224 protein-coding genes, 2 tRNA genes and 1 other RNA gene (1 of these 227 cut by a window edge) are annotated in these 226859 nt (G+C 62.6%); 159 read left to right on the top strand and 68 right to left on the bottom strand.

Going from position 1 to position 226859, the window contains the following annotated elements; all coding sequences use genetic code 11:
* Positions 1-73 precede the first annotated feature (73 nt).
* From VF716_RS01660 to sthA, 9 genes are all read left to right on the top strand, one after another.
* On the top strand, positions 74-1411 hold the full coding sequence (locus VF716_RS01660) for a Na(+)-translocating NADH-quinone reductase subunit A (RefSeq protein WP_014597115.1): 1338 nt from the start codon (positions 74-76) through the stop codon (positions 1409-1411).
* 3 nt (positions 1412-1414) lie between these two features.
* Positions 1415-2626 carry an NADH:ubiquinone reductase (Na(+)-transporting) subunit B gene (locus VF716_RS01655; protein ID WP_011913761.1) on the top strand — a complete coding sequence of 404 codons (1212 nt, stop codon included), beginning with the start codon at positions 1415-1417 and terminating at the stop codon, positions 2624-2626.
* Complete coding sequence (locus tag VF716_RS01650; protein ID WP_011913760.1) at positions 2619-3413, top strand: Na(+)-translocating NADH-quinone reductase subunit C; 795 nt, start codon at positions 2619-2621, stop codon at positions 3411-3413. The genes VF716_RS01655 and VF716_RS01650 overlap by 8 nt, the downstream gene beginning before the upstream one ends.
* On the top strand, positions 3410-4084 hold the full coding sequence (locus tag VF716_RS01645; protein WP_170801311.1) for an NADH:ubiquinone reductase (Na(+)-transporting) subunit D: 675 nt from the start codon (positions 3410-3412) through the stop codon (positions 4082-4084). Before VF716_RS01650 ends, VF716_RS01645 begins: the two co-directional genes overlap by 4 nt.
* Positions 4084-4692 carry an NADH:ubiquinone reductase (Na(+)-transporting) subunit E gene (gene nqrE, locus VF716_RS01640; protein ID WP_011913759.1) on the top strand — a complete coding sequence of 203 codons (609 nt, stop codon included), beginning with the start codon at positions 4084-4086 and terminating at the stop codon, positions 4690-4692. Before VF716_RS01645 ends, nqrE begins: the two co-directional genes overlap by 1 nt.
* A gap of 12 nt (positions 4693-4704) precedes the next feature.
* Positions 4705-5931, top strand: coding sequence for an NADH:ubiquinone reductase (Na(+)-transporting) subunit F (nqrF, locus tag VF716_RS01635; protein ID WP_026006610.1), 1227 nt, complete (start codon positions 4705-4707; stop codon positions 5929-5931).
* A 127-nt stretch (positions 5932-6058) separates the two neighbouring features.
* A complete protein-coding gene (locus VF716_RS01630; RefSeq protein ID WP_014597112.1) occupies positions 6059-6982 on the top strand; it encodes an FAD:protein FMN transferase in 924 nt (307 codons plus the stop codon).
* Positions 6979-7206, top strand: coding sequence for a (Na+)-NQR maturation NqrM (gene nqrM, locus VF716_RS01625; RefSeq protein ID WP_011913756.1), 228 nt, complete (start codon positions 6979-6981; stop codon positions 7204-7206). Before VF716_RS01630 ends, nqrM begins: the two co-directional genes overlap by 4 nt.
* A 144-nt stretch (positions 7207-7350) precedes the next feature.
* Positions 7351-8745, top strand: coding sequence for a Si-specific NAD(P)(+) transhydrogenase (sthA, locus tag VF716_RS01620; protein WP_011913755.1), 1395 nt, complete (start codon positions 7351-7353; stop codon positions 8743-8745).
* A gap of 144 nt (positions 8746-8889) precedes the next feature.
* On the opposite strand, the gene VF716_RS01615 is transcribed toward sthA, so the two are convergent.
* From VF716_RS01615 to VF716_RS01605, 3 genes are read right to left on the bottom strand one after another with little or no spacing between them, the layout of a single operon-like run.
* On the bottom strand, positions 8890-9612 hold the full coding sequence (locus VF716_RS01615; RefSeq protein ID WP_011913754.1) for a glycerophosphodiester phosphodiesterase: 723 nt from the start codon (positions 9610-9612) through the stop codon (positions 8890-8892).
* Positions 9609-9917: a hypothetical protein gene (locus VF716_RS01610; RefSeq protein ID WP_014597111.1), complete on the bottom strand. Its 309-nt coding sequence runs from the start codon at positions 9915-9917 to the stop codon at positions 9609-9611. Before VF716_RS01610 ends, VF716_RS01615 begins: the two co-directional genes overlap by 4 nt.
* A 3-nt stretch (positions 9918-9920) precedes the next feature.
* On the bottom strand, positions 9921-10556 hold the full coding sequence (locus VF716_RS01605) for a PilZ domain-containing protein (protein ID WP_014597110.1): 636 nt from the start codon (positions 10554-10556) through the stop codon (positions 9921-9923).
* Positions 10557-10588: 32 nt separating this feature from the next.
* Between VF716_RS01605 and VF716_RS01600 the strand changes: the two genes are divergently transcribed.
* From VF716_RS01600 to VF716_RS01590, 3 genes are read left to right on the top strand one after another with little or no spacing between them, the layout of a single operon-like run.
* The gene (locus VF716_RS01600; RefSeq protein ID WP_041771782.1) at positions 10589-11836 is read left to right on the top strand and encodes a lipoprotein-releasing ABC transporter permease subunit; all 1248 of its coding nucleotides are present in this window, start codon (positions 10589-10591) and stop codon (positions 11834-11836) included.
* A gap of 7 nt (positions 11837-11843) precedes the next feature.
* Positions 11844-12542: a lipoprotein-releasing ABC transporter ATP-binding protein LolD gene (gene lolD / locus VF716_RS01595; RefSeq protein WP_013983263.1), complete on the top strand. Its 699-nt coding sequence runs from the start codon at positions 11844-11846 to the stop codon at positions 12540-12542.
* Complete coding sequence (locus tag VF716_RS01590; protein WP_045632531.1) at positions 12542-13786, top strand: lipoprotein-releasing ABC transporter permease subunit; 1245 nt, start codon at positions 12542-12544, stop codon at positions 13784-13786. Before lolD ends, VF716_RS01590 begins: the two co-directional genes overlap by 1 nt.
* 12 nt (positions 13787-13798) lie before the next feature.
* On the opposite strand, the gene VF716_RS01585 is transcribed toward VF716_RS01590, so the two are convergent.
* On the bottom strand, positions 13799-14314 hold the full coding sequence (locus VF716_RS01585) for a DUF2062 domain-containing protein (RefSeq protein WP_011913748.1): 516 nt from the start codon (positions 14312-14314) through the stop codon (positions 13799-13801).
* A gap of 144 nt (positions 14315-14458) precedes the next feature.
* Here VF716_RS01585 and VF716_RS01580 point away from each other — a divergent pair, with 144 nt between their 5' ends.
* The 8 genes from VF716_RS01580 to murB all read left to right on the top strand — a co-directional run bounded on the left by VF716_RS01580 (position 14459) and on the right by murB (position 21294).
* Entirely contained in the window at positions 14459-16684 is a 2226-nt protein-coding gene (locus tag VF716_RS01580; RefSeq protein WP_440551444.1) for a DNA internalization-related competence protein ComEC/Rec2, read from the top strand.
* A gap of 71 nt (positions 16685-16755) precedes the next feature.
* The gene (locus VF716_RS01575) at positions 16756-17388 is read left to right on the top strand and encodes a MotA/TolQ/ExbB proton channel family protein (RefSeq protein ID WP_013983260.1); all 633 of its coding nucleotides are present in this window, start codon (positions 16756-16758) and stop codon (positions 17386-17388) included.
* Positions 17385-17813 carry an ExbD/TolR family protein gene (locus VF716_RS01570; RefSeq protein ID WP_013983259.1) on the top strand — a complete coding sequence of 143 codons (429 nt, stop codon included), beginning with the start codon at positions 17385-17387 and terminating at the stop codon, positions 17811-17813. Before VF716_RS01575 ends, VF716_RS01570 begins: the two co-directional genes overlap by 4 nt.
* Positions 17813-18817 carry a tetraacyldisaccharide 4'-kinase gene (gene lpxK, locus VF716_RS01565; RefSeq protein WP_111481991.1) on the top strand — a complete coding sequence of 335 codons (1005 nt, stop codon included), beginning with the start codon at positions 17813-17815 and terminating at the stop codon, positions 18815-18817. Before VF716_RS01570 ends, lpxK begins: the two co-directional genes overlap by 1 nt.
* A 45-nt stretch (positions 18818-18862) precedes the next feature.
* Positions 18863-19048, top strand: a complete 186-nt coding sequence (locus VF716_RS01560; RefSeq protein ID WP_045157618.1) for a Trm112 family protein — start codon at positions 18863-18865, stop codon at positions 19046-19048.
* Positions 19045-19809, top strand: a complete 765-nt coding sequence (gene kdsB, locus VF716_RS01555; RefSeq protein ID WP_045157620.1) for a 3-deoxy-manno-octulosonate cytidylyltransferase — start codon at positions 19045-19047, stop codon at positions 19807-19809. Before VF716_RS01560 ends, kdsB begins: the two co-directional genes overlap by 4 nt.
* Before the next feature lies 1 nt (position 19810).
* Positions 19811-20278 (top strand): low molecular weight protein-tyrosine-phosphatase, encoded by a 468-nt coding sequence (locus VF716_RS01550; protein ID WP_017243959.1) that lies wholly within the window; start codon positions 19811-19813, stop codon positions 20276-20278.
* Entirely contained in the window at positions 20275-21294 is a 1020-nt protein-coding gene (murB, locus tag VF716_RS01545) for a UDP-N-acetylmuramate dehydrogenase (RefSeq protein WP_017243960.1), read from the top strand. The genes VF716_RS01550 and murB overlap by 4 nt, the downstream gene beginning before the upstream one ends.
* A gap of 219 nt (positions 21295-21513) precedes the next feature.
* Here murB and rne read toward each other — a convergent pair whose 3' ends face one another.
* Positions 21514-24681, bottom strand: a complete 3168-nt coding sequence (rne, locus tag VF716_RS01540) for a ribonuclease E (RefSeq protein ID WP_440551437.1) — start codon at positions 24679-24681, stop codon at positions 21514-21516.
* Positions 24682-25232: 551 nt separating this feature from the next.
* Here rne and rluC point away from each other — a divergent pair.
* Genes rluC through sppA form a run of 3 tightly spaced genes read left to right on the top strand, consistent with a single transcriptional unit; the run spans position 25233 to position 27838 of the window.
* Positions 25233-26186 (top strand): 23S rRNA pseudouridine(955/2504/2580) synthase RluC, encoded by a 954-nt coding sequence (gene rluC, locus VF716_RS01535; RefSeq protein WP_013983253.1) that lies wholly within the window; start codon positions 25233-25235, stop codon positions 26184-26186.
* Entirely contained in the window at positions 26179-26865 is a 687-nt protein-coding gene (locus VF716_RS01530) for an HAD-IA family hydrolase (RefSeq protein WP_095460424.1), read from the top strand. The genes rluC and VF716_RS01530 overlap by 8 nt, the downstream gene beginning before the upstream one ends.
* Complete coding sequence (sppA, locus tag VF716_RS01525; RefSeq protein WP_011913736.1) at positions 26855-27838, top strand: signal peptide peptidase SppA; 984 nt, start codon at positions 26855-26857, stop codon at positions 27836-27838. Before VF716_RS01530 ends, sppA begins: the two co-directional genes overlap by 11 nt.
* 16 nt (positions 27839-27854) lie before the next feature.
* Here sppA and VF716_RS01520 read toward each other — a convergent pair whose 3' ends face one another.
* Entirely contained in the window at positions 27855-28433 is a 579-nt protein-coding gene (locus VF716_RS01520; RefSeq protein ID WP_125459813.1) for a Maf family protein, read from the bottom strand.
* A gap of 104 nt (positions 28434-28537) precedes the next feature.
* On the opposite strand from VF716_RS01520, the gene VF716_RS01515 reads away from it, so the two are divergent.
* The 14 genes from VF716_RS01515 to VF716_RS01450 all read left to right on the top strand — a co-directional run bounded on the left by VF716_RS01515 (position 28538) and on the right by VF716_RS01450 (position 40186).
* Positions 28538-29065 (top strand): YceD family protein, encoded by a 528-nt coding sequence (locus VF716_RS01515; RefSeq protein ID WP_011913734.1) that lies wholly within the window; start codon positions 28538-28540, stop codon positions 29063-29065.
* A 12-nt stretch (positions 29066-29077) separates the two neighbouring features.
* Complete coding sequence (gene rpmF / locus VF716_RS01510) at positions 29078-29260, top strand: 50S ribosomal protein L32 (protein ID WP_003293518.1); 183 nt, start codon at positions 29078-29080, stop codon at positions 29258-29260.
* Positions 29261-29263: 3 nt separating this feature from the next.
* On the top strand, positions 29264-30334 hold the full coding sequence (plsX, locus tag VF716_RS01505) for a phosphate acyltransferase PlsX (protein ID WP_013983249.1): 1071 nt from the start codon (positions 29264-29266) through the stop codon (positions 30332-30334).
* Positions 30335-30395: 61 nt separating this feature from the next.
* Positions 30396-31334, top strand: coding sequence for an ACP S-malonyltransferase (fabD, locus tag VF716_RS01500; protein WP_440551430.1), 939 nt, complete (start codon positions 30396-30398; stop codon positions 31332-31334).
* 14 nt (positions 31335-31348) lie between these two features.
* Positions 31349-32092 carry a 3-oxoacyl-ACP reductase FabG gene (fabG, locus tag VF716_RS01495; RefSeq protein WP_011913731.1) on the top strand — a complete coding sequence of 248 codons (744 nt, stop codon included), beginning with the start codon at positions 31349-31351 and terminating at the stop codon, positions 32090-32092.
* 193 nt (positions 32093-32285) lie between these two features.
* The gene (gene acpP / locus VF716_RS01490; RefSeq protein ID WP_003283670.1) at positions 32286-32522 is read left to right on the top strand and encodes an acyl carrier protein; all 237 of its coding nucleotides are present in this window, start codon (positions 32286-32288) and stop codon (positions 32520-32522) included.
* 164 nt (positions 32523-32686) lie between these two features.
* Positions 32687-33931 carry a beta-ketoacyl-ACP synthase II gene (gene fabF / locus VF716_RS01485; RefSeq protein WP_011913730.1) on the top strand — a complete coding sequence of 415 codons (1245 nt, stop codon included), beginning with the start codon at positions 32687-32689 and terminating at the stop codon, positions 33929-33931.
* Between the two features lie 2 nt (positions 33932-33933).
* Positions 33934-34749 carry an aminodeoxychorismate lyase gene (gene pabC, locus VF716_RS01480; protein WP_017243966.1) on the top strand — a complete coding sequence of 272 codons (816 nt, stop codon included), beginning with the start codon at positions 33934-33936 and terminating at the stop codon, positions 34747-34749.
* Positions 34746-35816 carry an endolytic transglycosylase MltG gene (mltG, locus tag VF716_RS01475; protein ID WP_011913728.1) on the top strand — a complete coding sequence of 357 codons (1071 nt, stop codon included), beginning with the start codon at positions 34746-34748 and terminating at the stop codon, positions 35814-35816. The genes pabC and mltG overlap by 4 nt, the downstream gene beginning before the upstream one ends.
* Positions 35813-36445, top strand: coding sequence for a dTMP kinase (gene tmk, locus VF716_RS01470; protein WP_011913727.1), 633 nt, complete (start codon positions 35813-35815; stop codon positions 36443-36445). The genes mltG and tmk overlap by 4 nt, the downstream gene beginning before the upstream one ends.
* Positions 36438-37424, top strand: coding sequence for a DNA polymerase III subunit delta' (locus VF716_RS01465; RefSeq protein ID WP_011913726.1), 987 nt, complete (start codon positions 36438-36440; stop codon positions 37422-37424). The genes tmk and VF716_RS01465 overlap by 8 nt, the downstream gene beginning before the upstream one ends.
* Positions 37425-37455: 31 nt before the next feature.
* Positions 37456-37812, top strand: coding sequence for a PilZ domain-containing protein (locus VF716_RS01460; protein WP_011913725.1), 357 nt, complete (start codon positions 37456-37458; stop codon positions 37810-37812).
* 113 nt (positions 37813-37925) lie between these two features.
* Positions 37926-38711 carry a TatD family hydrolase gene (locus tag VF716_RS01455; protein WP_053527987.1) on the top strand — a complete coding sequence of 262 codons (786 nt, stop codon included), beginning with the start codon at positions 37926-37928 and terminating at the stop codon, positions 38709-38711.
* 80 nt (positions 38712-38791) lie between these two features.
* Entirely contained in the window at positions 38792-40186 is a 1395-nt protein-coding gene (locus tag VF716_RS01450; protein ID WP_014597092.1) for an amino acid permease, read from the top strand.
* A gap of 218 nt (positions 40187-40404) precedes the next feature.
* Here VF716_RS01450 and VF716_RS01445 read toward each other — a convergent pair whose 3' ends face one another.
* Complete coding sequence (locus VF716_RS01445; protein WP_045157633.1) at positions 40405-41538, bottom strand: aminotransferase class V-fold PLP-dependent enzyme; 1134 nt, start codon at positions 41536-41538, stop codon at positions 40405-40407.
* Between the two features lie 74 nt (positions 41539-41612).
* Between VF716_RS01445 and VF716_RS01440 the strand changes: the two genes are divergently transcribed.
* From VF716_RS01440 to VF716_RS01425, 4 genes are all read left to right on the top strand, one after another.
* Entirely contained in the window at positions 41613-42233 is a 621-nt protein-coding gene (locus VF716_RS01440; RefSeq protein WP_011913721.1) for a TetR/AcrR family transcriptional regulator, read from the top strand.
* 21 nt (positions 42234-42254) lie between these two features.
* Positions 42255-43151 carry a radical SAM protein gene (locus tag VF716_RS01435; protein ID WP_011913720.1) on the top strand — a complete coding sequence of 299 codons (897 nt, stop codon included), beginning with the start codon at positions 42255-42257 and terminating at the stop codon, positions 43149-43151.
* A 109-nt stretch (positions 43152-43260) separates the two neighbouring features.
* Entirely contained in the window at positions 43261-43872 is a 612-nt protein-coding gene (locus VF716_RS01430) for a DUF4823 domain-containing protein (protein ID WP_017243968.1), read from the top strand.
* A gap of 50 nt (positions 43873-43922) precedes the next feature.
* A complete protein-coding gene (locus VF716_RS01425; protein WP_011913718.1) occupies positions 43923-44489 on the top strand; it encodes a DUF1285 domain-containing protein in 567 nt (188 codons plus the stop codon).
* Positions 44490-44550: 61 nt separating this feature from the next.
* Here VF716_RS01425 and VF716_RS01420 read toward each other — a convergent pair whose 3' ends face one another.
* Entirely contained in the window at positions 44551-46206 is a 1656-nt protein-coding gene (locus VF716_RS01420) for an electron transfer flavoprotein-ubiquinone oxidoreductase (protein WP_011913717.1), read from the bottom strand.
* A gap of 331 nt (positions 46207-46537) precedes the next feature.
* Here VF716_RS01420 and VF716_RS01415 point away from each other — a divergent pair, with 331 nt between their 5' ends.
* The 7 genes from VF716_RS01415 to VF716_RS01385 all read left to right on the top strand — a co-directional run bounded on the left by VF716_RS01415 (position 46538) and on the right by VF716_RS01385 (position 52422).
* A complete protein-coding gene (locus VF716_RS01415; protein ID WP_013983240.1) occupies positions 46538-47287 on the top strand; it encodes an electron transfer flavoprotein subunit beta/FixA family protein in 750 nt (249 codons plus the stop codon).
* Entirely contained in the window at positions 47288-48232 is a 945-nt protein-coding gene (locus VF716_RS01410) for an electron transfer flavoprotein subunit alpha/FixB family protein (RefSeq protein WP_125865375.1), read from the top strand.
* A gap of 123 nt (positions 48233-48355) precedes the next feature.
* The gene (locus VF716_RS01405) at positions 48356-49180 is read left to right on the top strand and encodes a substrate-binding periplasmic protein (protein ID WP_020307178.1); all 825 of its coding nucleotides are present in this window, start codon (positions 48356-48358) and stop codon (positions 49178-49180) included.
* 11 nt (positions 49181-49191) lie between these two features.
* Positions 49192-49545 carry a DUF4398 domain-containing protein gene (locus tag VF716_RS01400; protein WP_019405818.1) on the top strand — a complete coding sequence of 118 codons (354 nt, stop codon included), beginning with the start codon at positions 49192-49194 and terminating at the stop codon, positions 49543-49545.
* A complete protein-coding gene (locus tag VF716_RS01395) occupies positions 49542-50339 on the top strand; it encodes an OmpA family protein (protein ID WP_020307179.1) in 798 nt (265 codons plus the stop codon). The genes VF716_RS01400 and VF716_RS01395 overlap by 4 nt, the downstream gene beginning before the upstream one ends.
* Positions 50340-50445: 106 nt before the next feature.
* Positions 50446-51876: an aminotransferase-like domain-containing protein gene (locus VF716_RS01390; protein ID WP_011913710.1), complete on the top strand. Its 1431-nt coding sequence runs from the start codon at positions 50446-50448 to the stop codon at positions 51874-51876.
* 36 nt (positions 51877-51912) lie between these two features.
* Complete coding sequence (locus VF716_RS01385; protein ID WP_011913709.1) at positions 51913-52422, top strand: hypothetical protein; 510 nt, start codon at positions 51913-51915, stop codon at positions 52420-52422.
* 19 nt (positions 52423-52441) lie between these two features.
* On the opposite strand, the gene VF716_RS01380 is transcribed toward VF716_RS01385, so the two are convergent.
* Together VF716_RS01380 and VF716_RS01375 are read right to left on the bottom strand one after the other, a co-directional pair.
* A complete protein-coding gene (locus tag VF716_RS01380; RefSeq protein ID WP_011913708.1) occupies positions 52442-55009 on the bottom strand; it encodes a bifunctional diguanylate cyclase/phosphodiesterase in 2568 nt (855 codons plus the stop codon).
* 114 nt (positions 55010-55123) lie between these two features.
* Positions 55124-55291: a DUF2897 family protein gene (locus tag VF716_RS01375; RefSeq protein ID WP_011913707.1), complete on the bottom strand. Its 168-nt coding sequence runs from the start codon at positions 55289-55291 to the stop codon at positions 55124-55126.
* A 166-nt stretch (positions 55292-55457) separates the two neighbouring features.
* On the opposite strand from VF716_RS01375, the gene pyrF reads away from it, so the two are divergent.
* Positions 55458-56153, top strand: a complete 696-nt coding sequence (gene pyrF / locus VF716_RS01370) for an orotidine-5'-phosphate decarboxylase (RefSeq protein ID WP_017243975.1) — start codon at positions 55458-55460, stop codon at positions 56151-56153.
* Between the two features lie 56 nt (positions 56154-56209).
* Here the strand turns inward: pyrF and VF716_RS01365 are convergent, their stop codons facing one another.
* Positions 56210-57214 (bottom strand): NADP-dependent oxidoreductase, encoded by a 1005-nt coding sequence (locus tag VF716_RS01365; RefSeq protein WP_011913705.1) that lies wholly within the window; start codon positions 57212-57214, stop codon positions 56210-56212.
* Positions 57215-57432: 218 nt separating this feature from the next.
* Here VF716_RS01365 and VF716_RS01360 point away from each other — a divergent pair, with 218 nt between their 5' ends.
* Entirely contained in the window at positions 57433-58194 is a 762-nt protein-coding gene (locus VF716_RS01360) for an SDR family oxidoreductase (RefSeq protein ID WP_011913704.1), read from the top strand.
* A gap of 45 nt (positions 58195-58239) precedes the next feature.
* On the opposite strand, the gene VF716_RS01355 is transcribed toward VF716_RS01360, so the two are convergent.
* Complete coding sequence (locus VF716_RS01355; protein WP_285531538.1) at positions 58240-59427, bottom strand: benzoate/H(+) symporter BenE family transporter; 1188 nt, start codon at positions 59425-59427, stop codon at positions 58240-58242.
* Positions 59428-59673: 246 nt separating this feature from the next.
* Between VF716_RS01355 and fliE the strand changes: the two genes are divergently transcribed.
* From fliE to flhB, 18 genes are all read left to right on the top strand, one after another.
* Positions 59674-60003 (top strand): flagellar hook-basal body complex protein FliE, encoded by a 330-nt coding sequence (gene fliE / locus VF716_RS01350; RefSeq protein WP_011913702.1) that lies wholly within the window; start codon positions 59674-59676, stop codon positions 60001-60003.
* Positions 60004-60016: 13 nt separating this feature from the next.
* Entirely contained in the window at positions 60017-61801 is a 1785-nt protein-coding gene (fliF, locus tag VF716_RS01345) for a flagellar basal-body MS-ring/collar protein FliF (protein ID WP_049326201.1), read from the top strand.
* On the top strand, positions 61794-62810 hold the full coding sequence (fliG, locus tag VF716_RS01340) for a flagellar motor switch protein FliG (RefSeq protein ID WP_011913700.1): 1017 nt from the start codon (positions 61794-61796) through the stop codon (positions 62808-62810). Before fliF ends, fliG begins: the two co-directional genes overlap by 8 nt.
* 19 nt (positions 62811-62829) lie before the next feature.
* Positions 62830-63606, top strand: coding sequence for a flagellar assembly protein FliH (fliH, locus tag VF716_RS01335; protein WP_011913699.1), 777 nt, complete (start codon positions 62830-62832; stop codon positions 63604-63606).
* Positions 63596-64954: a flagellar protein export ATPase FliI gene (gene fliI, locus VF716_RS01330; protein ID WP_041755571.1), complete on the top strand. Its 1359-nt coding sequence runs from the start codon at positions 63596-63598 to the stop codon at positions 64952-64954. The genes fliH and fliI overlap by 11 nt, the downstream gene beginning before the upstream one ends.
* 3 nt (positions 64955-64957) lie before the next feature.
* Positions 64958-65410: a flagellar export protein FliJ gene (gene fliJ, locus VF716_RS01325; RefSeq protein WP_011913697.1), complete on the top strand. Its 453-nt coding sequence runs from the start codon at positions 64958-64960 to the stop codon at positions 65408-65410.
* A 262-nt stretch (positions 65411-65672) separates the two neighbouring features.
* Complete coding sequence (locus VF716_RS01320; protein WP_011913696.1) at positions 65673-65978, top strand: STAS domain-containing protein; 306 nt, start codon at positions 65673-65675, stop codon at positions 65976-65978.
* 1 nt (position 65979) lies between these two features.
* Positions 65980-67671 carry an ATP-binding SpoIIE family protein phosphatase gene (locus VF716_RS01315; protein ID WP_185749480.1) on the top strand — a complete coding sequence of 564 codons (1692 nt, stop codon included), beginning with the start codon at positions 65980-65982 and terminating at the stop codon, positions 67669-67671.
* Between the two features lie 27 nt (positions 67672-67698).
* Positions 67699-68049 carry an Hpt domain-containing protein gene (locus VF716_RS01310; RefSeq protein WP_125882013.1) on the top strand — a complete coding sequence of 117 codons (351 nt, stop codon included), beginning with the start codon at positions 67699-67701 and terminating at the stop codon, positions 68047-68049.
* A gap of 159 nt (positions 68050-68208) precedes the next feature.
* Positions 68209-69438 carry a flagellar hook-length control protein FliK gene (locus VF716_RS01305; RefSeq protein ID WP_440551404.1) on the top strand — a complete coding sequence of 410 codons (1230 nt, stop codon included), beginning with the start codon at positions 68209-68211 and terminating at the stop codon, positions 69436-69438.
* A gap of 246 nt (positions 69439-69684) precedes the next feature.
* Positions 69685-70218 carry a flagellar basal body-associated protein FliL gene (gene fliL, locus VF716_RS01300; RefSeq protein WP_011913692.1) on the top strand — a complete coding sequence of 178 codons (534 nt, stop codon included), beginning with the start codon at positions 69685-69687 and terminating at the stop codon, positions 70216-70218.
* Between the two features lie 13 nt (positions 70219-70231).
* Positions 70232-71203, top strand: coding sequence for a flagellar motor switch protein FliM (gene fliM, locus VF716_RS01295; RefSeq protein WP_013983226.1), 972 nt, complete (start codon positions 70232-70234; stop codon positions 71201-71203).
* Between the two features lie 40 nt (positions 71204-71243).
* Positions 71244-71726: a flagellar motor switch protein FliN gene (fliN, locus tag VF716_RS01290; RefSeq protein ID WP_013983225.1), complete on the top strand. Its 483-nt coding sequence runs from the start codon at positions 71244-71246 to the stop codon at positions 71724-71726.
* 1 nt (position 71727) lies between these two features.
* Positions 71728-72147: a flagellar biosynthetic protein FliO gene (gene fliO, locus VF716_RS01285; protein WP_017243980.1), complete on the top strand. Its 420-nt coding sequence runs from the start codon at positions 71728-71730 to the stop codon at positions 72145-72147.
* The gene (gene fliP, locus VF716_RS01280; RefSeq protein ID WP_013983223.1) at positions 72147-72923 is read left to right on the top strand and encodes a flagellar type III secretion system pore protein FliP; all 777 of its coding nucleotides are present in this window, start codon (positions 72147-72149) and stop codon (positions 72921-72923) included. The genes fliO and fliP overlap by 1 nt, the downstream gene beginning before the upstream one ends.
* 12 nt (positions 72924-72935) lie before the next feature.
* On the top strand, positions 72936-73205 hold the full coding sequence (gene fliQ, locus VF716_RS01275) for a flagellar biosynthesis protein FliQ (RefSeq protein WP_011913687.1): 270 nt from the start codon (positions 72936-72938) through the stop codon (positions 73203-73205).
* A 4-nt stretch (positions 73206-73209) separates the two neighbouring features.
* Positions 73210-73986, top strand: a complete 777-nt coding sequence (gene fliR, locus VF716_RS01270) for a flagellar biosynthetic protein FliR (RefSeq protein ID WP_011913686.1) — start codon at positions 73210-73212, stop codon at positions 73984-73986.
* A gap of 33 nt (positions 73987-74019) precedes the next feature.
* Positions 74020-75156 (top strand): flagellar biosynthesis protein FlhB, encoded by a 1137-nt coding sequence (gene flhB / locus VF716_RS01265; protein ID WP_125865515.1) that lies wholly within the window; start codon positions 74020-74022, stop codon positions 75154-75156.
* Between the two features lie 39 nt (positions 75157-75195).
* Here flhB and sodC read toward each other — a convergent pair whose 3' ends face one another.
* Positions 75196-75717, bottom strand: a complete 522-nt coding sequence (gene sodC / locus VF716_RS01260; RefSeq protein ID WP_011913684.1) for a superoxide dismutase family protein — start codon at positions 75715-75717, stop codon at positions 75196-75198.
* A 218-nt stretch (positions 75718-75935) separates the two neighbouring features.
* Here sodC and flhA point away from each other — a divergent pair, with 218 nt between their 5' ends.
* From flhA to VF716_RS01185, 15 genes are all read left to right on the top strand, one after another.
* On the top strand, positions 75936-78056 hold the full coding sequence (gene flhA / locus VF716_RS01255; RefSeq protein ID WP_125872502.1) for a flagellar biosynthesis protein FlhA: 2121 nt from the start codon (positions 75936-75938) through the stop codon (positions 78054-78056).
* A 15-nt stretch (positions 78057-78071) separates the two neighbouring features.
* Positions 78072-79364 (top strand): flagellar biosynthesis protein FlhF, encoded by a 1293-nt coding sequence (flhF, locus tag VF716_RS01250; protein ID WP_125872460.1) that lies wholly within the window; start codon positions 78072-78074, stop codon positions 79362-79364.
* A gap of 91 nt (positions 79365-79455) precedes the next feature.
* Positions 79456-80283 carry a flagellar synthesis regulator FleN gene (fleN, locus tag VF716_RS01245; protein ID WP_125872461.1) on the top strand — a complete coding sequence of 276 codons (828 nt, stop codon included), beginning with the start codon at positions 79456-79458 and terminating at the stop codon, positions 80281-80283.
* Positions 80284-80300: 17 nt separating this feature from the next.
* Positions 80301-81026: an RNA polymerase sigma factor FliA gene (gene fliA / locus VF716_RS01240; RefSeq protein ID WP_125872462.1), complete on the top strand. Its 726-nt coding sequence runs from the start codon at positions 80301-80303 to the stop codon at positions 81024-81026.
* 74 nt (positions 81027-81100) lie between these two features.
* Positions 81101-81475: a chemotaxis response regulator CheY gene (locus VF716_RS01235; protein ID WP_011913679.1), complete on the top strand. Its 375-nt coding sequence runs from the start codon at positions 81101-81103 to the stop codon at positions 81473-81475.
* A gap of 23 nt (positions 81476-81498) precedes the next feature.
* Positions 81499-82293, top strand: coding sequence for a protein phosphatase CheZ (locus tag VF716_RS01230; protein WP_011913678.1), 795 nt, complete (start codon positions 81499-81501; stop codon positions 82291-82293).
* 11 nt (positions 82294-82304) lie between these two features.
* On the top strand, positions 82305-84533 hold the full coding sequence (locus VF716_RS01225) for a chemotaxis protein CheA (protein ID WP_053528101.1): 2229 nt from the start codon (positions 82305-82307) through the stop codon (positions 84531-84533).
* 48 nt (positions 84534-84581) lie between these two features.
* The gene (locus VF716_RS01220) at positions 84582-85700 is read left to right on the top strand and encodes a protein-glutamate methylesterase/protein-glutamine glutaminase (RefSeq protein ID WP_017243984.1); all 1119 of its coding nucleotides are present in this window, start codon (positions 84582-84584) and stop codon (positions 85698-85700) included.
* Positions 85700-86440: a flagellar motor protein gene (locus tag VF716_RS01215; RefSeq protein ID WP_013983215.1), complete on the top strand. Its 741-nt coding sequence runs from the start codon at positions 85700-85702 to the stop codon at positions 86438-86440. Before VF716_RS01220 ends, VF716_RS01215 begins: the two co-directional genes overlap by 1 nt.
* Before the next feature lie 5 nt (positions 86441-86445).
* Entirely contained in the window at positions 86446-87282 is an 837-nt protein-coding gene (motD, locus tag VF716_RS01210) for a flagellar motor protein MotD (RefSeq protein WP_013983214.1), read from the top strand.
* Between the two features lie 86 nt (positions 87283-87368).
* Entirely contained in the window at positions 87369-88157 is a 789-nt protein-coding gene (locus VF716_RS01205) for a ParA family protein (protein ID WP_011913673.1), read from the top strand.
* A gap of 86 nt (positions 88158-88243) precedes the next feature.
* The gene (locus VF716_RS01200; protein ID WP_011913672.1) at positions 88244-89074 is read left to right on the top strand and encodes a CheW domain-containing protein; all 831 of its coding nucleotides are present in this window, start codon (positions 88244-88246) and stop codon (positions 89072-89074) included.
* Positions 89075-89155: 81 nt separating this feature from the next.
* Positions 89156-89635: a chemotaxis protein CheW gene (locus VF716_RS01195; protein ID WP_003296576.1), complete on the top strand. Its 480-nt coding sequence runs from the start codon at positions 89156-89158 to the stop codon at positions 89633-89635.
* Between the two features lie 3 nt (positions 89636-89638).
* The gene (locus VF716_RS01190) at positions 89639-90052 is read left to right on the top strand and encodes a DUF2802 domain-containing protein (RefSeq protein ID WP_011913671.1); all 414 of its coding nucleotides are present in this window, start codon (positions 89639-89641) and stop codon (positions 90050-90052) included.
* Positions 90053-90176: 124 nt separating this feature from the next.
* Complete coding sequence (locus VF716_RS01185) at positions 90177-90617, top strand: rhodanese-like domain-containing protein (protein ID WP_011913670.1); 441 nt, start codon at positions 90177-90179, stop codon at positions 90615-90617.
* On the opposite strand, the gene VF716_RS01180 is transcribed toward VF716_RS01185, so the two are convergent.
* Together VF716_RS01180 and fliK are read right to left on the bottom strand one after the other, a co-directional pair.
* Positions 90598-90930, bottom strand: coding sequence for an EscU/YscU/HrcU family type III secretion system export apparatus switch protein (locus tag VF716_RS01180; protein WP_011913669.1), 333 nt, complete (start codon positions 90928-90930; stop codon positions 90598-90600). The genes VF716_RS01185 and VF716_RS01180 overlap by 20 nt on opposite strands.
* Positions 90927-92453 (bottom strand): flagellar hook-length control protein FliK, encoded by a 1527-nt coding sequence (fliK, locus tag VF716_RS01175; RefSeq protein ID WP_014597052.1) that lies wholly within the window; start codon positions 92451-92453, stop codon positions 90927-90929. The genes VF716_RS01180 and fliK overlap by 4 nt, the downstream gene beginning before the upstream one ends.
* A gap of 136 nt (positions 92454-92589) precedes the next feature.
* Here fliK and ccmA point away from each other — a divergent pair, with 136 nt between their 5' ends.
* From ccmA to VF716_RS01100, 15 genes are all read left to right on the top strand, one after another.
* Complete coding sequence (ccmA, locus tag VF716_RS01170) at positions 92590-93225, top strand: cytochrome c biogenesis heme-transporting ATPase CcmA (protein ID WP_011913667.1); 636 nt, start codon at positions 92590-92592, stop codon at positions 93223-93225.
* Complete coding sequence (gene ccmB / locus VF716_RS01165; RefSeq protein ID WP_053528099.1) at positions 93222-93893, top strand: heme exporter protein CcmB; 672 nt, start codon at positions 93222-93224, stop codon at positions 93891-93893. Before ccmA ends, ccmB begins: the two co-directional genes overlap by 4 nt.
* 87 nt (positions 93894-93980) lie before the next feature.
* Positions 93981-94736: a heme ABC transporter permease gene (locus VF716_RS01160; protein ID WP_053528098.1), complete on the top strand. Its 756-nt coding sequence runs from the start codon at positions 93981-93983 to the stop codon at positions 94734-94736.
* Positions 94733-94909, top strand: a complete 177-nt coding sequence (ccmD, locus tag VF716_RS01155; protein ID WP_011913664.1) for a heme exporter protein CcmD — start codon at positions 94733-94735, stop codon at positions 94907-94909. The genes VF716_RS01160 and ccmD overlap by 4 nt, the downstream gene beginning before the upstream one ends.
* Entirely contained in the window at positions 94906-95373 is a 468-nt protein-coding gene (ccmE, locus tag VF716_RS01150; protein ID WP_011913663.1) for a cytochrome c maturation protein CcmE, read from the top strand. Before ccmD ends, ccmE begins: the two co-directional genes overlap by 4 nt.
* Positions 95370-97343 (top strand): heme lyase CcmF/NrfE family subunit, encoded by a 1974-nt coding sequence (locus VF716_RS01145; protein WP_011913662.1) that lies wholly within the window; start codon positions 95370-95372, stop codon positions 97341-97343. Before ccmE ends, VF716_RS01145 begins: the two co-directional genes overlap by 4 nt.
* Position 97344: 1 nt before the next feature.
* Positions 97345-97875: a DsbE family thiol:disulfide interchange protein gene (locus tag VF716_RS01140; RefSeq protein WP_014597050.1), complete on the top strand. Its 531-nt coding sequence runs from the start codon at positions 97345-97347 to the stop codon at positions 97873-97875.
* Positions 97872-98345 (top strand): cytochrome c-type biogenesis protein, encoded by a 474-nt coding sequence (locus tag VF716_RS01135; RefSeq protein WP_011913660.1) that lies wholly within the window; start codon positions 97872-97874, stop codon positions 98343-98345. Before VF716_RS01140 ends, VF716_RS01135 begins: the two co-directional genes overlap by 4 nt.
* Entirely contained in the window at positions 98342-99562 is a 1221-nt protein-coding gene (ccmI, locus tag VF716_RS01130) for a c-type cytochrome biogenesis protein CcmI (RefSeq protein WP_011913659.1), read from the top strand. The genes VF716_RS01135 and ccmI overlap by 4 nt, the downstream gene beginning before the upstream one ends.
* 17 nt (positions 99563-99579) lie before the next feature.
* Positions 99580-100020, top strand: coding sequence for a hypothetical protein (locus tag VF716_RS01125; protein ID WP_011913658.1), 441 nt, complete (start codon positions 99580-99582; stop codon positions 100018-100020).
* A 141-nt stretch (positions 100021-100161) separates the two neighbouring features.
* Positions 100162-100458, top strand: coding sequence for a flagellar protein FliT (fliT, locus tag VF716_RS01120; RefSeq protein ID WP_011913657.1), 297 nt, complete (start codon positions 100162-100164; stop codon positions 100456-100458).
* Positions 100459-100844: 386 nt separating this feature from the next.
* Positions 100845-102311, top strand: a complete 1467-nt coding sequence (locus VF716_RS01115; RefSeq protein ID WP_014597048.1) for a sigma-54 dependent transcriptional regulator — start codon at positions 100845-100847, stop codon at positions 102309-102311.
* A gap of 132 nt (positions 102312-102443) precedes the next feature.
* Positions 102444-103631 (top strand): sensor histidine kinase, encoded by a 1188-nt coding sequence (locus VF716_RS01110; RefSeq protein ID WP_125853888.1) that lies wholly within the window; start codon positions 102444-102446, stop codon positions 103629-103631.
* 4 nt (positions 103632-103635) lie between these two features.
* A complete protein-coding gene (locus VF716_RS01105; RefSeq protein ID WP_125883395.1) occupies positions 103636-105030 on the top strand; it encodes a sigma-54-dependent transcriptional regulator in 1395 nt (464 codons plus the stop codon).
* 56 nt (positions 105031-105086) lie between these two features.
* Positions 105087-105746: a thiopurine S-methyltransferase gene (locus VF716_RS01100; protein WP_095460398.1), complete on the top strand. Its 660-nt coding sequence runs from the start codon at positions 105087-105089 to the stop codon at positions 105744-105746.
* Between the two features lie 22 nt (positions 105747-105768).
* Here the strand turns inward: VF716_RS01100 and VF716_RS01095 are convergent, their stop codons facing one another.
* The 4 genes from VF716_RS01095 to VF716_RS01080 all read right to left on the bottom strand — a co-directional run bounded on the left by VF716_RS01095 (position 105769) and on the right by VF716_RS01080 (position 109144).
* Positions 105769-106413 carry a DUF2959 domain-containing protein gene (locus tag VF716_RS01095; protein ID WP_017243993.1) on the bottom strand — a complete coding sequence of 215 codons (645 nt, stop codon included), beginning with the start codon at positions 106411-106413 and terminating at the stop codon, positions 105769-105771.
* A gap of 83 nt (positions 106414-106496) precedes the next feature.
* Positions 106497-107369 (bottom strand): protease HtpX, encoded by an 873-nt coding sequence (gene htpX, locus VF716_RS01090; protein ID WP_014597043.1) that lies wholly within the window; start codon positions 107367-107369, stop codon positions 106497-106499.
* An 88-nt stretch (positions 107370-107457) separates the two neighbouring features.
* Positions 107458-107928 carry a hypothetical protein gene (locus VF716_RS01085; RefSeq protein WP_011913650.1) on the bottom strand — a complete coding sequence of 157 codons (471 nt, stop codon included), beginning with the start codon at positions 107926-107928 and terminating at the stop codon, positions 107458-107460.
* A 4-nt stretch (positions 107929-107932) separates the two neighbouring features.
* Positions 107933-109144: a pyridoxal phosphate-dependent aminotransferase gene (locus VF716_RS01080; protein ID WP_011913649.1), complete on the bottom strand. Its 1212-nt coding sequence runs from the start codon at positions 109142-109144 to the stop codon at positions 107933-107935.
* A gap of 270 nt (positions 109145-109414) precedes the next feature.
* Here VF716_RS01080 and msrB point away from each other — a divergent pair, with 270 nt between their 5' ends.
* From msrB to VF716_RS01065, 3 genes are all read left to right on the top strand, one after another.
* Positions 109415-109813, top strand: coding sequence for a peptide-methionine (R)-S-oxide reductase MsrB (msrB, locus tag VF716_RS01075; RefSeq protein ID WP_014597041.1), 399 nt, complete (start codon positions 109415-109417; stop codon positions 109811-109813).
* 16 nt (positions 109814-109829) lie between these two features.
* Positions 109830-110312: a glutathione peroxidase gene (locus VF716_RS01070; RefSeq protein WP_019406805.1), complete on the top strand. Its 483-nt coding sequence runs from the start codon at positions 109830-109832 to the stop codon at positions 110310-110312.
* Between the two features lie 87 nt (positions 110313-110399).
* A complete protein-coding gene (locus VF716_RS01065; RefSeq protein WP_011913646.1) occupies positions 110400-111290 on the top strand; it encodes an ATP-binding protein in 891 nt (296 codons plus the stop codon).
* Between the two features lie 62 nt (positions 111291-111352).
* Here the strand turns inward: VF716_RS01065 and VF716_RS01060 are convergent, their stop codons facing one another.
* Positions 111353-112030 carry a glutathione S-transferase family protein gene (locus VF716_RS01060; protein WP_041771776.1) on the bottom strand — a complete coding sequence of 226 codons (678 nt, stop codon included), beginning with the start codon at positions 112028-112030 and terminating at the stop codon, positions 111353-111355.
* A gap of 54 nt (positions 112031-112084) precedes the next feature.
* Positions 112085-112852 carry a hypothetical protein gene (locus VF716_RS01055; RefSeq protein WP_017243998.1) on the bottom strand — a complete coding sequence of 256 codons (768 nt, stop codon included), beginning with the start codon at positions 112850-112852 and terminating at the stop codon, positions 112085-112087.
* A 213-nt stretch (positions 112853-113065) separates the two neighbouring features.
* Between VF716_RS01055 and VF716_RS01050 the strand changes: the two genes are divergently transcribed.
* Both VF716_RS01050 and VF716_RS01045 read left to right on the top strand, forming a co-directional pair.
* Positions 113066-113141 (top strand) — tRNA-Glu (locus VF716_RS01050).
* A 17-nt stretch (positions 113142-113158) separates the two neighbouring features.
* Positions 113159-113234, top strand: a tRNA-Gly gene (locus tag VF716_RS01045).
* Positions 113235-113406: 172 nt separating this feature from the next.
* Here VF716_RS01045 and VF716_RS01040 read toward each other — a convergent pair.
* Positions 113407-113697, bottom strand: a complete 291-nt coding sequence (locus tag VF716_RS01040) for a metal-sensing transcriptional repressor (protein WP_013983149.1) — start codon at positions 113695-113697, stop codon at positions 113407-113409.
* A 187-nt stretch (positions 113698-113884) separates the two neighbouring features.
* On the opposite strand from VF716_RS01040, the gene VF716_RS01035 reads away from it, so the two are divergent.
* Genes VF716_RS01035 through VF716_RS01020 form a run of 4 tightly spaced genes read left to right on the top strand, consistent with a single transcriptional unit; the run spans position 113885 to position 115269 of the window.
* Positions 113885-114202, top strand: a complete 318-nt coding sequence (locus VF716_RS01035; RefSeq protein WP_011913642.1) for an ArsR/SmtB family transcription factor — start codon at positions 113885-113887, stop codon at positions 114200-114202.
* On the top strand, positions 114199-114633 hold the full coding sequence (locus VF716_RS01030; RefSeq protein ID WP_013983148.1) for a YeeE/YedE family protein: 435 nt from the start codon (positions 114199-114201) through the stop codon (positions 114631-114633). Before VF716_RS01035 ends, VF716_RS01030 begins: the two co-directional genes overlap by 4 nt.
* 2 nt (positions 114634-114635) lie before the next feature.
* A complete protein-coding gene (locus tag VF716_RS01025; RefSeq protein WP_014597036.1) occupies positions 114636-115055 on the top strand; it encodes a DUF6691 family protein in 420 nt (139 codons plus the stop codon).
* Between the two features lie 13 nt (positions 115056-115068).
* The gene (locus VF716_RS01020) at positions 115069-115269 is read left to right on the top strand and encodes a YgaP family membrane protein (RefSeq protein ID WP_013983146.1); all 201 of its coding nucleotides are present in this window, start codon (positions 115069-115071) and stop codon (positions 115267-115269) included.
* Between the two features lie 63 nt (positions 115270-115332).
* Here the strand turns inward: VF716_RS01020 and VF716_RS01015 are convergent, their stop codons facing one another.
* From VF716_RS01015 to VF716_RS00985, 7 genes are all read right to left on the bottom strand, one after another.
* The gene (locus tag VF716_RS01015) at positions 115333-115713 is read right to left on the bottom strand and encodes a rhodanese-like domain-containing protein (RefSeq protein ID WP_011913639.1); all 381 of its coding nucleotides are present in this window, start codon (positions 115711-115713) and stop codon (positions 115333-115335) included.
* Positions 115710-117488: a SulP family inorganic anion transporter gene (locus VF716_RS01010; RefSeq protein WP_440551368.1), complete on the bottom strand. Its 1779-nt coding sequence runs from the start codon at positions 117486-117488 to the stop codon at positions 115710-115712. Before VF716_RS01010 ends, VF716_RS01015 begins: the two co-directional genes overlap by 4 nt.
* On the bottom strand, positions 117485-119233 hold the full coding sequence (locus VF716_RS01005) for a TIGR01244 family sulfur transferase (RefSeq protein WP_440551365.1): 1749 nt from the start codon (positions 119231-119233) through the stop codon (positions 117485-117487). Before VF716_RS01005 ends, VF716_RS01010 begins: the two co-directional genes overlap by 4 nt.
* A gap of 24 nt (positions 119234-119257) precedes the next feature.
* Positions 119258-120121: an MBL fold metallo-hydrolase gene (locus VF716_RS01000; RefSeq protein WP_170800330.1), complete on the bottom strand. Its 864-nt coding sequence runs from the start codon at positions 120119-120121 to the stop codon at positions 119258-119260.
* Positions 120122-120283: 162 nt separating this feature from the next.
* Entirely contained in the window at positions 120284-120997 is a 714-nt protein-coding gene (locus VF716_RS00995) for an ABC transporter ATP-binding protein (protein ID WP_440551361.1), read from the bottom strand.
* A 10-nt stretch (positions 120998-121007) separates the two neighbouring features.
* A complete protein-coding gene (locus VF716_RS00990; RefSeq protein WP_213919093.1) occupies positions 121008-122228 on the bottom strand; it encodes an ABC transporter permease in 1221 nt (406 codons plus the stop codon).
* Between the two features lie 4 nt (positions 122229-122232).
* Positions 122233-123417: an efflux RND transporter periplasmic adaptor subunit gene (locus VF716_RS00985; RefSeq protein ID WP_213919092.1), complete on the bottom strand. Its 1185-nt coding sequence runs from the start codon at positions 123415-123417 to the stop codon at positions 122233-122235.
* Between the two features lie 184 nt (positions 123418-123601).
* Between VF716_RS00985 and VF716_RS00980 the strand changes: the two genes are divergently transcribed.
* The gene (locus tag VF716_RS00980) at positions 123602-124534 is read left to right on the top strand and encodes a ZIP family metal transporter (protein ID WP_011913632.1); all 933 of its coding nucleotides are present in this window, start codon (positions 123602-123604) and stop codon (positions 124532-124534) included.
* Positions 124535-124538: 4 nt separating this feature from the next.
* Here the strand turns inward: VF716_RS00980 and VF716_RS00975 are convergent, their stop codons facing one another.
* The 3 genes from VF716_RS00975 to VF716_RS00965 form a co-directional block, all read right to left on the bottom strand.
* Positions 124539-125273, bottom strand: a complete 735-nt coding sequence (locus VF716_RS00975) for an OmpA/MotB family protein (RefSeq protein ID WP_440551355.1) — start codon at positions 125271-125273, stop codon at positions 124539-124541.
* A gap of 2 nt (positions 125274-125275) precedes the next feature.
* On the bottom strand, positions 125276-126085 hold the full coding sequence (locus VF716_RS00970) for a motility protein A (RefSeq protein WP_011913630.1): 810 nt from the start codon (positions 126083-126085) through the stop codon (positions 125276-125278).
* A 100-nt stretch (positions 126086-126185) separates the two neighbouring features.
* A complete protein-coding gene (locus tag VF716_RS00965) occupies positions 126186-127172 on the bottom strand; it encodes an NAD(P)/FAD-dependent oxidoreductase (RefSeq protein ID WP_125883389.1) in 987 nt (328 codons plus the stop codon).
* Between the two features lie 297 nt (positions 127173-127469).
* On the opposite strand from VF716_RS00965, the gene ffs reads away from it, so the two are divergent.
* From ffs to efp, 3 genes are all read left to right on the top strand, one after another.
* An RNA gene (gene ffs / locus VF716_RS00960) (signal recognition particle sRNA small type) lies at positions 127470-127566 on the top strand.
* Positions 127567-127759: 193 nt separating this feature from the next.
* Positions 127760-128899, top strand: a complete 1140-nt coding sequence (gene earP / locus VF716_RS00955; protein WP_068506647.1) for an elongation factor P maturation arginine rhamnosyltransferase EarP — start codon at positions 127760-127762, stop codon at positions 128897-128899.
* Between the two features lie 45 nt (positions 128900-128944).
* The gene (gene efp, locus VF716_RS00950) at positions 128945-129511 is read left to right on the top strand and encodes an elongation factor P (RefSeq protein ID WP_011913626.1); all 567 of its coding nucleotides are present in this window, start codon (positions 128945-128947) and stop codon (positions 129509-129511) included.
* A 67-nt stretch (positions 129512-129578) separates the two neighbouring features.
* Here the strand turns inward: efp and VF716_RS00945 are convergent, their stop codons facing one another.
* Both VF716_RS00945 and VF716_RS00940 read right to left on the bottom strand, forming a co-directional pair.
* On the bottom strand, positions 129579-131027 hold the full coding sequence (locus VF716_RS00945) for an SLC13 family permease (RefSeq protein ID WP_068506648.1): 1449 nt from the start codon (positions 131025-131027) through the stop codon (positions 129579-129581).
* 141 nt (positions 131028-131168) lie between these two features.
* Positions 131169-132518 carry a class II 3-deoxy-7-phosphoheptulonate synthase gene (locus VF716_RS00940; RefSeq protein ID WP_014597024.1) on the bottom strand — a complete coding sequence of 450 codons (1350 nt, stop codon included), beginning with the start codon at positions 132516-132518 and terminating at the stop codon, positions 131169-131171.
* Positions 132519-132656: 138 nt separating this feature from the next.
* Between VF716_RS00940 and VF716_RS00935 the strand changes: the two genes are divergently transcribed.
* From VF716_RS00935 to VF716_RS00830, 22 genes are all read left to right on the top strand, one after another.
* A complete protein-coding gene (locus VF716_RS00935) occupies positions 132657-133406 on the top strand; it encodes a spermidine synthase (RefSeq protein WP_437198137.1) in 750 nt (249 codons plus the stop codon).
* Between the two features lie 295 nt (positions 133407-133701).
* On the top strand, positions 133702-135864 hold the full coding sequence (locus VF716_RS00930) for a methyl-accepting chemotaxis protein (protein WP_440551347.1): 2163 nt from the start codon (positions 133702-133704) through the stop codon (positions 135862-135864).
* A 331-nt stretch (positions 135865-136195) separates the two neighbouring features.
* The gene (locus VF716_RS00925) at positions 136196-137866 is read left to right on the top strand and encodes a DEAD/DEAH box helicase (protein WP_440551344.1); all 1671 of its coding nucleotides are present in this window, start codon (positions 136196-136198) and stop codon (positions 137864-137866) included.
* 258 nt (positions 137867-138124) lie between these two features.
* Positions 138125-138409 carry an integration host factor subunit beta gene (gene ihfB / locus VF716_RS00920; protein WP_049325785.1) on the top strand — a complete coding sequence of 95 codons (285 nt, stop codon included), beginning with the start codon at positions 138125-138127 and terminating at the stop codon, positions 138407-138409.
* A 178-nt stretch (positions 138410-138587) separates the two neighbouring features.
* Complete coding sequence (locus VF716_RS00915; protein WP_125920807.1) at positions 138588-140060, top strand: MBL fold metallo-hydrolase; 1473 nt, start codon at positions 138588-138590, stop codon at positions 140058-140060.
* 32 nt (positions 140061-140092) lie between these two features.
* Entirely contained in the window at positions 140093-141223 is a 1131-nt protein-coding gene (wecB, locus tag VF716_RS00910; protein WP_125920808.1) for a non-hydrolyzing UDP-N-acetylglucosamine 2-epimerase, read from the top strand.
* A 1-nt stretch (position 141224) separates the two neighbouring features.
* Positions 141225-142472 carry a UDP-N-acetyl-D-mannosamine dehydrogenase gene (wecC, locus tag VF716_RS00905; protein ID WP_049325787.1) on the top strand — a complete coding sequence of 416 codons (1248 nt, stop codon included), beginning with the start codon at positions 141225-141227 and terminating at the stop codon, positions 142470-142472.
* 2 nt (positions 142473-142474) lie between these two features.
* Positions 142475-148000, top strand: coding sequence for an FkbM family methyltransferase (locus tag VF716_RS00900; RefSeq protein ID WP_440551339.1), 5526 nt, complete (start codon positions 142475-142477; stop codon positions 147998-148000).
* 195 nt (positions 148001-148195) lie between these two features.
* Positions 148196-149557, top strand: coding sequence for a hypothetical protein (locus VF716_RS00895; RefSeq protein WP_440551337.1), 1362 nt, complete (start codon positions 148196-148198; stop codon positions 149555-149557).
* Positions 149558-149565: 8 nt separating this feature from the next.
* Positions 149566-151167 (top strand): aldolase catalytic domain-containing protein, encoded by a 1602-nt coding sequence (locus VF716_RS00890; protein WP_440551334.1) that lies wholly within the window; start codon positions 149566-149568, stop codon positions 151165-151167.
* A gap of 9 nt (positions 151168-151176) precedes the next feature.
* Positions 151177-151914 carry a 3-deoxy-manno-octulosonate cytidylyltransferase gene (locus VF716_RS00885; protein WP_343427215.1) on the top strand — a complete coding sequence of 246 codons (738 nt, stop codon included), beginning with the start codon at positions 151177-151179 and terminating at the stop codon, positions 151912-151914.
* Entirely contained in the window at positions 151911-152561 is a 651-nt protein-coding gene (locus VF716_RS00880) for an HAD family hydrolase (protein ID WP_440551330.1), read from the top strand. Before VF716_RS00885 ends, VF716_RS00880 begins: the two co-directional genes overlap by 4 nt.
* Positions 152554-153099 carry a hypothetical protein gene (locus VF716_RS00875; protein WP_440551327.1) on the top strand — a complete coding sequence of 182 codons (546 nt, stop codon included), beginning with the start codon at positions 152554-152556 and terminating at the stop codon, positions 153097-153099. Before VF716_RS00880 ends, VF716_RS00875 begins: the two co-directional genes overlap by 8 nt.
* Positions 153096-154142 carry a glycosyltransferase family 4 protein gene (locus tag VF716_RS00870; protein WP_440551324.1) on the top strand — a complete coding sequence of 349 codons (1047 nt, stop codon included), beginning with the start codon at positions 153096-153098 and terminating at the stop codon, positions 154140-154142. Before VF716_RS00875 ends, VF716_RS00870 begins: the two co-directional genes overlap by 4 nt.
* Entirely contained in the window at positions 154129-155457 is a 1329-nt protein-coding gene (locus VF716_RS00865) for a glycosyltransferase (protein ID WP_440551321.1), read from the top strand. The genes VF716_RS00870 and VF716_RS00865 overlap by 14 nt, the downstream gene beginning before the upstream one ends.
* Positions 155447-157198: a hypothetical protein gene (locus tag VF716_RS00860; protein WP_049325797.1), complete on the top strand. Its 1752-nt coding sequence runs from the start codon at positions 155447-155449 to the stop codon at positions 157196-157198. The genes VF716_RS00865 and VF716_RS00860 overlap by 11 nt, the downstream gene beginning before the upstream one ends.
* Positions 157188-158411: a glycosyltransferase gene (locus tag VF716_RS00855; protein ID WP_440551318.1), complete on the top strand. Its 1224-nt coding sequence runs from the start codon at positions 157188-157190 to the stop codon at positions 158409-158411. The genes VF716_RS00860 and VF716_RS00855 overlap by 11 nt, the downstream gene beginning before the upstream one ends.
* Before the next feature lie 217 nt (positions 158412-158628).
* Positions 158629-159075, top strand: a complete 447-nt coding sequence (locus tag VF716_RS00850) for a hypothetical protein (RefSeq protein WP_181066979.1) — start codon at positions 158629-158631, stop codon at positions 159073-159075.
* Between the two features lie 374 nt (positions 159076-159449).
* Positions 159450-160637 carry a glycosyltransferase family 4 protein gene (locus tag VF716_RS00845; RefSeq protein ID WP_440551314.1) on the top strand — a complete coding sequence of 396 codons (1188 nt, stop codon included), beginning with the start codon at positions 159450-159452 and terminating at the stop codon, positions 160635-160637.
* Positions 160637-161614: a UDP-glucose 4-epimerase family protein gene (locus tag VF716_RS00840; RefSeq protein ID WP_049325799.1), complete on the top strand. Its 978-nt coding sequence runs from the start codon at positions 160637-160639 to the stop codon at positions 161612-161614. Before VF716_RS00845 ends, VF716_RS00840 begins: the two co-directional genes overlap by 1 nt.
* Positions 161615-161708: 94 nt before the next feature.
* A complete protein-coding gene (locus tag VF716_RS00835; protein ID WP_368852458.1) occupies positions 161709-162743 on the top strand; it encodes a glycosyltransferase family 4 protein in 1035 nt (344 codons plus the stop codon).
* A gap of 161 nt (positions 162744-162904) precedes the next feature.
* Positions 162905-164827 carry a polysaccharide biosynthesis protein gene (locus VF716_RS00830; protein ID WP_440551310.1) on the top strand — a complete coding sequence of 641 codons (1923 nt, stop codon included), beginning with the start codon at positions 162905-162907 and terminating at the stop codon, positions 164825-164827.
* 212 nt (positions 164828-165039) lie between these two features.
* On the opposite strand, the gene VF716_RS00825 is transcribed toward VF716_RS00830, so the two are convergent.
* Positions 165040-165447: a PA2817 family protein gene (locus VF716_RS00825; protein WP_014820800.1), complete on the bottom strand. Its 408-nt coding sequence runs from the start codon at positions 165445-165447 to the stop codon at positions 165040-165042.
* 165 nt (positions 165448-165612) lie between these two features.
* Positions 165613-166341: a 4'-phosphopantetheinyl transferase family protein gene (locus VF716_RS00820; RefSeq protein ID WP_348834809.1), complete on the bottom strand. Its 729-nt coding sequence runs from the start codon at positions 166339-166341 to the stop codon at positions 165613-165615.
* 159 nt (positions 166342-166500) lie between these two features.
* Here VF716_RS00820 and pap point away from each other — a divergent pair, with 159 nt between their 5' ends.
* Both pap and VF716_RS00810 read left to right on the top strand, forming a co-directional pair.
* Positions 166501-168000 (top strand): polyphosphate:AMP phosphotransferase, encoded by a 1500-nt coding sequence (gene pap, locus VF716_RS00815; protein WP_440551306.1) that lies wholly within the window; start codon positions 166501-166503, stop codon positions 167998-168000.
* Positions 168001-168420: 420 nt separating this feature from the next.
* On the top strand, positions 168421-169605 hold the full coding sequence (locus tag VF716_RS00810; RefSeq protein WP_011913616.1) for a thiolase family protein: 1185 nt from the start codon (positions 168421-168423) through the stop codon (positions 169603-169605).
* Between the two features lie 265 nt (positions 169606-169870).
* On the opposite strand, the gene VF716_RS00805 is transcribed toward VF716_RS00810, so the two are convergent.
* The 11 genes from VF716_RS00805 to VF716_RS00755 all read right to left on the bottom strand — a co-directional run bounded on the left by VF716_RS00805 (position 169871) and on the right by VF716_RS00755 (position 183531).
* Positions 169871-170971 (bottom strand): polysaccharide biosynthesis/export family protein, encoded by a 1101-nt coding sequence (locus tag VF716_RS00805; RefSeq protein ID WP_014597018.1) that lies wholly within the window; start codon positions 170969-170971, stop codon positions 169871-169873.
* 444 nt (positions 170972-171415) lie between these two features.
* Positions 171416-172183 carry a WecB/TagA/CpsF family glycosyltransferase gene (locus tag VF716_RS00800; RefSeq protein WP_013983100.1) on the bottom strand — a complete coding sequence of 256 codons (768 nt, stop codon included), beginning with the start codon at positions 172181-172183 and terminating at the stop codon, positions 171416-171418.
* The gene (locus VF716_RS00795) at positions 172176-173051 is read right to left on the bottom strand and encodes a glycosyltransferase family 2 protein (protein ID WP_013983099.1); all 876 of its coding nucleotides are present in this window, start codon (positions 173049-173051) and stop codon (positions 172176-172178) included. Before VF716_RS00795 ends, VF716_RS00800 begins: the two co-directional genes overlap by 8 nt.
* Positions 173011-174264: a hypothetical protein gene (locus VF716_RS00790; protein ID WP_011913612.1), complete on the bottom strand. Its 1254-nt coding sequence runs from the start codon at positions 174262-174264 to the stop codon at positions 173011-173013. The genes VF716_RS00795 and VF716_RS00790 overlap by 41 nt, the downstream gene beginning before the upstream one ends.
* Before the next feature lie 44 nt (positions 174265-174308).
* A complete protein-coding gene (locus tag VF716_RS00785) occupies positions 174309-175559 on the bottom strand; it encodes a Coenzyme F420 hydrogenase/dehydrogenase, beta subunit C-terminal domain (RefSeq protein WP_013983097.1) in 1251 nt (416 codons plus the stop codon).
* 64 nt (positions 175560-175623) lie between these two features.
* Positions 175624-176856: an oligosaccharide flippase family protein gene (locus VF716_RS00780; RefSeq protein WP_017245115.1), complete on the bottom strand. Its 1233-nt coding sequence runs from the start codon at positions 176854-176856 to the stop codon at positions 175624-175626.
* Positions 176857-176858: 2 nt separating this feature from the next.
* Positions 176859-178046 (bottom strand): polysaccharide pyruvyl transferase family protein, encoded by a 1188-nt coding sequence (locus tag VF716_RS00775; RefSeq protein ID WP_014597013.1) that lies wholly within the window; start codon positions 178044-178046, stop codon positions 176859-176861.
* A gap of 18 nt (positions 178047-178064) precedes the next feature.
* Positions 178065-179147, bottom strand: a complete 1083-nt coding sequence (locus VF716_RS00770) for a glycoside hydrolase family 5 protein (protein WP_230624785.1) — start codon at positions 179145-179147, stop codon at positions 178065-178067.
* A 131-nt stretch (positions 179148-179278) separates the two neighbouring features.
* The gene (locus VF716_RS00765; RefSeq protein WP_020307907.1) at positions 179279-181495 is read right to left on the bottom strand and encodes a polysaccharide biosynthesis tyrosine autokinase; all 2217 of its coding nucleotides are present in this window, start codon (positions 181493-181495) and stop codon (positions 179279-179281) included.
* A 13-nt stretch (positions 181496-181508) separates the two neighbouring features.
* Complete coding sequence (locus VF716_RS00760) at positions 181509-181946, bottom strand: low molecular weight protein-tyrosine-phosphatase (protein WP_014597010.1); 438 nt, start codon at positions 181944-181946, stop codon at positions 181509-181511.
* A 157-nt stretch (positions 181947-182103) separates the two neighbouring features.
* Positions 182104-183531 carry an undecaprenyl-phosphate glucose phosphotransferase gene (locus VF716_RS00755; RefSeq protein ID WP_440551297.1) on the bottom strand — a complete coding sequence of 476 codons (1428 nt, stop codon included), beginning with the start codon at positions 183529-183531 and terminating at the stop codon, positions 182104-182106.
* Between the two features lie 375 nt (positions 183532-183906).
* Here VF716_RS00755 and yegS point away from each other — a divergent pair, with 375 nt between their 5' ends.
* The 3 genes from yegS to VF716_RS00740 all read left to right on the top strand — a co-directional run bounded on the left by yegS (position 183907) and on the right by VF716_RS00740 (position 186742).
* The gene (gene yegS, locus VF716_RS00750) at positions 183907-184818 is read left to right on the top strand and encodes a lipid kinase YegS (RefSeq protein ID WP_440551294.1); all 912 of its coding nucleotides are present in this window, start codon (positions 183907-183909) and stop codon (positions 184816-184818) included.
* Positions 184819-184930: 112 nt separating this feature from the next.
* Positions 184931-185863: a chemotaxis protein CheV gene (locus tag VF716_RS00745; protein WP_049325808.1), complete on the top strand. Its 933-nt coding sequence runs from the start codon at positions 184931-184933 to the stop codon at positions 185861-185863.
* Positions 185864-185941: 78 nt separating this feature from the next.
* On the top strand, positions 185942-186742 hold the full coding sequence (locus tag VF716_RS00740) for an MOSC domain-containing protein (protein WP_011913601.1): 801 nt from the start codon (positions 185942-185944) through the stop codon (positions 186740-186742).
* Between the two features lie 45 nt (positions 186743-186787).
* On the opposite strand, the gene VF716_RS00735 is transcribed toward VF716_RS00740, so the two are convergent.
* Positions 186788-188710, bottom strand: a complete 1923-nt coding sequence (locus VF716_RS00735) for a transglycosylase SLT domain-containing protein (RefSeq protein WP_014597006.1) — start codon at positions 188708-188710, stop codon at positions 186788-186790.
* 292 nt (positions 188711-189002) lie between these two features.
* On the opposite strand from VF716_RS00735, the gene VF716_RS00730 reads away from it, so the two are divergent.
* Both VF716_RS00730 and VF716_RS00725 read left to right on the top strand, forming a co-directional pair.
* Entirely contained in the window at positions 189003-190919 is a 1917-nt protein-coding gene (locus tag VF716_RS00730) for an ATP-binding cassette domain-containing protein (RefSeq protein WP_125920829.1), read from the top strand.
* Positions 190920-191072: 153 nt separating this feature from the next.
* Entirely contained in the window at positions 191073-191765 is a 693-nt protein-coding gene (locus VF716_RS00725) for a DUF6901 family protein (RefSeq protein ID WP_011913598.1), read from the top strand.
* A 44-nt stretch (positions 191766-191809) separates the two neighbouring features.
* Here VF716_RS00725 and VF716_RS00720 read toward each other — a convergent pair whose 3' ends face one another.
* A complete protein-coding gene (locus VF716_RS00720) occupies positions 191810-192250 on the bottom strand; it encodes a universal stress protein (RefSeq protein ID WP_011913597.1) in 441 nt (146 codons plus the stop codon).
* A 226-nt stretch (positions 192251-192476) separates the two neighbouring features.
* On the opposite strand from VF716_RS00720, the gene VF716_RS00715 reads away from it, so the two are divergent.
* Genes VF716_RS00715 through VF716_RS00705 form a run of 3 tightly spaced genes read left to right on the top strand, consistent with a single transcriptional unit; the run spans position 192477 to position 194287 of the window.
* Entirely contained in the window at positions 192477-192944 is a 468-nt protein-coding gene (locus VF716_RS00715; protein WP_017245246.1) for a hypothetical protein, read from the top strand.
* Between the two features lie 51 nt (positions 192945-192995).
* Positions 192996-193778: a class II glutamine amidotransferase gene (locus VF716_RS00710; protein WP_011913595.1), complete on the top strand. Its 783-nt coding sequence runs from the start codon at positions 192996-192998 to the stop codon at positions 193776-193778.
* Complete coding sequence (locus VF716_RS00705; protein WP_125920830.1) at positions 193772-194287, top strand: DUF2937 family protein; 516 nt, start codon at positions 193772-193774, stop codon at positions 194285-194287. Before VF716_RS00710 ends, VF716_RS00705 begins: the two co-directional genes overlap by 7 nt.
* A gap of 46 nt (positions 194288-194333) precedes the next feature.
* Here VF716_RS00705 and VF716_RS00700 read toward each other — a convergent pair whose 3' ends face one another.
* The 4 genes from VF716_RS00700 to VF716_RS00685 all read right to left on the bottom strand — a co-directional run bounded on the left by VF716_RS00700 (position 194334) and on the right by VF716_RS00685 (position 198077).
* Positions 194334-195512 carry a vWA domain-containing protein gene (locus VF716_RS00700; protein WP_011913593.1) on the bottom strand — a complete coding sequence of 393 codons (1179 nt, stop codon included), beginning with the start codon at positions 195510-195512 and terminating at the stop codon, positions 194334-194336.
* Between the two features lie 43 nt (positions 195513-195555).
* Positions 195556-195960 carry a GFA family protein gene (locus VF716_RS00695; protein ID WP_011913592.1) on the bottom strand — a complete coding sequence of 135 codons (405 nt, stop codon included), beginning with the start codon at positions 195958-195960 and terminating at the stop codon, positions 195556-195558.
* 52 nt (positions 195961-196012) lie between these two features.
* Entirely contained in the window at positions 196013-196861 is an 849-nt protein-coding gene (locus tag VF716_RS00690; protein ID WP_011913591.1) for an AAA family ATPase, read from the bottom strand.
* A 145-nt stretch (positions 196862-197006) separates the two neighbouring features.
* Positions 197007-198077, bottom strand: a complete 1071-nt coding sequence (locus tag VF716_RS00685; protein WP_045158370.1) for a DUF748 domain-containing protein — start codon at positions 198075-198077, stop codon at positions 197007-197009.
* 124 nt (positions 198078-198201) lie between these two features.
* On the opposite strand from VF716_RS00685, the gene cysK reads away from it, so the two are divergent.
* The gene (cysK, locus tag VF716_RS00680) at positions 198202-199176 is read left to right on the top strand and encodes a cysteine synthase A (RefSeq protein WP_095461087.1); all 975 of its coding nucleotides are present in this window, start codon (positions 198202-198204) and stop codon (positions 199174-199176) included.
* 25 nt (positions 199177-199201) lie between these two features.
* On the opposite strand, the gene VF716_RS00675 is transcribed toward cysK, so the two are convergent.
* A complete protein-coding gene (locus VF716_RS00675) occupies positions 199202-200119 on the bottom strand; it encodes a DMT family transporter (RefSeq protein WP_019406108.1) in 918 nt (305 codons plus the stop codon).
* Positions 200120-200244: 125 nt separating this feature from the next.
* On the opposite strand from VF716_RS00675, the gene aceK reads away from it, so the two are divergent.
* The gene (gene aceK, locus VF716_RS00670) at positions 200245-201966 is read left to right on the top strand and encodes a bifunctional isocitrate dehydrogenase kinase/phosphatase (protein ID WP_048328885.1); all 1722 of its coding nucleotides are present in this window, start codon (positions 200245-200247) and stop codon (positions 201964-201966) included.
* Between the two features lie 197 nt (positions 201967-202163).
* Positions 202164-202289, top strand: coding sequence for a PA1414 family protein (locus tag VF716_RS00665; RefSeq protein ID WP_011913586.1), 126 nt, complete (start codon positions 202164-202166; stop codon positions 202287-202289).
* Between the two features lie 6 nt (positions 202290-202295).
* Here the strand turns inward: VF716_RS00665 and VF716_RS00660 are convergent, their stop codons facing one another.
* Positions 202296-202967, bottom strand: a complete 672-nt coding sequence (locus VF716_RS00660; protein WP_045158368.1) for a glutathione S-transferase — start codon at positions 202965-202967, stop codon at positions 202296-202298.
* 87 nt (positions 202968-203054) lie between these two features.
* On the opposite strand from VF716_RS00660, the gene VF716_RS00655 reads away from it, so the two are divergent.
* Entirely contained in the window at positions 203055-203633 is a 579-nt protein-coding gene (locus tag VF716_RS00655; protein ID WP_011913584.1) for a tRNA-uridine aminocarboxypropyltransferase, read from the top strand.
* Positions 203634-203679: 46 nt separating this feature from the next.
* Here VF716_RS00655 and VF716_RS00650 read toward each other — a convergent pair whose 3' ends face one another.
* Together VF716_RS00650 and VF716_RS00645 are read right to left on the bottom strand one after the other, a co-directional pair.
* The gene (locus VF716_RS00650; protein WP_011913583.1) at positions 203680-204099 is read right to left on the bottom strand and encodes a YbaN family protein; all 420 of its coding nucleotides are present in this window, start codon (positions 204097-204099) and stop codon (positions 203680-203682) included.
* A gap of 185 nt (positions 204100-204284) precedes the next feature.
* The gene (locus tag VF716_RS00645) at positions 204285-204872 is read right to left on the bottom strand and encodes a UPF0149 family protein (RefSeq protein ID WP_011913582.1); all 588 of its coding nucleotides are present in this window, start codon (positions 204870-204872) and stop codon (positions 204285-204287) included.
* Positions 204873-205041: 169 nt separating this feature from the next.
* On the opposite strand from VF716_RS00645, the gene recQ reads away from it, so the two are divergent.
* Both recQ and VF716_RS00635 read left to right on the top strand, forming a co-directional pair.
* Entirely contained in the window at positions 205042-207165 is a 2124-nt protein-coding gene (recQ, locus tag VF716_RS00640; RefSeq protein ID WP_011913581.1) for a DNA helicase RecQ, read from the top strand.
* 180 nt (positions 207166-207345) lie between these two features.
* Positions 207346-207777, top strand: coding sequence for a MarR family transcriptional regulator (locus VF716_RS00635; RefSeq protein WP_013983076.1), 432 nt, complete (start codon positions 207346-207348; stop codon positions 207775-207777).
* Here the strand turns inward: VF716_RS00635 and VF716_RS00630 are convergent.
* Positions 207774-209960, bottom strand: a complete 2187-nt coding sequence (locus tag VF716_RS00630) for a patatin-like phospholipase family protein (protein ID WP_017245237.1) — start codon at positions 209958-209960, stop codon at positions 207774-207776. The two genes, VF716_RS00635 and VF716_RS00630, sit on opposite strands and share 4 nt — an antisense overlap.
* 71 nt (positions 209961-210031) lie before the next feature.
* On the opposite strand from VF716_RS00630, the gene VF716_RS00625 reads away from it, so the two are divergent.
* On the top strand, positions 210032-210313 hold the full coding sequence (locus tag VF716_RS00625) for a SelT/SelW/SelH family protein (RefSeq protein ID WP_011913578.1): 282 nt from the start codon (positions 210032-210034) through the stop codon (positions 210311-210313).
* A 24-nt stretch (positions 210314-210337) separates the two neighbouring features.
* Here the strand turns inward: VF716_RS00625 and VF716_RS00620 are convergent, their stop codons facing one another.
* The 4 genes from VF716_RS00620 to VF716_RS00605 form a co-directional block, all read right to left on the bottom strand.
* Positions 210338-211213: a DMT family transporter gene (locus VF716_RS00620; RefSeq protein ID WP_013983072.1), complete on the bottom strand. Its 876-nt coding sequence runs from the start codon at positions 211211-211213 to the stop codon at positions 210338-210340.
* A gap of 123 nt (positions 211214-211336) precedes the next feature.
* Entirely contained in the window at positions 211337-212095 is a 759-nt protein-coding gene (locus tag VF716_RS00615) for an AraC family transcriptional regulator (protein ID WP_017245236.1), read from the bottom strand.
* A 71-nt stretch (positions 212096-212166) separates the two neighbouring features.
* Positions 212167-213555, bottom strand: a complete 1389-nt coding sequence (locus VF716_RS00610) for an adenylate/guanylate cyclase domain-containing protein (RefSeq protein ID WP_011913575.1) — start codon at positions 213553-213555, stop codon at positions 212167-212169.
* A gap of 260 nt (positions 213556-213815) precedes the next feature.
* Entirely contained in the window at positions 213816-214133 is a 318-nt protein-coding gene (locus VF716_RS00605) for an Mpo1-like protein (protein ID WP_011913574.1), read from the bottom strand.
* 120 nt (positions 214134-214253) lie between these two features.
* Here VF716_RS00605 and VF716_RS00600 point away from each other — a divergent pair, with 120 nt between their 5' ends.
* Both VF716_RS00600 and VF716_RS00595 read left to right on the top strand, forming a co-directional pair.
* Positions 214254-215267, top strand: a complete 1014-nt coding sequence (locus tag VF716_RS00600; protein WP_011913573.1) for an AraC family transcriptional regulator — start codon at positions 214254-214256, stop codon at positions 215265-215267.
* Between the two features lie 66 nt (positions 215268-215333).
* Positions 215334-216266: a DUF808 domain-containing protein gene (locus VF716_RS00595; protein WP_019406101.1), complete on the top strand. Its 933-nt coding sequence runs from the start codon at positions 215334-215336 to the stop codon at positions 216264-216266.
* Here the strand turns inward: VF716_RS00595 and VF716_RS00590 are convergent, their stop codons facing one another.
* On the bottom strand, positions 216267-217718 hold the full coding sequence (locus VF716_RS00590; RefSeq protein WP_014596988.1) for a TrkH family potassium uptake protein: 1452 nt from the start codon (positions 217716-217718) through the stop codon (positions 216267-216269). It lies immediately after the preceding gene.
* Positions 217719-217907: 189 nt separating this feature from the next.
* On the opposite strand from VF716_RS00590, the gene VF716_RS00585 reads away from it, so the two are divergent.
* Positions 217908-218279 (top strand): YkgJ family cysteine cluster protein, encoded by a 372-nt coding sequence (locus tag VF716_RS00585; protein WP_011913570.1) that lies wholly within the window; start codon positions 217908-217910, stop codon positions 218277-218279.
* Between the two features lie 91 nt (positions 218280-218370).
* Positions 218371-218934 (top strand): NAD(P)H nitroreductase, encoded by a 564-nt coding sequence (locus VF716_RS00580; protein WP_011913569.1) that lies wholly within the window; start codon positions 218371-218373, stop codon positions 218932-218934.
* Here the strand turns inward: VF716_RS00580 and VF716_RS00575 are convergent.
* The 5 genes from VF716_RS00575 to VF716_RS00555 form a co-directional block, all read right to left on the bottom strand.
* Positions 218928-220286: a sensor histidine kinase gene (locus VF716_RS00575; protein WP_045158364.1), complete on the bottom strand. Its 1359-nt coding sequence runs from the start codon at positions 220284-220286 to the stop codon at positions 218928-218930. The two genes, VF716_RS00580 and VF716_RS00575, sit on opposite strands and share 7 nt — an antisense overlap.
* Before the next feature lie 90 nt (positions 220287-220376).
* The gene (locus VF716_RS00570) at positions 220377-220790 is read right to left on the bottom strand and encodes a Spy/CpxP family protein refolding chaperone (RefSeq protein WP_011913567.1); all 414 of its coding nucleotides are present in this window, start codon (positions 220788-220790) and stop codon (positions 220377-220379) included.
* Between the two features lie 157 nt (positions 220791-220947).
* The gene (locus tag VF716_RS00565) at positions 220948-221625 is read right to left on the bottom strand and encodes a response regulator transcription factor (RefSeq protein ID WP_011913566.1); all 678 of its coding nucleotides are present in this window, start codon (positions 221623-221625) and stop codon (positions 220948-220950) included.
* A 13-nt stretch (positions 221626-221638) separates the two neighbouring features.
* A complete protein-coding gene (locus tag VF716_RS00560; RefSeq protein ID WP_011913565.1) occupies positions 221639-222016 on the bottom strand; it encodes a hypothetical protein in 378 nt (125 codons plus the stop codon).
* Positions 222017-222089: 73 nt separating this feature from the next.
* The gene (locus tag VF716_RS00555) at positions 222090-222389 is read right to left on the bottom strand and encodes a YciI family protein (RefSeq protein ID WP_003294265.1); all 300 of its coding nucleotides are present in this window, start codon (positions 222387-222389) and stop codon (positions 222090-222092) included.
* Between the two features lie 343 nt (positions 222390-222732).
* On the opposite strand from VF716_RS00555, the gene VF716_RS00550 reads away from it, so the two are divergent.
* From VF716_RS00550 to scpB, 5 genes are all read left to right on the top strand, one after another.
* Entirely contained in the window at positions 222733-223599 is an 867-nt protein-coding gene (locus VF716_RS00550; RefSeq protein WP_011913564.1) for a PHP domain-containing protein, read from the top strand.
* Positions 223600-223612: 13 nt separating this feature from the next.
* A complete protein-coding gene (locus VF716_RS00545) occupies positions 223613-224236 on the top strand; it encodes an L-threonylcarbamoyladenylate synthase (RefSeq protein WP_011913563.1) in 624 nt (207 codons plus the stop codon).
* A gap of 209 nt (positions 224237-224445) precedes the next feature.
* Positions 224446-225651: a tryptophan--tRNA ligase gene (locus VF716_RS00540; RefSeq protein ID WP_187283647.1), complete on the top strand. Its 1206-nt coding sequence runs from the start codon at positions 224446-224448 to the stop codon at positions 225649-225651.
* Positions 225652-225678: 27 nt separating this feature from the next.
* A complete protein-coding gene (locus tag VF716_RS00535; RefSeq protein WP_020307887.1) occupies positions 225679-226497 on the top strand; it encodes a segregation and condensation protein A in 819 nt (272 codons plus the stop codon).
* Positions 226498-226516: 19 nt separating this feature from the next.
* On the top strand, positions 226517-226859 hold the 5' portion of the coding sequence (scpB, locus tag VF716_RS00530; protein WP_041755548.1) for an SMC-Scp complex subunit ScpB. Its footprint extends 425 nt past the window's final position; the window shows 343 of its 768 coding nt (coding positions 1-343); the start codon lies at positions 226517-226519; the stop codon falls past the right edge of the window.

Raw genomic sequence — 226859 nt, 5'->3', positions numbered from 1 at the left:
GTGCAATCCTACTTTGCGCCATGCCGCCGGGCCTGCCAAAAAAGCTTTCTAAAATCAGTGGTTAGGCAAACCGATGATCAATATAAAACGAGGGCTTGACTTGCCCATAGTCGGCGCGCCGACGCAGCGTATCGAGGCCGGAAGGCCCGTACGCAGCGTCGCCGTCATCGGCTTCGACTATCCGACCATGAAGCCCACCATGGCTGTGCAGGTCGGTGATCGGGTCAAGCTGGGGCAGATCCTTTTTTCCGACAAGAAGTCCGAAGGCGTTCACTACACGGCGCCCGGTGCTGGCGTCGTCAGTGCAGTGCACCGCGGTGAAAAGCGCGTGCTGCAGTCGGTGGTCATCGACCTCGAGGGCGATGACGAAATCACCTTCGCGAGCTACTCGTCCGACCAGCTGGAAGGCCTGAGCAGCGAACAGGTGCGCGAGAACCTGCAGCAGTCCGGCCTGTGGACCGCACTGCGCACGCGTCCGTTCAGCAAGGTGCCGGCGGTTGATGCGGTGCCTAACTCCATCTTCGTGACAGCCATCGATACGCATCCCTTGGCGGCCGATCCTGCGGTGATCATCGCCGAACAGGCAGAAGCCTTCGAGGCAGGCCTCAAGGTGCTGGGCAACCTGGCCAAAGTGTTCCTGTGCAAGGCCCCAGGCGCGTCGCTGCCCGGCGAATCCCTGGCCAAGGTGCAGGTCGAGGTCTTCAGTGGCCCGCATCCGGCGGGCCTGGCCGGTACCCATATCCATTTCCTTGATCCGGTGAGTGCAAGCAAGAGCGTCTGGACCATCGGTTATCAGGATGTGATCGCCGTCGGCAAGCTGTTCACCAGCGGACGCCTGTGGGTCGAACGCGTCGTCGCTCTGGGCGGCCCGGTCGTCGAGAATCCTCGCCTGGTTCGCACCCGCCTCGGTGCCAACCTCGACGAGCTGACTGCCGGCGAACTGCAGCCTGGCGCCAACCGCGTCGTATCCGGCTCGTTGCTGGGCGGCCGTACCGCCCATGGCGCGTTCGCCTATCTCGGTCGCTACCACCAGCAGGTGTCGTGCCTGCGCGAAGGCAAGGAGCGCGAGATGCTGCACTACATGCGTGCCGGCGTGGAGAAGCACTCCATCCTCAACATCTATATCTCCAAGCTGATGGGCGGCAAGAAGTTCGCGTTCTCCACGTCCACCAACGGCAGTCCGCGCGCCATGGTGCCGGTGGGCAACTACGAGGAGGTCATGCCTCTGGACGTGCTGCCGACCCAGCTGCTGCGTGCCTTGATCGTGGGCGACACCGAGGTGGCGCAAAAGCTTGGCTGCCTTGAGCTGGATGAAGAAGATCTGGCGCTGTGCACCTACGTCTGTGCCGGCAAGTACGAATACGGCCCGATCCTGCGGGACAATCTGACCCGCATCGAGAAGGAGGGTTAAGGCATGGGCATTCGCGCATTCCTCGACAAGATCGAGCATCACTTCGAAAAAGGCGGCAAGTACGAAAAGTGGTATGCACTGTACGAAGCGGCCGACACCTTCCTCTATCGTCCCGGTAGCGTCACCAAGACCACCGCTCACGTGCGCGACGGCATCGACCTCAAGCGCATGATGATCACCGTCTGGCTGTGCACCTTCCCGGCGATGTTCTTCGGCATGTGGAACACCGGCTACCAGGCCAACCTGATCTATGCACAGAGCCCCGATCTGCTGGCTGCCCAGGAAGGCTGGCGTTTTGCGCTGATCGGTGCTTTTGCCGGCTTCGATCCCAACAGCCTGTGGGACAACTTCATCCAGGGCGCGGCCTACTTCCTGCCCATCTACGCGGTGACATTCATCGTCGGTGGCTTCTGGGAAGTGCTGTTCGCCTCGATCCGCAAGCATGAAGTCAACGAAGGTTTCTTCGTGACCTCCGTGCTGTTCGCCCTGATCCTGCCGCCGACCATCCCGCTGTGGCAGGTCGCGCTGGGCATCAGCTTCGGCGTGGTGATCGGCAAGGAAATCTTCGGCGGTACCGGCAAGAACTTCCTCAACCCGGCGCTGACCGCGCGGGCCTTCCTGTTCTTCGCCTATCCGGCACAGATGTCCGGTGATGCCGTGTGGACCGCGGTCGATGGCTATGCCGGTGCAACCGCGCTGAGCCTGGGCTTCGCAGGTGGCATCGAGAATGTGATCAGCAGCGGCATCACCTGGATGGACGCCTTCGTCGGCACCATTCACGGCTCGATCGGTGAAACCAGCACCCTGGCCATCTTCATCGGCGGCGCCGTCCTGATCGGCAGCAAGATTGCCTCCTGGCGCATCGTCACCGGCGTGATGCTGGGCATGATTGCGCTGAGCACGCTGTTCAACCTGATCGGCTCCGAGACCAACCCGCTGTTCGGCATGCCCTGGTACTGGCACATGGTCGTCGGTGGCTTCGCCTTCGGCATGATCTTCATGGCGACCGACCCGGTGTCGGCCTCCATGACCAATACCGGCAAGTGGGTGTTCGGCATCCTCATCGGCGTCATGGTCGTGCTGATCCGCGTGGTCAACCCCGCCTTCCCGGAAGGCATGATGCTGGCGATCCTGTTCGCCAACCTGTGTGCGCCGCTGATTGACCATTTCGTCATTCAGGCCAATATCAAGCGGAGGCTGGCACGTAATGTCTAGTCAGAAAGAATCCACCGTTCGCACGCTGACGGTAGCCCTGTTGGTCTGCCTGGTGTGCTCCATCTTCGTGGCCGGTGCCGCCGTGGCATTGCGTCCGACCCAGCAGGAAAACCGCCTGCTGGACAAGCAGCGCAGCATCCTGGCCATTGCCGGCCTGGGTGAGGCCGGGATGTCCGCGAACAAGGTCAAGCAGCTGTTCAACGAGCGTATCGTTGCGCGTCTGGTCGATCTGGAAACCGGCAAGTTCAGCGACGAGTTCGACGCCAAGACCTTCGATCCGCTGGTCGCGGCCAAGGACCCTGCGCTGTCCAAGGCCCTGCCGGGCGAGCAGGACATCGCCTCGATCAAGCGTCGTGAACGTTACAGCACTGTCTACATCGTCGAAGGCCAGGGCGAAGGCGAGATCGATACGCTGATCCTGCCGGTGCGCGGTTACGGTCTGTGGTCCACCCTCTATGGCTTCATGGCCGTCAAGGGTGATCTGGATACCGTGGCGGGCTTCGGCTTCTATCAGCACGGCGAAACACCCGGCCTAGGTGGTGAGGTCGACAATCCGAAGTGGCGCGGCCAGTGGCCGGGCAAGGAACTGTTCGATGACAACGGCAAGCTGGCCGTACAGATCGTCAAGGGCGGGGTCGACCCGCAGAGCCCGCGTGCCAATCATCAGGTCGACGGCCTGGCCGGCGCGACCCTGACCAGCAACGGTGTCAACAGCCTGTTGCGGTTCTGGCTGGGCGAGAACGGCTTCGGTCCATTTATCGCTAATCTGCGCGCTGGGGAGGCTTGATCATGTCGCAACCCACTGTGAAAGAAGTACTGCTCAACCCGATCTTCAACAACAACCCCATTGGCCTGCAGATCCTCGGGATCTGTTCGGCACTGGCGGTGACCTCCAACCTCAACACCGCGTTGGTCATGTCGGTGGCGCTGACCCTGGTCTGTGCCTTCTCGAACCTGTTCATCTCGATGATCCGCAGCCAGATCCCGAACTCGATCCGCATGATCGTGCAGATGGTGATCATCGCCTCGCTGGTTATCCTGGTTGACCAGGTGCTCAAGGCCTATGCCTTCTCGCTGTCCAAGCAGCTGTCGGTGTTCGTTGGCCTGATCATCACCAACTGCATCGTGATGGGGCGTGCCGAAGCCTTCGCCATGCAGAACCCCCCGTTGCTGTCGTTCTTCGACGGTATCGGCAACGGCCTGGGCTACAGCGCGATGCTGATCGCCCTGGGCATCATTCGCGAGCTGACCGGCGCCGGCAAGCTGATGGGCTACACCATTCTGCCGGCCGTCAATGACGGTGGCTGGTACCTGCCCAACGGCATGATGCTGCTGCCGCCCTCGGCGTTCTTCCTGATCGGCCTGTTCATCTGGGGCATCCGTGCCTGGAAGAAGGAGCAGGTCGAGAAGCCTGCCTTCAAGATGGCGCCGCAAGTCTCCAGCAAGGAGGCTTACTAATGGAGCATTACATCAGCCTGTTCGTCCGCGCCGTGTTCATCGAGAACATGGCCCTGGCGTTCTTCCTCGGCATGTGTACCTTCATCGCGATCTCGAAGAAGGTGGAAACCGCCATCGGTCTGGGTATCGCGGTCATCGTGGTGCAGACCATCACCGTGCCGGCCAACAACCTGATCTACACCTACCTGCTCAAGAGCGGTGCGCTGGCCTGGGCCGGCCTGCCTGAAGTGGACCTGAGCTTCCTGGGTCTGCTGAGCTACATCGGTGTGATCGCGGCCATCGTGCAGATTCTCGAGATGACGCTCGATAAGTACGTACCCAGCCTGTACAACGCGCTGGGCGTGTTCCTGCCGCTGATCACCGTGAACTGCGCCATCATGGGTGGCACGCTGTTCATGGTCGAGCGCGACTACAACCTCGGCGAGAGCGTGGTGTACGGCATGGGCTCCGGCCTGTCCTGGGCGCTGGCGATCGCGCTGCTGGCGGGGATTCGCGAGAAGCTCAAGTACAGCGACGTGCCGGATGGTCTGCAGGGGCTTGGCATCACCTTCATCACCATCGGACTGATGTCGCTGGGCTTCATGTCTTTCTCTGGCGTACAGCTGTAAGGACGGGACGAACTGATGAGTTACGAAATTTTCCTCGCCATCGGTATGTTCACCGCCATCGTGCTTGCGCTGGTGGTGATCATCCTGGCTGCGCGCGCCAAGCTGGTGTCCAGCGGCGACGTGTCCATCGAAATCAACGGTGAGCGAACCATCACCGTGCCGGCCGGCGGCAAGCTGCTGCAGACGCTGGCTGCCAACAACATCTTCCTTTCGTCCGCCTGTGGCGGCGGCGGTACCTGCGCGCAGTGCAAGTGCATCGTCGAGAGCGGTGGCGGCGAGATGCTGCCCACCGAGGAGTCGCACTTCACCCGTCGTGAGGCCGGTGAGGGATGGCGTCTGTCCTGCCAGACCCCGGTCAAGGCGGACATGAAGATCGAGGTCCCGGAAGAAGTCTTCGGCGTGAAGAAGTGGGAGTGCACGGTGGAGTCCAATCCCAACGTGGCCACCTTCATCAAGGAGCTGACGCTTCGTCTGCCGGAAGGCGAGAACGTCGACTTCCGCGCAGGCGGCTACGTCCAGCTGGAGTGTCCGCCGCACGAAGTGCGTTATCGGGATTTCGACATCCAGGAGGAGTATCGCGGCGACTGGGACAAGTTCGATCAGTGGAAGTACGTATCGAAGTGCGACGAGACCGTCATTCGTGCCTACTCCATGGCCAACTATCCGGAAGAGCGCGGTCTGGTGAAGTTCAACATCCGTATCGCTTCCCCGCCGCCGGGTCGTGACGATGTGCCGCCGGGCAAGATGTCGTCCTACGTGTTCAGCCTCAAGCCGGGCGACAAGATCACCGTCTACGGACCCTTCGGTGAGTTCTTCGCCAAGGACACCGACGCCGAGATGGTCTTCATCGGTGGTGGTGCCGGCATGGCGCCGATGCGTTCGCACATCTTCGATCAGCTCAAGCGTCTGAAGTCCAAGCGCAAGATGAGCTTCTGGTACGGTGCGCGCTCCATGCGCGAGGCCTTCTACGTCGAAGAGTACGATCAGCTGCAGGCCGAGAATCCGAACTTCGAGTGGCATCTGGCGCTGTCCGATCCGCTGCCGGAAGACAACTGGGACGGCCCGACCGGCTTCATCCACAACGTGCTGTACGAGAACTATCTGAAGGACCATCCGGCCCCGGAGGATTGCGAGTTCTACATGTGCGGCCCGCCCATGATGAACGCCTCGGTCATCAAGATGCTCACTGACCTGGGTGTGGAGCCGGAGAACATCCTGCTCGACGACTTCGGCGGCTAGCATGATCCGAGCTTCACTCCGATCCATTGCTGTCGCGTCTCTCCAGCCCGTCATCGCTGTCGCTCTCGCGACAGCCCTGACGGGCTGTCTGTTTCAGGACAAGGTCGAAGCCTTCACCGGGCCGACCATGGGCAGTACCTATACGATCAAGTACGTGCGCAGCGGCGATGTTCCGGCCAAGGAAGTCCTGCATGGCGAGGTCGAGGCCATCCTCGCCGACCTCGACAAGCAGTTGTCGACCTATCGCAGCGATTCCGACGTCGAGCGTTTCAATGCCTTGCCGGGTGGAGCCTGTGAGCCGATGCCGCAGGCGGTGCGCGAATTGGTCGCAGCGGGCGACCAGCTGTCGGCGGACAGCGACGGCGCATTCGACCTTACACTCGAGCCCTTGCTCAACCTTTGGGGCTTTGGCCCGCAGGGGCGCAGCGAGCGTGTTCCGTCGGAGGAAGAGATTGCCGAGGCGCGAGCGCTGACTGGCCATCGGCATCTGCGTATCGAAGGCGATCAGTTGTGCAAGTCGGTCGCGCTGCAACTGGACTTCAACAGCATTGCCGCGGGATATGCGGTGGACCGTGTGATCGATCGCCTGAAAGAACTGGGCGTGCGCAGCTATCTGGTGGAGATCACCGGAGAGCTCAAGGCCGAAGGCCGCAAACCCGACGGATCGCCCTGGCGCGTCGCCATCGAGGCCCCCCGGGACGATCAGCGCGTAGCGCAGAAGATCATCGAGCTCGACGGAATGGGCGTCTCGACTTCCGGCGACTATCGCAACTATTTCGAGCTGGAAGGGCGGCGCTATTCGCATACGCTGAACCCGCTGAGCGGCCGGCCGATCGAGCATCACCTGGCTGCGGTCACGGTGATCGACAGGTCGACCTTGCGCGCGGATGGGTTGTCTACCGCGCTGATGGTATTAGGCCCCGAGCAGGGTCTGGCGCTGGCTGAGCGTAACGCCATCGCCGCGTTTTTCGTCGTCCGTGAAGGACAGGGTTTCGCAACAACTAGCACCAAGGCTTTCGATGAGCTGTTCGGTGCGGGAGTAGAGCAATGACCTGGTTACTGGTTTTCCTGGTAATGGTACTTGTCGTGGCCGGCATGGCCATCGGCGTGATCATGGGGCGCAAGCCCATCGCAGGGTCGTGCGGTGGTATCGCCAATCTGGGCATCGAGAAGGAATGTTCGATCTGCGGTGGAAGCCGCGAGAAATGCGAGGAGGTGAACGAAGCGAAGCGCTCGGCCACCACTGACCTCGCCTATGACGCCACCAAACGCTGAACTCTGTGTCGCCGCGAGCTGACCGCCCAGGCGGGGCGGTGGCCGCGGCGAGACGACTGACAGCGCGCAGAACCTTTTTGCGTTTCGGCTTCGGCGAATTTGTTGACAGCAGCGGCGTACCTCGCTGCGTTTTCAGGAGTGTATATGGCGGTCTATAACTACGATGTGGTGGTACTGGGTTCTGGTCCAGCCGGGGAGGGCGCGGCGATGAACGCCGTCAAGGCGGGACGCAAGGTCGCCGTGGTAGACAACCGCCCGCTGGTCGGAGGCAACTGCACGCACCTGGGCACCATCCCGTCCAAGGCGCTGCGCCATTCGGTGCGGCAGATCATGCAGTACAACACCAACCCGTTGTTTCGCCAGATCGGCGAGCCGCGCTGGTTCTCCTTTCCAGATGTTCTGAAAAGCGCCGAAAAGGTCATCAGCAAGCAGGTCACCTCCCGTACCAGCTATTACGCGCGCAATCGCATCGACACCTTCTTCGGTACTGCCAGCTTCTCCGACGAGCAGAGCGTGGAAGTGGTCTGCCTCAACGGCATGGTGGAAAAGCTGGTCGCAAACCAGTTCGTCATCGCCACCGGCTCGCGCCCCTACCGGCCGGCCGATATCGATTTCAACCATCCGCGCATCTACGACAGCGATACCATCCTGACTCTGAGCCACACGCCGCGTCGGATGATCATCTACGGTGCCGGTGTCATCGGTTGCGAGTACGCATCGATCTTCAGCGGCCTGGGTGTACTGGTCGATCTGATCGACAACCGCGAGCAGCTGCTCAGCTTCCTCGACGACGAGATTTCCGATGCGCTGAGCTACCACTTGCGTAACAACAACGTGCTGATTCGCCACAACGAAGAGTACGAGCGGGTCGAGGGGCTGGAGAACGGCGTGATCCTGCACCTCAAGTCTGGCAAGAAGATCAAGGCAGACGCCTTCCTCTGGAGCAACGGGCGTACCGGCAATACCGACAAGCTCGGCCTGGAGAATATCGGTCTGAAGGCCAACAGCCGCGGCCAGGTGCAGGTCGACGAGCACTATCGCACCGAGATCGGCAACATCTATGCGGCCGGTGACGTGATCGGCTGGCCATCGCTGGCAAGCGCCGCCTACGACCAGGGTCGCTCGGCCGCGGGGAGCATCGTCGAGAACGATTCATGGCGTTTCGTCGATGACGTGCCGACGGGCATCTACACCATTCCGGAGATCAGCTCGATCGGCAAGAACGAGCGTGAGCTGACCCAGGCGAAGATTCCCTACGAAGTGGGCAAGGCATTCTTCAAGAGCATGGCGCGGGCGCAGATTTCCTTCGAGCCGGTGGGGATGCTGAAGATCCTGTTCCATCGCGAAACCCTTGAAGTGCTGGGTGTGCACTGCTTCGGTTACCAGGCGTCGGAGATCGTCCACATCGGTCAGGCGATCATGAATCAGAAGGGCCCTGCCAACAGCATCAAGTACTTCGTCAACACCACCTTCAACTACCCGACCATGGCGGAAGCCTATCGGGTGGCGGCGTTCGACGGGCTCAACCGGCTTTTTTGAGCGGCTCCGGCCGGCGGCCTGAGCCGGCTGGAGAGGGCTGGGACTCCCGGGATTGGCACTGGCCGAACCGGGAGAGCTTCTGATCAGGTGAGACGATCCGGCAGCGCCTGTGCTGCCGAGTCGCCGCAGGCGCAGGTCTAACGGTCAGGCCTGCGCCAGTGTGCTCACCGCCAGGCCCGGATAGTCGGTGATCAGGCTGTCCACGCCGAAGTCCGCCAGGCGCCGCATCAGCGCCGGTTCGTTCACCGTCCAGACCGAAACATGCAAGCCCTGCTTTCTTGCCTTCTCCAGGCGTTCCGGGGTGCACAGCGTCCACTTCAGTGCCAACAGATCACAACCATGCTGACGGGCCACCTTGAGCGGGTCGAGCCAGTTGTATTCTGCGACCAGTCCGCGTGAGATTTCCGGTGCCAGTCGATTCAGAGCCCGCAGGACCTCCCGTGAACTGGAGGTGACCGTGATTCGCTCCTTGAGCTGATAACGCTCGGCCAGCTCTTTGATCGCCAGTACCGTGCGTGCGGCGCGAACCCGCGAAGCACTCTTGACTTCGAGCTGCCAGTGCTCGAAATCGCACTTCTCGAACAGCTCGCTCAGCCGTGGAATGGGGCAGGGCGTCTTCCAGCCCGGGCCGCCCTGGCGGGCGTCGTACTTCACCAGTTCCGCGGCATCGTGCTGGGCAACCTTGCCTCGGCGGCCGGTGGTGCGCTTGAGCGTCGGATCATGAATGACCATCAACTCGCCATCGCGGGATAGGTGCAGGTCCAGCTCGCAGCGGCGTACGCCATGCTGCAGGCATTGCTCGAAGCTCGCCAGGGTGTTCTCCGGAGCCTCGCCCTTGGCGCCGCGGTGGCCGTAGATGAGTGTCACGGTTGTTGATCTTCCTTCACGGGTGGTTGAGCGCGCTGGTGGTGTCGGACGCTGTTGATGACTCGGTCGCGTTCGAAATATACGGAGAATTCCCGATAATCCCAGCGGGTGATCGGCGGCCGGCCAACGGCCGGGTGCTCCTCATCGGCGAGCCCGAAACGGTCCAGGACCTTGATCTTGGAGTCGCCACGCGCGGGCATCGCCATCTCGGGCTGGCCTTGCTGGCCGACGGGTATGCGAATTTCTTCGGCGAACAGCGACGGGCTGAATGTCAGTGTGAACAGCAGGGTCGCCAGGCGGCGCATTGGTCAATCTCCTTGCAGGCTTTCCAGGGCCAGGCGTCTCTCCAGCGCCTGTTTCTGCAGGATATGCCGAGCAAGCAATTGTCGCTGTGCATCAGTCAACGCTTCGAACTCGGTGCCGATGTCGTAGCGCCCGTCCTGCATCGCGGTGCTGTAGATCACCCGTGCCGGCAACAGCAGGCCGAGCCCTTGCGGCAGCAGGACCAACTTCAGCGTGACGACCTCGCCTTCCGCCAATGGCTGTTCGCTGACGAAGCTGATGCCGCCTTCGGAAAGCACCACCGGCTGCGGTGCGCTCTGATCCTTCAGCAGGTCCTGCGCCAATGCCTGCCCCAGCAGCTCGATTCGCTTGTTCTGTACTTTGAGGTAATTGGCCAGCGTGCGGTTGCTCTCGGCAATCTGGCGTAACAAGTGCTGTGCTTCGAAATCCAGCTGGTGAAGCTCCCCGAGCAGGCTGAACAGCGCAGGCAGAGGCTCGCTTCCGGCGGGGTGGTCGTGGCTCGCCGGGATGATTTCCAGTGCCACGCGATCCTCGATACGGTAGTATTCGCGGCGTTCTTCAGTGTCTTGTGTCGGCATGGCGATACCCGGGTAGCGTTGATGGCCAGAGTGTATCAGGCCCCGCGGTGGCGTCAGCTGCATGTTGTTTTCCCCGCCAGCGAACCCGTCGATCTATGTTCAGACCGCTGTCCGTGTACATCGGGGCGCGCTATACACGCGCCAGACGTCGCAGTCTCTTCGTCTCCTTCATTTCCCTGACATCCATGATCGGGCTCGCACTTGGCGTGCTGGTGATGATCGTCGTGCTGTCGGTGATGAATGGCTTCGATCATGAGATGCGCACTCGCGTGCTGGGCATGGTGCCCCACGCGACCATCGAAAGCCCGACGCCGATCAACGATTGGCAGGCACTGGGCGCACGCCTCGAACAGCATGCCCAGGTGCTGGCCTCCGCGCCCTTCATCCAGAGCCAGGGGCTGCTCACCCATCAGGGCCAGGTGACCAAGATCCTGATCAATGCGGTCGAGCCCCAAGCGGAGCGACAGGTGTCGATCATCGACCAGTTCTTCCGCGAAGGCTCGCTGGATGATCTCAAGCCCGGCGAGTTCGGCATCGTCATTGGCGACAAGGCAGCCGCCAAGCTCGGCGTTGCGGTCGGCGACAAGATCACCTTCGTCGCCCCGGAAGTGACCGTGACCCCCGCGGGCATGTTTCCGCGCATGAAGCGGTTCACGGTCACCGGCATCTTCCATGTCGGTGCCGGCGAGATCGACGGTTACGTCGCCCTGGCCAACATTGCCGACATGGCTCGCTTGCAACGCTGGCAGCCGGATCAGGTGCAGGGGCTGCGCCTGCGCTTCGCCGATCTGTTCCAGGCGCCGCGTATCGCCTGGGAATTGGCCGGTCAGCTCGGTGACGACTTCTATTCCCGCGACTGGACCCGCACCCACGGCAACCTCTACCAGGCGATCCGCATGGAGAAGGCCATGATCGGGCTGCTGCTGCTGCTGATCGTCGCGGTCGCGGCCTTCAACATTATCTCCACGCTGGTGATGGTGGTGACCGACAAGCGCGGCGACATCGCCATCCTGCGCACGCTGGGCGCTACGCCGAAGCAGATCATGGCGATCTTCATGGTCCAGGGTACGGTGATCGGCGTGGTCGGCACTCTGGTCGGCGCACTGCTCGGCATGTTCGCTGCCGTCAATGTCAGCAGCTGGATCGCCGCGCTGGAGCGGCTGATCGGGCACAAGTTTCTGAGTGCCGACGTGTATTTCATTGACTACCTGCCGTCCCAGCTGATGGCGGCCGATGTGATCCAGGTCTGCGTCGCCGCGCTGATCCTGAGTTTCCTCGCGACCCTGTATCCGGCCTGGCGTGCCGCGCGCACCCAGCCGGCAGAGGCGCTACGTTATGAGTGAGCGGGTTATGAACGAGCTGTCTTCGCAAAAGCAGGCGGTGCTGAGTTGCCGCAACCTGGGCAAGCGCTACGAGCAGGGCCCCGAATCGGTGGAGGTCCTGTCCGGGCTGCAACTTGAACTGTTCCCCGGGCAGCGCGTGGCCATCGTCGGCAGCTCCGGCTCGGGCAAGAGCACGCTGCTGAACCTGCTCGGTGGGCTCGATACGCCGAGCGAGGGCAGCGTCTGGCTGGCCGGCGAGGAGTTGTCGGCGCTGAACGAGAAGGATCGCGGGCTGCTGCGCAACCGCGCATTGGGCTTCGTCTATCAGTTCCATCACCTGCTTGCCGAGTTCACCGCGCTGGAGAACGTTTGCATGCCGCTGCTGATCGGGCGCACGCCGATCCCGGAAGCGCGGCAGCGAGCGTCGGCTCTGCTGCAGCGGGTCGGCCTCGGCCATCGCCTGGAGCACAAGCCTGCGGAGCTGTCCGGTGGCGAGCGACAGCGCGTTGCCATCGCTCGGGCATTGGTCAACGAGCCGGCACTGGTATTGCTCGATGAGCCAACCGGCAACCTGGACCATCACACCGCGCAAGGCATTCAGGATCTGATGCTCGAACTCAGCACCTCGCTGCATACCGCTTTTCTCGTGGTTACCCACGACCGCCAGCTTGCCGCCCAGATGGACCAGGTGCTGCGGCTGGAAGACGGGCGCCTGGTGGCCGAATGATGTTCAGGCCCATCAGCGTTTTCATCGGCAGCCGCTACACCCGTGCCAAGCGGCGCAATCATTTCATTTCGTTCATCTCGCTGACCTCGTTGATCGGCCTGGCGCTGGGTGTGCTGGCGATGATCATGGTCCTGTCGGTGATGAACGGCTTCCAGCGTGAAATGAGCGCGCGGATTCTCGGGATGGTGCCCCACGCGACGGTCATCGGTGAGCAGCCGCTGGATGACTGGCAGGCGGTTGCCGCGCGCCTGTCGGCACACCCGCAGATCGTCGGCATGGCGCCGGTGACGCAGCTCGAAGGCATGCTGTCGTTCAAGGGCAGCATGCAACCGATCCAGATCAGCGGCATCGATCCGCAGGCGGAGGCGCAGGTGTCCATCGTTGGTGAGCGTCTGGTCGGCGGCAGCCTGGATGCGCTCAAGCCCGGCGAGTACGGTGTGATCATCGGTCTGATGACCGCGCGGCGATTCGGGCTGAAGCTGGGCGACAAGCTGACGTTGATCGTCCCTGAGGTCAGTTCGTCTCCCGGTGGCGTCACACCGCGTATGCAGCGGCTGAACGTGGTCGGGGTGTTCAAGGTGGGCGCCGATCTGGACGGCAGTCTGGGGATGATCCATCGCGCCGACGCCGCGCAGATCCATCGCTGGATGCCGCAACAGGTTCAGGGCGTGCGACTCAAGCTTGACGACCTCTACCGTGCGCCGGAGGTGGCTGCACAGGTACAGGCCACGCTGGGCGAAGGCTACCGCGTGGAGGACTGGTCCTACACCCAGGGCAGCCTGTTCAGCGCGATGAAGATGGAAAAGACCATGATCGGCCTGCTTCTGATGCTGATCGTCGCGGTAGCCGCATTCAATATCATCGCCACCCTGATCATGGTGGTCGCCGACAAGCGTGCCGACATCGCCATTCTGCGGACACTGGGGGCGACGCCGCGGCAGATCATGGCCATCTTCATGGTCCAGGGCAGCATCATCGGCTTCAGCGGCACCGTGATTGGCGTGATCCTGGGTGTGCTCGGCGCGCTGAACGTCAGCGACCTGGTGACCTGGCTAGAACGGCTCTCCGGACAGCACATCTTCAGCTCCGACGTCTATTTCATCAGTACGCTGCCTTCGGAGCTGCGTCTGGATGACGTGGTGCTGGTATCGCTGGCGGCGCTTACCCTGAGCTTTCTCGCCACGATCTACCCGGCCTGGCGCGCCGCGCAGACCCAGCCTGCCGAGGCCCTGCGCTACGAATGACCGGCTCGGCCGTCAACGACGGCCGTTCTGCCGCCGCCGCCAGCTGCGGCCAACCCACCACCGCCAGTAGGCTTGGGTGAATACATAACCGAGCACCGCCAGCACCAGCCCGCTGACCAGGGAGCCCAGGTACAGCGGCTGCCAGTTGTGCTGCAGCATGTAGCGTACCCAGGCCAGGCTCAGTTCTGCCGGCATGCTGGAGGCCGGGGTGTCCAGCAGCCAGGTGCCGATCTTGTAGTTGCAATAGAAGACCGGCGGCATGGTCAGCGGGTTGGTCAGCCAGACCAGCCCCACTGCGATCGGCAGATTGGCTCTGGAGGGCAGGGCGCAGACGGCCGCTGCGAGCATCTGCATCGGCATCGGGATCATGGCCCAGAACAAGCCGATCGCCATCGCGCGGGATACCGAATGTCGATTGAGATGCCAGAGATTGGGATCGTGAATCAGCGCGCCGAGAAAACGCAGGGACTTGTTAGTCTTGATGCGATCGGGGTGCGGCATGTAGCGTTTGAAAAAACGACGCGGCATGAAGGTTCTCTGAAGGCAGCAGCGGGGCGATTATGCCTTGAATCGCGGTGCGACGCTGACAGTAGTTTTGTGACATTACGTCTACGCCTGCGACAGATTGCCCCGCTTCGATAACGGTCCGGAAAGGATTTCTGGAGACTGAAAATGCGCACATGGATGCTTGCGCTCGCCGCGGGCCTGGTCCTGCCACGCTTCCTTCCTGCCTTGCCCGCGCAGTGGTTCTGCGCGGCGCTGGCGGTTGTCGGCCTGCTGCTCCTGCTGCGTCACCGCTGGGTGGCGCCGGGCTTGTTTCTGCTGGGCTTGAGCTGGGCCTGCTACCAGAGCCAGAGCGCCATCGACGACCGCTTGCCGGCGTCCATGGACGGTCGCACGTTCTGGCTCGAGGGGCGGGTAGTGGGGTTGCCCAGCCGTATCGGCAATGTGGTGCGCTTCGAGCTCGACGACATCCAATCGCGCCATGCCGGGTTGCCATCGAAGGTGCGGCTGTCCTGGTATGACGGTCCGCTGCTGCAAGCCGGCGAGCGTTGGCGCCTGGCGGCGCGACTGAAGCGACCGCATGGCATGGTCAATCCCCACGCCTTCGATTACGAAGCCTGGTTGCTGGCGCGACGCATCGGCGCCACGGGCACGATAAAGGCGGGCGAGCGCCTGACGGCGTCGACGGCAAGCGACGGATGGCGCGATCAGCTTCGGGCGCGGCTCATGGCCGTTCCGGCATCCGATCGGCAGGGCGCCATCGCGGCACTGGTGGTGGGTGACGATTCCGGTTTGAGCCGCGGCGACTGGCAGGTGTTGCAGGACACCGGCACCCTCCACCTGATGGTCATCTCCGGACAGCACATCGGCATGCTGGCGGGGCTGCTCTATGGTCTGGTCGCATTGCTGGCTCGCCTGGGGGCGTGGCCGCGGCGGTTGCCCTGGTTGCCCTGGGCGTGCGGGCTGGCGTTAAGCGGTGCGCTGGCCTATGGCTGGCTGGCCGGTTTCGATGTGCCGGTGCGTCGTGCCTGCCTGATGGTGACGGTGGTGCTTGTCTGGCGATTGCGCTTTCGCCATCTGGGTGTCTGGTTGCCGCTGCTGCTGGCGCTCGATGGCGTCCTGCTGATCGATCCTCTGGTGACATTGCAGCCGGGGTTCTGGCTGTCGTTTGGAGCGGTGGCGGTTCTGGCATTGGCGTTCTCGGGGCGGCTCGGCTCATGGCGCTGGTGGATGGCCCTGACCCGGGCGCAGTGGGCGGCCACCCTTGGTCTGCTTCCGCTGTTGCTGGCCCTCGGATTGCCGGTAAGTGCGAGCGGGCCGCTGGCCAATCTGCTTGCCGTACCCTGGGTGAGTCTGACCGTGCCCTTTGCGTTGCTCGGTACGCTCCTGCTGCCCCTGGCCGGGGTTGGCGAAGCGCTGCTGTCGGTGGTCGGCTATTCGCTGGCATTGCTGTTCGACGTCCTGGCGGCGATAGCCAATTGGCAACCCGCCTGGATTGCGGTCGGCCTGCCCGTCTGGGCGCTGGCGTTAATCGGGCTGGGCGTCCTGTTGCTGTTGCTGCCAGCGGGTATTCCGCTGCGTTCGCTGGGTTTGCTGCTGCTATTGCCGCTGGTATTCCCGCCTCGTGTGGAGGTGCAAGACGGCCGGGCGCAGGTCTGGGTATTGGATGTCGGGCAGGGCCTGGCGGTGCTTGTACGCACTCGCGAGTATGCACTGCTCTACGATGCCGGGCCGAAGCAAGGCGACTTCGATACGGGCGAGCGGGTGGTCGTCCCTTCGCTCCGGACCCTTGGCGTGACTCGGTTGGACCTGCTGTTGCTGAGTCATGCCGATAATGATCATTCGGGCGGTGCGCACGCGGTTCAGCGGTTGCTGAGGGTTGATCGGGTGGTCAGTGGCGAGCCGTCGCGCCTTGCGCCTGATCTGGGCGCCGAACATTGCGAAAGCGGTCGCAGCTGGCAGTGGAACGATGTGCGCTTCAGTCTGTGGCAATGGCAGATGGCACGCGACAGCAATCAGCAGTCCTGCGTGCTGCAAATCGAGGCCAATGGTGAGCGGATCCTGCTCACCGGCGACATCGACCAGGCCGCGGAGCGGGCATGGCTGGCAAGCGAACAGCGCACCCCATCGCACTGGCTGTTGCTGCCCCACCATGGCAGCCGCAGCTCGTCGTCAGAACCGTTTCTGCGCGGTGTCGCCTCCCATGCCGCGCTGATCTCGCGCAGCCTGCACAATGCCTTCGGCCACCCACACCCAAGCGTGGTCGAGCGGCTCGAGACCCTTGACATCCGGGCCTACGACACCGCCTTGCATGGCGCAATCCGCATAGAGCTGGGAAGCTTTTCGCCTCCTCGGCTACAACGTTCGCAGCGACGATTCTGGCGGGAAAAATGAGAACGGCGGCCGTCGGCGACCCGGTGACCCTATGCTAGAGTGGCGCCACTTTTTCGAGGGGGATTCATCTCGTGTGGGAGCTGGTCAAAGCAGGCGGCTGGATAATGCTGCCAATCATCCTGTGTTCCATCGCAGCCGCCGGCATCATCGCCGAGCGCCTATGGACGCTGCGTCCGAGCCGTGTCACACCTCCGCACCTGCTAGGCCAGGTCTGGAAGTGGATCAAGGACAAGAAGCTCAGCAACCAGAAACTCAAGGAGCTGCGCGCCGACTCCCCGCTGGGTGAGATCCTCGCCGCCGGCCTGAGCAATTCCAAGCGTGGTCGCGAGATCATGAAGGAGTGCATCGAGGAGGCCGCCGCCCGCGTCGTTCACGATCTGGAGCGCTATCTCAACGCCCTGGGCACCATCGCCGGCATTGCACCCTTGCTCGGTCTGCTGGGGACCGTGCTGGGCATGATCGAGATCTTCAGCGCCTTCATGGGCTCGGGCATGGCCAACGCACCGCTTCTCGCAGGAGGCATCGCCAAGGCGCTGATCACCACCGCTGCGGGCTTGATGGTCGGTATCCCCGCGCTGTTCTTCCATCGTTTCCTGCAGCGTCGCGTCGACGAACTCGTCGTCGGCATGGAGCAGGAGGCGATCAAGCTGGTGGAAGTGGTGCAGGGCGACCGCGATGTCGATCTCGGTGAGGAGAAGGCGTGAAATTCCGTCGCAAACCCCGGGAGAACGTGGAGATCGGACTCGCACCGCTGATCGACGTGGTGTTCATCCTGCTCCTGTTCTTCGTGGTCACCACCACCTTCACCCGTGAAACGCAGCTCAAGGTCGACCTGCCAGAAGCGGCCAGCGGCACACCGCCCCAGGATGCCGAGGTTCGCCAGCTGGAAGTGCTGATCGATGTGGCTGGCAATTATTCGCTCAATGGCAAGGCGCTGCTCAAGAGCGATCTGAATTCGCTGATGGCCGCGCTGAGCAAGGAGTCCGGCGGCGATAACCGGTTGCCGATGGTCATCAGCGCCGACGGCAAGACGCCGCACCAGGCGGTCATCACGGCGATGGATGCCGCAGGCAAGCTCGGCTTCGCCCAGCTGCGGATCACCACTGTCGAGGCGCAGGCGTCGCCCTGATGTCCTTCGCCGAGCGCCTGCAACGTGCCTGGTATCAGGGGCATCCGGCTTTGTGTCTGCTGGCGCCCCTGGAGCTGCTGTACCGGCGAGTGGTCGAAACCAGGCGCCGGCGTTTCCTCGAAGATCCGAACACCTCCTATCGTGCTCCTGTTCCGGTTGTCGTCGTCGGTAACATCACCGTCGGTGGCACGGGCAAGACGCCGCTGATCCTCTGGTTGATCGAACACTGTCAACGTCGCGGGCTGCGTGTCGGGGTCGTCAGCCGTGGCTATGCTGCCGAGCCCCCGACGCTGCCGTGGCGGGTTCGCGCCGAGCTCCCGGCACAGCACTGCGGCGATGAGCCTCTGCTGATCGTTCAGCGTACGGGGGTTCCGTTGATGATCGATCCTGATCGCGCGCGCGCAGTTCGTGCTCTGCTCGAGCAGGAGCCGCTCGATCTGATCCTCTCCGACGACGGTCTGCAGCACTACCGTCTGGCGCGCGATCTCGAACTGGTGCTGATCGATGCCGCGCGTGGGCTTGGCAACGGCCGCTGCCTGCCGGCCGGCCCCCTGCGTGAGCCGCCTGAGCGGCTTGGCGAGGTGGATGCCGTACTGTTCAACGGCGCCGCCGCCGATACCGTCGAAGGGTATGCGTTCAGCCTTCAGCCGGTTGGCCTGGTCGAGCTGAGTACCGGTCGGCGTTGGCCGCTGGATCACTACCCGGCCGGCCAGCAGTTGCATGCGGTGGCGGGTATCGGCAACCCGCAGCGTTTCTTCGACACGCTCGAGACGCTACACTGGCGACCGATTCCGCACGCCTTCGCCGATCACGCCGATTACAGCCCGGAGCAGCTGAAGTTCAGCCCCGAGCTGCCACTGGTGATGACCGAGAAGGACGCGGTGAAATGCCGGGCGTTCGCACCCCCGGGTTGGTCGTATCTGCAGGTGCAGGCCGTGCCCTCCACGGCGTTCGTAACCTGGTTCGACGATCAGCTGGCGCGATTGCTGCCCGATCTCTCTTAAGCCGCTCGACCTGCCGCCGCGGTCGATCGCTTCCAAGGACTGCGCATGGATACCAAACTGCTCGACATTCTGGCCTGCCCACTATGCAAGGGGCCGTTGAAGCTCGCCGAGGACAAGTCGGAACTGATCTGCAAGGCCGATGGCCTGGCCTTTCCCGTGCGCGACGGCATCCCGGTAATGCTCGAGAGCGAAGCGCGTACTCTGGATGTGGAAGAGCGTCTGGACAAATGAGCACCGCCTATACCGTCGTCATTCCGGCCCGCTACGCATCGACGCGCTTGCCCGGCAAGCCGCTGCAGGACATCGTCGGCAAGCCGATGATCCAGCACGTCTGGGAGCAGGCGAGCAAGAGCGCGGCCCAGCGTGTAGTGATTGCCACCGATGATCAGCGCATCGTCGATGCCTGCACAGCGTTTGGCGCAGAGGTCGTGCTGACCCGCGCCGAGCATAACTCCGGCACCGATCGTTTGGCCGAGGTGGCCGAGCAGCTCGGGCTGCCTGGCGATGCTATCGTGGTCAACGTGCAGGGCGACGAGCCGATGATTCCGCCGGCTGTAATCGACCAGGTCGCCGCCAATCTGGCGGACCATCCGGAGGCTGCCATCGCTACGCTGGCCGAACCTTTGGCGGACGCTCAGGCGCTGTTCAATCCCAATGTTGTCAAGGTGCTCTCGGATATCAACGGCCTGGCACTGACCTTCAGCCGAGCGCCGCTGCCCTGGGCGCGTGACAGCTTTGCCGTGGACCGCAGCCAGCTACCGCCCGGAGTCCCTTACCGGCGGCACATCGGCATCTATGCCTACCGTGCTGGCTTCCTGGCCGACTTCGTATCCTGGGGCCCGTGCTGGCTGGAGGATACGGAGTGTCTGGAGCAGCTGCGTGCGCTCTGGCATGGGCGGCGCATCCATGTGGCCGATGCCGTCGAAGCTCCTCCCGCCGGGGTCGACACGGCTGAGGACCTGGATCGGGTTCGCCGTTTGCTGGGTGGCTGACATGAAGGTGCTGTTCGTCTGCATGGGGAATATCTGCCGTTCGCCCACGGCCGAGGGTGTGTTTCGCCAGCGGATCGAGCAGGCCGGCCTTGGCGCGCGAGTCGAGATTGATTCGGCCGGAACCGGCGACTGGCATGTCGGCAAGGCGCCAGACAAGCGGGCGTGCGAGGCGGCGAGACGGCGTGGTTACACGCTCGACGCCTTGCGCGCCCGGCAGGTTTCCATTGCGGACTTCCAGCGCTTCGATCTCATCCTGGCAATGGATCACGACAATCTGGCACGGCTGCAGGCTCTGCGCCCGAAACACGGCGCCAAGGCGGAAGTCGACCTGCTGCTGCGTCGCTACGGGCTTGGCTGCGACGTAGTGCCTGACCCTTACTATGGCGAAGCAGACGGCTTCGACAACGTGCTGAATCTCATCGAAGAGGCCAGTGATGCGCTGCTCGCCGAGATAAAGGGGCGACTGTGAGCCTCACCATAGAAGCAAACCGCTCCCTCAAGCCATTCAACACCTTTGCCGTAGACCAGCGTGCCCAATATTTCGCCGAGGCGCACAGTGATGCCGATGTGTATGAGGCGATTGCTCGTGCGCGCCAGCTTGGGGTGCCGCTTCTGCCGCTCGGTGGCGGAAGCAACCTGCTACTGACTCGCGATGTGCCGGCCCTGGTGCTGCACATGGCCAGTCGAGGCAAGCGGATCATCGACGAGTCGGCCGGTCAGGTGATCGTCGAGGTGGAGGCCGGGGAGCCCTGGCATCCCTTCGTGCTCTGGAGTCTGGAGCAGGGCCTGATGGGGCTGGAAAACCTGAGCCTGATCCCCGGGACCGTGGGCGCTTCACCGATTCAGAACATCGGTGCCTATGGGGTCGAGATCAAGGATGTCTTCTCCGGTCTCACGGCACTGGATATCGAAACCGGGGCGCTTCGGGACTTCGCGCTGGCCGACTGCGCATTCGCCTATCGCGACAGCGTTTTCAAGCAGATGCCGGGGCGCTATCTGATCCTGCGGGTGCGTTTCGCTCTGCGCCGCCAGGCCCCGTTGCATCTCGAATACGGCCCGATCCGCCAGTGGCTGGCGGAGCAGGGGATCGTCGAGCCCACGGCTATGGATGTCAGCCGTGCGGTCTGCGCCATTCGCAGTGACAAGCTGCCGGACCCGCGGGAGCTGGGCAATGCCGGGAGTTTCTTCAAGAATCCGCTGGTGAGCGCCGGGACGGCGCATGCACTTCGCGCGGCTTATCCCGATCTGGTCGCCTATCCGCAGGACGCTGGCTTGGTAAAGCTGGCAGCTGGCTGGCTGATCGAAAGAGCTGGCTGGAAGGGATTTCGCGATGGCGACGCCGGCGTTCATCGGCTGCAGGCACTGGTGCTGGTGAACCATGGACAGGCTACCGGCGAGCAGCTGCTGGAGCTGGCGCGACGGATCCAGGCCGACGTGCTCGAACGCTTCGATGTCTGCCTGGAAATCGAGCCGAACGTGCTCTGATCGGTGGTCGATGGCCTGGAACCGGCCTGGATGGGCAACATTCGCCGGTCCCAATGAGATAGCGGTACCCGACGCCCGATGCAATGCATCGGGCGTTCTTGTATCCGCCGCTACGTTCGCCGGAGATGCGCTGCGCTAGAGCTAGATGCAACGCATCCTCAGGGTTGGACGAAACAAAAAAGGGATGCCGAAGCATCCCTTTTTCAACACCCGTGTCGTTTAGCCTTGCGGCTTCTCACGGTTGTCCGGGTCGGAGCCTTGAGCAGGCTGCTCCGATTCCTCGGCAGCAGGCTGAGGCGCCTCGTCGAATGCCGGCGCTACCGGCTTGTGCTCGCTTGCATCGTCGGCAGGCACTTGCTCGGCAACCAGTTCGGTCGACTGTTGCTCCACTGCGGGCTGCTGCTGGGCAGGCACAGGCTCTATCGTCTGCTCGGGCTGAGCGTCTGCTGCCTGCTGAGCGACGGGCTGCTCCGGCTGGGTGTCCACGACCGGCTCGCTGGCGACGATCTCAGGGCTCGCCAGCGGTTGCTCCGCTGCGGCCTTGGCTTCGGCTTCAGCTGCCTCCTTGGCCAGGCGCTCGGCTTCGCGTTGACGGCGACGAACCTCGCGCGGATCGTTCGGTGCGCGGCCGCTCGGCGTCAGCGTCGGGGTGGCAGCCAGTGTCGCTTCGGGCTTCTCGACAATAGGCTCCGGGGCGGGCTGGGGCGCTGCTTCCGGCTGGGCGACCTGCGCTACCTCTTGCGGCGCTACCTCGGCCGGCTGTACCGGAATATCGGTCGGCGCCTCGGCTGGTGCAGGTTCTTCGCTGGCTTTGCGCTCGTCGATGCCTTCGCTCGCAGCAGGCTGGGCGACTGGCGCGTGTTCGACGATCGTAGCGACGCCTTCGCTGCTGGTCTGGATCACCGTGTCTTCGGCCAGCGTCGCCTGGGGCGCGGCTTCGGTGTCGGCGGTGTTGGCGGCCAGGGCGGCGGCAGTAGCGGCGATGGCGATTTCCTCGGTCTTCACCGGGGCATTGCTCTCGTCGGCGTCTTCGATTTCGTTGCCGTTGGCATCGCGCTGGCGTTCGCGACGGTTGCTGCGACGACGCTGACCACGGGAGCGACGACGTGGTCGCTCGCTGTCGTTGCCTTCCGCGCCTTCGTTGGTTTCCTGGGCATCTTCGGTCTCGCCGATTTCCAGGGCCTGCTGCAGCAGTTCATCCGCAGGCGCAGCCTGCTGTTCGGCGCGCGGCTTGCGCTCTTCGCGCGGGGCGCGTGGCTCGCGGGGCTGGCGCTCGGCCTGCTCCTCCTGCGCTACTGTCGGTGCTTCGTCGATCGGAGCGCGCAGTTCACGCTTGCGCTCTTCGCGTGGCTTGCGCTCTTCTCGCGGAGCACGCTCGCGACGTGGCTGGGCTTCAGCGGCCTCTGCCTGCTCGCGGGGCTTGCGCTCCTCGCGCGGCGGGCGTGGCTGGCGCTCTTCACGCGGCTGACGTTCTTCGCGAGCCTGGCGCTCCTCGCGGGGTTGCCGTTCTTCGCGCGGCTGACGCTCTTCACGCGGCTTGCGCTCCTCGTCACGCCCATTGCGGGAATCGCGGCGGCGATTCTGTTGACGGCCGCTGCGGCGCTCGTCGTTGCGCTGCGGACGGGCGGATGCCGGCTTCTTCTCTACTTGCGCTGCGGCCTGGGGCTCTTCGGCCTTGCCCGCGAACAGACCAACCAGCGATTTGATCAGGCCCTTGAACAGGCTTGGTTCCTGCGCGGGCGTAGCCACGGGCGCTTCCGCAGGTGCCGGAGCGGCGCTGGTGGCGGGTGCGCTACGCTGCGGTGCGGTCTTGACCGCGGCCTCCTGGCGAACCAGGGTGCGAGTCGAACTGACCGGCTGGACTTCTTCGGCCTCGCTCTGGCTCATCTCGTAGCTGGCCTGGCCGGCGATGATCTCCGGGCTGTCGTCACGCAGGCGCTGAACTTCGAAGTGCGGCGTTTCCAGGTGGTCGTCCGGCAGGATGAAGATGCGCGCGCGGGTGCGCAGTTCGATCTTGGTGATGGCGTTGCGCTTTTCATTGAGCAGGAACGCTGCGACCTGGAAGGGCACGCGGGCGCGGACTTCGGCGGTGCGATCCTTGAGGGCCTCTTCTTCGATCAGGCGCAGGATCGCCAGTGACAGCGATTCGACGTCGCGGATGATGCCCTGGCCGTTACAGCGCGGGCAGACGATGCCGCTGGTTTCGCCCAGGGAAGGGCGCAGGCGCTGGCGGGACATTTCCAGCAGGCCGAAACGCGAAATGCGGCCGACCTGAATGCGTGCGCGGTCGGCTTCCAACGCTTCGCGCATCTTTTCTTCGACGGCGCGCTGGTTCTTGGCCGGGGTCATGTCGATGAAGTCGATCACGATCAAACCGCCGATGTCGCGCAGGCGCAGCTGGCGGGCGATCTCCTCGGCCGCTTCCAGGTTGGTCTGCAGTGCGGTCTCTTCGATGTCGCCGCCTTTGGTGGCGCGCGCCGAGTTGATGTCGATGGACACCAGGGCTTCGGTCGGGTCGATGACGATGGAGCCGCCGGAAGGCAGTTTCACTTCACGCTGGAAGGCCGTTTCGATCTGGCTTTCGATCTGGAAGCGGTTGAACAGCGGCACGCTGTCTTCGTACAGCTTGATCTTGCTGGCGTACTGCGGCATCACCTGCTGGATGAAGCTCAGCGCCTCGTCCTGCGCCTCGACGCTGTCGATCAGCACTTCGCCGATGTCCTGGCGCAGGTAGTCGCGGATGGCGCGAATGATGACGTTGGATTCCTGATAGATCAGGAATGGCGCGGCGCGATCCTGGGAGGCGTCTTTCACCGCGGTCCAGAGCTGCAGCAGGTAGTCGAGATCGCACTGCAGTTCTTCGCTGGAGCGACCCAGACCGGCCGTGCGTACGATGAGGCCCATGTCGGCTGGAATATTCAGGCCATTGAGCGCCTCGCGCAGCTCATTGCGCTCTTCGCCCTCGATGCGGCGGGAGATACCACCGGCTCGCGGGTTGTTCGGCATCAGCACCAGATAGCGGCCGGCAAGGCTGATGAAGGTGGTCAGGGCTGCGCCCTTGTTGCCACGTTCTTCCTTTTCGACCTGGACGATGACTTCCTGGCCTTCGCGCAGGACGTCTTTGATGTTCACGCGGCCTTCAGGCGATTTGCTGAAGTACTCGCGGGAGATTTCCTTGAGGGGGAGGAAGCCGTGCCGTTCGGCACCGAAGTCAACGAAGGCAGCTTCGAGACTGGGCTCGACGCGGGTGATCTTGCCCTTGTAGATGTTGGCTTTTTTCTGTTCGCGGGCACCGGATTCGATGTCCAGATCAAACAGGCGTTGGCCGTCGACCAGTGCGACACGCAACTCTTCGGGCTGAGTTGCGTTAATTAGCATTCTTTTCATGTAGTACCGTCGGTTTCCGTGGCATCCGGAAACGGCGTTCGGCACACACGACTCTCGCGGTCGGTGTCAGGTGAGTCAGGAATGGTTGTAAGGCACTCCAGTGTCCAGCGATGTGCGGCCAAATGGGCCGGCGTCGCGACGACGTCTCCTGCTTGCTGTCGGAACAGAAGCAATGGTTCGGGAGGAGGAATCAGGCATCGGTAGCGGACGGAATGGAGCGTCTGTGAAAGCCTTTGCTACGCAATCCGATGCTGTGCATCTCCACCCAACACGCATACTTTGAAAATCGGGTGCCGCTCGCAGAATCCGGGGAGCGGGTTGTTATCGCGATTCCCCAGTGGGGGCACGCATCATGTCTTCAAGGCTTGTTTCGCAACTTCACCGCTACTTGAGGGAAGCTCCGTCGGACGGCCTCACGTCCTCGAACATTTTTGCCAGTCAGGGCGGGCGTATCATTGGCCTCCCGTGACCTGGCCGCTTTTGGCGGCGTTCGCGACTATAACAGCAATGTTTAAGTGCTTCAATTCCATGAAAATTGGTATGATGCCGCGATGACCAATACCCCCTCCCAGACCTCCGGTGTGCAAATACTCGAGGTCGCGCCGGAACTTGCCGGCCAGCGCATCGACAACTTCCTTCGTACCCAGCTCAGAGGCGTTCCCAAGACGCTAATCTACCGCATCCTGCGCAAAGGCGAGGTGCGGGTGAACAAGGGGCGGATCAAACCTGAGTACAAGCTACAGGCCGGCGATCTCGTGCGCGTGCCGCCGTTGCGTCTGGCCGAGCGAGACGAGCCCGAGCCGCTGGCCCAGGGGCTGCTGGAGCGGCTGGAGAGTGCCATCGTCTACGAGGACAAGGCGCTCATCGTGCTGAACAAGCCGGCCGGCATCGCCGTGCACGGCGGCAGCGGGCTGTCCTATGGCGTGATCGAGGCGTTGCGCCAGCTCCGCCCGGACGCCAAGGAGCTTGAACTGGTCCATCGCCTCGATCGGGATACGTCCGGCCTGCTGATGGTCGCCAAGAAGCGCAGCATGCTGCGCCATTTGCATCAGGCGCTTCGTGGCGACGGTGTGGACAAGCGTTACATGGCGCTGGTGCGCGGCCGCTGGGATACCTCGAAGAAGCAGGTCAGTGCGCCGCTTCTGAAGAATACCCTGCGTTCCGGAGAGCGCATGGTCGAAGTGACCGAGGACGGCAAAGAGGCGCTGACGCTGTTTCGTGTGCTGCGTCGTTTCGGTGATTTCGCGACGCTGGTCGAGGCCAAGCCGGTGACCGGGCGTACACACCAGATTCGTGTGCATGCACGCCATGCGGGGCACAGTATCGCCGGGGACAGCAAGTATGGTGACGAGGACTTCACTCGCGAGGTTCGCGAGTTGGGTGGCAAACGTCTGTTTCTGCATGCCTATGCGCTGAAGGTGCCCCTGCCGGATGGCGGGGAGCTGTCGCTGGAGGCACCGGTCGACGAGGTGTGGGCCCGCACGCTGGAGCGTCTCGGTGAGTAACTACAAGGTTCTGATATTCGATTGGGATGGCACCTTGGTCGATTCGATCGGGCGTATCGTCGAATCGATCCATGTTGCAGCTCGGTCCTGTGGCCTGCCGCAAGTCGACGACACGGCGGTCAAGGGCATCATCGGGCTGGCGCTACCTGAGGCCGTCGAGGTGCTGTACCCGGGACAGGTCGATGCGGCGCGGGTCGAGGCGTTTCGCCACCATTACGGTGAACATTACCTGGGGTTGGAAGCTCAGCCTTCCATGCCGTACCCAGGTGTCACCGAAGCACTCTCGGAGTTCCGCGAGGCCGGTTATCTGCTCGCGGTGGCGACCGGCAAAGGGCGTCGTGGGCTCGATCGCGTCCTGGCGGGGCAGGGGTGGGAAGACTTGTTCGATATCACGCGTTGCGCGGATGAAACGGCAAGCAAGCCTGATCCTCTGATGATTCACGAGATCCTCGCGTACTGCGGTGTCCGCCCGGAGCGGGCGCTGATGATCGGGGATTCGGTGTTCGATCTGCAGATGGCTCATCGCGCTGGGGTGGACGGCGTTGCGGTTGGCTACGGTGCGCAGCCGCTGCATGTCCTGCAGCAGTTCGAGCCGCGCCTGGGGATCGATCGTTTTTCGGAGCTCGGCAGTTGGCTGCGCTCCATGGCTGGTTCTGAGGTGAATGCATATGTCGGATGAATGGAAAGCTCCGGTGGATGAGTCCAAGGACGATCGCAGCAGCTGGAAGTTGCTGGAAAAGACCCTGCTTGCGGGCGTTCAGGAGCAGCGGCGTGCTCGGCGCTGGGGAATATTCTTCAAGCTTTTGACTTTCATCTATTTGTTCGGAGCGCTGGCGCTGTTTTCGCCGGCGCTGCAGCTAGGGAAAGGCAAGGCTGCGCGGGAGAGTCATACCGCGGTGATCAACGTGCGCGGAATGATTGCCGATGAGGAATCCGCGAGTGCGGATAACATCGTGGGCGCCTTGCGTGCGGCCTTCGAGGATGCCAATACGAAGGGTGTGATCCTGCGCATCAACAGCCCTGGCGGTAGTCCGGTTCAGTCGGGCTACATCTATGACGAGATTCGTCGCTTGCGCGGCGAGTATCCGGCCATCAAGGTCTATGCGGTGATCACCGATCTGGGTGCTTCGGGCGCCTATTACATCGCCAGTGCGGCCGATGAGATCTACGCGGACAAGTCCAGTCTGGTCGGCTCGATCGGAGTGACCGCGGCCACCTTCGGTTTTGTCGATACCATGGAGAAGCTCGGTGTTGAGCGTCGTGTGTATACCGCGGGCGAGCACAAGGCGTTTCTGGACCCGTTTCAGCCAGAAAAGCCGGAGGAGACCCGGTTCTGGCGAAGTGTTCTGGCGACCACTCATCAGCAGTTCATCGATAGCGTCAAGCGTGGGCGCGGTGAGCGTCTCCAGGACGCGCAGCATCCGGAGTTGTTCTCAGGGTTGATCTGGTCCGGCGAGCAGGCACTGGAGTTGGGGTTGGTCGACGGTCTGGGCAGTACCGCCTACGTCGCACGCGAGGTCGTCGGCGAGCCGGAGATCGTTGATTTCACGGTGAAGGAGTCGCCATTCGATCGTTTCACCAAGAAACTGGGAACCAGCGTCGCCGAGCGTCTGGCGATTCTTGCTGGGCTGCAGGGGCCGGCGCTGCGCTAGCTGTGGATGGGCGTCGTCAGGGAATGTCGATGCCTTCGTTCAGTAGCATGTCTACCAGGCGAATCAGCGGCAGTCCCACCAGGCTGGTGACGTCCTCGCCTTCGGTCGAGCGGAAAAGGCTGATGCCCAGTCCTTCGGCCTTGAAGCTGCCCGCGCAGTCGAAGGGTTGTTCTGCTTGTAGGTAGCGTTCGATGCGTGCATCGTCGAGCGTCCGGAAGTGCACGGTGAAAGGCACGCAGTCGGTCTGGATGGTTCCGGTTTCGCTGTTGAGCAGTGCCAGTCCGGTGAGAAAGGTTACCGTGCTGCCGCTGGCGGCCTGTAATTGCAGCTTCGCGCGTTCGAATGTGTGCGGTTTGCCGAGAATGTCCCTGCCCAATACTGCAGCCTGATCGGAGCCAATGATGAGATGGTCGGGGTAGTGCTCGGCCAGTGCTCTGGCCTTGTGCTCGGCAAGTCGGCGCACCAATTGCTCGGCTGTCTCGCCTGGTAACGGAGATTCGTCGATATCCGGTGCGCAGCTGGTGAAGGGCAGTTGCAGGCGGGACAGCAGTTCCCGACGATAACGAGAGCTGGATGCGAGAAGCAGGGGGCGCATGTTTCCTCCTTTATATATAGCGGCTGGCATTGTATGCGCTGCGTCGTGAAGCTGGGCGGAATTCCTTTGACAGGTGACAGGCACGTCCCTAGAATGCCGCGCTTATGTTGAAAGGACCGATACCTCCGCACGTAGATCCGCGCAAGCTCGCAGACCGAGCGGCCACTCTTGAGGGTGCGCTGCAGTTGTCGCAGCTCAAGCGGCTCACCGATCCTCTCGAAGATGATCAGGGTGTGGTGCGCGCCAGTTTTGCCTTCGGGCGCGACGAGCAGCGTACTGTGGTTATCCACAGTCAGCTCGACGTTGAGGTCAAGATGATCTGCCAGCGTTGTCTGGAGCCGGTTGTTCTGCCAATTCACAGCGAGTGCGATTATGCCGTTGTGAATGAAGGCGCGAGCAGCCTGCACCTGCCCAAAGGCTATGACGTGCTGGAAGTGGGAGAGGATCCTCTGGATCTGCTGGCGCTGGTCGAAGACGAGCTGTTGCTTGCTCTGCCGATTGTTCCACTCCATGACCCTGAAATTTGCCAGCCGCCGGTTGGGCCAGATGAGCCTGAGCCGAGTGAGGACGAGGTAACGCGGTCCAACCCGTTCAGCGTACTGGCGCAGTTAAAGCGTGACCCAAACGTTTAGGAGTTGATCCAAATGGCTGTTCAGCAGAACAAAAAATCCCGTTCCGCCCGTGACATGCGTCGTTCGCACGACGCGCTCGAGCCGAACGCTCTGTCCGTGGAAAAGAGCACCGGTGAAGTTCACCTGCGTCACCACGTTTCCCCGGACGGTTTCTACCGTGGTCGCAAGGTGATCGACAAGGGCGCTGACGAGTAATCCTTGTCCGCTCCGGTCATCGCGATCGACGCAATGGGTGGGGACTTCGGTCCCCACTGCATTGTTCCGGCCAGCCTTTCCTGCCTGGCTGAAAACCCCTCGCTGCATCTGGTCCTCGTCGGCCAATCCTCTCTACTCGAACAGCTGGTCGCCAAGCATCCCGGTGTCGATCGTGCGCGCCTGAAAATCGTCGATGCGCCCGAAATGGTCACGATGGACGAGCGGCCCGCTCAGGCCTTGCGCGGCAAGCCACGTTCCTCGATGCGTGTAGCGCTCGAGCAGGTGCGTGACGGTGGTGCGCAAGCCTGCGTGAGTGCCGGCAATACCGGCGCGTTGATGGCGTTGGCGCGCCAAGTGCTGAAAACCCTTCCAGGTATCGACCGTCCGGCCATGGTGACCGCACTTCCGACGCGGGGTGCTCCGTGCCTGTTGCTGGACCTCGGTGCAAATGTCGACTGTCCGGCCGAGCAGCTCTATCAGTTCGCGGTGATGGGGGCCGTGGCGGCGGAATCCCTGGGCAGGCAGCAGCCTCGGGTCGCGCTGTTGAATGTCGGCACCGAAGAAATCAAGGGCAATCAGCAGGTCAAGCTCGCGGCTGCGTTGCTGCAGCAGGCGGCTGGCCTCAACTATCGTGGTTTCATCGAGGGCGATGGGCTGTATCGCGGCGAAGCAGACGTCGTGGTATGCGATGGTTTCGTCGGTAACATCTTGCTCAAATCCAGCGAGGGTCTGGCTGGCATGCTGGTCGCCAAGGTCGAGGCGCTGTTCAGGCGCTCGATTGCAGCACGTATCGTTGGTGCTGTTGCGTTGCCGCTGTTGCGTCGATTGCGCGCGGAGCTCAATCCGGCGCAGTACAACGGTGCTAGTTTTCTAGGGCTGCAGGGAATCGTGGTCAAGAGTCACGGCAGTGCTGGCGCTGATGGATTCAAGGCGGCCATTCGCCGCGCAGCGCAGGATGTCGAGCATGATCTTCCCGCGCAGCTACGAGACCGTCTCGGGCAGTTTTTCAGAGTCGATGGGTCATCCGGTGGGACGGATGATGTGACCGCTCGAGATGGCTGGCCATCCAACTGAAATTCGGTACGCCTGCATGGGCGTGTTCTTCAGACGAACAGAACCATAAGAGAGCCGTTTCATGTCCGCATCACTCGCTTTCGTCTTTCCCGGTCAGGGTTCGCAATCGCTCGGCATGCTGGCCGAGCTTGGTGCTCAGCAGCACGTCATCATCGACACCTTCGCCGAAGCGTCCGCTGCGCTGGGTTATGACCTCTGGGCGCTGACTCAGCAGGGGTCGGAAGAGCAGCTCAATCAGACCGACAAGACCCAGCCGGCTATTCTTGCAGCCTCTGTCGCGCTCTGGCGCCTGTGGCAGGCAGAGGGTGGTCCGCGACCTGCCTTCGTTGCCGGGCATAGCCTTGGCGAGTATTCGGCGCTGGTAGCTGCCGGTAGCCTGCCGTTCGCCGATGCAGTCAAGCTGGTCGAGCTGCGCGGGCAGCTGATGCAGCAGGCGGTGCCGGCCGGCCAGGGCGGTATGGCAGCGATCCTTGGCCTCGAAGACGCCGATGTATTGGCCGCATGCGCCGAAGCCGCACAGGGTGAGGTGGTCAGTGCGGTCAACTTCAACGCGCCGGGTCAGGTAGTGATCGCTGGTAGTGCTGCGGCCGTGGAGCGTGCCATCGAGGCGTGCAAGGCCAAGGGGGCCAAGCGCGCAATGGCGCTGCCGGTCAGCGTACCGTCGCATTGTGATCTCATGCGCCCAGCGGCCGAGCGCTTCGCCGCGTCGGTCGAGGCAATCGCCTGGCAGGCGCCGCAGATTCCGCTGGTGCAGAACGTCAGCGCGGCCGTGGTGGCCGATCTGGATACGCTCAAGCGCGATCTGCTGGCGCAGCTGTACAGCCCGGTGCGCTGGGTCGAATCCATGGTGGCCCTGGGTGACCGCGGAGTGACTTCGCTGGTCGAGTGCGGCCCCGGCAAGGTTCTGTCCGGTCTCAACAAGCGCTGCGTCAAGGGCGTCAGCACCTACAATCTCGATACCCCCGAAGCCTTTGCCGCGACTCGTGACGCATTGGCTTGAACAAGGAGAATGCTATGAATCTGCAAGGTAAGGTGGCGCTGGTAACTGGCGCGAGCCGCGGGATCGGCCAGGCCATTGCCCTTGAGCTAGGTCGTCAGGGCGCAATCGTGATCGGCACTGCAACCACGTCGTCTGGTGCGGAGCGCATCGCCGAAACGCTGAAGAACAACGGCATCGAAGGTGCCGGTCTGGTGCTCGACGTCGGTAACGACGAATCCGTCAGCAGCACCCTGGAGCACATTCAGCAGCATCTCGGGCAGCCGGCGATCCTGGTCAACAATGCCGGGATCACACGCGATAACCTGATGCTGCGTATGAAAGATGATGAATGGTATGACGTCATCAATACCAATCTGAACAGTCTGTATCGCCTTTCCAAGGCCGTGCTGCGTGGCATGACCAAGGCGCGTTGGGGGCGGATCATCAATATCGGTTCGGTGGTTGGTGCCATGGGTAACGCCGGGCAGGTAAACTACGCCGCAGCCAAGGCCGGTCTGGAGGGTTTCAGCCGTGCATTGGCTCGTGAGGTCGGTTCGCGTGGTATCACGGTGAACTCCGTGGCGCCTGGTTTCATCGATACCGACATGACTCGCGAGTTGCCGGAAGCCCAGCGTGATGCGCTCCTGGGGCAGATTCCCCTGGGACGTCTCGGTCAGGCCGAAGAGATTGCCAAGGTCGTCGCGTTTCTTGCATCGGATGGTGCTGCCTATGTCACTGGTGCAACCGTGCCGGTGAACGGCGGCATGTACATGAGCTGAGTGTGACGCCAAACGAAGGAGGACAGTCAAACGGCTGTCTTTAAATTAGCTATAAAACTGCAGCTGGTTTATAGACAGATGGTTGAAGGGCAGGCCATGCTTGCCTGCTTCCAACTTGAAATGCGGAAAACGCTTTCTATACACTACCGCGCAGACCAGCTGCCTGATTTTTCCATAGGAGTGAAAACAAGGTATGAGCACCATCGAAGAACGCGTCAAGAAAATCGTTGCCGAGCAACTTGGCGTTAAAGAAGAGGAAGTAACCAACAGCGCTTCCTTCGTCGAAGACCTGGGTGCCGACTCTCTTGACACCGTTGAGCTGGTGATGGCTCTGGAAGAGGAATTCGAGACCGAGATCCCGGACGAGCAGGCTGAGAAGATCACCACCGTTCAGGAAGCCATCGATTACATCAACGCGCACGCGCAGTAAGTTGTAATCCGCTCGGAATCAGGAAAGCCGCACTGCCTTGATCGGGTAGTGCGGCTTTTCTTTGAGAGGGATTTTATCGAGGCTGCGGGCGCTTGCCTTGCGCTCGAACCGTTCCTGTCGCGGCAGGAATGAGCCAAGTACGTTTAGGTATAGGAGTAATCGCTGTGTCGCGTAGACGCGTCGTAGTCACCGGGATGGGCATGCTTTCGCCTCTGGGTAACGATGTGCCAAGCAGCTGGCAGGGTATTCTTGCTGGTCGCAGTGGCATCGGCCTGATCGAGCACATGGATCTTTCTGCCTACTCCACTCGTTTTGGCGGGTCGATCAAAGGTTTCGATGTCGAGCAGTATCTGCCCGCGAAGGAAGCTCGCAAGCTCGACCTCTTCATTCAATACGGCCTCGCTGCCAGCTTCCAGGCCGTGCGTGACTCGGGCCTGGAGATCACTGACGCCAATCGTGAGCGCATCGGCGTAGCGATGGGCTCCGGCATCGGCGGCCTGACCAATATCGAGAACAGCTGCAAGGCGCTGATCGAGCAAGGACCGCGGCGCATTTCGCCGTTCTTCGTGCCTGGCTCCATCATCAATATGGTGTCCGGTTTCCTGTCGATTCACCTGGGTTTGCAAGGCCCCAACTATGCGATCGCCACCGCCTGTACCACGGGCACCCATTGCATCGGCATGGCGGCACGCAACATTGCCTACGGTGAAGCCGACGTGATGGTTGCCGGTGGTTCCGAGATGGCTGCCTGCGGGCTCGGTATCGGTGGCTTCGCCGCGGCGCGTGCGTTGTCCACTCGCAACGATGACCCGGCCGCCGCGAGCCGTCCCTGGGACAAGGGGCGCGACGGATTTGTGCTGTCCGATGGTGCCGGTGCGCTGGTGCTCGAGGAGCTCGAGCATGCCAAGGCGCGTGGCGCCCGCATCTATGCCGAGTTGATCGGCTTCGGCATGAGCGCCGACGCGTTTCACATGACCTCGCCGCCCGATGACGGCGCCGGTGCTGCCCGTTGCATCCGCAATGCGCTGAACGACGCTCAGCTGAACGTCGAACAGGTGCAGTACATCAATGCCCACGGTACCTCGACGCCAGCCGGCGACAAGGCCGAGGCGGCGGCCATTCGCAGTGTGTTCGGTGACCACGCCTACGAGCTGTCGGTGAGCTCGACCAAATCGATGGTCGGTCACCTGCTCGGAGCAGCCGGTGCCGTGGAAGCAATCTTCAGCGTACTGGCCATTCAGGACCAGGTGGCGCCGCCGACCATCAACCTGGAGGAGCCGGACGAGGGCTGTGACCTGGACTTCGTGCCGAACCAGGCCAAGCCGCGGCCGATCGATGTGGTCGTCTCCAACTCGTTCGGGTTCGGCGGAACCAACGGTTCGCTTGTGTTCCGCCGGTTCGCCGAGTGACGTTGAGCTGGTTGAACGGGCAGCCCGCCGATGGACTGCCCGTTCACGATCGCGGACTGGCCTATGGCGACGGGTTGTTCGAAACGATCCGCGTGACGGGCGGCCGGGCGCGTCTGCTGGAGCGCCATGTCCAGCGCCTGGCCGAAGGCGCGCAACGCCTCGCCATTCCCCTCGACATCGATGAGTTGCGCACTGAGCTGCTGCAGTTCTGCCAGGCGCTCGGCCAGGGCGTCGCCAAGCTGATCATCACCCGTGGCACCGGCCAGCGCGGCTATGCACTGCCACTGCCGTGTCGGCCGCAGCGTCTGCTGCTCGGCTCGTCGCTTCCGGCCTACCCAGCGCAGCATGCCGAATGCGGCATTCGGCTCTTCCCTTGTGACACACGGCTGGCCGAGCAGCCGAGGCTTGCGGGGATCAAGCATCTGAATCGTCTCGAGCAAGTGCTGGCGCGTGCCGAGTGGCAGGATCCGGCTTTTGCCGAAGGGCTGATGCGGGACCTGTCCGGGCGCGTGATCGAGGGTGTCTTCAGCAATCTGTTCCTGGTTACCGAAGGCCACTTGCGAACGGCCTCGCTTTCTCGCTGCGGTGTCGCCGGCGTAATGCGCGCCGAGATCATGGCGCGCGCCGCCGGCCTTGCGCTGCCAGTCAGCGAGTGCGACATCAGCTACTCGGAACTGCTGCAGGCCGATGAGGTTTTTGTCTGCAATAGCCTCTACGGCATCTGGCCGGTCACGGGTTTGGCCGAGCGCGTCTGGTCGGTCGGTCCGCTGACCCGTAAACTGCAGACCGTTGTTGCCGACCTGTTGAGTGATTCGTGATCCGTAAACTTCTTGCCTTGCTGCTGACGCTGTTCGTGTTGGCAGCGATTGCGCTCGGGCTGTTCGCCTGGAAACAGCATGCTGCGCTGGAACAGCCCTTGGCTGTCACCGATGAGGCTCTTCTGCTCGAGGTGAGGCCCGGCGATACGCCCAGCGGTGTGTTTCAACGGCTGGAAGCGGAGGGCGTGCTGGATGACGCATTCTGGCTGCGCCTCTACTGGCGCCTGAACCTGTCCGGGCAGAGCTTGCACAGCGGTGAGTATCGTCTCGCGCCGGGCATGACCGCGCGGGACATGATCGGGCTCTGGCAGCGGGGCGAAGTCGTGCAGTACAGCCTGACCCTGGTTGAAGGATGGAACTTCCGCCAGCTGCGCAGCGCGTTGCAGAACCAGACCAAGCTGGAACAGACGCTGGATGGCCTGTCCGATGCTGACATCATGGCGAAGCTCGGTGCGCCGGAGCTGCATCCGGAAGGGCGCTTCTTTCCCGATACCTACCGATTTACCCGCGGAACGTCCGACCTGGACCTGCTGCGCCGTGCCTTCACGCGCCTTGAGCAGGTGCTCGAGGAAGAATGGCAGCAACGTGCGCAAGGGTTGCCATACAAGGATGCCTATCAGGCCCTGATCATGGCCTCGATCATCGAGAAGGAAACGGGAGTGCCGGAGGAGCGGGGCGAGATCTCCGGCGTCTTCGTCCGTCGACTGGAGCGTGGCATGCTTCTGCAGACAGACCCGACGGTGATCTATGGAATGGGTGAAGCCTACAAGGGACGTATCACCCGCACCGACCTGCGCACGCCAACCCCATACAACACCTATACCAACGCAGGGCTGCCGCCGACGCCGATCGCCATGGTCGGACGCGAGGCGATTCGCGCCGCGCTGAACCCGGTCGACGGCTCCAGCCTGTATTTCGTCGCCCGGGGCGATGGCAGCCACGTCTTCAGCGACACCCTCGAGCAACATAACCGTGCGGTGCGCGAGTATCAGCTCAAGCGCCGCGCCGACTACCGCTCCAGTCCGCCGCCCCGGCAGGCCCCGGTCAATAGCGAGAACGCTCAATGAAAGGACTCTTCGTCACCCTCGAAGGCCCCGAAGGCGCTGGCAAGAGTACCAATCGCGAGTACCTCGCCGAACGCCTGCGGGCACGGGGGCTGGATGTGGTGCTGACCCGAGAGCCCGGGGGCACGCCACTGGCCGAGCGCATTCGTGAACTGTTGCTGACGCCGGCGGACGAGCCGATGGCAGTGGATACCGAGCTGTTGCTGGTGTTCGCCGCGCGTGCGCAACACTTGGCGCAGGTCATCCGTCCTGCGCTGGCACGAGGGGCGGTGGTGTTGTGCGATCGCTTCACTGATGCCACCTATGCCTATCAGGGTGGCGGTCGCGGGCTGTCGCTCGAGCGGATCGCTCAGCTGGAGACCTTCGTGCAGGGCGATCTGCGCCCTGATCTGACGCTGATCTTCGATCTTCCGGTGGACGTGGGGTTGGCCCGAGCCGCTGCGCGAGGACGTCTGGATCGTTTCGAGCAGGAAGGCATGCGCTTCTTCGAAGCGGTGCGCAGCGCCTATCTTCAGCGCGCGGAAGCGGCACCTTCGCGCTATCGGGTGATCGATGCGGGCCAAGCGCTCAATGCGGTTCAGTGCGATGTCGAGGCGCTGATCCCTGAGCTGTTGGTGCGTCTCGATGACTGACGTGCTTCCCTGGCAGGTCGATCTCTGGCGGCAGCTGGCGGGGCGCGCGCAGCATGCGCATGCCTACCTGCTGCATGGGCCCGCCGGCATCGGCAAACGGCTGCTGGCTGAGCAGCTGATGGCGCTGCTGCTCTGCCAGCGTCCGGTCGAGGCCCGCGCCTGCGGCGAATGCAAGGCCTGCCAGCTGCTTGCCGCACAGACCCATCCGGATCACTACGTCCTCGAGCCCGAGGAAGTCGACAAGGCCATCCGGGTCGATCAGGTCCGCGATCTGGTCGGTTTCGTTACCCAGACGGCGCAGCTGGGTGGGCGCAAGGTGATCCTCCTGGAGCCCGCCGAGGCAATGAACCTGAATGCGGCCAATGCTTTGCTGAAAAGCCTGGAGGAACCGTCCGGTGACACGGTGCTGCTGTTGATCAGTCATCAGCCCAGCCGTCTGCTGCCGACGATCAAGAGCCGCTGCGTCCAACAGGCCTGCCCGTTGCCAGGCCGCCAGCAAAGCCTCGACTGGCTCGCCGCGCGCCTACCCGAGCTTGGCCCGGAGCTTCGCGAACAGTTGCTGACGCTCGCCGCCGGGTCGCCGCTGGCGGCGCTGAAGTTGCACGAGCAGAAGGTGCTGGAGTTGCGCGCCCAGGTGGTCGACGGGGTGAAGAAACTGCTCAAGCAACAGCAATCGGCCAGTCAGCTCGCCGAGGGCTGGAACGCGTTACCACTGATCCTGCTCTTCGACTGGTTCTGCGAATGGGCGCATCTGATCCTGCGTTACCAGATGGCCGGCGATGAAGCCGAGCTGGGCGCTGCCGATATGCAGAAGGTGCTGCAGTATCTCGCGCAGAAATCCTCGCAGCAAAAAGTGATCGCCCTGCAGGACTGGTTGCTCGAGCATCGGCAGAAAGTGCTGGGCAAAGCCAACCTCAACCGTGTGTTGCTTCTCGAAGCGCTGCTGGTGCAGTGGGCAACGCTGCCCGGCGCGGGCTAGAATCGACCGGAACTTTCGTTAGGAACACCGCATGAGCCTGCCAGCAAATCTTGGTCCGCGTAACGGCATCCTGTCCCTGACCATCAAGGACAAGTCGGTGCTCTATGCCGCGTTCATGCCCTTCATCAAGAATGGTGGGTTGTTCATTCCGACCAACAAGAGCTACAAGCTCGGCGACGAAGTGTTCATGCTGCTGAACCTGATGGACGAGCCGGAGAAGATTCCGGTGGCTGGCAAGGTGGTCTGGATCACCCCCAAGGGCGCCCAGGGCAGTCGTGCCGCAGGCATCGGCGTGCAGTTCAACGAGGGTGACAACACCGCGCGCAACAAGATCGAAACCTATCTGGCCGGCGCGCTGAAGTCCGATCGTCCTACCCATACCATGTGAGGGTCGGCGTCCCGGTGCCGTACGTCAGGCGTCGTTGTACCGCCTACCTTTTCTGATTCCCCGCCATTTGCTCTACAATCGCCCCCTTTCCGCGATAGCAAGTTGCGCCCTCCATGCTGGTAGATTCCCACTGTCACCTTGACCGACTCGACCTGACCGCCCATGACGGGTCGCTCGATGCAGCGCTCGATGCTGCCCGAGCGCGAGGGGTCGGACACTTCCTGTGCATCGGGGTCAGCGCCGACAACGCGTCGGCGGTCAAATCGCTGACCGAGCGTTACGCCGATGTCGACTGTTCCATCGGTGTACACCCGCTCGATCTGGAGCCGACCAGTCAGCCGGCATTGGACTGGCTGCTGGGCGAGCTGCAGCATCCGCATGCCGTTGCCATCGGCGAGACAGGGCTGGACTACCACTACGAGCCCGAGGCGGCCGAACTCCAGCAGCAGTCGTTCCGCCTGCATCTGGAGGCCGCCCGACTGACCGGCAAGCCGGTCATCGTGCACACCCGCGAGGCACGCGCAGACACCCTGGCGCTGCTGCGTGAAGCCAGCTTGCCCCAGGCCGGGGTGCTGCATTGCTTCACTGAGGATTGGGAGATGGCCAGGGCCGCTCTGGACCTTGGTTTCTACATCTCGCTTTCGGGCATCGTCACCTTCCGTAATGCCGACGCGCTGCGTGACGTCGCCCGGCAGGTCCCTGCCGATCGCCTGCTGGTGGAGACCGATTCGCCCTATCTCGCACCGATTCCCCACCGTGGCAAGGCCAATCTGCCGCAGTACGTGCGCGAGGTGGCCGAGTTCCTGGCGCAGCTGCGGGGTGTTTCCTTCGAACAGCTGGCGGAGCAGACCACCGCCAACTTCAGGTCGCTTTTTCCGCTTGCCCGGGTTCGCGGCTGAAAGGTCGCGGTTTCCGTGCTTGCAACCTGCCTGATCTGCCGCGCGCTGCGCACTTCGTACTTTATCCGCAAGGTGGCGTAATGACCGCTGAGACGCTGCACACCGGGCCGTTGCAACGAGGCCTGAAAAACCGCCATATCCAGCTGATTGCCCTCGGCGGGGCGATCGGCACCGGCTTGTTCCTGGGTTCCGCCGGGGTGCTGAAGAGCGCCGGCCCGTCCATGATCCTGGGCTACGCCATCGGCGGCTTCATCGCCTTTCTGATCATGCGTCAGCTGGGGGAAATGATCGTCGAAGAACCGGTAGCCGGTTCCTTCAGTCATTTCGCGCACAAGTACTGGGGAGGCTACGCAGGCTTTCTGTCCGGCTGGAATTACTGGGTACTTTATGTGCTGGTGGGCATGGCAGAGCTGACCGCGGTGGGTAAGTACGTGCAGTTCTGGTGGCCGGACGTGCCCACCTGGGCGACTGCCGCGGCGTTCTTCGTGCTGATCAATCTGATCAACCTGAGCAACGTGAAGGCGTTTGGTGAAACCGAGTTCTGGTTCGCCATCATCAAGGTTGCCGCCATCATCGGCATGATCCTGCTCGGATTGTTCCTGCTGGTGAGCGGGCAGGGCGGCGAGCAAGCGAGCATCAGCAATCTCTGGAGCCACGGCGGGTTCTTTCCCAACGGTTTCAGCGGCATGGTGCTGGCGCTGGCGATCATCATGTTTTCCTTCGGCGGTCTGGAGCTGGTCGGCATCACGGCGGCAGAGGCGGCCGATCCGAAGACGGTGATACCGAAGGCGATCAATCAGGTCGTCTACCGCATCCTGATCTTCTATATCGGTGCTCTGACCGTGCTGCTGGCGCTCTATCCGTGGGATGCGCTGCTGCAGACGTTGGGGGCGGCGGGTGATCCCTACAGCGGCAGTCCCTTCGTCCAGATCTTCTCGCTGATCGGCAGCGATACGGCCGCGCATCTGCTCAATTTCGTGGTGCTCACCGCCGCGCTGTCGGTCTACAACAGTGGCGTGTATTGCAACAGCCGCATGCTCTACGGCCTGGCCGAACAGGGCGATGCGCCGCGCAGTCTGATGAAGATCAACGCCCGTGGTGTGCCAGTGCTCGCCATCGGCGTCTCGGCGGTGGTGACGCTGCTCTGCGTGCTGGTGAACTATCTGCTGCCGCGGGGCGCGCTGGAGTTATTGATGTCGCTGGTGGTTGCCGCGCTGGTGATCAATTGGGCGATGATCAGCCTGGCCCACCTGAAATTCCGACGGGCAATGCAGCGCCAGGGTGTGGTACCGAGCTTCAAGGCGTTCTGGTTCCCGCTCAGCAATTACCTGTGCCTGGCCTTCGTCAGCGGTATCCTGGTGATCATGCTGTGGATTCCCGGCATTCGTCTGTCGGTGTTCGCCATTCCGTTCTGGGTCGGCTTCCTCTGGCTGTGTTTCCGGTTGCGGGCGCGCGTCGGTGCTGCGTCGACTTGATCGGCTCACGAGCGCGCAAAAAAAAACCCGGATTCCTGAGAAACCGGGCCAAGACCATTAGGAGTATGAAATCGCAATCCAGGCGACCTCATCTGGCCAGGCAGTGGGGGGATTGCCTAGCCAGTGACTCAAGTATTAACGCTGCATTAGCGGTCTGCTGGCGGATTTCCGCGCTTTTTAAACGCATTTGGAATACATGTCTCGCTGGCTGATCGCCGTCAGTGACTTGCCAGCTCGTGCAGAAGCGCCAGGGTTTCATCGATGACGCGCTGCGGCGTGTAGAAATGCGGAGAGAAGCGAATGCCGCCGCCACGCAAGGCGCAGACGACTTGCGCCGCCTTCAGCCGCTCGAAGAGCGCTGCATTGTCCCAGCCATGCAGGCGGAAGGTGAGGATGCCGGCCCGACGCTCGGCTGTTGTCGGCGACAGGATGTCGACCCCGCCCAGATCGCCTAATCCCCGACACAGCCATTCGACGCGTTCGTCGAGGGCTGCGGCGACCTGCTCCATGCCCACTTCCTCCAGCAGGGAAAGACTGGCCTCGAGCGCCATCGCCCCGAGCAGGTTGGGACTGCCGCATTCGAAGCGTCGTGCGCTGCGGGCCGGTTCCCAGTCCGTGCGATCATAATCGCCGGCGTGTTCCAGCATGTGCCAGCCGTACTCGTGCAGCTTCAGTTGATCGCGCAGGTCGCTCCGGCAATAGAAGACGCCGAGCCCCTCGGGGCCGAGCATCCACTTGTGGCCGTCGGCCATGGCGAAAGCGCAGCGATTCTGCTGGACATCGAAGGGCAGGGCGCCGAGCTGCTGGATCGCGTCGATGCACAGCAGCACACCGCGCTGCTCGCAGCCTTCGCCCAGACGTGCAAGATCCAGGCGCAGGCCGCTGGCGTACTGCACCGCGCTGATCGCCATCAGTCGTACCCGCGGCCCGCAGGCCGCCAGCAGGTCGCCTTCCGGATCGGCACCCTTAAGGCTGACCTGAACGACCTCCACGCCGAATGGCTGCAGTGCCTCCCAGACGACACGGTTGGATGGAAATTCTTCATCGCTGATGACGATGCGATCACCGCTTTTCCAGTCCAGGCCAAAGGCGACAAACGACAGTGCTTCGGACGTGTTCTTGACCAGTGCCACGTCGGCGCTGGTCGGTGCGTTGAGCAGGCGCGTAAGGCGCTGGCGCAGGCTGCGCTCGACCGTAAGCCATTGCGGATAGTCACGTGCGCCGAGGGTGGCGTTCTGCTCGGCAAAGGCACTGACGGCACTGGCGGCTCGCCGAGGCCAGGGCGCGACGGCAGCATGGTTGAGATATCGCAAACCGACTATTTGCGGAAATTCGTCATTTATGTGAATCATCGGTGGATGCCCCGTGCATTTGATGACCGGTTAGGCATAATGACCGCCTCGATTTCTCATCTAAGCAGCCTCCTATGCAGAATGAACCCCGTAAGGTCCGCGAATTTCGTCGCCGCGAACAGGAAATCCTCGATACCGCGTTGCAGCTCTTTCTCGACCAGGGAGAGGATAGCGTCACGGTCGAGATGATTGCCGATGCGGTGGGCATCGGCAAAGGCACCATCTACAAGCACTTCAAGTCGAAGGCCGAAATCTACCTGCGGCTGATGCTCGACTACGAGCGCGACCTGAATCAGCTGCTGCATTCCCCGGATCTTGATCGCGACAAGGAAGCGCTTTCGCGCGCCTATTTCGAGTTCCGCATGCGCGACCCGCAGCGTTACCGTCTGTTCGACCGCCTCGAGGAGAAAGTGGTCAAGGGCAACCAGGTCCCGGAGATGGTCGAGCAGCTGCACAGCATCCGCGCATCCAACTTCGAACACCTGACCCAGCTGATCAAGGGGCGTATCGCCGAGGGCAAGCTCGAAGACGTGCCACCGTATTTCCATTACTGCGCCGCCTGGGCTCTGGTGCACGGCGCGGTCGCGCTGTATCACTCGCCGTTCTGGAGCAATGTGCTGGAGGATCAGGACGGATTCTTCCAGTTCCTGATGGATATCGGTGTGCGCATGGGCAACAAGCGCAAGCGTGATTGACGTCGGCGCAGGCGAAGCACAATGAGCATGAGCGAGTTTCCCGTCCGCTATATCGAGCCGGTTTTCCGGCCGCCGAGCGAAGCGCATTCACTGATCCTGCCGGTGACCAACGGCTGTTCGTGGAACGCCTGCACGTTCTGCGAGATGTACACCGCGCCGCAGAAGAAATTCCGCGCCCGCGATGAGGTGGAAGTGCTCGAAGAGATTCGCCGCTGCGGCGAGCAGCTGATCGTTCAGCGGGTGTTTCTGGCCGATGGCGATGCGCTGGTGCTGCCGACTCGCAGGCTGCTGAAGATCCTGGAGCAGATTCGCCAGTGCCTGCCGGAGGTGCAGCGCGTGTCCAGCTACTGCCTGCCACGCAATTTGCGCAAGAAGTCGGTCCAGGAGCTGCGTGAGCTGGCGGACGCCGGGCTTGGCATGGCCTACGTTGGCGCGGAGTCCGGTGACGACGAGGTGCTGGCGCGGGTCAACAAGGGCGAAACCTACGAGTCGACCCTGAGCGCGCTGGACAAGCTTGGCCAGGCGGGAATCACCCGTTCGGTGATGATCCTCAATGGCCTTGGCGGGCGGGCGCTGAGCCGGCAGCATGCTCGCAATTCGGCACGCCTGATGAACGCAGCGCAGCCCGAGTTTCTTTCCACGCTGGTGGTCAGTTTCCCGCAGGGTTATGCGCGTTTTCGCCAGGGATATGAAGACTTCGAGCCGCTACCGCTTTCCGACCTGCTTGTTGAGCTGGAATGGCTGCTGGGCGATCTCCAGTTGCGTGACACGGTGTTCCGCAGCGACCACGCCTCCAACTATCTGGTGCTCAAAGGCACGCTGGGAGCCGACAAGCCGCGCCTGATGCGCCAGCTGCGCGAGGCGATCGACGATCCCCGTGCTGCGCCTTTGCGCCAGGAGTGGCAGCGCGGGCTTTGAGCGGCAGACGCGCTGGTACCAGCACCATCGGCTGGCCGATCTGGCGTGGATGCTGCATTGTCGGTGCGATTGCCGGTTTTCCGACACCGGCCTCTGGAGGGTGAAATCCATGCGTTTTCTATTAAGCGTGCCAGGTTTGCTGGCATTGCTTGCCCTGGCTGGCTGCATGAAAGTCAGCGACATGGCCGAGGGCACCCGCTACCACCTGAGGGATGCCGGTATTCTCGATCACAGCGAGACACGCCGGGCCAGCTCATGGCGTCTGCAGCCGGATTCCTTCATCTATATCGCGCAGGGCCATTTCGTACCCCCGGGTGATGTCTATCCGCGGCCGAATGTCGTGGCGGAGGAAGCCTTCAACGGCTTCGTCGAATATTTCCCGCTGGTGCGCCGCGCTCGCGAGCCGGCCGGGCTGGAGGAAGCCATGACGCAGGCCTCTGCGGTCGGCGCCCATTACCTTCTGTATCTGCGCTACGCAGCGGCGGACGATCGCATCGGCAGCTTCGACGAGCTGAACGAGCAGCGCGCACTGGATCGGCTTGGCGTGGATTCCGGTGTAGTGCAACTGATGCTGATCGAAACCGGCACGCACTATCTGGTCGATACCGCGCGCGTTCGCAGCCGTGGCGGGCTGCTCGGCATTTACGATGCCAGACCCGAGCATCTCCTGCGGCCGCCTTTGCAGGACTATGCTCGTCGGTTACTGGGTCTGTCACGCTGAGGGATGTGGCAGTATCGAAGCCGACATAGCTGCGAAGCGAGGAGAACGGGATGAACGAGACAGGCAAGGCGGGAGACCTGCTGGCCCAGCTCTCGGCGGGCGAGAAGAAGGGGCTGCCGCCGGTGCATTTGTGGAACCCGCCATTCTGCGGCGACCTCGACATGCGTATCGCACGAGACGGTACCTGGTTTTACCAGGGCACGCCTATCGGACGTCCGGCGATGGTTCGTCTGTTCTCCACAGTGATTCGACGCGACGGCGATGATTACTTCCTGGTTACGCCGGTGGAAAAGGTCGGGATCCAGGTCGAAGATGCGCCCTTCGTCGCGGTGCGGCTGGACGTGAGCGGGGAGGGCGAAGCGCAGTTGCTGCGTTTCGTCACCAATGTTGACGATGTGGTGGAGGCCGGTCAGGAGCATCCGCTGCGCGTCAGCCTCGACCCGCAGACTCAGGAACCATCGCCGTACATTCACGTGCGCGCCAATCTCGAGGCGCTGGTTCATCGCAACGTGTTCTATCGGCTGGTGGATCTGGCCGTGCCGGGTGATGTGGACGGCGAGAGCTGGCTCGGCGTGTGGAGCGGCGGTGTGTTTTTTCCCATAGGACGTACCGAGTAGCGTCGCGGTATACCGGTTTCAACGGCATAAAAAAGGCTCCCGAGGGAGCCTTTTTCGTTGCTTACATGTTGGGGTAGTTCGGCCCACCGGTACCTTCCGGCGCGACCCAGGTGATGTTCTGGGCCGGGTCCTTGATGTCGCAGGTCTTGCAGTGCACGCAGTTCTGTGCGTTGATCTGGAAGCGCTTGCTGCCATCGTCGTTGCTGACCACTTCGTAGACGCCTGCCGGGCAGTAGCGCTGAGCCGGCTCGTCGTACAGCGGCAGGTTCTTGTCGATCGGGATGCTTGGGTCGGTCAGCTTGAGGTGAACCGGCTGGTCTTCCTCATGGTTGGTGTTGGAGAGGAACACCGAGCTGAGCTTGTCGAAGCTCAGTTTGCCGTCCGGCTTCGGATACTCGATCTTCTTCGACTCGGCGGCCGGCTTGAGGCACGCGTAGTCCGGCTTTGTGTCGTGCAGCGTGAAGGGAATCTTGCCGCCGAAGATGTTCTGGTCGATGAAGTTGAACGCGCCACCCTTGATTGCGCCCCATTTGTGAATGGCAGCGCCGAAGTTGCGGCTCTTGTACAGCTCGTCGTACAGCCAGCTGTTCTTGAAGCCTTCTTCGTAGGCGCTCAGCTCGTCACCACCTTCGCGACCGGCCAGCAGCGCGTCCGCCGCAGCTTCGGCGGCCAGCATGCCGGACTTCATCGCGGTGTGGCTGCCCTTGATCTTGGCGAAGTTCAGGGTACCGGCGTCGCAGCCGATCAGTGCGCCGCCGTTGAAGACCATCTTCGGCAGGCAGTTCAGGCCACCTTTGGCGATGGCGCGGGCGCCGTAAGAAACGCGTTTGCCGCCCTCCAGGTACTGCTTGATCACCGGGTGGTGCTTGTAGCGCTGGAACTCGTCGAACGGCGACAGGTGCGGGTTGCTGTAGGACAGATCGACGATCAGGCCGACCACGACCTGATTGTTTTCCAGGTGATAGAGGAACGAGCCGCCAGTGTTCTCGTCGTTCAGCGGCCAGCCCGCGGTGTGCACGACCAGACCTTGCTCGTGCTTGGCGGGGTCGATGTCCCACAGTTCCTTGATGCCAATGGCATAGTGCTGCGGGTCGACATTGGCGTTGAGCTGGAAGCGGTTGATCAGCTGCTTGCCGATATGTCCGCGGCAGCCTTCGGCGAACAGCGTGTACTTGGCACGCAGCTCCATGCCTGGGGTGTACATGCCTTCTTTCGGGTTGCCTTCGCGATCGACGCCCAGGTCACCGGTGACGATACCGCGCACGATGCCGTTTTCGTCGATCAGCGCTTCCTGGGCGGCGAAGCCCGGGTAGATCTCGACACCCAGGTTCTCGGCCTGCTGGGCCAGCCAGCGGCACAGGTTGCCCAGGGAGATGATGTAATTGCCTTCGTTGTGCATGGTCTTGGGGACCAGCGCATTGGGCAGCTTGCTGGCCGCTTCGGCGGTCTTCAGCAGATAGATGTCGTCACGCTTGACCGGCGTGTTGAGCGGGGCGCCGAGTTCTTTCCAGTCGGGGAACAGTTCGTTCAGCGCGCGAGGTTCGAAGACCGCGCCGGACAGGATATGGGCACCTACTTCGGAGCCTTTCTCGACGACGCATACACTGATTTCCTGACCAGCGTCGGCGGCTTTTTGCTTCAGGCGGCAGGCTGCGGATAGGCCTGCAGGGCCGGCGCCGACGATGACAACGTCGAATTCCATGTATTCGCGTTCCATTAGGCTTTCTCCTACTCAGGGCTTGGTTGTTATATAAGTGGTGGAGGGCTGTGATCGGCCCCTGACCGAGCCGGGCCGGCGCATTATATATAGACGCTCGAATCGGTCCAATACAAACGTTTGTTTGAATTTTCTGGAAGCCTGTTAGAATCGGCCGAACCGCGAGGTTATGACGGGTCATATGCGTTGTTGACCCCGTCTGCGGCCTGCGGTCAAGATACGGACGGTTTGCACTCGCCGAACAGGGCAGCGGCTATCGAAACCCCAAGCCACGAGCAAGGCTCGGTTCGCCTCGGCGGAATTCTATTCACCGGAGAGTAACGAGGAATCCATGAAGGTTCTTGTAGCTGTCAAACGAGTGGTCGATTACAACGTCAAGGTTCGCGTCAAGGCGGACAACTCCGGCGTTGACCTCGCCAACGTCAAGATGTCGATGAACCCCTTCTGCGAGATCGCCGTGGAAGAAGCGGTTCGCCTGAAAGAGAAGGGCGTGGCGAGCGAAATCGTTGTCGTCTCCATCGGCCCGACCGCTGCCCAGGAGCAGCTGCGCACCGCACTGGCGCTGGGCGCCGACCGTGCCGTGCTGGTCGAGTCCAACGACGAACTGAACTCCCTGGCGGTTGCCAAGCTGCTCAAGGCCGTGGTCGACAAGGAGCAGCCGCAACTGGTGATCCTCGGCAAGCAGGCAATCGACAGCGACAACAACCAGACCGGCCAGATGCTCGGCGCGCTGACCGGCTATGCCCAGGGCACCTTCGCCTCCAAGGTGGAAGTGGCTGGCGACAAGGTCAACGTCACCCGCGAAATCGACGGCGGCCTGCAGACCGTCGCGCTGAACCTGCCGGCGATCGTCACCACCGACCTGCGTCTGAACGAGCCGCGCTACGCGTCGCTGCCGAACATCATGAAGGCCAAGAAGAAGCCGCTGGAAGTGCTGACCCCGGATGCGCTGGGCGTCGCCACCACGTCCACCGTGAAGACCCTGAAAGTCGAAGCACCGGCTGCTCGCAGCGCCGGCATCAAGGTCAAGTCCGTGGCTGAACTGGTCGAGAAACTGAAGAACGAGGCGAAGGTAATCTAAATGACTATCCTGGTTATCGCTGAACACAACAACGCCGTCCTCGCGGCCGCTACCCTGAACACCGTCGCCGCCGCCAAGCGGATTGCCGCCCAGGCCATCGGTGGCGACATCCACGTGCTGGTAGCCGGCAGTGGCTGCGGTGCCATCGGCGAAGCAGCCGCACAGATCGAAGGCGTAGCCAAGGTACTGGTCGCCGACGATGCGGCTTACACCAACCAGCTGCCCGAGAACGTCGCGCCGCTGATCGCTGATCTGGCCAAGAACTACAGCCATGTACTGGCCGCTGCCACCACCAACGGCAAGAATTTCCTGCCACGCGTTGCCGCGCAACTGGACGTCGACCAGATCTCCGAGATCATCTCGGTGGAAAGCCCGGACACCTTCAAGCGCCCGATCTACGCTGGTAACGCCATCGCCACCGTGCAATCCAGCGCGCCGATCAAGGTGATCACCGTGCGTTCGACCGGTTTCGATGCCGTGAACGCCACCGGTGGCTCGGCTGCGGTTGAGCAGATCTCCGGTACTGGCGATGCGGGCAAGTCCGCGTTCGTCGGCGAAGAGCTGGCCAAGTCCGACCGTCCCGAACTGACCGCTGCCAAGATCGTCGTTTCCGGCGGCCGCGGCATGCAGAACGGTGACAACTTCAAGCACCTGTACTCGCTGGCCGACAAGCTCGGCGCCGCGGTCGGTGCATCCCGCGCCGCAGTCGATGCCGGCTTCGTGCCGAACGACATGCAGGTCGGCCAGACCGGCAAGATCGTCGCACCGCAGCTGTACATCGCCGTCGGTATCTCCGGTGCCATCCAGCACTTGGCCGGCATGAAGGACTCCAAGGTGATCGTCGCGATCAACAAGGACGAGGAAGCCCCGATCTTCCAGGTTGCCGACTATGGCCTGGTTGGCGATCTGTTCGAGATCATTCCGGAGCTGGAACGGCTCGTCTGAAGCTGATCGCTGTCGAAAGAACCCGCTCATGTAGCGGGTTTTTTCATGGGCGGTCAGCGGGTTCGTCGGTGTACCATCGGCGCAACCGTTTCGCACCCGCTCAACCGCACTAAGAGGATTTTCATGCGTTTCGCCTTTGCGTTGAAATCGGCCTTGATCGCGTTGACCCTGGCGACGCCGCTCACGGCAACGGCCGCGGGAAAATGTGATCGCCTGGTGGCAACCGGTGCCGCGGACAACCCGCCGTTTCTCTGGCGGGATCCGCAGAACCCCAAACGGCTGATCGGTGCCAATGCCGATCTGCTCGGGCAGATTGCCGATTCCCTCGGACTGAAGCTGGATCTGCTCTACACGGGCGATCGAGCGAAGGCGCTCGACGAGGTACGCAGCGGTCGGGTCGATGTGCTGGCCGATGCGACCCTCAGCGTGCAGCGCCTGGAAGAGCTGGATTTCGTGCACCCGGCGATCATCCAACTGCAGACCGTCGCCTGGGTACGCAACGAGCCGGGCTTCTTCTATGCCAGCCGCGAGGACCTGAAGGGGCACGGCGGGCTGACCGTTGGCGCCGGACGTTTCGGCAGCGAGTTCGATGCCTTCGCCAAGAGCAGCCTGCAGTTGCAGCAGGTCAACAGCCTCGACCAGGGCTTGCAGAGACTGGTCGCCGGCGGCAGTGATTACCTGTTGCACGAGCGCTACAGCACGGTTGCCGCGGCGGATGCGTCGGGCATGCTGGACAAGATTCAGCGGCTTGATCCGCCAGTGGTCGGGCGTGACATGCACCTGGCCATCTCGCACGATTCGGCCTGCAACGATCCCTGGCTGCGCGGACAACTGGCGCGGAAAATGACAGAATTGCGTGCCGCGGGTGTGCCGGAACAGCTGGTGGCGCACAACCTGACCGTCTGGAAAAACCAGCAGGCGGAGCGGCCAAAGGCTTCGAAAAAGTAGGATTCAGCGTGTTGAAACGTCTCTTCCCCAGCGCATCACTGGCCTTCTTCATGCTGGCCGGATGTGCCAGCGATCCCGCACCGACCGCTCAGCTGCAGCTGAGCGAGCAGGCCGTGGCGCAGGCCCGCTCCATGGAGGCCTCCAGGGCCCATGAGGAACTGGCACTGGCCGAAAGCAAGCTGAGCGCTGCGCGTGCAGCGCTGCAAGCCGGTGACAATCGTCAGGCCCGCATGCTGGCCGAGCAGGCGGAGCTGGATGCCCGCCTGGCGGAGGCGCGTGTGCTGAAGGATCAGCGCCAGGCACAGATCGACGATCTGAATCGACGCATCCAGCGTCTACGCCAGCAGTTGGGAGAGGTCCGGTGAACATGCGTTTCTTCCTCGTCATGGCCGCGCTCGCACTGACCGGCTGCTCGAGCCAGGACACTGAGCATGAGCTCGCCCAGGCGTCGGCCGCGCTGGAGCGCATTCAGGCTGACGGCATGGTTCAGCGCGGTGCGCCGAAGGACCTGCAGCGAGCGCTGGAGACCCTGCAGCGCGCCGAACGCTTCAATGACTACTGGGGGGGAGCCGAAGACGCTCGCCATTACGCTTACCTGAGCCGACGCTACAGCGAAATCGCCGCGCGGCAGGGCGAACTGTTGCAGCATCAGGAGCAGGTGGCGCGTCTGGAGATGGAGCGCGACCGACTGCGGCGCATGCTGCAGGATGCCCAGCTGATGACCGCTGAACAGCAGGGGCGCTGGCTGGAAGACCAGATGATGAGCCTGGCCGCCAGCGAGACCGACCGAGGTCTGGTGATGACCCTGGGGGACGTGCTTTTCCACCCTGACAGTGCCGAGCTTGGCAACTCGGCCAACCGAACCTTGCTCAAGCTGGTGCACTTTCTTCAGCTCAATCCGCAGCGCAAGGTACGCATCGAAGGCTACAGCGACAGCCGTGGCGATCCGCAAGCCAATCTCGAACTATCGCGCGCGCGGGCGCAAACGGTGGCCGACCTGCTCATCAGCCTGGGCATCGAAGCCGAGCGCGTCGAGGTGCGCGGCTACGGCGAGCGCTTTCCGATCGCCGAGAACGCCTCTGCACGCGGGCGCGCGCAGAATCGGCGCGTGGAAATACTGTTTTCCGATGCAGCGGGCAATCTCGGCCCGGACCGCTAGCGCCCCGTCTGGATAGACTGTTTCGCCCACATGCTGCGTAACTGTATTGGTCCGCAGGTGGTCCGCTGAGCTACTGTTACGGTTCAGTTGGCGGGAGACCGGCGAGATGACCAATCTGTTGCTCTATCAACGCATTGCCCAGCAGCTCGCCGAGGACATCCGGCGCGGAGTGTATCGGCCTGGCGAACGTGTACCTTCGGTGCGCAAGATGAGCCGACAGCTGAGCGTCAGTCACGCGACGGTGCTGCAGGCCTACGCCAACCTGGAGGATCAGGGCATGATCCGGGCGCGTCCGCAGTCCGGCTTCTATGTCCACCAGACGCCGGTCCTCACCGCGCCGACACCCGATATCGCGCGGGTCGAGCGGCCCACGTTGGTCACGCGCAGCAGCATCATCAACCAGGTGCTCAGCGAGTCCCGTCGCGAAGGGCTGATTCCGCTGGGTGCCGCCGTGCCGCATGTGGATTATCTGCCGGTCAGGGCTTTGCACCAGCAACTTGCCAAGGTCACGCGCTTCCAGAGCCCACGGGCGTTCAGCTACATGTTCAGTCCCGGCTACGAGCCGTTGCGTCGTCAGGTGGCGATCCGCATGCGCGACGCCGGCGTGGTGGTCGATCCCGGCGAGATTGTCATCACCCATGGTTGCGTCGATGCACTGCAAATGTCGCTGCGGGTATTGACCCGGCCCGGTGATCTGATCGCCGCCGAATCGCCAACCTATTACGGCCTGCTGCAACTGGCGGACCTGCTGGGACTCAAGGTCATCGAAATTCCCAGCGATCCTGATACTGGCATGAGCCTCGAGGCGCTGCAGCTGGCAGCCGGGCAATGGCCGATCAAGGCGCTGGTGCTCACGGCGCGGCTGAGCAACCCGCTGGGTGTGAGCATGCCCGACCACCGGCAGAAGCAATTGCTGAACCTCGCGGCCCGGTTCGACATCCAGATCGTAGAGGACGATATCTACGGTGAGCTGATGTTCGAGCAGGACCAGTACAAGGCGCTGAAGTCCAACGACCGGGACGGGCGGGTCATCTATTGCTCGAGTTTTTCCAAGACCCTGTCACCCGGTGTGCGTATCGGCTGGGTCATCGCCGGACGCCATCAACCGGAGATCGAGCGCCTGCAGACCTTCAGTACCCACTCGGCCTGCAGCGTGACGCAGATGGCGGTGGCCGCGTACCTGGAGAATGGTGGCTATGATCGACACCTGCGGGCCATCCGCCAGGAGTACCGCAAGAACCTCAGCGCTTTCCAGCTGGCGGTGCAGCGCTATTTCCCGGAAGGCACGCAGATGACGCGGCCCAAGGGCAACTTCATTCTCTGGGTCAGTCTGCCGGTGCGGGTCAATACTCAGGAACTGCACGTGAGGGCGCTGGAGCAGGGCATCAGCATCGCGCCGGGTCTGATTTTCAGCAACACCGAGCAGTTCAACCACTGCATACGGCTCAACTGTGGCCTGCCGTGGAATCATGAAACCGAGCGGGCGCTGCGTACGCTCGGGCAACTGGCGTCGGAGCTGTGCCGGGACGCACAATAGACGCTCCTGAGTCGTTCGCCGTGAGGAAAGATGCCGATGCCGAGGCCGCCCCTGTTGTTGCTGTTGTTGGCCTTGCTCGGTGGATGCGAGCGCGAGGAGCAACCTCGGGATGCCGAACGGGAAACGCCACAGTCGCAGCAACCGGCAGCGGAGCCCGTTGACGAGGCACAGGCGCCGCCTGATCTGGATATCGAGGTGGCGCCGGTGGAGCAGGCAGCGGAAACCGAGCCACCGCCTGTGCAGATCAGCATTCCGGAGCCCGAACCTCAGCCCGCGGCTCGACCGCGCCCCGCGCCAGCCAAGCAGCCGGAGAAGCCGGCCGAAGTCGAGCTCGTCGAGCCGGTGCTCGATCTACGCCTGCCGGAAGAGCTGGCCGAAGAGTTGCTGCCTGCGCCAAGCAGCGAATCCATCCGCCTGCTGCCGCCGCTTTTCGACGCGGCGAAACCGTCACGCTCGATGCAGATCGGCGGTCGCCTGATCTCGGGCGAAGACGATGACGAATCGCTGATCGAAGGTGCGGAAATCCAGTTCGAATTCAAGCGCTGATGCTGCTCCATCGGCGCGCCTAGCTCTGGCGCTCCGCTGCGTGCAACATCGTCCATAGGTCCTGCGCAGGCAGCGGATGGCTCATGTGGAAACCTTGCACCTCCGTGCAGCCGTCGTCGGTCAGCAGGCGCAGCTGTTCTTCGGTTTCCACGCCCTCGGCCGTCACCCGCATCCGCAGGCCACGGCCCAGCTCGATCAGGGCGCGGACGATGGAGTGATCTTCGATGGACTGGCCGATGCCGGCGACAAAGCTGTTGTCGATCTTGATCACGTCGAAGGGGTAGTGCCGCAAGGTGGTCAGGGACGAATAGCCGGTGCCGAAGTCGTCCACCGCGAGGCGAACACCCAGCGCCTTGATGCGCTTGAGCAACTCCAGGGTGTTCTGGGTTTCGCGCAGCAGTGCGCTCTCGGTCACCTCCAGTTCCAAGCGGTTGCCGGCAAGGCCGTTGTCCGCCAGTGCCTGGGTGATCTCTTCCAGCAGCCGATCATCATGCAGCTGAAGCGGTGAGAGATTGACCGATACCACCGTGTCGCCCGGCCAGCGCGCCGCCTGCTGGCAGGCCTGACGCAACACCCAGCGGCCGAGCGGGATGATCAGCCCGGTTTCCTCGGCCAGCGGGATGAACTGCTCGGGTAACAGCATGCCGCGTTGCGGATGATCCCAGCGCACCAGTGCCTCAGCGCCAATGATGTACAGGCCCTGGCTCTGGTAACGCGGCTGGTAGTGCACCTCGAGCTGCTGCTCGGTGATCGCCACGCGCAGTTCCTCTTCGCGGCGCAGCCTTTCATGCAGGCGCTGATCCATCTCCCGGCCGTAGGCGCGCCAGGTGCCTCTGCCGGCGTCCTTGGCCTGGTAGAGCGCGATGTCGGCGCAGCGCAACAGTTCATTGGCCTGGTTGGCGTCGGTCGGTGCCAGCGCCACGCCGATGCTGGCGCCGATGCTGATCTGCTGATCCTCGTAGATGAACGGAGCGCTCAGCGCATCGATGATTCGGTTGCACAGCCGATCGATATCGTTGTCTTCGCCCATGCGATGGAGCACGACGACGAACTCGTCGCCGCCCAGGCGCGCCACCAGGTCGCCATCGCGGGTGCGCTCGCGCAGACGTGACGCGACGCCGATCAGCACCTCGTCGCCGGCCGCATGGCCAAGGGTGTCGTTCACCGGTTTGAAGCGGTCGAGGTCGATATACAGCAGCGTCAGGGTCGAGCCGCTACGCAGCGAGGCCAGGTTCTGCTCGAGGTAGTCACGCAGGCGGCTGCGGTTGGGCAGCCCGGTCAGTGCGTCATGCTGCGACAGGTATTGAACCCGCGCCTGTGCCCGGGTCTCCTCGGTCACGTCGCTGGCGGTGCCGCGGTAGCCGAGCAGCTTGCCGTCGTGCTGGATGGTGCGCGCAGCCAGCCGGCAATAGCGCTCGCAGCCATCGGCGGCGCGGTAGCTGCTGCGCAGCGGTGCGCTGTGGGGCGCCTCGAGCCAATTTTGCAGCGCCGCGCTGTCGGTGATCAGCAGCTCCAGCAGCGGGCGGCCCAGCCACTGTGCCGGTTCGTGGCCGGTGATCTGCCGGAAACGGTTGGAAAGGAAGGTCAGGCGGGCTTGTTCGTCGGTCTCCCAGATCCAGTCGGAGGCCGCTTCCGCCACATCGCGGAAGCGCTCCTCGCTCTCGGCCAGCGCTGAGCGGCTGGAGGCGAGTCGTGCGTAGCTGACGTCGAGCAGGTGCATCACGCGCAGCGCATGGCGCACCAGCAGCCAGGCCAGCAGCCCAAGGCCGAGCGCCACGGCGGCGAGAACGGGCAGGGTGACCAGAAGCAACAGGCGCCCCGGCTGTGGCGCCGTCCAGGTGAAGTGAACGGCTGTTCCATCCTCCAGCGTCTGGCTGATGATCGGCCCGGTCTGGTCCGACGGCTCGCCGAGCAATCGCAACTGCTCCACAGCGTACTGCCCGCCGATAGCTTCCAACCGCGCCGTGTCGAGCACATCGACGAAGACGAGCGTGGATGGTGGTCCTTCGTGCTCTTCGATATCTGCCCCACCCGTGGCCAGCGACGCAGCCGCGACCACCGCGGGTTGCCCGTCGACCCAGAGCAGGGCCGAGGCGCCGGCGTCATTCTCAGCCGCAGCACGGGCCCGCGTCAGCAGCTCGGGCAAGCCGTGCTGCAGATACTGGAACGCATCCACCGACTGCAGCTTGCCCTGGATGACGGCGTACGGGGTTTCGCCCGTCGGGGTGATCACCAGTACCGCCTCGTAGTCGAAATCCTTGTACAGCGAAGGGCCAAGATTGGCCTGCGTGAATGCCCAGTTCACATCGACCTGCTGATTGAGGTGCACGTACGCGTCGCCCCAGAAGGCGTAGTCGACGATGGAGCGGTTCATCCATTCGTGCTGTGCCTGCAGCGCCTTGCCAGCGAGAAAACGGCTCTGTTGCAGGGCGTCCTGGTCGATCTTGCGGGCGATATGAACGACCGCGAAAGCGGCCGCGACGATTGCCGCCACCAGCAGCGCGACCATGCCGGGGAGAATGCGACGGGCAAAGATCGCCTTGGCCTTCGGGTTGGTCGGGCCGTCAACGGGGAGGGGAGATTGCATTAAGAAAGTCCTGCCAGAACTGCATGATCGCGGCAAACGGGCATAGTGCCACTATTGAGTGCGGCGGGCATCTGTAAACGTCTGCCGGTACCTGCGCCCGGCATCGGTCGGCGCTCAGCGGTCGCGCGACTCCTGTGCGTCGGCCTCGGCATTGCGCTGGGCAATACGCTTCTTCTGCTCGTCGGTGAGCGGAATTTTCCGGGCCGTGGAGCGCAACATCAACAGACTGCCGACGATCGAGCCGAGCGCGACGACCAGAATCAGCCAGAAATACCAGGGCATGGGTTCCTCCAGGCAGGCGAGCGGTGGGTGGGTTCACGCACTTTACTTGGGTGCGCCCGAGCGGTCACCGTTTTGCTGATCATGCCTGTTTGGACCCTGCGCCGAGGCTTTCGTCGCATGGGACATTTTCTGCGACAATGCGCGCCGAATTTCTCGAGGACATGCCATGACCTGCCAGACTCCGATTATCGTAGCGCTCGACTTCCCCTCCCGCGATGCCGCACTGGCATTGGCCAGGCAGCTCGATCCGCGGCTGTGTCGGGTGAAGGTCGGCAAGGAGCTGTTCACTCGCTGCGGCCCAGCGATCGTCGAGGCGTTGCAGGCAATGGATTTCGAAGTCTTCCTCGACCTCAAATTCCATGACATCCCCAACACCACGGCGATGGCGGTGAAAGCCGCTGCCGAGCTGGGTGTGTGGATGGTCAACGTGCATTGCTCCGGTGGCCTGCGGATGATGGCGGCCTGTCGCGAGACCCTGGCCGGCATGGCCGGCCCCGCGCCGCTGCTGATTGGCGTCACCGTTCTGACCAGCATGGAGCAGGACGATCTGGCCGGCATCGGCTTGGATGTCGCGCCGCAGGAGCAGGTACTGCGTCTGGCCGGTCTTGCCGCCCAGGCGGGGCTGGACGGACTGGTGTGTTCGGCCCAGGAAGCCGTGCCGCTGAAAGCGCAGTTCCCGGCGCTGCAACTGGTTACACCGGGTATCCGGCCTGCGGGTAGTGCCCAGGACGATCAGCGCCGGATTCTGACTCCGGCTCAGGCCATGGCGGCGGGGTCCGATTATCTGGTTATTGGTCGCCCGATCAGCCAGGCCGCGGACCCGGCGAGCGCGCTGGCCAGCGTGGTAGCCGAGCTGGCGTAAGCGCGAACGAGAAGGCCGAGCCACTGGGCTCGGCCTGTGACTTCACCTCGTTACGCTCAGCTGACCTTAAGGACCAGCTTGCCGAAGTTGCCGCCGGTGAACAGCTTCATCAGTGTTTCGGGGAAGGTCTGCAGGCCCTCGATGACGTCCTCCTTGCTCTTGAGCTTGCCGCTGGCCAGCCACTCGGCCATGTCGCGCATCGCTTCGGGGTAGCGCGAAACGTAGTCGGTGACCACCATGCCCTCCATCCGTGCGCGGTTGACCAGCAGCGACAGATAGTTGGACGGGCCCTTCACCGCTTCCTTGTTGTTGTACTGGCTGATGGCGCCGCAGATCACTACCCGCGCGCCGACGCTCAGGCGCTGCAGCACCGTGTCGAGGATGTCGCCACCGACGTTGTCGAAGTACACGTCCACGCCTTTCGGGCACTCACGCTTGAGCGCCGCGGCCAGGTCCTCGTTCTTGTAGTCGATGGCGCCATCGAAGCCGAGCTTCTCGGTGAGGAACCGGCACTTGTCCGCGCCGCCAGCGATGCCGACCACGCGGCAGCCCTTGATCTTCGCGATCTGCCCGGCAATGCTGCCGACCGCGCCGGCGGCCCCGGAAATCACCACGGTCTCGCCGGCCTTTGGCTGGCCGACCGACAGCAGTGCGAAGTAGGCGGTCATGCCGGTCATGCCCAACGCCGAGAGATAGCGCGGCAGTGGTGCCTGTTGCGGATCGACCTTGTAGAAACCCTTCGGCTCGCCAAGGTAGTACGCCTGCACGCCCAGGGCGCCGTTGACGTAATCACCTTCCTTGTAATCGGGATGCTGCGAGGCGATCACCTTGCCCACGCCCAGTGCACGCATCACCTCGCCGATGCCGACCGGCGGGATGTAGGACTTGGCGTCGTTCATCCAGCCACGCATGGCCGGATCGATGGACAGATACTCGACCTTGACCAGAATCTGATTCGGTCCGGGCTCGCCCAGCGGTTTCTCGACGAACTCGAAGGTCTCGCGGGTCGGTGCACCGACAGGTCGCTGGGCGAGCAGGAATTGCTGGTTGAGCAGGGTCATGAACGTTTGCCTCGTAGTTGCGAAAGGTTTGGTGTAGCTCGCCCTGCGCGCAGCTGCAAGGGACGTCGGAGCGCTGGAATGCACAGGCATCCACTTCGGTGATATGACCGCGGCGGCGGTGAAATGCCCGTACGCATGAGGGTATAAAGTCTGACCGGGACGCCTGGCGTGGTCATTTCAGGCACAAAGCGAGTCGAAAATCTTCGGGAAGAACAATCATGAGCATGACATTCTCCGGCCAGGTCGCCCTGGTGACGGGCGCGGCGGCCGGCATCGGTCGCGCCACGGCGCTCGCATTCGCCCAGCAGGGGCTCAAGGTGGTACTGGCGGACATCGACGAGGCGGGCATCCGCGACGGCGCCGAGGCCATTCGCGCCGCGGGTGGTGAGGCGATCGCCGTTCGTTGTGACGTGACGCGCGACGAGCAGGTCAAGGCGCTGATCGAGCAGACGCTGGCGCAGTACGGCCGCCTTGATTATGCGTTCAACAACGCCGGCATCGAGATCGAGCAGGGGCGCCTGGCCGAGGGCAGCGAAGCGGAGTTCGACGCGATCATGGGCGTCAACGTCAAGGGTGTCTGGCTGTGCATGAAGCATCAGCTGCCGGTCATGCTCGCCCAGGGCGGCGGAGCGATCGTCAACACCGCATCGGTCGCGGGGCTCGGTGCCGCGCCGAAGATGAGCATCTATGCGGCGTCCAAGCATGCGGTGATCGGCCTGACCAAGTCGGCGGCGATCGAGTACGCCAAGAAGCAGATTCGCGTGAACGCCGTCTGCCCGGCCGTGATCGATACCGACATGTTCCGCCGCGCCTATGAAGCCGACCCGCGCAAAGCGGAGTTCGCGGCCGCCATGCACCCGGTCGGGCGCATCGGCAAGGTGGAGGAGATCGCCGCGGCTGTGCTCTATCTGTGCAGCGACGGCGCCGCGTTCACCACGGGCCACGCCCTGGCAGTGGATGGTGGTGCGACGGCGATCTGACGACGCACCCGACGCTGCCTGGCCGGACACCCCCTTCAGCGCCGCTCAGTTGCGGCGGCGCAGAATCAGCAAGGTGATTACCCCCGCGATCAGGCCCCACAGCGCCGCGCCGATGCCGAACAGCGTCAGCCCCGATGCCGTCACCATGAAGGTGATCAGCGCTGCTTCGCGCTCGTTGGGCTGCTGCATCGCCTGGGTCAGCCCCGAACCGATCGAGCCGAGCAGGGCCAGCGCCGCGATGGACAGCACCAGCGCGGCCGGAAAGGCCGCGAACAGCGCCGCCAGCGTCGCACCGAAGATACCGGCGATGCCGTAGAACACGCCGCACCAGGCTGCTGCGGTGTAGCGTTTGCCTGGGTCGGGGTGCGCCTCCGGGCCGGCGCAGATCGCCATGGTGATCGCCGCCAGATGGATGCCGTGGGAGCCGAATGGGGCCAGCAGCACCGAGGCGATGCCCGTTGTCGAGATCAGTGGCGAAGCCGGCACCTGATAGCCCTCGGCGCGCAGCACGGCAAGCCCCGGCATGTTCTGCGAGGCCATTGCGATAACGAACAGCGGGATGCCGATGCTGAATACGGCAGCGAAAGAGAACGCCGGGGTGGTCCACACCGGCACCGCTATCTGCAGGCTGAAGCGCTGGAAATCCAGCAGGCCGGTAACCTCGGCGATCAGGCAACCCACCAGCAGTGCGGCCAGCACTGCGTAACGTGGCTGCAGGCGCTTGGCCAGCAGGTAGCTGAAGAACATGCCGAGCACCAGCACCGGCTGGACACCAACGGCGCGGAAGATTTCGCTGCCGATGTTGAACAGCACGCCTGCCAGCAGCGCGGCGGCCAGGGACGCCGGTACCCGCCGCATGAGGCGGTCGAAGCTGCCAGTGATGCCGCACAGCGCGATCAAGGCCGATGCGAAGATGAAGGCGCCGATCGCTTCGGCATAGGGGACGCCGGGCAGGCTGGTGATCAGCAGCGCGGCGCCGGGCGTCGACCAGGCAACCACCACGGGCGTGCGATAGCGCAACGACAAGCCGATGCTGCAGATCGCCATGCCGATGGACAGCGCCCAGATCCACGACGAGATCTGTCCGGCGCTCAGCCCGGCCGCCTGGCCCGCCTGGAACATCAGCACCAGTGAACTGGTGTAGCCGGTGAGCATGGCAATGAAGCCGGCGACGACAGTGGATGGCGAGCTGTCGCTCAGAGGACGCAGGGCGCTGCGACTGATTTCGTTCATTCTTTGCTGTTCTTCTGCTGAGCGATGGGAGGCCGACGGCCGCCGCAGCCTATGGTACAAGCCTAGGGGGCTGCGCTGGCCAGCGTCCCGGTACAGCCAAAGGCGCGTTGGGCGTAACAGTCGGCAATGGCTGCTGCCTATCATCGCCCCGCCAGGCGCTTCACCTGCGAACTGGCACCCTTGTTGCTATCTAGTCTTTGCTCGCCGCGCGATGCGTCAAAAAAACCGCGGCTGTTGGAGGATTAGATGAGTCAGGGCGTTCAATTCAATCGCTTGATGCTGGAAATGCGGGCCATGCAGACCGATGCCATGGCGCGTTCCAAGCCGGAGGTCCAGACCCAGGAGGTCGGCGCGCCGAGCTTTTCCGACATGCTTGGCCAGGCGGTGAACAAGGTGCACGAAACCCAGCAGGTTTCGAGCCAGCTCGCCTCTGCCTTCGAGATGGGGCAGGGCGGCGTCGACCTGACCGAAGTGATGATCGCCTCGCAGAAGGCCAGCGTTTCCTTTCAAGCCATGACCCAGGTGCGCAACAAGCTGGTTCAGGCTTACCAAGACATCATGCAGATGCCGGTGTGAGGCGGATTGAATCATGGCTGAAGCGGTGAGCAACGTTCCGGTGCCGGCAACCCCCGAGGGTGGCAAGAAGCCCTTGCTGGGCCTGTCGTTCCTGGAAAACCTTTCGGAAATGTCCATGCTGCGGCAGATCGGCCTGTTGGTCGGGCTGGCGGCCAGCGTGGCGATGGGTTTTGCCGTGGTGCTCTGGTCGCAGCAACCCGATTACCGCCCGCTGCTCGGCAGCCTGGCGGGAATGGATGCCAATCAGGTGATGGAAACCCTCGCTGCCGCGGACATCGCCTATACCGTCGAACCCAATTCCGGTGCCCTGCTGGTCAAGGCCAATGATCTGGCGCGTGCCCGCCTGAAGCTCGCAGGCGCCGGCATCGCACCGGCCGACAGCAACATCGGTTTCGAGATTCTGGACAAGGATCAGGGCCTCGGCACCAGCCAGTTCATGGAGGCGACCCGTTATCGCCGTGGCCTCGAGGGTGAGCTGGGTCGTACCATTTCCAGCCTGAACAACGTCAAGGGTGCTCGTGTGCACCTGGCGATTCCGAAAAGCTCGGTATTCGTGCGCGACGAGCGCAAGCCCAGCGCTTCGGTTCTGGTGGAACTCTATCCAGGGCGAGCGCTGGAGCCGAGCCAGGTGATGGCCATCATCAACCTGGTTGCCACCAGCGTGCCGGAGCTGAACAAGTCGCAGATCACCGTGGTCGACCAGAAGGGCAACCTGCTCTCCGACCAACAGGAGCTGACCGAGCTGAGCATGGCGGGCAAGCAGTTCGACTACAGCCGCCGCATGGAAAGCCTCTATACCCAGCGTGTGCACAATATCCTGCAGCCGGTGCTTGGCAGTGGCCGCTACAAGGCGGAAGTCTCGGCGGATGTGGATTTCAGCGCGGTTGAATCCACCTCGGAGACCTTCAACCCGGACCAGCCGGCGCTGCGCAGCGAGCAGAGCGTCAATGAACAGCGCCAGAGCAGCCTGCCGCCGCAAGGTGTGCCGGGTGCCCTGAGCAACCAGCCGCCGGGCCCGGCTTCGGCTCCCGAGCAGGCCAATCAGGCCGCTGCGGCCGCCGGTGCCGTGGCGCCCGGCCAACCGCTGGTGGACGCCAACGGTCAACAGATCATGGACCCGGTGACCGGCCAGCCGATGCTGGCGCCGTTCCCGGCAGACAAGCGCGAGCAGGCCACGCGCAATTACGAGCTCGACCGTTCCATCAGCTACACCAAGCAGCAGCATGGCCGCCTGCGCCGCCTGTCGGTGGCGGTGGTAGTCGACGACCAGATGTCGCTCAATGCGGCTGGCGAGATGGTGCGCGTGCCGTGGAATGCCGACGATCTGGCGCGCTTCACCCGGCTGGTACAGGACGCCGTTGGCTTCGACGCCAGCCGCGGCGACAGCGTCAGCGTGATCAATACCGCCTTCGTCGCCGACAGCTTCGGTGAAACCTTCGAGGAGATTCCGTTCTACTCGCAGCCCTGGTTCTGGGATGTCGTCAAGCAGGTGCTCGGCGTGCTGTTCATCCTGGTCCTGGTGTTCGGTGTACTGCGCCCGGTGCTCAAGAGCCTGACCAATCCGAACGCCGGTAAAGAACTGCAGGTGGCCGGCATGCCCGGTGAACTGGGCGAGGACGAAGGTCTGGATGGCGGCCTGACCAACGACAGGGTCAGCCTGAGCGGTCCGCAGAACATCCTGCTGCCAAGCCCCAGCGAGGGATATGAAGCCCAGCTGAACGCGATCAAGAACCTGGTGGCCGATGACCCGGGACGGGTAGCCCAGGTGGTGAAAGAGTGGATCAACGCCGATGAGTGACAATCGAGTTCCAGCCAAGCTCAACAAGGTCGACAAGGCTGCCATCCTGCTGCTCTCGCTGGGCGAGACCGATGCGGCGCAGGTGCTGCGCCACCTCGGTCCGAAAGAGGTCCAGCGCGTCGGTACGGCCATGGCGCAGATGCGCAACGTGCAGAAGGCACAGATCGAGCAGGTGATGAGCGAGTTCGTCGAGATCGTCGGCGACCAGACCAGTCTGGGCGTTGGCTCCGACGGCTACATCCGCAAGATGCTCACCCAGGCACTGGGCGAGGACAAGGCCGGCGGCCTGATCGATCGTATCCTGCTGGGCGGCAACACCAGCGGTCTGGACAGCCTGAAGTGGATGGAGCCGCGCGCCGTGGCCGATGTGATCCGCTACGAGCATCCACAGATCCAGGCCATCGTGGTGGCCTATCTCGATCCGGATCAGGCCGGCGAGGTGCTGTCCCACTTCGACCACAAGGTGCGCCTGGACATCGTGCTGCGCGTGTCTTCGTTGAATACCGTGCAGCCCGCCGCCCTGAAGGAATTGAACCTGATCCTGGAGAAGCAGTTCTCCGGCAGCACCAATACCAGCCGCGCCAGCCTGGGCGGCGTGAAGCGGGCGGCCGACATCATGAACTACCTGGACAGCTCCATCGAAGGTCAGCTCATGGACGCCATCCGCGAGGTGGACGAGGACCTGTCTAGCCAGATCGAAGACCTGATGTTCGTCTTCGACAATCTCGCCGAGGTCGACGACCGTGGCATCCAGGTGCTGCTGCGTGAGGTATCCTCCGACGTGCTGGTGATGGCGCTCAAAGGCGCCGACGACGGCATCAAGGAGAAGGTCTTCAAGAACATGTCCAAGCGCGCCGGTGAGCTGCTGCGCGACGATCTGGAGGCCAAAGGGCCGGTACGTGTCAGCGACGTGGAAAATGCCCAGAAGGAAATTCTCACCATCGCTCGTCGCATGGCCGAGGCCGGGGAAATTGTCCTGGGCTCCAAGGGCGGCGAAGAGATGATCTAACCAGGACAACACCTCACACATGGCGAAGGACAACCCCAGCGACCTCATTCGCGCGAAAGACGTCAGCCTGTTCGATCGCTGGTCGCTGCCCAGTTTCGACCCGCAGGGCGAGGAAGAGGAGCTGCCGTCAGCGCCCAGCGTGGAGGAAACGGTCGAAGAGTTGGCGCGTAGCGAGGACGTGCCGGTCGAGGAAGTCAAACCGCTGACGCTCGATGAACTCGAGGCGATTCGCCAGCAGGCCTATAACGAAGGCTTCGCCACTGGCGAGAAGGATGGCTTCCATGCGGGCCAGCTCAAGGCCCGGCAGGAGGCCGAGGCGTCTCTGGCGCCGCGGCTGCAGAGCCTGGAGCGGCTGATGGAGCAGCTGCTCGAACCGATCGCCGATCAGGACCGCAACCTCGAGCATGCCATGGTCACGCTGGTCAGCCACATGGCGCGTGAGGTGATCCAGCGCGATCTGCTGATCGACTCCAGCCAGATTCGCCAGGTGCTGCGCGAGGCGCTGAAGCTGCTGCCCATGGGTGCCAGCAACGTGCGCATTCACGTCAATCCGCAGGACTTCGAGCTGATCAAGGCGCTGCGCGAACGCCACGAGGAAAGCTGGCGCATCCTCGAGGACAGCAGTCTGTTGCCAGGCGGCTGCCATATCGAAACCGAGCACAGCCGTATCGATGCCAGCATCGAAACGCGCCTGACCCAGGCCATCAAGCAACTGTTCGAGCAGCAGCGGGAGAACGCCACCCATCCGCCGGCTGCCGACCTGAATGTCGATCTGGACGTGTCCGATGCGCCTTGAGCGGGTCAGTTTCGCCAAACGTTTCGAAACCTATGAAGCGGCGATCAAGCTGCCCAGCCAGCCGCTGCTTGAGGGCCGTCTGCTGCGCATGGTCGGCCTGACACTGGAGGCCGAGGGGCTGCGGGCGGCGGTCGGCAGCCGTTGCCTGGTGATCAACGACGACAGCTATCACCCGACCGAGGTCGAGGCCGAGGTGATGGGCTTCTCCAGCGGCAAGCTGTATCTGATGCCGGTCGGCAGCCTGGCCGGTATCGCGCCAGGGGCGCGGGTCGTGCCGCTGGTCAACACCGGACGCCTGCCCATGGGCATGTCCATGCTCGGTCGCGTGCTCGATGGCGCTGGGCGCGCCCTGGATGGCAAGGGCGGCATGCGCGCCGAGGATTGGGTGCCGATGGATGGTCCGGTGATCAACCCGCTCAAGCGCCATCCCATCAGCGAACCGCTGGATGTCGGCATCCGCAGCATCAATGGCCTGCTCACGGTCGGGCGCGGCCAGCGACTCGGGCTGTTCGCCGGCACGGGTGTCGGTAAGTCGGTGCTGCTGGGCATGATGACGCGCTTCACCGAGGCCGACATCATCGTCGTCGGGCTGATCGGTGAGCGTGGTCGCGAGGTAAAGGAATTCATCGAGAACATCCTCGGCGAAGAGAGCATCAAGCGCTCGGTGGTGGTCGCCTCGCCGGCCGACGATGCGCCGCTGATGCGTCTGCGCGCCGCGCAATACTGCACACGTATCGCCGAGTACTTTCGCGACAAGGGCAAGAACGTGCTGCTGCTGATGGACTCACTGACCCGCTACGCCCAGGCCCAGCGTGAAATCGCCCTGGCCATCGGCGAGCCGCCGGCAACCAAGGGTTATCCGCCGTCGGTATTCGCCAAGCTGCCCAGCCTGGTCGAGCGCGCCGGCAATGCCGAGCGGGGCGGGGGTTCCATCACCGCGTTCTATACCGTGCTCTCCGAGGGCGACGATCAACAAGACCCGATCGCCGATGCCGCGCGCGGTGTACTCGACGGCCATATCGTGCTGTCGCGTCGGCTGGCGGAGGAGGGCCATTACCCGGCCATCGACATCGAGGCTTCCATCAGCCGGGTGATGCCGCAGGTGGTAAGCGCCGAGCACGTTCGCGCTTCGCAGCGCTTCAAGCAGCTCTGGTCGCGTTACCAGCAGAGCCGCGATCTGATCAGCGTCGGCGCCTATGTGCCGGGTGGCGATCCGGAGACCGACATGGCCATTGCACGGCAGGCCGAAATGGTCAGCTACCTGCGTCAGGGGCTCGATGAAAGCGAGGGGCTGAGCCAGAGTGCCGCGCAATTGGCTGCGGTGTTCACCCCCCGGCAGGCGGGCTAATCGATGGCGGCCAGTCGGGCGGCGCGCCTGGCGCCGGTCATCGAGATGGCCGAGCGCGCCGAGCGCGACGCCGCGCGGTTGCTGGGGCAGGCACAGACCCAGCTGACGCAGGCCGAGGGCAAGCTGGCCGAACTCGAGCAGTACTTCCGCGACTATCAGCAACAGTGGATGCAGCAGGGCAGCCAGGGCGTATCCGGCCAGTGGCTGATGAACTACCAGCGCTTCCTGTCCCAGCTCGAGTCGGCCATCGGCCAGCAGCAGCGTAGTGTCAACTGGTATCGCGACAACCTGCTCAAGGTGCGCCAGCAGTGGCACCAGCGGCACGCGCGGGTGGAAGGCCTGAGCAAGCTCATCGAGAGCTATCAGCGCGAAGCCCGTATCGCGGCGGACAAGCGCGAACAGAAACTGCTCGACGAATTCGCCCAGCGTCTGGCCGGTCGTTCACGGGAACACTGAGCGGCACCGGCTCTGTTTCGCGGCAGCACGAGGCGGCTCCGGCGGGATTCGTGCTTGCCGCGCCGAGGCTTGAATGATAAATCTTCACCCGTTCAACGCGGCGGTCGCCGATCGGGTTATGAATAGCGGTTCGGTCCCGCCCTGTCAGTTCGCTGGCCTGGATCGCTGCCTTTTCAGCCGGTGTGCGGCTGCCCAACTCGCATAATCAACGATGGCTGCCAACGAAGCGGCCGTCGAGATGTTCCGGATCAGGGAGTGCCACATGACCATTACCTCGCAGCCTTCGGCAGATGGGCAGGAGCTGACCATAGCCATCAGCGGACGCTTCGACTTCAATGCGCATCAGGCCTTCCGCGACGCCTACCAGCGTCAGGACGTGAGCCCGCAGCGTTATGTGGTCAATCTGCAGGGCACCACCTACATGGACAGCTCGGCGCTGGGCATGCTGCTGCTGTTGCGCGACCATGCCGGCGGCGACGAAGCCGACATCCGCCTGCTGAACTGCAGCCCGGACGTACGCAAGATCCTCTCGGTTTCCAACTTCGAACAACTGTTCGTGATCGCCTGACATGCCCATGCGGCTGTCGATCCTCATCGCCGAGGACAGCCCGGTCGATCGGATGCTGCTGTCCACCATCGTCGGCAAGCAGGGGCACCGGGTGCTCACCGCCGCCGATGGTCTTGAAGCGGTACAGCTGTTCGAGCGCGAGAAGCCGCAGCTGGTGCTCATGGACGCGCTGATGCCGCTGATGGATGGCTTCGAGGCGGCCCGGCGCATCAAACAGTTGGCCGGCGATGAGCTGGTGCCGATCATCTTCCTGACTTCGCTGACCGAGCATCAGGCGCTGGTCAGTTGCCTTGAGGCAGGGGGTGACGACTTTATCGCCAAGCCGTACAACCCCATCATCCTCGAAGCCAAGATCCAGGCCATGCATCGCCTGCGCCGTCTGCAGGCCACCGTGCTCGAGCAGCGCGATCTGATCGCCCGGCGCAACCAGCAGCTGCTCGACGAGCATCGTGCGGCCAAGGCGATCTTCGACAAGGTCGCTCACGCCGGTTGCCTGAGTGCGCCGAACATCCGCTACCGGCAGTCCCCGCAGGCGCTGTTCAACGGCGATCTGCTGCTGGCGGCCCACGCGCCGGCTGGGCAGATGTTCGTGCTGCTCGGCGATTTCACCGGCCATGGCCTGCCGGCGGCGATCGGCGCGATGCCGCTGGCCGAAACCTTCTACGGCATGGCCGCCAAGGGCTATTCCAGCACCGACATCCTTCGCGAGATCAATGCCAAGCTCAAACAGATCCTCCCGGTGGAGATGTTCTGCTGCGCCACGCTGCTGGATATCGACGCCAAGCAGGGCACCCTGCGCGTGTGGAACGGCGGGCTGCCGGATGGCTACCTGATTTCGGCCGATGGCCGGCGTACCGCGCTGGTTTCCCGGCATCTACCGCTGGGCGTCGTCTCGGCTGAGAAGCTTGATGACAAGTTCGAACACTATCCTGTGGCGCCGGGCGATCGGCTTCTGCTGCTTTCCGATGGGGTCGTGGAGAGCCGCAATGCCGACGACGAGCTGTTCGGTGAGCAGCGGCTGCTGGCCGCCCTGGAAGCCAATCGGGATCCCGCGACGGTGTTCGACGAGATCGAACAGGCGCTCCTGGATTTCCATGGGCAGCCGCACGACGACCTCAGTCTGGTCGAGGTCGTGGTGAGCAGGGACGCGCTCCCTATGCCGCCGACTGTCTCGGCCACGGCGCATCGCTCCCGGCCAATGGACTGGTCGATCCGCGTCGAGCTGCGGGCCGAGAGCCTGCGCAACGGCAATCCACTGCCTTCGCTGCTGCAGATCCTGTTACAGGTCAACCAGCTGCGCTCGCGTGCCGGTGCCATCTACACGGTGCTGGGCGAGCTGTATTCCAACGCGCTGGAGCACGGGGTGCTGGGGCTGGACTCGTCCCTCAAGTGCGACGCCGAGGGCTTCAAGCGTTACTACGAGCAGCGCCAGCAACGCTTGCAGTCGCTGGTGGACGGGCATGTTCATCTCGAGCTGACGATCAAGACCGACAGCACAGGCGGTCGCCTGCGCATCTGCATCGACGACAGCGGTGCAGGGTTCGATGTCAAAAAGGCGCTGCAAGTCCAGCTCGGCACCGATCGTTTCAGTGGCAGGGGGCTGCATCTGGTACGCCGGCTGAGCGACGGATTCGACTGGCAGTCGGACGGGCGCGGGCTGAGCGTGGAGTTCGTCTGGCAGGCTGAGGCATAATCCACCGCTTTCGACTGGAGTGCCGCGGTGTCCAACGCTCATCTCGACAGCGCCGTGCTGGCCACGCTGCAGGATGTAATGGAGAGTGAGTATCCGGCGCTGCTGGATACCTTTCTCGCCGATTCCGAAGAGCGGGTTCGGCTGCTTCGCCAGGCATGTCAGGCTGACCAGGCCGAGGCGCTGCGCCGTGCCGCACACAGTTTCAAAGGCAGCTGCAGCAACATGGGTGCGACCCTGCTGGCCGAATTGTGTCAGGAGCTGGAAACCGCGGCTCGGGAGGAGCAGCTGGTCAGAGCGCCGGCGCTCATCGAGTCCATCGAGCGCGAGTTCGCCATCATCGGCATCCTGTTTCGTGCCGAGCGCCAGCGCTACGGCTGAGCGGCCAATTCTCTGACGCAGCCGCTCGTCGCCGGCCAGGCGATGCGGCCGAACCTGCCCGTCAAGCGCGCGGTTCAGCTTGTTCCGACAGGGCATCGCTACGCTGGCCCGGAACTTGCTCCGTTTCCCGCCACGATCCATCCGTAGCGGAATCTCCTCATGGCCGTTTCCCCCGACCTGTTGCTCAAATCCCCGACCGTCGATGCGCGACCCAAAGCCGCGACCAAGGCGCCTGATACGCCGCGCGACGGTCGGGACAACGGCAACGCCAGCTTTTCCGATGTCTACGCCAAGGAGCGCCAGGCCAAGCCGGTCGACCGACCCGCGCGCAACGATGGCGCTCGTGACAAGTCCGTCGAGGACAAGGGGCGGCAAGAGGCCGCCGGCGCAACCAGTGACGAAAAGCCGGCGGTTGCCGAGAGCGGCAATACCTTGCCTGCCGAAACAGTGACGGACGAGGCGCCCGACAGCGAGCTCGACCCATTGCTGCTGCTCGGTCTGGGCGCCCAGTTGGTGGCCGCGGAAGACGTACAGCCGGCGACGGATGCAGGCGGTGAGACGCTTCTGTCCGGCTTGCCGGTCGCGCAGCCGCCGATTGCTGCCGCCATCGATCAGACGATGGAGGAGACACTCTCTGCGGGGCTGCCGACGCTGGACGAAGCGTCGAGCGCGCTGCCGAAGGCCGTCCAGGCACAACCACAGAACCCGCTCGTGGACGCTCAGGCAAAGGCCGAAGTGGATGACGGTTTCGCCAGTCTATTGGCCGGCCAGTCCGCCGATACGCCTGAAGAGCCAGAGCTGGAGCTGGCAACCAAGGAGCTTCTGGAAAGCCTCGAGGGGCCGAAGGAGAGCCGCAGCTCGAGTTCCGCAGAGCCAGCTGCGGCTCGCCTGAACCCGTTGAGCCAGGCCATCGCCCAGCAGGTCCAGCAGCCGCAGCGACCGGCGCTGGTTCCTGGCCAGCCGGTGCAGATGCAGCAGGCCGGCTGGAGCGAGGCAGTGGTGGATCGGGTGATGTGGCTGTCCAGTCAGAACTTGAAGTCCGCCGAGATCCAGCTCGATCCGGCTGAGCTTGGTCGCATGGAAGTGCGGATCGATCTGACCAAGGATCAGGCCCAGGTGACATTCCTCAGCCCTCATGCCGGTGTGCGTGACGCCCTTGAAGGCCAGATGCAGCGCTTGCGCGAAATGTTCACCCAGCAGGGCATGAGCCTGATGGATGTCAACGTCTCCGATCAGTCCCTGGCCCGCGGCTGGCAGGGCGGTGGCGAGGGTGGTTCGTCCCGCGGCGGAGCTTCGGCAGAGGACGAAGAAGAACTGCAGGTCGGTGTCAGCGAGATCGCCAGCAACCGGGCCACGGGCGATCGTGGCCTGGTGGATTACTACGCCTAAGGCGCCCCCCGCCAATATCTTCCGACGCCGGCGCAGCCTCGAGGCTGGCGCCGGCCTGTCGCCGCCCGTCGTGCTTGTCGCTGTCCCGGGCCCGGCGCAGAGGTTGTCGTCTTCGATTTCCTGATACCTTGTCCGAGCCGCATTTGGCTGGCGCCCGTAGCCGTGCCGGTGAAAGGACGTTGGCACAGCTGTTGCTCCGAACTCGCAAAACCCACAACGAAACGCTGTTGATGACGGATATTTGGCATGGCAAAGAAACAGGCTCCCGCAGCGGTGCCGCCCACCGGGCCGGATGCGGCGCCAGCGGGCAAGGGGCGACTGAAACTCATCATCCTGATCGTGGTCGCCATGTTGGTGGCCGTAGGACTTTCCGTGGGCGGCACCCTGTACTTCATGAGCAAGGGCGACGATCTGGAAGGCAGCAAGACGCAGGAGGCGGCGACTACCGTTTCCGGCAAGCAGCCGGCCATCTACGAGGTGCTCATGCCGGCGTTCGTGGTCAACTTCAACCACAAGGGGCGGCAGCGCTACATGCAGGTGAGCATCGCTTTGATGTCGCGTGATCAGGCGGCACTGGATGCGCTCAAGGTGCACATGCCGCTGTTGCGCAATCGTCTGGTCATGCTGCTGTCCAGCCAGGATTTCGAGGCGTTGAAAACGCCGGTAGGCAAGGAGATGCTGCGTCAGCAGGCGACTGCCAGCGTGCAGGAGCTGGCGCAGAAGGAAATTGGCAAGCTTGCCATCGAGCAAGTGCTTTTCACCAACTTCGTATTGCAATAGAAGGCTGCCGCAGATGGCTGTTCAAGACCTGCTCTCGCAAGACGAGATCGATGCGCTCCTGCACGGGGTCGACGACGGTCTGGTGGATACCGAAAGCGATTCCGAGCCGGGGTCCATCAAGAGCTACGACCTGACCAGTCAGGACCGTATCGTGCGCGGGCGCATGCCCACGCTGGAGATGATCAACGAGCGTTTCGCCCGTTATACCCGCATCAGCATGTTCAACCTGTTGCGCCGCTCGGCCGATGTCTCGGTGGGCGGCGTCCAGGTGATGAAGTTCGGCGAGTACGTGCATTCGCTGTACGTGCCGACCAGCCTCAACCTGGTGAAGATGAAGCCGCTGCGTGGCACGGCATTGTTCATCCTCGACGCCAAGCTGGTATTCAAGCTGGTGGACAATTTCTTCGGAGGTGACGGGCGCCACGCCAAGATCGAGGGCCGCGAGTTCACCCCGACCGAGCTGCGCGTCGTGCGCATGGTGCTGGATCAGGCCTTTGCCGATCTGAAGGAAGCCTGGCACGCGGTGCTGGACGTCAACTTCGAGTACGTCAACTCGGAGGTGAACCCGGCGCTGGCCAACATCGTCAGCCCCAGCGAGGTGGTGGTGGTGTCCACCTTCCACATCGAGCTGGACAGTGGCGGCGGTGATCTGCACGTGACCATGCCCTATTCGATGATCGAGCCGATCCGCGAGATGCTCGATGCCGGTTTCCAGTCCGATGTCAGCGACCAGGACGAGCGCTGGGTCAAGGCTCTGCGCGAGGACATCCTGGACGTCAATGTTCCGCTGGGCGCGACGGTTGTGCGCCGCCAGCTCAAGCTGCGCGACATTCTCAACATGCAGCCCGGCGATGTGATTCCCGTGGAAATGCCGGAAGACATGATCATGCGCGCCAATGGCATGCCGGCCTTCAAGGTCAAGCTGGGTGCCCACAAGGGCAACCTGGCATTGCAGGTGCTGGAACCCGTGGTTCGCCCACGCTGAACCAGCCCTTTACTCAATTCGAGCCGATCGAGGATTAGCGATGGCAGACGAACGCGACACTACATCTCCCGAGGAACAGGCGCTGGCCGACGAGTGGGCAGCGGCCCTGGCCGAGGCGGGCGATGCCTCCCAGGACGATATCGATGCGCTGCTCAACCAAGGGCCGGCAGCGGCGGCGCCCGCCGCACCCGCGGCGCCGCGCGCGCCGCTGGAGGATTTTGCCAGTGCGCCGAAATCCAATGGTATGCAGCTGGGGCTGGACGGCCCGAACCTGGACGTCATCCTCGACATTCCCGTATCGATTTCGATGGAGGTCGGCAGTACCGAGATCAGCATCCGCAATCTGCTGCAGCTCAATCAGGGCTCGGTGGTGGAGCTCGATCGACTGGCCGGCGAGCCACTGGACGTACTGGTCAATGGGACGCTGATCGCCCACGGCGAAGTGGTGGTGGTCAACGAGAAGTTCGGTATCCGGCTGACCGATGTGATCAGCCCCACCGAACGCATCAAGAAGTTGCGCTGACATGCGTGGCCTGGCAATTCTGGCCGCGCTCGTGGCGCTTCCGGTGTGGGCGGCGGAGCCGGCAACGAGCATGAGCAGCGCGAGCATGGGCGCGCAGCTGAGCAAGCTGTTGCTCGGCCTGCTGCTGGTGATCGGTCTGATCTTCCTGCTGGCCTGGCTGCTGCGCCGTGTACAGCAGCTCAATCCGCGTGGCGCCCAGGTGATCAAGCTGGTCTCCAGTCAGGCGCTGGGGCCGCGTGAGCGGCTGGTGCTGGTGCAGGTCGGTGGTGAGCAGATTCTCGTCGGCCTGAGTGGCGGGCGCATCACGCCGCTGCATGTGATGCGCGAGCCGGTGCACCTGCCGGATGCCGAGCCGGCCAACCCTGAATTCGCCCAGCGTCTGATGGAGCTGCTCGGCAAGGATCACAAGGACAAGCCTTGATGTTGCGCATTCTGCTGCTGGCCACGCTGATGCTGGTCGGCCCTCTGGCCATGGCGCAGGAGCCTTCCGGCATCCTGGCGCAGGGCAACAATCCGCTGTCGATCCCGGCGATCACCCTGACCACCGATGCCGAGGGGCAGCAGGAGTATTCGGTCAGTCTGCAGATCCTGCTGATCATGACGGCGCTAAGCTTCATCCCGGCGTTCGTCATGCTGATGACCAGCTTCACCCGGATCATCATCGTCTTCTCGATCCTGCGTCAGGCGCTGGGGCTGCAACAGACGCCGTCGAACCAGATCCTCATCGGCCTGACGCTGTTCCTCACGCTGTTCATCATGGCGCCGGTGTTCGACCGGATTAACCAGGACGCGCTGCAGCCCTATCTGAGCGAGCAGATTCCGGCACAGGAGGCGATCGCCCGCGCCGAAGTACCGCTGAAGAACTTCATGCTGGCGCAGACCCGCGAGAGCGACCTGGAGCTATTCGTGCGGCTGTCGCAGCGCACCGACATCGCCTCGCCGGAAGCCGCACCGATGACCATCCTGGTCCCGGCGTTCGTGACCTCCGAGCTGAAAACAGCGTTCCAGATCGGTTTCATGATCTTCATTCCGTTCCTGATCATCGACATGGTGGTGGCCAGCGTGCTGATGGCGATGGGCATGATGATGCTGTCGCCGCTGATCATCTCGCTGCCGTTCAAGATCATGCTGTTCGTGCTGGTGGACGGCTGGGGGCTGATCATCGGCACCCTGGCCGGCAGCTTCGGCACGCTTTAGGGAAGGACGCAGATGACTCCAGAAGTGGCGGTGGACCTGTTTCGTGAAGGCCTCTGGATGACCGCGATGATCGTCGGCGTGCTGGTGGTGCCCAGCCTGCTGGTCGGTCTGGTGGTGGCGATGTTCCAGGCGGCGACGCAGATCAACGAGCAGACCCTGAGCTTTCTGCCGCGCCTGCTCGTCATGCTGTTGACGCTGATCTGGGCCGGCCCGTGGCTGGTGCGCGAGCTGATGGAGTACACCCAGAACCTCGTGCACAACATTCCGTTGTTGATCGGGTAGGCGCGTGCTTGAGCTGAGCAATGCGCAGATCGGCGGCTGGGTAGGGCAGTTCCTCCTGCCGCTGTTTCGCATCGCCGCGTTGCTGATGAGCATGCCGCTGATCGGCACCCAGCTGGTGCCGGTGCGCGTACGGTTGTATCTGGCGCTGGCCATCGCCCTGGTTCTGGTGCCGACCCTACCGCCGATGCCGGTGGTCGAATCCCTGAGCCTGGCTTCGCTGCTGCTGATCGCCGAACAGCTGCTGATCGGCGTGATGTTCGGTTTCGTCCTGCAGCTGTTCTTCCATGTCTTCATCGTCTCGGGTCAGCTGCTCGCCATGCAGATGGGCCTGGGCTTCGCCTCCATGGTCGACCCGGCCAACGGCATCTCGGTGCCGGTGCTCGGCCAGTTCTTCAACATGCTGGTGATCCTGCTGTTCCTCTCGGTCAACGGTCATCTGGTGGTGCTGGAGATCCTCGCCGAGAGCTTCGTCACCCTGCCGGTGGGGGGAGGTCTGTCGACCAATCACTTCTGGGAAGTGGCGGGCAAGCTGGGCTGGGTGCTGGGCGCCGGGTTGCTGCTGGTGCTGCCGGCGATCACCGCGCTGCTGGTGGTTAACCTGGCGTTCGGTCTGATGACCCGGGCCGCGCCGCAACTGAATATCTTCTCCATCGGTTTTCCGCTGACCCTGGTGCTCGGTCTGATCATCGTCTGGATCGGCATGGCCGATATCTTCGCGCAGTACCAGATATTCGTCAGCGAGGCGCTGATGATGCTGCGCGAGCTGGCGGGTGCGCGCTGATGAGCCGTGCCCTGCACCTGACGGAGGTCGCTCATGGCTGAGAGCGAAAGCGGCGCCGACAAAAGCGAGGAACCCACAGAGAAACGCCTGCGCGAATCCCGCGAGAAAGGGCAGCTGGCGCGTTCCCGCGAACTCAGTACGGTAGCGGTGACGTTGGGCGGCATCGGCGGGCTGCTGGCGTCCGGTGGCGGCCTGGCGCAAACCCTGATGGCGATGATGCAGGGCACCTTCGAACTCAGCCGGGAAACGCTGCTGGACGAGGGCGCCATGGTGCACCTGTTGATGGGCAGCGGGCTGATGGCGCTGGAGGCGATCATGCCGCTGTTGATCGCGCTGCTGATCGCGTCGATCGTCGGCCCGGTAGCGCTGGGTGGCTGGCTGTTTTCGGCCAAGGCGATGGCGCCCAAGGTCAGCCGGATGAACCCGGCCGCCGGCCTCAAGCGGATGTTCTCCACCAAGGCGCTGGTGGAGCTGCTCAAGGCGCTGGGCAAGTTCCTCGTCGTGCTCGGCGTTGCGCTGCTGGTGCTGTCGGCGTATCAGGATGACCTGCTGTCCATCGCCAAGCAGCCGCTGGACCTGGCCATCATGCACAGCGTCGAGATCGTCGGCTGGTGCGCCCTGTGGATGGCCTGCGGGCTGATCATCATCGCGGCGGTGGACGTGCCGTTCCAGCTTTGGGACAACAAGCAGAAGCTGATGATGACCAAGCAGGAGGTCAAGGACGAATACAAGGATTCCGAGGGCAAGCCTGAGGTCAAGTCGCGGATTCGCCAGCTGCAGCGCGAGGCTGCGCAGCGGCGCATGATGCAGGCGGTGCCCGAGGCCGACGTGGTGATCACCAACCCGACGCACTTCGCCGTCGCGCTGAAATACGACGGCGACAAGGGCGGTGCACCGCGGCTAGTGGCCAAGGGTGGCGACTTCGTGGCGCTGAAGATTCGTGAGATCGCCCAGGAGCACAAGGTGACGGTGCTGGAATCGCCGGCGCTGGCGCGGGCGGTGTATTACTCCACCGAACTGGACCAGGAAATCCCGGCTGGTCTCTACCTGGCGGTGGCGCAGGTGCTGGCGTACGTCTATCAGTTGCGTCAGTACCGCTCGGGCAAGGGACGCCGCCCCGACCCGTTGAACAATCTGCCGATTCCGCCCGACCTGCGTCGCGACGAGTGATCCGGCCAGGCGACTGGCGGCGTCGCCCGGCCACTGCGCTTATTCGATTACGCCGCAGGCGACACGTGCGCCGCCACCGCCCAGGGGCTGCGGATGGTCGGAGTGATTGTCGCCGCCCTGATGGACCATCAGCGCCAGGCCCTTGATGTCACCCAGGCTCTTCAGGCGCGGCGCCAGTACCGGCTGGCTGGCCTTGCCGTCGCTGTCTACGTAGAGCGCTGGCAGGTCGCCCATGTGGCCATCACCCCAGGGCTCGCCATGCTTGCCGGTGTTCTTCGGATCCCAGTGGCCGGCGGCGGCACCGGCGGCAGTCGGCTTGCCGTCTACCTCGGCCGGCTCGCAGCTGCCTTTGGCGTGGATATGAAAGCCGTGCAGGCCGGCCTGCAGCCCGGTCAGCTCGGGGCGAAACACCAGGCCGTACTCGCTGCTCTCGATCTTTACGCTGCCCACGGATTCGCCAATGCCCTGGGCGGTGACGGCGTTGACCTTGACGCTCAGGGTTTCCGCCTGGGCGGCGAGGGCGGTGCAGCCGGCCAGCGCGGCGATGATCCACTGTTTCATCTGAAAGCTCCTTTGCACGAACGGCGACGGGCTGTCGCCGGTTGCTAGTGTGACTGTCAGTTGGCGGTCGCGTTCGGCTGACTGCGCCTTCGCCCTACGACCGCCGGGCCGGCCGCTGGCGCGGACCGCAGCGCGACCGCGAAGTTGGACCCCTTCTTGCTATAACCCGGTCGGGACGCATGTCGCGTCAAGAATTCGTTCTGTATTCCGGGGTTTCTGTGGATCGCACGCAACTCATCAATATTCGCAACGGCCTGGCAGGCGCGGGGCGTGGCAATCTCGGCGTACCGCTGCTGTTGCTCGTGATGATGGGCATGATGATGCTGTCGGTACCGCCGTTCCTGCTGGACGTGCTGTTCACCTTCAACATCGCACTGTCGATCGTCGTGCTGCTGGTGAGTGTCTATGCGCTGCGCCCGCTGGATTTCGCGGTGTTCCCCACGGTACTGCTGGTGGCGACCCTGCTGCGTCTGGCGTTGAACGTGGCGTCTACGCGCGTGGTACTCATTCACGGTCATGACGGCGGCAGCGCGGCTGGTCATGTGATCGAGGCATTCGGCAATGTGGTGATCGGCGGCAACTACGTGGTCGGTGTGGTGGTGTTCGCCATCCTCATGATCATCAACTTCGTCGTGGTGACCAAGGGCGCCGGGCGCATCTCCGAGGTCAGCGCACGCTTCACTCTGGATGCCATGCCCGGCAAGCAGATGGCGATCGACGCCGACCTCAACGCCGGCCTGATCGACCAGGAAGAAGCCAAGAAGCGCCGCAGCGAGGTTTCCTCGGAGGCCGACTTCTACGGCTCCATGGACGGTGCTTCGAAATTCGTCCGCGGTGATGCGATCGCCGGCCTGCTGATTCTGTTCATCAACCTGATCGGTGGTATCGCCATCGGTATCGCGCAGCACCAGATGAGCTTCAGTGAGGCAGGCCAGGTCTATGCATTGCTGACCATTGGTGATGGTCTGGTCGCACAGATTCCTTCCCTTCTGCTGTCCACCGCAGCAGCCATCATGGTGACCCGCGTCACCAGTTCGGAGGACATGGGACAGCAGGTGCAGCGGCAGATGTTCGCCTCGCCCAAGGCGCTGGCGGTGTCGGCGGCGATCATGATTGCCATGGGCCTGGTGCCGGGCATGCCGCATTTCTCCTTTCTGAGTCTCGGGGCGGCTGCCGCCGCTGGCGCCTACTGGATCTGGCATCGGCAGAAGCAGGCGGTCAAGAAGACCGAGCAGGAAGTGCAGAAGCAGCAGGAGATGTTGCCGGCCCAGCGCGCGGCCGAGACCAAGGAGCTTGGCTGGGACGACGTGACTCCGGTGGACATGGTCGGTCTGGAAGTGGGTTATCGCCTGATTCCGCTGGTGGATCGCAACCAGGGTGGCCAGCTGTTGGCGCGCATCAAGGGCGTGCGCAAGAAGCTTTCGCAGGATCTGGGCTTTCTCATGCCGTCGGTGCATATCCGCGACAACCTCGACCTGCTGCCCAACGCCTATCGACTGACGCTGATGGGCGTGAGCCTGGCCGAAGCCGAGGTCTACCCGGATCGCGAGCTGGCGATCAACCCGGGGCACGTGTTCGGTCCGCTCAACGGTATCTCCGCCAAGGATCCGGCATTCGGGCTTGAGGCTGTCTGGATCGAAGCGAGCCAGCGCGACCAGGCGCAGTCGCTCGGCTATACCGTGGTGGATGCGAGTACCGTCATCGCCACGCACCTCAACCAGATTCTGCACAAGCATGCCCATGAGCTGCTCGGGCATGAAGAGGTCCAGCAGCTGCTGCAGCTGCTGGCCAAGAGTTCGCCCAAGCTGGCCGAGGAGCTGGCGCCGGGCATGGTGTCGCTTTCGACGCTGCTCAAGGTGCTGCAGGCGCTGCTGCAGGAGCAGGTGCCGATACGCGACATCCGCACCATCGCCGAGGCCATCGCTAACGTGGCCGCCAAGAGTCAAGATCCCGCCGCAATGGTGGCCGCAGTCCGTGTCGCGCTGTCGCGTGCAATCGTGCAAAACATTGTGGGACTAGAGCCGGAGCTCCCTGTGATCACCCTCGAGCCCCGGTTGGAACAGATCTTGCTCAATAGCTTGCAGAAGGCCAATCAGGGCTCCGACGACGGCATTTTGCTCGAGCCCGGAATGGCCGAAAAGCTGCAACGGTCCCTGGTAGAAGCGGCACAGCGTCAAGAAATGCTCGGCAAGCCAGCGATTCTGCTGGTGGCCGGCCCGATCAGGGCGATGCTGTCGCGATTTGCGCGTCTGGCGGTGCCGAACATCCATGTTCTGGCCTACCAGGAAATACCGGACAACAAGCAGGTCACCATCGTCTCGACGGTGGGCCAGAATTAACCGAGGGTGCAGGCCATGCAGGTCAAACGTTTCTTCGCCGCCGATATGCGCATCGCCATGAAGATGGTGCGTGACGAGCTGGGCGCCGATGCCGTGATCATCGGCAATCGCCGGGTCGCCGGCGGCGTCGAGCTGACGGCTGTCCTCGACTACCCGATGCAGTCCGCGCCGGCGGCAGCCAAGCCGAATGCTGCGCTGGAGGCCGAATTGCGCATGACGCAGTCGCGCCTGGCCAATGCCCATGCCGAACTGAGCGCCGCGCCGCAGGCGAAGATGCGGGATCGTCAACTGCTTGACGAGAAGTCGGCCGCTGCGGCGAGCAAGCCGCAACCTGCCGCAGTGGCCGAGCCGGCCGCTGCGGTGGACGCCCGCGCGATCGAGGCGATGTATTCGGAACTGCACGGCCTGCGCGAGCTGATCGAAGTGCAGCTCGGTTCGATCGCCTGGGGCCAGGAGCAGAGCCGCCGCCCGCAGCAGGCAGGCCTGTGGCGTCGCCTGCAGCGTCTGGGTCTGCCGGCCGAACTGTCGCGCAGCCTGCTGGACAAGGTCGCCGTCGTCACGGATGCGCGTCAGGCCTGGCGGATGGTGCTGGCGCATCTGGCGCAGGCCATCAAGGTCAGCAAGAACGAGCCGCTGGAAGAAGGCGGGGTGATTGCCCTGGTCGGGCCCGCGGGCGTCGGCAAGACCACCACGCTGGCCAAGCTCGCCGCTCGCTACGTGCTGAAGTACGGCGCGCAGAGCATCGCTCTGGCGAGCATGGACAACTACCGCATCGGCGCCCAGGAGCAGCTCAAGACGCTTGGCCGCATCCTCGACGTACCGGTGCTGCAGATCGACCCGAGCGAGCCCCTGAGCAAGTCGCTGGCTTCGCTGGCGCGCAAGCGGGTGATCCTGATCGACACTGCCGGCCTGCCCGCCAGCGATCCGACGCTGCGCATGCAGCTGCAGGCGCTTTCGGACAAGGGTGTCAAATCGAAGAATTACCTGGTGCTGGCGGCAACCAGCCAGAGCCAGGTGCTCAAGGCGGCATGGCACAATTATCGTCGTTGCGGCCTGGCGGGTTGTATTCTGACCAAGTTGGATGAGGCGGGCAGCCTCGGTGATGTGCTCGGGCTCACAATCAGCCAGCACTTGCCGATAGCCTACCTCGCGGACGGCCCGCGCATTCCGGACGACCTGCATCTGCCGCGTAGCCATCAGCTGGTGAGCCGTGCGGTGAGTTTGCAATCCGGCGAGGAGCCGAGCGAGGACACCATGGCCGATATGTTCGCCGGCTTGTACAACGGTTCGTCACGGCGGGCTGGATGATGTGGCGACAGCGGTACCAGAATGAATCAGATGCGTGCCCTGCGTGCGCATCGCCGGCCGAAAGGCCCCAGCAAGATATAGGCGTGTGAACATGGGTATGCACCCCGTACAGGTGATTGCGGTGACCGGCGGCAAGGGTGGCGTCGGCAAGACCAACGTGTCGGTCAATCTGGCGCTGGCGCTGGCCGATCTCGGCCGGCGTGTGGTATTGCTCGACGCCGACCTCGGCTTGGCCAACGTCGACGTGCTGCTGGGTCTGACCAGCAAGCGCACCCTGGCCGACGTAATCGCCGGCGAGTGCGATCTACGTGACGTGCTCATCCAGGGCCCGGGCGGCATCCGCATCGTGCCGGCTGCGTCCGGTACCCAGAGCATGGTGCAGCTGTCGTCCCTGCAGCACGCAGGGCTGATCCAGGCATTCAGCGAGATGGGCGACGAGATCGACGTGCTGATCATCGACACCGCGGCCGGTATCGGCGACTCGGTGGTCAGCTTCGTGCGCGCCGCGCAGGAGGTGCTGCTGGTGGTCACCGACGAGCCGACGTCGATCACGGACGCCTACGCGCTGATCAAGCTGCTCAATCGTGACTACGGCATCAGCCGCTTCCGCGTACTGGCCAACATGGCCCATGCGCCGCAAGAAGGTCGCAACCTGTTCGCCAAACTCACTAAGGTTACCGAACGCTTTCTCGATGTGGCGCTGCAGTACGTTGGCGCCGTGCCTTACGACGAGGCCGTGCGCAAGGCGGTACAGAAACAGCGTGCGGTCTACGAGGCCTATCCGCGCTCGAAATGCGCGCTGGCCTTCAAGGCCATCGCACAGAAGATCGATACCTGGCCGTTGCCCGCTACCCCGCGTGGCCATCTCGAGTTCTTCGTCGAGCGCCTCGTCAGTCCCGCTTCAGAAAGCCACGAATGACAGGTGCCGGATCCGCTATGTATTACAGCAAGGCTCAGGCAAAGGATGCGCAGTACCGCCTGATCGATCAGTACGCCCCGTTGGTCAAGCGAATCGCTTACCACCTGTTGGCGCGCCTGCCTGCCAGCGTGCAGGTGGACGATCTGATCCAGGCTGGAATGATCGGACTGCTGGAAGCAGCGAAGAAATACGACGCCGGCAAAGGTGCCAGTTTCGAAACCTACGCCGGTATCCGCATCCGCGGCACCATGCTCGACGAAATGCGCAAGGGGGACTGGGCGCCGCGCTCGGTGCACCGCAACTCGCGCATGGTCAGCGAGGCGATCCGCGCCATCGAGGCGAAAACCGGGCGTGACGCTAAAGATCACGAGGTTGCGGCCGAACTGGAGCTTAGCCTCGACGAGTACTACGCCATTCTCGGCGACACGCTGGGCAGCCGCCTCTTCAGCTTTGACGATCTGCTGCAGGAAGGCGAGCACGGCGAACTGCAGGAAGACGCGAGCAGCACCCATCCGGAACCGTTTCGCGATCTGGAGGACGAGCGTTTCCAGCAGGCGCTGGCCGATGCCATCGGCAATCTGCCCGAACGCGAGAAGCTGGTGCTGTCGCTGTATTACGGCGAAGAGTTGAACTTGAAGGAAATTGGTCAGGTGCTGGGAGTCAGCGAGTCGCGTGTGAGCCAGTTGCATAGCCAGTGTGCTGCGCGCTTGCGTGCACGCCTCGGCGAATGGCGCGCCAATTGACAATTGTTTGCGGTATGACGTGCTCGGTTTGCTGAGGCATTTTGGGACTTACGGAGGTCGACTTGGACAAGAACATGAAAATCCTCATCGTCGATGACTTCTCGACGATGAGACGAATCATCAAGAACCTCTTGCGTGATCTGGGGTTCACCAACACCGCCGAGGCGGACGACGGCACCACCGCACTGCCGATGCTGAAAAGCGGCAGCTTCGATTTCCTGGTCACCGACTGGAACATGCCGGGCATGAGCGGTATCGATCTGCTGCGCACAGTGCGCGCGGACGAGCGCCTCAAGCATCTGCCGGTACTGATGGTGACCGCCGAGGCGAAGCGCGATCAGATCATCGAAGCGGCCCAGGCCGGGGTCAATGGCTATGTGGTCAAACCCTTCACCGCCCAGGTGCTCAAGGAAAAGATCGAGAAGATCTTCGAGCGCGTCAACGGCTGAAGCAGTAACGCCGCGAGGGCACTATGACGCAAGCAGATCAAAGCCTGGCAGAGTTCGAAGCGACTCTGAAGGCCAATGCACCCCGCCTGATTGAAAGCCTGCAGCAAGGCCGCTTCGATGAAGCGACGCAGATGTTCAACGAGCTCAATCAGGTGCGCAACAACGGGCTCTATCAGGAAGTGGGCAAGCTCACGCGCGAGCTGCACAACGCCATCGTCAAGCTCGAGATGGACACCTGCGCCACGGGCGGCGACCCTTCACCGATCACCGATGCCACCGACCGTCTGTCCTACGTGGTGGAAATGACCGAGAAAGCCGCCAATCGCACCATGGACCTGGTCGAGGAATCGGCCCCGCTGGTGAACTATGTCAGCTACGAGGCTCAGAGCCTGACGGCCGATTGGCAGCGCTTCATGCGCCGCGACATGAATGCCGAGCAGTTCCGCGATCTGGTCAAGCGCATCGACCAGTATCTGCAGCGCAGCATGAACGATGGCAGCCAGCTTTCGCAGAATCTCAGCGAGATCATGCTGGCTCAGGACTTCCAGGATCTAACCGGCCAGGTGATCAAGCGGGTGACCCGACTGATCACTGAGCTTGAAAGCAACCTGCTCAATCTCGTCCTCATGGCGGGGCAGGTGGACCGCGTTGCCGGCATCCAGCACGACCGCGATGCCATGCGCGCCGAGCAAGAGAAGAAAAAACAAGAAAAAATGCCTTCCAACGGTGAAGGTCCGCAGATGCATGCCGATATGCGTGAAGACGTCGTTTCCGGCCAGGACGATGTCGATGATCTGCTTTCAAGCCTGGGCTTTTAGGGGAAGTGAATATGAGCTTCGACGCCGATGAAGAAATCCTCCAGGACTTCCTGGTAGAGGCCGGCGAGATTCTCGAACTATTGTCCGAGCAACTCGTGGAGCTGGAAAGCAGCCCCGATGACATGGCGTTGCTCAATGCGATTTTTCGCGGGTTCCACACGGTCAAGGGCGGTGCAGGCTTCCTTCAGCTTCATGAGCTGGTGGAGTGCTGCCATATCGCCGAAAACGTCTTCGACATCCTGCGCAAGGGTGAGCGTCGCGTCGATTCCGAACTGATGGATGTCGTTCTGCAGGCGCTGGACGCCGTGAACGAAATGTTCAGTCAGGTCCGCGAACGCGTCGAGCCGACGCCTGCCTCACCCGAGCTGCTGGCTGCGCTTGCGCGCCTCGCCGAGCCCGCTTCCGCCGATGCGGCGCCAGTCGTTCCGGCTGCCCCGCAGGTGGTCGCCGAGCCTGAGGCCGAGCCCGCTGGCGCCGATAGCGAGTTCGAGCAGTTGCTCGACGCGATCCAGCCGGCTGCGAGCGAGACGGCTGCGAGCGAGGCAGAACACGGCCCCGTTACCGACGAGATCACCGACGACGAATTCGAGTCGCTGCTCGATCAGTTGCATGGCAAGGGCCAGTTCTCGGCACCGGCTAGCGCCGCAGCGCCTGCGGTACCTGTTGCGCCAGATGCAGCCGCTGCAAAGACCGGTGATGAAATCACCGATGAGGAATTCGAAGCACTTCTCGACCAGCTGCACGGCAAGGGCAAGTTCGAGCCAGTCGGCTCGGTCGCCGGCTCGTCGGCCGAAGCGGCCGGCGCCGGGTCCGCCAAGGACAGTGCGCCCGCGGCGTCCAGCGACGAAATAACCGACGACGAGTTCGAAGCGCTGCTCGATCAGCTGCACGGCAAGGGCAAGTTCGAGCCGGCGGTCGCCGATGCGTCCCCGGCCGAGCCCGTTGCGGCAGCCCCGGCAAAGGCGGCACCCAAGGCGGAGCCCGCTCGTGCCGCTGCGCCAGCCAAGCCGGCCGCGGCAGCGAGCAAGGCGGCCGCTCCGGCACCGGCCGCGGCGGACAAGGCACCGGCCGAAGTCGAGACGACCGTGCGTGTGGATACCGCGCGCCTGGACGAGATCATGAACATGGTCGGCGAACTGGTGCTGGTCCGTAACCGCCTGGTGCGCCTGGGTTCCAATAGCGGCGACGAGGCGATGGCCAAGGCCGTTTCCAACCTCGACGTGGTCACCGCCGACCTGCAGAGCGCGGTGATGAAGACCCGCATGCAGCCGATCAAGAAAGTCTTCGGTCGCTTCCCGCGACTGGTTCGCGATCTGGCGCGCAGCCTGAAGAAAGAGATCAACCTGGAGCTGGTGGGCGAGGAAACCGACCTGGACAAGAACCTGGTCGAGGCCCTGGCCGATCCGCTGGTGCACCTGGTGCGCAACGCCGTCGACCACGGTATCGAGATGCCGGAGGAGCGCGAGGCCGCCGGCAAGCCGCGTACCGGTCGAGTGGTGCTGTCCGCCGAGCAGGAAGGCGACCATATCCTGCTGGTCATCAGTGATGACGGCAAGGGTATGGATGCCAACATCCTGCGTGCCAAGGCTGTGGAAAAGGGCATGCTGGAGAAGGATGCCGCAGACCGCCTGAGCGATCTGGAGTGCTACAACCTGATCTTCGCGCCGGGCTTTTCGACCAAGACCGAGATTTCCGACGTGTCCGGCCGCGGCGTCGGCATGGACGTGGTCAAGACCAAGATTTCTCAGCTCAACGGTACGGTCAACGTGTTCTCCACCAAGGGCCAGGGCTCGAAGGTGGTGATCAAGGTGCCGCTGACCCTGGCAATCATGCCGACGCTGATGGTGATGCTTGGCAACCAGGCGTTCGCCTTTCCGCTGGTCAACGTCAACGAGATCTTCCACCTGGACCTGTCGCGTACCAACGTCGTCGACGGTCAGGAAGTGGTGATCGTGCGCGACAAGGCGCTGCCGTTGTTCTACCTCAAGCGCTGGCTGGTCCATGACGCCGCTCAGGAAGAGCAGCGCGAAGGTCACGTGGTGATTCTCAGCGTCGGCAACCAGAGCATCGGCTTCGTCGTCGATCAGCTGGTCGGCCAGGAAGAGGTGGTCATCAAGCCGCTGGGCAAGATGCTGCAGGGTACGCCCGGCATGTCCGGCGCGACCATCACCGGCGATGGCCGCATCGCTCTGATTCTCGATGTGCCCAGCATGCTCAAGCGGTACGCGCGCAGGGTTTGATTCGGTCAGGCAGCGCCGCCTGTGCGGCGCTGTCGCTAGGAGTGATGTATGGCAGTCAAGGTCCTGGTCGTCGACGATTCCGGTTTCTTTCGCCGGCGTGTCTCGGAAATCCTTTCCTCTGATCCCAATATCCAGGTCGTCGGCACCGCCACCAACGGGCGCGAGGCGATCGATCAGGTGCTGGCGCTGAAGCCGGACGTCATCACCATGGATTACGAGATGCCGATGATGGACGGCATCACCGCGGTCCGGCAGATCATGCAGCGCTGTCCCACGCCGGTGCTGATGTTTTCCTCGCTGACGCACGAAGGCGCGCGGGTCACCCTCGATGCGCTGGATGCCGGCGCGGTGGATTATCTGCCGAAGAACTTCGAGGACATCTCGCGCAACCCGGACAAGGTCAAGCAGCTGCTGTGCGAAAAGGTGCATACCGTCTCGCGCAGTAACCGTCGCTACAGCACCTTCTGCTCTTCGAGCGTTGCTACGCCTTCGACTTCACCGCGTGGCACGGCTTCGGCGCTGCCCGCTTCGACTGCGCCTCGTGCGGGCAGCGCAGCGGCAACGCCTGCGCCTGCGGCCAGCCGCTCTCCCGCGCCCAAGCGCAAGGCCTACAAGCTGGTGGCGATCGGTACTTCCACCGGTGGCCCGGTGGCGCTGCAGCGTGTGCTGACCCAGCTGCCGGCCAACTTTCCCGCGCCGATCGTGCTGATCCAGCACATGCCGGCGGCTTTCACCAAGGCCTTCGCCGATCGCCTGGACAAGCTCTGCCGCATTCGCGTCAAGGAGGCCGAGGACGGCGATGTGCTGCGCCCAGGGCTCGCATTGCTGGCACCCGGCGGCAAACAGATGATGATCGACGGGCGCGGCGCCGTGCGCATCCTGCCCGGCGATGATCGCCTGAACTACAAGCCCTGTGTCGACGTGACCTTCGGCTCGGCGGCCAAGTCGTTCCACGACAAGGTGCTGGCGGTGGTGCTGACCGGCATGGGCGCCGATGGCCGTGAAGGCGCGCGTCTGCTCAAGCAGAGCGGCAGCCAGGTGTGGGCGCAGGATGAAGCCAGCTGCGTGATCTACGGCATGCCGATGGCGGTGGTGAAGGCCAACCTCAGCGACGCCGTGTACGGTCTGGATGACATCGGCCGCAATCTGGCCGAGGCCTGCATCTGATGGACGTACTCAGCCTTATCGGGCTGTTGCTTGCGTTCGTCGCCATCGTCGGGGGCAACTTTCTCGAGGGCGGCCATATCTCGGCGTTGCTCAACGGACCGGCAGCATTGATCGTGCTGGGCGGTACGCTGGGCGCGGTGTTGCTGCAGACGCCGATCGCGGTGTTCATGCGGGCGATGAGCATCGGCCGCTGGATCTTCTTTCCGCCGCGCATCGATCTGGCGCGCGGCATTCTCATGGTGACCACCTGGAGCAACACGGCACGCAAGGAGGGGCTGCTCGGCCTCGAGCCCGTCGCCGAGACCGAGCCCGATCCATACGCGCGCAAAGGCCTGCAACTGCTGGTCGACGGCGCCGAGCCGGAGGTGATCCGCAGCATTCTCGAGGTTGATCTCTATACCCAGGAGGGCCGCGACCTGCGTGCCGCCAAGGTCTACGAGAGCATGGGCGGCTACTCGCCGACCATCGGAATCATCGGTGCGGTGATGGGGCTGATCCATGTGATGGGCAACCTTGCCGATCCCAGTCAGCTGGGCAGCGGCATCGCCGTGGCGTTCGTTGCCACCATCTATGGCGTCGCCTTTGCCAACCTGCTGGTATTGCCGGTCGGCAACAAGCTCAAGAGCATCGTCCAGCGGCAGACGGCCTACCGCGAAATGCTGCTGGAGGGGGTCCTGTCGATCGCCGAGGGTGAGAACCCGCGCTCCATCGAGATGAAGCTGCAAGGCTTCATGGACTGAGCGCCATGGCCAGACGCAGAGCGCCGGAAGAGCACGAGAACCACGAACGTTGGCTGGTCTCGTATGCTGACTTCATCACCTTGCTGTTCGCCTTTTTCGTGGTGATGTATTCCATTTCCTCGATCAACGAAGGCAAGTACAAGATCCTCTCCGATTCGCTGGTCGGCGTGTTCAACCAGGTCGACCGTTCGGTCAAGCCCATTCCCATCGGTGAAGAGCGACCGCGCACCACCGAGCCCGACGTTTCGCAGGTCGAGGATCTCACCGGTCCCGGCTCCGGGGAGCCGACGCTCGATCCGCTGGAGCGCATCGCACAGAGCATGCGTGAGACATTCGGCGAGCTGATCGCCAATGACCAGCTGACGATTCGGGGCAACGAGCTGTGGATCGAGATAGAGCTCAGCTCCAGCCTGCTGTTTCCCAGCGGCGATGCGTTGCCCAACGATCAGGCGTTCCAGCTGATCGACAAGGTTGCCGGAATTCTGGCTCCGTTCGACAACCCGGTCCACGTCGAAGGCTTCACCGACAATCTGCCCATCAGTACCGACAAGTTTCCGACCAACTGGGAGCTGTCTGCCGCGCGTGCCGGCAGCGTGGTTCGGATGCTGGCGGCGCAGGGCGTCAATCCGTCCAGGTTGGCCGCGGTGGGGTATGGTGAGTTTCAGCCTGTGGCGGACAATGCGACTGCCGAGGGACGGGCGCGGAATCGCCGTGTGGTGCTGGTAGTGTCGCGCAATCTCGATGTGCGGCGCAGCGTGACCGGCGTAGGCAGCGGCAACGCCCGGCCGAACGAAGCCTTGCGTCGTGCTGGCACACAATCTGCACCAGCCGGGTCCATGTAAGCGCTTCCGGGCGCAGTCGTCAAAACACCGTCGCTCTGCCATTTTCAGGCGGAGCCGTTCCGGTCCATTCGCCGGGTGGATAAGCAATGAGAGTCTGGGCTGTAGCCAATCAAAAGGGTGGAGTGGGCAAGACCACCACGTCGGTCGCGCTGGCAGGTCTGCTGGCGGACTCCGGTAAACGGGTCGTGGTGCTGGATCTGGACCCGCATGGTTCGATGACCAGCTATTTCGGCCACGATCCCGACAATCTGGAGCACAGCGTGTTCGACCTGTTCCAGCATCAGGGGACCGTTCCGGAGGGGCTGCCCTGGCAGTTACTGCTGGCCACCAGCCACGAGCGCATCTCGCTGATGCCGTCGAGCACCGTGCTGGCGACACTGGAGCGCCAGTCCCCGGGGCAGAACGGTCTCGGGCTGGTGATCGCCAAGAGCCTTTCCCAGCTCTGGCAGGATTTCGATTACGCGATCATCGACAGCCCGCCACTGCTTGGCGTGCTGATGGTCAATGCCCTGGCGGCGAGCCAGCAGCTGGTGATTCCGGTACAGACCGAGTTCTTGGCGATGAAGGGGCTGGAGCGGATGGTCAGCACGCTGGCGATGATCAACCGGTCACGCAAGCAGGCGCTGCCGTACACCATCGTGCCGACGCTGTTCGATCGCCGGACCCAGGCGTCGATGAACACGCTCAAGGTGCTGCGTGCCGGTTATGCCGATCACCTGTGGCCGGCCTTCATACCGGTCGATACTCGCCTGCGCGATGCCAGCCGCGCCGGCCTGACGCCGTCGCAGTTCGATCCGGCCAGCCGGGCGGTGATTGCCTATCGTGCCCTGCTCAAGCATCTGCTGGCGTCGCAAGCCTCACCGCAGGTGGCATGAATGGCATGCCGCTCGGCGGCTGATGGCTCAAGTTTGTCGGGCACATGGCCGATAGCCTGTTCAGATTCTCATCACGAGTTCGCTCCATGAACCGCACCGTTCTCACCGAAACCCGATCCCAGCAGGCGCTGCAGTCCTATCTCGATGGGCTGCTGCAGGATGCTGCCATCGAGCTGGCGGATTCGGTCAGTCAGGATGAATTCAAGGCCGCGGTGCTCGAGGAGCAGCTGCGCGATATCCGGCAAAGCCAACCTCCGCGGCTGGAAATCGTGCCGTCCGCGCTGCCGGTTGCCGTCCCCGAGACGGTTCCTGTCGCTCCGCCCCTGGTCGTTGCCGAAGCAGTAGCGGCGCCAGCGGCCCCCGAACCGGTCGTAGAAGTGCTGGTCGCACCGCCGCCTGCCAGCGAGCCGCTGGAGGTTCCGGCACAAGCACATCCGGGTTGGGGTGATGAGCCCTTCGAGTGCCTGCTGTTCGATGTCGCCGGGCTCACGCTGGCGGTGCCGCTGGTGTGTCTGGGTTCCATCTATCCGCTGGCAGGGCAGGAACTGACTCCGCTGTTCGGTCAGCCCAGCTGGTTTCTTGGCATACTGCCGAGCCAGGCGGGCAATCTCAAAGTACTGGATACCGCGCGTTGGGTGATGCCGGACCGTTATCGCGACGATTTTCGTGAGGGCCTGCAGTACGTGATCTCTGTCCAGGGCTACGAGTGGGGGCTGGCGGTGCACCAGGTGAGCCGCTCGATTCGCCTGGACCCTAGCGAGGTGAAGTGGCGCACCCAGCGTCATCAGCGCCCCTGGCTGGCCGGCACGGTGATCGAACACATGTGCGCACTGGTCGACGTGACTGCGCTGGCCGAGCTGATTGCCAGCGGTGCGGTCAAGCATATGCACGACGCGGCGAAGCCGAAAACACATTGACACAACCAACGAGGGGGCCGTGCTTTGCGCGGCCCCACGATAGAATCGACCGCCAAAGCGGTAACTAGAGAAGGTGGGACTATGAAGATGACGTCTGCGCAGGGTTCCGAAGATCCTGTTCTGCAATGGGTGACCTTCCGTCTGGACAACGAGACGTATGGCATCAACGTGATGCAGGTTCAGGAAGTGTTGCGCTATACCGAGATCGCTCCGGTGCCGGGTGCACCTAGCTATGTGCTGGGCATCATCAACCTGCGCGGAAACGTGGTCACGGTCATCGATACCCGCCAGCGCTTCGGTCTGGAGCCGGCGCCGGTGTCGGACAACACCCGCATCGTGATCATCGAAGCCGACCGCCAGGTCATCGGCATCATGGTCGATAGCGTTGCCGAGGTGGTCTACCTCCGCCAGTCCGAGATCGAAACCGCGCCGAACGTGGGCAACGACGAATCCGCCAAGTTCATTCAGGGCGTTTGCAACAAGAACGGCGAGCTGCTGATTCTGGTCGAACTCGACAAGATGATGAGCGAAGAAGAATGGGCCGAGCTTGAGAGCATCTGATACATGCTGATCGCGTCGCTGGTCGCATCGCTGGTTGCGCTGGCCTTCTGCTGTCTGGGACTGCTGGGGTTCTGCCTGTGGCTGCTCAGACGGCAGCGCCTGCTGGCCGAGCAACAGCAGCAGCGTGACGCCAGCAGGGACAAGCGAATCAAGGAGCTGAGCAGCCGTCTGGATGCCTATCTGGAGGGCAGCCTGCGCATGGGCGACGAGCTACGCGAACTGAGCCGTACCGTTGCCCCGTTGCCGGACAAGCTCACTCAGCTGGAGCAGCGCGATCCCAACAACTTCGCGCTGTCCCAGGCCGCCAAGCTGGTCGGCATGGGCGCCAGCATCGACGACCTGACCCAGTCCTGTGGGCTGTCGCAGTCCGAAGCCGAGCTGATGAGCAAGCTGCACAAGGCCCGTCAGAAGCCCTGATCCCGGCTGATCGAGCCCCTTGTCGGCCTGATCGGAACCTCCTGAATCCCCCATATTCCAACACCGTATCGGCTTGGCTTAGCTGAGCGCATCCATGTCCCGGCCTGGGACGAGGAGGGCAAAGATGCGGCGCATACTGGTTGTGCTGTTGGTCGTGGTTTCGTTTGGCGCGCATGCTGCCGAGGCCCCGGACAATGTCGACGGGGCGATGACCGTCAACGTCTTTCAGGCCAAGCGACTGCACGAGCTGGGCGCAGTGTTCATTGACGTCCGTGCTGATCGGGAATGGCTGTGGGGACATGTGGAAGGCGCCGTACATTTCGATCTAGCCAGTGACTTCGTGAGCCTGGCCGGGCCGGAATGGCCCCGCGAGCTGCCGCTGGTGATCTACTGCGACAGCGAAGTCTGCCCGCGCAGCGCGGAAGCGGCGCGCATGGCTGTCAGCTGGGGCTACACACGGGTGTTCTACTTCCGCTCGGGCTATTTTGCCTGGCAGCTGCACGATTTCCCGCAGGTCACCGGAGAAGACCGGGCGGCCGCCACGCTCAATGCCCAGGCCCACTGAGCAGCGGCAGGTTCGCCGTAGAACCGGAGTCGGACGCTGCCTGAAAGCCGGGTGGGCACTTGCCCTTGAGGTACCAGGCGAACGCGATGATCTCGGCGATGGTCCGGTACAGGGCCTCGGGAATCTCGTCGCCCAGCTCCAGTCTCGCCAGCAGTTTTACCAGGTCGGCGTTCTCGTAGATCGGCACTTCATGTTCCCGAGCGATCGCAAGAATCGCCTCGGCCAACTCATCGTCACCCTTGGCGCTGAGGCTCGGCGCGTTGACGCCGTCGTAGCTCAGGGCGATGGCTTGGCGCGGCTGCTTGTCTGTCATGCTTTTTCGTCCACGAAACGTTGTTCCAGCGTGGTGCTGGGACCCTGCGGCGGTGTGCCCTGGCGGCAGCTCAGTTCGCCTACGCTCAGCCCGGCCGCTTGCAAGCGCTCGCGCAGATGAGCTAGTTCCTTGGCGACCAGCTGGGCGGTGGCGCTGCGCTCGGCCCAGAGCTGGCTGGACAGCGTTCCGCGCGTCAATTGGGCCTGAACCTGCAACGGCCCGAGCGGAGCGACGTCGAACGCCAGTTCGATCTTCCACAGCGGATCGCCGCGCTCCTTTTCCTGTCGTTTCGGCTGGTCTTCGCGCTGCAGCTTGATCTGCAGTGGCACGATGTCGCGGTGGTCCCGCATCGGCAATTCCAGCTGCCAGGTGGTGACCATAGTGCCGTCGGGCCCGACCTGTGTCTGCGCCAGGCTGGAAAGCTGGTGGGTCTGGAGCCTCGATACGGCAGCGGCAGCGAGCTTGAGCAGCATTTCCAGATCGGCTTCTTCCTCGAGACCGGGCGGTAACCTGGCCGGCAGCGGAAAGCCGAGCGCGAGCTGACGCGGACTGTTCTGCGCCAGCGAGCCCAGCGCTTGCCGCGCGAAGGCAGGCAGTGCCTGGCCGATGGCGCCGGCCTGCGCTCCCCCCAATGGCGTACTACCCGGCAGATTGGGCATCTGCGCCAGCAGGCGCAGCAGTCCGGCCTTGAGGTCGCCTTGCAGCCCATCGGTATGGCCGGCAAGCAGGCGGGCCTCCAGGAACACGCCGCTCCGAGCCAGCGCTGCTGCCAGCGCCTTGGCGTCGCCCAACTGCTGCATCTCGGGAATCAGCCCGAGCAGCTTCTCCGCTGCGCCGCGCAGCCCTTCCGGGAGCGCGCCCGGCGCGCCCTGCAGCGCCCTGAACAATCCTTCCAGCGAAGCCTGTCGGTTCTGCTGCGCGCCCAGTTGCTCACCGACATGCAGTTGATCGAGCCGACCGCTCAGTGGCAGAAACGCCAGGGACTGGCTGTCCTTGACCTGCGCCGTCAAAAGACTGCCGAGCGCCAGCGGGTTGGCCGATTCGATGCTGAGTTTCTGCCCGGCAACGGGTGAGTTGAGCAGGCTGACAACGATCTTGAAAGACGTTTGCCCGTCCTCCGTGCGCTGCTGGCTGGTCGCCACGACGCGGCCCTGGATCACGCTGCCTACCGGAAGCTGCTGCAGATCGATCATCGAGGCCGGCTGACGTCCGGCCGCTTGCGGCGTGGCCAGCAGACGGGTATCGGACAATGCGGTGACGACCAGCGCCGTGCCGGGCGCGGCGGGTTTGTTGCTGCTGACTTCTACCGTGGCCTGGCGTCCGCTGCCCATGGTCAGGCGCAACACCAGGCGGAACGCTTCGGCGGCCTCCCGGATGCTGACCACTTCGGCTTCGATCTGCTCGCCAGCTGCCAGCAGGTTCTGCATCGGTTGCAGCACCTTGAGGGCGAGATCCTGTGCCGCTACAGCCGGACGTGTCGCGCTGGTCGGGGGCAGGGCAGTGGTACTCTTGATCTCGGTCATCTTTCCTCAAATGCTCTTACAACCTTTCGCGTTTGCGGCCCTCGGCACCTGGGGTTGCCATGTATAATTCCGCCCGCCTGGCCCTGATGCCTGAGTATAGCGGCCGGGCCTTTTTCATCTTGAGGTGTCGCCAGCCGTGTCAACTCCCTTTCTCGAAGCTGTAGCGCTCGCCTGCGAGCGGGATTGGCGGCTGTTATTCGACAAGCTCGATCTCCGTCTCGAGCGCGGCGAGATGCTGCAGATATCGGGCCCCAACGGCAGCGGCAAGACCAGCCTGCTACGCCTGCTTTCCGGTTTGATGCAGCCGACCTCCGGCGAGGTGCGGCTCCAGGGGCAGCCGCTGGATGCCCAGCGTGGCGAATTGGCGCGCAACCTGTTGTGGATCGGTCATGCAGCCGGAATCAAGGGGCTGCTGACTGCGGAAGAAAATCTCACCTGGCTCTGCGCTCTGCATCAACCCGCGGGCCGCGACGCGATCTGGCAAGCCCTTGCCGAGGTAGGACTGCGGGGCTTCGAAGACGTCCCCTGTCACACCCTGTCCGCCGGTCAGCAGCGTCGCGTCGGCCTGGCACGGTTGTATCTCTCGCCGCCGCCTTTGTGGATCCTCGATGAACCCTTCACCGCGCTCGACAAGCATGGCGTGGCGCAGTTGGAACGGCATCTGGCAGCCCATTGCGAGCAGGGCGGGCTGGTCGTGCTGACCACCCACCACAGCCTGACGGAGAAGCCCATCGGCTATCGTGAGCTGGATCTGGGGCAGCGGGCCGCATGAGCAGCGTCTTCACTCTCCTACTGGCGCGCGAGACTCGCCTGTTGTTCCGCCGCCCAGCCGAACTGGCCAACCCGCTGGTCTTCTTCGCCATCGTCATCGCGCTGTTTCCTCTGGCGGTCGGGCCGGAAACGCAATTGCTGCAGACGATTTCGCCGGGACTGGTATGGGTTGCCGCCCTGCTTGCGGTTCTGCTTTCGCTGGATGGCCTGTTCCGCAGCGATTTCGAGGATGGTTCCCTGGAGCAGTGGGTCGTTTCGCCGCACCCGCTCGCGCTTCTGGTGCTCGCCAAGGTGCTGGCACACTGGGCATTTTCCGGCTTGGCGTTGGTCTTGCTGGCGCCCCTGCTGGGGTTGATGCTCGGCCTCCCGATGGGGACCATCCCGGTGTTGCTGGTATCGCTGCTGCTGGGAACGCCGATCCTCAGCCTGCTCGGTGCGGTCGGTGCGGCGCTTACGGTTGGGCTCAAGCGCGGCGGTTTGCTGCTGGCGCTGCTGATCCTGCCGCTCTACATCCCGGTACTGATCCTTGGCAGTGGTGCACTGCAGGCGGCGCTGCAAGGCCTGCCGGCGGTCGGACACCTGCTCTGGCTGGCCAGCCTGACCGCGTTGGCCGTTACTCTTGCACCCTTTGCGATAGCTGCCGGGCTGAAGATCAGCGTCGGCGAATAGCGATACCAGATGGCCGGCATGTGCCGGTCGATGTAACGAATTTCGAGGCCTGATCCATCAGGGCCTCGCTGGACGACGAGTCATCCGATGAACTGGACATGGTTTCACAAGCTGGGCTCACCGAAGTGGTTCTACGAGATCAGCGGGCGTTGGTTGCCCTGGCTGGCCTGGGCAGCCGTGTTGCTGGTCAGCGTCGGCGTGGTCTGGGGCCTGGCGTTCGCTCCCGAGGACTACCAGCAGGGCAACAGCTTCCGGATCATCTACATTCATGTCCCCGCCGCATTCCTGGCCCAGTCCATCTACGTGATGCTCGCCGTCGCCGGCGTGGTGGGACTGGTCTGGAAGATGAAGCTGGCTGACGTTGCGCTGCAGCAGGCGGCGCCGATCGGCGCGTGGATGACTTTCATCGCACTGCTCACCGGCGCGGTCTGGGGCAAACCGACCTGGGGCGCCTGGTGGGTGTGGGACGCGCGGCTGACCTCGATGCTGATCCTACTGTTCCTGTACTTCGGCATCATTGCGCTGGGCCAGGCAATCAGTAACCGTGACAGCGCGGCCAAGGCCTGTGCGGTGCTGGCGATCGTCGGCGTAGTGAATATCCCGATCATCAAGTACTCGGTGGAGTGGTGGAACACGCTGCACCAGCCAGCGACCTTCAAGGTGACCGAGAAACCGGCCATGCCGATGGAGATGTGGCTGCCGCTGCTGGTGATGGTGATCGGCTTCTATTGCTTCTTCACCGCGGTGCTGCTGATGCGCATGCGCTTGGAAGTGCTGCGCCGCGAGTCGCGTGCAAGCTGGGTGAAGGACGAGGTCAAGGCTCTGGTGGGAAATAACTCGTGAACTTTTCATCCTTCGCCGATTTCATCGCCATGGGCAATCATGGCGTGTACGTCTGGACCGCATACGGCATCAGCCTGGCGGTGCTGATTCTCAACGTTGCGCTGCCCGTACTGGCGCGTCGGCGTTACCTGCAAGATGAGGCGCGTCGTTTGCGCCGGGAGGAGTCGAAGTGAATCCGGTGCGCAAGAAGCGTCTTTTCATCGTCCTGGCGATTCTCGCCGGTGTCGGTATCGCCGTGGCGCTGGCGTTGTCCGCCCTGCAGCAGAACATCAACCTGTTCTACACGCCGTCCCAGATCGCTGCCGGCGAAGCGCCGGAGGGCACCCGAATCCGCGCAGGCGGGCTGGTGGAAGAGGGTTCGGTCAAGCGCACCAACGATTCGCTCAGCGTCGCTTTCCGTGTCACCGATGGCGCCCAGGCGATCACCATCACCTATCAAGGCATCCTCCCGGATCTGTTCCGTGAAGGGCAGGGTATCGTCGCACTGGGCCGGGTCAACGCCGACGGCGTGCTGGTCGCCGACGAGGTCCTGGCCAAGCACGATGAGAACTACATGCCGCCGGAAGTGACCCAGGCGCTGGAGAAGAGCGGCATGATGAAGCATTACGAGGGCGGCAAGCAGGAGTACGCGAAATGATTCCGGAGCTCGGCCATCTGGCAATGATTCTGGCCCTGTGCCTGGCCGTGGTCCAGGCCACGCTGCCGCTGATCGGTGCCTGGCGCGGTGACCGGCAATGGATGGGCCTGGCGCAGCCGGCGGCCTGGGGGCAGTTCGCGTTTCTCGGTTTCTCCTTTGCCTGCCTGACCTACGCCTTCATGGTCGACGATTTCTCCGTCGCCTATGTGGCGCACAACTCCAACAGCGCCTTGCCCTGGTACTACAAGTTCAGTGCCGTGTGGGGTGCCCACGAAGGTTCGCTGCTGCTGTGGGCCTTCATTCTCGCCGGCTGGACCTTCGCGGTGGCGATCTTCTCCCGGCAGCTGCCGGAAGACATGTTGGCGCGCGTGCTCGGTGTGATGGGCCTGATCAGTATCGGTTTCCTGCTGTTCCTGATCGTCACCTCCAACCCGTTCGAGCGGTTGCTGCCGCAGGTGCCGATGGATGGCCGGGATCTCAACCCGCTACTGCAGGACTTCGGTCTGATCGTGCATCCCCCGATGCTCTACATGGGGTACGTCGGCTTCTCGGTTGCCTTCGCCTTCGCTATCGCCGCGCTGCTCGGCGGGCGTCTGGATGCCGCCTGGGCGCGCTGGTCCCGTCCATGGACGCTGGTGGCCTGGGCGTTCCTCGGTCTGGGCATCGCGCTGGGTTCCTGGTGGGCCTATTACGAGCTCGGCTGGGGTGGCTGGTGGTTCTGGGACCCGGTGGAAAATGCCTCGTTCATGCCCTGGCTGGTCGGTACCGCGTTGATCCACTCGCTGGCCGTCACGGAGAAACGCGGCGTCTTCAAGAGCTGGACGGTGCTGCTGGCGATCGCGGCCTTCTCGTTGAGCCTGCTCGGCACCTTCCTCGTCCGCTCCGGTGTACTCACTTCCGTTCACGCCTTCGCTACCGATCCCGAGCGCGGCGTGTTCATCCTGGTGTTCCTGCTGATGGTGGTCGGTGGCTCGCTGACCCTGTTCGCCCTGCGCGCGCCGGTGGTCAAGAGTCAGGTCGGCTTCGGCCTCTGGTCGCGCGAAACCCTGCTGCTGGTCAATAACCTGCTGCTCGTCGTGGCGACCGCGATGATCCTGCTGGGTACGCTGTATCCGCTGCTGCTGGATGCCCTGTCTGGCGCCAAGCTGTCGGTCGGGCCGCCGTACTTCAACGCCATGTTCGTGCCGTTGATGGCCGCGCTGATGCTTACGCTGGGTGTCGGGATCATGGTGCGCTGGAAGGACACGCCGGTGAAGTGGTTGCTCGGCATGCTCACGCCGGTGCTGATTACCAGCGTGGTACTCGGCGGGCTCGGCTCGCTGCTGTTCGGTGACTTCAACTGGGCCGTGCTCGCGGTATCCCTGCTGGCGGCATGGGTGGTCATCGCCAGCGTCCGCGATCTGCTCGACAAGACCCGCCACAAGGGCCTGTTGAAGGGGGCACGGAGCCTTGCACCGAGTTATTGGGGCATGCACCTGGCGCACCTGGGCCTCGCTGTCTGTGCGATCGGTGTGGTGTTGACCAGCCATCAGAGCTCCGAGCGTGACCTGCGCCTGGCGCCGGGCGAGTCGCTGTCGCTGGGTGGTTACGAGTTCGTCTTCGAGGGGGCGGTGCACCACGAGGGGCCGAACTTCACCTCGGACAAGGCCACCATCCGGGTTTTCGACGGTGACAAGCAGATCGCCACCCTGCATCCGGAGAAGCGCCTGTACACCGTGCAGCAGATGCCGATGACCGAGGCGGGCATCGACGCCGGCTTCACTCGCGACCTCTATGTGGCCCTCGGCGAGCCGCTGGGCGACGGTGCCTGGGCAGTGCGCGTGCATATCAAGCCGTTCGTGCGCTGGATCTGGTTGGGTGCGCTGATGATGGGCCTGGGCGGTGCCCTGGCCGCCAGTGATCGTCGTTATCGTGTCAAGGTAAAGACCCGCGTGCGCGAAGCATTGGGTATGGCGGCGCAAGGAGCCTGATGTGAAAAGACTGCTGATGTTGCTGCCACTGGCGATTTTTCTGGTGGTGGCAGTGTTCCTCTACCGGGGGCTTTTTCTCGATCCGTCCGAGCTGCCTTCGGCGCTGATCGGCAAGCCGCTGCCCGCGTTCTCGCTGCCCTCGGTGGAAGATGAGCAGCGCCTGATCACCGACGCAGATCTCAAGGGCAAACCCGCACTGGTCAACGTGTGGGCAACCTGGTGTGTCGCCTGCAAGGTCGAACACCCGGTACTCAATCGCCTGGCCGCGCAGGGCGTGGTCATCCATGGCGTCAACTACAAGGATGACAACGCAGCGGCGCAGAAATGGCTGAAGGAATTTCACGATCCTTACCAGCTGAACATTCGTGACGAGCGCGGCAGCCTGGGCCTGGACTTGGGCGTATACGGCGCGCCCGAGACCTTCTTGGTCGACAAGCAGGGCGTCATCCGTCACAAGTTCGTCGGCGTGATCGATGATCGTGTCTGGCGCGAGCAGCTCGCAGCGCTCTATCAGGAGTTGGTGGACGAATGAAACGATTGATCCACGCTGCGCTGCTGGGGCTGTTCCTGGTTTCCACGGCCCAGGCAGCGATCGACACCTACGAGTTTCGCGATGAGGCCGAACGCGAGCGCTACCGGACGTTGACCGAAGAGCTGCGTTGTCCGAAGTGCCAGAACCAGAACATCGCCGATTCCAACGCGCCCATCGCGATGGATCTGCGCCAGGAAATCTTCCGCATGCTGGAGGAGGGGCAGAGCAACGACCAGATCGTCGATTACCTGGTGGACCGTTATGGCGACTTCGTTCGTTACAACCCGCCGGTGAATGCGAAGACCCTGCTGCTCTGGTACGGCCCGGCGGGCCTGCTGGTGCTGGGCTTCGGTGTGCTGGCCGTGATCCTGGTACGTCGCCGCCGCGTCGAGAAGGCGCCTGCATCGAACACCCTTTCCGAGACCGAGCGCGAGCGTCTCGCCAAGCTGCTGGATAAAAAAGACTCATGACCGATTTCTGGATAGCCGCCAGCGCTCTGCTGCTGGTGGCGCTGGCCTTCCTGCTGCTCCCCATCCTGCGTGGTCGTCGCGCCCAGGCCGAAGAAGACCGTACGGCGCTCAACGTTGCGCTCTACGAGGAGCGCCTGGCTGAACTCACCGCCCAGCACGCGGCGGGAACACTGAGCGATGCCCAACTCGAGGCGGGGCGCGCGGACGCGGCACGCGAGTTGTTGGAAGACACTGAAAACAGCGACAGCCCCAAAATCGCCAAGTTGGGTCGTAGCGTGCCGCTTATCGCAGCCGTGCTGGTGCCCCTGGTGGGCTATGGGCTGTACATGCACTGGGGTGCCAGCGACAAGGTGCAGATGGCTCGTCAGTTCTCGGAACAGCCACGCACCGTCGAGGAAATGACGGCTCATCTTGAGCAGGCCGTGAAGGAGCAGCCCGATTCGGCCGAAGCCTGGTACTTCCTCGGGCGCACCTACATGAATCAGGAGCGCCCGGCCGATGCGGCCAAGGCATTCGCGCGCGTGGTAGAGCTTGCCGGACGCCAGCCCGAACTGCTTGGCCAGTGGGCTCAGGCGCAATACTTCGCCGGCGATCGGCAGTGGTCCGAACAGCTGCAGGCGCTTACCGATGAGGCGCTGCAGGCCGATCCGCAGGAACTGACCAGTCTCGGCCTGCTCGGCATCGCGGCATACGAGGAAGGTCGCTATCAGGATGCCGTGCGCTTCTGGGAGCAGCTGGTGGCTGCGTTGCCCGAGAACGATCCTTCTCGCGAAGCCATCCGCGGCGGCATCGAACGCGCCAGGCAGCAGGTCGATGGCGGCTCCGGCAACGCTGCAGCAGGCGAGGCGCCGGCTGCGGCGAGCACGCAGGCCGCTGCGCTGCAAATCCAGGTGCAGCTGGATCCGAAGGTGGCGGAAACGGTATCGCCCGAGGACAGTGTTTTCGTTTTTGCCCGGGCAGTGAACGGACCGCCGGTTCCGCTGGCGGCCAAGCGCCTGACCGTCGGTGATCTTCCGGCGACCGTCACCCTGAGCGACGCCGATGCGATGGTGCCGTCCCTCAAGATCTCCAGCGTCGAGCAGGTGACGGTGATGGCGCGGGTTTCTCGTACGGGTGACGCAACAAAGGGTGAGTGGATGGGTCAAAGCGAGGCGCTCGAGACTCGCGGTGATAAAAACGCCGTGCGGTTGACGATCGATCGCGCCGAGGCGCCCTGATCCCAGTAGAGGTGGAGATGAACCTGAAGCCAACAGCGAACCCGTTTGCTCCCGCGCGGATTGTTCTGCGGGCCGCGCTGATTGGTCTGACGCTGTTGCTCGGCGCCTGTGCTGGGAACCCGTACGATTCCGCACCGCAGGCACCGGCACCTGCACCGGTTCCGCGGGCACCGGAGCCCTCCGGTCCGGTCATCGCGCCACCGCCTATCAAGGCGCCACCGGCACCCAGGGCTCCAGCCACGCAGAGAAGCCATCCGCGCTACGCGCCGCCGCCGCACGTGGCGGCTCATTGGGACAATCGCCTGGGTGTCTATGTGGTGGAGGGGCGCGAGCTGTACTATCGCGAGCGCCTTTACTATCGCTGGGATGGCGACTGGTTCTGCGCGGCGCGCCCGGATGGCCCTTGGGAACCGGTTGCACCGCCCAGCGTGCCTCCGGGGTTGCGCGAACGCTACTGAGCTGCACGCCGAGGCAGTCTTTTTGCCGTTCGGTCTAAAGGCTGAGCGTCGATTGCCGATAAGGATTCAGCACCGTTGCTTTGCAACGTATCCGCTGGCTCGGCAAGACCGCCGCATCGGGCTCAGGCCCCGGAGTCGAACATGAATGCTTCCGTCAAGCGCCTAGAAGAAACCGGCACCGCACTGCGCGACGCGCTGACGCAGCAGGATTGGTCGGCCATCGGCATGCTCGACCGCGAGTGCCGCAGCGCTGTCGATGAGGCGATGCGCGAACATCAGCGTGATGATGGAGCTGTCCGGCAACGTTTGCAGGAGCTGCTCGATCTCTATCGCGAACTGGTCATGACCTGCCAGATCGAACAGGCCAGGGTGGCAGGCGAACTGCGTCAGCTCAATCAGTCGCAGCAGGGCGCCAAGGTCTACCAGCTGTTCGGTTGAATGCCGAACGCAACATGCTTGTGTGCACCGTTCCCGACCGTCCTCGGCTCACCATGGGCCAGTCACGACCTCTCGCTTTTTATCATTACAAAGTATGTGGCATTATGTCGCCAGTGCCGCACTGGCGGTCATCTGTTTGACGCGTACTGCTTGGTAAATCCCTATCTTGTCCACGATCTTGCGCGCAACTGACCGGTTGAGCTGCTGGGCGTTTCACAACACTCTGATTTTCGGCTCGTTCTTTGGTCGTTAATTCACGCCATAAATTTGACTCAGTTCATTTTTTCATTAATCTACGTTTCATCTGCCATGAAGTGTGATCGCCTTTATTTCCATGGATGCGAGCGCAGGCTTTCTTTCAGCCTCTAAAGAGCCCTATAAACAAGATGTGGCGTGAAACCAAGATTTTGTTGATAGATGATGATCGTGACCGTCGGCGGGATTTGACGGTCATTCTGAATTTTCTCAGTGAGGATCATCTGGCTTGCTCCAGCAGTGAATGGCAGGACGCTGTCGCCGGCCTCGAGTCCAGTCGAGTCGTGAATGGCGTCATGCTGGGGGATGTGACCACCAGGGGTGGCGCCATCGAGCTGATCAAGCAGATGAGCAAATGGGATGAGAACGTCCCGTTGATGCTGATTGGCGAGCCGGCACCGGCCGACTGGCCCGAGGAGATTCGACGCCGGGTCCTCACCAGCCTGGAAATGCCGCCCAGCTACAACAAGCTGCTCGACTCGCTGCACCGCGCGCAGATCTACCGTGAAATGTACGAGTCCAAGACGCGCGGCCGGCAGCGCGAACCCAATCTTTTCCGCAGCCTGGTTGGCACCAGCCGAGCGGTGCAGCATGTCCGTCAGATGATGGAGCAGGTCGCTGATACGGAGGCCAGCGTGCTGATCCTCGGCGAATCCGGTACCGGCAAGGAGGTGGTCGCGCGTAACCTGCACTACCATTCCAAGCGGCGCCAGGGGCCGTTCGTTCCAGTCAATTGCGGTGCTATCCCGGCAGAATTGCTGGAAAGCGAACTGTTCGGACACGAAAAAGGCGCCTTTACCGGCGCGATCACCGCGCGGGCAGGGCGCTTCGAGCTGGCCGAGGGCGGTACGCTGTTCCTCGACGAAATCGGCGACATGCCGTTACCCATGCAGGTCAAGCTTCTTCGTGTACTGCAGGAGCGCACATTCGAGCGCGTCGGCAGCAACCGCACGCAGAATGCCGATGTTCGGATCATTGCCGCGACCCACAAGGATCTGGAAAAGATGATCGAAGAGGGGACCTTCCGTGAGGACCTCTACTATCGCCTGAACGTCTTCCCGATCGAAATGGCGCCGCTGCGCGAGCGTGTGGAAGACATCCCACTGCTGATGAACGAGCTGATCTCGCGCATGGAGCACGAGAAGCGCGGCTCCATCAGGTTCAACTCGGCTGCCATCATGTCGCTCTGCCGGCACGACTGGCCAGGTAACGTTCGCGAATTGGCCAACCTCGTCGAACGCATGGCGATCATGCATCCTTATGGTGTGATCGGTGTAATGGAGCTGCCGAAGAAGTTCCGGCACGTTGATGATGACGACGAGCAGTACGCAACCAGTCTGCATGACGAGATGGAAGAGCGTGCCGCCATCAGCGCGCCGATGGTGGTGCCTGAGGCGCAGGCCATGCTCCCTGTCGAGGGGCTGGACCTGAAGGAGTACCTCGGCAACCTTGAGCAGGGGCTGATCCATCAGGCGCTCGAAGACGCCGGTGGTGTGGTTGCCCGTGCCGCGGAGCGGCTGCGCATCCGGCGGACCACGCTGGTGGAGAAAATGCGCAAATATGGAATGAACCGCCGCGACGACGAACTGGGCGAGTAGTATTCGTGCATGACAAAGGCCACCTTCGGGTGGCCTTTTGCGTTTCTGGGACGCATCAGCGGATGACGCCGCCGGGCATGAACCTTGCTGGTTTCACTTGACCGACCATCTTTTGACAGGCGCAGTGAATCAGTGAATTTCGTCACCAGGCCGTCCATAGCGTCCTTTGAGCCCACCGATGCGGTCGACCTCAAAGGCTCGCTCGAACGTTTTCGAGAGCTTGCCGGACAGCTGGGCGAGTCCGAGGGGCTTTTGCAGGCACACGTCGCTGAGCTCCGGGACCAGCTCGCCGAGGCGGGGGCGCAGCGTCGCCACGAGCTCGAGGAGAAGGAGCGGCTCGCTCAACGACTGCGAAACGTGCTTGACCTGCTTCCGGGCGGCGTGATCGTCATCGATGGCCAAGGGGTGGTGCGCGACGCCAATCCTGTGGCCTTGGAGCTTCTGGGTGAGCCCCTGGTGGGTGTCAACTGGCGCGACGTCATCGTCCGCAGTTTCGCCCCGCGCAAGGATGATGGCCATGAGATTTCCCTGCGCAACGGACGCCGTCTGTCGATCGCCACTCGTTCTCTCAGCGGCGAGCCCGGCCAGTTGGTGCTGTTGACCGACCTTACCGAAACCCGGCGTCTGCAGGATCAGTTGGCGCGCCATGAGCGCTTGTCGTCCCTGGGGCGAATGGTGGCATCGCTAGCCCATCAGATTCGCACACCGCTTTCCACCGCGCTGCTGTATGCAAGCCACCTCGAGCAAGGTGGCTTGAGCGAGCAACAGCAGCAACGTTTCGCCGGCAGTCTGAAAGCGCGCCTGCACGAGCTGGAGCACCAGGTTCGCGACATGCTGGTGTTCGCCCGGGGCGATCTGCCGCTGAACGACCGCGTGACCCCGGCCGAGCTGCTGTCCGCTCTTCGCGCGGCGGCGGAGCCGAAACTGGGAGATGTCGCTGTGCGCTGGCAGAACGATGCGCAAGGCGGCGAGCTTCTTTGCAACCGCGACACACTGGTCGGCGCACTGCTCAACCTTGTCCAGAACGCCTTGCAGGCCTGCAGTGGCGCATGTCGTTTGAAGATTCATCTGTATCGGCGTGATGCCACGCTGCACCTGTGCATCAGCGATAACGGCCGCGGCATAGAGGCTGGCATCCTGGGGCGGTTGGGCGAGCCGTTCTTCACTACCCGGGACAATGGAACCGGCCTCGGGCTTGCGGTCGCGAAGGCTGTCGCCCGTGCCCATCAAGGCGAGCTGCGCCTGCGTTCCCGGCCAGGTCGCGGCACTTGCGTCATCGTTGCGTTGCCGTTGATTCCTATCGTTCAGAAGGTCGTGTGAGCTGATGGCTGCGAAAGTACTGCTGGTCGAAGATGATCCATCCCTGCGAGAAGCACTGGGTATCACGCTCGAACTGGGCGGCTATGCACATCGAGCCGTCGACTGCGGCGAAGCCGCACTCATCGCACTGGAGCAGGAGCCCTTTGGTCTGGTCATCAGCGACGTGAACATGCCGGGTATGGATGGCCATGAGCTGCTCGCCTCGATTCGCAAACGTTATCCGCAGATTCCGGTGCTGCTGATGACGGCCTTTGGCGCCGTGGCGAAGGCGGTGGACGCGATGCGTCAGGGGGCGGTCGATTACCTCGTCAAGCCCTTCGAGCCCGGCACGCTGCTCGAACTGCTGGGTCGCCACGTCAACGGCGCCCTCGGTCCGCTGGAGGCACAGGGTCCGGTCGCCTGCGAGCCGTCCAGCCAGCGGCTTCTGGATCTTGCTGCGCGCGTGGCGCAAAGCGACTCGACGGTGCTCATCTCCGGCGAATCGGGTACCGGCAAGGAAGTGCTGGCACGTTATATCCACCAGCGCTCGCCGCGTGGCGCAAAGCCGTTCATCGCCATCAACTGCGCCGCTATTCCGGACAACATGCTGGAGGCGACGCTGTTCGGCCACGAAAAGGGCGCCTTCACCGGGGCCATCGCCAGTCAGCCTGGCAAGTTCGAGCAGGCCGATGGCGGTACGCTGCTGCTCGACGAGATTTCCGAGATGCCGCTCGCGCTGCAGGCCAAGCTGTTGCGGGTGCTGCAGGAGCGCGAGGTGGAGCGGGTCGGCGGGCGAAGGTCGATTGCCCTGGATATCCGGGTGCTTGCGACCACCAACCGCGATCTGGCCGCTGAGGTGGCCGCCGGGCGCTTCCGCGAAGACCTGTTCTATCGATTGTCCGTTTTTCCCCTGGCCTGGCCGCCGCTGCGCGAGCGTCCGGCCGATATCCTGCCGCTGGCCGAGCGCCTGCTGGCGGGCCATGCCCGAAAGATGCGACAGGTACCGGCTCGGTTGTCGTCGGCCGCGCTACGCTGCCTGCTCGAACACGGCTGGCCGGGTAACGTGCGTGAACTGGACAATGCCATTCAGCGTGCGCTGATCCTTCAGCAGGGTGGTGTCATTCAGCCCGAAGATCTCTGCCTGCTCGGCTCTGCTGGTGCTGTCGGTGCGCCGCTTGCCAGTAATCCAGCGTCACTGCCTAGCGAGGCCTCTGCCGCTGATGGCGAAGTCGGTTCCGCCTTGGGTGATGATCTGCGGCGGCGCGAATTCCAGTTGATCATCGACACGCTGCGCGCCGAACGCGGGCGTCGCAAGGAGACCGCCGACCGGCTGGGCATCAGTGCGCGAACCTTGCGCTACAAGCTGGCACAGATGCGCGACGCCGGGGTCGATGTGGAAGCTTTGCTATACGCCAGCTGAGCCGGGGTCGCAATGGCTCTGCTAAGCTGCGGCTTTCATGCAGCGGAGGCGCGCAGGTGCACCAGAACTTCTGGCAAGAACGTTGGGCTCGCAACGAAATCGGTTTTCACCTCGAAGACGTCCATCCCGGCTTGCGCCGTCACTGGCCGCGGCTGGCTTTGCCCGAGGATGCAGCTGTGCTGGTGCCGCTGTGTGGCAAGAGCCTGGACCTGGCCTGGCTCGCAGGGCAGGGCCATCGCGTACTGGGGGTGGAGCTGAGCCAGAAAGCTGTCGAGGCGTTTTTCGCCGAGCAAGGTCTGGAGGCGGAGATTTCGCAGGTCGGCGCATTCAAAGTCTATCGATCCGGCAGGCTTGAGATCCGTTGTGGCGATTTCTTTGCGCTGGCGGCGCAAGACGTTGCCGACTGCCGGGGCGTTTACGATCGCGCCGCGCTGATTGCGCTGCCGCCGGCGATGCGCCAGCGCTACGCCGCGTTGCTGACGAACATTCTGCCGGCCGGCTGCCAGCAATTGCTGGTTACGCTCGATTACGACCAGGCGGAAATGGATGGCCCGCCGTTCGCTGTCAGCCAGGCGGAAGTGAGCACGTTGTACGACGACGCGTGGGACGTGCAGCAGCTGGAGGCCAAGGAAGTGCTGGAGCGCAATCCGAAGATGCGTGAGCGTGGGCTGCAGCGCCTGCAAGAACAGTTTTACCGGCTGCAACGGCGGGATTGACCGCCGTTGCCGCTCGCTGTGCTCAGCTGTCCGCCTGGAGTCTGCGGATAAAGGTGTCGGCCTCATCGATGGCGCGCTGCATGTCCGCCATCAACTGGTCGACATTGCCTTGCAGCGTGCGGTACTCGCCATGCAGGGCGCTGATCGCGCGGGCATTGAGGTTGTGCTTGAGAAACAGCACCTGATCGCGCAGTACGCTGAGCACTGGCTCGATGCGTTGTTCGGCTGCCTTCATGCGTTGCAGCAGCGTCCGGTATTCGGCGCGGGTACGGCTCAGCTCCTTCGCGCTGGCAGCCTTCAGGCTGGCATTGCTGTACTGCTTCAGTTCGCTCTCCCATTCCTTGAAAAGCGCATTGGCGACGTCTTCCACCGCGTCGATGCGGGCCCGCACATCCCGGGCGCTGGCGACGCTCGCCTCGTACTGTCGGTTCAGTGCGTCATAGCGCTTCTCCAGGTCGCCGCCCTTGACCTCGACCACGCTGCGATAGCGCTCCAACGCATCCTTGAACTGCTCCTTGGCGGCTTGCTGCGAGTCGCGTGCGTCCTCCACCCGGTCGACCAGGATGTCACGCTTGTGGATGCCGGCTTTTTCCATTGCGGAGTAATAGGCACTCTGGCAGCCAGCGAGGGCGAGCAGGGCGCAGCAGACGAAGATGAGGCGACGCATGGCGATTCCTTCTATGCGGAGTTGAATCTGCATAGACAAACGAAAAGGGCGACTTGCGTCGCCCCGGTACCACTCGGTCGATCTCAGCCACGCTGACGCAGGGCTTCGATGCGATCCTCCAGAGAGGGATGGGTCATGAACAGGCCGGCCATGCCGTGCTTGAGCGAGCCGTTGATGCCGAACGCCTTGAGCGAATCGGGCATGTGCACCGGTAGGCCCTGTTCGGCCCGCAGACGCTGCAGGGCGCCGATCATGGCGCCGGTGCCGGCCAGTTGCGCGCCGGCTTCGTCGGCGCGGTATTCACGCTTGCGCGAGAACCACATGACGATGATGCTGGCAAGGATGCCCAGTACCAGTTCGGCGAAGATCGTCGCGACGAAGTAGCCGATGCCATGGCCGTCCTCGTTCTTGAGGATCGCCTTGTCGACGAAGTTGCCGAAGATTCGTGCGAAGAACATGACGAAGGTGTTCACAACGCCCTGGATCAGCGCCAGGGTGACCATGTCGCCATTGGCCACGTGGCCGATTTCATGCGCCAGCACCGCGCGCACTTCATCCGGGGAGAAACGTTCGAGCAGGCCCTGGCTGACGGCTACCAGCGCGTCGTTGCGATTCCATCCGGTGGCGAAGGCGTTGGCCTCGTAGGCCGGGAAGATACCGACCTCGGGCATCTTGATACCGGCTTCGCGCGACAGTTGCTCGACGGTCTGCAGCAGCCACTGCTCATGGCGGGTGCGCGGCTGGCTGATGATCTCCGTGCGTGTGCTCATCTTCGCCATCCACTTGGAGATGAACAGCGAAATCAGCGATCCCGCAAAGCCGAACACCGCACAGAAGACCAGCAGGCTGCCATAGTTCTGGCCGGTGTAGCGATCGACCCCGAGCAGCTTCAGGGTGATGCTGGCGATGACCAGGACCGCAAGGTTGGTGGCCAGGAACAAGAAAATGCGCATCATGTTGCGGCAGACTCCAGGGTAGGATTTGAAGAACGATAGGCTATATAAGGTGCGCCCTTGAGCTATTCAACCGAGCGACTATTTCAAGCTATGTCGCTTGTGCGCCAAGGCTGGAGTGCAGCGGCGAGCCGGTGTCGTTTTCGAACAGCAAGCGGGCAAGATGGGCGATGCGCTCGCTGTGACCGCTTTTCAGTGCGTCGCGAAGCTGATGGGCGAGACTGGCCTGGATGCGCAGTACGCTGGGAGGCAGGCTGCGGTCGCCCGCCAGGTATCCGGGGACGGCGCGGGTCAGGCGAATGAAACCCTTCTCGGTCAGCACGGCCTGGTCCAGTGCGAGGAACTGGATGGTGCTCTCGAAGCGCAGATAGCCTTCGTCGGCCAGCCAGAGCAGGGCGCCCAGGCAGCTCTGGTGGCGTTTGGAGGGCAGGCCGAACTCGTCCGGCTCTTCCCGGCCTATCAGGTCTTCCACATACAGCGCGATCTTCCGTGGAAACGCCTGATACAACGCGAGCAGACCGCCCGCGGCGTCCTTGTAGAAGTCGTCTATCTGCAGATCCATTCGGTTACTGCTGGTAGGTCTTGAGGAAGTTGCCGATGCGTCCGATCGCCTGCTCCAGGTCATCCACGCGCGGCAGGGTAACCACCCGGAAGTGATCCGGCCACGGCCAGTTGAATGCCGTGCCCTGGACAATCAGCAGTTTCTCGGAAAGCAGCAGGTCGAGCACGAACTTCTCGTCGTTGTGAATCGGGCAGATCTTCGGATCGATGCGCGGGAACGCATACAGCGCGCCCATGGGCTTGACGCAGCTGATGCCGGGAATGTCGTTGAGCAGCTCCCAGGTGCGGTTGCGCTGCTCGAGCAGCCGACCCGGCGGCAGGACCAGGTCATTGATGCTCTGATAGCCGCCCAGTGCCGTCTGAATCGCATGCTGCGACGGTACGTTGGCGCACAGGCGCATGTTGGCAAGGATATCCAGGCCTTCGATATAACTCTGGGCCTTGTGTTTGGGGCCGGAGATGGCCACCCAGCCGGAGCGGAAGCCGGCGACACGATAGGACTTGGACAAGCCGTTGAAGGTCAGGCAGAGCACGTCCGGCGCCAGCGAGGCGGTGGAGATATGCACCGCGCCGTCATAGAGAATCTTGTCGTAGATCTCGTCGGAGAACAGCACCAGCTTGTGCTGGCGAGCCAGCTCCACCATGCCTTCCAGGACTTCCTTCGGATAGACCGCGCCGGTGGGGTTGTTCGGGTTGATCAGGACCAGCGCCTTGGTGTTTGGCGTGATCTTGGCCTTGATGTCGGCCAGGTCCGGCCACCAGTTGGCCTGTTCGTCGCAGAGGTAATGCACCGGCTTGCCGCCGGCCAGGCTCACGGCGGCCGTCCAGAGCGGGTAGTCCGGAGCGGGGATCAGCACTTCGTCGCCGTTGTTGAGCAACGCCTGCATGGACATCACGATCAGCTCGGACACGCCGTTGCCGAGATAGATGTCCTCGATGCCGATGCCTTCCACCTGCTTTTGCTGGTAGTACTGCATGATCGCCTTGCGGGCGCTGAACAGGCCTTTCGAGTCGCTGTAGCCCTGGGCAGTCGGCAGGTTGCGGATCACGTCCTGGAGAATTTCCTCCGGTGCTTCGAAACCGAACGGCGCCGGGTTGCCGATGTTCAGCTTGAGGATGCGATGGCCTTCCTCTTCCAGGCGTTTGGCGTGCTTGAGCACTGGCCCACGGATGTCGTAACAGACATTGGCGAGCTTGTTCGATTTGCTGACCTGCATGATCCTGAGTGTCCCGAAGTGAAAACGTGCCAGTTCCGGAAATGGCTGGTCACGTTTGGCATGAACCCGGGCGCCTTGGCAGTCGGAAACCCCGCTGCCAGACTAGGCGTCGAAGAGGGAGGCATGATACGTGCGGCCCGACCACCGGAAAAGGTACAGATCGGCCTTTTTTATATAGCGTGCTGTTGCGCTTCGTGTGCGTTTCAAACAACCGGTGCGCCATGTCGTGGCCATGGGACGAAACGCGAACAGACCCCGAGGAGGCTACCGATGGACAAGCTGGAAAAACCGCTCGACGCCTGGCGCGAGGAGCTGTCCGATGAGCAGTTCCAGATCTGCCGGCTCGGCGCCACCGAGCGCCCCTTCACCGGCAAGTACAACGACACCCGGACGCCGGGCGTCTACCATTGCGTCTGCTGTGATGCGCCACTGTTCGATGCCGATGCCAAGTTCGACTCCGGCTGTGGCTGGCCCAGCTATTTCCAGCCGGTAAGCGATACGGCCATCGCCAGCCTGGATGACTTCAGTCATGGCATGCACCGGATCGAGGTCAGGTGCGCTCGCTGCGACGCCCACCTGGGGCATGTGTTCCCCGATGGCCCTAAACCGACCGGTCTGCGCTATTGCATCAATTCGGCCTCGCTCGACTTGAAGCCCCGCGAAGTCTGAGCCGCAAGGAACCAGCATGCGCGATCCTCTGTTAGATATTCCCTGCGTCACCATCGACGGCGAGCACAAGACGCTCGCCGATTTCGATGCCAAGGTGCTGCTCGTGGTGAACACCGCCAGCCAATGTGGTTTCACGCCCCAGTACAAGGGATTGGAGGAGCTCTGGCAGCGCTACGGCGAGCGTGGCCTGGTCGTGCTCGGTTTTCCGTGCAACCAGTTCGGCGGACAGGAGCCGGATAGCGAGGCGCAGATCGCCACCTTCTGCGAGCGCCGGTTCGGCGTGTCCTTCCCGTTGTTCGCCAAGGTCGAGGTCAATGGCGGCGACGCCCATCCGCTGTTCATCGAGCTGAAGAAGCGCGCGCCCGGCCTGCTGGGCAGCAAGGCGATCAAGTGGAATTTCACCAAGTTCCTCATCTCCGATCAGGGGCGCACGGTGCGGCGCTATTCCTCGCGTACCGCGCCGCAGGCGCTGGCGGCGGATATCGAGGCGCTGCTCTGAACCACGAGCGGCGCGGGATCGATAGCTTTTGCAGGCGTTGATGTCTGGTCCGGCTTCGGCCGGACTTTTTCTGTTTTGGAGTCAATCATGGATGTCGAGTTGAAAGCCTTCCTGCAGCGTGCCGAAGGCCTGTTGGCGCGTATCGAGCCGTTGCTGCCCGCGCAGCCGCCCGTTATTGATTGGGAGCATACGCTGGCGGCGCGCTGGCAGCGTGACGGCCGAAGCGGCTATCTGGCGCCGCTCGAGGTCAATCTCGATCTGCGTCTGGACGACTTGATCGGCATCGACCGACAGCGTGATCTGCTGGCTGCCAATACCCAGCAGTTCGTCGATGGCCTGCCCGCCAATCACGTCTTGCTCTGGGGCGCCCGTGGTACTGGAAAATCGTCGCTGATTCGCGCTCTGTTGGCCGAGTACGCCGGCCGTGGGCTGCGCCTGATCGAGATCGAGCGCGACCATCTGGCGGATCTGCCGCGCGTGGTGGAGCTGCTTTCAGGGCAGCGTCAGGCCTTCGTGCTGTTCTGCGACGACCTGTCCTTCGAGGCCGGCGAGGGTGACTACCGGGTCCTCAAGAGCGTGCTCGACGGTTCCCTGGAGCGTGCGCCGGAGAACGTGCTGCTGTATGCCACGTCGAACCGCCGTCACCTGGTGCCGGAGCGCCAGAGCGACAACGAGAACTGGCAGATGGTGGACGGCGAGCTGCATCCGAACGAGGCGGTGGAGGACAAGATTGCCTTGTCCGATCGTTTCGGCCTCTGGCTGTCGTTCTATCCCTTCAGCCAGCAGCACTACCTCAGTGTGGTGCGCCACTGGATCGATTCGCTAGCAGGCAAGGCGCGCCTGCAATGGGATTGGGACGAAGCGCTGGAAAAGGACGCGATTCGCTGGGCCACCGGACGCGGCAATCGCAATGGACGCTGCGCGTATCAGTACGCCCGTCAGTGGGTGGGCGCGCGTTTGCTCGACGCGCGGCGCTAACTGACGTTGGTAGCTTGTCGAGCCCGCCGCAGCTGTTGCGGCGGGCCCGATGCCGGCCGACCCTAGACGGTAGCGGCCTTGCCCATCTCCTGCAGCTTGGCATTCATGCGTTGCTCGCCCGGCAGCAGGCTTTCGATGGCGGGACGCGCCAGCATGCGCGCATGGTGTGCAGCCAGCCCCGGCCAGCGCTGGGCATCGAGCTGTTCGCCGCCGTGGCTCATGTTGATCAGCTGACAGGTCACGGCGATGTCCGCCATGGATAACCGGGCGCAGACGAAGAAATCGTTGTCGCCGAGCTGCTGCTCGAGGTAGTCGAAATGAGGCGGCAGCTTCTGCTGCATCGCTGTCTGCACCGCCTCTTCGTTGCACGGCTGGCCGGAGGTCGGCTTGAGAATTCGGTTGCGAAACACGGTGAAGGTGGTCAACGGCGCCAGCTCGTAATCCGCGTATTTCTCGAGCCAGCGCACCTGGCCGCGCGCTTGGGCGCTGTCGCCGTACAGGGTTGGCGTGGCGGGATAGGCTTCTTCGAGGTACTGGCAGATCACGCTGGAGTCGGCGAGGGTGCAGTCACCATCCTTGAGCGCGGGAATACGTCCCAGCGGGTTGATGGCGTAGTACCAGTCTGGCGGGGTGAAGGGCATCACCGTTTCAAGCTGATAGTCGAGTCCCTTTTCCTGCAGGCACAGCCGTACCTTGCGGACGAAGGGGGAGAGGGGCACGCCGTACAGGGTCACAGACATCATCGTCCTCCGCGGTGGATTCGTTCTTGTTATGAGCTGTCGCCGGTGATGCGATCAGTAGACGTTGTTCTTCTTCCAGAGGTCTTCGTCGTCGAATGCCTTCATGCCTTCGGCCAGCTCGCTCGACTCGTCGGCCTTGGGCACCTCGTTCTTCAGCACCAGTGCGTTGGCATGCTCCAGCAGGGCCTCCAGCTGTTTCAGTTGAGCCTGGTAAGGCGCCGGTGCCGGCTGCCGTCGAATGTGCTGGACGCCTCGTTCGAAGGCCAGGCGTGCACGCTGCGGCTGGTTCTGCTGCAACGCCTGCTTGCCCAGGTTGGTGAAGAACTCGATGTGCAGGATGGCCAGCATCCGCTGGATATCCTGTACCCAGCGCTTGGCCTCGGCTTGTTCCAGGAGGCCTTCCTTGGTGGCGCGCACGATCTGGGCGTGGAGATCCTCGAGCATGAAGCGGCTCTCCTTGGCCTGGGCCTCGGTGAGGATCTGCCGGGGCGGATTGCGCACTTCGATCGCCTCACCCTTCGCTACGTCTGCGCGCAATGTCTGAAGGCGGGCCGCCAGTTTGTCGTTGCCCTTGTCCAGCGGCTGCAGGCGCTCGCTGAGCGCCAGCTCGAGGCGGGTGAGCAACAGCTTCAGGGCCGGGGTCATCATCTGCCCGGGCAGGCCGTCAGAAAGATCGGCGCAGCGGCGGCAGCGGTCGGTCAGCTCGGCGCGCTTGCGGGCCTTTTCCAGATTGCCTTTTTCGACGATCTGTATGGAGTAGACGATGATGACCAGAACGAGCAAACCGGCCAGGATCAATCCCGTGATCATTAGTGGGGACACTTGACTACCTCTCGAGCCGCTGGCTTTTCGTCTGAGTGTAGTGGCTTGATGATGTGGCCGATAGCTCCAGCTGCCGCACGGTGATGCTGCGAAAATTTTTTTAAAACTATGCTTGACGACCTTTGGAGGCCTCCATAGAATGCGCGCCACTTGCAGCGTGAAGCGCCAAACAGAGCGCTGCAAGCCGGAAGTAAGCTGTAGTTTCCGGGCAGCGTCCCCTTCGTCTAGTGGCCTAGGACACCGCCCTTTCACGGCGGTAACAGGGGTTCGAGTCCCCTAGGGGACGCCACTTTTTGTTGTAGATAAGCGGGAATAGCTCAGTTGGTAGAGCACGACCTTGCCAAGGTCGGGGTCGCGAGTTCGAGTCTCGTTTCCCGCTCCAAATTCTCTTCGCGGCTTCTTCAGGCCTGCGAGGAATCAAAAAAGCGACCTCAGGGTCGCTTTTTTCGTTTTGCGTTCTCGACATTCACCTGGATAGCGTCAACGGTTCGCTACGGCCCAGGCCGGCGTGCTCGCCGAGGCTTGCGGTATCGATCGGTCGACAGCGGCTTGCTTCAGGTGTACTTGGTGAAAATGCTGCGCACGCGTTCCAGGGTCTCGCCGGTATCCTGGGTCTGATCCTGCAGCGCTTCCTCGATCAGGCACGTCAGCATCAGCCGGTAGGCCTTGTCCAACGCACTGCGCGCAGCGGAGAACTGCTGAGCGATCGCTTCACAATCCTCCCCGCGTCTGATCATCGCCTGAATGCCGCGCACCTGCCCCTCGACTCGCGCGAGCCGTTTCAGCATGGCCTGCTGCTGAGTCTGCAGTTCCGCGGATTCAGCGGCAGTGGTCTGGTCATTCATGCGTTTACCTCAAGATCACGAAAGAAGAACTGGCGGGTGTTCCGGTCGCTTGGCCGAGTGGCCTGTATACGGGTAGGGGCATGCTAACGATGACCGCGGGCACGGCCAACTTCTTTCGCTGACGGCTTGCCTTACATTATATAAAAACATATATTGTATTCATCTTAACCGTATTGGTGACCGTCTCATGACGCCCGAGCTGGACATCGAACAGCTGCGAGCCAATGCAGCCTCCGCTGGCGCCTTGCTCAAGGCCCTGGCCAACCCGGATCGCCTGCTGCTGCTCTGTCAGCTGTCGCAAGGCGAGCGCAACGTTTCCGAGCTGGAACAGCTGCTGGGTATTCAGCAGCCCACATTGTCACAGCAACTGGCTGTGCTGCGGCGCGAGGGGCTCGTTGCGACTCGCCGTGAAGGCAAGCAGATCCACTATCGAATCAGCAGCCCTGAAGCGCTGGCGGTAATCACGACCCTGTATCAGCTGTTCTGCGAGAGAGGTCAGGCATGACGATCGATTGGATCAATTTCACGCCCTGGACGGCGCTGGCCGGTGGCGTCCTGATCGGCGCGGCTGCTGGCCTGTTCGTTGTGCTCAACGGGCGTATCGCCGGAATAAGCGGTTTGCTTGCGAGCCTGCTCGAACGAGGTGCCGAAGGGCGCGGAGAGAAAGCGCTGTTTCTTCTCGGCATCCTGTTGGCACCACTGTGCTGGTTGCTGATGGCAGAGTTGCCCGCTGCGGAATTCCAGACCAATTGGCTGGGGCTGCTGGCTGCCGGGCTGCTGGTGGGTATCGGCACCCGCTACGGTTCCGGCTGCACCAGCGGTCATGGGGTCTGCGGGATCTCGCGACTGTCGCCGCGCTCCATCGTCGCCACCTTGGCGTTCATGGCTGCTGGCTTCGCCACGGTCTTTGTGCTGCGTCATCTGCTGGGAGGTTGAACATGCGCAAGTTGACGTCATTCGCCGCCGGGCTGCTGTTCGGGATGGGGCTGCTCCTCTCCGGCATGACCAATCCGGCCAAGGTCATCGGTTTTCTCGATCTCGCCGGTGCCTGGGATCCCTCGCTGGCGCTGGTGATGGTCGGTGCCATCGCAACGGCAGTGCTGCCTTTTACCTGGGCGAAGGCGCGCACCCGTTCGCTGCTCGACGCGCCGATGCAGTTGCCGGCCAAGCGGGAGCTGGATGGTCGCCTGATCGGGGGCAGTCTGTTGTTCGGGGTGGGGTGGGGCGTCGCCGGGATCTGCCCCGGGCCGTCGATCGCCATGCTGTTGGGCGGGCACTGGCAGGTCGTTGTGTTCGTGTTCGCCATGCTCGCTGGAATGCTGTTGTTCTCTGCGCTGGAACGCCGGCGCGCTTGCTGACCGGGAGGTCATTATGAAAGCCAATGTTGGAACCATTGATCGGACACTGCGCATCATCGTCGGCCTGGCGCTGATCGCCTTGAGCCTGGCCGGCGTGATCGGCGTCTGGGGCTGGATCGGCGTGCTGCCGCTGGCCACGGGTATTTTCCGTTTCTGTCCGGCTTACACGCTGCTCGGCATCAAGACGTGCAAGAGCTGCAGCGCCAAATCCTGACGTGCGCTTGAAAAAGAGGCCGACGATGATGTCGGCCTCTTCTTGTTTATCGAGGGTGCCGAGCTAGTCGAAGCTCGGCAGGCTCGGCTTGACGACGGGCTTGTGCGCGGCGGTCCAGGCATCGAAACCACCGGCGATCGATTTCACCTGCAAATAACCCATGTCCTGCAGCGCTACTGCCGCCAGGGCAGCACGTCCGCTGGTCTTGCAGTAGAGGACGATGTTCATGTCCCGCGCGGCGAGTTCCGGGGTGGCGCTCAGCTTGAATTCCAGAACGCCCCGGGGAATGTTCAGCGCACCGTTTATATGGCCTTCGCGGTACTCGTCCGCCTCGCGGACATCGATCAGCACATCCGCTGCCTGAATCGCCGCCTCGGCGTCAGCGAGCGGTATTTCCTGGATGTGGCGCCGGGCCTGTTCGACGAGTTCGTGTGCGTTCTTCATCCTGCGTTCTCCTTGATGCTGGCAAAGCGTTCACGCGGCCGTTCGAGTGCGTGAAAGGTGGTATCCGGGTCCAGTGCAAGCAGCGCCTCGTACTGGCTGATGAAAACCTGGCCGCCGAAGTCAGAGAGGAAATCGCTGTGGCGCAGTCGATCCATGACCGGTCCTTTGACTTCGGACAGATGCAGCTGGATGCCGGCGGCGTGCAGTCGTGCCGTGATGGCCTCTAGGCTCTCCAGCGCACTGGCGTCGATGAGGTTGACGCCGGGACACATCAGCACCAGGTGTTCGGCCTGCGGATGACGGCCGATCAGCTCGGCGATGCGGTCTTCGAGAAAGCGCGCGTTGGGAAAATAGAGGCTCTCGTCGACCCGTACCGAGAGGACACGGGGGCTCTGTACCACGGCGAAACGCTCGACGTTGCGGAAATGTTCGCTGCCCGGCAGCTGCCCGACCACGGCGATATGTGGCTGGCTGGTGCGCCAGAGAAAGAGCAACAGCGACAGGCCGACACCCAGGAGAATGCCGCTCTCCACACCAATCAGCAGCACGCCGAGCATGGTTGCCGCCATCGCGGCGGCGTCCTGTCGGGAGTAGCGCCATGTGCGCCTGAGTGCGGAGAGGTCCACCAGGCTGAGCACGGCGATGATGATCGTCGCGGCCAGCACTGCGTGAGGCAGGTTGTGGAATAGCGGAGTGAACAGCAGCACGGTAATGCCGATGCCCAGGGCGGTGAGGGCGCCGGCCAGCGGCGTCTGCGCGCCGGCGTCGAAATTGACCACCGAGCGGGCGAAACCGCCGGTCACCGGAAAGCCGCCACTGAGGGCCGCGGCGACATTGGCGCCGCCGAGCGCAACCAGTTCCTGATTGGGCTCGATGCGTTCGCGACGCTTGGCTGCCAAGGTTTGCGCCACCGACACCGACTCGACGAAGCCGACCAGGCTGATCAGCACCGCCGCAGGCAACAGCTGCAGGACCAGTGCCGGGTCCAGCATTGGCAGACTCAGCGAGGGCAGGCCGCGCGGTACTTCGCCGACGACCCGCACGCCGACATCGGCAAGCCCGAAGGCGCTGACCGCCGCGATTGCCAGTAGCAGGGCGGCGACCGGGCCGATCTTGGTCAGCGTGCCGGCAATATGCGGGCTCATGCCCAGATGCTGCAGCCAGACGGAGAGCCGGCTGCGGACCAGATAGAGGAACAACAGGCTGCTGCCACCGATGGCGAGCGTCGGCAGATGCACCCCGGGCAGCGCCGTGAGCAGCGCGGCAAGCAGCTGCACGGCGTTCTCGCCGTCGATCGAGATGCCGAGGATGTGCTTGAGCTGGCCGAGGGCGATGAGAATGCCCGACGCGCTGATGAAGCCGGAAATCACCGGATGGCTGAGGAAGTTCGCCAGGAAGCCCAGGCGCAGCACCGCCATGAGCAGCAGCACCGCGCCGGAAAGCAGCGCCAGCAACATGGCCGCTGCGGCGTATTCCGCGCTGCCCGGGGCGAACAGCGGCCCGAGAGCGGCGGCGGTCATCAGCGAAACCACCGCTACCGGGCCGACCGCCAGGGTGCGGCTGGTGCCGAACAGCGTATAGGCGATCAGTGGCAGCATGCTGGCGTACAGGCCGGTCACCGGCGGCAGGCCGGCGAGCATGGCGTAGGCCAGGCTCTGCGGGATCAGCATCAATGTCACGATCAGTGCGGCCAGACTGTCCTTCGTCGCGGCCGCGCGATCGTAGTGCCTGGCCCACGCCAGCATGGGCAGATAGCGGGCCAGGCGCTGCTTCATCCCTTCTTCTCCTGGGTGAAGTCGCAGGCGTTGCGTGCCTCGGTCGAGCGCGGTTCGAAGTCCAGATGCTTCGGTTCGGCCAGCCATTCATGCCCCTTGAGCATCATGTCGAAGTAGATCGAGGGCATCCATTGCGTCTTCAGCTTCCAGGCCAGCCGCCGCGGCACCTTCGGGTCGAGAGGGAAGGTCGGCAGCAGCTTTCCGCCGTAGCCGAACTCGGCGAGGATCACCTTGCCGTACTCCACGGTCAGCGGGCAGGAACCGTAGCCGTCGTAGAGCGCCCGCGGGCCGCTGCCCTTGAGTACGCTCAACACGTTCTCGGCGACCACCGGTGCCTGCTTGCGGACCGCTGCGGCGGTCTTCGCGTTGGGCGCGGAGCAGACGTCGCCAAGGCTGAAGATATTGCCGAAGCGCGGATGCCGCAGCGTCTCGTGCTCGGCCTCGAACCAGCCGTCGGCGTTGGCCAGGGCGCTGTGGCGGATGAAGTCCGGTGCGTGCTGCGGCGGCACCAGGTGCAGCAGATCGAAGTCCCGTTCCACCGTGCTGTGCTGTCCGGCGCCGTCGGTGACCTTGAACCAGGCCTTGTGCGCGGGCCCGTCCACCGCCACCAGGGAGTGGTTGAAGTTCAGTCGGGCACCGTAGCGTTCGACGTACTGCATCAGCGCGGGTACGAATTCCGCAACGCCGAACAGCACTGCACCGGCCGAGCAGAAGTCGACCTCGATATCCTTCAGTACGCCGTGCTGGCGCCAGTGATCGCAGGACAGGTACATGGCCTTCTGCGGTGCGCCGGCACACTTGATCGGCATGGGTGGCTGGGTAAACAGCGCCTTGCCGCCGCGCAGGTTCTGCACCAGCTGCCAGGTGTAGGGTGCGAGCTCGAACGCGTAGTTGGAGGTCACGCCGAACTTGCCGAGGCTGTCGCGGGCGCCTTCGATGGCGTCCCAGTCGAGGCTCAGGCCCGGGCAAACCACCAGGGCACGATAGCCGATGCGGCTGCCGTCCTCGAGGACCACCTGCTGGTGCTCGGGTTCGAAGGCCTCTGCGGCTGCGCGAATCCACTGTGCCCTGGACGGAATGCAGCGGCTCATCGCGCGCTCGGTATTGGCACGGTCGAACACGCCGGCCCCCACCAGCGTCCAGCCGGGCTGGTAGTAGTGCTGGTCGCGCGGTTCGATGAGGGCGATGCGCAGTTCGGGGTCGCGCTTGAGCAGGCTGGCAGTCACTGCGCAGCCGGCCGCGCCAGCGCCGATCACCAGAACGTCGTAACGCGATGTGGCGGCAAAGGTCGAGGCGGCCGGAAGCGGCTGGTCGATGATCGACTGCCAGTACTGCTGCATGCGCGGCAGCAGGCCGCTGAGGTCGTAGCTGGCCTGCTGGGCAGTTTGCAGCAGCACCTGTGGGTCGAGATGGTGTGCCTCGGCCAGCGCCCAGAGTGAGGCCGAACGGGTACCGGTGCGGCAGAAGGCCAAGGCCGGGCCCTTGATCCGTTCCAGCAGCGCTCGGAAGGCCGCAACGTCAGCTTCGGTGATCTGTCCGGATACCACCGGGAGATGGTGATACTCCAGGCCGGACGCCTCGGCAGCGGCGCGCATGGCCTCGCTCGACGGCTGGTTCTCGCCCTCATTGTCCGGACGGTTGTTGATGACGCAGCGGAAGCCATTGCTGGCCAGCAGTGCCATGTCGGTCGGTTGCAGCTGGGCCGCGACGGAGAGAAAAGGGGTCAGTCGTTTTATTGTTTGCATGTCGACGTCCTCCGCATTCGGGGGTTACAGCACGTCCAGGGGGATCTTCAGGTAGCGCGTCCCGTTGCTTTCGGGCTCGGGCAGTTCGCCGCCGCGCATGTTGATCTGCACCGACGGCAGGATCAGGGTGGGCATGCCCAGCGTGGCATCGCGTGCGGTGCGCATGGCGACGAACTGCCCCTCGCTGATACCGCTGTGGATATGCACGTTGTGCTCGCGCTCGGCGGCGATGGTGGTCTCGTAGAGGAACTCCTCGCGCCCGGGCGCCTTATAGTCATGGCACATGAACACCCGGGTCTCGCCTGGCAGGGTGAACAGCTTCTGGATCGACTGGTACAGGGTGCGCGCGTCGCCGCCGGGAAAATCGCAGCGGGCGGTGCCGTAGTCGGGCATGAACAGGGTGTCACCGACGAAGGCGGCGTCACCGATGACGTAGGTCATGCAGGCCGGGGTGTGGCCCGGGGTGTGGAGGGCGCGGGCCTGCACGTTGCCGACCTGGAAGCGGTCGCCGTCGTGGAACAGGTGATCGAACTGACGGCCATCGGTGGCGAACCCGCTGCCTGCGTTGAACAGCTTGCCGAAGGTGTCCTGCACCACGGTGATGCGGTCACCGATCGCCAGTTTGCCGCCCAGTTGCTGCTTGAGATAGGGCGCCGCGCTCAGATGGTCGGCATGCACATGGGTTTCCAGCAGCCACTGCACCCGCAGGTCCTGGTTGCGCACGTAGTCGACCAGGCGCTGCGCGCTTGCATGGGAGGTGCGGCCGGATGCCGGGTCGTAGTCCAGCACCGAGTCGATCACCGCGCACTGGCGCGTTTCCGGGTCGCTGACCACGTAGCTGTAGGTAAAGGTCGCGGGATCGAAGAAGGCTTCGACGTGGGCATTCATGGCGCGGGGCTCCTCTTCAGATTGAATACCGGTGGGGGTATCTGTCCGGAGAAATCTTAGCCCTGAATTAGGTTATATGCTTAGATTTATTGGTTATTAGTGAAAGCCGCGAAATTCGTCCGGACGACCCGGCACAACGGCTCGCTGGGGCTGCCGCTGAGTTCAGCTTGCAAGCGGGTTGGCGGCATCGCTGACAATGCGGCCGTCGACCAGCTGGATGGTGCGCTCGCAGTCTGCGGCGAGTCGCGGATCGTGAGTGACAACCAGGATGGCGCAGCCGAACTGGGCGTTCAGGCGGTGGAACAGCTCGAACACGCTTTGCGCGGTGCGCGTATCGAGATTGCCGGTCGGCTCGTCTGCCAGCAGCAGCGGTGGACGGGTCACCAGCGCACGGGCAATGGCGACCCGCTGCTGCTGGCCACCAGAGATCTGCATGGGTTTCTTGTCGGCGAACGGGCCGAGGCCGACCTCCTCGAGCAGGGCGCGCGCCAGGTCGGTCTCCGCCCGGGAGGGTTTGCCGTGGCGGATCATCAGCGGCATCAGCACGTTCTCCAGCACGCTGAACGCAGAGATCAGGTGATGGAACTGAAACACGAAGCCGATCGCCTGATTGCGCAGCTGAGCGCGCGCTTCGTCGTCGCTGTCGCGTGTCGCCTGGCCGAGTACATACAGCTCGCCGGAGCTGGGCGTATCCAGCAGGCCGATCAGGTTCAGCAGAGTGCTCTTGCCGGAGCCGGACGGGCCGACCAGCGCGGCCAGCTCGCCGCGCCGAAGCTGCAGGTCGATGCCGTGCAGCACTTCGGTCTCCAGGGGTGTGCCGATGTTGAAGGCCTTGCGCACCTGTTCCAGGCGCAGGACTTCCTCGGCAGGGGCCATTGGTGCGCGTTCACACATAGCGGATCGCCACCGCCGGGTCGTAACGCGCCGCACGTCGCGCGGGCATCGCCGCCGCCAGCACGCCGGTGACCGTCGCCACCAGCATGGCCAGCGGCACCAGCGTGGGGTCGACCGGAATGATGAACAGCCGCGGGCCGAACAGGTTGAACACCTGCACCAGTCCCCAGCCGACCAGCCCGCCGCAGGCCGAGCCGAGCAGCCCGAGCAGCCCGCCCTGCAGCAGGAATACGCGCAGGATCTGCCCGCGCGGGCTGCCCATGGCGCGCAGGATGCCGATCTCGCGGGTACGCTGGACCACACTCACGGCCAGTACGCTGGCGATGCCGAAGGCCACCGAGATGCCGACGAACACACGGATCATCTCGGTGGTCATGCTTTGCGAGCTGAGCGCGTTGAGCAGCTGGCCGTTGGTTTCCATCCAGCTTTCGGCGCGTAACCCGGTCAGGCGCGCCAGGCGCCTGGCAACTTCGTCGGCCTGGAAGATTTCGGCGACCGTGGTATCGATCACTGTCACGCCGCCGGGCAGGTCGAGCAGCGTTTGCGCCTGCTTGAGGTCGAGATAGACGTAGCGCGCGTCCAACTCGCGCACGCCCAGCTCGAAGATGCCGGCGATGTCGACGACCGCTTCGCGGCCTTCGCCGGCATCCAGGCGCAGCTTGTCGCCGATGCCCAGGCCGAGGTCGCGGGCCAGCTCCTTGCCGATCACTGCGTTGCCCGCACCCACCAGGAAGCGGCCGGCGATCAGGTCGTCGGCCAGCGGGATGATGCGCTGATAACGCGGTGGATCGATGCCCAGCAGCGCCACGGACGCGCGGGCGACGCCGCGCCGGGCGATGGCCGGGCCGCTGATCACCGGCGACACCGCGAGAATCTGCGCGTCCTGGTCGAGGACGTCACGCACGTCCTGCCAGTTGATGATCGAACGCAGACGCTGGGCGCGCGGGCTTTCCAATACCAGCGACCAACTGTCGGCGGCGGCTGGAAGCGTGCGGTTGACCTCGTCCGGGGGCAGGATGCGGATGTGGGCCTGGGTGCCGAGGGTTCGTTGGATGACGTTGGCCTGCAAGCCGGTGATCAGGGCGGTAATGAAGACGATCACCGCCGAACCGACGGCGATGCCGAAGGTGATCAGCAGCGTCTGCATGCGGTTGTCCAGCAGGAAGCGCAGGGCGATCTTCCATTCGGTCCACAGCGAATCGGCCAGGTGCATGCGCTCAGTCCTGGCTGCCGCTGGGGATGGGTTGTACGCGCGGCCGCACGCGCTGGCCTTCTTCGGCGTCGCCGATCAGCACCAGATCGCCGGCCTCCAGCCCCTCGCTGATCTCGCTGAGCGCCGTGCCCAGCATTCCCAGTCGCACACCGACGCGCTCGACCACACCATCGCGCACCCGTAGCACCTGGGCGCGCGTCCCGTCGCGGGCGCGCAGTGCATCATTGGGCAGCACCAGTGCCTGGTCGCGCCGGCCTGTCTCGATGTTCACTGACACCGTCATGCCCTGGCGGAGAAAGGCGGCCGGCTCCTGCAGGTCCAGATGGACATCGATGGTGCCGCGCGCCGTGTCCACGCTTGGTGCGATGAAGCTCACCTTCGCCGTCAGCACGCGGTCCGGATAGGCGTCGGCGATGATCCGGGCGCTCTGCCCGTGCTCGATCGGTGCCAGGCTCTTCTCGTCGAGGGGCAAGAGGATTTCGCTGCTGCCGGAGCGGGCAATGGTCAGCAGTGTGCGGCCCGGCTGAACCAGGTCGCCCGGCTCGACGTCGCGCGACTGCACGATGCCATCGACCTGGGCGTGAATACGGGTTCGGGCCAGGTTCGCACGGGCGACCTCCAGACGCTGCCGCAGGACCTGTTCCTCGCTGCCACCTTCGGCCAGCGCTGCGGCGGCGAAGCGGGCGCGATCACGCACTACGCGTGCGGTCAGCTCCGCGCGGCGCGCCTGCTCCAGCGGCTCGGAAGCCAGCAGCTTGCGCTCGAACAGCGTTTCGCGGCGCTGCAGCTCGCGGCTGGCCTGTTCCAGATTGTGTTGTGCCTCGCGCAGGGTGGCCTGCGCCTGCGGTCCAGTGGAATCGATGAGCTGCTGCAGCGCCGCTTCGGCCTCGCGCAGGCGCGCGCGCTGTTCGTCGTCGCGCAGTTCCAGCAGCAGATCGCCGGCGTTCACCGCGTCGCCTTCCCGCACATGGCGTGCAGCAACCACGCCGGTGATTTCGCTGCCGATCTGCGCCAGCGACTGGCTGTCCACTTCACCACTGGCCACTACGCGCTGCACCAGTGGGCGAGCTTCCAGACGGTAGGCCGGCAGTTCCGGGCCCTGCAGCTGGCGCCAGATCAGCCAGCCGCCAATCGCCAGGAGCGCAATGGCCAGGATAACTAGACGGCGGATGGATCTTACGGCAGGCACGACGGACCACTCCCTGATACGGCCCGTGACGGCCATCGAAACGGTGCAAGCTTACGGACATCCTCGGCGTGCTTACAACGCGCGCTGCAAGCGACACGATGCCCTGCGCCTATCGTAACCATAGCCTCTGGCATGGGGCAGGGCGGAGTACACTGGGGCACCCGCATCGAGGATCCCGAATATCATGGCGTCCACCGTCCAGAGCCCTGCTGCCACCCTGCGTTCCGCCTGGCTTGCGCAAGCCCAGGCCAATCCCTGGATCACCATCGGCCTGGCCGCAACGGCAGTCGCCGTCCTGCTGCTGTTGCTGGCCGGAGCGGTCAATGCATTCCAGAGCAGCGCGGCGAGCAACGTTCGCTACGCATTGCTGGGCGGCAGCGCCGGGTTTGTTGCGACGGCGTTCGGCGCCTTTCTGGCGATCGGGCTGCGCGACATTTCCACCCGCACCCAGGACAGCATGCTCGGCTTCGCCGCAGGCATGATGCTTGCGGCGAGTGCCTTTTCGCTGATTCTGCCGGGGCTCGCAGCGGGCCGTGAGCTGTTCGGCAACGGTCCGGCCGCTGCCGCGACCGTTGTGGCCGGTCTCGGTCTGGGCGTGCTGCTGATGCTGGGGCTGGACTACTTCACGCCCCACGAGCACGAGAGCACTGGGCCGTGTGGGCCTGAATGCGAACGTTTGAACCGGGTCTGGCTGTTCGTGCTCGCCATTGCGCTGCACAACATTCCCGAAGGCATGGCCATCGGCGTCAGCTTCGCCAACGGCGACATGAGCGTTGGTCTGCCGCTAACCACCGCCATATCCATCCAGGACATTCCCGAAGGCCTCGCGGTGGCCCTGGCACTGCGCACCACCGGGCTGTCGGCGCTGGCGTCGGTGCTGGTCGCCGCGGCGTCCGGGTTGATGGAACCGATCGGGGCACTGGTGGGTATCGGCATGTCCAGCGGTTTCGCCATCGCCTATCCCGTCAGCCTGGGCCTGGCCGCGGGCGCAATGATCTTCGTGGTATCCCACGAGGTGATTCCCGAGACTCACCGCAACGGCCATCAGACCCCGGCGACGCTCGGCCTGATGGTTGGCTTCGCGGTCATGATGTTCCTGGATACCGCGTTGGGCTGATGCCTCAGGGTTTGTCCGGCTCGGTCTGCATCACCAGCTCGACGCGGCGGTTGCTGGCGCGCCCGCCCTCGTCAGCATTGTCGGCGAGCGGTCGGGTGTCGGCGTAGCCGGTGGCGCTCAGACGCGTCGCTTCGATGCCTGCCAGCTGCAGGTAGCGCACCACGCTGCTGGCGCGGCTGGCGGAGAGCTCCCAGTTGGAAGGAAAGCGCTCGGTCTGGATCGGCAGGTTGTCGGTATGCCCTTCAACGACGATGCGAAAGGCGTTCGCCGCCAGCGTCGGCACCAACCGGTCGATCACTTCCAGCCCGGCGTCCTCCAGCTCGGCTCGTCCGGAGCCGAAGAGTATCTCGCTGCTGATGCGGAAGCTGATGCTGCCTTCGTTGACGATGACCAGGATGTCATCGCCCAGCGCCATGCCTGGTGGCGTCGGCATGCTCTCTTGCGGGTCATCCGGTTGCGCATCGGCGGCGGGCGTCGGCACCGGTGCGATCGATGGAATCGGTGCGGCGGGAGCCGGCAGCGCCACGCCCAGTTCGCCTGCCGCGAGCATGGCCGAGGCGGCGGGGTCGTTCTGCTCGCCGTCGCCCTTGCCGGCCAGCGCGAGCATGATCACCAGCATCACCAGCAGCAGCGTCAGCATATCCAGATAGGTGATCAGCCATGCTTCCTGCTCTTCTTCCCGCTGCGGCTCGATATGCCAGCGGGAGAAGCGGCTGCCCTGGGATGCTTGCCCGTTCACCGTCAGTCTTCCTGCGGTCTGACGCGCGGCGCCGCAGGCGTACCGTCGCGGATTTCATCGTCGTGGTGGGCGATGAACGATTTCAGCGTCTCGCGCATGTACGCCGGGCTGCGGCGGTTGCACATCATCGAAATGCCTTGCATCACCAGGTTCATCAGGGCGACCCGCTGCTCGGTACGCCGCTCCAGCTTCACCGCCACCGGCTTGAGAATGAGATTGGCCAGCAGCACACCGTAGAAGGTGGTCATCAGCGCAACGGCCAGGCTGCGACCAATCAGATCCATGTCGCCGCTGCCGAGCATGAACATCAGGTTGATCAGGCCCACCAGCGTGCCGATCATGCCGAACGCTGGCGCGTAGCTGGCCATCGCGCGGAACAGCTGCGCCTCGGCGTTCTCCCGTGCGCGTAGCCGGGCGATCCGCCATTGCAGCACCTCCAGAATGTCCTCCTCCGGGGTGTTGTCGATCACCAGCTGCACGCCGGTACGCAGGAAGGGATTGCTAACCTGCTCGACAGCCTTTTCCACCGCGGGCAGATCGCCGCTGATCCACAGCCGCGAAATCTGCACCAGCTCGTCGAGATCCTGACGGGTGTACAGTCGCTCGTTGCGCAGGACGGTCCAGAGCAAACCGAATACCCGAGTGACTTCGCGCAACGGATAACTGATGAAGGTGGCAGCCAGAGTGCCGACCAGCACGATGCCGAGGCTGGGCAGGTCGATGAAGAGCGCCGGTTCCTTGGCCGCGAAAAGCAGGACGACCGCCAGCAGGCCGATGCTCGCGACGATGCCGATCAGGGTGGAGGGGTTCATCGGGGCTCCGCTGAGAGGGCTGTTGCAGAAAACGCGGGATGATAACAGCGGGCCCGGGGGCCGGGCTGACCTGGATCAGGACCGGGTCAGCCATCCATCGTCAGAGGTTTTCTAGCAGCCGCCGGGCGGCTTCCTGGCCGCTGAGCCAGGCGCCTTCCACACGGCCGGACAGGCACCAGTCGCCACAGGCGTACAGGCCCAGGCCGGCGTCGGCCAGGGCAGTCCATTCGTGGGCCTGTGCCGGGCGGGCATACAGCCAGCGGTGCGCCAGGGTGAACTCGGGGGCTGGTACAACGCAGTCGATCAACTCCGCGAAGGCGCCGTGCAGGCGCTCGATCACCGCCTCCTTCGACAGATCCAGGTGCTGACGGCTCCAGCTGCTGGTGGCGTGCAGTACCCAGGTGTCCAGCGCGCCATCGCGCCCCGGCTTGCTGCGATTACGCGCGATCCAGTCCAGGGCGTCATCCTGGACGAAGCAGCCTTCCAGCGCCGTGTCCAGCGGTGTGGCGAAGCCCAGGGCGACGGCCCAGGTCGGCTCCATGGCAACGCTGGCGGCGACCGCCGCGAGTTTCGGCGCGCCAGAGAGCAGCGCGGCGGCCTGCGGCGCCGGCAGGGCGATGACGACATGGCTGAAGGGCCCATGGCTGGCGCCGGTGGCGTCCGCCAGCGTCCAGTACTGTTCGCCACGGAACACTTCGGTAATGCGACAGCTGAAGGTGACCGGCATTTCGCCGAGCAACCCGCGGGTGATCGCGCTCATGGTCGGGGTTCCGACCCAGCGTAGCTGCTCGTCGGCAGAGGGGCTCAGCTGCCCGTCGCGGGACTGGAACAGGGTCGGCGTCCACTGATCCACCCAGCCCCCGGCCTGCCACTGGCGCACGGTTTCGGCGAAACGGCGGTCACGTGCCGTGAAGTACTGTGCGCCGAGGTCGAGTGAGCCGGCGTCGCTGCGCTTGCTGGCCATGCGTCCGCCGCTGCCGCGGCTCTTGTCAAAAAGGTGTACGGCCTGCCCGGCATCGTGAAGCGTGCGGGCGGCGGAAAGTCCTGCGATTCCGGTTCCGATGATGGCGATTGGAGCCTTGCTCATGATTACCTCGTGTGCTGTTGCCATCAGCCGCACAGGCGAAGCGCCGCGCAGCACGTTTTCATGACAAGCGTTCGATCGCTTGAGCCTGCTCATCCTCGAACAGACATCGTCCTTTGGCTAGAGGCTTTCGACGCAATGCGACATCCCGGTCGCCGGTTTCGGCAGTTGCTGACCAGCGGTCGGTGCCTCGGGCTGTTCAGCGCAATTCCGCCCAGGCTCAGTCTGTGGTTGTAAGTTGCTGATAAGCCGGTACAATGGCGCCGCTCGCCGCCAGGCGGGTTTCGTTATGGTGGGCCCTGCCGGTCCCCTCGCAACGATCAGCCGTGAACCCGGTCAGGCCCGGAAGGGAGCAGCCGCAGCGGTGACATTGTGTGCCGGGGTGTGGCTGGTAGGGTTCACCTCCATAACGACCTTCTCGCGTCCCCCCTTTCTTGATTCACGACGGCCGGTTGTCCGTGGCCTGAGCGTGCGCGCCTGTCCTGTCCCTTCGATCGTTAGCCACGCGGTTCTTCACCCCGGATCGGCTCATGTATCCTGCGCGGCATTTTCAACGGCGCCGTCGCCGTTAACGGTTCAAGGAGCATGCTTTGTCGGTCAGGGCGAGTTGGGACATTTTCTGCGCGGTCGTGGATAACTTCGGTGACATTGGCGTCACCTGGCGCCTGGCCCGTCAGCTGGCTGCCGAGCACGGCCAGCAGGTGCGGCTGTGGGTGGACGATCTGGATACCTTCGCCCGGCTGTGTCCGGCGGCCAGTGCGCAGGCTGATCAACAGATGCACGAAGGCGTCGATGTCCGCCGCTGGTCCAGCCAGTGGCCGGGTGCCGAGCCGGCCGATGTCGTCATCGAGGCGTTCGCCTGCAACCTGCCGCAGGCCTATATCAACGCCATGGCCGCGAGCGGGCGGCGTATCCTCTGGCTGAATCTCGAATACCTCAGCGCCGAGGACTGGATCGTCGGATGCCATGCGTTGCCGTCCTTGCAGCCCAACGGTGTACAGAAGTACTTCTTCTTTCCCGGCTTCGAGGCCGAGACCGGTGGCCTCATCCGCGAGGCGGACCTGATGCTGCGCCGCGCCAGCTTTCAGGGCGATCCTGAGCGGCAGGCCGGTTTTCTCGCGACGCTGGGCGTGGTGCGCCAGCCGGAGGCGCGTTTGCTGTCGCTGTTCGCCTACGAGAACACAGCCGTTGCTGGCTGGCTGGACGTGCTTGCCGCCGATTCCCGCGTCAATCAGCTGCTGGTGCCAGAGGGGCGGGTGCTGGGCGATGTCGCGGCCTGGCTGGGTGTTGCGACGCTCGAGCCGGGGGCCTGCCACCAGCGCGGTAGCCTGCAGATCTCCATCGTGCCGTTCATGACGCAGGACGAGTACGACCTGCTGCTGTGGAGCTGCGACTTCAACGCGGTGCGCGGCGAGGAGTCGTTCATCCGTGCCCAGTGGGCGGGGCGTCCGCTGGTGTGGCACATCTATCCGCAGGAGGACGACGCGCACTGGGACAAGCTCAATGCATTTCTCGAGCTCTACTCGCAGGGGCTCTCGCCTGCTGCCGGTTCGGCGCTGCGAGAGTTCTGGCATGCGTGGAACGCGGGAAAGGGCGCCGAGCAGGCGTGGAGCGGACTGCTGGGCCAATACCCGACGTTACTGGAGCACGCCGAAACCTGGACCCACGCGCAGGTCGCCAATGGCGATCTGGCCGGAAAGCTGGTGTTTTTTTACACAGATTGGCTATGATACGCGGCCTGTTTTTTTGTCTCTAATTCCCTTCGGATATTTCGTATGAAAACCGCACAAGAGTTCCGTGCCGGCCAGGTGGCCATCATCAACGGCGCACCCTGGGTCATCCAGAAAGCCGAGTTCAACAAGTCCGGCCGCAACAGTGCCGTGGTCAAGATGAAGCTGAAGAACCTGCTCAACGGTTCGGCTACCGAGACCGTCTACAAGGCTGACGACAAGCTGGAGCCGGTCATTCTCGAGCGCAAGGAAGTGACCTACTCCTACTTCGCCGACCCGCTGTACGTCTTCATGGACAACGAGTTCAACCAGTACGAAATCGAAAAAGACGACCTGGAAGGCGTGATGACCTTCATCGAAGACGGCATGACCGACGTCTGCGAAGCGGTCTTCTACAACGACAAGGTGATCTCCGTCGAACTGCCGACCACCATCGTTCGCGAAATCGCCTACACCGAGCCGTCCGTACGTGGCGACACTTCCGGCAAGGTCATGAAGACCGCCCGCCTGAAGAACGGTGCCGAGCTGCAGGTTTCCGCTTTCTGTGAAATCGGCGACTCGATCGAGATCGATACCCGTACCGGCGAGTACAAGTCCCGCGTCAAGGCCTGATCCTCGGCCTGCGGTGGACAGAAAAAAGCCCAGCTCGATGCTGGGCTTTTTCGTTTCTGTGCGCGTGTCAGCTCGCCCATATCCAGCCGACCAGGCCGTAGCAGAGCAGGGAAACCAGCAGCACACCGAACAGGTTGAGCACGAAGCCGGCCTTGATCATCGCCTGGATCGGCAACTGTCCCGTGCCGAATACGATGGCGTTGGGTGGTGTCGCGACCGGCATCATGAAGGCGCAGCTGGCAGCGACCGCGGCCGGAATCGCCAGCATTTCCGGGGAGAGCCCCTGGGCCACAGCGAGCGCACCGAGCAATGGCAGGAAGGCCGCTGCAGTCGCGGTATTGGAGGTGATTTCGGTGAGGAAGATGATCACCGTCACCACCAGCGCGATCATCGCCAGCAGGGGCAGGGCATCGAAGGCGCCGAGGCTGCTGGCGATCCATTCGGCCAGCCCGGACGCACCGATGACGCCGGCCAGCGAGAGGCCGCCGCCGAACAGCAGCAGCACGCCCCATGGCGCCTTGTTGGCCTGTTCCCAATCCATCAGAAACACCCGTTTGTGCAGGTCCACTGGAATCAGGAACAGTGCGATCGCTGCGGCCATGGCAATGCTGGTGTCGTTCACGCCGTCGACATAGTCGGCCAGCAGTGGCTGGAAGATCCAGGCCGCCGCTGCCAGCACGAACACCACGGCGACCATTTTTTCGGCACGCGACATCGGCCCGAGGGCGGCCATTTCCTTTTCGAGCAGACCACGGCTGTCGCCCCCCGCCAGGCGAAAACCGCCGCGGGTGAGCGACCACCAGATGAAGACCAGCATGCCGATGCTCAGCGGCAGGCCCAGCAGCATCCACTGGCCGAAGCCGATCTGGACGTCGTAGTTCTCCCGCATGAACGCCGCCAGCAGGGCATTGGGCGGGGTGCCGATGAGCGTGGCGATGCCGCCGACACTGGCCGAATAGGCGATGCCCAGTAGCAGCGCCACGGCGAACCGCGCGCCTTCCTTTTCCTCGCTGCCGGCGATCAGCAGGCCGATGACCGACAGGCCGATGGGCAGCATCATGATGCTGGTCGCCGTATTGCTCACCCACATGCTGATGAACGCCGTGGCGATCATGAAGCCGGCGATCTGCCGGCTCGGCTGGTTACCCACCGCCAGCAGCGTCGCCAGGGCGATGCGTTTGTGCAGGTTCCAGCGCTGCATCGCCAGGCCGAGCAGAAAACCGCCGAGGAAGAGAAAGATGGTCGGGTTGGCGTAGGGCGCGGTGGCCTTGGCCAGGGTATCGATGTCGAGCAGGGGTATCAGCAGAATCGGCAACAGCGAGGTCGCCGGGATCGGTATCGCCTCGGTCGACCACCAGACCGCCATCAGCGCGGCCAGGCCCACGGTCAGCCACGCCTTTTCCGAAAGGCCGCCGGGTGGGTCGGTCAGGATGCAGGCCAGCAACAGCAGTGGGCCCAGGATCAGGCCGATCCACGCGGCCAGTATGGCGCCCCGGCTTTGAGATGATTCCGCCATTTTCGTCCTCTTCGAAACTGCGCTATCGAAAGCGGGGCCGTGTGGACTGAACCCGCGCGGCCCCTACTTAGGCGGACAGGGCCGGCGGGGTTTCGTTTCGTGCGCGCGGGCGGTGCTGCCCGCGCAGAGGGGCCGAGAGGATCAGTCCGGCCGGACCTGCTTCAGGGTTTCGGCGATCATGAAGGCCATTTCCAGCGACTGGTCGGCGTTCAGGCGCGGGTCGCAATGGGTGTGGTAGCGATCGCAGAGGCCGGCCTCGGTGATGGGGCGCGAGCCACCGATGCACTCGGTGACGTTCTGCCCGGTCATCTCGATATGGATGCCCCCCGGATAACTGCCTTCGGCGCGGTGCACGTCGAAGAACTGGCGGACTTCGGCGAGTACGCGCTCGAAGTCGCGTGTCTTGTAGCCGCTGGATGCCTTCATGGTGTTGCCATGCATCGGGTCGGAGCTCCACAACACCTGGCGTCCCTCGTTCTGCACCGCGCGCACCAGGCGTGGCAGGCCAGCTTCCACCTTGTCGGCACCCATGCGCACGATGAGGTTCAGGCGGCCGGGGTCGTTCTGCGGATTGAGGATGTCGATCAGGCGAATCAGCTCATCCGTAGCCATGCTGGGGCCGACCTTCACCCCGATGGGGTTGCCGACGCCGCGCAGGAACTCGACGTGAGCGCCGTCCAGCTGACGGGTGCGATCACCGATCCACAGCATGTGCGCGGAACAGTCGTACCAGCCGCCGCTGAGGCTGTCCTGGCGCACGAAGGCCTGCTCGTAATTGAGCAGCAGCGCTTCATGGGCGGTGAAGAAGCTGGTTTCGCGCAGCTGCGGCGCGCCGTCCAGGCCGCAGGCACGCATGAACTTCAGTGTTTCGTCGATGCGCGCGCCGAGCTGGTGATACTTCTCGGCCAGCAGCGAGTTGGCGATGAAATCGAGGTTCCACTGGTGCACCTGATGCAAGTCGGCGAAACCGCCCTGGGCGAAGGCACGCAGCAGGTTCAGGCTGGCAGTGGACTGGTGGTAGGCCTGCAGCAGGCGCTCCGGATCGGGTACACGGCTCTTGGCGTTGAAGTCGATGCCGTTGACGATGTCGCCGCGGTACGCCGGCAGCGTAACGCCGTCGATGGTTTCATCACCCGCCGAGCGTGGCTTGGCGAATTGACCGGCCATGCGTCCGACCTTCACCACCGGGCAGCCGGCAGCGAAGGTCATGACGATTGCCATCTGCAGCAGCACTTTGAAGGTGTCGCGAATCTTGGTCGCCGAGAATTCGGCGAAGCTCTCGGCGCAGTCGCCGCCCTGCAGCAGGAACGCGCGCCCGCGCGTGACCTCGGCGAACTGCCGCCTGAGCTCCCGCGCCTCGCCGGCGAAGACCAACGGCGGCAACCCGGCGAGCGTGCGCTCGACGCGCTTGAGGTGCTCGGCATCCGGATATTCGGGTTGCTGCTGAATCGGCTTGTTTCTCCAGCTGTCGGGGCTCCAGGCGTGGCTCATGGTCATTCCAGATCGAAAGATGAATGGCGCGAGTTTACCTGATGCATCCGGCGCCCGGAGATAGCGATGGCCTATGGGCCTGCGTAAGATGCGCCTTCGCTGGCACATAGCGGCCATAGACTTTGCGGGAGCTAGCAGATGGAAAAAGAGGAACGGTTGCTCGCTGAAGTGCGCGATGCGTTCGGGCTCATCCGTGTGCTCGAGGTCGGTGACTACCGCTTTCTCGAATTCGGCGCGGCAGTCGAGCAGAGCTGCGTGTTCATCGCCGATCCCGCCTGGCTCGAATATGACTACACCCGTGCCATGCTGCTCGGCGGGCTCTGCCATCCACAGCCGGAAACCGCGCTGTTTCTCGGTCTGGGAGCGGGTAATCTGACCCAGGCCTGCCTCAAGTTCCTGCCGCTGGAGGACGTCGAGGTCATCGAGCTGCGCCCGGCGGTGCCGGAGCTGGCCATGCAATACCTGGGGTTGCAGAACGATCCGCGACTGTACATCCGCATCGGAGATGCGACCGAGCTGCTGGAAACCGCCGAAACGGCTGATTTGATATTCGTCGACCTCTACAACGACTCGGGGCCGGACGCGGCGCATCTGGCCTGGTCATTTCTCAAACGCTGCCAGGAAAAGCTCAACCCGGGCGGGTGGCTCGTCATCAACCAATGGGGCACCGACGACGACCGGCCGCTGGGAGCTGCCCTTTTGCGTGGCCTGTATCACCGGCACTACTGGGAATGCCCGGTGAAGGAGGGCAACGTGGTGGTGCTGGTGCCGGCCGATCTGGAACAGCAGCTGGATTTGGCGGGCCTGCGATCGCGTGCCGAAACGTTGGCACCTCGTCTGGGCTATTCGCTGGATTCGCTGATCGGCGTGCTGCGCCCAGCCAGTTGAGGGTAAGTGTGCGCCATGCTGGTGCACAGCGATGCACCGGCCAATTCACCAGGTCTCTAATTTGGTGCGCTTATGTCGGCATACTGCCGAGGACCTGCCCGCGGCGTTTCGACGCACCCGCTACGCAGAGCGCTTTCCGATGCGGGGCGCCATTCACCGGTCTAGCAGCTTATGAGGCGAACATGAGCGGTCCTGGTGCGCAGGGGAGCCTGTGCTCGCAGCCGTGGCCTGATCGCTTGCTGGTCTGCTAATTGCAATTGGCCAGTATGTCTTTCCGATCATCAAGGACTGCCCGGTGACCCAGCTTCAAAGCCTCCAAATGCAACTTTCCCCTAGTGAACGTCACTGGCTGCCCTGGCTGGGACGCACCGGCAAGCTGTCGATGGGCTGGTCCTGCTGGTTGAACCGTGGTGTGTATCCCGCCATCGAGCAGGTGTTCGAAGGCGTTGCGCAGTCCCGCGTGCGCATCCTGCAGAACTGGGTGAGTGCTCACTGGGACCATCTGGCGGACCTGGCCGCGAGCCTGGGCGAAGGGCTGGCTCATGTGGATGTCGACCTGCTGGAAAAGAAGCGTGCTCAGCTCCCCGACCTGTCCGAACTGTTCGTCATCGACCCGCAGGGGCGGGTACTGGCGTCCACGTGCGCCGCGCATGTCGGTCAGCAGGATCTGGATGCGCAGGCCGTTGCGCGGGGGCTGCGCGAGCCGTTCTTGCATGGCCCTTATCGCGATCCGCTGACCGAGCGCCTGGGGGCGAGCACGTCACGCTTCCACGACGCGGTGACGCTGATGTTCTATCAGCCCGTGCACGCCGCAGGTAAACGCCTCGGCTGTCTCTGCGCGCGAGTGCCGAACGATGTGCTGGGGGATCTGATCCAGCGCGAAGCCGGGCATGTCTATCCCGAGTCCGGCGACAACTATCTGTTCATGGTCGACTCGCGCTTCGACAGCCGCATCCGACCTGGTACGGCCCTGTCGCGCTCGCGCTTCGAGGACGCCACCTTCAGCCACGGTGAGAACCTGAAAAGCGGCGTGCACACTCGCTGGGGCACGGTCCGTGTACAGCAGCACACCGAGCTGGAACTGCGCTTCACCGATCCGGCCACCGGCCAGCTGCACCCCGGTGTGCGGGAAACCATCGCCAGGGGTTCGAACCTGTTCGTCACCTATCCCGGCTATTCCGATTACCGCCACATTCCGGTGATCGGCAAGGGCGTCACCTTCCAGCTGCCGGGCTCCCCGGATCGCTGGGGCATGATGTGCGAGGCCGATCTGGAAGAGGTCTATCGCCGGCGTTCGCTGAGCGTTGGCCTTATGAAGACGTACCTGCTCACCGTAATCACGTTGTTCGTCACGGGCAGCCTGCTGCAGGCCTTCAGCGGGCTGTCCGAGACGGCGCTCTACCTGCTCAACGGCGTGCTGCTCGTGCTCGGCGCCTGGGCGTTCGCCTCATTCGGGCCGCGCCGGCTGGCGGCGCGCATGCAGGCGATGACCGAGGTGATCCGCACCCTGGCCGAGGGCGAGGGCAATCTGCGTCAGCGCGTCGACAGCAGCGCCATGCCGCGCGACGAGAGCGGCGACATGGCGCGCTGGATCAACAGCTTCATCGACAGCCTGGATGGCGTGGTCGGTCAGGTGATCCAGGTGTCGAAACACGTGCGCCAGGACAACGAGCTGATGCTGGTGCGCAGCAGCGAAGCCGGGCAGACCACCAGTGACGTCGCCGAGTCGATCCACCAGCTGTTGTTGCTGGTGGAGGAACAGTTGGGCGAAATTCAACAGGCTTCGATGACCGCCGAAGAAATGAAAGCCGCCATGGACGAAGTGATGTGCCGCGCGCGGGAGCGCTTCGATACGGTGCGCCAGGGCACCGAATCCATCCGTGATGTGGTGCAGCGCTCGGCGCAGAGCGTGCAGCTGCTCGACAGCCGCATGGGCGAGATCGACGAGATCGTCCGCCTGATCAGCGATATCACCAACCAGACCAACCTGCTCGCGCTTAATGCCGCGATCGAAGCCGCTCGCGCCGGTGATCACGGGCGCGGCTTTGCCGTGGTGGCGGGGGAGGTGCGTTCGCTCGCGCTGCGTACGGCGAAGGCAGCGGAGGACATCCGCGAGAAAGTCGAGAGCCTGCAGTCCGAGACGCGCCAGGCGGTGTCGTTCATGCAGGGCGGCGTGCAGGATGTCGACAGCAGCCTGCGACTGACCGAGGAGGCGACATCGGAAAACGTCCATCTGCACGAAACCGTGGAGCGCATGTTCGAGATCATCAAGGGGTTGAATGAGCGCAGCCTGCACTACGGGCAAACCATCCGCGGCGTCGATCAGGCCTCCAACGAGATGGGGCAGACCCTCGGCGTGCTGCAGGACAGCGCCGAGCGCGTCCGCCATACCGCGGGCAAGCTGCACCAGCTGGTTGGCCGCTTCCGTGTCAGTGCCGCCAACAGCGAAGCGGCCTGATCTCCGGTCGCACCTCCTGGCGGTTTCGCTGGGAGGCGCCTGTGCGGGGAGTCCCGGGGCATGGCGTCATCCGCTGCGGCTTAAAATATCCGCACAGCGTCACGTTAATCCGGTATAGTACGCGCCGGCTGAAACCCAGCCTGCGTTCAGGTACTGCAACACACGAAGCGCCGCTTCGGCTGCTGTCCGCTTCGAGCGGACTATCTTGACGATTCATCATCCATACGTTTTCGCAACCCCGCCGACCAGGCTGCCAGGGTGACCTTCGGGTTTTGCACGGCATGCGCAGCTTCGGAACAATGGGTCTTGCGGAGCATCAGAGACAAGACCCATGACCCAGGAAATCGGCGGCTTTGCCGCACTCGGTATTCACTCCGCTGTTCTGGCTGCCATCAGCGCAGTCGGCTACGAAGAACCGTCCCCCATCCAGGCCCAGGCGATCCCGGTGATCCTTGGTGGCCACGACATGATCGGCCAGGCCCAGACCGGTACCGGCAAGACCGCCGCCTTTGCGCTGCCGATCCTGTCCAAGATCGATCCAGCCAAGCGCGAGCCGCAGGCGCTGATCCTCGCGCCGACCCGCGAACTGGCACTGCAGGTCGCCACCGCGTTCGAAACCTATTCCAAGCAGATGCCGGGCGTCAGCGTCGTCGCCATCTACGGTGGTGCCCCGATGGGCCCGCAGCTCAAGGCCATCCGCCAGGGCGCGCAGGTCATCGTCGCCACTCCGGGCCGTCTGGTCGACCACCTGAGCCGTAACAGCGAGCTGCTGTCGACCATCCGCTTCCTGGTCCTCGACGAAGCCGACGAGATGCTCAAGCTCGGCTTCATGGACGATCTGGAAGTGATCTTCGAAGCCATGCCGGAAAGCCGCCAGAGCGTGCTGTTCTCCGCCACGCTGCCGCACTCCATTCGTGCCATCGCCGAGAAGCACCTGCGCGAGCCGCAGCACATCAAGATCGCTGCCAAGACCCAGACCGTCGCGCGCATCGAACAGGCGCACCTGATGGTCCACGCCGACCAGAAGATCCAGGCCGTGCTGCGCCTGCTGGAAGTCGAGGATTTCGACGCGCTGATCGCCTTCGTGCGCACCAAGCAGGCCACCCTTGACCTGGCCGCCGCGCTGGAAGCCAAGGGCTACAAGGCCGCTGCGCTGAACGGCGACATCGCGCAGAACCAGCGTGAACGCGTCATCGAATCGCTCAAGGATGGCCGTCTGGACATCGTCGTCGCCACCGACGTCGCCGCCCGCGGTATCGACGTACCGCGCATCACCCACGTATTCAACGTGGACATGCCGTACGATCCGGAATCCTATGTGCACCGCATCGGCCGTACCGGCCGTGCCGGTCGCGAAGGTCGCGCGCTGCTGCTGGTCACTCCGCGTGAGCGTCGCATGCTGCAGGTCATCGAGCGGGTAACCAACCAGAAGGTCGCCGAAGCCCGTCTGCCCAATGCCCAGCAAGTGCTGGATGCCCGTATCAAGAAGCTGACCAGCAGCCTCGCGCCGCTGGTCGCCGATGCAGAAGCCACTCATGGCGAGTTGCTCGACAAGCTGGTTGCCGACATCGGCTGCAGCCCGCGTGCCCTGGCTGCTGCGTTGCTGCGCAAAGCCACCAATGGTCAGGCGCTGACTCTTGCGGAAGTCGAGAAAGAGCAGCCGCTGGTTCCGACCAGCAGCCCGCGTGAGCGTAGCGAACGTTCGGATCGTCCGGAGCGTAGCGGTGATCGCGAGCGCCGCGCTCCGATCCCGCTGGCCGAGGGCCGCGCCCGCTGCCGTACCCCGCTGGGCGCGCGTGACGGCATCGCCGCCCGTAACCTGCTCGGCGCTATCCTCAACGAGGGCGGCCTGGCCCGTGAAGCCATCGGCCGTATCCAGGTGCGCGACAGCTTCAGCCTGGTCGAGCTGCCGGAAGATGGCCTCGATCGCCTGCTCGGTAAACTCAAGGACACCCGCGTGGGCGGCAAGCAGCTCAAGCTGCGCCGTTATCGCGAAGACTGATTTGCAGTAAGCAAAACGAAAGGCGGGCTCTAGAGCCCGCCTTTTTTATTCCCTTAAAGAAGATCTGGCAGCAATCCTGCCTTCGACCGGCGCTGTCGATGAGCGGGCGGGCGAGCCAGATTTCCGATCTGTGTCACAGTCTCCTAAACCAAGCACTCATTCGTCGTCAATCCCGTTCGGGCTGTTCAAACTCTGAACAACATGCTACAAACGAACGCAACCCGAATGATCTAGCCGCTTGAAAACGAAGGGAAAACCATGACCAAGTCGGAGTTGATCGAGCGAATCGTCACCCAGCAGGGGCTGCTTTCATCCAAGGATGTCGAGCTGGCCATCAAGACCATGCTCGAGCAGATGGCTCAGGCCCTGGCCACCGGCGAGAGGATCGAGATCCGCGGCTTTGGTAGCTTTTCCCTGCACTACCGCGCCCCCCGCGTAGGCCGCAATCCCAAGACCGGCCAATCCGTCAGCCTTGACGGAAAATTTGTCCCGCATTTCAAGCCAGGGAAGGAGCTGCGGGATCGGGTTAACGAAGACGAGTAAATGCGTCGCTGGAAGTCTTCCGGAGTATTGCTCGCGCGGCCGTAACAACGCTTCATCGAAAAGTTCCCCTGCTGCAAGACTTTTTTGCTTGCACGAACTTGGTGTGCGGATAAGCGCATGGCAGAATGCCGCGCTTTTGCGATGGCCTTCACATCGCTTGGTTAAAGGAACTGACCTAATGCCGTACCCGCAAATCACTCACCACGGAGCCGTCAACGGCGTGACCGGCTCGTGCCATGAACTACATGCCGATGCGGCCAACAGCTACCTGATCGATTGTGGCCTGTTCCAGGGTGCCGATGTTTCCAGTGACGGAAGAGCAGGGCAGGGTAGCCTGGAAATTGATTTCCCGCTGGGTACCGTGCGGGCACTGATCGCAACGCATGTTCACATCGATCACGTTGGCCGAATCCCATATCTGCTCGCCGCTGGATTCGAAGGTCCGATTCTCTGCAGCGAACCCTCCGCCAAGTTGTTGCCTATCGTGCTGGAGGATGCGTTCAAGCTCGGCGTCAGCCGCGACCAGAAGCAGGTTGAGCGCTATATAAAGCTGATCGAGCAACGCATCATCGCCTTGCCCTACAACACGTGGTTCAACTTGCGCGACGCAGACGATCTTGTTTGCCGTATCCGCTTGCAGCGAGCTGGGCATATCCTCGGTTCGGCGTATGTCGAGTTTGATCTGACTTATCCGAAAACTGGCGAAAAGAAGCGGGTTGTATTTTCCGGTGACCTTGGTGCGCCACATGCACCGTTATTGCCGGCGCCCAAGCCACCTCACTGCGCAGACATCCTCGTTATCGAAAGTACCTACGGCAATCGCCAACACGAGAACCGCCGCACCCGGCGGCAGCGCCTGGAGCGTGTTATCGAGCAAGCGCTCGAAGACAACGGCACAGTGCTCATCCCGGCTTTCAGCATCGGCCGCACTCAGGAACTGCTCTATGAACTCGAAGAGATCATCCATGGCGCACAATCCAAGCTCCCTCTTTCTTCTAGGGAGAGGGGCCCTGATGGAAGCGCCGGACAGCCCGGGATAGAAACCAACTGGCCCGAACTCCCCATTATTCTCGACTCGCCCCTGGCCAGTCGCTTCACTGCAGCCTATCGAGAACTCCAGCCCTTCTGGAATCGGGAGGCCCTCAAGCGTGTACAATCCGGCCGCCGTCCACTGGGCTTCGAACAGCTGATCACGGTCGATAGCCACGGCGATCACTGGAGTATGGTCCAGCACCTCGCGCGTACCGCTCGTCCGGCCATCGTGATCGCCGGCAATGGCATGTGCTCAAGTGGACGGATCGTTAACTATCTGAAGGCTATGCTGGGCGACTCAAGGCACAACGTGTTGTTCGTGGGCCATCAGGCGGCGGGAACGCCTGGTCGGGCCATTCAGATCTTTGGCCCGCAGGGCGGTTACGTCGACCTCGAAGGCGAGCGACTGAACATCAGGGCTGGCGTTTCCAGTATTGGTGGCTATTCGGCACATGCCGATCAGGATGGCTTAGTCAGGTTTGTAACCGGGATGCGGAGAAAGCCATCCCATATTCGCATCGTTCACGGTGAACAAAAGGCGAAACACGCATTAGCCGAAAGGCTTGATGCTTTCTATCAAGGCAAGCAACAAGCATTGCAGCTCACAATCCCGCAGTAAGGCGTTGCGCCGACTCAAACTATGGATACGGTATGACAGTCAAAACCCTCTGTGTGTTCGGCACACGTCCCGAAGCAATCAAAATGGCGCCCTTGGCTCTTTCATTGAGCGCAGACGCGCGTTTCGATGCCAAGGTTTGCGTAACTGGCCAACATCGCCAGATGCTCGACCAGGTGCTTGAATTATTCGAGCTCGAACCTGACTTCGACCTGAATATCATGAAGCCCGGCCAAGACCTTACCGACGTCACTAGCGCCATCCTGCAAGGTATGAAGCGAATCTTCGCAGAATTCAAACCCGACGTTGTGCTGGTTCATGGCGATACCGCCACTACTTTCGCTACCACGGTAGCGGCTTATTACCATCAAATACCTGTTGCCCACGTCGAGGCAGGGTTGCGCACCGGCAATATTTATTCGCCATGGCCGGAAGAGGGGAATCGCAAGTTGACGGGAGCATTGGCTGCCATCCACTTCGCCCCAACCGAAACCTCTCGTCAGAATCTGCTGCGTGAAGGCATCACAAGCGGCATCGAAGTTACCGGCAATACGGTCATCGATGCGCTCCTGCAGGTCGTTGCAAAACTCGACAAAGACACCGAGTTGCAGCAGCGTTTTCAGGAGCAGTTCGCCTTCTTGCGTGCAGATAGCCGCCTAGTGCTAGTCACCGGACACCGCCGTGAGAGCTTTGGTGGCGGCTTCGAGCGTATCTGCCAAGCATTGGCAGATACGGCAAAGGCCTTTCCTGATGTTGAGATCGTCTATCCCGTTCACCTGAATCCGAATGTAAGAGAGCCTGTAAACCGCCTTCTTGCCGGCATCGGCAACGTTCATCTGATCGAGCCGCTGGATTACTTGCCCTTCGTTTATCTAATGAACCGCTCCTACCTGATCCTCACTGACTCAGGTGGCATACAAGAAGAAGCCCCCTCGCTGGGCAAGCCTATCCTCGTGATGCGTGACACTACCGAGCGCCCAGAAGCAGTAGAGGCCGGCACCGTGAAACTGGTCGGCACTCAGGTAGAAGCGCTGACGAGCAATCTCAGAAAGCTTCTGACTGACGACGAGGCTTACCGTGAAATGAGCTTCGCCCACAACCCCTACGGCGATGGTCTTGCGTGTGCCCGCATTCTCAATACACTTTCGCAACTCAAGAAGAATTGAAATGAACTTTGAAACCATTTCCGTGGTTGGCCTTGGCTACATTGGTCTTCCCACCGCAGCGGTTTTCGCTGCCCGCAAGAAAAAAGTCATCGGTGTCGATGTAAACGAACACGCAGTTACGACCATCAACCGCGGCGAGATTCACATCGTCGAGCCTGATCTGGATATGGTCGTGCACGCCGCCGTCACTGAGGGCTATCTTCGCGCTACTACCAAGCCGGAGCCTGCCGATGCCTTTCTGATCGCCGTGCCTACGCCATTCAAAGACGATCATGAGCCGGACCTTTCTTACATCGAATCTGCCAGCAAGGCCATTGCGCCAGTGCTGAAGAAAGGGGATCTGGTCATTCTGGAATCCACTTCACCCGTAGGTGCGACCGAGCAGATGGCTGCTTGGTTGGCTGAGGCTCGGCCGGATCTGAGTTTTCCGCAGACGCAAGGCGAAAACTCAGATGTGCGCATCGCTCACTGTCCCGAGCGTGTCTTGCCTGGCCATGTACTGCGTGAGCTAGTGGAAAACGACCGCATCATTGGCGGTATGACAGCTAAATGCTCTGCCGCTGCCGTCGCGCTTTATAAAACCTTCGTGGAAGGTGAGTGCATCATCACGAACGCACGCACAGCCGAGATGTGCAAACTCACTGAAAACAGCTTCCGCGATGTGAATATCGCCTTTGCCAATGAACTGTCCATTATCTGCCAAAAGCTTGAAATCAACGTCTGGGAGCTGATCCGCCTGGCGAATCGTCACCCTCGGGTGAATATTCTCCAGCCCGGCCCCGGCGTAGGCGGCCATTGTATTGCGGTTGACCCTTGGTTCATCGTTGCGCAATCGCCGAAAGAAGCCCGCCTCATTCGCACTGCCCGTGTCGTTAACGACAGCAAGCCGGACCTGGTAGTCGAACAGATATCTGTGCATGCCAAAGCGCGTGGCAGTAATACCGTTTATTGCCTGGGGGCTGCATTCAAACCGGATATTGACGATCTTCGTGAAAGCCCATCCATGGGCATCATTCGTCGTCTGCTCGATGCTGGTTTCACCGTCAAGCTCGTTGAACCAAACATTGAAGACCTTCCTTCCGGCCTCGATGGTGGGCGCTGCAGCCTTGTCGGTTTCGACGAGTGCCTTGGCGATGAGAGTAATCCATTGGTTGCGATCCTCGTTGCACATAAACAATTCAAAGAGTCCGAGCAACTCAAGAGCAAGGCTTGCCTGGACTTCTGCGGCGTGTTGAATCAAGGGTTCTGATGATGACAACCACTTTGCATGAACAACCGTTCGAAGACGAACAGCAACAGGGCAAAGTGGTTGCTTTGTCTATCGGAAAGAAGCACTACAGCATTTACTTGCCTAACGCCGATACTGACTACATACAAAAAAAGATCAGCAACGATAACCAACCGTACGAGCTTGAGATGCTCGAAGATATTCAGGCGCATGTTTCCGCCGGAGACCTTGTGCTTGATATCGGCGCCAACATCGGTAACCACACGCTCTATCTGGCTGCAATAGCAGGTTGCAAGGTGACCAGCTTCGAACCCAGCGCCGCACTGATCGAAGCGCTAAGCCGCAGTCTTGAAATCAACCAGCTAAGCGAGCTTGTGACGCTGATGCCATATGGGGTAGGGCATACAGCGGGTAAAGGACATTTTTCCAAACTTATGGAAGAGAACCTGGGTGGGCAGAGCATCGAAGTCGGCGATGGTGAGATACGCATCGTGGCGCTCGATGAGCTTGAATTCGATGATCCCGTAAAGCTGATCAAGATCGATGTGGAAGGCATGGAGCTGCCAGTGCTGGAAGGCGCCGCACGACTAATCGCTAAGGATCGTCCGCTGATCTATGTCGAAAGCATTGATGCTGAGCATTACAAAACCATTTCCACCTGGATGGAAAGTCACGGTTACGTGTACTGGGATACGTTCAATGCCACTCCGACACATCTTTTCCGCCCAGCAGAGAGCGTTTCACTCGACATGCGCCTTGCGCGGCTTCAACACCATGAGGTCCTTTCGAACTACCAGAATGCACAGCTGCTGAAAACAACGCGTGACAACCTTGCCAACGCCAACCAGAAGTATCGTGAGGCGTGCCAGCGAATCGATGTATTGAAGGAGCAGCTTCAAAACAGTGACACGCGCCAACAAGAGCTGAAGGCGAAATTGAGCGAGCGCCAACAGGAGCTGGAAGCGGCCCGGCAGGAAGTCGAGCAGATGCGCCAGCGCTTGCACCAGGCAGAGCGGCAGTACGCCGCAAGGCTCGATGAACTGGCTTCAGCAATGGCAGCTATCGCTGCCGACAAGACTGAGGGACAAGCACGGGAACACGAGCTCACAGCACAACTGGACGAGGCCCGGCGGACCTTGGAGTCCGAGCGAGCTCGCAGCAGCCTATTGGAGAAAAACTTGGCTGAACGAGAGCAGTTGGCCGCGCAGCAGATAGCTGAGCTAGCGGTGCAGCGCGAGCGAAGCGCGGAGCTGCGCACCGCCTACGACGCGCTTAGCGAAGAGCTGGAACGCTATAAGTCGAGATACGAAGAAGAGGTGCGCAACGGGCAGTCCATTCGTGAACGTTTGGAGGCTACTCGTGAGCAGGGGCTGGAGAGCCGACGCCAACTTGAAAATGTGCAAGAGGCCTGGAGTAGCGAGCGCAAGGTTTTCATTGAGCAAGTAGCAATCCTCAATCAACGGTTGGATGCCAAGGCAGGTTTATTACAACAGCGCGAGCATGGCGTAGCGCTGCTAGAAGCTGAACTCGATCAGGAAAGAGAACAGCATGAGAAGCTGATCCAGGAGCATCGGAGCGTGACCGTCCATATCGAAACGCTTGAGCAGCAGCTAGCAAACGAACGCGGAGCCCAAAAGACGCTTGAAAGCGTCTTGGCTTCTACAGAAGCGCATGCGGCTCAACTACAGGCAAGGCTCGATGAGTTTCAAACGAACGACCGGCAGCATGAACTGATGGGGCGGGTTGCTCTGCTTGAAGCAGAGCTGGGAGCTGCACAGAAGATGGCAGACGCTTTAGCCGACGCTGAATCTCATGCAGCGCAGCTTCAACTCAAGCTTGATGAGCTTTTGACAAACGACAAACAAGAAGAACTGAGTACAAGGATTGCCTTGCTGGAAGCGGAGCTGGACCGCGTTGTCGGGGAGGGGAATAAATTGCGGGATGAATTGATGGCGGAACATAAGCAAGGCGACGAAAAACGGCGCAACGAACATGAGACGGAACTGGCGAACTTGCGTCGAGCACTCGAGCAACAGCAGGCGCAGATCAATACGCTAACGCAAGAGCTCGCAAAGGAGAGCGACAGGCGCCGAGTCGCTGAACAGAGATTGATCCAGGCTCGAGCCAGCATGACCTATCAGCTTGGCTACCAGATCAAGAACGCCAGATCGCTCGGTGGTTTGGTACGCCTACCTGTCTCGTTGGCTCGCTTGTATCGGCAGGCGAGCAAACAGCGCCAGGCTCGCAGTCATCAGCCGTCCGAGTTCGAAGCACCGAAGGTTTTCGAGCATGCGCCCGCCGACAGGCCGGCCGAGCCAGAAGTGCTCGCCGATGCCAGGCAGTCCGCCGCATTGCTGCCGCAGCGCATGGCGCAAGGACAGCTCAAGATTGCCTGCATCATGGATGATTTCACCTTCGGCTCCTATCAGCCCGAAGCGCAGCTACAACAGCTCACGCCGACAGCCTGGCAGGCAGAACTCGAAGATTTCCAGCCAGAGCTGCTGTTCATCGAGTCCGCCTGGCGCGGTAAGGACGAACTGTGGGGTAGCAAGGTAGGCCACAACGCCAGCGAATTGCAGCAGATTGTGCGCTGGTGCAAAACGCGCGGCACCCCCACGATGTTCTGGAACAAGGAAGACCCGGTTCATTTCGAAACCTTCCTGACGACGGCCAAGCAGTTCGACTTCGTGTTTACTACCGATATGGACTGCATCCATCGTTACAAGGCCGCATTGGGGCATGACCGCGTCTATTTCCTGCCGTTCGCCTGCCAGCCCAGCGTACACAACCCCATCGAACTCTACGAGCGCAAGGATGCCTTCTGCTTTGCCGGTGCTTACTATGCGCGTTATCCCGAGCGGACGCGGGATCTAGGCAACTTCGTCGCGAAGCTGCCCGAATTCCGCCCCGTGGAAATCTATGACCGCAACTACGGCAAGAACGACCCCAACTACCAATTCCCGGCTGAATATCAGCCATTCATTGTCGGCACGCTGCCCTTCTCGGAAATCGATCGGGCCTACAAGGGCTATCGCTACGCGATCAACCTGAACTCCATCAAGCAATCGCAGACCATGTTCGCCCGCCGCGTGTATGAGCTGCTGGGCTGCAATACCGTCACCGTCAGCAACTACTCACGTGGCGTACGCCTGATGTTTGGTGACCTGGTCATCACCACCGACAGCGGCGAAGAGATGGTGCGCCGTCTGCAAGCATTGGCGGGCGACGAAGAAAGCAGCGGCAAGCTGCGTCTGGCCGCCCTGCGCAAGGTCATGCTGGAGCACACCTACGAGCAGCGCCTGAACTACATTGTCGCCAAGGTGAGCGGTACACCAGTAGCCAATCCGCTACCTGATGTAGCCGTCCTCAGCTATGCGCGTAGCGAGGAGGATCTGAAAGCCGTCCTTGCCAACTTCCAGCGGCAAACACACACGAGCAGCATTCTCTACCTGGTCCTGGGACGCAAGGTTCAGCAGCCCACCGGAAAAGACACGCGTGTTCACTTTCTTCGTCGCAAGGAGCTCGAAGGCAAGTGTATCGGCGACGTGATTGGTAATGCAGAGCTCCTGGCCGGCATGGTTGCCGAGGACTACTACGGCCCTAACTATCTGTTGGATATGGCCATTGCCACGCGCTATAGCAGCGCCAATGCCTTTGGCAAGGTAACCCGCTACAACTACGCAGAAACCGGTATCGAATTGCTGGAGCCAGGCCGCGCCTACCACAACGCTGGCTCACTGCAGTTGCGCAGTGCCGTGGTGCGTGCCCAGCTTTTCGCCGCGTTCGACTGCTTCGATTGGTGCCGAGCTTTGTCGAGTAGCCGCTATGGTGAAGGCTCGTTACTGGCGGTCGACCCTTTCAATTATTGCCAGGGTGGTGCTGCGGCGGAAATGGATGCAGTTCATCAGCGCGTCGACGACCTTTCGCTGGACACCGGCTTCACCATCGAAGAGCTGCAGGCACGCGCGGAACGCATCGCTCCAGCCGAACAAGGTGCGATTGATGTACCGGAAATACGCCTCCAGCAACTGCAGGAAACCTTCGGGCCTTGCAAAAGCAGCAACGTCTCCTTTCAGATGGAGGAGCACGGCTGGCTGGTAACTTCCACGCTGGAGGATGGCAAGCATGAGTATATCTACGCCGTACGGGACCTGACGCCTGAGGAGCTGGGTGGCAAGGAGCAGCTGAAGTTCTTCCTCGATGTAACGCCGGGATTGAACCTGCAATTAGTGATGCTCTTCCTCGATGCACAGAAGCAGCGTATTAGCCACGTAATCAAGCACGCCAATCGCAACAAGGTAGTCGATGTGCCACCTGAGACTGCATACATCCGTATGGGGTGGAGGGTTTATCAGGGTGGCTGTGCAGAAATTAAAGGTCTACTACTAGGCCACAAGGATCTCCAGCCCGCCGAAATGCTAGGCCGTGCAGAACACCTATTGGTCACTAACCATTATCCTAGTTACGAAGATCTTTACCGTAATGGATTCGTTCATAGCCGAGTTTCAGCGTACCGTGAGCGTGACGTACATGTCGATGTGTTCAGGTTGCGCAAAGATGATGCCGCGACCTATCACGAATTTGAAAATATTGACGTCATTACCGGTTCTCAAACGACCCTGAGAAAGCTGCTGGACACCGGCCGCTATCGTAAAGTACTTGTCCACTTCCTTGACTCGGCTATGTGGGAAGTCTTGAAGGAATACGTTCATAACATCGAGGTTGTCGTTTGGGTTCATGGTGCAGAAGTCCAGCCGTGGTGGAGACGGGAGTATAACTACGCATCGGAAGATCAACTTCAAGTTGCTAAGCTGGAAAGCGACAAGCGTATGTCATTCTGGCGCGCACTCCTTTCTCCGATGCCAGAAAATCTTAAGCTGGTTTTCGTGTCGCGTTATTTTGCGGATGAAGTGATGGAAGATGTCGGTGTGCAATTGTCGTCTAGTCAATATGAAATTATTCATAATCCAATAAACACTGACATTTTTTCTTATCAACAAAAGCCCGTCGAGCATCGAAAAAAAATTCTATCTATTCGACCTTATGCTTCGCCTAAGTATGCAAATGATCTTAGTGCGAAAGCAATTATATTGCTGGCTAAGGAGCCGTTTTTCGACCAGCTAGAATTTAGGATGATAGGCGACGGTCCTTTGTTCGATGAAATATTGGGTCCTTTGCGCGTCTATCCGAATGTGCATATAGAGCGGCGCTTCCTAAAGCAGCACGAGATAGCAGCGTTACATAAAGAGTACGGGGTTTTTCTTTGTCCAACTAGAATGGACGCGCAAGGCGTCTCGCGTGATGAGGCCATGGCATCGGGCTTGGTGCCAGTGACCAATGCCGTGGCGGCTATTCCGGAGTTCACTGATGAAGGTTGTGCCATCTTGGCGCCCGAAGAAAATTATGCCGCGATGGCGGAAGGTATTGCCCGGCTGGTGGAGGTCCCCCAGTTGTTCAGCACCATGTCAAAGGCCGCAGCCAAGCGGGTTAAGGAAAAAACGGCAGCGGATCTGATCGTGGAGCAGGAGATCAAAGTTTTTTGTAATTGAATTAGTTGCCAACGGACATCGGTAAGTCTCTCTGTTTCATGGGTGCGGCATGAGTTAATCTAGGGAGGAATGGTGTCGGCGTCTGTCTATTTGTTGCAAGGTAAGGGATACAACAGGATCAATTGCCAGTGCCAAGTTTCTCTGCGAGGGCTATAGTTCTTCCGCTATAGACCTGATTAAGTTGAGGAGTCTGTTTTGGAAAAGTTTAGATCGTTGGTTTCAAGTGGTGCGTTTGGGGAGCTAAGATCGTTGTTATGCCAGGGTGGTATATTAGACTCGGCTTCCTTGAAAGAGTTTTCAGTATTTTTGTTTGATAAGGCGAAAGAGTATGAGAGAGGCCGGGCTTGGGAGGCTGCGGCTGAAGCGTACGCCCTGTATGTTGATTTTTGCGCATCTCGTGATGATTTTTTGGTTTTTAATTCGCTTCTTCATTGCTTACGGCAAGCGTCAAAATTCGAGGATGCTAACGAATGGGAGATTCGACTCTATAACGATTTTTCATACTCCTTAGGTGGGCATTGGTTTGATAATGCTTTTGCAGAAAGCAGTTTGTCTGCTGTATGGCGATTTTTTGAAATGCTTCTTGTTGGGCGGAAGCACTCGGCTGCGGCAGAGCAGTGGCTGAGTCTTTTCTTAGCTGTTCGCCGTGCTATGTCAGGAGATGCTTTTCCACCGCTAACGCTTTCTTGGGAAGAGCGAGCGTGCAGTCCCCGCAAGGTTTTTGTTGCCGGCTTTGAACGATCTGGTACTGGAGCTATAAGGGCATACTTTAATGAGTATCCTGATGTTTATGAGGTTCCAGGGTCGGAAATACAGATCATTAGTGGAGCCAATGGTCTGGCAGGTTTTTTGGCGTGTGCTGATAAAGAATCAATTGTGAAGTTTTTTTTAAGATTTTTAAAGGTCCATGGATTTGGTCTTGGTGATGTAAGAGATTCTCTTTCTTGGACGGAGACTAGCAGGGCGCGCATTATAATTTCTGAGGTTGATTCGTTAAGGTATTGTAAGGCCTTTTCAAATCTTCTTGTTGGATTGTTGGCTGCGCAGGATGTTTCAGGAGTTATTGATGCGTGCGCGCGATTTATGGATGACTTTCTTTTGTCGTTTGGTAAGCCTAATGGTACTGTATTTTTCTTTAATAATATAGTTAACTGCCGAAGTGTTTATAAGATGCAGGTTGTTAGGAATTATGTTTATATTCCTGTTTTGCGGGACCCCAGGGATCAATATGCATCAACAGTGCAAACGCGAAGGCCTAATTTGACAGGCGAAGCATTTGTTCATGCATTCCAGAAAACGAGAAGAATGTATGAAGGGGGGCTTAAATCAATTTGCGAAGATAATGTCTTTGAAGTTCAATATGAGGACTTTATTCGTGATGGGGATGTTCGGGAGGGTTTGGCGAAAGTTGCTGGGCTTTCGGGTCGTCTTCATAATAAGTATGAGCTTTTTAAGCCGTGGGATTCTGAGAAGAATATAGGAATATATCGTTCTTGTGATGCTGCTCATGTTAAGTATGTTTATTCTAGGTTGAGAAGTTTTTGTGTTGATGTTTAGGGGGGTGTGTGAATATACTTGATTGCACTTTGCGCGATGGCGGTTATTATAATTCTTGGAGTTTTGAGTGCGCCATCGTCGAAGAATACCTGAACGCAATGTCCCAGCTTGGTGTGGGGGTGGTGGAGCTTGGTCTGCGCTCATTGAGTTCAAGTGGGTTTGCTGGGGCCAACGCCTACACCACGGATGACTATATTCGCAGCCTGAAGATCCCATCTGGTCTGACTATTGGTGTGATGATCAATGCGGCCGAACTGGTCAAGCCCGGCACCGATCTCGAGGCCATTCTTGAGCGGTTGTTCCCCGAGCCTGCAGGCACCTCTCCCGTACAACTGGTACGCATCGCCTCCCATGTGCATGAGTTCGAGGCCGCGTTACCCGCTTGTGCATGGCTCAAGTCGCGGGGGTTCCGAGTTGGGTTCAACCTGATGCAGGTCGCCGACCGCAGCCAGGCGGAGGTTGAAGCATTGGCATCCGAGGCGGCGAAGTGGCCATTGGATGTGCTGTATTTTGCAGACAGCATGGGCAGCATGGATCCCGAGCAGACCGCGCAAATCATCGGTTGGCTGCGCAAGTACTGGAGCGGACCGCTGGGCATCCATACCCACGACAACATGGGCTTGGCGCTGCAGAATACCCTGCGCGCCCTGGATGAAGGGGTCACCTGGCTCGATGCTACGGTCACCGGTATGGGCCGCGGCCCAGGCAATGCAAAGACCGAGCAATTGGCGCTTGAGATTGCTGAACGCAGGGGCGTTCACTGTAATATCGTTCCGCTGATGGGGATCATCCGTGACTATTTTCAGCCGCTGCAGCAGCGCTGTGGCTGGGGTACCAATCCCTACTATTACCTCGCAGGCAAATACGGCATCCACCCCACTTACATCCAGGAAATGATGGGTGACTTGCGCTACAGCGATGAAGATATCGTTGCGGTAATCGAACATTTGCGTGTTGAGGGCGGCAAGAAATTCAGTCTTAACATGCTCGATGCGGCACGTAATTTTTATCAGGGGGGACCTCGCGGTAGCTGGCGACCGGCATCCCTGATCGCAGGGCGAGATGTTCTTGTGCTTGGCGCTGGCCCTGGGGTTGCTGAGCACCGGGCTGCACTGGAGCGTTATATCCGCCGTGAGAAGCCATTTGTGATGGCATTAAATACCCAGGCCAAGCTAGCGCCAGAGCTGATTGATGTGCGAGTGGCTTGCCACCCGGTTCGTCTGTTGGCTGACTGCGAGGAGCACACCCGGCTACCCCAGCCGCTGGTCACGCCGGCCTCCATGCTGCCTGAGGATGTCAAGGAAGCGCTGGCCGATAAGGAGTTGCTGGACTTTGGTTTGGGTGTGCAGGCTGATCAGTTCGTTTTCGCTGATTCGCATTGTATTCTGCCCACGTCCCTAGTGTTCGCTTATGCCCTGGCAGTAGCAAGCAGCGGACAGGCACGCCGTATTTACCTGGCGGGCTTTGATGGCTATGGCGCGGACGACCCGCGCTCTGCCGAAGTTCAGCGGGTGCTGACTGCGTTTGAGGCCTGCAATAATCGCCCTGAACTATGCACCGTCACGCCTTCGCGGTACACGCTAAGCGCGACCTCAATTTACGCAATGTGAGCGTCCTACATGAAAAGCGTTGTGGTTATACCTGCCCGGTACAAATCTTCCCGCTTTCCGGGCAAACCGTTGGTGCCTTTGCTTGGTAAACCTATGGTTCTCTGGGTAGCGGAGGTGTCTGCTAGAGCGGTTGGTGCCGAGAATGTTTACGTTGCGACCGATGATGATCGAATAGCCGAGGTGGTACGCAACGCCGGCTTCAATGCGGTGATGACCAGCGAAGCAGCGCTAACGGGTACCGACCGATTGGCGGAAGCTGCCAAGCAAATCGAGGCGGACATCTACCTGAATGTGCAGGGAGATGAACCGCTCCTCGATTATCGCGACATCCTCAAGGTCCGCGATTTCAAGCAGCAGGCGATGCGTGCCGTGATCAACGGTTTCTCGTGGGTAGGCGAGTCTGAAGATCCCGAAAGCGTGAATATTCCGAAGGTGATCACCACTGAGTCGAATCGCCTTGTGTATATGTCACGCAAGGCGCTGCCTGGGTACAAGGAAGCAAAGAATGCCCCTGTGCGCTACAAAAAGCAGGTTTGTATTTATGCATTTACAGCCGACCAACTGGCGGCCTATGCGGGCTTCGGGCGGAAGAGTGCTCTGGAAGCATGCGAAGACATTGAAATACTCCGCTTCCTTGAGCTTGACATTCCCGTTGAGATGGTAGAGACCGCTGCAGGTAGCCTCGCCGTTGATGTTCCAGAGGACGTGGCTCCAGTGGACGCAGCCTTAGGTAGGTTGTATTCGTGAATCTATCTGCGTATCGATCCATCGTTTTTGATTGCGATGGCGTAATACTCGATTCCAATCGGGTTAAAACCGATGCGTTCTACAACGCTACGCTGCCCTATGGTGAAAAAGCGGCTGCGGCGATGGCGGATTATCATGTTCGCAACGGCGGAGTCTCACGTTATCGCAAGTTCGCCTATTTCCTGGAACACCTTGCGCCAGCCGGTGTGCCTGGGCCTGATCTGCAAGCGTTGCTGGCAGCTTATGCAACAGAGGTGAAAACGGGCTTGCTGGCCTGTGAGGTTGCCGAGGGTTTGGAGGCGTTTCGCAAACATACAGACGGCACACGTTGGATGGTCGCTTCGGGTGGTGACCAGGCCGAGCTTCAGGAGCTGTTCAAAGCGCGTGGGTTAATGGACTGGTTCGATGGCGGTATCTTTGGCAGTCCAGATACCAAGGAGCAGATCCTCGCTCGCGAGCTCGCGTCCGGCAACATTCGTCAGCCGGCGTTGTTTCTTGGCGATAGCAAATATGACTTCCAGGCTGCGACTCAAGCGGGGTTGGATTTTCTTTTTCTGTACGGCTGGTCCGAAGTAGTTGATTGGCAGGCATGGGTCATGGAAGAGGAAATAACTGCTCTGGAAAGCTTGGGAGTGTTAGTTGAGTAGCCCTTCACCCGCTCAGTACCTCATTCGCCTTCTCCAGGAGGAGGCAGCCCAGGCACAAGCAGAAGTACAGGCCATCCGTAACAGCTTGCGCTATCGTGCCGGTAGCTTGTTAGTGGAGGCGTTTCCGCCTTCGCGACGTTCCTTTTCTGTAGTGCGTGCCCTGTTACGCTTGTTTGTTGAGCAAGCCCGCCGCGGGCGGACGAAGGGAGTTGGGACTGCCACTGCCATGGTGCCTGAGGCTGCGTTGGCTGCCGATTTTCTGGTGCTTATTCCTTCTTTTGGTACAGCTGACCCATCACTTAACGGAGCCTGGGTGACAACTGATGCTGCCCTGTTGGCGGCTGTGATGGATGCCGTTCAGGTTCCAGGGACTGTATTGCTCCAGCAACTCGATCAGGTTGTGCTGAGAAGGCTTGGGCGCTGGCAGGCACTGGGTGGTCGGGTAAACTGGCAGCCGTTGCCAGGCGAGGTGTATTCCCCGGCCCTGCTTGGCTATCTGCAATCTCTGCTGGATAGCCCCATAGAGCCCTGCGCATGAAAATCCTGTACGGCTATCGTTATGGCATCGTTGGCGGTGTCTCGACCCAGTTGTTGCTGCGTCAGGCTGCGCTAAGGCAAGCGGGCGGGCAGTGTGATCTGTTCTTTTGTCAGGATAATGGTCTGCGGCAGGTACTTCCTGTAACGGCGGCAGGTCAGGTTTTTTTTGGTAGTGTGCGAGCCTTTCAACGGCAGGTTGCTCAGGGGCAGTACGATGCTGTTGTGGTCATAGATACGCCGGAGCTGCTTTCCGTGTCGTCAAAGCAGCTATTTCTGGACGTACACACCACCACGCAAGCAGGCTTGAGCTATCTGGATAGAGTCAATCTGTCTGGCCTAGCAGGGTTGATGGTGCCTTCCGCCTATTCGGCTGGCCTTCTCGCAAAGAAAACCGCTCGGTCGGTTACGGATATCCACATCCTCCCCAATACACTGAATACTGCCGTGTTCAACCTGGCCGTGAGCGCTTCGGCGCCGGCTTGTCCAGAGTTCATCTGGGTGGGCAAGCTTGATCAGCACAAGAACTGGCGTCTGGCGCTGGTCTATGCGCGCATGCTCAAGGATGCGCTGGGCAACATTCGCTTCCATATGGTTGGCGGCTATACGGCCCCGGCTACAGTGGGGGATGACTTCTTCAGCCTGCTGCACGATCTGGAGATACAGGACTCTGTAGTCTGGCTGGATCGTCTGGCCAATAATCAGCTTGCTACCCTGTTTCGGCGCTGTGCCAATTCGGGCGGGGCCATGTTGGTGACCTCCCGTGATGAGTCTTTTGGCATGGCTGCCGCCGAGGCCTTGCTGTGCGGTTGCCCTTTGATTGCCAATGATCTGCCAGTTTTCCGTGAGGTATTCCCTGAGGGACCCATGGTGCAGCGTGTGGATATCTGGCAGCCGGATCAGGTCATGCAGGCTATCCAGCAGTTGTCATCCGACAGTATTACCAATGCGGATAGGCAGACCATGTTCGAGGCCTTGCGCAGTCAGTATGGTGCCGAGGCCTTTGTTAATGCTTTAAACAGGATGATTGTTGTTGAGCAAGACTGAAACCGAGCACCAACTTGAGGCTGCTAAACACGAGTTGGAGGCGCTGCGTCTGGAGTTTCAGCGGATAGAGCAGAGCAGCAGCTACCTGCTTGGCCGTTTGCTGATCTCTTCGCTGCGCTCACCGCGCAAGTTGTTGCGGTTACCCGTTGACCTTGTTCGTCTGGGCAAAGAGTTGCGCTTGCGTAGTCGTCCACCTGCGCCCGGTTCACTAGTCTATTCCCGGCTCCGTCGGGCCTGGCTTGAACTGGCCCAACAGGCTAAAGCTGACTCGGCTCCGCTGATCTTTATGTTTTCCGGCACCACCTTCATTCAGGATACCCGGGGCAACCGCCCCATACGTCAGACTCAGGCATTACTGCGTCAGGGCGCACGGGTGTTGTTCAGCTATCACCGCTCGCGTTTTGATGATCCGCTGCCGAGCTGGACTGCGCAGGGGCTGGTGCAAATGCCCCAGGATGTAACTCTGCAGTTGCTGCAAGACATAGCCCGTGGAGAACTGGGCTCAGCTCTCAAGCTGTGCATCATTTCCTATCCTTACCCAGGCATGGACAGGCAGGTTGAGTTGTTCCGTCAGCATGGCTGGAAGGTGATCTACGATTGCCGCGATGACTGGGAAGAGTTTTCCAGAGTGGGCATGGCTCGCTGGTTTGATGCCGAGGTGGAAAGGTCCCTGGTGCGCCAATGCGAGATGACGATCTGCGTGTCGGCTCCACTGGTTCGCAAGATGAGCGGTTTTGCACCCCAAAAGCGGGTTGAGTTGGTGCCCAATGCGGTGGAAGTAGACTGCCTGCCGGAGGGGTATCAGCACACGCCAGCTGAGCCGTCGATCATTGGTTATTTCGGGCATCTTGCAGAGGCTTGGTTCGACTGGCAGGCGTTCACGCAAATCGCCCAGAATTGTCCGCAGTACCGCTTCGAAATTATCGGCCACTCGGCCCCTTCGGGGTTGCAGTTGTCCGATAACGTTCAGTTGCTCGGGCCCAAGCCGTGGCACGAATTGCACCGATATGCCTCACGTTGGCGCGTGGCGATCATTCCGTTTCGTATGGGGCCGCTGGCAGACGGCGTGGACCCGATCAAGATCTATGAGTACCTCTACTTCGGCTTGCCTGTGGTGTCCTTCCTGATGCCGCAGATAACGGAGTATCCCTATACCACTACGGTGGACTCGGTTGAGGCGTTCTGTGGCGCACTGGAGTCTGCCTGTTCAACAAAGGTCGATGGCCAGCTGATTGCTCAGTTCATCGCAGCTAATACTTGGGAAGTGCGGGCGCAACAGTTGCTTGGTCTGCTGGAGTCTGAAAATGCTGTCTGATCTTGCGTTGGGGTTGCGCTGGAATGCATCCCTGGGCGCCAAGTTTTTACGAGTAGTGCCATTCGCCACGTTGATCATTGTTCTGCTGACGCTGCTGTCACAGGTTGCCATGCTACTGGCATCGGTTCTGCCGTTGAAGGTGATCATCATGCTGGGGTCTGATGGCATACCCCGCTATTTTCCTGGCTTTCTTGCATCACTTGAGCGTGATGTGCTGATTGGTGTGTTGGCTGCCGGTACGGTTGGGTTTTTCCTTGTGCACCTCGTTGCCGAAAAGATGATCCGTGGCGTTACCGGCTATGCCACGAACAGGCTCTTGGCGAAAAGCCAAAAGATGGTGCTGTTCGAGAATCAGGAGGAGCTGGCTGCCAGTTCCTATCAGCGTTATTCCCGTGCACTGGCGGGCGGTGTTTTTATCGCTCTGGCGTTGCTCGGGATGGGCTGGTTCTATCCCGAAATGTCGCTGGTCATTCTTGGTTACTTCCTGTTTGTGTTGCAGCTGCTCTGGCTTGGGGCGCGCTATAGCGAGGGCATCCGCGAGCGGCTGGAGAACAGGCTTGGCCAGCTCATGAGCATGTGGGCCACGGTGGGCTTTTTTGTCGCCTTTGCTTATCTGGTCATTGATTTTGTATTTTTTACTCCGCCTGGGATGATTGTGGCGTTGGTGTCTTTTCTGCTGATTCGCCAGGCGATGCAGCGGGCGGCGGGCATGATTGCCGACCTGACATCCCTGTACCGGCAAAAGCCCAAGCTCAATGCTCTGTTTTTTCATGGGCAGGTGTTATTGCCCACGCCACCTGACTCGAAAAAAGGCCTCTGGCCCTTGCTCATGCCAGAAGCCAGGCAGGCCTGGGTTGCCGGAGTGTTGGATACGCTGGTCGATGGAGAGACAGACGAGCTTGAGTGCCAATGGCATCAATTGGGTAATCCTAGCCTGGTAGGGCTGCGGGTAAGGCGGGGGGAGCAACAGTTTCTGCTCAAGCTGTACGACTCCAAGCGTAGTTCACTGGCGTTGCACGAGGCGGGGCTGATGGCAGAGCAGCCCAGGTTTCTACCCGCAGCTCAGTGGCTGGGCACTGTGCCGGTGGAAAAGCTTCAATGCCTGGTGTATCGGCTGGAGTCAGGCAGTCAGCCTCAAATACGCCAGGTTAAGCGTTTTGCACAGCAGTTGCGTGGAGATCTCCTCGCTGCGAGGCCGTCGCTCGCTGCGATCCAACGTTATGTACGCTCCAAAGCTATGTTATGGCAGCGTCTGGGGACTGAGCAGTTGGAGCGTTTGCGGATTGCCGTAATTACAGCGGATCAACAGCATGATTTGGCGGCGCTGTTAGCCCGGTTGCCCATGCTGCACCAGCTATTGGAGGCGTTGCCACTGGCTGTTTTGAACCCTGAGATGGGGCAGGACGCGTTCTGGGTTTCCGATGCTGAAGGTGAGCAGAAAGGTAAAGCCATATTGCTCAATTGGGGGCGCTGGTCATTGGAGCCGGTAGGCGCAGGCTGGCCGGAAGCTGAGAAGCTGCTGAATAGCCTGGGGGATGCGCTGCGGGCAGGAGCGCTCAGACGCATGGAGCTTGAGGCTGTGAAGGTAGAGCAGGCGGAGCTTGCCGCCTTGGCCTTTGCTCTTGAGCGTGAGTGCAGCCGTCAACACTATAATCAGGCCCTGGATCTTATACCCCGTATCCTCGAACGCCTGGTTTCGCTGGAGAGTTCGGACTTATCGAGGAATATCAATGCCGAATGACCACATGCCAGCTCCCGATGCGCCGCGACTGCGCGTTAGCATGCTGGTGTGGAATACCTTTCTGAACGACGCCCGTGTACTGAATGAAGCCAGAACCCTTGCGCGCGCCGGTTATGAGGTACGGGTCCATGCTCTGGCATTGTTTGCTGTAACGCCTGCGCTCGAAACTCTGGAGCCTGGGCTGACTGTTCAGCGCTGCGGCGGTGGACAGGGGCGCAGGCAGCAGGGTGGTGGGGCGGGACGTTTCAAGGGACTGACTCTACTGCTGCTGTTGTGCGCCCGTGTGTTTACCATGCTGCAGATGGGCTGGGAGGTACTTTCTGCGCGTCCGCATTTGGTGCATGCACATGATGTGAACATGTTGCCGCTGGCTTGGCTGGCATCCCGGTTTGCGCGGGTGCCGCTGGTTTATGATGCTCACGAGATCAGTACCGGTCGTGAGGGCTACCAGTCCTACAGGGGGCTGATTGCCTGGCTGGAGAAACGCATCATGCGCCGCGCCGCTGGGACTATTACCACGACTGACGCCCGTGCCAAGTTTTTTGCTCGTGCCTATGGTATTGAGCGCCCTTTGGTGTTGCAGAACCGCCCACGACACCTGCAGCCAATTCGGTCAAATCGTTTGCACGAGGAATTGCAGCTGCCTCAGGCCTGGCCAGTTGTGATCTATCAAGGGGGACTGCAGCCAGGCAGGGGGCTGGCGCGGCTGGTTGAGGTGGTGGCCAGCGTACCGAATGCCTATTTTGTTTTCGTTGGCGGCGGTGTGCTGACGACTGAGCTGAAGTCGCTCACCCAGCGGCTGGATCTGACTGAGCGTGTGCGTTTCATCGATACCGTCCCTCTAGCGGAGTTGCCGTCTTGCACCGCCTCGGCGGATATCGGTGTGCAGCCCATCGAAAATACTTGTCTGAATCACTACACCACCGATTCGAACAAGCTGTTCGAATATGTGCAGGCCGGGTTGCCGGTGGTCGCTTCAGATCTGCCCGAGATTCGTCGGGTGGTCCGGGAGCATGATCTTGGTTTGCTTGTTCCGCCCGGCAACAGTGCTGCCTTGGCCGCTGCCTTGCGCGAGCTAGTTGCCGATAAGAGCAAGCGCCAGTATTACGCCGCTCAGTCACACAAGGCTTCGGCAATCCTCAGCTGGGAGAGCCAAGAGCACGAGTTGCTCGCATTGTACGTGAAAGTGTTGACAAATCCCGCTCCGGCTTGAACAGCACTTGTGGCCCGAGGAGCTTGGCTGCGAGCATTTCTATCGCCGGTCTGGTATTTTTGCTCACATGTTTGAAACGTCAGAAATCGATGCGCTAGATATGCAATTAAGTTGCTAGAATTCCGAACGCTATCAAGCGTGTTTTGAGAGTGCTGCAGCTTGTAATAAGTGTACTGAAGGGAAGAATAATATGTGCGTCACAATAGGAGATAAACCGTTGAAAAAAATATTGGTATCATGCGCAGTGGCTTTGCTTTTAGGATGTGATACGGGTAGCCCGGAGGGCAATGCGGCCACTGCACCTAAAGGTACACCAGTAACGGCGAATTACTTTTCAACGAGTGCTATTTATCTGCCCGATGGCGCTGGTATCCAGTTTAACGGAAAGATGCGGCGTTATGATCTGGTAGAGAATGAAAAGGGAACGTTTGATCGTTATACCTTCGAATTTGCCGAAGATATGATGGCCGTTGAAGGTGCGGTTTTCGCAACACTCGCCAAAAGTGGCTATCAACGCAAGGTTCGTCGCGAAAATGAAAAAACCTTTGTTGTAAATTATGTCAGGAAGGGTTTTGCGCCAGTCTCCATGACTTTCGAGCGAGTTTCGTCCGGCAAGGAAACGAAGGTTTTGACTCGGCTCAGAGTAGTCTGGAAAAACGCCTAATTACCTGATTGTGCACAGAGCCATAAGGCAATGTTTAGTTAAGTAGACTGGCTTATGGCTCACGAGCCGGCTTGAGATATCATCGCCCTTGGCCTTGGCGGCCTTGGCGGTGGTTCAGAAACAGCTCACTGATTTTGGCTCTCAGTGGCAACGGTCGGAATGAGACTGTCGCCTCCTGCCTCCTTACATAGATATATACACGTGCGGAATTACAGAACTTTGGCTGCTACTTTGAACTCTAACGCCGAAGCATAACTAGAGGTATGCGTAGGCAATGAGTTTTGCGGAGCAGTGGCTGCGAGGGCGAGGGGCACGAGCTGCTCGTTGTCCGAGAACGTGTGGTTAACCCGCTCCGGCTCGGCCGGCACTGTGTAATGCCAAAACGAATTCTGCTGCTGACATTCTTTTACCCGCCCGATCTTTCGGCGGGTTCTTTTCGTGCGCGGGCGCTGGTTGAGGCGCTACGCGAGCATGCTGGCGGGGCGGTGCAGATTGATGTGCTCACCACGCAGCCCAACCGTTACCACGAACATGCCAGCGAAACACTGGTTTTCGAGAGCGGAGACGGCGTGCGAGTTCGGCGCATCCACTTGCCCGCGCATCGCAGCGGTTTTCGGGACCAGGGGTTGGCTTTTGTGACTTTTGCCTATCAGGCAATGCGCCATGTCAGTGATGAACGTTATGACTTGGTTGTCGCTACCTCCTCGCGGTTGATGACCGCTGTACTTGGCGCCTGGATCGCCTATCGCCAGAGCGCCCGGTTGTACCTGGATATCCGCGATATCTTTGTCGAAAACCTCGGCGAGCTCTTCTCTGCTCCTGTTTCCAAAATATTGATGATGGGTTTTGGCGCTTTGGAGCGCTGGGTCGTTCGGCGTGCGGATAAAGTGAATCTGGTAACGGCGGGCTTTCTTGGGTATTTCCAACCGAAGTATCCGGAGCGGAGCTTTTCGCAGTACCCGAACGGCGTGGATGATGATTTCGTTGACTTTCCGTTGCGTCGCTACCGCAAGAATGCTGCGGAACGCCCGCTGCAAATTCTGTATGCCGGCAACGTAGGGGATGGACAAGGGCTGCACCGGATTATTCCCGAGCTGGCGCGAAGCTTGGGTGGCGAAGTGCATTTTCGCGTAGTAGGGGGCGGTAGTCGCTTGCAGATGTTACGCGAGGCTATAACGTCTGGTGGGCTGGGGAATGTCGAACTGGTGGAGCCGGTTGCCCGGGAGGAGTTGTTGGGCCTCTATCAGCAGGCGGATGTGCTTTTTCTGCATTTGAATGACTTCCAGGCGTTTCGCCGTGTGTTGCCATCGAAAGTATTCGAGTACGCGGCCACCGGCAAGCCTATATGGGCCGGCGCTGCAGGCTACGCCGCCGAGTTCATTAATTCCGAAATTGCCAACGCTGCAGTATTTGTACCCTGCGATAGTTTGGGAGCGACGGAGGCGTTGCGACGGCTGAAGCTGGAGCAAACGCCGCGCCCGGAATTTGTTGCACGTTATGCGCGCAGCCGAATCATGCGCGTCATGGCTGCTGATGTGCTTCAACTCGTTGGTGCCAACTGATGCAGGTGCTGGTAACGGGGGCGAGTGGCTTTGTTGGCAAGGCGTTGGCACGGCGGGTAGCGAGCGAGCCTGGGTGTTCGGTCATTGCCGCCGTGAGAGTGCTCGAGCGTGGCGGAGTAGCTGCCGGAGGCTCGCATGGTGCGGCGGTGCGGTGGGTTGAGTTGGGCGATCTGGCCGGTGCTGAGCTTAACCCCGATTTGTTTGCTGGCGTAGACGTGGTCGTCCACTGCGCGGCTCGGGTTCATGTGATGCATGAAATAGATGCCGATCCGCTGGCGGCGTTCCGCGCTGTTAACGTGCATGGCACGTTAAAGTTGGCTCAGGCAGCCGCTCAGGCAGGGGTCAAGCGCTTCGTTTTTCTCAGCTCAGTAAAGGTGCATGGTGAGAGCACGGAATGCGGCAAGCCGTTTACGGCCGATGCTCCGCTGTGCCCGGCCGATCCCTATTCCATATCCAAGATGGAAGCCGAAGTAGCACTGACGGCGCTTGCAGCGGAGACCGGGTTGGAAGTAGTCATCGTCCGACCACCTTTGGTTTACGGTCCGGGCGTTAAAGCGAACTTCCATAGCATGATGGTATGGCTAGCCCGAGGAACTCCTCTTCCGCTTGGTGCCATAAGCAATCGTCGTAGTCTGGTGGCGGTGGATAATCTTGTCGATTTGCTAACGGTTTGCCTGGATCATCCGCGTGCGGTTGGGCAGGCGTTTCTCGTCAGCGATGGCGAAGACCTCTCCACTACGCAGTTGCTACGCCGTCTGGGTGTGGCGCTTGAAAAGCCTGCGCGGTTGATCCCGGTTCCACCTGTGTTGCTGTCCGGCGCAGGCGCTTTGCTTGGCAAGCGGGTCGTGATTGGGCGCATATGCGGGTCTTTGCAGGTTGATATCGACAAAACCAGGTCTCTGCTAGGGTGGAGTCCACCGGTGACCGTCGACAGGGCTCTCGCTATGACGGCTGCCGCTTTCAATGAGCGCCGTTGAAACCGAGGCGTGCGTTGAAAAAGGCCGTTGCTTGTATGACGCAGATGACTTGCAGCTCCGCTGACCCGGCAGAGCTGCCGAATAGGAGTTGGTGATGGGGGCGCTGTTTTGGCTATTGCCGCTGGTTTTCTGCGCGTCATGTACGTTGACCTGGGTACTCCGACGCTACGCGTTGCATAAAAAGCTGCTTCTTGATGTACCCAACCTCCGTAGCTCCCACACAGTGCCGACTCCACGCGGGGGCGGGGCTGCGATTGTGCTCAGCTTACTCGTGATATTACCTGTCATAACCTGGTTAGGGTTGGTTCCGCCCGAGGTGGCGTGGTCCATAGGCGGTGGGGGCCTGGTCGTTGCTGCGATGGGCTTCTTGGATGATCATGGTGATATTCCGGCCCGTTGGCGCCTGTGCGGGCATTTCCTAGCTGCCGCCTGGGTTCTGTTCTGGATCGACGGACTCCCTTCGTTGAGTTTTTTTGGAATATCACTTCAGCTTGGTTGGCTTGGACATGGATTCGCTGCGATCTGGCTGGTGTGGCAGCTCAATCTTTACAACTTCATGGATGGCATCGATGGGTTGGCCAGCGTAGAAGCGCTGACCGTCTGCGTTGGGGCGGCGGTGATTTATGCCTTGTTGGGATTTTCGGCTCACTCGCTTGTCCCTGTCTTGCTGACCGCAGCGGTTGCAGGGTTTCTCGTCTGGAATTTTCCACCGGCGAGCATCTTTATGGGTGATACAGGAAGCGGTTTTCTAGGCCTGGTCATAGGCGCGCTCGCGATTCAAGCGGCTTGGTTATCGCCCAAGTTGCTGTGGTGCTGGTGTATTTTGCTTGGCGTTTTCATCGTAGATGCAACCTGGACGCTGTTCCACCGTCTACTGCGCGGCGTAAAAGTCTACGAGGCTCACCGCAGTCATGGCTACCAAGTTGCGGCACGCCGTCTGGGTGCTCATCTACCAGTGACTTTGGGTGTGTTTGCCATCAACGTGCTGTGGTTGTTGCCTATCGCGTTGGTGGTTGCGTTTGAATGGTTAGATGGGTTTGGCGGGTTGATTCTTGCCTATGCTCCATTGGTTTGGATTGCCGCGCGGCTGAATGCGGGTGGGGCAGAAAAAGCAGAGGTTGGCGCGTGATATCCCTAAGCTAGCTATGCCGGGATGTGAAGGCTCACGTTGCGTTGGGTCACGTACTATAAAAGGGTGCCGCTGTGTTGAGATTGGCTGAGAGTTGGCGTCGACGCGTTGTTCGGCTCCCTCGACGAATAAAACGTCTTATCCAGGTATCGGCTGATGTCATGCTGGTCTGGATAGCGCTGTGGCTCGCTTTTGTAGTTCGCTTGGGCGATGCCAAAACCGTTGAGCCACTTGGCGCACATGCCTGGTTATTCGCAGTTGCCCCAATTATTGCAGTGCCACTGTTTATTCGGATCGGCATGTATCGAGCTGTAATGCGCTATTTTGGTAATGACGCGCTCATCGCAATTGCCAAAGCAGTGACGCTATCGGCCCTGATGCTGTCGCTCGTCGTTTACTGGTATCAGGACGCTCCGAAGGTTATTCCGCGGTCGTTGGTCATCAACTATTGGTGGCTGAGCTTGCTAATGATCGGCGGATTGCGTTTGGTCATGCGGCAATACTTCATGGGACATTGGTTCGCCGCGGGCCAGTTATGGAATTTCAAGCGACCCGATGCGGGCCTAACTCGAGTCGCCATTTACGGGGCCGGGGCGGCGGGTAATCAGTTGGTAGCCGCGCTACGTATGGGCCGAGCTATGAGGCCGGTTGCCTTCATCGACGATGATCCCAATATCGCAAACCGGACGATTTCTGGGCTGCGAGTCTACAAGCCCAAGCATATTCAGCAGCTCATAAACGAGACGGCAGCACAACAGATCTTGCTGGCAATTCCGTCGGCGTCACGTGCACGACGTCGTGAGGTATTGGAGGAGCTGGAGCATTTTCCACTGCATGTTCGTACAGTGCCGGGTTTCATGGATTTGGCCAGCGGACGAGTGAAGGTGGAGGATTTGCAGGAGGTCGATATTGCCGACCTGCTCGGACGCGATCCTGTCCCTCCGCGACAGGAGTTACTCGACCGCTGTTTGCGAGACCAAGTGGTAATGGTGACCGGAGCCGGCGGCTCTATAGGTAGCGAGCTATGCCGGCAAATCCTTGGCAGCAAACCCCGCACCCTGCTGCTGTTCGAACACTGTGAACTCAATCTTTATCTCGTCCATGGCGAGCTTGAAAGCAGGGTGGAGCGGGAGTCGTTGCCGGTGCGACTGGTGCCGATACTCGGATCCATTCGAAACCCGGATCGCTTGCTCGAAATCATGCGCACCTGGAAGGTCAACTCGGTCTATCACGCTGCTGCCTACAAACATGTGCCAATCGTCGAGCACAACATCGCAGAGGGTCTGCTCAATAACGTGCTCGGGACGCTGCATACAGCACAGGCGGCTATCCGGGTGGGTGCGGCTAACTTCGTACTGATCTCTACTGACAAGGCCGTGCGTCCCACCAACGTAATGGGCAGCACGAAGCGCGTCGCGGAAATGATGTTACAAGCTTTGAGCAGAGAGACTGCCCCTGTGCTGTTCGGAGCCGAACAGGGAGTTCATCACGTTAATAAGACCCGGTTCACCATGGTGCGCTTCGGCAATGTGCTGGGCTCATCGGGTTCGGTGATTCCGCGATTCTATGATCAGATCCGCAGTGGCGGGCCAGTGACGGTGACGCATCCGAAGATCACCCGTTACTTCATGACCATCCCCGAAGCGGCTCAGCTGGTGATCCAGGCAGGGTCGATGGGGCAGGGGGGGGACGTGTTTGTGCTCGACATGGGGCAGCCGGTTAAGATCGCTGAGCTGGCCGAGAAACTCATTCATCTGTCTGGCCTGAGCGTGCGCTCGGAAAAGTGCCCGCACGGGGATATCGCTATCGAATACACCGGTCTGCGCCCCGGCGAGAAGCTGTACGAGGAGCTATTGATCGGCGATAAAGTGAGCCCCACCGAGCATCCGATGATCATGCGCGCCGATGAGGAATATCTCGACTGGGATGTACTCAAGGACCGGTTGGCAAAACTGCTCAAGGCGGTGGAAACCGATGATTACCCCCAGGTGCGGCAACTGCTTCGCGAGGTGGTGAGCGGGTATGTACCGGAGGGAGAAATCGTCGACTGGATCTACCAGCAGCGGAGGGTGGAGCCGGAGTAGTAAGTAAAGCTACGTCAGGGTGACCTGGTCTTCTGGCAGCTTCCGAACTGCCCAGCTGGTTGGGAAGGCGCGATTTTAAATGTGCTCTGCAACAGCCTCCACCGTGAGAGTACCTCCCTTCCCAAGGGGCTTCAGCCCCCCACCATTAGCGGCCTTGATTGCCTCTCAGTTGGGCAAATACTCGTCGCCATTCAGCCGGCTGGTGCTTAATATCAGTGCCGTGCACCCTCATCCGGCATGCTCAGCAGCTGCTTTTCACGGTTCCAGTCGAACGGTTCGTCGTTCTGCTCGGCTTCGTAGCGGCGCTCTTCGAGTTGCTGGAAGACGGCGATCTCGTCATCCGGCATGAAGTGCAGGCAGTCGCCGCCGAAGTACCACAGCAAATCGCGCGGAACCAGGTGGGCGATCTGTGGGTAGCGGTGGAAGACCTGGCAGATCAGATCCTGACCCATGTGGCGCTCTTCCGGTACGTTTTGCAGATTCATGATCAGCTCGTCGAAGCGCTCGAGGAACAGCGCGTGGCTTTCTTCCGAGACCTGTTCGGCTTCGCCCATGGCAAGCAGGATGCCGCGCAGATGGGCCAGCAGAGCCAGGTTGTGATCGTGGTATGGATTGGCCATGGTGCACCTGTGTCGATTTCTGAGGGCGCGATTATAGGCGTGCGCGCCGGTGAATTGGGGCTGTCTGGTTGACCGGCTGTGGCGCCGAGGGTTCGGTCGCAAGGCGCTGGCACGAGCCCCTACCAGGGCCGGCCGGCGCTCGCCAGGTATGTGTGGCAAGGACAATCAGCCGGCCGGGTGCTCTGCCGGGATGGCGATCAGGCTGAGCAGGTAATCATCGAAGATCGTGAACTGGCCGTCGACTTCTGCGCCGTTGCGCCAGCCTTCCGATAGATCAATTAACAGGCGCAGGCGAGCGATACCGTCTGCGCTAACGTCCAGCACTTCGGCGTCCTGAAAATAGAAGCGTTGTTTGACTAGCGGGTACAGCGCTTTAAACAGGCTCTCCTTGAGCGAGAAGGTGCGGGTGACCAGTCGTGCGCGCTCGTTGTCGTTCAGACATGAGTAAAGCTCCAGCTCGCCGCTGGTGAGAATCTCACCGGCCAGGCGGTCGGCCCGTTCGCATGTGAGCAGGCGCTCGACGTCCAGGCCCAGGCCGCACCATTGTTCCTGGCGCGCCACCACTACGCCGGCCCAGCCTGCACCGTGGGTGATGGAGCCGACCGTACCGGCCGGCCATTGCGGCGCCCGGTCCTCTCCGACCGTGGGCACGTAAGCCGAGCCAGTCAGGCGATGCAGTGCTTCGCGGGCGCACAGACGGCCGGCGAGAAACTCGGTCTGCCGTTTGCTCACGCCTTTGGGTTCGGGAATGTTCCAGCGCAGGAAATCGTCGCGTTCGAGCAACGTCGGGTCGAAACGCGTACTCAGCAGCTGTACGCCGGGCAGTGGCCGGGGCAGCGGCCAGTGGTCGAGTGGTGGCGTGCAGCAGCGCGGGATCGGGGGGAGGTCGTTCATGGTCGCCATTGTGCCGTAATCCCTTGTGAAAACGCTCGTGGGCGTGAGGCGACGAGCGCCGACCTGGATCAATGGAGATCGATCTAGCTCTGCTTCTGGCTCGCTATTTTCGCGGTCTGCCTGCTAGGGTTGAGTGCATCACCCGGGACGGAGCCAGTAATGTTCGAATCAGCCGAAATCGGTCACGCCATCGACAAGGAAACCTACGACGCCGCGGTGCCAGAGCTGCGTGAGGCGTTGCTGCAAGCGCAGTATCGGCTCAAGGCGCAGGCGCGTTTTCCGGTGCTCATCCTGATCAACGGCATCGAGGGGGCGGGCAAGGGCGAGACCATCAAGCTGCTGAACGAATGGATGGACCCGCGGCTGATTCGGGTCGACAGCTTCGATGTGCCGAGCGACGAAGAGCTGGCCCGCCCTCCGGCCTGGCGTTTCTGGCGGCGGATGCCACCGAAGGGACATACCGGCATCTTCTTCGGCAACTGGTACAGCAAGATGCTCGAGGACCGGGTGCATGGCCGTATCGACAGCGCCGAGCTCAAACTCGCCGTCGCACGGGCGCAACGTCTGGAGCGGATGCTGTGCGACGAAGGCACGCTGATCTTCAAGTTCTGGCTGCACCTGTCCAAGGATCGAATGAACGCCAGACTCGATTCGCTGAAGAACGATCCGTTGCACAGCTGGCGCATCAGCCCGCTGGACTGGCAGCAGTCCAAGACCTACGACAAGTTCGTGCGCCACGGGGAGAAGATCTTGCGTTTGAGCAGCCGGGATTTCGCTCCCTGGTACGTGATCGAGGGGGCCGATGAGCGTTACCGCAGCCTGACCGTGGGGCGGGTGATTCTTGAGGGGCTCCAAGCGGCGCTGGAGGTCGCGGAGCAACCCACTGCGCCGATGTCCCAGCCGCATTCGGCGCCGCTTCAGGTCGATCTGGATCATCTGAGCCTGCTCGACAGCCTCGACCTGTCACAGAAACTGAGCAAGGACGATTACCAGCAGCAACTGGTGGCGGAGCAGGCGCGCCTGTCGCAACTGCTGCGCGACCGCCGCTTGCGCAAACGCGGGGTGCTCGCACTGTTCGAAGGACACGATGCGGCGGGCAAGGGCAGTGCGATCCGGCGCGTCACCGGGGCGCTGGATCCACGGCTTTACCGCACCGTGCAGATCGCCGCGCCCACCGATGAAGAGCTGGCGCAGCCCTGGCTCTGGCGCTTCTGGCGCAACGTCCCGGAGCGCGGCAAGTTCACCATTTTCGACCGCTCCTGGTACGGGCGTGTGCTGGTCGAGCGGGTCGAAGGCTTCTGCACGCCGGACGAGTGGTTGCGTGCCTATTCGGAAATCAACGATTTCGAGGAACAGCTGGTGGATGGGGATGTGGTGCTGGTGAAGTTCTGGTTGAGCATCGACAAGAAGACCCAGCTCAAGCGCTTCAAGGAGCGGGAAGAGACCGCCTTCAAGCGCTTCAAGATCACCGATGAAGACTGGCGCAACCGCGAGCGCTGGGATGAGTACGGCCACGCTGTGGCGGACATGGTCGACCGCACCAGTACCGAGATCGCGCCCTGGACGCTGGTGGAGGCGAACGACAAGCGCTTCGCCAGGGTGAAGGTACTGCGGACGTTGAACGAGGCGCTGGAGGCGGCGATCGAGAAGGGGCGTTGACCGCAACCCTGTGACCGCGGAGCTGCCGGTGGGTTGTTCGCGGTCCGCTCCCACACCTGGCCTGTTCCTGTCGTTCGTGTCGTTTCTGTGGGCAAGGGTGATTCCGCTGCCCTGTTAAGCGTTAGGAACGATCCCTGATCCGGCGCACCACGTCTCTGTGGAAGCGGACTTGCCCGCGAATCAGCGAGGCCGCTGGTCAGGCGCTATGCGCTCACCTACGGCATTGCTGGCAAGCCTGCGCAAATAGGGTGCCGGCCAGCGAGGCGATGGCCGTGCATATGCTTGCTGAATGGTCGTCGCCATGCTCGCGACGCCGGAACTATGCTCGGATCACCGTCCCACCCTGCGGTCGTGGAACAATCCGTGCGCGCTGCGCCGCCATAACATTCCCGCGACCGCGCCTAGTTTCCGAGGTATGTCATGCGTGAAGTAGTGATCGTCGATAGCGTGCGGACCGGCCTGGCCAAGTCCTTCCGCGGCAAGTTCAACATGACCCGTCCCGACGACATGGCAGCGCATTGCGTCGATGCGCTGCTGTCGCGCAACGATCTCGATCCGGCGCTGGTCGAGGATTGCATCGTCGGGGCCGGTTCCAACGAGGGCGCGCAGGGCTACAACATCGGCCGCAACGTCGCCGTGTTGTCGCGCCTGGGCATCGCCTGTTCCGGCATGACGCTGAACCGCTACTGTTCGTCCGGCCTGCAGGCCATCGCCGTCGCGGCCAACCAGATCGCCTCGGGCTGCAGTGACGTCATCGTCGCCGGCGGGGTGGAGTCCATCACCCTGACGCTCAAGAGCCGCAACACCGATCACCTGTTCAACCCGATCATCCAGGAACGCGTGCCAGGTATCTACCACACCATGGGCCAGACCGCCGAACTCGTGGCGCGGCGCTACAACGTCACCCGCGAGCAGCAGGACCTCTACTCACTGCAGAGCCAGCAGCGCACCGCGCGTGCCCAGGCCGAAGGGCTGTTCAGCGACGAAATCGTGCCGATGAACGTGCAGTATTTCACCGAGGACAAGAACACCGGCGAGCGCACCCTGCATCAGGGTGTGGTCGACCGTGACGACTGCAACCGTCCGGACACTACCCTGGAAAGCCTCGCCGGACTCAAGCCGGCTTTCGCCGAGGACGGTTCGGTGACCGCCGGCAACGCGTCGCAGCTGTCCGACGGCGCCTCGATGACGCTGGTGATGAGCCTGGACAAGGCCATCGAGCTCGGCCTCAAGCCGCGTGCGTTCTTCCGTGGCTTCACCGTGGCCGGTTGTGAGCCGGAAGAGATGGGCATCGGTCCCGTCTACGCCGTACCGCGCCTGCTCAAGGCAAAAGGGCTGCAGATTGCCGATATCGACCTGTGGGAGCTCAACGAGGCCTTCGCCTCGCAGTGCCTGTACTGCCGCGACACCCTGGGTATCGATAACGAGAAGTACAACGTCAACGGCGGCTCGATCTCCATCGGCCACCCGTTCGGCATGACCGGCTCGCGTACTGCCGGTCATATCGTGCGCGAACTGCAGCGCCGCAATCTGCGTTACGGCGTGGTGACCATGTGCGTGGGCGGCGGCATGGGCGCGGCCGGGTTGTTCGAAGCGGTGCGCTGACGCCCTCGAAGCTGCTCACAGAAACGGGCCTGCTACCAAGCTGTAGCAGGCCCGTTTTTTTTTGCCTGGCTGCGTTCTGCGGGGTACTAGCCGGGCCGCTTCTGACCGATGCTGCGTGGAGCGCCGTCGCCGACGGCGGTTCGGTTCCGCTGTAGGCATTGCACGCACGGCGCAATGGCAGGTGCCAACATACGAAAAAGCCGCAGAGCATCGGTGATGACTCTGCGGCTTTTCTACCCGATCCTGCGATCAGGCCATGGCGCGCTTAGCGAGACAGGTTGTACTCGGCAGCGGCACCGGTGCCCACGATGCTGGCGGACGGCAGCAGCTGGCTGATGAAGCGGTTCCAGCGGGTGATGTTGGCCGGACCCACGAACACCACATCCTGCGGCTGCAGCGGGAAGTGCTTGGCCAGAGCGAAGGCGGTCGGCGACTTGGCGTTCAGCTGGAACACCTTGGCCTGACCTTCGGCCATGTTTTCCGCACCGCGGATCACGTACAGCGCCTCGCCATCGGCAGTTTCCTGGCGAATGCCGCCGGCGGTGCCGACCGCGTCCATCAGGTTCATGCTGGTGGCCTTGAAGGTCATGGCTTGCGGCGACATTACCTCACCCAGCACGTAGACCTTGCGCTGGTCGTTGTACGGAAGGTGCAGCTGGTCGCCGTCCTTCAGGTAGACCTGGTGCAGCCAGGAATCCGGGCGGTTGAGGGAGTCGACGTCCAGCATGTACTCGCGGCCATCACGCTTGAGGGTCAGACCGGTGAGGTCGGCGGTATCGGTATCGACGCCAGCCTGGCCGATGGCCTGGGTGATGGTCATCGGGGCGGTGGTGATCGGTACTTCGCCGGCAGTATTGAACGCACCGGAGACGACCACGCGCTGGCTACCGAAGCGCAGGATGGAAACGTCCACCTGCGGACTGTCGATGTAGTTGGTCAGACGGCGGGCGATGGTGGCACGCAGCTCTTCGATGGTCTTGCCGGCCGCTTCGACGTTGCCGATGTACGGGTAGAACAGCGTGCCGTCAGGGCGAACCAGGCGTCCGTTGGCATCCAGCTGCTGCTGCGGGCCGGACGGCGCGGTCAGTTCAGGGTGATCCCAGACGGTGATGTAGAGCAGGTCGTTGGCACCGATGCGGTAGGCGCTCGGCTTGTAGCTGAGCAGTTCCTGCTTGCTCGAGGTGCCTTTGTCGGACGCGATCTCACCCCGGAGCATTTCCGGCGTGATACGGACCAGCTGCACCGTGCCGTGTTCGGCTTCGGCGCCTTCCTTGAACTCGTCGGGGTCAAGATACTGGCCGGGGGCGAAAGCACAGCCCTGCAGTGTCAGAGCGGAAGTAAAAGCGAGTGCAATGAATGGTTTCATGGTTTGTTCATCCTTGACGGAGTGGTTGTTGTTCAAAGAGTGAGACGGCTTGATTCACTTTTTTGCCTGAGGCGTTTGAATTGTTCTTTCGCCTTTTCAAGAGGGCCGGAGTCATCACTCCACACTCCTCAGCGACCAAATCGGATCGGTAGCCAAAGTTTCTCTCCTTCCTGAATGTTCATCTCCAGCGGCTTTTATATTCAGCTACGCGGAAGCGTTTAATTCCCTCCTGGTTGTAAAACGGCAGCGGTCGGCTTGGCAGGTTTAATCCCTTACTTGTTTATGCGTGGCTGCTGCATTACGGCCGAGGCGGGACGGCGCTCAATGTTTAGTTCGATGTTGAAATGCCATCCTGTCACGCTCACACAGAAGGGATAGACCGTCTCGATCTGGCTGGGTTCACCGCGGTTCCGTGCAATTCCAGCCATTTTTTCGATGAATGCGTCAGCTGTCCTGTTTTGCTGGCTTGGCTTTGTCCATGCGGTAGTTCTTCTCCCGCCAAAATGCCGGAACAATGAACAGCGCATCATGGACATAGCGTTTGACCAGGCGTTTTGGCTCGGAGAGCATGCGATGCAGCCATTCCAGTTTGCAGTTCTGCATCCATACCGGAGCACGCTTAATACTGCCGGTGGCGAATGAAATCGACGCGCCGATACAAAAGCCCATTCCGGTCCGCTCGTGACTTTCGATCGAACTGGCCAATATTTCCTGGCGCGGTGCACCCACCGCGTAGAACACCAGTTCCGAGGGGTGTTCACGAACGAACTGCAATGCCTTTTGCACTTCATCCGGTCGATTGATGAAGCCCATCGGCGGATTGTGGTGGTAGACCGTGATGCCTGGATAAAGCGCGCGCAACTTGCTGCATTCCTGTTCGGTAGCGCCGATCAGCACGATGCGCAGATGCTCGCGATTGGCCCAGTCGAGCAGGTCCATGGTCAGGTCGCTGCCGGGAATGACTTCCTCGATCTGCACGCCGAGACGCTGCAGCAGCGGCTGCAGGATCCGGCTGTCGCACAGGCGCAGCCGGGCCTTGGCGTATGCCTCGCGCAGGGCAGGGTTGTCCTGCAGCTGCGCGAGGTGATCGACGTTGGGTGTCACGACGAACGAGTAGGGCTGCTTGACCCCCTCGCGAATGCAGTTCAGCAGCGACGCCTTGCTGCCGGTGTAGAAATGCACACCGAACGCGTGGTTAGTCTCGTTAGACACTCATCGTTACTCCCTTGAAGGCGCCCTTGATGCCGGACCAGGCAAGGCTGGGGTGGTTGAACTCCTTGATGACGGTGATCGCCGACAGGAAACAGGCCGAAGCCAGCGCAAACCCCTGGCCGTAGAAGCGCTTGTTGAAACGGGTGGCCGCACGGTTGCGGTAGTAGTGGTAGAAGGCCGAACGGCCGCCCGAGCTGAGCGAGCCGTAGTGGAACAGGCGGCTTTCGGGCACGACGCGGATCGACACGCCTTTCTTCTTCGCCTGGAACTGCCAGTCGACTTCTTCGGAATACATGAAGTACGCCTCGTCCATCATGCCGATGCGGTCGATCAGCTTGGCCGAGAACGCCAGGCTGCAGCCCATCAGGTAATCCGGTTGCTCGCTGGTCTGGGCCATGGCTTCGAGGGTCTGGTCCTTGCCCAGCAGCTTCGCCTTGCCCAGCAGCGGGTACAGCTTGCCGCCGCCATAGCACTCCAGGCGGCCGGTATCGGCGCTGAGGATCACCGAGCCGACGAACTGGCGATCGTTCTGCGCGAGGGCGTCGAGCAGCGGGGTGAGGGCGTCGCTGTCGACGTAGGTGTCGTTGTTGACGATCCAGAAGTTGGTCACCGGCAGGTTGTCCAGTGCCCAGCGCAGCCCGTAGTTGTTGCCACCGGCGTAGCCGTTGTTCTCCGGGTTGGCGAGCACGGTGACGTTGTGCCGCGGCTGGGCTTCCAGCCACTGGTTGAACGCCACGACGGAGCCGTCCTGGGAATCGTTGTCGATGACCACCACATGGTTGAGAGCCGGGCAATGAGCGAGCAGGCTCTCAACGCAACTGATGGTTTCAGTAGCTGCCTTGTAGTTGAGGATAAGCGCGACGTTCATGGATAGGTTCCTGGCTGCGGAGGTAACGGGCCCGTAGGGCATGAATGACGAACAACATGGCGATGACCGGCTGGCCGTATTCGAACAGGCCGTTGAGCGGCCAGATGACGAAGAGGGCCAGCATGGTCGCGTAGATGAAGCTCATGTCGCTGGCGATGTTCTTGGCGATGCGGTGATAGACGAACAGCGTCATAGGGACGATCAGGAAGGTCAGGAAGCCGAAGCGGAACAGCGTGCCGATGATGCCGACGTCGGAGAGGAAGAAGTGTTCGCCGAAATAGGGGATGAAGCCGTCCTGCCACATCAGCGAGAGCGAACCGCTGGGTAGCCAGTTGACCTGCTTCAAGTGGTCGAAGATCAGGGCGATGGTGACCGAACGGGCGCCGTCTTCCACGCCTTCCAGGGTGCTGTCGTAGAACTCGACGTTGAGTCCGAGAATTTCCAGCAGGCTCGGATAGAAGTAGAACGGCGACAGCAGAATCGACAGCGAGGCGGCCCAGATGATGGCCTTGGCGCGCAGGCAGAACAGGGTGAAGGCCAGGCACAGCACGATCAGCTGGCGCGTCTGGGTAGCGAACACCAGGGTCAGCAGCAGCACCGCGGCAATCACCAGATAGAAGGTCTTGCTGCGCGCCGCACCGCTGATCGGCGACGCCCCCTTCGACCAGATCTGGATGCAGTAGAAGTACGCCAGGCAGATCAGGAAGGGGCCGATGGAGGATCGGTCCGGGCGGTCATCGGAGCGCACTTCCGGGCGCATGTCCGGAATCACGCCGAACTTGAAGCACCAGGAGAAGAACGCGGCAATCAGCGCGGCATAGAGGAATGCCCGCTCGAACTGCAGGGTGCTGACGCGCTTGCCGAGGAACAGCAGCGGCGCGAAGCCCAGAGCCGCCAGTACCCGGCGTTCCTCGATCAGCCCGAAGACGATCGGCTGTCCGTACGTGTAGTAGGCGAAGATCGCCGGCAGCACCAGAAACACCACGGTGGTGTAGGCGCAGTAGTACATGATGATGCGAAACTCACGCGGAGCGTTTTCCGCCGAAGCCAGCAGCAGCAGAATGGTGAAGATGATGCAGATGGCGAGGTACAGCTCGTTCAGACCCTTGATGCCGTAAGGGTTGTGCGGGCTGTCCCCGAACACGGCGAAGTGCAGCACGATCGCCATGATCAGCAACGGAAAAAAGAAGAAGCGTGAACTGAAATTCGTCATCAACCTGAGTCCTTAGGTATTGGTTCCTTGAGCGCCACAGCCCATCAGGCTGTTTCCAGCGCCCGCTTCTTGATCTTCTTGCGCCGCACCAGCAGACCGGTGAACGCCTTGAAGCTCTGGTAGAACCCGATCTCCTTGGCCCCTTTGCCAAGCTCGAAGCCTTTGTACGAAGGGGTTTTGAGCAACAGCAGCTTCATGGCCAGCAGCCGCGGAAGAATCGTCGTGCGGCGGTAGTACTGGAACGGCTGGATGGCGAAGATGCTGCCCGTATCGAACGCCTCCGCTTTGACAACACCATCGGCCTCCGCGTTGCGAAAAAGTTCGCGGCCTTTTGCGGTGCGTACCAGAATCAGCGAGTTGCCCTCGCGCTCTTCGAACGAGGGGTAGCCTTTTTCATCGCCTTCCCAGCCGTCGGCACAGACGATATCGGCGAACTCGCCGATGCCGTCCGGGCAGATCTTGCAGCGGGTCTGCAGGTGACGGTTGAGCACCTTTCCCCAGGAATCGTTGTAGGTCATGGTGCGTTCGTCGCCGTTCTTCAGCGTCGCCTTGGTCAGACCCGGCCAGCCGTCGCCGCGGTAGCGGAAGGCGGTGACGTCCTTGCGTTCGACCTCCAGCTTGTCCAGCACCTGCTCGGTACCCTGCAGGCTCGGGGTGCCGGCGCACATGAAGGAGACGATGTAGGGAATGTTTTCTTTCAGGCGGGGATCGTGCTGCTGCATCTGGCGCACCGCGGCGACGTCGCAGGGTTTGCCGATGAACAGGTACTTCTCGGTGGACATGGCCACCCATTTCAGTGCCTCACCGGGGCTTGCCGGCGCGTAGCGGGAGCCGGAGGAGGCGATGATGTTCTGCCGCGAGCGGCTGATGGTGGCGACGTTCTCCAGAGGGTCGGTGTGCGAGGCCTGGATCTGGATGACACCGTCGACCAGGTTCTTCTCCAGGCAATACTGCGCCAGCGCGGAGATCACACCGCCGGAGGAGCCGGCCTGGCGGATCTCGTTATCGGTGGCATAGCCCTTGAGCGTATCGAGGATCTCGCCCCAGATGGGGTGGTAGTTGGCCGACTTGTACGGCCGGATGTCCAGGTTCAGCGCCGGGCAGGACTTGGCGAAGGCGGCGCTGGTCTGCTCGTTGGCAACCGGCTTGTTCTGGTACTGCGCATTGAGCACCGGGCGGTGATAGCCATCGCCGGTCAGACGGATCTTGATGGCGTCGTCATCGGCCACCGAGCTGCACATGCCGCAGCCACTGCACAGGTCGTTGTTGAGCACGCGATTGAGTAAAGCTTTCATACCTGCCTTCCCTTGAGCGGCCGGTCGGGCGCGATGCGCGACCGGCAGTATTTAACGAGTTCGGTCATGTGGGCTGGCGCCGCTTGCGGTAGATGGCGAGCACCGCATAACCGTAAATGCCTGTCAGGACGACCATGCCGAGAGTGGACACCCAGGGGGCCGCCTGTATTCCGTGGGACGGAATGAAAATCCAGTAACAGAGCACGGTGATCACGCCCGAGGCGATGATTCCGAAGGTGCGCAAGAAGCCCGTTCCCATGGCCATCAGCTGTACGCCAAGCCCGGCGGCGATGAAGCGCGCGGCGGTGAAGCAGGCGAACGCCAGCCAGAGGGTGTTCAGCTCCGCGTACTCGGCGCCGAGGAAGTAATCGGTGAACAGCGGGCCGATAAAGAAGAACGCCAGCGCGAAGATCAGCCCCATCCCCGTGTATTCGCCGAGGATGCGCAGGCCGTAGCGGGCCAGCCCGGCGGTCTTGTTGTGCAGCTGATAGGCGAAGCGCGGGATATGCACGCTGGCCAGCAGCACGCTGAACGGCACCGCGCCCTGGATCAGCCGCGAGCCGGCGAAGTAGATGCCAGCGGCCTCGCGGCCGGCGAGGTGGTTGACCAGGATGACGTCCAGTTGGGCGAAGATGTTGGTTGCGCCACTGTCCACCGCGAAGCTCGTGGAAGACTTGAAGCGTTCGCCCAGCACCTTCCAGGAATTGCGCAGGATGCCGCCCAGTTCGAGGATCCTCGACAGGGCACGAAGGGCGAAGGTGGCGTAGATCAGTCGCGACAGGAGAAACGCCACGCCGATGGCCAGCACGTCGTTGCGCAGCAGAATCGCGGCACCGATCAGGACGAAATGCACCAGCGCCGTCGCCACCACGATTCGGGTTTCGCGGTGGAACTGGCCGATGCTGCGAAAAACCGTCAGACCCAGGTCGCCGTAGGACGAAGCGAGCGTGCCGAGCAGGAACAGCACCGCGGCGAAACGCTCGATGAGGTGCAGATCGAGCACGAACAGAATAACCGGCAGCAGCACGATGCAGGCCGGCAGCACCAGCACCGACTTCGCCGCCAGGCTGGCCGACATGATCTCGCCGGCCCGCTCGCGTTCGGCACCGATGTCGCGCAGGGCGCGCATGCCGAAGCCATAGTCGGTCACCAGGGCGACGATGGTCGACCAGGTGATGACAATGGAAATGAAGCCGAAGTCGCTCGGCCCCAGCGTGCGCGCGAGGATCAGCAGGGTGCCCAGCTGCACGGCGGTCCGAGCCGCCGTGGTGACCCCCATCAGGGCGTGGTCGCGCATGGTTATCTCTGATACGCGGCCTGAGGCTGGTGCAGCGTCGCCAGGATCTGTTCCAGCGCGGCGCTGTAGGCGTCCAGCTTGCGACGGATGATCGCGCCGCTGGCGGCGACCTCGGCCTTGAGCTGTTCACGGTTGTCCAGGTGCGCCAGTACCAGCTCTAGCGCGCTGTCGGTGTCCTCGGTCTTGAGGTCGACCACGCGGTGGTAGTCCAGCGACTGGTAGAGCCCGGCGAACTTGCGGCTGTAGGCCAGCGGCACGACCGGTACGCCCGCGGAAAAGGCACCAATGGTGGCGTGCATGCGCGCGCCGACGAAGAAGTCCATGCCGCTGATATAGGACTTGGCTTCGATCGGCCCCTTGAAGCGCGGCGCCAGCTTGAGCTCCGGATACTGCTGCTGGAGCTGCTGGGAGACGGTGTAGTCGTCTTCGGCGGGGAACCCGATCGGGATCACGTGGGGCACCAGGTGCACCTCGTGGCCGCGCTCGAGCAGGGTACGGATCAGTCGGTCGGTCAGCGCCTTGTAGTCGGCGCGCAGGCCGAACTGGTTGGCCGTGCCTTCGTAGCCGCCGTGATGCAGCAGCGCGGAGACACTCAGGCCCACGGCGAGCTTGCTCGGGTCGCGCTGCTCGCTCTGGCGCTCGAAGGGCAGGGCGAAGGCGACGTCGATCACCTCGTCGCGATTGGGGATGTTCAGCTGCTTGAGCACATCGAAGGACTGGTGATCGCGGGCGAAGACCATGGTGCTCTTCTTCATCGCCCAGGCCGAGGCCTTGGTGCCCCAATCGGACTTGAACGGGCCGATGGTCTGCGGCGACAGGATCAGCGGCACGCGGCCACCCAGTGCCATGCCCTTGCTGACCAGCAGCTTGATCAGGCGCTTGGCGCCATAGATGTCGGAAAAGCTGTCGCCCTCGCCGATGTCGAAGATCGCGTCGCAGGAAGTGATCGCCCGATACAGGCCGTGCGGGTTCTTCAGCAGGGCCTTCTCGTTGAACTCGATGAACTCGTAGTTGAAGCGTTCGGTGGACGGCGGGTAATCACAGGGGCCGGAGGAGCCGATGATCAGGAACTCCGGGGTGATGCCACATTTGCGGGCGGCTTCGTCGATCAGCAGCATGTTGGAAATGCTCAGCGCGCCAACCCCGAGGTTGCCGGATGAGAACGAATGCCACAGCAGTCCGAATTTCATGTTCGAGTCACTCCAGAATCAATCAGCAATTTGCGCAGGTGTAGGGCCGATGGCCGTGCAGTCGTTGGCCAGGTGCTTGCGCATGAGCTCCATCTGCGGACGGTCTTTGCCGTTGCGCGGCTCGATCGCAAGCTTGTAGGTGCCCCAGCCGGGGCCGCCGGCCCAGTACGCGCTGGGCACGCAGTTGTCGTTCAGATAGGCGAGCAGGTTGTCCATCGCTTGCGCCGCTTCGGGCAGGTCGTCGGGGATGCCGTACTCGCCGAGGAAGCCTTTCTGGCCATGCTTCTGCAGCCACTCGATGAATGGCCGCGCGCGTTCGACGCCGATCATCGGATCGATGTTGCGGCTGGTCTGGGCCATGTACTTGCCGGAGAAGTCGTCGTCGAAGTACAGGTGCGCCTCGTAGATGAGGCGGTCGGCCGGGTCGTTGATCAGGAAATTGGCGTTCACCAGCGGCCAGTGATAGGCGCTCGACCAGCGCTCGCCCTCGATGAAGATCAGCGTCTGGTCGTCGACTTCGCGGATCGCATCGACCGCCGCCTGGGCTGCGCCAGGCCAGAGGCCCACGGTGCTGTGCGGCTCGTTCATGATGTCGTAGCCGAGCAGGCCCGGGTGACCTTTGAAGCGCTCGGCCAGCTTGCGCCACACCGAGGCATAGGCTTCGTAGGGCACCTTGCTCGAGCCGATGAGTTCGCCGTGGTAACGACCATAGTTGTGCATGTCCAGAATGACCTTCTGGCCGTTCTGTGCGGCCAGATCCAGGGTCTTCTTCAACAACCGGATCTGGTCGAAGTTCAATCCGGAATCGAGCGAGTGCTGCACGCGCTCCCAGATGAACGGAAAGCGGATCAGGCGGATGCCCTGATCGGCGTAGTACTTGAAGTGTTTCTTCTCGGGGTAGAAGTAGTGAGTGCCGTTCTTGCCCGGCGTGATGTGCGGGGCGAAGCCGGCACCGGAGATATTGACCCCGTGCAGGGCCAGGCCTCCTTCGTCATTGACAGGCCAGTCGGCGGCGCACACGCCGATAGCCGACAGCGCGGCGGCCAGGGCCACTGCCAGTCGGGTCGAGCGCATTGCAGGCCGGTTGGAGTGTCTGGTCATCGCTAAACACCTATCTTCAAGCAAAAAAAATGTCCGCTGACGCTCGCAAGGTCAGTGTCGGGCAGATACGAAAAAAAATGGGGCGGCGTTCGGCATGGCGACGGGGTTGACCCCGCCGCCGTGCGAATCACTTACTTATTGGTGCTGGCGTATTCGTACTGGTAGTAGCCGTACTCGCCATAGGTGGATGCCTTGCGGACCACGGCGTTGAAGATCACGCCCTTGACCAGCAGGCCGTTCTGCTCGAGGCGCCGCTTGGCCGCTTCGATTTCCTTCAGGCCGTTCAGGCCGTAGCGGGTGACCATCAGCGTGGTACCTGCCTGGCTGCCGACCAGCGCGGCGTCGGTGACCGCCAGGATCGGCGGGGTATCGAAGATCACCAGGTCGTACATGTGGCTGATCTCCTTGACGAAGCGCGAGAAGTTCTCGTGCATCAGCAGTTCCGACGGGTTCGGCGGCAACTGGCCATGGGTGATCACGTGCAGGTTGTTCAGCTGGGTCTTCTGGATGGCATCGAACAGGGTGATGCGACCGGAGAGGATATCGGACAGACCCTTGTCGCCATCGCAACGCATGACCTTGTGCAGGTAACCCTTGCGCATGTCGGCGTCGATCAGCAGTACACGCTTGCCGGACTGAGCGACAACGGCGGCCAGGTTGGTGGTGACGAAGGACTTGCCGACTGCCGGGCTCGGACCGGTGATCATCAGGACGTTGTTCTTGGCCTCGATCATCGCGAAGTGCAGGCTGGTGCGCAGGCTGCGCATGGCCTCTGTGGCGAGGTCGGCCGGGTCGTTGATGGTCAGCAGGTAGGATGCAGTGCTCTTGTCGCGCTTGAAGTTGGCCAGGCGTTTCTCCAGCGTGGCCTGCTTCTCGGTGAAGGGAATCGAGGCGTAGACCGGGGTGCCGGTGCGTTCGATGTCCTCCGGGTTCTCCACGCCGCGCTTGAGTGCTTCACGCACATAGACGAAGGCGGTGGCGAGCAGGGCGCCCAGCAGGGTGGCGACGATGACGACCAGCGGCTTGTTCGGCTTGACCGGGTTTTCCAGGTCTGCCGCGGCGTGGTCGATGATGCGCACGTTACCCACGGTGCCGGCGCGGATGATGTCCAGCTCCTGGGTCTTGTTCAGCAGCATGGAGTAGGTTTCCGAGGAAACTTCCACGTCGCGGGTCAGGCGCAGCAGTTCCTGCTGGGTCGACGGCAGGGTGTCGATCTGCTTCTCCAGCTGGTCCTTCTGCATCTGCAGCTGGTTGATCTGGTTCATCAGCGCCTGGAAGTTCGGGTGCTGACGAGTGAAGCGACGTTCCATCTCGGTGCGCTTGAGGTTCTGCTCGGAGATCTGCTTTTCCAGGTCGACGATACGATCGAGCACCGACTGGGTTTCTGCGGTGATATCCACCGAGCGGGAGCCGGTCTGGTACTTGTTCAGCGCGGTCTGGGCAGCCTCGAGGTTGCGGCGTACGGCCGGAACCTGCTCGTTGAGGAATTCCAGGCTCTGGGTCGCTTCCGCAGCGTTACGGGCAACGTTCTGATCGACGTAGCGGTTGGCCACTTCCTCAAGCACGCGGATGGCGTGTTGCGGATCCGGGTCTTCCAGGGTCACGTTGACGATGCCCGACTGCTTGCCGCGCTCGGCGGCGGACAGGCGCTGCTGATAGCTCTCCGTGGTGTTGTAGGTGCGATTCTTGATCACGGTGAAGGTGGTGCCGGGGCGAGCGTTCAGCTCGGCCACGGTGACGCGGTAGCCTTCGTTCTCTACCGGCTCGCCGGTGACGCCCTGTACCACGACTTCACCGTCTTCATCGCGCAGGATGAAGCCGTTGTTCTCGGCGGCTTCCAGCGTCAGCTCCTTGCCATGCACCTTGTCCGGTACTTCCAGCTGGGTGACCTTCAGCACTTCGCCACCCCAGGCGTAAGCGCCGAGGCCGGTCGGGTACCAGCCCAGCTCGCCTTCTTCGGTCGGCTCGAAGCGTCGGGCCATGAAGCCGCCGATGATCGGGAAGTGGTGGGGCTTGATGATGATGTCAAGGTTCAGGTTGCTGACCGCGCCACCCACCACCGAGCGCGACTTGAGCAGCGCGATCTCGGTCTGTGCCGGCGATACCGGCGGGTTGTTGTTGACCACGTCGGTCAGGCTCGGCAAGCCGCTCTTGGGTTCGATCTGGATCATCGCGCTGGCAAGATAGACCGGTGTTGCGAGCAGCGCATAGGCGATGCCCAGGGCCGCAAAGAAGCCGGTGATGCCCAGAATGAGCATGCGGTTGTTGATGAAGGTGTCAAAGAGGTGGGCCAGGTCGATGTCCTTGTCCTCTTTGGTTTCATAGATTGGGCGGGGCATGGTTGTCATCGAAGTTCCTTCTTCATTTCAGGTAAGGAAGCCAGCTCTCGACGGATTTCGTCAGGAGATTGTGGACATGTTCAAACGCGGGTTTGGATTGGCGGTAGGGGTCCGGAATTTCCAGGTTGTCCTGCCATTTGCCGATGAGAAACGTCTTGCCGTGGACCTCGGGTGCAATCTGGCGAATGTGTTGAATGTGGCTGTTCTCCATCGCCAGGATCAGGTCGGCCTGGTGCAGCATGTGACTGTCGACCTGGCGCGCACAGTGGGCGGGGAGTTCCAGCCCGTGGTCCTGCAGTACTTCATGGGCGGTTTTGTCCATGGGGTTACCTACTAGTGCGCCAATGCCCGCCGAACTGATCGTCAGGCCCTGGCCGCTGAGTCTGTGCGCGAACAACGCTTCGGCGGTTGGGCTCCGGCAGATGTTCCCGACACAGACGATCAAAATGTTCTTGAACATGGGTTCAACCTCGTGGCTGCAAGGTCGCAGCCGCCGGGATTCGGCCCGTGATGAACGAATGTGAGATTTTGGGCAGTGTCATTAGTTCCTTCCTGTCACGCCTTTGTGCGGCGTGACTTTTTCCAGTCTTTTCGGCGGCGCGCGGAGCGTGCGTCGATCAGTACACGTCCTTGTTCAGCAGCAGCGCCGGCGGGGTGCGTACGAGGATGTAGAGGTCGAACCAGACCGACCAACGCTCGATATAGTCGAGGTCGAACTCGACGCGTTTCTCGATCTTCTCCAGCGTGTCGGTCTCGCCGCGGTAGCCGTTGATCTGCGCCCAGCCGGTGATGCCGGGTTTGACGCGATGACGTGCCGAGTACTCGGCCACGGCGTCCTCGAACAGCACGCCGGCAGCCTTGGTGGCGGTGGCATGTGGGCGCGGACCGACCATGGACATGCTGCCGAGGAAGACGTTCAGCAGCTGTGGCAACTCATCGAGGCTGGTCTTGCGGATGAAGCGGCCGACACGGGTGATGCGATCGTCGCCACGGGTGGTCTGCCGATCGGCGTTGGCGTCGGACTTCTCGTGGTACATCGAGCGGAACTTGAAGACTTCGATCAGCCGGTTGTTGTAGCCGTAGCGCTTTTGCTTGAAGAGCACCGGACCCGGCGAGTCGAGCTTGATCGCCAGCGCGATGAGCAGCATCACCGGCGCGGCAGCGAGCAGGGCGATGCTGGAGATGACGATGTCTTCCAGCCGCTTGAAGAAGGGCGACCAGCCGCGCAGCGGCAGGTCCGAGGCGATCAGGGTGGGCAGGCCGCCGACTTCGGTGATGCGCTTGTCGGCGTGGCGGAAGGCGACCATGTCCGGTACCAGCAGGACGTTGACCGGCAGCTTGCGCAGTTCGTTGATCAGCTGGCCGATGCGGCTGTCGGCGAACCAGGGCAGGGCGACCAGCACCTGGGTGACCTTTTCCTCGCGGATCATGCGCTCCAGATCGCGGGTGTTGCCGAGCAGGGGCAGGTTGGCCAGTTCCTTCGGCAGTCGCTCGAGGCGGTCATCGATGAAGCCCAGCACGCGGGTGCGGATGTCGCGATGGTTCTGCAGGTGTTCGGCCACGCGCAGGCCGTTCTCGGTACCGCCGAGGATCACTGCGTTCTGCAGGAACATGCCCCGCGCCATCAGGCGGCGGAACAGCGCGAGCATGGCCAGGCGCTCGGCGCCGAACAGGACGGCGCTGGTGCAGAACCAGAACACCAGATGTTTGGTTTCCAGGTAACCGAACAGGCCCATGCCCTGATGCATGAAGATCAGGAAGCTGAACGCTGCGGCCCAGGCCACGAGCATGACCCGGAAGCGCAACAGGGTGCTGAACACTTCTTCGCTATAGATGCCGACGGTCTGGAAGATGATGACGCTGAGTACCGCGAAGAAGCCGAGGAATGCGCTGAACGGGCCGCTGGCGGGAAGTTCCATGAACGCCAGCAGGAGTAGCCCGGGCAGGATCGACGTGAGGCCGTGTATCAGGCGAATGCTGGCAAGGAAGTAATCGACGAAACTCGGGTGAGCATATTCAAGGGTTCCAACAGACTGTACGCGCATACAAGGCTCCATCCTCAGCTCAAAGCTGGCTCAAATCTCGAATTAATCGCCGCGGAACGCGGGGGATTGATAGCAGGCCGCCATCGCAACCGTGATCGGGACTCCTGCTCCGACCGTGCCTCTCCGGATGAGTTCAGTAGGAGTCAGTGGGCCGCCAAAAAAATGAGCGGGCCCGCAAAATGCGCGCAAATAGCTGTTTTGAAAGCGCTTTGAGCGGCGCTCGAGATGAGCGTGGCGGGCTAAGCAGGACGCGGATAATGACGGGCGGTGCGATACATCGAAGTTTTGGATTAATACCGCTGCGCTTGTTGCGCACAACTTCCGACCCCGGCCCCGGTCTTATGCAGCGGTGCCAATTGCGAGGAATGAACTGCCATGGGCGATGCCAAGGCGCTGCTGATACTGCATGGAAAACAGGCGCTCAACGATGAGGTACGCGAGGCGGTTGAACAGCGTCGCGAGGCGGGGTGGGATCTGGCGGTTCGTGTCACCTGGGAGCCAGGCGATGCGCAGCGGCTGGTGCGCGAGGCGCTGGATGCGGGCTATCCGACCCTGATTGCCGGTGGCGGCGACGGCACCTTGCACGAGGTGGCCGCGGCCATGCTGGAGATACAAGCGGACGCCAGCCTCGCGCTACTGCCGCTGGGGAGTGCAAACGACTTCGCCAAGGCTGCCGGCATACCGCTCGACCCGGTCGAGGCACTGGGCTTGCTGGAGCAGCCGGCGCAAGTGATCGATATCGGCGCAATGAACGGCCATCCTTTCGTCAACATGGCCACCGGGGGCTTCGGCTCGAAGGTCACCGCGAGCACCTCCGAGGAGCTCAAGCGGGTGCTGGGTGGTGGCGCCTATCTGCTCACCGGCCTGACGCGCTTTGCCGAGATCCATTCCGCGAAGGGGCGTTTCAGCGGGCCGGGCTTCGATTGGGAAGGAGAGTTCCTGGCGCTGGGCATCGGCAACGGGCGACAGGCCGGTGGTGGCCAGCTGCTCTGCCCGCAGGCGATGATCGACGATGGGCTGCTGGACGTCTGCATCGTGCCGGCACCGGCGGATGCCGTCGGGACCCTGGGCACGCTGCTCAGCGGTGGTCTGCTTGGGGTCGATGCGGTGTCGGTCAGTGCCCGGGTGCCCTGGCTCGAGGTCGAGGCGCCGACGGCGATCAACATCAATCTGGACGGCGAACCCTTCACAGGCGCCAGTCTGCGCTTCGATGTCCGCCCGCGGGCTTTGCGCCTGCACGTGCCCCCGGAGTCGCCGCTGCTGCAACGAAATCTGCGGGCGCAGTGATATGGGCGAAGCCGGCAGCCGGTAAGCTGGGAAAAAAGTGGTGAACGGTACATAAAGCCGAAGGGGATGCGGCCGATATGCCTCTTACCATGTTTTCCCAAGGAGCCTGGAAATGGCCGGCATTCTCGATTCAGTCGATCAACGCACCCGCCTCGTGGGGCAGAATCGCCTGGAAATTCTCATGTTCCGGCTCGGCGGGCGGCAGAAGTTCGCCATCAACGTCTTCAAAGTGCAGGAAGTTGTCCAGCTGCCGAAGATGACGCTGATGCCGCACCGACACAGTTCGGTGTGCGGCGTGGTCAACCTGCGCGGGCAGACCCTGCCGGTGGTCGATCTGTCGCGAGCCATCGGCCTGCGGCCGCTGGTGCCGGACGAGCGCAGCACCATCATCGTCACCGAGTACAACCGCACCGTGCAGGCCTTTCTGGTCGGTGGCGTGGACCGCATCGTCAACCTGAACTGGGAAGCGGTGATGCCGCCGCCGACTACCGCCGGCCGGCAGCACTACCTGACTTCGATCACCAAGGTCGACGATGAGCTGGTGGAAGTGATCGACGTGGAGAAGGTGCTCGCCGAGATCGTCCCCTATGACACCAACATCTCCGCCGAGCGGCTGGCCGATCCGATCCTCGAGCGTGCTCGTGGCCGGGAAGTGCTCTGCGTGGACGATTCCTCGGTGGCCCTGGCTCAGCTGCGCGAAACCCTCAGCCAGCTCGGCCTGAAGATCCACACCGCAAGCGACGGCTTGAAGGGCCTGAACATGCTCAAGGCGTGGGCCGACGCCGGCGAAGTGCTCACCGACAAGCTGCTCATGGTGTTCACCGATGCCGAGATGCCGGAGATGGACGGCTATCGCCTGACCACCGAGATTCGCCACGATCCGCGTCTGCGGGACCTCTATGTGGTGCTGCACACGTCTCTGTCGGGTAGCTTCAACCTAGCCATGGTGCAGAAGGTCGGTTGTGACAACTTCCTCTCCAAGTTCCAGCCGGAAAAACTGGTGGACGTGATCCAGGACCGCCTGAAGCTGGACGAGCGGGCCTGACAGCCCGCCTGTAGCCGGCTGCTGAACCGCGCAGCCGCCCCTGCTATGCTGCTGCGCTTTCCCCCAAGGAGGCGCAGCATGCATCTCTCCTCGCTCTATCGCTTCCCTCTTAAGTCGGCGGCTGGCGAATCGCTGCAGCGCTGCGCCAGCGATTCGCTTGGTCTGCTCGGCGATCGGCGCTGGATGGTGGTTGCCGCCGGCACCGGGCGCTTTCTCACCCAGCGCGTACTGCCGCGTATGGCTTTGCTGCAGGCGCATTGGCAAGGCGATACAGCGTTGAAGCTGGCGGCGCCTGGCATGCCGGAGCTGCTGGTGCGAGTACCGGATGACAAGACGATGCGCTGTGTGCAGGTCTGGAGCGCCAACCCGGTGGTACCGGATGCTGGTGAGACCGCAGCGGCCTGGCTCTCGGACTTTCTCGGGCAGGCCTGCCGGCTCGTGTACCTGCCGGAGGACGACGGCATTCAGGTCGATCTGGATTATGCGCGGCTCGGCGAGCGTACGGCCTTCAGTGACGGGTTTCCCTTTCTGCTGATCGGTCAGGCGTCGCTGGACGATCTGGCCCGACGTGTAGGGCGTCCACTGGAGATGCTGCGCTTTCGACCGAACCTTGTCGTCAGCGGGGCCGAGCCCTATGCCGAGGATGGCTGGAAGCGCATCCGTATCGGCCAGCTGACCTTCCGTGTGGTCAAGCCCTGTTCGCGCTGCGTCATCCCCACGCTCGACCCGGCCACTGGCGAGCGCGCGCCCGATCGGGAGCCACTGAATACGTTGCTGTCGTATCGCAAAGGGCCGGGCGGGGTGTTCTTCGGCCAGAATCTGATCGCCGAAGGGCGCGGCGAGCTGGAAGTCGGAATGCCAGTCGAGCGGCTGGAGTGAGAAACGGCCGCGCCCGGACGGTGTGCTTTCCGGGCCGGCTGCGCGTCACTGCGATTCGAAATAACGCTCGTGCCACTCCACCAGCGGTTGGGGTGAATTCAGCTTCTGCCCGTAGATCACCGAGTAGGTCAGCACGTTCTGCACGTACTGGCGGGTCTCGTCGAACGGAATGTTCTCTACCCACACATCGAACGACAGGTGCTCGGCGTTGCGCAGCCACTGGCGCACACGACCGGGGCCGGCGTTGTAGGCGGCCGAGGCCAGTACACGGTTGCCGTTGAACTGCCCGTAGATCTGGCTGAGATAGGCAGTGCCCAGCTGGATGTTGGTGGTGGGGTTCAGGACCTGCTGCGGCGAAGCCAGCGGGATGTTGAAGCGCTTGGCGGTTTCCTTGGCGGTCGCCGGCATCAGCTGCATCAGGCCGGTGGCGCCGACATGGGAGCGGGCATCGGCCATGAAGGCGCTTTCCTGGCGGGTTACGGCGAACGCCCAGCTGGGATGGATCTCCCGCGCCCGCGCGGCCTGTACCAGGGTGTTGCGGTGGGCCATGGGGAAGCGGATATCCAGATCGTCCCAGTACTGCGCCTGGCTGATGGTGCGGATGGCCGGGAAGTACCACTCCTTTTCATAGGCGATGCGTGCCTGCGCGACCATCTCGTCGCGGCTGAACAGCCGACTGACGTGATACCACTCGCGGCGGCCATCGACGATCTGCCCGCGGTCGTGGAATTCCAGTGCGCGGCGAATACCGGCGGTATTGCGTACCTTCTGCACGACCTTCGGATCGAGCGCCAGTGGCTGATGGTTCAGCTTGTACGGCGCCTGGATGCGGTCGGCCGAGAGGAAGCCGTAGAAATCCCGCTCTTCGGCCACTGGCTTATAGAGCAGGGCCGCCTGCTTGCTCTCCGGTTTGGCCAGCTGCAGGCTGCGCGCCTGCCAGTAGCGCCAGCGATTGGTATTGGCCAGTTCATCGGGAAAACGCTGTGTCAGCCGGTACGCTTCATCCCACTGGCCCTGGCGCAGCAGCAGACGGGTGCGCCACTCGGTTACGGTGTTGTCGCGCAGCTCGGGATCGTACTCGGCCATCACCTTGAGCGCGCGGCTGTCGAAGCGCTTGGCCAGGGTCAGCCCGATCTGCCGGGCAATGGCGACCTTTTCCTCGGGCGAAAACGCAAAGCGGCGGGCGTAGCCGTCGAGCAGATTGAGCGCCTGCTCCGGGTCCTGGCGCGCGAGGCGCCGCAGGCCGATCGAAACGACGTCGGCCATCGCCGGGCTGGTCGGCGAGAAGCGTTCAGACTGGCGAAGCATCTGAGGTTTCTGCGCCACGTCGATCATCAGCTGACCCTGGCTCTGCAGCGTAGGCAGACGTTTCACCAGGAAGCTGGCGACCCCGTAGTTGCCGCTCTCCACCGCCAGCTTGGTGCGCTTCCAGCGCCGGTCTTCAGTCAGGAGACCCTTGGATTCCCAGAGCTCGAACAGCGGGTCGCAGGAGTTGTGCTGCGACTTGCCGACCAGCCACAGCCGCTCGGTTGCGGCGTCAGCGCCCGGGAGACCGTTGCGCAGCTGATACTGCGCGAACAGGCAGTCCAGCTCGGTGAAGTTCATCTTCGGATCGTAATAGCGGGTAAAGGTCTGCCAGTCGCCGCGGGCGGCCAGCAGGCGCAGCCAGCGCAGCTTCATCCAGTTGATCTGAGGCAGGTCGCCGTGTTCGGCGAGAAACTTCTCGACTTCCTGATTGCTGGCCGACTTCAGCCGGTGGGTCAGCTCGTCATAGGCGAGGTAGGGCTCGAGCGGATAGTCGCGCAAGGCGCTCTGGTAACGGCGATAGGGGCCTGCATCGCCCTTGGCCAGGGCCTGCTTGGCCTCATCGTAATACTGGCGTTGCTGGCTGAGACTGGCGGCGGACGCATCCAGGCCAATGGCAGAAACGAACAGGCAGAAACACAAACTGGAGAGTCGGCCGCGCATGGTACATCCGTAAAACGGGGGGCGTTGAGATGACAGGCGACGTGCTGTACCGGGCGGCACAGGAGACGGCCTGCTGCAGAATCTAGCTTAGCTTGCCGCACCGGCCAGTTAAACGAGCATTAAGCTCCGGTAACAAACAAAACCACTCTTCCGACGAGCGTACGGCGACAGGGGCGCAAGTCGCCGACAGACGGGAGGCCGGCGCGCCCGCTCGGCAGCGATAAATCTCGGATCCGACCGGGTTCATGGTCGCCATCCTGCTAGAATGCGCGCCCTGTTTTCGGAGGTAGCCATGACCCTGCTCAAGTTCACCGATGTATCTCTCGCCTACGGCACCACGCCGTTGCTGGATGGCGTGTCCTGGCAGATCGCGCGGGGCGAGCGGGTCTGCATCATCGGCCGCAACGGGACGGGCAAATCCAGCATGTTGCGCCTGGTCAAGGGCGATCGCAGCGCTGACGACGGAGAAATCTGGCGCGCGCCGGGACTGAAGATCGGCGAACTGCCACAGGAGCTGCCGCGGGCCGACGACCGCACGGTCTTCGATGTGGTCGCCGAAGGCCTGTCCGGGGTAGGCGAGCTGCTCGCCGAGTACCATCACCTGAGCATGAACATTCAGGATCAGGACGACCTCGACAAGCTCATGCATGTTCAGCAGGCCCTGGAAGCCAAGGATGGCTGGCGCTTGCAGCAGCTGGTGGAAAGCACGCTCAGCCGCCTGCAGCTGCCCGCCGATCGCACCCTTGCCGAGTTGTCCGGGGGCTGGCGGCGGCGAGTGCTGCTGGCTCAGGCGCTGGTGTCCGAACCCGACCTGCTGCTGCTCGACGAGCCAACCAACCACCTGGACATCGGCGCCATCGCCTGGCTGGAGGAAGCGCTGACCGGCTTCAACGGTGCCGTGCTGTTCATCACCCACGACCGCGCCTTCCTGCAGAACCTGGCGACCCGCATTCTGGAGCTGGATCGTGGCCACCTGATCGACTGGAACGGCGACTACGCGAGCTTCCTAGTACACAAGGAACAGCAGCTGGCCGCGGAGGAAACCGCCAACGCCCTGTTTGACAAGAAGCTCGCCCAGGAGGAAGTGTGGATTCGCCAGGGCATCAAGGCGCGGCGTACCCGCAACGAAGGCCGTGTGCGTGCCCTCAAGGCGCTGCGTGCCGAGCGCAGCGAGCGCCGTAATGTGCAAGGCAAGGCGACTTTCCAGGTGGAAACCGCGGAAAAGTCCGGCAAACAGGTTGTCGTTGCCGAGCACATCAGCTTCGCTCATCCGGGCGGCGAACCGCTGATCCGCGACTTTTCCCTCGTCATTCAGCGCGGCGACCGCATCGGCCTGCTCGGCGCCAACGGTACCGGCAAGACCACGCTGCTCAAGCTGCTGCTGGGTGAACTGCAGCCCAGCAGCGGCTCGATCGAGTTCGGCACCAAGCTGGAAGTGGCGTATTTCGACCAATTGCGTCACCAGCTGGAGCTGGAGAAGACCGTGGTGGACAACCTCGCCGAAGGCCGCGAATTCATCACCATCGATGGGCAGAATCGCCACGTGCTGAGCTACCTGGGCGACTTCCTGTTCAGCCCGCAGCGGGCGCGCACGCCGGTCAAGGCGCTGTCCGGCGGTGAGCGGGCACGGCTCTTGCTGGCAAAGCTGTTCAGCAAGCCGGCCAACCTGCTGGTGCTCGACGAGCCGACCAATGATCTCGATGTGGAAACCCTCGAACTGCTCGAAGAGGTGCTGCTCGGCTTCCAGGGCACGGTGCTGATGGTCAGCCACGATCGGGCCTTCCTCGACAACGTGGTCACCAGCACGCTGGTGTTCCAGGGCGGTGGCGAGGTGCGCGAGTACGTCGGTGGCTATCAAGACTGGCTGCGCCAGGGCGGTTCGCCGCGTCTGCTGGGCGTTGCCGACTCCGCTGCGCAGGCGAAGGAGGCCGGCAGGGCGCAGGGGGCAGCGCCTGCTCCCGCTCCGACGCCGACCGAAGCGGCACCGGTGAAGAAGAAGCTCAGCTACAAGTTGCAGCGCGAACTGGAGGCGCTGCCGGGCAAGATCGATGAGGCCGAGAAGGCCATCGAGGCGCTGCAGGCGGACATTTCCGATCCGGCGTTCTATCAGCAGGCGCCCGAGGCGACCGCCGCGGCGCTGGCCCGCCTCGAGGCGCTACAGCTCGAGCTCGACGGGCTGCTGGAGCGTTGGGCCGAACTCGAGGAGTGATCGCACGCTGTGGGCCCCGGCGGCGCCCGGAAGACGGGAGCTGCTGCACGGCGGAGCGGGTCCCGGTCACGGCTTATGAGATGGATCAATGCCATGCGCGCTGGCGCGTAGTTAAGTATCCGGAAAAGGATCAGCAGTCATGATGGAGCGTTAATGGCAATCGAATACCGCATCACCCTGGATGACGAACACGATTTCAGTTACCGGATCGAGCTGGATCGTGATTACGACCAGGAGGCCGCCGCCCAGGCGCCGAAATGGACCCGCCTCGATCATCAGCGTTGCTCCAACTGCCCGCTCAGCAAGGACGATTTCAGCCATTGTCCCGCCGCCGTGGACCTGCATCGGGTAATCGAGGACTTCCAGGGGCTGCCCGCCGTGCAGAAGGCTCTGGTCTGGGTGCGTACCCCCGAGCGCGAATACACCAAGCAGGTCGGACTGGACGAGGGCTTGCGGGCGCTGCTCGGAGTGATCATGGCGACCAGTGCCTGCCCGGTGCTCGGCCGGCTCAAACCCATGGCCAAGCAGCATCTGCCGTTCGCCAGCAATCATGAGTTCGTGCTGCGGGCCGTGTCGCTCTACCTGGCGCGACAGTATTTCAATCTGCGCGAAGGGCGCCATGCCGATTGGGAGCTGCGGGGGCTGGTGCGCTCGTTCCAGCAACTGCAGCTGGTCAACCAGGCGTTCTGGCAGCGCATTCACGATACCTGCCACGCCGACTCAAACCTCAAGGCCTTTCTGACCTTCTTCTCGATGGCGTCCAGCCTGACCTATTCGCTGGAGACGCAGCTGCAGAAGATCCGCCCCTTGGTGATGAGCGCGGGCGAGGGCGTGGAGCTCTTCTGATCACCGCTACCGCGCAGCGCCATCGCGCTGCGCGGTCGGGGCTGTCATTCCGTTTTTTTCAGGCGCACGGCCAACACGTCGCACGGCGCGCCATGCAGGATGTCGTTGGCGGTGGAGCCGAGCAGCAGCGCAAGGCCGTGGCGGCCGTGGCTGCCGACCACGATCAGGTCGCAGCGCTGCTCCTTGGCCAGTCGATGCACTTCCTGGCGAGGCTGCCCATAAGCCAGATGGCGATTCTCCGGAGCCAGACCTGGATAGCTGTCGGCAAAGCCGTTCATGCGCTCGCGGGCCTGATCGAACTGCTGTTGCTGCAGCATCGAAAGATCCATCGGCACGTCACCGCCGAACGCCATGGCCATCGGTTCGATGATATGCACCAGGCTCAGTTTGGCATTGGAGGTGCTGGCGAGCGACTGCGCGCGAGCGACAACCGGATGGCATTCTTCGGTCAGGTCGATGGCGACCAGTATGTGTTGGTAGGGCATGGCGCGTTTCTCCTTGCGTGCCGGTCGCCAGAGGCAGTGGTCGTCCCGGCGGTATCTGGGTGATTACCCTTTCGTTTAACAGGTTTATACGACCTTGCGTCGGCCCCCGCCAGTGGCTTGTTGTCACCATCGATGACGGTGACCGGGCAGGGGCTGCTATCATGGCCGCCTTCTTTTTTGCGTCGCTGTCATGCTCGCCGCGTCGCCGCAGGTACGAGAAACGCCAATGCCGATGTTCGAATCCGATTATTCGCTTGCCTGGGCCCTGTACGGGCTAGCCGCGCTGGGCTGCCTGTTGTTCTGGTTCCGGGTGACGCGCTGGATGTGGCGCTGGTTGCGCGAGCCGCTGCGATTGATCGCGGCCGTGCTGCTGTTCACGCCGACCATCGTCGACCCGGCGAAGGAACTGTTCGCGCCCGCCGTGGCCATTACTGCCATGGACCTGGCGTTCAAGGTCGGCAACAACGCCTGGCGAGCGGTAGCGGATCTTGCGATGTACGGCTTGATCGCCTTCGCGCTGTATCTGCTGCTGGTCGCCATTCGCTGGCCGCTGGAGCGCAGGTATGGCCGGCGCGACGAAGCCGTTGCGGACGAGGACCCACGCACGCTGCGCGAGCGCATGGAAGATGAGCACGATGATGAGCCGGACTACACCCCATCGCGTGGCCGGATGCGCACCGAGCCGCGGATCTGAGATCTGAGCGCAGCCAAACATAGGTTACGAACCTCCATCGGGAGATGACGCATGTGCGAGCTGCTTGGCATGAGCGCCAACGTGCCCACCGATATCGTGTTCAGCTTCACCGGCCTCATGCAGAGAGGCGGCAAGACCGGGCCGCACAAGGACGGCTGGGGCATCGCCTTCTATGAAGGTCGCGGCCTGCGCCTGTTCCAGGACCCGGTCGCCAGTTGCGAGTCCGAGGTGGCTAAGATGGTGCAACGCTACCTCATCAAGAGCGAAGTGGTGATCGGCCACATCCGCCACGCCAATGTGGGCAAGGTTTCGCTGGTCAATACCCATCCTTTCGTTCGCGAGCTGTGGGGACAGCACTGGTGCTTCGCGCACAACGGCCAGCTCGCCGACTTCGAGCCGCCTAAGGGCATCTACCGCCCGGTTGGCGACACCGACAGCGAGCGCGCCTTCTGCGACCTGCTTAACCGCATCCGCCTGGATTTCCCGGACCGCTGCCCACCGGACAACCTGCTGCCGGTTCTGCTTGGCGCCTGCGTCGAATACCGCCGCAAGGGAGTCTTCAACTGCCTGCTGAGCAATGGCGAATGGCTGTTCAGCTTCTGCAGCACCAAGCTCGCCGAGATCACCCGGCGCGCGCCGTTCGGGCCGGCGCAGCTGAGGGACGCCGAGCTGACGGTGAACTTCCATGCCGAAACCACACCGGATGACGTGGTCACCGTCCTGGCCACCGAGCCGCTGACGAACAACGAACAATGGACACTGCACGAGCCCGGCCAGTGGAGCCTGTGGCGCCTCGGCGAGTGTATCGCCCGGGGGAGGGTGGCCGAGTGCTGAGGAGTTATCTGCGTCTGACCCTGTTCGCCTTCGGCCTGCTGGTCGGCATCCAGGTGCCGGGATTCATCGAGGCCTATGCGCAGCATGTCGAGGCGCGGCGGCTGGAGGCTCAGCAGGGCCTGCAGGGCTTTCAGCAGACGGCGCAGCGCTTCTTCGGCGGCGATCTGGATGCCCTGGTGCGGCATTATCAGGACAGCAACGACCCGGTGTTCCAGAGCGATGCGCAGAGCGTGGAGCAGCTGGTGAGCCGGGCGCGGATGCTGGAGCGCGAATGGCAGGCGATGCAGGGGCCGTGGTACGCACGGGCCGCGCACGTCTTGCTTGGCGCACAGCGCAGTTTGCGCGAGCAGGTCTGGAGCAGCTACCGCTTCCAGGTCCTGTTGGCGCCCGAGGCCATCGCTTGGGGCCTGAGCTGTGCGTTGCTCCTGGCCTGGCTGGTGGAGAGCCTGTTGCTGGCCGCCAGTTTCCCGCTTCGCTCGCGGGCGCGACGCTACCGGCCGTATCGCTGAGCGTCATCGCCGTGCGCTCAGCGGTCGCCGCCCAGGTGCCGACCGCTCACTTGGCCAGGAACTTCATCCCTTCCTCGAGCCCACTGAGGGTCAGCGGATACATCCGGTCTTCCACCAGCTCGCGAACGATCCCGGTGGAGGTGGTGTAGCCCCAGGTATCCTTGGGATAGGGGTTGATCCAGATGAGCTTCTTGTACTTCTCCATGAAGCGCTGCATCCACACGTAGCCTGCTTCCTCGTTCCAGTGCTCGACGCTGCCGCCCGGCTGGGTGATCTCATAGGGCGCCATCGCCGCGTCACCGACGAACACCACCTTGTAGTCCGCGCCGTACTTGTGCAGCACATCCAGCGTCGAGGTGCGCTCCGAGGTGCGGCGGAAGTTGTTCTTCCACACCGATTCGTAGATGAAATTGTGGAAGTAGAAGTACTCCAGGTGCTTGAACTCGGTCTTGCAGGCAGAGAACAGCTCCTCGCAGACCTTAACGTGGGCGTCCATCGAGCCGCCGATATCGAACAGGATCAGCAGCTTCACCGCGTTGCGCCGCTCCGGTCGCATCTGAATGTTGAGCAGGCCAGCATCGCGCGCGGTATGGTCGATGGTGCCGTCGATGTCCAGTTCGTCCGCCGCGCCCTGACGGGCGAATTTGCGCAGGCGGCGCAGGGCGATCTTGATGTTGCGCGTACCGAGTTCGACCTGGTCGTCGAGGTTCTTGTATTCCCGTTGGTCCCAGACCTTCACCGCCTTGCCCTGGCGTTTGCCGGCATCGCCGATGCGGATGCCTTCGGGGTTGTAGCCGCCGGAGCCGAACGGGCTGGTGCCGCCGGTACCGATCCACTTGTTGCCGCCGGCATGGCGTTCCTTCTGCTCTTCGAGACGCTTCTTGAACTCCTCGATCAGCTTGTCCAGCCCGCCGAGGGACTGGATCTGCGCACGCTCCTCGTCCGTCAGGCTGCGCTCGAACTCCTTGCGCAACCAGTCTTCGGGGATCAGCGCTTCGAGGTGCTGGTCGAGATTCTCCAGGCCCTTGAAGTAGGCACCGAAGGCCCGGTCGAACTTGTCGAAGTGGCGCTCGTCCTTGACCATCACCGTGCGCGCGAGGAAATAGAACTCGTCCATGTCGGCGAACACGACGCGGTGCTTGAGCGCATCGATCAGATCCAGCAGTTCGCGCACCGATACCGGCACCTTGGCGGCGCGCATCTCGTTGAACAGGCCAAGCAGCATGGCAGAAACCTCTGGCGCCGAGGTCGGCGCGATATACGGGCGCTCAGCGTGGGCTGTCGCCGTTGTGTTGGGGCATCCCGTCGCGAATCGCATACCAGTCGGCCTTCGAGTCGACGTAGATATGCGACTGCGGCGGCTCCGGCAGCGGTGAGTCGAGGGTGCCGGCGGCGACGCCGACCTCGTGTTCGCGGTTGTCGACGAACAGCAGATTGGCACCGCAGCGAATGCAGAAGGTGCGCGTGACGTGCTCGGAGGAATGGTAGACGCCGAGCTGATCCTTGCCGGACATGAAGTGGAAGGCATCCAGCGGTACGCTCGCATAGGTGGCGAATGCGGCGCCGTGGGCCTTGCGGCACATCTTGCAGTGGCAATGGGTCAGCGCGTCGATGGGAGCGTCGATGCGATAGCGCACGACCCCGCACAGGCAACTACCGGTATGCGTTTGCATGGTTTCTTCCTCCAGTGAGTGCACGGCCGGCTCCACCGGAAACCGGCGCCGATCAGCGGCTGTTGGCGCGTCGGCTCATGAAGGCTAGACGCTCGAGCAGCATCACGTCCTGCTCGTTCTTGACCAGCGCACCGGCCAGCGGCGGGATCGCACGGGTCGGGTCGCGCTCGCGCAGCACGGCTTCGCCGATGTTGTCGGCCATCAGCAGCTTCAGCCAGTCGACCAGCTCGGAAGTCGAGGGTTTCTTCTTCAGGCCCGGCACCTTGCGCACGTCGAAGAACACGTCCAGGGCTTCGCTGACCAGCGACTGCTTGATGCCCGGATAGTGCACGTCGACGATCTTCTGCAGCGTCTCGCGGTCCGGGAAGGCGATGTAGTGGAAGAAGCAGCGGCGCAGGAAGGCGTCCGGCAGTTCCTTCTCGTTGTTGGAGGTGATGATGATGATCGGCCGCTGCGTTGCCTTGATGGTTTCGTTGGTCTCGTAGACGTAGAACTCCATCTTGTCGAGTTCCTGCAACAGGTCGTTGGGAAACTCGATGTCGGCCTTGTCGATCTCGTCGATCAGCAGGATGACCCGCTCCTCGCTTTCGAAAGCCTCCCACAGCTTGCCCTTCTTGATGTAGTTCTTCACGTCGTGGACCTTGTCCACGCCCAGCTGCGAATCACGCAGCCGGCTGACCGCGTCGTATTCGTAGAGGCCCTGGTGGGCCTTGGTGGTGGACTTGATGTGCCAGGTGATGAGTTTGGCGCCGAAGGATTCGGCCAGCTGCTCGGCCAGCATGGTCTTGCCGGTGCCCGGTTCGCCCTTTACCAGCAGGGGGCGCTGCAGGGTGATGGCGGCGTTGACCGCGAGTTTCAGGTCGTCGGTGGCGACGTAGGACTGGGTGCCTTCGAATTTCATTGCGGATTCCTTCGGCGGGGCCTGGCACGCAGGCGCTCGTTGTAGTCAGGTGGACGACTATAAGGGAAGGCCGTGTGGCTGTGAACGCGAGCGCATCATTCAGTCACTGAATGGCCGTGTGAGTGTTTCTGGTGACGCCCGCGGATCATTCCTCCTCGTCCAGCGCGCGTTCGAAGCGGGCGGTGAAGGCCTCGACGAAGGCATTGCGCAGGATCGCGACGAACGCCTGGAACGGGCTGACGTCCGTTTCCTTGGTCGTGCCGGACAGCTCGACGCGGGTGGCGAACTGGTCCTTGCGCTGGTTTTTCAGCACTTCCTGGCTGCCGCCGACGACCGCCTCCCACAGGCCGCGGAAGAAACCCTTGTCCTCGTTGGCCACGTCCTGCTCGTAGTCGAAGATGTCGACGTTGCGCAGCAGCGGTTTGATATAGCCGTCGAGCTGGCTGTTGCTGGCCTCGACTTCGACCACCAGGTCGCCGGTGCCGCCGGCGAAATCGAACTTGCCATAGGCCCGGCTGAGGTCGTTCAGCTGCTTGAGCGGCACCCCCGTCACGCGCAGATTCACCTCGAAGTCTTCCCAGTCGGTGAACGGGTCGAAGCGCGCGGTCGCCTCGATCGGCGCCTGATTGAACAGCTTGCCGGTGCCCTCGAAGGTCGCCGTGCGAGTGCCGTCGGCATCGTCGGTGTTGGTCAGGTTGTAAAGGCTCGCCTGGATGTCGCTGGCATACACGTGCACCTGCGGGTCGGAGGAAAAATTGCGGAACGACAGCTGGCCGTCCACTACGCGAATCTCGTTGAGCGTGATGGGCACCAGCGCATCGAGCTGGTCGCGCCAGTCGACGCCTTCGCCGCTCTGCGAGTCGCCACTGTCGCCGCCATCGACGAAGTTCAGGTGTGGCTGCTTGAAGACGACCTCGCCGACGATTTCGCGGTGGCGCAGGATCGCGTCCCAGCTGATGGCGATATCGATGCTCGGCGCCTTGAACAGGGGGGCTTGCACCCGCTTGTCCTTCTTTTCGATCAGCAGGCCTTCGACCCGGTAGGCGCCACGCCACCAGACCAAGTCGACATCCTCGACATGGCCCTGATAGTCCCCCATGTCGGCCATTTTCTCGTTCAGGAAGTTGCGCACCAGGTGTGGCAGGGCGAGATGCAGCAGGATCAGCAGCAGGCCGAGCGCTAGCAGGATCCACAGGGGAAGCAGGCGGCGAGTCATGGCATTCCGGGATGTGCGAGGTTATGCACGATGGACCCCGGCCGGCAGGCATGAGTTCGGCTGGACTGTCGTCAGGACTGCGCATAGGCTGAACGGTCTGATACTCCTCGGACAGGGCCTTCCCATGAGTCGCATATACGCAGACAACGCACGCTCCATCGGCAACACCCCGCTGGTCATGATCAATCGTCTCGGGCCGAAGGGCGTGAGCATCATGGCCAAGATCGAGGGGCGCAATCCGGCCTATTCGGTGAAGTGTCGGATCGGCGCAGGGATGATCTGGGACGCCGAAGACAGCGGCCGGATCAAGCCCGGCATGACGCTGGTCGAGCCTACCTCGGGCAACACCGGGATCGGCCTGGCATTCGTCGCCGCCGCGCGCGGTTACAAACTGATGCTGACCATGCCGGCTTCGATGAGCCTGGAGCGACGCAAGGTGCTCAAGGCGCTCGGCGCCGAACTGGTACTCACCGAGCCGGCCAAGGGCATGAAGGGCGCTATCGAGAAGGCTGCGGAGATCGCCGCCTCGAACCCGGAGCAGTACTACATGCCCCAGCAGTTCGAGAATCCGTCCAATCCGGCGATTCACGAAAAGACCACCGGGCCGGAAATCTGGAACGACACCGATGGCGGCATCGATGTGCTGGTGGCTGGCGTCGGCACAGGGGGCACCATCACCGGCGTGTCGCGCTATATCAAGAACACCAAGGGCAAGCAGATCCTGAGCGTTGCCGTGGAGCCCGCCAGCTCCCCGGTGATCAGCCAGACGCTGGCCGGTGAAGAGGTGAAGCCCTGCCCGCACAAGATACAGGGCATCGGTGCCGGCTTCGTACCGAAGAACCTCGACCTGTCGATGGTCGACCGCGTCGAGCTGGTCGATGACGACGAGGCCAAGCAGATGGCGCTGCGACTGATGCGCGAAGAGGGCATTCTGTGCGGCATCTCCTGCGGAGCGGCGATGGCGGCGGCGGTACGGCTGGCCGAACGGCCGGAAATGCAGGGCAAGAATATCGTCGTGATCCTGCCGGACTCCGGCGAGCGCTACCTGTCCAGCATGCTGTTCAGCGACATGTTCAGCGAGCAGGAACTGGTGCAGTAATACGCCTCGCGGCGCGGCTGCGATGTCAGCCGCGTCGCAGGTCCGCCTGTGGCTGGGCTGGCGGCGTTGGTCGCAGGATCAGCCACAACGCCAGTGCGATCAGTGCACCGCCCTGGACATAGGCCCAGGACAGCGGTTCATCGAGCAACAGCACGCCCCACAGCACGCCGAATGGCGGGATCAGGAAGGTCACGGTCAGCGTCTTGACCGGGCCGATGTCCGCCAGCAGGCGAAAGTACAGGATGTAGGCGAACGCCGTGCAGACCAGTCCGAGCCCCAGCAGGCTGAGCCAGACGGTCTGGTCGCCCCAGCTCACCGGCGGTGCGTTCAGCACGGAAAGAACGAACAGTGGCAACAGGCAAAGCGTTGCCCCTGCCTGGCTGCCGAATGCCACCACCTCGCTGTTCAGGCTGTCGCCCTGCTGGTTGATCCAGCGGCGGGTAAGGAAGCCGCCTACGCCATAGCAGGCCGTCGCGCCCAGGCACGCCAGCGCACCGAGCAGCACGTCCGTGTCGAAGGGCACCGGGCCGATGCGCATCAGCAGGGCAACACCGCCGAGTCCGCTGAGCACGCCAACGATCTTGGCCAGCGTCAGCTCCTCGGCAAAGAACAGGGCACCGATCAGCACGCCCATCATCGGCGTGGTCGCGTTGAAAATGGCCGAATAGCCGGCCGGCAGCAGCTGTGCCGCCACCGAGTACAGCACGAACGGCACGCCAGAGTTGATCGCGCCGAGCACCAGGCACAGGCCGAGCTTGCCGTGGAAGTCCCAGCGAGTGCGCATCAGAGCCAGGATCGCCATCAGGCCGACGGTCGCCAGCAGTACGCGAAAGAAGGCGGTGGGAAAGGTCCCGAGTACGGGTGCGATGATGCGCAGGAACAGAAAGCTCGCGCCCCAGATGGCGGCAAGGCCGAGCAGGCGAAGCAGGTCAAGCGGTCGCATGGACTGGCTCCATCTCACGAAGCAGCAAGTGTTGTCGCCCTTTGCGCAACTGGCAATCCGAAACCGACTTTCAAACAGCGGGCTGCTAAGCTCGGCGAACCTTCATGTCCGGCAGTGGGTGCATCATGGTGCAGCACGAACTGGCCGCGGAAATCGCGCGGCAGATTCTCCTCGGCTTCGACGATTATCGAGAGCATTTCCGTCTGATCACCGAAGGCGCGCGGGCGCGCTTCGAGCAGGCGCAGTGGCAGGAAGCCCAGCGCGCCTCCGCAGCGCGGATCAGTCTCTACGAGGAGAAGGTGGGGGAAACCCGGCGCCGTTTGCTGGCCAGCTTCGATCATGCCGACCTGCTCCAGGTCGAGGCCTGGCCGCAGATCAAGAGTGCCTACATCGAGCTGATCAACCCGCGCTTCGACGATGAACTGTCGGAAACCTGGTACAATTCGATCTTCTGCGGGCTGTTCAGCCACGACTGCATCAGCGACGGCACCATGTTCATCCATACCACCCGGCCTGCGGTGCGTGCTCATGAGCGGCTGGCGCAGACGCGTCGCTACCGCCCGAACGGTGATCTGCGCGGGATGCTGGAGCAGATCCTGCGCGACTATGCGTTCTCGGTGCCGTACTGCGATCTGCCGGGTGATCTTCAACGGTTGCAGACGCAGCTCTGCGAGACGCTGCCTGACTGGGTCTGCAAGGACCCCGAGCTGACCGTCGAGGTGTTCGTGTCGGTGCTCTATCGCAACAAGGGCGCGTATCTGATCGGGCGCATCTTCACCTGCGACGAGCAGTGGCCATTGGCGATTCCGCTGTTGCATCGCGATGGTCAGGGCATCGTGGCCGATGCGCTGATCACGGACGAGGCGGAGGTGTCGATCATCTTTTCCTTCACTCGTTCCTACTTCATGGTCGAGGTGCCGATCCCTGCCGAGTTCGTCGGCTTTCTCAAGCGCATCCTGCCCAGCAAGCACATCGCCGAGCTGTACAGCTCGATCGGCTTCTACAAGCATGGCAAGTCCGAGTTCTACCGCGCACTGATCGACCACCTGGCCAATACCGATGACCGTTTCGTCATGGCGCCTGGGGTACGCGGCATGGTGATGACGGTGTTCACGCTGCCCGGCTTCAACACGGTGTTCAAACTGATCAAGGATCGCTTCTCGCCGATCAAGAGCGTCAACCGCGCCAACGTGATCGAGAAGTACCGGCTGGTGAAAAGCGTCGATCGGGTAGGGCGTATGGCCGATACCCAGGAGTTCGCGGACTTCCGTTTCCCCAAAGCCAAGTTCGAGCCTGAATGCCTGGCCGAACTGCTGGAAGTCGCCCCATCGACGGTGGAGGTGCAGGGCGACACCGTGCTGGTGCGGCATTGCTGGACCGAGCGGCGCATGACGCCACTGAACCTCTATCTGGAAAACGCCAGTGAACAGCAGGTACGCGAGGCGCTGGAAGACTACGGCCTGGCGATCAAGCAGCTGGCGGCAGCCAATATATTTCCCGGCGACATGCTGCTGAAGAACTTCGGCGTCACCCGCCATGGTCGAGTGGTGTTCTACGATTACGACGAGATTAGCTTTCTCACCGAGGTGAATTTCCGCCACATACCGCCGCCGCGCTACCCGGAGGACGAAATGGCGTCCGAGCCCTGGTATTCGGTGGGGCCGAATGACGTCTTTCCCGAGGAGTTTCCGCGCTTTCTGTTTGCCGATCTCGGCCAGCGTCGACTCTTTGCCAGCCTGCACGGGGAGCTCTACGACGCCGATTACTGGAAAGGGCTGCAGGATGCCATCCGCCAGGGCAAGGTGATCGACGTCTTCCCCTATCGGCGCAAGGCCGACCGCAACTGACGCAGTGCCGTTCGCGAAGTCGGTGGAACGCCCAGGTGCCCACTCGGTCGCAGATGTAAAGCGCCGTAACAAAGCGGCGCCCGTGCAGCAACGTATGGCCACATTGCGTGCGAGCACCAGGCCGGAACTTGGATTATGCTGTCCACGTAGGCCGCATGGCTCCGATGTAGCCCGTTATCTAGCAGGAGGGTATGACCATGAAAGCATGGCTCAATGAAATGTATTGGAAGCTGGCGGTCGCTCTTGGCTTGATCGAACCGCCTCGTATGCAACCCATCCCCGTACGCGCCCGCCGCGAGCAGGAGCGTCGCGCCCAACGCTGAGCCGCGTCACGCGGTGGGCAGGGCCGGTCCGCCGCGTTCGACGGCTCGTTGATAGGCGGGCCGCTGCTGTATGCGTTCGAGAAAGTCCAGCAGGCGCGGGCGGCTCTGGTCCAGCCCCGCTCTCGAGCGTGCCGCCTCGAGCGGAAAGCTCATCTGAATATCCGCCGCGCTGAAGCTGTCTCCTGCGAACCAGGGGGATTTCTCCAGCTCCGCTTCCATATAGTCCAGATGTGTCTTCAGTTGAGGACCGATGAACGCCTTGTGCGCGCCGTCGGCGATGGCACGGGCTACCGGCTTGATGAAGAACGGCATCGGCCCGCTGGCGACCCGGTCGAACACCAGCTTCAGCAGAAGCGGCGGCATGGCCGACCCTTCCGCGTAATGCATCCAGTAGCGAAACCGTCGGTAGTCGGCGCTTCCCTGGGCCGGCATCAGCCGACCGTTGGCGTAGCGCTCCAGCAGGTATTCGAGAATCGCAGCCGACTCTGCCAGGGTCAGGTCACCGTCAGTGATAACCGGGGATTTGCCCAACGGGTGAACGGCTTTCAGTTCCGGCGGAGCGAGCATTGTTTTCGGATCGCGCTCGTAGCGCTTCAACTCGTACAGCAGCTCCAGTTCCTCCAGCATCCAGAGCACGCGGTGCGAGCGGGAATGGTTCAGGTGGTGGACGGTGATCATGCGGGCTCCTCGGTAGCGGGTCGGGGCAAGCATAGCCGTTCGGCAGAGCACTGCCCGATCTGGCAGACTTCGCGGCCGAGGTGAACCATGTCCCGACCACGCTGCTCCCGCTGCCACCGCCCGTCGCTGCACTGCCTGTGCGCATTGATTCCGTCTCTGGGAAGCCGTACGCAGATCGTCATCCTGCAGCACCTCAGCGAAGCGAGCCATGCACTGAATACTGCGCGCCTGGCGGCGTTGGGCTTGCGCAGCGCGCAGTTGCAGATCGGCGAGCGCTTCGATGAGGTCGCTGATGCTGTGCGGACCTATCTGCTCTTTCCGGGCGAGGACGCCGTGCCGCTGTCAGTCGTCGCCCACGATGACTTGCCGGTGCGCCTGATCGTGCCGGACGGCACCTGGCGCAAGGCGCGCAAGCTCCTGCACCTCAATCCCTGGCTCGCAGCGCTACCGCGGGTCGCGCTACCGGAGGGGCTATCTTCGCGCTATCGGTTGCGCAAGGCACCTATGCCCGGTGCGTTGTCCACCATCGAGGCCATCGTCGCCGCCTTGAACACCCTCGAGGCGCCCGAGCGGTACGATGACCTTCTGCGACCGTTCGAGGCACTGATCGAAGGGCAGATCGACGCGATGGGGGCGGATGTCTACCGGCGCAATCACGGTGGTTGATAGAGTTCTGGCGGGACAGGCTCCAGCCTGCAGATAGGCTGGGCGTTCAGCGCGGCTCGGGCTGCTTGGCGACCGCCAGGGTTTTCTGCCTGAGGATGTACAGCGTCACCAGTGTCGCGCTCAGCAGCATACCGACGCGTGCCCAGACAAACGGGACCAGCCAGCAGGAGACGCTGATGCTGATCCACATCGTTGCAATGGCGTAGACCTTACCCTTGAGTGGGATGCCGTTGCCTTCGAGGTAATCGCGAAACCATGGCCCGAGATGCGGGTGATCGACCAGCCAGCCGTAGAACCGCCGCGAGCTGCGCACAAAGCAGGCGGCGGCCAGCAGCAGGAAGGGAGTGGTTGGCAGCACGGGCAGGAAGATGCCGATCACGCCCAGCGCCACGGCGAGCCAGCCTACCGTGAGCAATGTCATGCGGATGACCGGATTGCGGTGCTGCCGAATGTCGCGATGGGCCATGGCGCTACTCGCTGCTGCCTTGCAGACCGCCACGAATGGGGAACGACACCCGGGTGCTATCCGGACCCGGGCGGTGCAGAAGCCGAAGGCCTGAGGGCTGGGACATGGACGGCTCCTCCTGGCAGAGAGCGGCGGTTAGGCTTCGCAGCCTGCCGCCGTCGCCTGCGTCCGGCATCGAGCCGCGATCAGTGGCGGCGCGGCTTGAGCAGGGCGGGTTTTTCTTCCGGTGCATGGCAGATCAGGTATAGCGCTGTCAGCAACTCCGGAATCTGCGCCACCATTTCATCCACCAGATCGGGATTGTCGGCGATATCGGCAAATTCCGGCTGTTCGTCGAACAGCCCCGAGCCGACCATGATCGGCAGCAACAGCTCGCTGACCTCCTCCTCGGAGTCTTCGAACCAGACTGCTTCGCGCATGAATACGCCTTCCATGAAGCCGATGCACCAGCCGCGCAGGTCGGACTCGTCCGGGTCTTCTCCGAGGTCCAGTTCGCACGGCAGTTCCATGTCCTCGTCGCTGGCCAGCTGGCGAGCGATATGGGCCTTGAGCTGGACCAGCGTGGCCTCGATGGCCTCGCGTTCCGTGTCGTCCTTGTATTTCGGCGGTTCGGAAAACAATGCATCGATCCACTCGCGCTCGGGTACCTGTTCCGAACAGATGCACAGCGCTGTCAGGTAGCCATGGGCGGCGATGTAATCCAGTGCTTCCTCATGCAGATCATCTGCATCCAGGAAGACTTGCAGGCGGGCGAGTTGCTCGGCGAATGACATCGGGAACTACCTTGGGGTGGGAAGACAACCCGGATTCTAGACGAGGCGCGGTGTCCAGGCTACTCGCGCCTCGTCCGCCGCCTGCGTGCAGCCGATCCGGCAATGGCGCAGCGGTCCTGAACTCGGTGATGCGCTCGCGTATACTGCGCGCCTTGTTTCGGAGACCGGCATGCTCGACCAGGCACAGCGCATCCTCAAAGACGTATTTGGCTACGACGCCTTTCGCGGCAACCAGGGCGCGATCATCGAGCGTGTGGGCAGTGGCGGCGATGCGCTGGTATTGATGCCGACCGGCGGCGGCAAGTCGCTCTGCTATCAGGTTCCGGCGCTCTTGCGCGAGGGGCTGGCGGTGGTGGTTTCGCCGCTCATCGCGCTGATGGACGATCAGGTCGCCACGCTCGATGAGCTAGGCGTCTCGGCCGTCGCCCTCAACTCGACGTTGAGCACGGACGAGCAGCGCGACATCGCCGAGCGTATCCGTCGCGGCGAGATCAAGATGCTCTACCTGGCGCCCGAACGCCTGGTCCAGCCACGCATGCTGGCCTTCCTGCAGCGGCTCGAGATCGCCCTGTTCGCCATCGACGAAGCGCATTGCGTGTCCCAGTGGGGCCATGATTTCCGTCCTGAGTACATGCAGCTGGGCCAGCTCGCCGAGCTGTTTCCCAACGTTCCGCGGATCGCCCTGACCGCCACGGCGGACAAGCGCACCCGCGAGGAAATCGTTCAGCGCCTGCATCTGGAAAATGCCGAGCGGTTCCTCTCCAGCTTCGACCGGCCGAACATCTTCTATCGCATCGTGCCCAAGGAACAGCCACGCAAGCAGCTGCTGGGCTTTCTCGCCGAGCGCCGCGGCGACGCCGGCATCGTCTACTGCATGTCGCGCAAAAAGGTCGATGATCTGGCCGCCTTCCTCACCGAACAGGGCTTTCCGGCGCTGCCTTATCACGCGGGCTTGCCCAATGAGCTGCGCGCCTATCACCAGAAGCGCTTTCTCAACGAGGAAGGGCTGATCATGGTGGCGACCATTGCCTTCGGCATGGGCATCGACAAGCCCAACGTGCGTTTCGTCGCCCACCTCGACCTGCCCAAGTCGCTGGAGGCCTACTATCAGGAAACCGGTCGGGCAGGGCGTGACGGGCTACCGGCCGACGCCTGGATGGCCTATGGCCTGCAAGATGTAATCTTCCTCAAGCAGATGCTCAACAATTCCGAGGGTGATGAGCGGCACAAGCGGGTCGAGCAGCACAAGCTCGATGCAATGCTGGCGCTCTGCGAGGAAACCCGTTGCCGACGCCAGGCGTTGCTGGCGTACTTCGACGAAGAGCTGCCCAGGCCTTGCGGCCATTGCGACAACTGCGTCGACGGGGTGCAGACCTGGGACGCCACCGAGCCCGCTCGCCAAGCGCTTTCAGCCATCTATCGCAGTGGTCAGCGCTATGGCGTCGGGCATCTGGTGGATGTCTTGCTGGGACGCGACAACGACAAGGTACGCGGCCTCGGCCATCAGCATCTGTCAGTGTTCGGCGTCGGCAAGGCGTTGTCCGAGGGTGAATGGCGCTCGCTGTTCCGCCAGCTGGTCGCCCGCGGTTTGGCCGATGTCGATCTCGAAGGCTTTGGCGGCTTGCGGTTGAGCGATAGCTGCCGCCCGCTGCTGCGTGGTGAAGTCACCCTCGAGCTGCGCCGGGATCTATCCAGCAAAGCGCCGAAACCGGCATCCAGTGCCGCCAGCCAATTGGTGCGCAGCGAGGAGCGCGAGACCTGGGAGGCGTTGCGTACGCTGCGGCGCAAGCTGGCCGAAGAGCACAGCGTGCCGCCCTATGTGATCTTTCCGGACGCCACCCTGCTGGAAATGCTGCGCAGCCAGCCGGCGTCGCTCGCGGACATGGCGCGCATCAGCGGCGTCGGCGCGCGCAAGCTGGAGCGCTACGGCCAGGCCTTTCTCGAGGTCTTGCAGGGTACAGTCGAGGTGGTCAGGTCGCCGGCTGACCTACGTCATGAACTCGTGACCCTGGCCCGCGCCGGCATGACGCCGGCGCAGATCGCGCGCCAGCTCGATTGCAGCGAGAAGAACGTCTACACGCTGCTCGCCGAGGCCATCGGCAAGCAGCAGCTGAGCCTGGAGCAGGCGCTCGACCTGCCGGAAGACCTGCTTGGCGAGATTCAAGAAGCCTTTCTCGACGGCGAGGGCGAGCTGCCTCCGGTGGGGGATGTGGCACCGCTGTTCGCCGGACGGGTCCCGGAGCAGGTGCTCTATTGCGTGCGCGCTGCGCTGCAGGCCGAGTTCGAATTGTAACGGGGTGCATCGGCAGCGCCCGCCTACGCGGCCAGCGCTGCGGCCTTCGAGCCCAGCCCGACTGTCCCTCTGCCATCATTGCGCCTTTGGCACGCCTATCAGCAACCGAAGGTCGTCTTGCCTGGCCATCGGAGCTGTGGTTAGCTCACTAATAATTAGTTTTTGCAGGAATGGTCGTACATGTACGCCGAGCAACATCGCTTCGCCATGCAGTTGGCGCAACTCTCGCGTGGCTGGCGCGCGGAACTGGATCGGCGCCTGGCCGATCTGGGCCTGTCTCAGGCACGCTGGCTGGTGCTTCTGCACCTGGCCCGTTTCGATCACGAACCCACCCAGCGCGAGCTGGCGCAAAGCGTCGCGGTGGAAGGCCCCACGCTGGCACGCCTGCTCGACAGCCTCGAGGCGCAGGGGCTGGTACATCGCAAGGCATCGGCCGAGGATCGCCGTGCCAAGCGCATTTCCCTCGGGGCTCCGGCGCTGCCGCTGATCGAGAAAATCGAGGCGATTTCGACGCAGGTCCGCCAGGAGGCCTTTGCCGGGATCGACGAAGAGGACCTGCGCAAGTGCCAGCAGGTGCACGCGCGCATCCTCGCCAATCTGGACAAGCGCTAGAAGCTGCGTCCCAGATTCATGTAAAGCGCCTGCTCGTCCTCGTCGTTGATGCCGTAACCGAAGTTCAGTGGGCCCAACGGCGTGTCGTAGCCGAGGAAGATGCTCGCGGCGTTGATGTAGCCGCTGTCGAAGGCGTTGTCGTTGTTCCAGGCCCGGCCGCGCTCGAGCGATCCGCCGAGATAGAGCGGAAAGTCCAGCGGCTGGAAGGCGCGCGGCGTCACCCGGCGGTAATACACCACACGCCCGAGACTGACGTTCTGCCCCGACAGCGCGTCCTGACGAAAGCCCGATAGCTGGCGCGCGCCACCGAGCAGGAAGCTCGAGGTGACCACCTCGGCGTCGTCCAGGGTGCGACCGTAGAGACCGCCCAGCACCCAGGTGTTGGCACCATGGCTGAGCGCCTTGTCCAGCTTGATGTTCCACTGTCGATAGCGCTGGTCGGAGCTGAGGCTCGGGTCGTATTGACGCAAGGTCAGACGGATATCCTCGCCCTCGCGGGGAAAGTCGATATTGTCCAGCGTATCGAACGAATACTGCATCTCGTAATAGCCTTCGGTGAAGCTGAAGTCCGGCAGATCGCGCTCGCCGATCCGCACGTCCGCTTCCCCCCAGGCCTGGCCGATACCGAAGCGGATCTCGCCGTTATTGGCGATCTGCCGGCCGAGATTGAGACCGTAGCCGTAGCGCTGCAGGCGGTATTCGGCGATCGGGTCGTTGTCGAGAATGGCCTCGACGTTCTGCGCCTCGATGAACAGGTTCGGTGCGGCGAACCAGCGCGAACCGGCGTCCAGCGGCTGGTAGAACTCGCTATAGAGCTCCTGGCGATCCCCCAGCTGCAGACGGGTCAGCCATTCGGCGCCGAGCTGGTTGATGCCGTTCTTACGGTAGCTGGCGCCCAGGTTGAACACGCTGTCGCCCTGAAAATCATCGGAAAGGCTCAGCCCCAGGCGCAGGTAGTCGGTTCCGCTGCGCTTCTCGCGTGCGTTGATGACCAGGGTGTTGCCGAGTTTTCCGCGCTGGACGCGATATTCGACCCGCTCGAAGTAATCCAGGCCGTAGAGCGTGCCCATGTCCTTTTGCAGGCGCTCCAGGTCCAACGGCTCGCCCAGCGGCTGGCGGATATGCCGCCGGATCACCGCATCGCCGACCTTGGAGTCGTTTTCCACCCGGATCGCGGTGATGACCGGTGTGCGCGGGTCGCCGGAGCGCGCGAGGCTCAATGCCGGATTACCGCCAGTCGTCGTGCGCATTTCGGCCAGTCGTCCTTGCAGCGCGAGCGTCGCACGATAGCCGGCATCGACCAACTGCTCGGCGCGGGCGAAGTCGGTAGAGCCATAGGCGGCCAGCGGCGGCTGGATCAGCACGTCCTGCGGCTGCAGCGTGGCCAGCTGCGCTTCGGAATTACGCCGGGTCATCATGGTAGTGGTCTGGTTGAGCACATCGACCACGGTCACCAGCTCCTTGCGCGGTTTGAGCGGAGTACCGATATCCACCACGATCAAACGGTCGACGCCCATGTCACGCGCCACATCCATGGGGATGTTGTCCACCATGCCGCCGTCGACGAGCAGCCGGTCATCGATCTCCACCGGCGCGAACACCGCGGGGATCGACATGCTCGCGCGGATCACCTGGGGCAGGTGGCCGCGGCGGAAGACCACCTTTTCGTCATTGGCGATGTCGGTGGCCACGGCGCGGAACGGAATCGGCAGCTGGTCGAAATCGCGGGTGTCGCTGGCATGCACCAGCAGGCGTTCGAGCAGCAGTGCGAGGTTCTGGCCTTGGATCACGCCCAGTGGCAGGCCGAGGCTGCCGTCGTCGCGAAAGCTGAGCTTTTGCTTGATGAGAAAGTCGCGGTCGTCCTGCTTGCGCCGGTAGGGAATGTCCTGGCGCGGCGGGTCGTCGGACAGCACCTGCTGCCAGTCGAGGGTGAGCGCCAGTCGCTCCAGCTCGGCCACGCTATAGCCCGCCGCGTAGAGCCCGCCGACCACTGCGCCCATGCTGGTGCCGGCGATGGCGTCGATGCGCACGCCCTGTTCCTCCAGGGCTTTCAGCACCCCGACATGGGCCAGCCCGCGCGCGGCGCCGCCGGACAGCACCAGGCCGGTCCTGGGTTGGGCCGTTTCGGCAAAGGCAGCTGGCAGGCAGACAACGAGGAGCAGGAAAGCGAGCAGGCGAAACATGGTCGAACCAGAGGTATGCACGGGAGAGGCGGCTATTATAGGCGGCACTCAACCAGCCGGAGGCGCCGCGCATGAGTCCTGCCAAGCCTGAAATTATCATCACCTATTGCACCCAGTGCCAATGGCTGCTGCGCGCCGCCTGGCTGGCTCAGGAGCTGCTTTCGACCTTTGCCGACGACCTGGGGCGGGTGTCCCTGGTGCCCGCGACCGGCGGGACCTTCCACATCAGCTGCGACGGCGAGCAGATCTGGGAGCGCAAGCGCGACGGCGGCTTCCCCGAGGCGAAGGAACTCAAGCAGCGAGTGCGCGACCGGATCGACCCGCAGCGGTCGCTGGGGCACAACGACCGCTGAACCGGGCCGGGCGATCGCGTAGGTTCAGCTCACTGGCTGGGGCGTGGGCGCCGGGCTCTTCAGGCGGCTGGTGATCACGCTCGCGATGATGATCAAGGCGCCACCGATCAGCATGCGCAGCGTTGGCTGCTCGTTGAACAGCCACCAGGCGAAGGCGATGCCGTAGACGGGCTCCAGAGCGAAGATCACCGAGGTGGTTCGCGCTTTCAGTACCCGCAGGCTGGCAACGAACAGGCTGTGCGCAAGCCCGGTGCAGAGCACTCCCAGCAGGGCGAGCCAGAGCCAGTCCTGCGCCGGGATGGTCGGGATCGCCGCTCCGCAGAAGGGCAGCAGGCCGGCGAAGATCGCCAGGTTCTGCCACAGCGCCGATCGCACCGGATCGAGGCCACGGGTGACGGCGCGATTGAGCAGCGACAGCAGCGCGAACAGCAAACCCGAGAGCACGCCATAGAGCAGTCCGGTAGTCGGGCCGTTGCCGAGATCGAAGGTGGGTGCGACCAGCAGCAGGCCCGCGGTGACGAGGCCAACCATGGCGAACTCCACGGCGCGGGTGCGCTCGCGGAACAGCAGGCCTTCGAGCAGGACGGTGAACGCGGGGAAGCTGGCGAAACCCAGGGTGGCGATGCCGACACCGGCGATCTTCACCGCAATGAAAAAGGTCAGCCAATGCGCGCCGAGCAACAGCCCTCCCAGCGCCAGACCGGCACGCTGACGCCAGCTGGGCAGCGCGCCGCTGGGGCGCAGCAGCTGTGCCACCAACAGCAGGGCAAGCACGGCGAACAGCGCACGGCCAAAGGTGATGACCAGCGCCGAGCTCTCGGCCAGTTTCCCGAGCACGCCGGACAGGCCAAACATCAGCGCGCCGAGATGGATCGCCAGCAGGGCGTTGCGCGGCGTCATGGTGTGAGGAACCGGCGTGAGCCGCGCGTTACGCAGCGAATATGAAGCGAGCTGATCATGGCGAGCTGAACCTTGACGAATCAGTGGCCATGCTAGGCCGCGGGCGAGCGGGTGTCTGTCGCGTCAATCATCGATTTTGTCGCGCAACTCTCGCCGCAGCGCGCGCGGCGTGCAGCCTCGGGCGCGCACCAGGGCGGCGGTGAAGGCGCTTTGCGAGCCATAACCGACGCGCGCGGCGATCTCGCCAACCGGCAGGCGGGTGTCGTGCAGCAGCGCCTCGCCCTGTTGCAGGCGGCGCCGGCGAATGTACTCCATGGGCGTGCAGCCAGTCTCGCCTAGAAAACGCGCGTGCAGCCGTGCCACGGACAGACCGGCGATGCGTGCCAGATCGGCGACCTGCAGCGGGTGGGCGAGATGCTGGTCAATGAAGCTGTCGATGGCGGCCAGCGGCAATGCGGTAGAGTCGGACGGGGCGCCATGTACGCCGTTGAGGCTGGCCAGCAGCAGGACGGCACCCTGCTCGGCGATCACCGAATCGTTGATCGGGCTGCTCGCCAGCCAGCTCACCAGGCTCTGCTGGGTCGGGCCGAGACGCAGCGTGTCCGGGCGGTCCAGCAACCGCAGGCTGCTTTCGCAGTGGTGGCCCAGGCGCTGGCGCAGCCAGCCTTCGGACGGCACATCCAGCACCAGGCAATGGCTGCCGGTCACACTGGCACAGGCGTGATGCACGGCTGCAGGGACGATTGCCAGGCCGCGTTCGCCGATCCGGCTGCCGCGTCCGGCGATCTCGAACTCCAGCTGGCCACTCAGGCCGAACACCAGTTGCGGGTGGTCGTGGCTGTGGGCAATGAGGTCGTGCTGGTAGTTGCGCAGCGATAGCATCGGCGATCTCGAAAGCGGGCTCTGCGGACCGGACACGGTAACCGCACGCTGCCAGCCCGCCAATCAGTAAATCAGAGGATGACCTTGTCGCGGAGTTTCTCGGCGGCCTGTTGCAGCGCCTGGATTACCCGCTCCTTGTCGAAGTTCTGCACGCCGTTGGTGTCCAGGTACATGGAGAACCCTGGCAGCTCGTGCTCGACGAAGCTATTGGTCGCGCCCAGGTCGCGGCGGAAGTCCACCACCTGGTAGATCTGTACCGGACGGGAGAAACCCTTGACCGCGATCTGCCCCTTGTCGCGGCACATGATCACGTCCTTTACCAGCGAATAGGTTTCGTGAGAGACCAGGATCTCGCTGGCCTCGGCCGCGCTTTCCAGGCGGCTGGCCAGGTTCACTTCGCGGCCGATGATGGTGTAGTCCATGCGGGTGTCGGCACCGAAGTTGCCCACCGTGCAGTAGCCGGTGTTGACGCCCATGCGGATTTCCAGCGGGCGGGTGATGCCCCGCGCGCGCCATTGCTGGCGCAGTACCTTCATGTGCTTGCGCATGGCAATGGCCATGGAAACGGCCGCCACCGCGTCTTTCTTGGCGCCCTGGCTGGACGGGTCGCCGAAGAACACCATTACGCAGTCGCCGACGAACTTGTCGATGGTGCCGCCGTACTTGAGGGCGATCTTCGACATTTCATTGAGGTAGTTGTTGAGCAGGTCGGTCAGGGCTTCTGCTTCCAGCTCTTCGGAGAGCTCGGTGAAGCCCTTGATGTCGGAGAAGAACACCGTCAGCCGCTTGCGCTGGGTTTCCAGGCGAACGCTGCGCTTGCCGGTGAAGATCGATTCCCAGACCTGTGGCGACAGATACTTGGCCAGGTTGCGGGCCAGGCGCGCGGCCTTGGCCTGTTCCAGTTCGATTTCCTTGCGCGCCAGCGCCAGGCGCACGCCTTGCTGGTGAACGAAATAGGCGGTGGCGCAGACATAGAATGTTGTGAACAGAATGCTGACCAGCGAGACCAGCGGCGGGGTGACGCCCTGGTAATGCAGACTCACCACGGGGTATGCCAGGCCGATGCCGATGCCCACGCAGAGCAGCGCCATGGCCAGGTTGCGCAGGCTGCCGCTCACCAGGGCGCTGAAGCTGAGGGTCAGCAGGAACATCAGGCTGGGTACGATGGAGAAGCCGAGCAACAGGATGCCGGCACCGGCGTTCATGGCGTCCAGGCAGAGCAGGACCTGTGCCGTGCGTTCCGGATGATCGCGCTTGAAGCGGTAGCTCAGGTGATAGGCCAGGTGCGGATAGAGCAGGGCGTACGGCACCATCCACAGCAGGTCCATCGAGAAGTACTGGATGTAGGTACCAGCGGCAATGGTCGCGGCGCAGATCAGATAGGCGAGCACGCGGGAGTAGTACTCGCGCAACGGGCGAGTGGCGAGGCCATTGCGGCGCTCAACCCTGGTGGAAGTCATTATGCGTACGATCCCTGGTAGATTTATCGACGCCTTTTTCTATGCGCCTTGCAGACTGCCACCGGGCGGGATCGGCGCCAGGCATCGATGATGGTGGCTCCGACCGAATCGCGCGGGTTTCAGTCTCGCCGTCGCGGAGCCAGCTCGGCGATGACCGGTCCGGGCGACAGCCCACAGATCATAACCAAGCCGCGCCGCATCGCCAAACCAGAGCGTCGAAAGTGCGCATACGCTGGTCGGATATGCTGCTGGCGTCGCACTCAGAAGCGGACGCGGCCGGTCAGCATGTCCTTGAACATGACCCAGTCGCCGAGAAGGCTGTACAGCGGATACTGAAAGGTCGCGGGACGATTTTTCTCGAAGACGAAATGGCCGACCCAGGCGAAACCGTAACCGGCCACAGGCATCGCCAGCAGCCACAGCCACTGCTGGCTGATCAGGGCGTAGCCGAGAATCGCCAGGACCAGCAGGCTCCCAACGAAATGCAGACGGCGACAGGTCGGGTTGCTGTGCTCGGCCAGGTAGAACGGATAGAAATCGGCAAAGCGGGTGAAGCGTTCGGCGGTTTGCGTACTCATGGCGTACCTCCTGTTATTGTCGCCGACAGCTTAGTGAGCGCGAATCTTGCGAGTCAGTGACAATCACGGCCAGTTTAGTAGCCTTGTGCGCAGCCGCCCGACCATTCGAAGAACAACAACATGACTGAACGCACCACATCCTCGAGCTGGGCACAGGGAATCGTCCAGGCGCTGGAGTCGGCCGGGCTCGATTGCCGTACGCTGTTCGCCGAGCTCGGGTTGGACTATGCGGCACTGCAGGACCCCGACGCGCGTTTCGCGCAGGACGACATGACCCGGCTCTGGCATCGCGCCGTGGCGGTTTCCGGCGACCCGGCAGTCGGCCTGAACATGGCGCGGCAGGTACGACCTGCGGCGCTGAATGTGGTGGGCTACGCGCTGATGTCCAGTCGGAATCTGAAAGAGGGCTTCGCCCGTCTGGTGCGCTATCAGCGAATCATCGCCGAGGGTGCCGATCTCGACTTTCAGCCATGCGCCCAGGGCTATCGGTTGAGCCTGACCATTCAGGGCGACCGTCTGCCACCTGCGCCGCAGAGCGCGGAAGGCTCGCTTGCCGGTTGCCTGACCTTCTGCCGCTGGTTGACCGGAGACGCGCTGCGGCCGCTGGAGGTCTGCTTTCAGGGGCCGCAGCCGGCCGATCTCGAACCCTATCGTCAGCTGTTCCAGGCGCCGCTGCGCTTCGGCGCGCCGCGCTATGCCCTGCTGTTCCGCGAGGCCGATGTGAACACGCCGCTGCCGACCGCCAACGAGGCGCTGGCGCAACTGCATGACCGCTTCGCCGGGGAATACCTGTCGCGCTTCGCCGATAGCCGGGTGATGCACCGTGCGCGACAGATCCTGTGCCGTCTGTTGCCGCAAGGCGAACCCCGGCGCGAGGCGGTCGCCCAGGCCCTGTGCCTGTCGGAAAGAACGCTGCAGCGGCGCCTGCAGGAGGAGGGCGGCAGCTTCCAGCAGTTGCTGGACGACACGCGACGCGACCTGGCAGAGCAGTATCTTGCGCAACCTGACCTGGCGCCGCTGGAAATCGCCTACTTGCTCGGCTTCGCCGATCCGAGCAATTTCTATCGGGCCTTCAAGCGCTGGTTCGGCGTGACGCCTGGAGAATACCGCCTGGCCGCTCGCGCGCGGCGCTAGGAACCTGTATCCGTAGCCGAAGCCTTAGCTAAGGCGCTCTGCACATCAACACGATGGAGAACGAAATTGGCCAGCAGCCTGCTTGCGCTGATCGATGATATTGCGACCGTGCTCGACGATGTGTCGGTCATGACAAAGGTCGCGGCGAAGAAAACCGCCGGGGTGCTGGGCGACGACCTCGCCCTCAACGCCCAACAGGTGACCGGCGTGAAGGCTGACCGCGAGCTGCCAGTGGTCTGGGCTGTGGCCAAAGGGTCGCTGCGCAACAAGGCGATCCTGGTGCCGGCGGCATTGTTGATCAGCGCCTTCGCCCCTTGGGCAATCACGCCGCTGCTGATGCTCGGCGGGGCGTTTCTCTGCTACGAGGGATTCGAGAAGCTGGCGCATCGCTTCCTGCACAAGGAAGACGGCGAACATGCCGAGACGGCGAGAGCGCTGGCCGACCCAGCGGTGGACATGGTGGCGTTCGAGAAACGCAAGATCGCCGGCGCGGTGCGCACCGACTTCATCCTTTCCGCAGAGATCATTGCGATCACCCTGGGTACGGTAGCGGCGGCTTCGTTCAACCAGCAGGTGACGGTCCTGGTCGGCATCGCGATTCTGATGACGGTGGGCGTCTATGGCCTGGTGGCGGCGATCGTGAAGCTCGATGACCTGGGTCTCGCCTTGAGCAAGCGGGCCAGTGGCCTGGCCAGTTCAACGGGGCGGGGCATCCTGCGGGTAGCGCCCTGGCTGATGAAATCGCTGTCGGTCATCGGTACCGCGGCGATGTTCATGGTGGGCGGCGGCATCCTTACTCATGGCATCCGCGCACTGCATCATTTCATCGAGACCAGCGCCCACGAAGCACTTGGGCTGCCTTACGTCGGTGCGGTACTGGGCGGGTTGCTGCCGACCCTGCTGGATGCCGCATTCGGCATCCTCGTCGGCGCTGTCGTGCTGGGGCTGGTGACGCTGGGTGGCCGCTTGTTCAAGCGCGGCTCCGGCGCCGCGGCCTGATCAGTGACGCCAGAAGGCCGGGGTCAGTAGCACCAGCACGGTGATGATTTCCAGGCGGCCGAGCAGCATGCCGATCGACAGCAGCCACTTGGCGGTGTCCGGCAATGTGGAGAAGTTGCCGGCCGGCCCGATGATCTCGCCCAGCCCGGGGCCGACGTTGCACACGGCGGTCGCCGCGCCGGTCAGTGCGGTGATCGGGTCCAGGCCCAGCAGTGCCAGACACAGCGCCAGCACACCGATGGTCATCGTGATGAAGAACGAGAAGGTGAGGATCGAACGGACGATTTCCTCGTCGAGGTTGTGGCCGTTGTACTGCTGACGGATCACCGCGCGGGGATGGATCAGCTGCTTGAAGTTGGCGCGCAGCAGCGAATAGGCCACCTGGAAGCGGAACATCTTCAGGCCGCCTGAGGTCGAGCCCGAGCAGCCGCCGATAAAGGTCAGGTAGAAGAACGCCATGACCGCGAAGCCGCCCCACTGGGTGTAGTCGTCCACCGCGAAGCCGGTTGTGGTGACCACCGATACCACGCTGAAAGTGACGATGCGCAGTGCATCCAGCGCCGGTACATCGTTGTTTAGCCAGTACCAGCCGCTGAACAGCACGCTGGTGATGGCCAGCATGAGCACGAAGCCACGCACCTGCTGATCCCTGAACAGCGCAGTGCGGTGGCCGCGCAGGGTCATCACGTACAGCGTGAACGGCAGGCTGCCGACGATCATGAAGAACACCGCGACCCAGTGGGCCGAGGGGCCGAACTTGCCCATCGAGGCGTCCGAGGTGGAGAAGCCGCCGGTGGCGACGGTGGACATGGCATGGTTGATGGCGTCGAAGGCGCCCATGCCGGTCAGCAGAAAGGCGATGAAGGCCGCGATGGTGAAGGTCACGTAGATCACCAGCAGATACTGCCCGGCCACGTGCGAGCGCGGCATGACCTTTTCCGACCAGTCCGAGGATTCGGTCTGGAACAGCCGCATGCCGCCGACGCGCAGCAGCGGCAGGATCGCGATGGCCATGCCGATGAAGCCGATGCCGCCCAGCCAGTGCAGCAGTGACCGCCACATCAGCAGGCCGGGGGAGGCGCTGTCCAGGCCCGAGAGTACCGTCGCGCCGGTGGTGGTGATGCCCGACATGGTCTCGAAGAAGGCATCCGAATAGCTGATGTGCTGGATCAGCATCAGCGGCAGCGCGGCGAAGCAGCAGACCACCACCCAGCTGATGGTCGTCAGGAAGTACATGTCGCGCGGGCGCAGGTGGGTATTGGCCGGCTTGCCCGGGGCGACCAGGGCGAAGCCGCAGGAGAAGGTGATCAGGCTGCCCCAGATGAAGGCCTGCAGGTCGTCGGTGCGCTCGTAGGCCAGCAGTGTCAGCATCGGGATGATCATGCTGACGGCAAGGGTGATGAGGAAAATGCCGAGGATGAAACCGATGATGCGCAGGGTCGGCAGGGCCATGTAGAAGGTGCTCGGCACGGGTGAAAGAGGGGCCGACATTCTACTCGCGTCGCGGTGGCAGTAAACCGCTCGGCGGTTCATTGAAAAATGTTTTCGCGGCGTGGCCCCGGCCCCTTCCCAAGCCCATCGGCATGAATAGAATAGCCGCCCGGGCGCCGGCCCATTCCGGTCTCTGGGTGTTCACCTGCCATGTCCATCGACAATCCCTGCCTCACGTGCGGCGCCTGCTGCGCGTACTTTCGTGTGTCCTTCTATTTTGGCGAATGCGTATCGGCGGGTGGTGCAGTGCCGGACCATCTGACCGTTCAGGTGTCGCCGTTCCATGTCGCCATGCTCGGCACCGACAGCAAGCCGGCACGCTGCGTCGGTCTGCTGGGAGACGTGGGCTGCGGCGTGCGTTGCAGCATGTACGAGCAGCGTTCGAGCACCTGTCGCGAGTTCGAGGCCTCCTGGGAGAATGGCGAGCACAACCCGCACTGCGATGCCGCCCGTGCCGCCCATGGCCTGCCGCCGCTGGTGCCGCCGCTGCAGCCCCATCTGTCGCCGGATCGGGTAGCCTGAGCCGGGGCATCGGCTGGGCTGTCGGCCAGCCATCACTCGCGATAAGGCGGCAACAGCCTCTAGAATGTCCGACCGCCTTAGGAGGTAATGGATGGACGCTCTGGATCTGCTGCTCAATCGCGTTTCGGTCACTCGCCTGTGCGAGCCGGCCCCCACTGCCGATCAACTCGACTTGATGTTCCGTGCCGGGCTGCGCGCTCCGGATCATGGTCAGCTACACCCGTGGCGCTTCCTCATCATCGAAGGCGATGCCCGCCACAAGCTTGGCGAGCTGTTCGCCGCGGCCCTGTGTGAGCGGGATGCCGGTGCCGCCGAGGAGGCGCTGCAGAAGGCACGCAACATGCCACTGCGCGCACCGATGCTGGTACTGGTGATCGCCAGCGTGAAGCCGCATCCGAAGGTGCCCGAGGGCGAGCAGCTGCTGGCTGCCGGCTGCGCGGCTCATGGCCTGCTGCTCGCGGCGCATGCCCAGGGCATCGGAGCGGTGTGGCGCACCGGGGAGTTTTCCTACGATCCGCGGGTGCTCGAGGGCCTCGGGTTGACCGAGCAGGAGCGCCTGCTGGGCTTTCTCTATATGGGTACGCCGGAAGGCCGCGTACGCAGCGCGCCGGTTCTGGAGCCCAAGGACTTCGTCCAGCGTTGGAACGCTCAGTGAGACGCCAGATCGTCTGAGGTTCTGCTCGCCGGGCCGGCCAGCGGCAGACGCAGGCGGGCGACGAAGCCGCCGTCGGGGTGATTGGCCAGTTGCAGCTGGCCGCCGTGGCGCTCGGCGGCGCGTCGGGCGATGGCCAGCCCCAGGCCATGCCCGGCCGCGGTCTGGCCCGGGGCTCGGAAGAAAGGCTCGCTGAGCTGGGGCAAGTGCTCGTCGGCCACGCCGGGGCCATGGTCGCGAACGCTGATCACCAGGTCCTGGCCGTCGCGCTGGGCGCGCAGCTCCACCGGCACCCCTTCTGGATTGAAGCGCAGGGCATTGCGCAGCAGATTGTCCAGCGCACGCTCGAGCATATCCGGCCAGCCCGTGTAGCGGATGCCGGGTTCGACGCGACTGTCGATACGTTGCGTGGGGGCGACGATACGGGCGTTGTCCTTCAGCTGTTCGAACATATCGGGCAGATCGACGTCGATTGCCGCGCCGGGCTCGGCATCCAGCCGCGAGAGTTCCAGAATCTCGCTGATCAACGCCTCCAGGCGGTCGCATTCCTTGGCCAGCCGTGGCCAGATCACCTCGCGTTCGCTGGGCGTGGCGCGCTCGGCCAGGCCCAGGGCAATGCGCAGTCGCGCCAGCGGCGAGCGCAATTCGTGGGACACGTCGCGCAGCAACTGTCGCTGGCTGCCGATCAGTGCCTGCAAGCGCGCACCCATGCGATTGAAATCGCTGGCCAGCACGCCGAGCTCGTCGCGGCGGGTCGCCAGGCGCGCCAGCGACTGCTGCTGATAGGTCGTCCGGCCGAGGTCGTGCACGGCACGGCGCAGGCGATCCAGCGGTCGGGTGATGGAGAGCGTCAGCAGCAGGCTGAAGCCGGTCAGCACCACCAGAGCGATGCCCAGCGCACTCAGCGGCCAGGCCAGGCTGCCGCGGTGCCAGGCCTGCAGTTCGGGATGCGGAATACGGTAGATGAACAGGTAGGTTTCGCCGGTGGTCGGGCTGGTGTAGTCGGCGGTCAGGCGTCGCCAGGGCAGTGGACGCTCGCGATCCTGATGGCGCGCCTCGAAGGCGGCAGCGCGGGCGGGGAAGGTACCGCGGATGATCGGCTGGCCGTTTTCCGCCAGGACCTGTACATCGACCCGTGCACGATGGCGGTGCTGTTCGAGCAGCCGCTGAGCGGCCAGCGGGCCCTGGCGCTCGTAGACTTCGGTCCAGGTCTCGGCCAGGCCCTGCAAGGCGGGATGCCGACCGAGAATCCAGGCATCCTGGTTCAGTGCATGGCCGAGCAGCATCGCCAGGCCGGCGACCAGGGCAATGGCCAGCCAGAAGGTTGCGAGTATGCGCCAGAACAGTGATCGCACCGGGTCTCTCCACGGCAAAAAGCCCGGCACGCTTCGCCCATCACATGACGGGCGGACGCTGCCGGGCGGGGTATCAGATGGACCGCCGGATCAGTTCTTCTGATCGCGCTCGGCCTTCCACTTAAGGAATTCGGCGCGTTCGGCGCGCTTTTCTTCCATTTTCTTCAGGCCTTCATCGAAGGCTTTCTGCTGTTCCGGCTTGAGCAGGGCGCGCATGCTCTGGTGAGTCTTTTCCCGACTGGCGTCCAGATCCTTCTGCATGGCCTGGCGCTCGGCTTCGGGCAACTTGTCGAGGTAGCGCTGGGTGATCGCCTGGCGCTGCTTCATCTGTTCGCCCATGAGCTTGCGCATTTCGCGCTGCTGTTCCTTTGTCAGGTCCAGCTCCTGGAACATGTGCGGGGCTCTTTTGCCGCCATGGGGGCCGTCGTGCATGCCACCGGGCATGGCAAAGGCGAGGGTCGGCAGGGCGGCTGCGAACACTAGGGCTACGAGTGATTTGCGCATGATGAAACTCTCCTATGTAGGGTAACCGGTCGTGCCGCCGCGGCATTGAAGAAGCTGGCGGCTGGTCGGTGACCGGATGAGTTCAGTCTACGCAGCGCAAGGTCAAGGGCGGTCAGCCCAGGGTAAAGCCTCGGTAAAGACGATCAGCCGGGCGTGATCAGGCCGAATAGAGATAGCCACGGCTGCGCAGGGCGACGATCCGCGGGCTGCCGTCGGCGTGCGGGCCCAGTTTGCGGCGCAGGTTGCTGACATGCATGTCCAGGCTGCGGTCGTAGAGCGTGAGCTTGCGACCCAGGGCGTGCTGGGCCAGGGCCTGCTTGTCGATCGGCTCGCCGGCCTGGGCCAGCAGGGCCTCAAGGATGCGGCCTTCGGACAGCGTCAGGCTGACGTCATGCCCGCCGACACTGGCAACGCCGCGGGCGGGGCTGTAGCTGAGGTCGCCGAGTTCGAGCTGGCTGGGCGCGGCTGCCGGTTGGCTGCGGCGCAGCACAGCTCGCAGACGCGCGGTCAGTTCGCGTGGGTCGCAGGGCTTGGCCAGATAGTCGTCGGCACCCAGTTCGAGGCCGAGAATGCGGTCCAGCGGTTCGCCACGACCGGACAGCATCAACACCGGGAGGTCCGGATGTTCGCTGCGCAGCTGCTTGAGCAGTTCAAGGCCGCTGCCGTCCGGCAGCATCACATCCAGTACTACCGCGGCGGGCTGATACTGCGCCAACGCCTGCTTCGCGCTCTGCCCGTCATGGCAGGCATGGGCGACGAAGCCTTCCTGTGCGAGCCAGCTGATCAGCAGCTCGCACAGCTCCTGATCATCATCGATAAGCAGCAATTCGCTCATGTTTGCCTGTTACTCAATTGAGCCACTGGCGCCGACGCCGGCCGCGCGTCACCAGCAGGCCCAGTAAGAAGCTGGTGACGCCAACGGCTCCGCCCACCGCGAACCATTGCTGCTGCTCGTTCAGCAACGCCGGCAGAACCTTCGACTGCTCGGCTTGCAACTGCATGCGCAGCCGGCGGTTTTCCTCGCGCAGACGCAGCAGCAGGGCTTCGGTGGTATCGCTGGCCAGGCGTGCCGCGTGGGGCTCGGTGGCGGTCTGCTGCGCTTCGACCGGTGCGGCTTCGCTGGCTTCGTCAACCGGCAGGGTCGGAACGCTTGATGTTTCTTCAGCCTGCAGCGCAGGGGCCAGCAGGGTCAGGGCAAGCAGCAGGGAAAGCGGTCGTTGACGCATCGGAACTCCTATTTCCTTACGAGGCCGTGGAAGACCAGCAGCCGGGCGGATTCGCTATCCCCGCTGTGTCGGCTCAGGGCAGCACTTTCTTGAAGGGCTTGACCACCACATTCACGTAAACGCCGGCGGCCTTGTACGGATCGGCATCGGCCCACTGTTGCGCAGCTTCCAGCGAATCGAACTCGGCGACCACCAGGCTACCGCTGAAACCGGCTTCGCCCGGGTCGTTGCTGTCGATGGCAGGATGCGGGCCGGCGAGCACCAGGCGACCTTCGTTCTTGAGCTGCTCCAGGCGCGCCAGGTGGGCCGGGCGGGTGGCGAGGCGGTCCTGCAGGGAATTCGGTGCGTCGGTGGCGATAACGGCGTACAGCATGGTCGTTCCTCGTTCGCATGGGTTGCGGCGTAAAAAAAGTATTGCATTCACGCCGGGTGGGGCTGGCGTGTGCCAGCCAGGGCGTCGACGCCCACAGGCCAGCAGCGCGGCATCATAGCAAACGGCGCCTGGCGGGAAACTGCCTGGATCAAGGATGCATCGCACGGCAAGCGGGATCGGCGGTCGAAGCAGAAGGTTTCGCGGCGCGGGGTGCCGCTGGTGCAAGCCAAAGCCCCGGCGCGGCGTTAGACTAGCCGGCCGTTCGCCCGCGCTGTCTTGCTGAACCGGGCTTGTCGGACAGTTTTTCGCGAGGTGCCGGCACCTCACTGGAGTGCGTTACCTGATGATCGTCGATCTGCATTGCCACAGCACTGCCTCCGATGGCGTGCTGGCGCCAACCAAGCTGGTGGAACGTGCCCATGGGCGCGGGGTCCAGCTGCTGGCGCTCACCGACCACGACACCGTCGATGGCCTCGCCGAGGCTCGGGCGGCTGCGTTGGCGCTGGGGGTGCAGCTGGTAAACGGCATCGAACTCTCGTGCCTGTGGAACGGGGCTACCATTCATGTACTGGGTTATGCCTTCGCCGCCGATGCGCCAGCGTTGCAGCAGGCGATCGCGCAGCTGCACGAAGGGCGCTGGCGGCGGGCCGAACAGATCGCCCAGCGGCTCGAGGCCAAGGGCATGCCTGGCGCGCTGGAGGGTGCACGGGCGATCCAGCAGGAACTGGGCGACAGCGGCAACGCGCCGGCTCGTCCCCACTTCGCGGAGTTCCTCGTGCGTGCCGGCCATGTCCGCGATCGTGCCGAGGCGTTTCGCAAGTGGCTCGGCTCCGGCAAGCTCGGTGACGTGAAGCAGCACTGGCCGAGCCTCGAGCAGACGGTTCGGACCTTGCGCGAGGCGGGTGCCTGGATCAGCCTGGCGCATCCATGGCAGTACGATTTCACCCGCAGCAAGCGCCGTCGCCTCGTCGTCGATTTCGTCGCGGCGGGCGGCCATGCGCTTGAGGTGGTCAACGGCATGCAGCCGCTGGAGCAGGTTGGCGGTCTGTCGATCCTGGCGCGCGAGTTCGGCCTGATGGCCACCGTGGGCAGCGACTTCCACGCACCGGGCGACTGGTCGGAGCTGGGGCTGTATCGCAACCTGCCGGAGGATCTGTCACCACTCTGGAGACATTTCGACCATGAGCGCCGCCTACCTGCTGCCAGCTGAACAGGGAGTTCCCATGAGCCAGTTCTTTCAGATCCATCCGGACAACCCGCAACCGCGCCTGATCAAGCAGGCCGTGGAGATCATCCGCAAGGGCGGGGTGGTGGTGTATCCCACCGATTCCAGTTATGCCATCGGCTGCTCGATGGGCAACAAGGCCGGCATCGAGCGCATCCGCCGGCTGCGTCAGCTCGACGACAAGCACAACTTCACCCTGGCCTGCCGCGACCTGTCGCAGCTGGGCCTGTTCGCCAAGGTCGACACCGCCGCCTTCCGCCTGCTCAAGGCGCATCTGCCCGGGCCCTACACGATCATTCTCACGGCGACGCGCGAAGTGCCGCGCATGCTGCTGCATCCCAAACGTCGCACCATCGGGCTGCGCGTACCGGCATTGCCGATCGCCCAGGCGTTGCTGGAAGAGCTCGGCGAGCCGCTGATGAGTGTCAGCCTGATCCTGCCGGGCGAAGACCTGCCGATGAGCGATCCGTACGAGATGCGCGACGCCCTGGAGCACCAGGTGGACCTGATCATCGATGGCGGGTACGGTGGCCTCGAGGCCTCGACCGTGGTCAGCCTGGTCGATGATCAGCCGGAGGTGGTGCGGGTCGGCTGCGGCGATCCCGAACCCTTCATGGCCTGAGCCTGAATGGCATGTATGCCGGTACAACATCATCTGGCCTGGGCGGTGAGTGGATTGAGGCAGGTTCGATGAACATGTCTCCGAGACCAGGCGCTGCGACGAGTCATGGCCGGCTATGGCAAGGTGCGGCGATGGAGCTACGGGCGCCAGACTTGACCAACTGAACCTACCAAACAGGCCAATTAAGCAAGGACACTCTTTTGAGCTCCATGGATTCACAGCGGCGTGTGGTTTCCGGTATGCGCCCCAGCGGCCGACTGCACCTTGGCCACTACCACGGCGTATTGAAGAACTGGGTCAGGCTGCAGCATGAGTACGAATGCTTCTTCTGCATCGTCGACTGGCATGCGCTGACCACCGACTACGAGAGTTCCGGCGAAATCTCGCAGAACGTCATGAGCATGGCGGTGGACTGGCTGGCCGCCGGGGTCAGCCCGAGCTCGGCCACGCTGTTCATCCAGTCGCAGGTGCCCGAGCACGCCGAGCTGCACCTCTTGCTGTCGATGATCTGTCCGTTGGGCTGGCTGGAGCGGGTGCCGTCGTACAAGGAACTGCAGCAGAACCTGCAGGACAAGAACCTCGACACCTACGGCTTTCTTGGCTATCCACTGCTGCAGGCGGCGGACATTCTGCTGTACCGCGCCGGACTGGTGCCGGTCGGGGCCGACCAGCTGCCGCATATCGAATTCGCCCGCGACGTGGCGCGCCGCTTCAATCACCTCTACGGCCGTGAGGACGACTTCGAGAGCAAGGCGGAGGCGGCGATCCGCAAGCTCGGCAAGAAAACCTCCAGGCTCTATGTCAGCCTGCGCAAGAACTATCAGGAGCAGGGAGACGTCGAGGCGCTGAATACCGCGCGCGCAGTGATCAAGGAGCAGCAGACCATCACCATCGGCGACCAGGAGCGGCTGTACGGCTACCTGGAGGGCTGCGGCAAGCTGCTGTTGCCCGAGCCGCAGGCGCTGCTCGGCGAGGCGCCTAAGCTGTCCGGGCTCGACGGCGGCAAGATGGCCAAGTCCAACAGCAATGCCATCTATCTGCGGGATACGCCGACCGAGATCGAGGAGAAGATCCGTCGCATGCCCACCGACCCGGCGCGCGTGCACCGCAGCGACCCCGGCGAGCCGACGCGTTGCCCGGTGTGGCAGATGCATCTGGCGCATTCCGAGGAGGCCGTGTGTCAGTGGGCCGAGCAGGGCTGTCGCAGCGCCGGCATTGGCTGCCTGGAATGCAAGGCACCGCTGATCGATTCGATCAAGGCCGATCTTGCGCCGCTGCAGGAACGCGCGCTGGATTACGAGCAGAACCCCGATCTGGTACGCAGCATCCTGGCCGAGGGAGCCGAGCGCGCCCGCGACGAAGCCCGTGAGACGCTGATCGACGTGCGTCAGGCGATGGGCCTGAATTACCGCTGACGCGCCCGCGCAGCTTCGAGGAAGACCATGCAGACCGAACTCCAGAGCCCCGAATCGACTCAGCCCGGCGAGCAGCTGCGCCTGGCGCTGGTCTATGGCGAGGCGGTGACCGAGCTGCCGCTGGACCTGTACATACCGCCGGATGCGCTGGAAGTCTTTCTCGAAGCGTTCGAAGGCCCACTTGACCTGCTGCTCTATCTGATCCGCAAGCAGAACATCGACATCCTCGACATCCCGGTGGCGGAAATCACCCGCCAGTACATGGGCTACGTCGAGCTGATGAAGTCGGTGCGTCTGGAACTGGCCGCCGAGTACCTGGTGATGGCCGCCATGCTCGCCGAGATCAAGTCGCGCATGCTGTTGCCGCGCTCGGCCGAAGCCGCCGAAGAGGAAGACGACCCGCGCGCTGAGCTGATCCGCCGGCTGCAGGAGTACGAGCGCTTCAAGGCCGCCGCCGAGGATCTGGACGAGCTGCCGCGGGTCGGTCGCGACCTGCAGGTGCCACGCCTCGACGCCCCGGATGCCAGGGCGCGCAAGCTGCTGCCTGATGTCAGCCTGGAGGAACTGCTGGTATCCATGGCCGAGGTGCTGCGCCGTGCCGACATGTTCGAGAGCCATCAGGTGACCCGCGAGGCGCTGTCGACCCGCGAGCGGATGAGCGAGGTGCTCGAGCGTCTGAAGGGGGGCGGTTTCGTCCCGTTCGTGGCGCTGTTCCATGTGGAAGAAGGGCGCCTTGGCGTGGTGGTGACCTTCATGGCCGTACTCGAGCTGATCAAGGAATCGCTGGTCGAGCTGGTGCAGAACGAGCCCTTCGCGCCTATCCATGTGCGCAGTCGAACCGAATAGATATTTGCAGGAGTCAACCGTGGACCTGTCCGATCCCAAGGATCTCGCTTCGCTGCTCGAAGCCTTTCTGCTCGCGTCCGGCAAGCCGCTCTCCCTGGAGCGTCTCGGCGAGCTGTTCGAGGAGCATGAACGACCTTCGTCGGCGCAGCTGAAGAAGGCCCTCGAAGTCCTGGACAAGTCCTGCAAGGGGCGGGCCTTCGAACTCAAGGAGGTGGCCAGCGGTTATCGTCTGCAGGTGCGCCAGCGCTTCTCGCCCTGGGTCGGGCGGCTCTGGGAGGAGCGTCCGCAGCGTTATTCCCGGGCGCTGCTGGAAACCCTGGCGCTGATCGCCTACCGCCAGCCCATCACCCGCGGCGAGATCG

Source organism: Stutzerimonas sp. Brlt_14 (assembly GCF_051948915.1).
GTDB lineage: Bacteria > Pseudomonadota > Gammaproteobacteria > Pseudomonadales > Pseudomonadaceae > Stutzerimonas > Stutzerimonas stutzeri.
Note: the sequence above shows the minus strand (reverse complement) of the source record. Positions and strands in the feature narration are given on the sequence as shown.

Coding starts and splice junctions, on each gene's coding strand:
- VF716_RS01005 (WP_440551365.1), bottom strand. CDS start 119,233: ATGCAAACAATAAAACGACTGACCCCTTTTCTCTCCGTCGCGGCCCAG.
- VF716_RS00585 (WP_011913570.1), top strand. CDS start 217,908: ATGTCCATCGACAATCCCTGCCTCACGTGCGGCGCCTGCTGCGCGTAC.
- VF716_RS00900 (WP_440551339.1), top strand. CDS start 142,475: ATGACAACCACTTTGCATGAACAACCGTTCGAAGACGAACAGCAACAG.
- VF716_RS01145 (WP_011913662.1), top strand. CDS start 95,370: ATGATTCCGGAGCTCGGCCATCTGGCAATGATTCTGGCCCTGTGCCTG.
- fabG (WP_011913731.1), top strand. CDS start 31,349: ATGAATCTGCAAGGTAAGGTGGCGCTGGTAACTGGCGCGAGCCGCGGG.
- VF716_RS01190 (WP_011913671.1), top strand. CDS start 89,639: ATGCTGATCGCGTCGCTGGTCGCATCGCTGGTTGCGCTGGCCTTCTGC.
- htpX (WP_014597043.1), bottom strand. CDS start 107,369: ATGATGCGCATTTTCTTGTTCCTGGCCACCAACCTTGCGGTCCTGGTC.
- VF716_RS01355 (WP_285531538.1), bottom strand. CDS start 59,427: ATGAACGAAATCAGTCGCAGCGCCCTGCGTCCTCTGAGCGACAGCTCG.
- VF716_RS01580 (WP_440551444.1), top strand. CDS start 14,459: ATGCGCACATGGATGCTTGCGCTCGCCGCGGGCCTGGTCCTGCCACGC.
- fliM (WP_013983226.1), top strand. CDS start 70,232: ATGGCTGTTCAAGACCTGCTCTCGCAAGACGAGATCGATGCGCTCCTG.
- VF716_RS01105 (WP_125883395.1), top strand. CDS start 103,636: ATGGCTGCGAAAGTACTGCTGGTCGAAGATGATCCATCCCTGCGAGAA.
- VF716_RS00775 (WP_014597013.1), bottom strand. CDS start 178,046: ATGAAATTCGGACTGCTGTGGCATTCGTTCTCATCCGGCAACCTCGGG.
- VF716_RS00935 (WP_437198137.1), top strand. CDS start 132,657: ATGGAAAAAGAGGAACGGTTGCTCGCTGAAGTGCGCGATGCGTTCGGG.
- VF716_RS01430 (WP_017243968.1), top strand. CDS start 43,261: ATGCGTTTTCTATTAAGCGTGCCAGGTTTGCTGGCATTGCTTGCCCTG.
- VF716_RS01185 (WP_011913670.1), top strand. CDS start 90,177: ATGCGGCGCATACTGGTTGTGCTGTTGGTCGTGGTTTCGTTTGGCGCG.
- motD (WP_013983214.1), top strand. CDS start 86,446: ATGGCCAGACGCAGAGCGCCGGAAGAGCACGAGAACCACGAACGTTGG.
- VF716_RS01065 (WP_011913646.1), top strand. CDS start 110,400: ATGGATGTCGAGTTGAAAGCCTTCCTGCAGCGTGCCGAAGGCCTGTTG.
- rne (WP_440551437.1), bottom strand. CDS start 24,681: ATGAAAAGAATGCTAATTAACGCAACTCAGCCCGAAGAGTTGCGTGTC.
- VF716_RS00965 (WP_125883389.1), bottom strand. CDS start 127,172: ATGAGCAAGGCTCCAATCGCCATCATCGGAACCGGAATCGCAGGACTT.
- VF716_RS00695 (WP_011913592.1), bottom strand. CDS start 195,960: ATGCAAACGCATACCGGTAGTTGCCTGTGCGGGGTCGTGCGCTATCGC.
- fliJ (WP_011913697.1), top strand. CDS start 64,958: ATGGCGGCCAGTCGGGCGGCGCGCCTGGCGCCGGTCATCGAGATGGCC.
- VF716_RS01655 (WP_011913761.1), top strand. CDS start 1,415: ATGGGCATTCGCGCATTCCTCGACAAGATCGAGCATCACTTCGAAAAA.
- fliA (WP_125872462.1), top strand. CDS start 80,301: ATGTATTACAGCAAGGCTCAGGCAAAGGATGCGCAGTACCGCCTGATC.
- VF716_RS01425 (WP_011913718.1), top strand. CDS start 43,923: ATGAACGAGACAGGCAAGGCGGGAGACCTGCTGGCCCAGCTCTCGGCG.
- VF716_RS01200 (WP_011913672.1), top strand. CDS start 88,244: ATGAACCGCACCGTTCTCACCGAAACCCGATCCCAGCAGGCGCTGCAG.
- VF716_RS01550 (WP_017243959.1), top strand. CDS start 19,811: ATGAAGGTGCTGTTCGTCTGCATGGGGAATATCTGCCGTTCGCCCACG.
- fliH (WP_011913699.1), top strand. CDS start 62,830: ATGGCGAAGGACAACCCCAGCGACCTCATTCGCGCGAAAGACGTCAGC.
- VF716_RS00830 (WP_440551310.1), top strand. CDS start 162,905: ATGCTGGTCTGGATAGCGCTGTGGCTCGCTTTTGTAGTTCGCTTGGGC.
- nqrM (WP_011913756.1), top strand. CDS start 6,979: ATGACCTGGTTACTGGTTTTCCTGGTAATGGTACTTGTCGTGGCCGGC.
- VF716_RS01605 (WP_014597110.1), bottom strand. CDS start 10,556: ATGCAGCTGACGCCACCGCGGGGCCTGATACACTCTGGCCATCAACGC.
- VF716_RS00635 (WP_013983076.1), top strand. CDS start 207,346: ATGTACGCCGAGCAACATCGCTTCGCCATGCAGTTGGCGCAACTCTCG.
- aceK (WP_048328885.1), top strand. CDS start 200,245: ATGGTGCAGCACGAACTGGCCGCGGAAATCGCGCGGCAGATTCTCCTC.
- pyrF (WP_017243975.1), top strand. CDS start 55,458: ATGACCTGCCAGACTCCGATTATCGTAGCGCTCGACTTCCCCTCCCGC.
- VF716_RS00780 (WP_017245115.1), bottom strand. CDS start 176,856: ATGCGCGACCACGCCCTGATGGGGGTCACCACGGCGGCTCGGACCGCC.
- fliK (WP_014597052.1), bottom strand. CDS start 92,453: ATGACCGAGATCAAGAGTACCACTGCCCTGCCCCCGACCAGCGCGACA.
- VF716_RS00785 (WP_013983097.1), bottom strand. CDS start 175,559: ATGAAAGCTTTACTCAATCGCGTGCTCAACAACGACCTGTGCAGTGGC.
- VF716_RS01435 (WP_011913720.1), top strand. CDS start 42,255: ATGAGCATGAGCGAGTTTCCCGTCCGCTATATCGAGCCGGTTTTCCGG.
- VF716_RS00720 (WP_011913597.1), bottom strand. CDS start 192,250: ATGCCCTACCAACACATACTGGTCGCCATCGACCTGACCGAAGAATGC.
- VF716_RS00610 (WP_011913575.1), bottom strand. CDS start 213,555: ATGACTTCCACCAGGGTTGAGCGCCGCAATGGCCTCGCCACTCGCCCG.
- VF716_RS01040 (WP_013983149.1), bottom strand. CDS start 113,697: ATGAATGACCAGACCACTGCCGCTGAATCCGCGGAACTGCAGACTCAG.
- VF716_RS01460 (WP_011913725.1), top strand. CDS start 37,456: ATGAGCCTGCCAGCAAATCTTGGTCCGCGTAACGGCATCCTGTCCCTG.
- VF716_RS01585 (WP_011913748.1), bottom strand. CDS start 14,314: ATGCCGCGTCGTTTTTTCAAACGCTACATGCCGCACCCCGATCGCATC.
- fliO (WP_017243980.1), top strand. CDS start 71,728: ATGCGTGGCCTGGCAATTCTGGCCGCGCTCGTGGCGCTTCCGGTGTGG.
- pap (WP_440551306.1), top strand. CDS start 166,501: ATGTTCGAATCAGCCGAAATCGGTCACGCCATCGACAAGGAAACCTAC.
- VF716_RS01160 (WP_053528098.1), top strand. CDS start 93,981: ATGAACTGGACATGGTTTCACAAGCTGGGCTCACCGAAGTGGTTCTAC.
- wecB (WP_125920808.1), top strand. CDS start 140,093: ATGACAGTCAAAACCCTCTGTGTGTTCGGCACACGTCCCGAAGCAATC.
- VF716_RS01590 (WP_045632531.1), top strand. CDS start 12,542: ATGTTCAGGCCCATCAGCGTTTTCATCGGCAGCCGCTACACCCGTGCC.
- flhF (WP_125872460.1), top strand. CDS start 78,072: ATGCAGGTCAAACGTTTCTTCGCCGCCGATATGCGCATCGCCATGAAG.
- VF716_RS01060 (WP_041771776.1), bottom strand. CDS start 112,030: ATGTCTGTGACCCTGTACGGCGTGCCCCTCTCCCCCTTCGTCCGCAAG.
- VF716_RS00625 (WP_011913578.1), top strand. CDS start 210,032: ATGAGTCCTGCCAAGCCTGAAATTATCATCACCTATTGCACCCAGTGC.
- VF716_RS00805 (WP_014597018.1), bottom strand. CDS start 170,971: ATGAAACCATTCATTGCACTCGCTTTTACTTCCGCTCTGACACTGCAG.
- sthA (WP_011913755.1), top strand. CDS start 7,351: ATGGCGGTCTATAACTACGATGTGGTGGTACTGGGTTCTGGTCCAGCC.
- VF716_RS01225 (WP_053528101.1), top strand. CDS start 82,305: ATGAGCTTCGACGCCGATGAAGAAATCCTCCAGGACTTCCTGGTAGAG.
- lpxK (WP_111481991.1), top strand. CDS start 17,813: ATGTCCTTCGCCGAGCGCCTGCAACGTGCCTGGTATCAGGGGCATCCG.
- VF716_RS00990 (WP_213919093.1), bottom strand. CDS start 122,228: ATGCACCTGGCCGATTCGCTGTGGACCGAATGGAAGATCGCCCTGCGC.
- VF716_RS00660 (WP_045158368.1), bottom strand. CDS start 202,967: ATGATCACCGTCCACCACCTGAACCATTCCCGCTCGCACCGCGTGCTC.
- VF716_RS01205 (WP_011913673.1), top strand. CDS start 87,369: ATGAGAGTCTGGGCTGTAGCCAATCAAAAGGGTGGAGTGGGCAAGACC.
- nqrE (WP_011913759.1), top strand. CDS start 4,084: ATGGAGCATTACATCAGCCTGTTCGTCCGCGCCGTGTTCATCGAGAAC.
- VF716_RS00590 (WP_014596988.1), bottom strand. CDS start 217,718: ATGGCCCTGCCGACCCTGCGCATCATCGGTTTCATCCTCGGCATTTTC.
- VF716_RS01215 (WP_013983215.1), top strand. CDS start 85,700: ATGGACGTACTCAGCCTTATCGGGCTGTTGCTTGCGTTCGTCGCCATC.
- fliL (WP_011913692.1), top strand. CDS start 69,685: ATGGCAAAGAAACAGGCTCCCGCAGCGGTGCCGCCCACCGGGCCGGAT.
- VF716_RS00825 (WP_014820800.1), bottom strand. CDS start 165,447: ATGGCCAATCCATACCACGATCACAACCTGGCTCTGCTGGCCCATCTG.
- VF716_RS00740 (WP_011913601.1), top strand. CDS start 185,942: ATGCATCTCTCCTCGCTCTATCGCTTCCCTCTTAAGTCGGCGGCTGGC.
- VF716_RS00860 (WP_049325797.1), top strand. CDS start 155,447: ATGCTGTCTGATCTTGCGTTGGGGTTGCGCTGGAATGCATCCCTGGGC.
- VF716_RS01320 (WP_011913696.1), top strand. CDS start 65,673: ATGACCATTACCTCGCAGCCTTCGGCAGATGGGCAGGAGCTGACCATA.
- fliI (WP_041755571.1), top strand. CDS start 63,596: ATGCGCCTTGAGCGGGTCAGTTTCGCCAAACGTTTCGAAACCTATGAA.
- VF716_RS01195 (WP_003296576.1), top strand. CDS start 89,156: ATGAAGATGACGTCTGCGCAGGGTTCCGAAGATCCTGTTCTGCAATGG.
- yegS (WP_440551294.1), top strand. CDS start 183,907: ATGGGCGATGCCAAGGCGCTGCTGATACTGCATGGAAAACAGGCGCTC.
- VF716_RS01420 (WP_011913717.1), bottom strand. CDS start 46,206: ATGGAACGCGAATACATGGAATTCGACGTTGTCATCGTCGGCGCCGGC.
- VF716_RS00570 (WP_011913567.1), bottom strand. CDS start 220,790: ATGCGCAAATCACTCGTAGCCCTAGTGTTCGCAGCCGCCCTGCCGACC.
- VF716_RS00980 (WP_011913632.1), top strand. CDS start 123,602: ATGGCGTCCACCGTCCAGAGCCCTGCTGCCACCCTGCGTTCCGCCTGG.
- VF716_RS00735 (WP_014597006.1), bottom strand. CDS start 188,710: ATGCGCGGCCGACTCTCCAGTTTGTGTTTCTGCCTGTTCGTTTCTGCC.
- VF716_RS00710 (WP_011913595.1), top strand. CDS start 192,996: ATGTGCGAGCTGCTTGGCATGAGCGCCAACGTGCCCACCGATATCGTG.
- fliN (WP_013983225.1), top strand. CDS start 71,244: ATGGCAGACGAACGCGACACTACATCTCCCGAGGAACAGGCGCTGGCC.
- VF716_RS00545 (WP_011913563.1), top strand. CDS start 223,613: ATGAGCCAGTTCTTTCAGATCCATCCGGACAACCCGCAACCGCGCCTG.
- sppA (WP_011913736.1), top strand. CDS start 26,855: ATGTCGGATGAATGGAAAGCTCCGGTGGATGAGTCCAAGGACGATCGC.
- VF716_RS01125 (WP_011913658.1), top strand. CDS start 99,580: ATGAACCTGAAGCCAACAGCGAACCCGTTTGCTCCCGCGCGGATTGTT.
- fliF (WP_049326201.1), top strand. CDS start 60,017: ATGGCTGAAGCGGTGAGCAACGTTCCGGTGCCGGCAACCCCCGAGGGT.
- VF716_RS00745 (WP_049325808.1), top strand. CDS start 184,931: ATGGCCGGCATTCTCGATTCAGTCGATCAACGCACCCGCCTCGTGGGG.
- kdsB (WP_045157620.1), top strand. CDS start 19,045: ATGAGCACCGCCTATACCGTCGTCATTCCGGCCCGCTACGCATCGACG.
- VF716_RS00655 (WP_011913584.1), top strand. CDS start 203,055: ATGTCCCGACCACGCTGCTCCCGCTGCCACCGCCCGTCGCTGCACTGC.
- VF716_RS00995 (WP_440551361.1), bottom strand. CDS start 120,997: ATGGCCCCTGCCGAGGAAGTCCTGCGCCTGGAACAGGTGCGCAAGGCC.
- VF716_RS00630 (WP_017245237.1), bottom strand. CDS start 209,960: ATGTTTCGCCTGCTCGCTTTCCTGCTCCTCGTTGTCTGCCTGCCAGCT.
- VF716_RS00970 (WP_011913630.1), bottom strand. CDS start 126,085: ATGAACCCCTCCACCCTGATCGGCATCGTCGCGAGCATCGGCCTGCTG.
- VF716_RS00700 (WP_011913593.1), bottom strand. CDS start 195,512: ATGCTGCTTGGCCTGTTCAACGAGATGCGCGCCGCCAAGGTGCCGGTA.
- VF716_RS00840 (WP_049325799.1), top strand. CDS start 160,637: ATGCAGGTGCTGGTAACGGGGGCGAGTGGCTTTGTTGGCAAGGCGTTG.
- VF716_RS00820 (WP_348834809.1), bottom strand. CDS start 166,341: ATGAACGACCTCCCCCCGATCCCGCGCTGCTGCACGCCACCACTCGAC.
- VF716_RS01630 (WP_014597112.1), top strand. CDS start 6,059: ATGGGCAGTACCTATACGATCAAGTACGTGCGCAGCGGCGATGTTCCG.
- VF716_RS00715 (WP_017245246.1), top strand. CDS start 192,477: ATGCCGATGTTCGAATCCGATTATTCGCTTGCCTGGGCCCTGTACGGG.
- VF716_RS00855 (WP_440551318.1), top strand. CDS start 157,188: ATGCCGAATGACCACATGCCAGCTCCCGATGCGCCGCGACTGCGCGTT.
- VF716_RS00945 (WP_068506648.1), bottom strand. CDS start 131,027: ATGGCGGAATCATCTCAAAGCCGGGGCGCCATACTGGCCGCGTGGATC.
- VF716_RS01235 (WP_011913679.1), top strand. CDS start 81,101: ATGAAAATCCTCATCGTCGATGACTTCTCGACGATGAGACGAATCATC.
- VF716_RS01230 (WP_011913678.1), top strand. CDS start 81,499: ATGACGCAAGCAGATCAAAGCCTGGCAGAGTTCGAAGCGACTCTGAAG.
- VF716_RS01410 (WP_125865375.1), top strand. CDS start 47,288: ATGACTATCCTGGTTATCGCTGAACACAACAACGCCGTCCTCGCGGCC.
- VF716_RS01600 (WP_041771782.1), top strand. CDS start 10,589: ATGTTCAGACCGCTGTCCGTGTACATCGGGGCGCGCTATACACGCGCC.
- VF716_RS01085 (WP_011913650.1), bottom strand. CDS start 107,928: ATGGATCTGCAGATAGACGACTTCTACAAGGACGCCGCGGGCGGTCTG.
- VF716_RS01020 (WP_013983146.1), top strand. CDS start 115,069: ATGAAAGCCAATGTTGGAACCATTGATCGGACACTGCGCATCATCGTC.
- VF716_RS00615 (WP_017245236.1), bottom strand. CDS start 212,095: ATGCTATCGCTGCGCAACTACCAGCACGACCTCATTGCCCACAGCCAC.
- VF716_RS01405 (WP_020307178.1), top strand. CDS start 48,356: ATGCGTTTCGCCTTTGCGTTGAAATCGGCCTTGATCGCGTTGACCCTG.
- VF716_RS01010 (WP_440551368.1), bottom strand. CDS start 117,488: ATGAAGCAGCGCCTGGCCCGCTATCTGCCCATGCTGGCGTGGGCCAGG.
- fliT (WP_011913657.1), top strand. CDS start 100,162: ATGAATGCTTCCGTCAAGCGCCTAGAAGAAACCGGCACCGCACTGCGC.
- VF716_RS01390 (WP_011913710.1), top strand. CDS start 50,446: ATGACCAATCTGTTGCTCTATCAACGCATTGCCCAGCAGCTCGCCGAG.
- VF716_RS01115 (WP_014597048.1), top strand. CDS start 100,845: ATGTGGCGTGAAACCAAGATTTTGTTGATAGATGATGATCGTGACCGT.
- VF716_RS01035 (WP_011913642.1), top strand. CDS start 113,885: ATGACGCCCGAGCTGGACATCGAACAGCTGCGAGCCAATGCAGCCTCC.
- efp (WP_011913626.1), top strand. CDS start 128,945: ATGAAAACCGCACAAGAGTTCCGTGCCGGCCAGGTGGCCATCATCAAC.
- VF716_RS00915 (WP_125920807.1), top strand. CDS start 138,588: ATGCCGTACCCGCAAATCACTCACCACGGAGCCGTCAACGGCGTGACC.
- VF716_RS01220 (WP_017243984.1), top strand. CDS start 84,582: ATGGCAGTCAAGGTCCTGGTCGTCGACGATTCCGGTTTCTTTCGCCGG.
- VF716_RS01080 (WP_011913649.1), bottom strand. CDS start 109,144: ATGCAGGTCAGCAAATCGAACAAGCTCGCCAATGTCTGTTACGACATC.
- lolD (WP_013983263.1), top strand. CDS start 11,844: ATGAACGAGCTGTCTTCGCAAAAGCAGGCGGTGCTGAGTTGCCGCAAC.
- VF716_RS01650 (WP_011913760.1), top strand. CDS start 2,619: ATGTCTAGTCAGAAAGAATCCACCGTTCGCACGCTGACGGTAGCCCTG.
- VF716_RS00535 (WP_020307887.1), top strand. CDS start 225,679: ATGCAGACCGAACTCCAGAGCCCCGAATCGACTCAGCCCGGCGAGCAG.
- VF716_RS01445 (WP_045157633.1), bottom strand. CDS start 41,538: ATGATTCACATAAATGACGAATTTCCGCAAATAGTCGGTTTGCGATAT.
- VF716_RS01520 (WP_125459813.1), bottom strand. CDS start 28,433: ATGCGCCCCCTGCTTCTCGCATCCAGCTCTCGTTATCGTCGGGAACTG.
- tmk (WP_011913727.1), top strand. CDS start 35,813: ATGAAAGGACTCTTCGTCACCCTCGAAGGCCCCGAAGGCGCTGGCAAG.
- VF716_RS00725 (WP_011913598.1), top strand. CDS start 191,073: ATGGCAATCGAATACCGCATCACCCTGGATGACGAACACGATTTCAGT.
- VF716_RS00665 (WP_011913586.1), top strand. CDS start 202,164: ATGAAAGCATGGCTCAATGAAATGTATTGGAAGCTGGCGGTCGCTCTT.
- sodC (WP_011913684.1), bottom strand. CDS start 75,717: ATGAAACAGTGGATCATCGCCGCGCTGGCCGGCTGCACCGCCCTCGCC.
- VF716_RS00940 (WP_014597024.1), bottom strand. CDS start 132,518: ATGAGCCACGCCTGGAGCCCCGACAGCTGGAGAAACAAGCCGATTCAG.
- rluC (WP_013983253.1), top strand. CDS start 25,233: ATGACCAATACCCCCTCCCAGACCTCCGGTGTGCAAATACTCGAGGTC.
- VF716_RS00690 (WP_011913591.1), bottom strand. CDS start 196,861: ATGAAATTCGAAGGCACCCAGTCCTACGTCGCCACCGACGACCTGAAA.
- recQ (WP_011913581.1), top strand. CDS start 205,042: ATGCTCGACCAGGCACAGCGCATCCTCAAAGACGTATTTGGCTACGAC.
- VF716_RS01030 (WP_013983148.1), top strand. CDS start 114,199: ATGACGATCGATTGGATCAATTTCACGCCCTGGACGGCGCTGGCCGGT.
- cysK (WP_095461087.1), top strand. CDS start 198,202: ATGAGTCGCATATACGCAGACAACGCACGCTCCATCGGCAACACCCCG.
- VF716_RS01180 (WP_011913669.1), bottom strand. CDS start 90,930: ATGACAGACAAGCAGCCGCGCCAAGCCATCGCCCTGAGCTACGACGGC.
- ihfB (WP_049325785.1), top strand. CDS start 138,125: ATGACCAAGTCGGAGTTGATCGAGCGAATCGTCACCCAGCAGGGGCTG.
- VF716_RS01450 (WP_014597092.1), top strand. CDS start 38,792: ATGACCGCTGAGACGCTGCACACCGGGCCGTTGCAACGAGGCCTGAAA.
- VF716_RS01360 (WP_011913704.1), top strand. CDS start 57,433: ATGAGCATGACATTCTCCGGCCAGGTCGCCCTGGTGACGGGCGCGGCG.
- VF716_RS01660 (WP_014597115.1), top strand. CDS start 74: ATGATCAATATAAAACGAGGGCTTGACTTGCCCATAGTCGGCGCGCCG.
- VF716_RS01610 (WP_014597111.1), bottom strand. CDS start 9,917: ATGCGCCGCCTGGCGACCCTGCTGTTCACACTGACATTCAGCCCGTCG.
- VF716_RS01465 (WP_011913726.1), top strand. CDS start 36,438: ATGACTGACGTGCTTCCCTGGCAGGTCGATCTCTGGCGGCAGCTGGCG.
- VF716_RS01560 (WP_045157618.1), top strand. CDS start 18,863: ATGGATACCAAACTGCTCGACATTCTGGCCTGCCCACTATGCAAGGGG.
- VF716_RS00770 (WP_230624785.1), bottom strand. CDS start 179,147: ATGACCAGACACTCCAACCGGCCTGCAATGCGCTCGACCCGACTGGCA.
- VF716_RS01375 (WP_011913707.1), bottom strand. CDS start 55,291: ATGCCCTGGTATTTCTGGCTGATTCTGGTCGTCGCGCTCGGCTCGATC.
- VF716_RS01315 (WP_185749480.1), top strand. CDS start 65,980: ATGCCCATGCGGCTGTCGATCCTCATCGCCGAGGACAGCCCGGTCGAT.
- VF716_RS00645 (WP_011913582.1), bottom strand. CDS start 204,872: ATGTCATTCGCCGAGCAACTCGCCCGCCTGCAAGTCTTCCTGGATGCA.
- VF716_RS00795 (WP_013983099.1), bottom strand. CDS start 173,051: ATGAACGTCGCGCTTATCCTCAACTACAAGGCAGCTACTGAAACCATC.
- VF716_RS01440 (WP_011913721.1), top strand. CDS start 41,613: ATGCAGAATGAACCCCGTAAGGTCCGCGAATTTCGTCGCCGCGAACAG.
- VF716_RS00600 (WP_011913573.1), top strand. CDS start 214,254: ATGACTGAACGCACCACATCCTCGAGCTGGGCACAGGGAATCGTCCAG.
- VF716_RS00760 (WP_014597010.1), bottom strand. CDS start 181,946: ATGTTCAAGAACATTTTGATCGTCTGTGTCGGGAACATCTGCCGGAGC.
- VF716_RS00650 (WP_011913583.1), bottom strand. CDS start 204,099: ATGGCCCATCGCGACATTCGGCAGCACCGCAATCCGGTCATCCGCATG.
- msrB (WP_014597041.1), top strand. CDS start 109,415: ATGGACAAGCTGGAAAAACCGCTCGACGCCTGGCGCGAGGAGCTGTCC.
- VF716_RS00620 (WP_013983072.1), bottom strand. CDS start 211,213: ATGACGCCGCGCAACGCCCTGCTGGCGATCCATCTCGGCGCGCTGATG.
- flhB (WP_125865515.1), top strand. CDS start 74,020: ATGGCTGAGAGCGAAAGCGGCGCCGACAAAAGCGAGGAACCCACAGAG.
- VF716_RS01135 (WP_011913660.1), top strand. CDS start 97,872: ATGAAACGATTGATCCACGCTGCGCTGCTGGGGCTGTTCCTGGTTTCC.
- VF716_RS01025 (WP_014597036.1), top strand. CDS start 114,636: ATGCGCAAGTTGACGTCATTCGCCGCCGGGCTGCTGTTCGGGATGGGG.
- VF716_RS00870 (WP_440551324.1), top strand. CDS start 153,096: ATGAAAATCCTGTACGGCTATCGTTATGGCATCGTTGGCGGTGTCTCG.
- VF716_RS00755 (WP_440551297.1), bottom strand. CDS start 183,531: ATGCGCGTACAGTCTGTTGGAACCCTTGAATATGCTCACCCGAGTTTC.
- VF716_RS01095 (WP_017243993.1), bottom strand. CDS start 106,413: ATGCGTCGCCTCATCTTCGTCTGCTGCGCCCTGCTCGCCCTCGCTGGC.
- wecC (WP_049325787.1), top strand. CDS start 141,225: ATGAACTTTGAAACCATTTCCGTGGTTGGCCTTGGCTACATTGGTCTT.
- VF716_RS01455 (WP_053527987.1), top strand. CDS start 37,926: ATGCTGGTAGATTCCCACTGTCACCTTGACCGACTCGACCTGACCGCC.
- ccmB (WP_053528099.1), top strand. CDS start 93,222: ATGAGCAGCGTCTTCACTCTCCTACTGGCGCGCGAGACTCGCCTGTTG.
- VF716_RS01015 (WP_011913639.1), bottom strand. CDS start 115,713: ATGAAGAACGCACACGAACTCGTCGAACAGGCCCGGCGCCACATCCAG.
- VF716_RS00925 (WP_440551344.1), top strand. CDS start 136,196: ATGACCCAGGAAATCGGCGGCTTTGCCGCACTCGGTATTCACTCCGCT.
- VF716_RS00555 (WP_003294265.1), bottom strand. CDS start 222,389: ATGCTGTACGCCGTTATCGCCACCGACGCACCGAATTCCCTGCAGGAC.
- VF716_RS01305 (WP_440551404.1), top strand. CDS start 68,209: ATGGCCGTTTCCCCCGACCTGTTGCTCAAATCCCCGACCGTCGATGCG.
- VF716_RS00845 (WP_440551314.1), top strand. CDS start 159,450: ATGCCAAAACGAATTCTGCTGCTGACATTCTTTTACCCGCCCGATCTT.
- fliE (WP_011913702.1), top strand. CDS start 59,674: ATGAGTCAGGGCGTTCAATTCAATCGCTTGATGCTGGAAATGCGGGCC.
- VF716_RS01415 (WP_013983240.1), top strand. CDS start 46,538: ATGAAGGTTCTTGTAGCTGTCAAACGAGTGGTCGATTACAACGTCAAG.
- fleN (WP_125872461.1), top strand. CDS start 79,456: ATGGGTATGCACCCCGTACAGGTGATTGCGGTGACCGGCGGCAAGGGT.
- VF716_RS00565 (WP_011913566.1), bottom strand. CDS start 221,625: ATGAGCGAATTGCTGCTTATCGATGATGATCAGGAGCTGTGCGAGCTG.
- acpP (WP_003283670.1), top strand. CDS start 32,286: ATGAGCACCATCGAAGAACGCGTCAAGAAAATCGTTGCCGAGCAACTT.
- VF716_RS01000 (WP_170800330.1), bottom strand. CDS start 120,121: ATGAATGCCCACGTCGAAGCCTTCTTCGATCCCGCGACCTTTACCTAC.
- VF716_RS00685 (WP_045158370.1), bottom strand. CDS start 198,077: ATGACTCGCCGCCTGCTTCCCCTGTGGATCCTGCTAGCGCTCGGCCTG.
- VF716_RS00885 (WP_343427215.1), top strand. CDS start 151,177: ATGAAAAGCGTTGTGGTTATACCTGCCCGGTACAAATCTTCCCGCTTT.
- fliG (WP_011913700.1), top strand. CDS start 61,794: ATGAGTGACAATCGAGTTCCAGCCAAGCTCAACAAGGTCGACAAGGCT.
- ccmI (WP_011913659.1), top strand. CDS start 98,342: ATGACCGATTTCTGGATAGCCGCCAGCGCTCTGCTGCTGGTGGCGCTG.
- VF716_RS01515 (WP_011913734.1), top strand. CDS start 28,538: ATGTTGAAAGGACCGATACCTCCGCACGTAGATCCGCGCAAGCTCGCA.
- VF716_RS01380 (WP_011913708.1), bottom strand. CDS start 55,009: ATGCAATCTCCCCTCCCCGTTGACGGCCCGACCAACCCGAAGGCCAAG.
- VF716_RS00675 (WP_019406108.1), bottom strand. CDS start 200,119: ATGCGACCGCTTGACCTGCTTCGCCTGCTCGGCCTTGCCGCCATCTGG.
- VF716_RS01070 (WP_019406805.1), top strand. CDS start 109,830: ATGCGCGATCCTCTGTTAGATATTCCCTGCGTCACCATCGACGGCGAG.
- VF716_RS00560 (WP_011913565.1), bottom strand. CDS start 222,016: ATGCGTCAACGACCGCTTTCCCTGCTGCTTGCCCTGACCCTGCTGGCC.
- VF716_RS00580 (WP_011913569.1), top strand. CDS start 218,371: ATGGACGCTCTGGATCTGCTGCTCAATCGCGTTTCGGTCACTCGCCTG.
- VF716_RS01365 (WP_011913705.1), bottom strand. CDS start 57,214: ATGACCCTGCTCAACCAGCAATTCCTGCTCGCCCAGCGACCTGTCGGT.
- VF716_RS01385 (WP_011913709.1), top strand. CDS start 51,913: ATGCCGAGGCCGCCCCTGTTGTTGCTGTTGTTGGCCTTGCTCGGTGGA.
- fabD (WP_440551430.1), top strand. CDS start 30,396: ATGTCCGCATCACTCGCTTTCGTCTTTCCCGGTCAGGGTTCGCAATCG.
- VF716_RS00550 (WP_011913564.1), top strand. CDS start 222,733: ATGATCGTCGATCTGCATTGCCACAGCACTGCCTCCGATGGCGTGCTG.
- fliQ (WP_011913687.1), top strand. CDS start 72,936: ATGACTCCAGAAGTGGCGGTGGACCTGTTTCGTGAAGGCCTCTGGATG.
- VF716_RS00835 (WP_368852458.1), top strand. CDS start 161,709: ATGGGGGCGCTGTTTTGGCTATTGCCGCTGGTTTTCTGCGCGTCATGT.
- rpmF (WP_003293518.1), top strand. CDS start 29,078: ATGGCTGTTCAGCAGAACAAAAAATCCCGTTCCGCCCGTGACATGCGT.
- fliP (WP_013983223.1), top strand. CDS start 72,147: ATGTTGCGCATTCTGCTGCTGGCCACGCTGATGCTGGTCGGCCCTCTG.
- VF716_RS00765 (WP_020307907.1), bottom strand. CDS start 181,495: ATGACAACCATGCCCCGCCCAATCTATGAAACCAAAGAGGACAAGGAC.
- VF716_RS00730 (WP_125920829.1), top strand. CDS start 189,003: ATGACCCTGCTCAAGTTCACCGATGTATCTCTCGCCTACGGCACCACG.
- VF716_RS00540 (WP_187283647.1), top strand. CDS start 224,446: ATGGATTCACAGCGGCGTGTGGTTTCCGGTATGCGCCCCAGCGGCCGA.
- VF716_RS00790 (WP_011913612.1), bottom strand. CDS start 174,264: ATGACGAATTTCAGTTCACGCTTCTTCTTTTTTCCGTTGCTGATCATG.
- VF716_RS00810 (WP_011913616.1), top strand. CDS start 168,421: ATGCGTGAAGTAGTGATCGTCGATAGCGTGCGGACCGGCCTGGCCAAG.
- VF716_RS00605 (WP_011913574.1), bottom strand. CDS start 214,133: ATGAGTACGCAAACCGCCGAACGCTTCACCCGCTTTGCCGATTTCTAT.